This window comes from Streptomyces sp. NPDC096324, assembly GCF_044763015.1.
Lineage (GTDB): Bacteria > Actinomycetota > Actinomycetes > Streptomycetales > Streptomycetaceae > Streptomyces.
In genome coordinates this window covers 1-230686 of sequence record NZ_JBIWFK010000009.1, presented here as the reverse complement: position 1 = coordinate 230686, position 230686 = coordinate 1, and the positions used below count along the sequence as shown (strand labels likewise).

The window sequence follows — 230686 nt, the reverse complement described above, 5'->3', positions numbered from 1 at the left end:
GTCCTCGACTCGGTCACCGACGCCCGCGCGGCGGGCCCCGGTCACCGCTGGGTGCTGGAACTGCCGGAGGAACCGGTGACCGTGACGGGCGACGCCCACCGGCTCCAGCAGGTCTCGGCCAACCTGCTGGCCAACGCGCGGGTCCACACGCCGGCGGGCACCCGGGTGACGGTGTCCCTGCACCGTGCCGGAAAGGAGGCCGTGCTGAAGGTCCACGACGACGGCCCCGGGGTTCCCGAGGACGTGCGGCCGGGCGTCTTCGAGCGCTTCACCCGGGCGGACCGCCGCCGCGCCGACGTCTCCGGCAGCGGAGCCGGCCTCGGCCTGTCGATCGTCGCCGCCGTGGTCGAGGCCCACGACGGCACGGTCACCCTGGAGAGCGGCCCGGGGTCGACCACGTTCACGGTCGCGCTCCCGGCGTCCTGAACGCGGGGAGCGGTCCCCGGGGGTCCTGCCCCGTCGGCCGGCCAGAGCTCCGGCGGGCCCGCCGGAGCCTCGGCACGGTCAGTACCGCGTCACCGCCGTGGCCCCGCCGGTCGTGCCGATGGCGATGTGGGGTCGGCGCGCGGGGTCGGCCCACGCGAGGATCCGCCGCATCGCGTCCGCCGGCACCGACACGCAACCGGCGGTCGGCCCGCTCCCGTCGACATGCAGGAAGATCCCCGCGCCCCGCCCCCGTACGGGCCGGTCGTAGTTGAACCCGATGACCACGGCATACGCGTACTGCTTGTCGTAGGCGGCCAGACGCTCGGACTCCTCGGCCCGGCAGTCCGCGGGGCGCGGCTCGGTCCACCGGTTGTACGACCGGGAGGTGTTGTCCTGGCACCACCAGGAGTCCCGGTTCACCCGGCGGTACGGCAGGGAGGTGCCGTCCGGCGCAGCCCGGGTCCCGAACGCGTACGGCAGCTCGTACAGCCCCGTGGGTGTCGTGTTCGTGCCCTGGCGCCTGGCCTTTCCCTCGACGAGTCCGCGCGCCCCGAACCGCGCGGGCGCGGAGCCGGCCCGCACCCAGCGCCCGCCCCGCAGGTCCCACCAGGTGAGGGTTCCCGAGGTCGCGTTCGCGTGGGGTGCCTCGGCGGTGAGGAGCTGACCGCCGCCGCCGGTGTCGGCGAGCCGTGCGGGCAGCACGGCGACGGGCGGCGGCCCGCTCGGGGCCAGAGCGAGCAGGGACACGGACGCGAGGGCGGCGGCTCCGAGGCGCATGGCTCAGACCGTACTGGGGGGCAACGGCAGCGGCAGCCCGGGAAGTCCGTCCAGGCTCGTCGCGATGTGCTCCTTCTTGGTGAAGTACGCGCTCAGCGAGGCGTCGTCCTCGCGCGCGAAGCGCCTGCCGTGCAGGTCGCGGTCCTCCTCGTAGGACATGAAGGGCACCGCGTAGCCGCAGGAGTCGCGGACGAGTTCGGCGGTCACGACGATGATCGCGCGCAGCCCGTGCAGGGTCGCGTCGATGCCGTCGAAGTGGGTGAGGAGTTCGGCGAAGCGAGGGTCGTCACGGAAGACCGGTTCGCCGCGGCCGTGCACCCGGACGATGTTGGGCGGGCCCTGGAAGGCGCACCACATCAGGGTGATCCGGCCGTTCTCGCGCAGATGCGCGATCGTCTCCGCGGTGCTCCCGGCGAAGTCCAGATACGCCACGGTCAGTTCGTCGAGAACGACGAACGAGCCGGTGAGCCCTTTGGGGGAGAGGTTGACCGTGCCGTCCCCGGACAGGGGCGCGGTCGCGGTGAAGAAGAGGGGCTGGGCCTCGATGAACGAGCGGAGGCGGCCGTCGATGCGCTCATAAGTCTTTCCCATGTCTAACGATTATTGGGGAAAGCCTTTCGCCTGTCTAAGGGATTGCGGGTTCCGGCGGCGTCGTTCAGGGGCACCGCCGGAACCCGCGGACCGCCCCGGCCCTTGCCGGCGGGGTGGTCGCATCACGGGTCAGGTCACTTGGTGAGCGTGCAGGCGGCGAGGGTGTCCAGGCCGGTCGGCTTGGCGGCGGTCCGGCCGATGGAGATCGCGATGCGGTCGATGGTGGAGACGCGCTTGTCCTTCAGGGGGCCGAGGATCGCGTTCTGGACGAAGTTCGGGCCGCCCTGTCCGACGGTGTCGACCAGTCGCTTGTTGGCCTCGGCGATCTGGGTGTTCAGCAGGGCGAGGTTGCGGTCGACCTCGGCCTTCGCGGAGGCCGGGACCGCGGGCAGCTGCGAGGCGACGTCCGGGCAGGTGATCGTGCCCGCGGCGGTGGCGGCACCCGTTCCCGAGCCGGCCCCGCCGGCCTGCGCGGTGGCCGGCGCGCTCGGCGCGGTGGCGCCGGTGCCCGCACCACCTGCGTCCGCGCCTCCGGTGTTCAGGGTGCAGGGCGCGAGCGCGTCCAGCCCCTGCGGCTTGGCGGCGGTGCGGCCGATGGCCGTCGCGATCCGGTTGACGGTGGCGACGCGCTTGTCCTTGAGCGGGCCGAGGATCGCGTTCTGGACGAAGTTCGGGCCGCCCTGTCCGACGGTGTCGACCAGTCGCTTGTTGGCCTCGGCGATCTGGGTGTTCAGCAGGGCGAGGTTGCGGTCGACCTCGGCCTTCGCGGAGGCCGGGACCGCGGGCAGGCTCGGGGCGACGGCCGGGCAGTTCACCGTGTTCGCGGCGGCCTTCGTCGTGGCGTTCTGCGCGTTGCCGTGCGACTCGCCCGCAAGGGCGCTGCCGGCGATCACCGCCGCGGACAGCATCACGGCGGAGGCTCCGCCGATCATCACGACGCGCCGCTTGTTGTACTTCGGAAGAGCCCTGGACATGCGGAATCCTCACTGGGGTCGGGGGTGGACGACCGCCCGGCGTTCGGCCGGTCGGTCAACGTCCGTGTGCCTGCCGTGCGTGAACGCGGCGCCTGCGTTCAGCGGGAGGTACGCGGAAACGATTACGAGTGTTCAACCCTCGGTGAAGATTCCTCGGCCGAGCGTGCCGGGGCGAGCCGCGATTGACGAACCATGCAGAGTGCTGCATACTCATGCATGTCAGCGAATGCACTGTTGAGGAGAATCCCGTGACCGAGCGCGTCGTACTCGCCTACTCAGGCGGTCTGGACACCTCCGTCGCCATCGGCTGGATCGCCGAGGAGACGGGCGCCGAGGTCATCGCCGTCGCGGTCGATGTCGGCCAGGGCGGCGAGGACCTGGACGTCATCCGTAAGCGCGCCATCGCGTGCGGCGCCGTCGAGGCCGAGGTCGCGGACGCCAAGGACGAGTTCGCCGACGAGTACTGCCTCCCGGCGATCAAGGCCAACGCCCTCTACATGGACCGCTACCCGCTGGTCTCCGCCCTCTCCCGGCCGACGATCGTCAAGCACCTCGTCGCCGCCGCCCAGAAGCACGGCGCCACCACGGTCGCCCACGGCTGCACCGGCAAGGGCAACGACCAGGTGCGGTTCGAGGCCGGCATCGTCGCCCTCGCCCCCGACCTCAAGTGCATCGCCCCGGTCCGCGACTACGCGATGACCCGGGACAAGGCGATCGCCTTCTGCGAGGAGAAGCAGCTCCCGATCGCCACCACCAAGAAGTCCCCGTACTCCATCGACCAGAACGTCTTCGGGCGCGCGGTCGAGACGGGCTTCCTGGAGGACATCTGGAACGCCCCGATCGAGGACATCTACGAGTACACCTCGAACCCGGCCGAGGCCCGCGAGGCCGACGAGGTGATCATCACCTTCAAGCAGGGTGTCCCGGTCGCCATCGACGGCAGGCCCGTCAGCGTCCTCCAGGCCATCCAGCAGCTCAACGAGCGGGCCGGCGCCCAGGGCATCGGCCGGATCGACATGGTCGAGGACCGGCTCGTGGGCATCAAGTCCCGTGAGGTGTACGAGGCCCCGGGCGCGATCGCGCTGATCACCGCGCACCAGGAGCTGGAGAACGTCACGGTCGAGCGTGAACTCGCCCGCTACAAGCGGCAGGTCGAGCAGCGCTGGGGCGAACTGGTCTACGACGGCCAGTGGTTCTCCCCGCTCAAGCGCGCCCTGGACGGCTTCATCGACGAGGCCAACCAGCACGTCAACGGCGACATCCGGATGACCCTGCACGGCGGCCGCGCGGTCGTCACCGGCCGGCGCTCCGACACCTCGCTCTACGACTTCGACCTGGCCACGTACGACACGGGCGACACCTTCGACCAGGCCGCGGCCAAGGGCTTCATCGACATCTACAGCCTGTCGTCGAAGATCGCCGCCAAGCGGGATCTGGCGTAAGCGGTACGGCACTTGGCGCGGACCGCGTCGTGTCCGCCGCCTCGGAGCCTCCCGAGCACTAGCCTTGCAGCCGCCTCCTCACGCACGCGTGGGGAGGCGGTGGCACATCCACACCTTTCGAGGAGTAACGCAAGTGAGCAGCAACAGCGGTGACGTCCGGCTCTGGGGCGGACGGTTCGCCGACGGTCCCGCCGAGGCCCTGGCCAAGCTGTCCGCGTCGGTCCACTTCGACTGGCGCCTCGCGCCGTACGACATCGCCGGTTCGCGTGCCCACGCGCGCGTGCTGCACAAGGCGGGCCTGCTCACCGAGGACGAGCTCACACGCATGATCGGGGGCCTCGACCTGCTGGAGTCGGACGTCGCCGACGGCTCCTTCGTGGGCACCATCGCCGACGAGGACGTCCACACCGCCCTGGAGCGCGGCCTTCTCGAGCGCCTCGGCCCCGACCTCGGCGGCAAGCTCCGCGCCGGCCGCTCCCGCAACGACCAGGTGGCCACGCTCTTCCGGATGTACCTGCGCGACCACGCCCGGATCATCGGCGGTCTGATCGCCGACCTCCAGGAGGCGCTGATCGGTCTGGCGGAGGCCCACCCGGACGTGGCGATGCCGGGGCGCACCCACCTCCAGCACGCCCAGCCCGTGCTGTTCGCGCATCACGTCCTGGCCCACGTCCAGTCCCTGTCCCGGGACGCGGAACGGCTGCGCCAGTGGGACGAGCGGACGGCCGTCTCGCCGTACGGCTCCGGCGCCCTGGCCGGCTCCTCCCTCGGCCTGGACCCGGAGGCGGTGGCGAAGGACCTCGGCTTCGAGCACGGCAGCTCGGCCAACTCCATCGACGGCACGGCCTCCCGCGACTTCGTGGCCGAGTTCGCGTTCATCACCGCGATGATCGGCGTCAACCTCTCCCGGATCGCCGAGGAGATCATCATCTGGAACACGAAGGAGTTCTCCTTCGTCACCCTCCACGACGCGTTCTCCACCGGCTCGTCGATCATGCCGCAGAAGAAGAACCCGGACATCGCCGAGCTGGCGCGCGGCAAGTCGGGCCGTCTGATCGGCAACCTGACCGGGCTGATGGCCACGCTCAAGGCACTGCCCCTCGCGTACAACCGCGACCTCCAGGAGGACAAGGAGCCGGTCTTCGACTCCTGCGACCAACTGGAGGTCCTGCTCCCCGCGTTCACCGGCATGATGGCCACGCTGACCGTCCACCGCGAGCGCATGGAGGAGCTGGCCCCGGCCGGTTTCTCGCTCGCCACCGACATCGCCGAGTGGCTGGTCCGGCAGGGCGTGCCGTTCCGTGTCGCGCACGAGGTCGCCGGTGAGTGCGTCAAGGTCGCCGAGGCGGAGGGCAAGGAGCTGGACGAGCTGACCGACGAGCAGTTCGCGAAGATCTCGGCGCACCTGACGCCGGAGGTCCGGTCCGTCCTGAACGTCCCCGGGGCCCTCGCCTCCCGTGACGGCCGCGGCGGTACGGCGCCGAGCGCCGTCGCCGTCCAGCTCGCCGAGATCAAGACGGACGTCGCCGCCCAGCAGACGTGGGCGACGGCCAAGCGGAAGTAGTACCGCGGCGGCGCCGTTTGCCCCGCCGGAGCGGTGTCGGCGCCGCGACGGGCGCACTCCGCCCGCCGCCGCGGTCCGCGGGCCGGGAAGCGGACACGGACTGCGGGCGGGAGCAGGTGCCGTACGACGGAGGGTGTCGCGGGTTACGTTGGCCGGGAGCCGCAAAGGAGCCGACCGAACGGAGCCGCGATGCCCTTCGCACGTCTCGCCTCAGCCACGACTCCCACCGCCCACCTCGGCCTGGGACTCGCCGCGGTGGGCCGCCCGGGCTACATCAACCTCGGGCGCGAGGAGGACCTCCCCGCCGATCGGAGCGTCGAGGCACTGCGCGAGCGCACCAGTGAACTCCTCGAAGCCGCCTACGCCCAAGGCGTGCGCTACTTCGACGTGGCCCGCTCCTACGGCCGCTCGGAGGAGTTCCTGGCCGGCTGGCTCAGCGGTCGCCCGGAGGTCGACGACGTCGTCGTCGGCAGCAAATGGGGCTACACGTACACGGCCGACTGGCGCACCGACGCCGAGGCGCACGAGGTCAAGGACCACGGCCTCGCCACGTACGAGAGGCAGCGCGCCGAGACCGCGGAGCTGCTCGGCGACCGGCTCGACCTCTACCAGATCCACTCGGTGACCCCCGACAGTCCGGCCCTCACCGACAAGGAACTGCACGCGGCCCTCGCCGAAGCGGCCGCCGGGGGCCTGTCGATCGGCTTCTCCACCAGCGGGCCCGCGCAGGCGGAGGCGATCCGCGCCGCGCTCGCCGTCACGGTCGAGGGCGAGCCGCTCTTCCGTACCGTCCAGTCCACGTACAACGCCCTGGAGACCTCCGCCGCCCCGGCGCTCGCCGAGGCGCACGACGCCGGGCTCACGGTGATCGTCAAGGAGGGTGTGGCCAATGGCCGGCTCGCCGGGCCGCACGCGCCGGAGGCGCTGCGCGCCGTCGCCGCCGAGACGTCCCTCGGCTGTGACGCGGTCGCCCTCGCGCTGATCCTTCGGCAGCCCTGGGCCGGCGTCGTGCTCTCGGGGGCGGCCACCGCCAACCAGCTCGCCTCCAACCTGCACGCGGCGGTCGTCGACCTCGACGACGACCAGCTCTCCCGGCTGTCCGCCCTGGTGGAGGAACCGGGGGCGTACTGGGAGCGACGCGGGCGGCTTCCCTGGCACTGAGCGCCCCCGGAGGACGCGAGTGTGAGACACGTACGCCCCGCATGAGACATCAGTGTCTCATCTGCGGTACAGTTGTCTCATGGCTGTCGACCGTGATCACGTGCTGCGCAGCGCAGCCGCCCTGCTCACCCGCAAATCCACCGCGACGATGGACGAGGTGGCGAAGGCTGCCGGGATCAGCCGGGCCACGCTGCACCGCCAGTTCGCCGGCCGTGACGCGCTCGTCCGCGCGCTGGAGGCGCTCGGCATCGAGGAGTGCGAGGCCGCTCTGGACGCGGCCCGCCTCGACGAGGGCACCGCGCAGGAGGCCGTGCGCCGCCTGGTGAGGGAACTGGAGAAGGCGGCCGGACTGCTCGCCTTCCTCTATACGGAGAACCAGCTCTTCGAGGGTGACGGGCAGCACGAGGGCTGGGCCCGGCTCGACGCCCGGATGGCCGCGCTGTTCCGGCGTGGCCAGGAGAGCGGCGAGTTCCGCATCGACCTCAGCCCGGCCTGGCTCACCGAGGCCCTCTACGGACTGATGGCCTCGGCGGCCTGGGCCGTCACCGAGGGCCGCGTCGCCGCCAAGGACTTCCACCACATGATCGTCGAGCTGCTGCTCGGCGGCGCGCTCAGGAGAGAGGAACCATGACCAGCACCCTGCGGCCGGCGACGGTGACGGAGACGCCGAAGCGTCCGGGCCGGTGGCTCGCGCTCTGCGTCCTCGTCCTCGCCGTGCTGCTGGTGACCGTCGACGCGACCGTCCTCGGTCTCGCGACCCCGTACATCAGTGAGGACCTCGAACCCTCGGGCACCCAGCTTCTGTGGATCGGGGACGTCTATTCCTTCGTCATCGCCGGCCTGCTCGTCTCCATGGGCAGCCTCGGCGACCGCATCGGCCGCAAGAGGCTGCTGCTGGCGGGCTCCACGGCGTTCGGCCTGATATCCGTGCTCAACGCCTATGCCACGACACCCGAGATGATGATCCTGGCGCGGGCGCTGCTCGGCGTCGCGGGCGCGACCCTGATGCCCGCCACCCTCGCCCTGATCCGCAACATCTTCCACGACCCGCGCGAGCGCAGCCTCGCCATCGGCATCTGGGGCGCGACGGCCTCCGCGGGCACGGCGGTCGGCCCCGTCGTCGGCGGCTTCCTTCTCGAACACTTCTGGTGGGGCTCGGTCTTCCTCATCAACCTTCCGGTGATGGTGGTCCTCGTCCTCGTCGGGCGCAGACTGCTCCCCGAGTCGAAGAGCCCGAACCCCGGCCCCTGGGACCTGATCAGCGTGACGCTCTCGCTCGTCGGTGTGATCGCGGTGGTGTACGGGGTGAAGGAACTCGCCGCGCACGGACCGTCCGGCGAGGCCTTCGCCGCCGGTCTGCTGGGAGCGGGCGCCCTCTTCTGGTTCGTACGCCGCCAACTGACGCTTCCCACACCGCTGCTGGACGTCCGGCTGTTCCGCAACCGCGGGTTCTCCGGCGCGGTGCTCGCCGACCTGTTCACCGTGCTCGGCATGTCCGGGCTCGTGTTCTTCCTCTCCCAGTACCTGCAACTGGTCCAGGGCCGAGGTCCGTTCGAGGCGGGACTCGCCGAAGTACCCGCGGCCGTCGGCGCGGTGGCGGCCGGTCTGGTCGCGGGACGGGTCGCGCGGCGCTTCTCGGTACGGACCGTCGTGTCCGGCGGGCTCGCCGCGGTGGGCCTCGCGCTCGGCGCGCTCACCGTGCTGGACCGGTCCACCGGCTATCCGCTGCTCGGCGCGGCCCTGCTCGTCGTCGGTGTCGGCGCGGGCTTCTCGTTCACCGTCACCGCCGACGTCATCCTCTCCGCCGTGCCCAAGGAGCAGGCGGGCGCCGCGTCCGCGGTCTCCGAGACGGCCTACGAACTCGGCGCGGCTCTGGGCATCGCCCTGCTCGGCTCCGTCGTGACCGGCGTCTACGCGGGCTTCACCGGCCCCGCGGGCACCCCGGCCGCGGCGCACGACTCGCTCGGCGGAGCGGTGGAGGCCGCCGGAGGCCTGCCCGAGCACACCGCAGAGACGCTGCTCACCGCTGCCAGGGAGTCCTTCGTGGACGGTCTGGCCCTCGCCTCCGGCGCGGGCGCCGCCGTCCTGCTGGCCACCGCGGTCGCGGCCTGGTTCCTGCTCCGCGGCCAGAAGCTGGAGGCGTAGTCGCGCGGGAACGGGGACCTGGCGGGAAGCACGGGGTCCGCCGGAACGGGAATCCGGCAACGGACGGGTGGCCGCGCCGGAGCGGGCACCCCGGTCGAGGCGCCGGGTCCGCCGGGGCGGGACCCCGGCGCCGGGCGCGTGACCTACCGGACCGGGGACCCCGGTGGGAGACACGGCGTAAAAGGGTGGGCTCCGACCGGAAACCTCCGGTCGGAGCCCACCCTCCTACCTGGTGTGCCGCCTCGCTAGGCGGCCTTCGCCTTGGTGGCGTACATGTCGACGTACTCCTGGCCGGACAGCCGCATGACCTCGGTCATCACGGAGTCGGTCACGGCGCGCAGCACGTACCGGTCGCGGTCCATGCCCTCGTAGCGCGAGAACTCCATGGCCGGCCCGAAGCGGACCGTGACCTTGCCCGGACGCGGCATGCCCGCGCCGCCCGGCTGGAGCTTGTCCGTGCCGATCATCGCGAACGGGACGACCGGGGCGCCGGTCATCAGGGTGAGCCGGGCGATGCCGGTGCGGCCGCGGTACAGGCGGCCGTCGGGGGAGCGGGTGCCCTCGGGGTAGATCCCGAAGACCTTGCCCTCCTCCAGGACACGGCGGCCGGTCATCAGCGCGGCCACGCCGCCGTTGGCGCCGTCCCGGTCCACCGGGATCATGCCGACGCCGGTGAAGAACCACGCCATCAGCCGGCCCTTGAGGCCCTTGCCCGTGACGTACTCGTCCTTGCCGATGAAGAACACCTGCCGGTCGCAGACCAGCGGAAGGATCATCGAGTCGATGAACGTGAGGTGGTTGCCGGCCAGGATCACCGGCCCCTTGCCGGGGATGTGCTCGACGCCCTCCACCCGTAGGCGGAACATCAGGCGCATGATCGTTCCGAGCACTGCCTTGATGAGCGCGAAGCGGGACAACGGGCCCTCCGGTGTCAAGGGATCGGTATGGAGTCTGTGCAGGTGAGGACCATACTCGCGGTTCCCGGTCGATTGCACATCGGGTTCATCGACCGGATACGCACTGTTGACCTACGTTTACCTGCGATTGCGTGCCCGTGAGCGGTGGACACCGGGGTCGTCCGGTGTGACGGACATCGCGCACGGGTACCGGCGAACGGGTGAGCGCACGGCGAAGGGCCGTGCGCCGGTCTTCGCCTCACGCCTACCCCCGACCGCCCGGCCGATGCCGACGGACCGTCAAGTTCCGCATCCCGCCGTGGAGCCGAGGTCACCCACTGTTCCGCCGCGGGCCCCCCTCCCGTCACACGGGGGCACCTACGATCGTCCCGCTTCGACAGGCAGGCACCTACGGCGGGAGGACGCTCATGGGAGCGCAGGAGTCGAACGGTCAGGAGCGGGGCACGGCGCGGCGGACGCTGCTCTCGGCCGCGGTGCTCGGGGCGGGCGGAGCGGCCCTCGGCCTGCCCGGCACCGCGAGCGCGGACGAACGTCACGGAGGCGGCGGCTACCGCGGCCTGCCCCGACCGACCGTCATCGGTCACCGCGGGGCCAGCGGCTACCGGCCGGAGCACACCTTCGGCTCGTACCAGCTCGCCCTCGACCTGGGTGCCGACGTCGTCGAGGCCGGTGACCTGGTGCCCACCAAGGACGGTCACCTCGTGTGCCGTCACGAACCGGAGATCGGCGGGACCACGGACGTGGCCGCGCATCCCGAGTTCGCCGACCGCAGGACCACCAAGACGCTCGACGGCGTCCCCACCACCGGCTGGTTCACCGAGGACTTCACGCTCGCCGAGCTGAAGACCCTGCGTGCCGTCGAACGCATCCCGGCCAACCGTCCGCACAACACCCTCTACGACGGCCGCTGGGAGATCCCCACCTTCGAGGAGGTGCTCCGCTGGCAGGACGAGCAGACCCGCAAGCGGGGCAAGCAGGTCTGGATCTACCCCGAGACCAAGCACCCCACCTACTTCCGGGCGCTCGGTCTCGGCCTGGAGGAGCGGGTCGCGAAGCTGCTGCGCAAGTATGGCAAGGACAGGAAGGACTCGCCGGTCATCCTCCAGTCCTTCGAGCCGAGCAGCATCCAGCGGCTGGACAAGCTCGTCGGCAACCCGCTCGTCGTCCTGCTGTCGGCCGCGAACACCCGCCCCTGGGACTTCGTCGCGACAGGTGACCCCCGCACGGTCGCCGACCTCGTCACGCCCGCGGGCCTGGAGTGGATCGCCTCGTACGCGCAGGGCATCGGCCCCACCCTCGACCTGGTCATCCCGAAGGACGCGGCCGGCAACCTCACCACCGCGACCACGCTCGTCGCCGACGCGCACCGGGCGGGTCTGATCCTGCACCCGTACACCATGCGCAACGAGAACCCCTTCCTGCCCGCGAACTTCCGCAAGGGCACCGCCGCGGACGCCTACGGGGACCCCTTCGGCGCCTTCAAGGTCTACTTCGAGACGGGCATCGACGGCGTGTTCTCCGACAACGCGGACACCGCGGTGCTGGCCCGCGCGGACTTCCTGAAGCGATGACTCCACCGCCCCGGCCCGCCCGCGGACCGGGGCACGGAGCGGGACAGGAGCACGGAACGGGACAGGAGTACGGAGCGGGAGCGGGGCAGGTGTCCGCCCTCCGTCAACGGACGAACCGGTCACCCCGGATGGGGTGAGAAACGGCCGCCCCGGCAACCTCGCGCCGGGGCGGCCACGTCGTGCCGCACATGACGCACGAACTGCTCACCACCCTGCGCCCGCTGCTGACCGCCGAGGCGTCGGCGGAGGCCCATGCCTCCGGCGCCGAGCGGGGCGACCTGGAACAGGCCGTCTGGCTACGGCTGCTGGAACGACTGGAGACGACGGGACCGCCCGCCGACCCGCGGGGTTGGGTGCGCCGGGCCGTCCGCGCGGAGGCCCGCCGCTGCCGTCGCAGGGCAGGCGCCGAGCAGCCCTACGCCACCGAACCCGCCGACGACGGCGCCGGCCCGGAACAGCGGGCGATGGCCGCCGTCCGACGGAGCGAGCTGCACGAGGCGGTGCGCCGGCTGCCCGGCCGCTGCCCCGGTCTGATGGCCGCCCTGCTCTCCCCGGCGGACCTCACGTACCGGGAGATCGCAGGCGAGTTGGGTATCTCACAGGGCAACCTTGGTCCGGAACGCTCCAGATGTCTTGGATGTCTTCGGCGATTGCTGACGCCGGAGGTTGCGGCCCGCTGACGACGGGGATAGGAGTGGGGGACGACCGGTGGAACAGGTGAGCGGGAGGCATGCACACATGGGCATGAGCGTGACCATCTCGGCGGCGACCGAGCAGGATGCGGAATCGATCCTGAAGCTGCAGTACCTCTGTTATCAGAGCGAGGCCGAGCTGTACGGCGACTACGGCATCGAGCCCCTCACACAGCCGCTCGACTCCCTCAGGGCGGAACTGGCGGGCGGCACCGTACTGGTGGCCCGGCTCGGCGACGAGGTGGTGGCCTCGGTACGCGGCGCCGTCGACGCCGACGGCACGGCCCGCATCAACAAACTCATCGTGCACCCGCGTATGCAGCGGCACGGCCTGGGCGGACGTCTGCTCGACGCCATCGAGGCACGCCTGGGCGGCGAGGGCGCGGCCAAGTCCTTCCAGCTCTTCACCGGCCACCGCAGCGAGCGCAACCTGCGCCTGTACCGCAAGCACGGCTACGCCCCCGTCTCCCAGGAGCGGGTGGGTGAGCGCATGACGCTGGTGACCCTGGCCAAGGGCGCCGACGCCGGCGTGTACGCCACCAGCGCCTGAGCGCCCACGCCCGACCGGCTTCCGGCCGGAGCCGTCAGTTGCCGTTCGTACGCGCCTTGCGCAGCCAGTACATCGCCGAGAGCGGCAGCAGGACCGGGATGAAGAGATAGCCCATGCCGTAGTCCGACCACACCGTGGCGTCGGGGAACGCGGACGGCTCGGCCAGCGTCCAGGTCCCGACGATCAGTACGCCCGCGAGCTCGGCGGCGCAGCACACCAGCGCCGCCCTGCGCGCCGTCTCGCCGCCGCGCACGAGCGAGTACGTGATGAACCCGTAGACGAGACCGGCGACCGCGGACAGCGAGTAGGCGAGCGGCGCCTTGTCGAACTGCGTGGAGATCTGCACGGCCGACCGTGAGACGGCGCCGACCACCATCACCCCGTACAGCCACACCAGCAGGATGCCCGGGCCGCTGATGAGCCGCGCGCGCTTCGTGCCGGCGGACGCCTGGGCCGGGGCCCCGCCCTGTTCGTCGCGCATGTCCTGAGTCACCGGCGTGTTCTCCTCCGTGGCCGTCATCTCAGCCTCCCCAGATGTCGTAGAGCCGGACCTCGAGCACGGCGAGGACGATGCCGCCGGCCGCCACCGTGACCGAGCCCCAGCGGGTGCGCTCCGCGAGCGACATGAATCCCGCGGCGGGAATGCAGGCGAAGGCGCCGATCAGATACGCCACGAAGATGGTCGTGCCCTGGTCCGGCTTCTCGCCGCGCGCGAGCTGGACGACGCCGATCACGAGCTGGACCAGCGCGAGCACGCTCACCACGGCCATGCCGATGAAGTGCCAGTCCTTGGTGGGCTGATCGCGGTGGGCGGCCCAGCCGCACCAGGCGGCGAGCGCGAGCGCGGCGACAGCCGTCGCGACCGTCAGGGCATCAAACATGCCGTGACCCTATTACGGGCCAAAAGACCTGATGCGCTCGCCCCCGGAGTGCCCCGCGGGCCACTGCCCGCCGCGCTCCGGGCGGGCCGCGCCGCGGGCCCGGCCACCGTGGTGTTGGCCACAACGCGCCGGGCCGGTGAACTCGCCGCCCACCTCCTGGCCGAGGGCCCCTCTCCCTTGTCCGTACGGGTGACGGACGACGGAGTCGAGCTCTTTGTCCGGGGCTGAAAGTGACCACCACTGTCCATCGCTGTCCGCTATTCGGACAGCAATGGCGGTCCCCGCCCCCCTGTCTGCTTTACTTCCTTCCATGACCACGACGAGCGACCGCATCCTTGCGACCGAGGCGACCATGACGCCCGGTGCTCGTTGTATGTGTCGAATGTGCGCCTGCTAGAGGGCCCTCGCACCACCGCCTGATCCCGCGCCCCGAAGCGGGATCACCGCGCCCAGTGTCCGTACCGCGTACGTGACCGGGCTGCCCCGCGCACACGTTCTCCTTCCGGTTCCATCGCCATCGCGAGAACCGTGCCGCGTTCCGACCGCATGCACCCGTGCCCGGCGCACACCCACGCCCCGCACTCGACAGTGACGGAATTCTCCAGTGATCACGACAACGGGCCTCACCAAGGTCTACCGCTCGCGCGGCCGTGAAGTGACCGCCCTCGACGGCGTCGATCTGCACGTCCGCGAAGGCGAGGTGTTCGGCGTCATCGGCCAGTCCGGTGCCGGCAAGTCCTCGCTCATCCGCTGCGTGAACCTGCTGGAGCGTCCCAGCTCCGGCACGGTCACCGTCGACGGCCGGGACCTCACCGCCCTCGCCGGGCGCGGTCCGCGCGCCGGCCGGGAGCTCCGTCAGGCGCGCAGCCGGATCGGCATGGTCTTCCAGCACTTCAACCTGCTGTCCTCGCGGACCGTCCAGGAGAACGTCGAGCTGCCGCTCGACATCCTCGGCCTCTCCAGGAGGGAGCGCGGCCACAAGGCCCTCCAGCTCCTCGACCTGGTCGGCCTGTCCGACAAGGCCAAGTCCTACCCGGCCCAGCTCTCCGGCGGTCAGAAGCAGCGCGTCGGCATCGCCCGCGCGCTGGCCGGCGACCCGAAGGTGCTGCTCTCCGACGAGGCGACCAGCGCCCTCGACCCGGAGACCACCCGCTCGATCCTCCAGCTCCTGCGTGACCTGAACCGCCAGCTCGGTCTGACCGTCCTGCTCATCACCCACGAGATGGACGTCGTCAAGACGGTCTGCGACTCGGCCGCGCTGATGGACGACGGCCGCATCGTCGAGTCGGGCACCGTCAGCGAACTCCTCGCGACGCCCGGCTCCGAACTGGCCGCCGCGCTGTTCCCGGTCAGCGGCACCGCCTCCGGCGAGGACCGCACGGTCATCGACGTCACCTTCCACGGCGAGTCGGCCACCCAGCCGGTCATCTCGCAGCTCTCGCGCACCTACAACATCGACATCTCGATCCTCGGCGCCGCGATGGACACCGTCGCCGGCAGGCAGGTCGGCCGGATGCGCATCGAACTGCCCGGCCGCTACGAGGAGAACGTCGTGCCGATCGGATTCCTGCGCGAGCAGGGCCTGCAGATCGACATCCAGGGGCAGCAGCCCGAACTGGTCAAGGAAGGTGCCAAGTGAGCTGGTCCGAGATGCAGCCGCTGCTGTCCGAGGAGTGTTGGAACACGCTCTACATGGTCGGCTGGTCCACCCTCATAGCGATCGTCGGCGGCCTGCCGCTCGGTGTCCTGCTGGTGCTCACGGACCGCGGGGGCCTGCTCCAGAACGTCGTCGCCAACAAGGTCGTCGGGCAGGTCGTGAACATCGCCCGCTCGATGCCGTTCATCATCCTGATGGTCGCGCTCATGACCTTCACGCGGTGGGTCACGGGCACGACCATCGGCCGCGACGCCGCCATCGTGCCGCTCGCCATCGGCGCGATCCCGTTCTTCGCGCGGCTGGTCGAGACGGCCGTGCGCGAAGTCGACGGCGGGCTCGTCGAGGCCGTGCAGGCGATGGGCGGCAACACCTGGACCGTCGTCCGCAAGGTCCTCGTCCCCGAGTCGCTGCCCTCGCTGATCTCCTCGGCGACCACCACGATCGTGGCCCTCATCGGCTACTCCGCGATGGCCGGCACCGTCGGCGCCGGCGGACTCGGCGACCTCGCCATCCGCTACGGCTACCAGCGCTTCGAGACCGAGCTGATGTGGATCATCGTCGCCATCCTCGCGGTGGTCATCTCGGCCATCCAGTTCGCCGGCGACTACGCGGCCCGGACCCTGGACCGCCGCGGCGGCCACTCCGGCCCCGCCCCGAAGCTGCGCCTGCTGAAGACCCGCCGGCCCGCCGCCGTGGACGTCGGCGAGGCCGTCTGAACAACCGGGGACCCTCGCCCGGTCCCCGGCCCCATCCGCAGATTTCCCCGTCCACCCCACGGCGGGGCGCTCCACCCCTCAGGAAGGCACTTTTCGTGCGTAACACTGCCAAGATCACCACCGCCGTCCTCGCCGCCGGAGCCCTCACCCTGGGTCTCTCCGCCTGCGGCTCCGACAAGGACTCCTCCTCGTCCTCCGACTACAGCGGCCCGCTCGTCGTCGCCGCCAGCCCGGTCCCTCACGCCGAGATCCTGAACTTCATCGAGAAGAACCTGGCGAAGAAGGCGGGACTCGACCTGGAGGTCAAGGAGTTCCAGGACTACATCGTGCCGAACACGGCCACCGAGGACGGTTCGGTCGACGCCAACTACTTCCAGAACCAGCCGTACCTCGACGACTTCAACAAGAAGCGCGGCACCCACATCGTGCCCGTCGTCACGGTGCACCTGGAGCCGCTCGGCCTCTACTCCCACAAGGTGAAGAGCGCCGACGCCCTGAAGAGCGGCGCGACCGTCGCGGTGCCGAACGACGCCGTGAACGAGGCGCGCGCCCTGAAGCTGCTCGCCTCCAACGGGCTCATCACCCTCAAGGACGGCGCCGGCAACGAGGCGACCCCGCAGGACATCGCCAAGAACCCCAAGAACCTCAAGTTCAAGGAGGTCGAGGCGGCGCAGACCCCGCGCTCCCTGGACGACGTGGACGCCGCGGTGATCAACGGCAACTACGCCATATCGGCCGGCCTCAAGCCCGCCAAGGACGCCCTCGTCCTGGAGTCGGCGACGAACAACCCGTACGGCAACTTCCTCGCGGTCAAGAAGGGCAACGAGAACGACCCGCGCGTGAAGAAGCTCGCCAAGCTCCTCACCTCGCCCGAGGTCAAGAAGTTCATCGAGGACAAGTACGCGGGTTCCGTCATCCCCTCCTTCAAGTAGGCAGGTGCCGGGCCGATTTGCGGCCCGCGGCCCGACTCGTCACCGCACGGGGTCCACTCCATTACCCGGAGTGGACCCCGTTGTGCCGTTCAGTGGTTTCATGCTGCATGCTGGGCAGTTCAGCGGACCCGACGGTACATCAGGTCCGAAGTCCCCGACGGTTACGGAGCGTCGCATGACGAGCACCTTCCCCGACATCTCCATCAGCACGGAGCGGTTGGTCCTGCGTGCGCTCGACGAGGACGACGTGCCCGCGCTGACGGAGATGATGAACGACGAGATGGTGGCGGCCTGGACGTCGATCCCCCAGCCGTTCACCGAGGACGGCGCCCGCGACTGGATCGCCGACTACGCCCCCACGGAACGCTCCCGGGGGCGTGGACTCGACCTCGCCGTCACCGAGTTCCTCACCCAGCGCCTGGTCGGTGTCATCCAGCTCGGCAAGACCAACTGGCGGGTCAGGTCCACCGAGCTGTCGTACATCATCGCCCCCTGGGCGCGCGGCGAGGGCTACGCGTCCGAGGCCGCGCTCGCCACCGCCCGCTGGCTCTTCCGCGACCAGAAGTTCGAGCGCGTGGAACTGCGCACGGCCGCCGGCAACACCGCCTCGCAGCAGGTGGCCCAGAAGATCGGCTGCATCAGCGAGGGTGTGCTGCGCAACGCCTGCATAGCGCGCACCCGGACCGAGGACGGCACCTGGGTCGACCTGCGCACCGACTTCATCGTGTGGAGTCTGCTGCCAGAGGACCTCGACGGCATGGACGGCCACCTCACGGACACGGGCGGCTTCGCCTCCTTCAACGACTGGAACTGAGGGGCCGGCCGGCCGCACTCCGGCCCGCGCGGGAGGCCCGCACCGGCGAACGGGAGCCGTCGTGGCGGGGCGTGCACGGCCACGGCGGGGCGTGAACGGTCATGACGGGCGTGCACGGCCACGGCTGGTCGTAAGCGGTCACGACGGGTCGTATACGGTCGGGCCGAGTCACATGGGTGTACGGCGGTCAGCTCAGCGGATACCGGTCGCGCCGATCCGGTCGCGCGACCCGGGCCGTCGTCCGGGCCCCTCGCCCCAGCACAGCGGGGTCACTCCCGCGCCACGCCGACCGCCACACGCCCGCCGCACCGCACCGGGGTACCCTCACCAAGCCCGCCCGGGCTGCACCTGAGACCCGCGAAGACCTGTCTGGAGACTGACGACGATGGCCGACCGGGTCACGGTGATCGGCTGGGACGGCTCGCCGCCGACCGTCGCGGCGCGCGCCGCTCTCGGTGCCGCCACACTGGTGGCCGGAGCGGCCCATCATCTCGACCTCCCCGAAGTGCCCGAGGGCGCCGAGCGCGTCCGTCTCGGCAGCGTCGGCCTCGCCGCCCGCCGCATCGCGAGCCACCGGGGCACCGCCGTCGTCCTCGCCGACGGGGACCCCGGATTCTTCGGAGTCGTACGCACCCTGCGCGCACCCGAGTTCGGCCTGGAGGTCGAGGTCGTCCCCGCCGTCTCCTCGGTGGCCGCGGCCTTCGCCCGCGCCGGAATGCCCTGGGATGACGCACAGGTAGTGGTCGCACACAGCCGCACCCTGCGACGCGCGGTGAATGTATGTCGAGCCCACACCAAGGTTGCCGTCCTCACCTCACCGGGCGCCGGACCCGCCGAACTCGGACTGCTCCTCGAAGGGGTGCACCGCACCTTCGTCATCTGCGAGGAACTCGGCACCTCGCGGGAGCAGGTCACGATCCTCACCTCCGACAAGGCGGCCGACCACACCTGGCGCGACCCGAACGTCGTGATCGTCATCGGCGGCTTCGTGGCCGCGGCCGAGGGCGGCTGGATCGCGGGCCGGGAGCCCGCCGGCGGGCCGCGCGGCTGGGCGCTGCCCGCGCGGGCGTACGGCGGCGCGCTCGGCGAGGGCGAGACGGATCTGCTGCGCGCCGCCCAACTCGCCCGGCTGGGACCGCGCGTCGGCGACCTCGTCTGGGACATCGGCTGCGGCAGCGGCGCCTTCGCCACCGAGGCCGCCCGCACCGGCGCCGCCGTCATCGCGGTCGACCGCAGTCCCGGCTCCTGCGCCCGCACCGACCACTCGGCCCGCCGCTACGGCGTGCAGATGCAGATCGTGCACGGCAGCGCCCCGCACGTCCTCGAGGACCTGCCCGAACCCGACGTCGTGCGCGTCGGGGGCGGGGGCGCGGCCGTCGTCTCCGCGGTCGCCGACCGCCGTCCCCAGCGGATCGTCGCGCACGCCGCGACCCGTGACGCCGCCGAACTCATCGGCCGCGATCTGAGCGAGCACGGCTATGACGTCGAGTGCGCGCTCATTCAGTCCGTCGAACTCGATACACGGGCTTGGACGGAGAAGGAGCGGAGCGTCGCGTTCCTGCTCAGCGGCCGTCTGCCGGATCGCGCCCCGTGATCCTGTTGTCGTACCGCGCGCGGTAGGCTGGCCGATCGTTGTACCGCTCCCGGGGGTCGGCCTTTCGTAGGTCAATGTCCGGAAAACCCGCCCGTTTTGAGGCGTGTGTGGTACGGCGGAACCCGGAGGACGCGCAACGTGGCGCAGTCCACAGCGGGCTCTCGCGGATCACGCTGTCGCGAGGGCGGGATGACCGGGACAATGCCTGTTAATGGCTTTGTCGTCTTTGTTGGCCGGTCGTACGTGCCGCTGGGCACGCACGCTCGTTCTTCACTGTGGGGCGGTCGGTGCGCCGTTCCGGGCGAGCTGGACTTTGGAGCACTAACCGATGGGCGAGGGGTACGCATGACCGACACCGGCCAGGTCCCGGGCGAGGGAATGCCGGAGAGCGCAGGCATGGTGGAGCAGCCGGGCGTCACCACACCGGGCGTGTACACCTACCTCGACTCTCCCGAGAGCCCCGTCGAGGAGGACGACCTCCTTCTCCTGCCGGGCGCGCCCGGTGCCCAGGGTGCCTGGGGCAACGAGGTGCCGCCGCCTGCTCCGATGCCCTTCGCGGACGAACCCGGCCCGCACGAGACGGACGGGCGCGACACCGGTGCGATCGACCTCGGCGCCGTGCGCGCGCCGAGCCCGGTGCCCGTGCCCCAGCCGGTCCCGCAGTCCGTGACGCCACGCCGTCCGCTGCACCTCGGCCCGCCCACCCCGGACGGTTCCTCCAGCCCGGTGCGTTCACTGGCCGACCGCGGTCCCGCGGGCGCCCGCCCGACCACCATGGCCACCCCGGTCACTCCGCTCCGCCAGGCCGGTCCGGCGACCGTCGGCCCCGAGTACCTGGACGTGCCCCCGTCCGGCGACGCCCTGCCGCAGGCCGCGGCGCCGTGGGGGACCGTGCCCGTCGGTGGCGCGGCCGCGGAAACGGTCGGCCCCGAGACGCCGCTGCCCGAGGCCGTGGTGAGCGCGGAACCCGTACTCGTACCGGGTCCCGAGGTGCCGCAGGCCGCCGAGGCCGAGCAGGTGCCCGGCGCCATGGCGGCACCCTTCGTCCCCGACCCGGCCCAGGTGCCGGGGGCCGACGGCGTGGCGCTCGACCTCCAGGACCAGGCGGACGGCCCGGCTCCCGAAGCCGATTCCGCGACGGACGGCTCGGCCGCCCCGGGGATTCCCGTCGCCCCGCAGTTCCAGGACGTCGCCGAGGCCCCGGTCACGCCGGACATCGCCGACCTCGCGGCACAGGCCGACGTCGCCGCGCCCGGGCCCGAGGACGTACCGGCGCAGCTCACCGAGGACGCCGGGCACGCCCTGCCCGCGCAGTCGTTCGCGCCGGTCGAGGACCTGGCGCCGGCCGAGGACCCCGCCGCGCAGGTCCCGGCGCAGCCCGCGGGCCAGGACACCCAGGCGGCCGGCCCGGCCGTCCCCGACCTCAACGAGGCCGGGTTCGCGGAGCCCGCCGTCCAGATGCCGGAGCCCGCCGTCCCCTTCACGGACGAAGCGTCCGCGTCCGGCGGCGAGCAGCCCCTCGGCGCCCCGGCCGCCCACGCCTACGAGATCCCGGAGTCCGCCCTGTCGGCGCTCTCCGCGCGCTCGGCGGAAGCCTCGCTCGGCGGTCAGGAGCTCGCCCTCGACGCGGTCCAGGCCCAGCAGTTCACCGACCGGCTCGCCGCCGCGGAGAACGGCGCGGCGCCGACCGAGGACGGTTCCCTCGCCCACGACGGCGCCGTCCTGTCCGCGCCCGGCGTCATCGACCCGCAGGCCGTACCGGTCGGCGTGGCCGCGCACGGCGAGGCCGCCCACCCGGTCACCGGCGACCCGCAGCACCCGGCGCAAGGCGACCAGCACCCCGAGAGCGCCCCGGACACGGTGGGCGTCCCCGGATTCCCCGGCGCGCCCCTCGTCCCCCAGGCCGACCGGAGTCTCGGCGGATTCGTGCCCGTGGACGGCACGGTCCCCACGACCGCGCACCTGGCCCCGACCCCGCCGCACGGCATGACCGTGGCTCCCGCGCCCGACGAGGAGCAGCCGTTCGCGCAGGACGCCCCGGCCGTGGCACCCCTCCCGGCCGAGGAGATTCCCACGGCGGAGGCCGAGCCGATCGCCCAGGCGTCGGTACCCGCCCCCCGGGAGGCGGAGACCGGCCCCGAGGTCATGCCCGTGGCGGAGCAGCTCACCACGGAACCGCTCACCGCGGAACCGTTCACCGCGGAGCCGGAGCCCGTGGCCGCACAGCAAGCGGAGGACCTGCACACTCAGGTCGCCGACCAGGAAGAGAGCACGGCCGTGGTGGAAGACGTACGCGAGTCCACCGGCCCGGCGGCCGCCGGCTTCAACGACGCCGAGCGCGAGGCCGTCCTGCGGGTGATCCGCGAACGCCGTGACATCCGCAACGGCTTCCGCAGCGACCCGATCCCGCACGACGTGCTGCTGCGCGTCCTGGAGGCCGCGCACACCGCGCCGTCCGTCGGCCACTCCCAGCCCTGGGACTTCGTCGTCATCCGCTCCGCCGAGACCCGGCGCAGCATGCACGAACTCGCCCAGCGCCAGCGCGAGGCCTACGCCCAGTCGCTTCCCAAGGGCCGGGCCAAGCAGTTCAAGGAAATGAAGATCGAGGCCATCCTCGACACTCCGGTGAACGTCGTCGTCACCGCCGACCCGACCCGTGGCGGCCGCCACACCCTCGGCCGGCACACCCAGCCGCAGATGGCCCCGTACTCCGCCGCGCTCGCCGTCGAGAACTTCTGGCTCGCCGCCCGCGCCGAGGGCCTCGGCGTCGGCTGGGTCAGCTTCTTCGACGAGCGGGAGATGGTCCGCGCGCTGGGCCTGCCCGAGCACCTGGAGGTCGTCGCCTACCTGTGCGTTGGGTACGTCGACGAGTTCCCGGAGGAGCCCGAGCTGATGCAGGCCGGCTGGTCCAAGCGCCGCCCCCTGTCGTGGGTCGTGCACGAGGAGACGTACGGCCGCCGCGCGCTGCCCGGCGAGGAGCCGCACGACCTGCTCGCCGAGACGGTCTCCAACATCCGCCCGCTCGACGCCAAGGCGCTCGGCGAGGCGTGGGAGCGCCAGAAGCGGATGACCAAGCCCGCGGGCGCCCTCGGCATGCTGGAGATCATCTCCGCGCAGTTGTCGGGCCTGTCCCGGATGTGCCCGCCGCCGATCCCGGAGCCGGCCGCCGTCGCGATCTTCGCCGGTGACCACGGTGTCCACGCGCAGGGCGTCACCCCCTGGCCGCAGGAGGTCACCGGCCAGATGGTGGCCAACTTCCTCGGCGGCGGCGCGGTCTGCAACGCGTTCGCCAACCAGGTGGGCGCCGAGGTCTGTGTCGTCGACGTGGGCGTCGCCTCCGACCTGCCCGCCACGCCGGGCCTGCTGCCGCGCAAGGTCCGGGCCGGTACCGCCGACATGACCACCGGTCCCGCCATGACCCGGGAAGAGGCCGTCGCCGCGCTGGAGGTGGGCATCGAGACGGCCCGCGACCTGGTGGCCGCGGGCAACAAGGCACTGCTGACCGGCGAGATGGGCATCGCCAACACGACCGCGTCGGCCGCCCTGATCTCGGTGTTCACCGGTGCGGACCCGGCCGAGGTCACGGGCCGCGGCACGGGCATCAACGACGAGACCCTGGCCCGCAAGACCGAGGTGGTCCGGCGTGCCATCGAGTTCCACCAGCCGGACCCGGCGGACCCCATCGGCGTCCTCGCGGCGATCGGCGGCCTGGAGCACGCCGCCATGGTCGGCCTCCTCCTCGGCGGCGCGTCCCTGCGGACGCCGGTGATCCTGGACGGCGTCAGCGCGGGCGCCGCCGCGCTGGTGGCCCGCGCCATCGCCCCCGAGGTCCTGGCCGCCTGCATCGCGGGCCACCGCAGCGCCGAACCCGGCCACGTGGCCGCCCTGAACAAGCTCGGCCTGCGCCCCCTGATCGACCTCGACCTGCGCCTCGGCGAAGGCACCGGCGCCCTGCTCGCCCTGCCCATCGTGCAGAGCGCCGCGCGGGCGATGCACGAGGTCGCGACGTTCGACTCGGCCGGGGTGACCGAGAAGTAGATCCCCGGCACCGATGGGGTGGGGTGGGCAGGCGTTCCGACCTGCCCGCCCCACCCTCGCCGTAGTCTGGATTCCTACCGAAGAACCCCACGTCAGGGCCGCTCCAGAGCCGCAGCGCCCACCGCACCGCCTGCCCGTACGAGGAGCCGCACCGCCATGGCCGAACACCCCGCATATCCGGTGGGCCTCCGCCTCGCCGGCCGTCGCGTCGTCGTCCTCGGCGGCGGCCAGGTGGCCCAGCGCCGGCTCCCCGCGCTCATCGCGGCGGGCGCGGACGTCCACCTCGTGTCCCCGCAGGCGACCCCGTCCGTCGAGGCGATGGCCGACGCGGGCGAGATCACCTGGACCAGGCGCCCGTACGAGGAGGGCGACCTCGCCGACGCCTGGTACGCGCTCATCGCCACCAGCGACCCGCGGGCCAGTGCCGAGGCCAGTGCCGAGGCCGAGCGCCGGCGCGTCTGGTGCGTCCGCTCGGACGACGCCGACGCGGCGACGGCCTGGACCCCGGCCACCGGCCACAGCGAGGGCGTGACCGTCGCCGTCCTCACCACGGAGGCCAAGGGCCGCGACCCCCGCCACACCGCCGCCATCCGCGACGCCGTGGTCGAGGGACTGCGCGACGGCACGCTCGTCGCGCCGCACCACCGCACCCGTACCCCCGGCGTCGCGCTCGTCGGCGGCGGCCCCGGCGACCCGGATCTGATCACCGTCCGCGGACGCCGGCTGCTGGCCGAGGCCGACGTGGTCATCGCCGACCGCCTCGGCCCCCGCGACCTGCTCGCCGAACTCCCGCCGCACGTCGAGGTGATCGACGCGGCGAAGATCCCGTACGGCCGGTTCATGGCCCAGGAGGCCATCAACAACGCGCTCATCGAGCACGCGAAGCAGGGCAAGTCCGTCGTCCGGCTCAAGGGCGGCGACCCGTTCGTCTTCGGCCGTGGCATGGAGGAGGCCCAGGCACTCGCCGAGGCCGGGATCGCCTGCACGGTCGTCCCCGGCATCTCCAGCTCGATCTCCGTGCCGGGCGCCGCGGGCATCCCGGTCACCCACCGGGGCGTCGCCCACGAGTTCACCGTGGTCAGCGGCCATGTCGCCCCGGACGACGAGCGTTCCCTCGTCGACTGGCCCGCCCTCGCCAAGCTGCGCGGCACCCTCGTCGTCCTCATGGGTGTCGACAAGATCGGCCGGATCGCCGACACGCTCGTGGCGCACGGCAAGCCCGCCGACACCCCCGTCGCCCTCGTCCAGGAGGGCACGACCGCCGCACAGCGCCGCGTCGACGCCACCCTGGCCACCGTCGCGGACACGGTGCGCGCCGAGGACGTGCGGCCGCCCGCCGTCATCGTCATCGGCGAGGTCGTGGACGTCGGCCCCGGACTTCCCGAGTAACCACGGGTAACCCAACCCGTTCCCAGCCGTTGGCACCGCACCCAGGACAAGGCAGTATCACCCTGTGGCCGATCTCATCACCGTCGAGAACCCCGACGACCCGCGTCTGCGCGACTACACGGGCCTGACCGACGTGGAACTGCGCCGCAAGCGCGAACCCGCCGAGGGCCTGTTCATCGCCGAGGGCGAAAAGGTCATCAGACGGGCCAAGGACGCCGGCTACGAGATGCGCTCGATGCTGCTGTCCGCCAAGTGGGTCGACGTCATGCGCGACGTCATCGACGAACTCCCGGCACCCGTCTACGCGGTCAGCCCCGAGCTCGCCGAGCAGGTCACCGGCTACCACGTGCACCGGGGAGCGCTCGCCTCGATGCAGCGCAAGCCACTGCCCACGGCCGAGGAACTGCTGCGGACCGCGCGCCGGGTCGTCGTCATGGAGTCGGTCAACGACCACACCAACATCGGCGCCATCTTCCGCTCCGCCGCCGCGCTCGGCATGGACGCGGTCCTGCTCTCCCCGGACTGCGCCGACCCCCTCTACCGCCGCTCGGTGAAGGTCTCGATGGGCGCCGTCTTCTCGGTTCCGTACGCCCGTCTGGAGACCTGGCCCAAGGGCCTGGAGTCGGTCCGCGACGCCGGGTTCAACCTGCTCGCCCTCACCCCGGACGAGAAGGCGAGGTCCCTCGACGAGGCCGCCCCGCACACGATGGACCGGGTCGCGCTGATGCTCGGCGCGGAGGGCGACGGGCTGTCCACCCGGGCCCTGATGGCGGCCGACGAATGGGTCCGCATCCCCATGGCCCACGGCGTCGACTCCCTGAACGTCGGCGCGGCGGCCGCGGTCGCCTTCTACGCGGTGGCGACGGGCCGGCCCACGAGCTGAGAGCCGCGCTCCGAGGGGTGCCCCGGGGTGTCGTGGGGTGCCGTCCTCCGGGTGCCGTCGGGACCGGATCAGATGAAGATCGGTCCGGTTCCGAACGCGACCCCTAGCCGTCGTTGTGCAGCGCGCTCCGGTACGGACGGCCGATCGCGTCGCCCACCGCCAGGGCCCCGGACGCCGACCGTGCGTGCTGTACGCCGCCCCGCGGGCCGTCGTCGAGTCCGCGGGACGGACCCTGGCACCCCTGGGCCGCCGCGATACCCAGCGCGACCAACAGCGTCACCACCACGAACACGAAGAGCCGCTGGCGCAGCAGCCGCGGATTGGCGGGCCGCCGGCCGGTGCCGGTGGTGCGCTGACCGGGCCGTCCGGCGCCACTGCGCGGGGCGGGCCTGTTGCCGGTGCGGCCGGTGTTGCGGACGGGCGCCGGACGCGAACCCGACCGCGATCCGCCGTTCGTCCCGCCGGTGCGCGGCGGGGGAGTGGCCCCCCGCGGCGGGGGAGTGGTCCCCGGCCGTCGCTGGGTGCGCTGTTCGGCGTACTGCTCGGCCAGGCGGCCCGTCGGCCGGTCCGGATCAGAGCGGGGAGCGGGCGGCCGCGCGTCCACCATGCCCTGGGCCTCGCGGGCCGCGATCTCCTTGAGCCGCAGGGACAGTTGGAGGGTGCTGGGCCGTTCCTCGGGGTCCTTGGCCAGGCAGGCCCGGACGAGCGGGGCGAGCGCGTCCGGAACCCCGTGGAGCTGCGGCTCCTCGTGCACCACGCGGTAGAGCATCACCTCGGAACTGCCCTGCCCGAAGGGTGAGTCCTGGGTCGCCGCGTACGCGAGGGTCGCCCCGAGCGCGAACACGTCCGTGGCCGGGGTGACGGCGACACCGCGCACCTGCTCCGGCGCCAGGAAACCCGGGGAGCCGACCGCCGTGCCGACGTGCGTGAGCGTGCTCGCCCCGGTCGCCCACGCGATCCCGAAGTCGATGATCCGCGGCCCCTTCGGGGACAGCAGGATGTTGGACGGCTTGAGGTCACGGTGGACCACCCCGGCCTCGTGCACCGCGACCAGACCCTCCGAGAGGGCGGCACCGACCGCGGCCACGTCGGCCGCCGACAGCGGACCCTCCTCGGCGACCTTGTCGTGCAGGGAGGGGCCGGGCACGTACTGCGTGGCGAACCACGGACGCTCCGCCTCCAGGTCCGCGGCGACGAGCCGCGCCGTGCATCCGCCCCTGATCCGCCGTGCCGCCGAGACCTCGCGCGCGAACCGGGAACGGAACTCCTGATCCTCCGCCAGATCAGGCCGGATCACCTTCAGTGCGACCCGCTGGCCCCGCCGGTCGGAGCCCAGGTAGACAACACCCATACCCCCCGCGCCAAGCCGTCGGTGAAGCCTGAACGAGCCGACGACACGCGGGTCCTCGCGCCTCAGGCGCATCATCGCCATGTCCATCCCCGCTGCCCGGTCCGTTTGACGAGCCACAGCTTACGTTTCCGCGGCCGGGTGCGCGCAGAGGCCGCGCCCTCTCGTCCCGATCGATTGTCAGTGCCGGGTGGGAAACTTGAGAGGTGGTCAGGGAGCGTGCGAACAGTGCCTCCTTGACCTGCTCTTGATCCCAACCATCCATCGCTGAAGGGGGATTGAGCCCGTGAGGGGTGACCGCGTGGAGATAGTCGTGGACGCAGGGGACACGACGCGTACGTACGAGGTGGTGGCGAGCAGGGCGGGTCGCCGGGTGGAGACGGCGGTGCGCCGAGGTGTGGTGGAAGTGAGCGAAGTCACTCGAAACGGAACAGTGGTACGGACCGCCCGCTTCATGGCGACTCGGGTGCTGGCGCTCGTCGAGCAGCCGGTTCCCCGGGAGGACAGCTCGGAACAGTAGGGGCACATCGGACGTCCCCTCCGGGAAGACCCCGAGACCTGGGTCCGCGTCTCCACCCACGGTAGTACTCCGCAGGTCACGGCTCATCCTCCGGGAGGCCCGGCAATCGGTACGAGGGCATGACGACCCGTCGTCGTCGCACGCCTAGATTTGAGGTCAAGCGGCGGGTGCAGCACTCGTCCCCCGAGGTCAGACACCCGCCGCTGCCAGGCACGACAGAATCTCGGTCAGGAGAGGGACCATGGCCCACACGGCACCGCGGACAGAGCTCCGCACGCAAGGACGCAAGGCGTACACCGCCGCGTTCGGCACCCGTCAGGGCCGGCGCCACCCCTTGGTGGCGACAGCGATGGTCCTTCCTCTGGCGGCCCTGCTCGTGGTCGTCTTCGGCGGCTGGGACGCGGTGGTCACACAGGCGTCGTCCGTGGGCGTGATGCTGGGGCGCTGAGCGGCGCCCCAGGCCCGGAAGAGCGGTCCGGGCGGGGACATCCGGCCATGAAACCCCGTGGGGACGGGGGTGCGGCGGACGGCAGGAAGATGCCCGCGCAGCTGGGGAGCTGCGCGGGCATCTCTTTTTCGCGTCCGGCGTCCGGAGTCTGGCCTCTGGTGCCGCGTGCCGCGTGCCGCGTGCTCCGTGCCGTCCGGCGCCGGCGCCGGGGCGGCAGGCTCTCTTGCTTCGGGGCGGGTCCGCGCCCGAGACCGGCACGCCCCGGCGGCCCGCACGCCGCGCCACGGGGCCGCCCGTGGGGACCGGGAGCCTCGGGGTGGGGGAGAGGAGCCGGCCGAGCGCCCGAGGCTCGGCGCCTTCCGCCTCGTACCGAGCCCCGCTCTCCCCGGCCGAAAGGGCACCGAGCCTCGGTGCCACCTGATCCGAACGGCAGGACCTGGGGTTGGTCGCCTGATCCGCCTGGCAGGCCCCGGGGTCCAGGTGTCGGGGGCCGGCTTCGGGTGGCTACCCTCACCGGCAGGTGCCGGCGGACGTCGTACGGGCCCGTCGTCCAGCTCAGGGGGATCCGTGACCGCAACCAGCCTGCCTGCCGCGCTCGCCGCCGCGGCGCGCGGCGCGGCGCACCCGGCGGCGGCTGTGCCCGGTCCCCGCGGAACCTGTTCCTGCGGCGCCGAGGACACCCTCCTCGCGGACCGCGACGACGGCACCGTGGTCCGCCACGGCGGCATCGTCGCCAAGGCCCACGCCCCGGACACGGAACCCCACGCGCTCGCGCTCCGCGTCGCCGCGGCCACACGCCTCCCCGGCATCCTCCTGCCACCGGCGGACCCGGCACCCGCCGGCCTCCTCGGCCGCCGGGTGACCCTGTGGCCGTACGGCGCTCCCGTCGACCCCGACGCACCCGACGCGGCTCCCTGGGAGGCGGCCGCGAACCTGCTGGCCGGGCTGCACCGGACTCCCGCCCCGGACGGGCTGCCGCCCATGCGGGGACCCGTCAAGGCCGCCCGCGCGATGGCCCGGATGCGCGCGGCCGGCCCGCACCCGGCCGCCGCCCCGGTCCTGCGGGCCTGGGCCGCGCTGCCCGCCTGGGCACGGGCCGAGGCCCCCATGCCCGACGCCACGACCCTGTGTCACGGTGACCTGCACCTCGGCCAGCTCGTACGCCACCCCGCTCCGGACGGTCCCTGGCTCCTCATCGACGTCGACGACCTGGGTGTCGGCGCACCGGCCTGGGACCTGGCCCGCCCCGCCGCCTGGTACGCCTGCGGGCTGCTGCCGCCGGACGAATGGCTCCGCTTCCTGAACTCCTACCGGGCCGCGGGCGGTCCCGCCGTCCCCGCCGACGGTGATCCCTGGCCCGCCCTGGACGTCGCGGCCCGCGCCCTCACCGTGCAGACGGCCGCCCTCGCGGTCGCCAAGTCCGTCGCCGCGGAACGGCCGTTGGACGAGGTGCAGCAGGCCGTGGTCGACGCCTGCGACCGAATGAGTGCCGTCCCGCCCGAGTTGACCCGAGGATTCGCGACGTAGGCTGCAACCGACCGAAGCCGGGCGGTGTCTGTCCTGGCGGAAGCAGTACCGACCGGCGAGGAGTTGAGCCGAGCATGCAGTGTCCGAAATGCCATGCGCAGATGCACACGTACAACCGCAATGGCGTCCAGATCGAGCAGTGCAGCGGCTGCCGCGGCATCTTTCTCGACTACGGCGAGCTGGAGGCGCTGACCCGCGTCGAGTCGCAGTGGTCCCAGCCCGCGCCGCCGCCCCAGGCCGCCCCGCAGGCGTACCCGTCCGCGCCGGCCCCCGCGTGGGGTGCCCCGCAGCACGGCGGCCACGGCGGCCACTACGGCGGCCACGGCGGCCACCACCGGCACAAGAGCTTCGGCCACATGCTCTTCTCCTCCTGAGCCACCCGAAGGGGCCCCTCCCGAAACGGAGGGGCCCCTTCGGCGTGTCCGGGTCCCGTGGGTCAGGTCACACAGGTCCGTCCGGGGGGCCGGAGCACGACGAAGCCCCCGGTCGTCGAGACGACCGGGGGCTTGCTTGTGCGCGATACTGGGATTGAACCAGTGACCTCTTCCGTGTCAGGGAAGCGCTCTCCCGCTGAGCTAATCGCGCAGGTCACGCGGCCGAAGCCCCGCTTGCTGCTGGTACTGCGTGCGCGATACTGGGATTGAACCAGTGACCTCTTCCGTGTCAGGGAAGCGCTCTCCCGCTGAGCTAATCGCGCGGGGATCCTCGCGGATCGGGTCCTTGCGGACCAGTGGACGATACTGGGATTGAACCAGTGACCTCTTCCGTGTCAGGGAAGCGCTCTCCCGCTGAGCTAATCGTCCTTGGAGGTGGAGACGGGATTTGAACCCGTGTAGACGGCTTTGCAGGCCGTTGCCTCGCCTCTCGGCCACTCCACCAGGAGTGCGGGTTCGGGAAGATCCCCCACTTCCTGCGAGCGGACGACCAGGTTCGAACTGGCGACCTCAACCTTGGCAAGGTTGCGCTCTACCAACTGAGCTACGTCCGCTTGTCGTTTCCGTTTCGCTTGCGCGTCCCGGCGACGAGTTGAACTCTAGCGGATTCCCGGGCCAGCACAAAAACGCGTTTGTGCAGCGTGCTGCGGTCTGTCCCCCCGAGGACATGGTCAGGGCACTCGCGGGACACCCGCCCTAGACTCGTCTGCGTGCTCGACCTCCCTCCTCTCGCCCGCTTCGGCGGCCTCGTCGCGACCGGTCTCCTCGATGTCACCAGCGATCCCGCGGCCCTGGACTCGACCGGCTTCTGGGCCGTCTCGGCCGACTTCGAAGGACGTCTGACCTGCGCCCGCTTCCGCGACGTACGAGAGGAGCCGGTGCCCGCCCCGGTGCCCGGACGGTGGCACGGCCCGGCGGCCGGTGACTGGACGTCGTCCCTCGACCACGCCGCGTACACCGCCGGTGTACGACGTATCCGGGAGCACATCGCGGTCGGCGAGGTCTATCAGGCGAACCTCTGCCGCGTGCTCTCCGCGCCCGTCCCGGCCGACGCCGACGTCGACGCGCTCACCGCCCTGCTGGCCCGCGGCAACCCGGCACCGTACGCGGGAACGATCCGGCTGCCGGACCACGGCGTCGAGATAGCCACCGCCTCCCCGGAACTCTTCGTGCGCCGCGCGGGCCGCTCCGTCGAGTCGGGACCGATCAAGGGCACCGGACGCACCGAGGCGGACCTCCTGGACAAGGACTACGCCGAGAACGTGATGATCGTGGACCTCGTCCGCAACGACATCGGCCAGGTCTGCGCCACCGGCACCGTGACCGTGCCCGACCTGTGCGTCGTCGAGAAGCACCCGGGGCTCGTGCACCTCGTCTCCACCGTCAGCGGCGAACTGCGCGAGGACGTCGGCTGGCCCGGGCTGCTCGCCGCGGCCTTCCCGCCCGGCTCCGTCACCGGCGCTCCGAAGTCCAGCGCCCTGCGGATCATCGACGCCCTGGAGACCGCGCCCCGCGGCCCGTACTGCGGAGGCATCGGCTGGGTCGACGCCGACCGCGCCACCGGCGAGCTGGCCGTGGGCATCCGCACCTTCTGGATCGACCGCGCCGACGGTGTCCTGCGCTTCGGTACGGGGGCCGGCATCACCTGGGGATCGGACCCCGAGGGGGAGTGGCGGGAGACCGAGCTGAAGGCGTCCCGGCTGCTCGCGGTAGCGTCGGGAACGTACGACGCGGGCGACGGGACCCTCACCGACTGACCCGGTTGCGGGGACGGACGACGCGGGGACCGGGGCCGGAACGCCGTGCCGGACCACGCGTCCGGCACATTCACATGCGAGGTAGGACCAGTGAAGCTTTGGCTCGACGGCGGGCTGCAGGACATCGAGGCCGCCCGTGTCTCCGTCTTCGACCACGGGCTGACCGTGGGTGACGGCATCTTCGAGACCGTGAAGGCGGTCCACGGCCGGCCCTTCGCGCTGACCCGCCACCTCGACCGGATGGCCCGCTCGGCACGCGGCCTCGGTCTGCCCGAGCCCGACGTCGACGAGGTGCGCCGCGCCTGCGCCGCCGTCCTCGAGGCCAACCCGATGCCGCTCGGCCGGCTCCGCATCACCTACACCGGCGGTCACGGCCCGCTCGGCTCCGACCGCGGAGAGCACGGTCCGACCCTCGTCGTCGCTCTCGGCGGCTCGGCCCCGCGCCCCGACTCCACGGCCGTCGTCACCGTCCCCTGGACCCGCAACGAGCGCGGCGCCCTGACCGGCCTCAAGACCACCTCGTACGCCGAGAACGTCGTCGCCCTGGCCCGCGCGCGGGAACACGGCGCGTCCGAGGCGCTGTTCGCCAACACGGTGGGCCAACTCTGCGAGGGCACCGGGTCGAACGTCTTCGTCGTCCTCGACGGCGAGATCCACACCCCGCCGGTCGCCTCCGGCTGCCTCGCCGGCATCACCCGCGCCCTCGCGGTCGAATGGACCGGCGCCAAGGAGACCGACCTGCCGCTGGACGTCCTGGAACGCGCGGACGAGATCTTCCTGACCTCCACCCTGCGCGACGTGCAGGCCGTGCACCGGGTCGACACGCGCGAACTGCCGGGCGCGCCGGGCCCGGTGACCGCCAAGGCGATGCGCGTCTTCGACGAACGGGCCGGGGACGACCTCGATCCCTGACCGGGCACGGCGGGCCACCGGCCGCCTGTCGCGGGGCACTTCGAGCGGCGGTCGCCGCGCCATTCGAGCGACCCGCGCCGGGTAATTCGGCTGACGACCCGGTCGCCAGCGGGTACAACACCCCTGATGACGACGACACTGCGGCCGACCGAGCCGCTCCATCGCGCCGCCGACGGGACCCTCTCACGCCGCTACCAGGTGTGCGTGAACAGCCGTCCCGTCGGCCGGGTCCACCTCGCCACGGAACTCGGCGCGGGACCGCCCGCCGCCAGGATCCACGAGCTCCGCATCGACGAGCCGGACCGGGGCAGGGGCCGGGGCACCGTGGCCGCGCTGGCCGCGGAGGAGGTCGCGCGCGGGTGGGGCTGCCGGCAGATCGTGCTGACCGTTCCCGGCGACGCCACCGCGGCCCTGGCACTCACCAGGGCGCTCGGCTACGTCCCGCGCAACCGGATCATGGAGAAGGCGGTCGACGGCTCCGCGCTCGTCCTGCCCCCGGGCAGCGCCGACCGTCCCATGACGCGGGACGAGTACGAGATCTGGGACCGGGTGGGCAGACAGCGGTACGCCGAGGACTGGATCCGGCGCGGGCTGCCGGAGGCCGAGGCGCTCGCCAAGGCGGACCGCGACTTCGGCGGCGCGCTGCCCGAGGGCCCGGCCACCGCGAACATGTGGCTGAGCGTCCTGGAGCACGAGGGCGTCCCCGTGGGCGAACTCTGGCTGGGGCGCCGGGGCGGACAGGCCTTCGTCTACGACGTCGGGGTCCGCGCCGACCAGCGCGGCCACGGCCACGGCCGGACGCTCATGCGGCTCGCCGAGGTCCGGGCCACGGCCGCCGGACTGGACCGCATCGGGCTCAACGTCTTCGCGGGAAACACCCCGGCCGAGCGGCTCTACGAGTCACTCGGCTACGAGACGACGGCGTACCACCTGTACAAGACGCTGCTCTAGGCGGGACGCGGTTCTGTCGCGGGCGCGTCGAGGCTCCCCCGACACGGTCTTGTCCGGGCTCGTACGAGGCCTTGTTCAGGCCTGTTCGGCGAGGAGCCGGTCGGTGATCTCCTCGATCCGCTCGCGCAGTCCCTCCTGGCTCTTGCCGCCGTCCAGGCGTTCATCGCCGATGACGTACGTCGGGGTGCCGGTGACACCGATCGCCTTGCCCTCGGCCTGGTCCGCGTCGACGATCAGGATGTGCCGTCCGTCGATCAGGGCCGTGTCGAACTCCTCGGCGTCCAGGCCGAGTTCCCGGGCGACCTCGATCAGGAAGGCTTCGCCGCCCTTGCGGTCCAACTCCTCGACGCGACCGAGTACGGCCTCCACGTACGGCCAGCCGCTGCCCTGCTCGGCGGCTTCCTCGGCGGCCTGGGCGGCGGCGAAGGCGTGCTTGTTCTTCTCCAGGGGGAAGTGCCGCAGCCGCAGCTCCAGGCGGTCGCCGTAGCGGGCGCGCAGCGCGCCCAGGTCGGCGAGAGCGCTCCGGCAGTCGGGGCACTGGAGGTCGCACCAGACGTCCAGGACGACGGGGGCCGGGCGCGTGGCGGAGGAGGCGGAGAAGTCGTTCATGGATCCAGTCTCCCAGTCCGGTGCGGCGCAGGTTCCACCAGTCCGGCGCGGGAGTGGCTTCACCGGCGGTCCGGTGCGGGTCGGGGGCACCGGGACCTGAGGAGGACGGCGACCCCGAGATGTCCCTGAGGTCTGCCCGGACCGTGGCATACCGGGCATGGGGCGGTGCAGGATGGAAGGGATGAGGAACGTGCCGCACCGAGCCCTGCCTGGAGGACCGGAATGATCGCAGAGACCGTCTGCTCCGCCGTCTCCGTCGCCGGCCTGGGCATCGCCGCGGTGACGGCGTACCGCAAGCGTTTCCTGGCGGCCGCGCGGATCGCCGCCTACTCCCTGGTGCCGATCGGCCTGGTCATGACCGGGGTGGTCGGCTGGCTGGCCGACACCGCGTTCAGCCCGACCGCCTGGGCCGGCTTCATCGTGCTCGGCGGCGCCTGGGCGCTGTTCATGATCACTCGTGCCGTGGAGCGGCGCGGCGGTGGGACCCGGAAGGAGCGCAAGGCGGCGAAGGCCGCCGCGCAGCGCGAGGCGGCGGCGCCCGCGGCCTCGGCCCCCTCGCTGGGCCCGGGCGCCGGGCTCGGCTCCCGACCGGCGTCGACACCGCGGGCGACGGGCTCCGGGGACGACTTCAGCGACATCGAGGCGATCCTGAAGAAGCACGGCATATGACCGGCAGAAGCGACACAAGATCACAAGCGTGACGCAGGGAACGCGCGGAACCGTTCACGTTCGGGCGCGGTCGTCACATCATCCAGCGAACTCCCATATATTCCGGGCGTGTTGATCGCGAAGCGGGTGCTCTCTGCGTCATCATCGCCCGCGAGATGCTGGACACAACAACGAGCGACACCGCTGCTCCGCCCGAGGAGCGGCGCGGTTGTCTCTTCGCGCTCTCCCAGCCGCCGCTGATGATCTTCCTTGCGGTGATCGGCTGTCTGCTGCTCATGGCTTCGCTGCACGACCTGCTGCTGCTCTGAGCTGTACACGGAGCCCCTGGCGTCACCCGCCGAGGGCTCCGTCAGTCCGGCAGTCGTCAGCCCGGCTGTCTGTCTGTCCGACCGTCGGTCCGGTCGTCCGTCGGTCCGGCTGTCCATCGGCGCGGCTGTCCGGCCTTGGGGATTGCTCGCCTCCGGAGGCCATACGGTCGGCTGCTCGCGATCGTCAGCCGGCGGCTTCCTTGCGGCGCGCCCGGTAGGCGGCCACGTGGAGGCGGTTCCCGCAGGTGCGGCTGTCGCAGTAGCGGCGGGAGCGGTTGCGCGAGAGATCGACGAAGGCCCGTCGGCAGTCCGGAGCCTCACACCGCCGCAGCCGGTCCTGCTCCCCGGCGACGACGAAGAAGGCCAGCGCCATGCCGCAGTCGGCCGCGAGGTGGTCGGCGACCGAGGCGCCCGGCGCGAAGTAGTGGACATGCCAGTCGTAGCCGTCGTGGTCCGTCAGCCGGGGCGTGGTGCCGGCGGCCGCGACCAGTTCGTTGATCAGTGAGGCGGCGGTCCGCGGATCGTCGGCCGCGAAGATCCCGGCGAACAGGCCCCGAACGTCCTGTACGGCGGCGAGATCGCGCTCCGACAGCACCCCGACATCGCTGATCTCGTGCTTTCGTACGAAATCGGCGAGGGACGGCACATCGGCGAGCCCGTCCGCCGTCTCGTCCTCCGGCGCGGTGTTCACCAGATCCACCACGGCGTCGAGTGCGCACCGGGTGTCGTGGGTGATCAGCACGTTTCGCTCCCTGGCCTGGGGGTCGGGCGAGGGCGCCCGCCCGATGCTGGCCGATGGTAGTGGCTTCCCGGCGCGACCGAGACGGGCGTGGGGGCGGGAGTGCGTGCGTGGGGGCGCGAGCTACGTGCGTGGGAGGTGTGGGGACGCGCAGCGGCGCCGCCACCGCGAGACATGCGCGGTGCCGACGCCGGTGGCTTCCCTATGCGGTTGTCTAGGCCCGAGCCGTCTCCCCGAGTGGACGGCGCCGGGCGGCTCTGTCGTGACGCGTCAGCTCTCGGCCAGGATGTGTGAGAGCTCCGTGTCGAGATCGAAGTGCCGGTGTTCCGTGCCCGGCGGCACGGCTGCGTCCGTTCGCTTCAGGAATGACTCCAGGGCCCTCGCGGGGGCTTCGAGCAGGGCTTCACCCTCTGGGGAGCTCAGGGCGATGCATACGACGCCCTGGCCGTGGCTCCGGGACGGCCAGACTCGGACGTCGCCGGTACCGGTGGGCCGGTGCAGGCCCTCGGCGAGGAGGTCGCGGGCGAACACCCACTCGACGGTTTCCTCGGCTCCGGTGTGGAAGGTGGCGTGCACGGCATAGGGATCGGCCGTGTCATACCGCAGTCCTGCGGGTACAGGCAGTGAGGACTCGCTCGACACAACGAGGCGCAGGTGCAGCTCGCAGCTGACCGTGGTGTTCATAAGCGCCAGGGCCTTTCGCTCAGTGTGCGCTCGGGGATTCGCACGTCGGCGAAATCGACATGCCACCTACGGTGCCGTTGTAAACCCCTCTGAGGGTTTTGCATGTCTTTATGTAACTCATCCGGCCGAGGGCGCGATCTCCGGATAGGGCCATTCCGGTGACTGGTTTCTCTCGGGTAGGGTTTGGTCGTATGAATACGGGGAGTGACGAGTCGGGCGAGGTCGCCACGGCGGGCGACGGGGCGAACAATGAGCGAGCGCTCGGTTCGCGTGCGCCTGAATACATCAAGGCTCGGCGTGCGCTGCACGTGAGCTGGCAGGTGGGCGTTTTCGTGGTCGGGCTCGCGGTGGTCGCTGCGGGTGTGGTCATGCTTCCGCTGCCGGGGCCCGGGTGGCTGGTGATCTTCGGTGGCATGGCGATCTGGGCGACCGAGTTCGTCTGGGCGCAGCTCGTGCTGCGCTGGACGAAGCGCAAGGTCACGGAGGCCGCCCAGCGGGCGCTCGATCCGAAGGTCCGGCGTCGCAACATCATCCTCACCACGGTGGGGCTGGTGATCGTCGCTGTACTGGTGGGGGTGTATCTGTGGAGGTTCGGGCTGGTGATGCCGTGGAACATCACGGAGTGACCTGGGCACCCCCTGACATGGGGTAATGTTCTTCCTGCGCCCGGGCGATTAGCTCAGCGGGAGAGCGCTTCGTTCACACCGAAGAGGTCACTGGTTCGAACCCAGTATCGCCCACACGTAGGAAGAAAGGCTCCGGCCCACGACACCGTGGACCGGGGCCTTTCTCGTTGTCCGCCGTCGCGGTGTCGGTCCGGTGGGTGGGTCGGGGCCGTGCCGGTGCATCAGCCCGTCGCCGTTGGACGGAGATGTGGCCGTCGGTGGCGACGGGCATCGATGTACCGGCACGGCCCCTCGCGCCGGATGCCGGTTGCGGGTGCGTCGTGGCTTGCGTGAGGTTCAGCCTCTCCGGCGTTTGAGGAGCGGGGTCTGGGGCGGAGCCCCAGGTGTGGGTCGGGTAGGGGCGGAGGGGGCGAAGAGTCCCTCACCCTCACGCTCCGTTTCCCCCGGCTCCGCCGACACCCCGTCAGCACCCTTCACGGGAGTACGTTTTCGGCCGCGGCGGCGGATCGTGCCGCCGGGCCCGGATCGTTCGGTGGGCCGACCGCGCGGGCCCGACCTGCGTACTCCTGTGCGAATGCGCCGGCGGGGGCGCGGTGGCCGGCGCGGCGGGATCGGAGCGCCGCACATCAATTCCTGCCCGAATCATTGACGCACCCGAAGCGCCTCCGTACCTTGTGCCAGCAAGCGCTTACTTGAAACGATTCATGCAGGCGGCGGCGACGGTGCGGGGAGGCCTGGCAGTGGGGAACAGCGGGAGGGTCGAGAGGCGGACGGTGCTCAAGGCGGCCGGAGCCTCGGTGGTCGCGTCGGGGCTGGCCGCGACGGCCGGCTGCGGTGGGGGCGAAAGCGGCGCCGGGGACGGGACGGTGACGATCCGTTACGCCTGGTGGGGTGCGGACGAGCGGGCGAAGCGGATCAACCGGTCCATCGCGCTCTTCGAGAAGAAGTATCCGAAGATCAAGGTGCAGACGGACTTCCAGGATTATGCGGCCTTCTGGGAGAAGTTCCAGACGCAGGCCGCCGGCGGAAATCCGCCGGACGTATTCCAGAACGCCGTCGGATTTCTGCGGAAGTACGACAAGCGAGGGATCCTGTTCGACCTCAAGTCCCAGATAGACGCCGGAAATCTCAGCCTGAAAGGCTTCCGCGCCGGGGTCGAGAAGGTCGGGCAGGTCGACGGAAAGCAGCTCGGAATTCCCGTCGGATCCAACACCATGTCACTTGTCATAGACGAGAAGGTGTTCGAGAAGGCGGGCGTCACGCCGAAGCGGGGCTGGACCTGGGACGAGTACTTCGCCGCGCTCAAGAGGATTCACGACACGCAGAAGGTGGCGGGCGACACCGGCTACTTCAGCATCATGTACCTGTACGACCTCTACCTCCGGCAGAACGGCAAGGCGTTCTTCACCGAGGACGGACTCGGTTTCGACGAGGCCGATCTGACGGAGTGGTGGACCGATGGCTACAACCGGGTGAAGGCCGGCATCATCACCGATCCCCAGCGGGTCGAACAGGACAAGCCCAAGTCCTCCCTCTCGGCGGGTCACGCGGCCTCCGAGTTCACCTGGGACAACTTCACCGTCCGTTATACGGCCGAGGGCGACAGCAGTTACGGTCTGGCACCGATCCCGACGACCGACGGCAAACAGACCGGCCAGTACCTCGCCTCCCTGATGCTCAGCGCTTCCGCACACACGAAACACCCCAAGGAAGTCGCCCAGTTCATCGATTTCATGGTCCACGACCCCGAAGTCGGCAAACAGATGGGGTACGACCGCGGGATCCTCGCCACCACCGAGCAGTTCGACGCGTTCCAGCCGTCCGACGCCCCCAGCAAGGCCATCGCGCGGTACGAGCAGGACGTCGCCGCGGCCGGTGTGCTGGGCGTCATCACCCCGCACCCGGCAGGTGCGGACACCGTCGAAGCCGCCTTCCTGCGCGTCGGCGGCGACATGTCGCAGGGCACCACCAAGGTCTCCGACGCGGTGAAGCAGTTCTTCTCCGAGGCGAAGACCGCCCTCGCCGTCTGATGGGAACCGCCGTGACGCTCGTCAAGGACTCCCCGCCCGACGCGGCGCAGCCACGGCTCGCCGCCCCCGGCGCCGCCGGGCGGCGGCGACGCGGGGAGAACCTCGCCGGCTATCTCTTCATGTCGCCCTGGATCGCGGGCTTCCTGCTGCTGACCGCCGGCCCGATGGCCGCCTCCCTCTACTTCGCCTTCACCGACTACAACCTCTTCGACGCGCCGCGGTGGATCGGCTTCGACAACTTCACCACCATGTTCGACGACCCCCGGTGGCAGAAGTCCGTCGAGGTGACGGCCAAGTACGTCGTCATCGGTACGCCGCTCAAGCTGCTGCTGGCGCTCGGGGTGGCCCTGCTCCTCGCGCGGAGCCGCCGGGGCCAGGCCTTCTACCGGGCCGCGTTCTACGCCCCCTCACTGATCGGCGCGAGCGTCTCGGTCGGCTTCGTCTGGCGCGCGCTGTTCTCCGACGACGCCGTCGTGGACCGTACGCAGTCCCTCCTCGGCTTCCCCGCGGGAGGCTGGGTCGGAGATCCGGACCGGGTGCTCTACAGCCTGGTGGCGCTCACCGTCTGGCAGTTCGGCGCCCCGATGGTCATCTTCCTGGCCGGGCTCAAACAGGTGCCGAAGGAACTGTACGAGGCGGCGGAGGTGGACGGGGCGGGACCGCTGCGCAGGTTCTGGAGCATCACACTGCCCATGATTTCCCCGGTGCTGTTCTTCAACGTGCTCCTGGAGACGATCCACTCGTTCCAGATCTTCGGTTCGGCGTACGTGGTCTCCAACACCACCTGCGGACCGGCCGACGCCACGCTCGTCTACACCTGCTACCTCTACCAGAAGGGCTTCAGGGAGTCCCAGATGGGCTTCGCCTCCGCCATGGCCTGGATGCTGCTCCTCGCCGTCGCCCTGGTGACGGCCGTCCTCTTCTGGTCGCAGAAGCGCTGGGTGCACTACGAGGAGGACACCCGATGAGCGGCGTCACCGGCCGGGCGCCCGGACCCGGCACCCTGGACACCCCGGGTCGCGCGCCGGGACACGCGCGGACGCCGGGGCGCGGGCGCGTCGGCTCGCTCGTCTGGCACATCGGGGCCCTGCTGATCCTCGGGGTCGTCCTCTACCCCGTGCTCTGGGTCGTCGGCGCCTCCTTCAAGCCGAGCCGCGAGATCATCGGCAGCCTGGAGCTCTTTCCGACCGGCCCGATCCTGGCCAACTTCGAGGGACTGGCGGACGGGATCGCCGACATCTCGATCGCCACCTTCTTCCAGAACTCCCTCTTCTACGCGCTCGGTTCCGTCGCCGGCATCCTGATCTCCTGCTCGCTGACCGCGTACGCCTTCGCCAGGATCCGTTTCGCCGGGCGGAACGTGCTGTTCTCGCTGATGATCGGCACGCTCCTGCTCCCGTATCACGTGCTGCTCATCCCGCAGTACGTGATGTTCCAGAAGGCGGGGCTGGTCAACACCTATGTGCCGTTGCTGCTCGGAAAGTACCTGGCCACCGAGGCGTTCTTCGTCTTCCTCATGGTGCAGTTCATGCGCAACCTGCCGCGCGAACTGGACGAGGCGGCACGGCTCGACGGCTGCGGGCATCTGCGGATCTACTGGTCGATCGTGCTGCCGCTGTGCCGTCCGGCCCTCATCACCAGCGCCATCTTCACGTTCATCAACGCCTGGAACGACTTCATGGGCCCGCTGATCTACCTCAACGAGCCCGGCAAGTACACGGTCTCGCTCGGCATGATGATGTTCCGCGACCAGGAGGGGGTCGCGAACTACGGCGGCATGATCGCGATGTCGCTGGTGGCGCTGCTGCCCGTGCTCCTGTTCTTCCTCGCCTTCCAGCGGTATCTGATCGACGGCATGGCGACCTCGGGACTGAAGGGCTGAGCATGACCGTCAACCGGCCGAGGGCCCGCGCCGGGGCGAAGGCCCGCCGGACGCCCCGCGAGTCCGTCCTCGCCGAGCGGTACGCCCTCTTCGCGGAGTGTCTGCTGACCGGTGTGTGGATCGCGGTGGCCTCGCTGCCGCTCGTGACCGTTCCCGCCGCGTTCGCGGCCGGCGCGCGGCATCTGCGCCGGCGCACGGCGCACGAGGGCGGCGGACGGCGGGAGTTCGTGGCCGACTTCCGGTCGGCCGTACGCGGCGGCTGGCTCGTCGGCGTCGCCGGCTGGGCCGGGGCGGTTGCCGTCCGGGTGGACGTCCTGGCCGTACGCGCCGGAATCCCCGGAGGGCCGCTCGTCGGGGCCGTCGGGCTCCTCGCGCTGATCGGGGGAGCCGTCGCGATGCTGCGCGCGGCCGCGGTCTGGGAGCCGGGAGCCGCCTGGCGCGCGCTGCTCGCGGACGCCGGACGCCGTACCGTCCTCGATCCCGCCGGGTCCTTCCTGCTCGTCGGGGGACTCGCCGTGGTCGTCTGCTCCGCCGTTCTCGTCACGCCGCTTGCGGTGCCCGTCCTGGGGGCCGTGGCCGCGGCGGCCGTCGCCGTCGAGGAGCGCCGTCGCCGGCGCCGCTGACCGTGTACTCCCGCGGGCCGGAGCGGGAAGCGCCCGGCCCCGCTCCGTCGCGTCTTCATGACTGTCATGCCCCTGACCATCCCGTAAGGAAAGGAAAGGCCATGTCGCCCCTTCCCCGCAGGTCCCTCCTCAAGGCGGCCGCCGTCGCCGGAGCCGCCACGCAGGCCGGCTGGGTTCTCGGAACCCCGAACGCGCGGGCCGCGTCGCAAGCGGAGGCCGCCGACGCGGACCCCGTCGGCCTCGACTGGCTGGAGGACGGCGGCCTCGGCGCCGCCCCCGGCTCCACGGTCGGTGTGCCCTGGCCCCGAGGCGCGTACCGGCCGGACCAGACGTTCGCGCTCACGGACGCCGACGGCACGGCCGTTCCCGTGCAGTCCTGGCCCATCGCCCACTGGCCGGACGGCTCCCTCAAGTGGAGTGCCCACGCGATGAGTTCGGGCGCGGGCCCGTTCACGCTGACCCCGGGGGAGGCCGCCGCGCCGGAGCGGAAGGTCACCGTCACCACGAGCGGCGGGGTCGTCTCCGTCTCGACCGGGGTCATCACCGTGAAGATCGGCAGAAGCGGCTCCGCACTGGTCAGATCCGTGACACGGGGAACGACCGAGATCGCCGCGAACGGCCGCCTCGTCCTGATCCGCCGGCCGGAGATCGAGGACGGGGACCAGGGCACCGTGAAGTCCGAGCGCTTCGAGAGCGCGATCTCCGCGACCGAGGTCGAACAGGACGGCCCGGTGCGCGCCGTCGTCCGTATCGACGGCAAGCACCGCAAGGGCGCCCGGAGTTGGCTGCCCTTCTCGGTCCGCCTGTACTTCTACGCGGGCGCCGACTCCTTCCGCATGGTGCACACGATCACCTTCGACGGGAAACAGGAACCCGGGAAGAGCGGCGGGGACTTCGTGGCCGGGCTCGGCGTCCGCTTCGCCGTGCCGATGCGGGACGCCGCCTACGACCGGCACATCCGCGTCGGCGGCGACGGAACGGGCCTGCTGCGCGAGGCCGTCCAGGGAGTCACCGGACTGCGCCGCGACCCCGGAGCGGCCGTCCAGGCGGCCCAGTTCGCCGGCGAGAGGCTCGCCGACCCGTCCACCTGGGACCAGCGGGTCACCACCCGGCTCGCGTACATCCCCCGGTGGGGCGACTACACCCTCTCCCAGCTCTCCGCCGACGGTTTCACCCTGCGCAAGCGCACCGGGAAGGGGCACGGCTGGATCGCCGCGGGCGGCGGCCGGCGCGCCTCCGGCTTCGGCTACGTCGGCGGGCCGAGCGGCGGACTCTCCTTCGGCCTGCGGGACTTCTGGGAGAAGTTCCCCGCCCAGCTCGACATCCGCGACGCCCACACCGACGAGGCCGAGGTCACCCTCTGGCTCTGGTCGCCCGAGGCACAGCCCATGGACCTGCGCTTCTACCACGACGGCATGGGCCAGGACACGTACGCGGAACAGCTCGAAGGCCTGAACATCACCTACGAGGACTACGAGCCGGGTTTCGGCACCCCGTACGGCATCGCCCGCACCTCGGAACTGCTCTTCTGGGCCAACGAGTCGACCCCCGCACCCGAGAGGCTCGCCGAACAGATCGGCGCCGTCCGCGTGCTGCCGCAACTCGCAGCTCCTCCAAGGCAGTTGATCAAGGCGAAGGTCTTCGGTCCGGGTCTCTACTCCGAGCCCGACCGCTCGACACCCGCCAAGGCGAAGATCGAGGACCACCTGGACTTCCTCCTCACCTACTACAAGGAGCAGGTGGAGATGCGCCGTTGGTACGGCTTCTGGGACTACGGCGACATCATGCACTCGTACGACCCGGTCAGGCACCAGTGGCGCTACGACGTCGGCGGCTACGCCTGGGACAACTCCGAACTGTCACCGGACCTGTGGCTCTGGTTCGCCTATCTGCGCAGCGGCCGCGCGGACGTCTTCCGCTTCGCCGAGACGATGACCCGGCACACCGGTGAGGTCGACGTCTACCACCTGGGCCGGTGGGCCGGCCTCGGTACCCGGCACGGGGTGCAGCGCTACGCCGACAGCGCCAAGCAGCAGCGCATCGCCAACACCACGTACCGGCGCTACTACTACTTCCTCACCGCCGACGAACGCGTCGGCGACCTCATGCGCGCCAACGTCGACTCCGACGAGACCTTCCTCGCCCTGGACCCGCTGCGCAAGATCCGCACGGAGCCGTACACACCGGACCGGCACGCGCTGTCGATCGGCTTCGGCACGGACTGGAGCGGGCTCGTCTCGGCGTGGCTGACCGAGTGGGAGCGCAAGGGGCCGCAGTGGGAGAAGGCCAGGGCGCGGGTGCTGTCGACGATGGAGACCATCGCCGCGCAGCCCAACGGATTCGTCCAGGGCTCCGGACTGTACGACCTCGACACCGGCCGGTTCGCCGTCGCCGCCGCGCCAGTGGTCGGCGTCTCGCACCTGTCCGCCGTCTTCGGCCTGAACGAGCTGTGCGCCGAACTCATCGATCTCGTTGACATGCCCGCCTTCAAGGAGGCGTACCTCGACTACTGCCGCTACTTCAACGCCACCAAGACGGAGCAGGCGGCCCGGTACGGCACCGACTTCGGCACGCTGCTGCTGTTCCAGGGCCATTCGCGCCTCGACGCGTACGCCGCCGTCCAGACGGGCGACGACCGGCTCGCCACCCGCGCCTGGGCGAAGTTCTACGGCTCCGACGGCTACACCGAGTCCTCGCCCTGGAGGACGGAGAAGCTGAGCGGCCCGGTCACGCTGGTGCCGGGCAGCGAGGCCGGCTGGGTCTACACGAACGACACGGCGCTCTACGGCCTCGCCGCCATCGAGAACCTGGCGCTCCTCGGGGACCGGATGCCCTCATGACCGGTCCCCGGGAGACCGGCTTCTAGTCCATCCTCCCCAGCACCTCCCGCACCCGCCGCGCGTCGCGGATCCGCTGCTCGTACGTGGCTCCCAGAGCGAGCAGCAGCAGACCGGCGAGTGCGGGAGGCGTCCAGCGGGGGAGCGCGTCCACCACCTGCACGATGTACGGGGCGAGTTCGTGCAGGGCGTCCAGGACGAGCACCGTGCCGCCCACCACCAGCGGAGCCTGGAGCCGGTGCCGGGCACCCAGCAGGGTGACGGCGAGCGCCGCCGCGCCCAGCAGCAGCGGACGCGGCCAGTGACCGTCGCCCCACGCCGCGAACAGGCTCGGCACGAGCGTCACGGTCAGGCCCGGCGCGTACGCCGTCCACGAGGACACCGAGCTGTCCGAGCGGCGCCTGAACGCGCCCAGGAGCAGTGCCGGAACCGTCACCGGCAGGGTGTACGCCTCGGGGGAGCCGACGCCCCAGGACGCGAGCCGCACCCAGGAGGCCAGCACGAACAGGGCGGCGGCCGCGTGGCCGACGGCGCGCCGGTCCTTCCGTACGGCCGTGCCCGCGGCGATCAGGCCGCACAGGGCCAGGACCATGGCCAGCAGGGCCGGTTCGGCCACCGCGAGCGAGACGGCGAGCAGCCCGGCCAGCGCACCGGTGATCTCGATCGACACGGTCGTCGGCACGTCCTCGGTGCGCGGGGCGAGCAGCGCGGCGACCACGGGCACGACCAGCACGAGCAGCGCCGTGTGCTGGGGCTGGAGGCCGAGGGAGGCGCCGGCCGCACAGGCGAGGGCACTCGCGTACCCGAGCGCCGCGGGCGCCGCCACCGGGCCGAGGCCGGGCCGCAGCGAGGCCGCCGCGAACAGGGCGGTCAGCGCGGCGAGCACCGTCAGGGTCGCGCTCTCGGAGGCCAGCGCGAGGAAGGCGAGACTGAGGGAGGTGAGCGGGGCGAGCACGAGCGCCGTCAGTCGGGGGCCGGTCCGGCGGGCGTACCCGAGCAGGGCCGCCGTGGCGAGCCCGTGGACGGACAGCGCGGCCGCGTAGGGGAGTTCGAGGGTGGCCGGGAGGACGAGCACCGTCGCCCACGCCAGGGTGAGCGCACCGGCCACGGCGTACGGACGCCAGGCGGCGGCGCGGACGGCCACCACCAGGACCGCGGCGACGAGCGCGAGCACGAGCGGTGCCGTGACCGCGTCGGCGGGCCAGGGCAGGTTGTTCGTCACCGCGTCCCGCGCGTCCGACGGAGCGCCGGACCAGACGGAGCCCGCCCGCCCGACCGGTCCCAGCAGCGTGATCACGACCACGGGCAGCGCCCAGGCCACGGCGAGCGCCCCCACACAGCCCGAGGCCAGGGCGATCCCGCGGCGCACCGGCGCGGGAAGGCCCGCCCCGGCGACGGCGAGGAGGGCGATCGCGCAGGCCAGATGACCGGGGACCGTCCACGCGTCCGGCAGGGACGTGCGCAGCAGCCCGCCGAACGCGACGACACCGGTCAGCCCCCCGGCCGTCGCGATGCCCGTCGCGGTGTTCGTGCCCAGGCCCGGCTTCGGGGCGCCCCACGCCGCCGTCAGCGCGACCGAGGCGGCGAGGAGGAGGAGCGCCGCCGCACGGGCGGCGGCGCTCGGACCGGCGGCCGTCCAGGACAGCCAGCCGGCCGCGAAGGTGCCCCAGCCGCCCAGGCCGTACGCCCCGACGGCGGCCACGGCACGGACGGAGCGCACGGGAACCCGCAGGGCGAGCGCCGTGTCGAGCGCCGCCGTGACCAGCAGCGCGGCCGTGACGGCGTACGCACCCGCGGAGGCGGCCACCGCCCACAGCAGCAGCGGCAGCTGCGCGGCGACCACGGCGGCGGGCAGCGGCAGCCGCAGCGACGGACGCGCACCGGGGCCGGCCGCCCGGAGCGGCGCGCCGAGCGCGAGGCCGTACGCGGCCCACACCGCGGCCAGCACCGCCGAGGCGAGCGCCGCGTAACCGACGCCGTCCGTGCCGGGGAGCGCCACCGCGTACAGGGCGTACGCGTCCAGGACCGTCAGGACGAGCCCGGTGCCCGCGAGCGTCTCGGCCGTCGAGCGCAGTCCGCGCCGCAGCAGGGGCACGGGAGCGCAGAGCGCGGCCAGCGTCACGGCGCCGAGCACCAGGGACCGGCCCGTGATCCCCAGGTGGCCCCAGCCGACCAGGGTGAACGCGATGGCGGCGACGGCCAGCAGGATGCCGCCGAGGAGGAGGAGCGCGTTCTGCACTCCTGGTGCGGTGGTCTCGGGCCGCCGGGACCCGGGCGCCGGGGACGCGGTCCGTACGGGCGCCGCCGCCTGGAGCGCGTGCACCAGCCAGGCGCGACGGGTCAGCAACACGGCGCGGCGTGCGTCGAGTTGCCGCAACTCGGTGTCCAGGAGCCGCAACTCGTCGGCCGGGGACGGGATCTGGGTCATGGTTCGGAGTGTGGTCCGGGTCACGCCCGCGGACATGAGCGCGCGTACTCACGCCGTACTCAGATCCGGGGGCATGCTCAGGAGGTACTTCCGGTACCTCGGCCGCGTCGGCACACTCGGGTCCATGGACTGGACCCACTACCGCTTCCACGCCGTGTGGGAGCTGCCCGCGCGGCCGCCGGACGTCTACGCGGTCCTGGAACACGCCGAGACCTACCCGCGCTGGTGGCCCCAGGTGCGCGAGGTGACCCCCGTCGACGAGCACAGCGGCGTCATCCGGATCCGCTCGGTCCTGCCGTACGACATCACCGTCACCGCACACGCGGCGCGCCGGGACCCGGCGGCCGGCGTCCTGGAGATCGGCATGTCGGGTGATCTCGACGGCTGGGCGCGCTGGACCTTCGACGCGGCCGGCCCGGGAACCCGTGCCCGGTACGACCAGGAAGTGCACGTCAACACGCCCCTGCTGCGGCGGCTCGCCGTGCCGGGACGCCCCTTCTTCCGCGCCAACCACGCCCTGATGATGCGCGCGGGGGAGCGCGGACTGAGGGCTCATCTCACAACGGTTTGAACCGCACCCGCCGGGACCTGTATGGTTCAGTCCGTTCCCGGGCGATTAGCTCAGTGGGAGAGCGCTTCGTTCACACCGAAGAGGTCACTGGTTCGAACCCAGTATCGCCCACCCGGAGAAGACCGGTCCGTCATCGACGGACCGGTTTTTCGTTGTGCCGTTGTGCCGACGCCGGCGCGCCCGGTCGGGCCGTGCCCGCTCGCTCGGGCAGCGCCCGCTCAGGCCGCCGCCTGCAGATCCGGGCGCAGTGGCCACGCCGGATCCACCGCCTCCGGTGAACCGCTGCGCGCGAACCAGGCCTGCAGCCCGCGCGCCTGCGCCGCGTGCCACACCGCCTGGAGCGTGTGCAGCTCGGACGGCGACAGCCGCTCGAGACGGGCCGCGAAACGGCGCCCCACCGCACGGACGACCTCCATCGAGGCCAGCGCGTCGGCCGCCGCGTCGTGCGCGCCCTCCAGCGGCACCTCGTAGTGCGCGCACAGATCCGTCAGGGTGCGGCGGCCCTTGCGATAGCGGTCCAGATGCTTGTCGAGGACGCGCGGATCGAGCACGCGCAGCGACGCCGACTCGAACCAGCGGTCGAGGGACGAGGCTCGGTGCCTGCGCAACTCCCGGTCCAGCAGCGTCAGATCGAACGGGGCGTTCATCACCACCAGCGGCCGCCCCGCCGTGGCCTGTTCACTCAGCTCCCGCGCTATCTCCTCCATCACGGGCGACGGCCAGCGGCCGTTGCGCTGCAGATGTTCGTCCGTGAGCCCGTGCACCGCCGTCGCCCCCGCGGGCACCGGCACTCCAGGGTTCACCAGCCATCGGGTCACCCGCGGACGGGCTCCCGGGGCGTCCTGGACGACGACGGCGGCCGACACGATCCTGTCGGTCTCGACGTCCACGCCCGTGGTCTCCGTGTCGAACGCGGCCAAAGGGCCTTCGTACCAGCACGTCATACGTACACAACTCCTCGTTCACCCACGGCAGCTGACGTACCGTCTTCTGCCCGTTTGGTGATACCCGGCCCGTTTGCGCCGTACGCCGGAAGGAGACAACAGAGGTACGGGTCTTTGCAGTTCAGCGACCCGTCGCGGGGATACATCACGTCTGGAAGGCTGTTGGACTCATGGCACTCGCGCAGCCCGAACGGGGCGGGCTGCTGCCCCAGCGGACGGCACCCCATCGCGGCTCACTCGCCACCACCGCCTGCATGGAGACCTTGCAGGTGGGCTACTTGCACGCCGTCGCGGCGGCCGCGGGCTGTTCACTGTCCCAGCCGTTTCCCGACAACGGCATCGACTGGCACGTCAGCCACAGCGCCCCCGGGCACACGGTCGACGACGAAGTCACCATCAAGGTGCAGCTCAAGTGCACGTACCAGATCCCGCCCAACCCCCCGGGGCCCGCCTTCTCCTTCACGCTCGACAACGAGCACCTGGCGAAGCTCGCGCGCACCCCGGTCTCGGTGCACAAGATCCTGGTCGTGATGCTCGTGCCCAGATCCCAGGACGACTGGCTGCGTGCCAGCCACGACCGGCTCGACCTGCGGCACTGCTGCTACTGGATCAACCTCGCCGGACACGCCATCACGGGCCGGCGCCGGACCACCGTCCGGATCCCGACGGCCCGGATCTTCGACGACCGGGCCCTGTGCGAGATCATGACGCGGGTCGGGACGGGAGGCAGACCATGACACACCGCCCCATCGACGAGGCGCTCCGGCCGGTCAGGCCGCACCCCGCCGAAGCCTTCTGGAACGATCCGCCGGCGCCCGACCAGGTGGACCCGGCCGTGCTAGGCGCGCTGCTGCGGCGGCACGGCTGGCAGCGGCGCGGGGGAGCGGCCGGGCGGTACGGCAGGTGGACCCCACCCGGGCCCGGGGGCGGCGGCACCAGCCTTCTGGTGCCGGAGAACCGGGCCTTCCCCGACAGCGACGACCTCCTCGGCGAGGCCCTCGTCGCGCTCTCCCGCAGCGGCTCCCCGGCCGCGCGGGACGTACTCGTCGCGCTCGCCGTGCCCAGCGACGAGATCCACTGGTGGCGGGACGTGCCGACCGGTCCCGTGGGCGCGGCGCCCTGGACGGTCGAGGAACAGACCCGCGGGGCCGCCCGCCAGATGCTGCTCGCCGGGGCGCTCGCCGCGCACGCGCGTGCCGGCTACTACGGCGCCCGGCACCGCAGAGCGGCCACCGCCTCCCTGGAGAACGTCCTGGTCGGCGCGGAACCGGGCGGGCGGGGCCTCACGGCTTTCGTTCCCGTCACCTCCGGCCGGCCCCTCGCCGTACGGCTGCACGAGGCGCTGTGCGCGGCCCGCGAGGCCATCGACTACCAGCGGGCCACCGGCGGCATGGACGCCTTCGACGCCGCCGTCGAGGCGGGCGCCAGCCATGAACTGATGGAAGCCCTGGTGACCCTCGTCCGGGGCACCGAGGGCGCCCGCGTCACCGTCGAGTGGTCACCCGCCGCGGGCGTCCCCGAGGGCGGCACGCATCCCGCGGAGCCCGTCGAGTTCTCGCCCGGCGACCTGCCCGTCCTGCGCGAGGCCGGGGCCCGCTATCTGCGCGAGGAACCGTCCGTGCCGGTGCGGCTCACCGGTGCCGTGGTCCGGATGCGCCGGTCGGGTCCGCGCGGGGCCGGCACGGTACGGCTGCGGGTCATCGCCGGCGCCGAGGTCCCGCATGTGCGGATGACCCTCGACGAGGAGGCGTACCGGATAGCGGGCCAGGCCCATCTGGTGGGGCTGCCCGTGCGGGTGCACGGCCGCCTGGAGAGCCGCGGCGGCTTCCGCAGGCTCACGGACGCCACCGGTGTCGTACCCGTCCAGGTGGACGAGGCCGAACGGGACCGGCTGATGAAGTCGCTCCAGGAGAATCTGGACTTCTTCGAGGAGGCCTGCAACGAGGACTGAGGGCACCCGCGCGGGGAGGGCCGGGCGCGTGCGCGGCGAGGGCCGGGACCCGTGTCCGGCGCGGACCGGGGCGCCCTGTCCACAACCGTTTCGCGGAGGGGACCCCGGGCTCGGTAGGATTCGGGGCATTGCCATGCCATCCCGTATGTGGTGTGGCACCCCTTCAGTCAGGAGAGACCGGTGTCAGACGTCCGTGTGATCATCCAACGCGATTCCGAGCGGGAAGAACGTGTGGTGACGACGGGCACTACGGCCGCCGACCTCTTCACCGGCGAGCGCACCGTCGTCGCGGCCCGTGTCGCGGGCGAGCTGAAGGACCTCGCGTACGAGGTGCGGGACGGCGAGGAGGTCGAGCCGGTCGAGATCTCCTCCGAGGACGGCCTGAACATCCTGCGCCACTCCACCGCGCACGTCATGGCCCAGGCCGTGCAGGAGCTCTTCCCCGACGCCAAGCTGGGCATCGGCCCGCCGGTCAAGGACGGCTTCTACTACGACTTCGACGTGGAGAAGCCCTTCACGCCCGAGGACCTCAAGGCCGTCGAGAAGAAGATGCAGGAGATCCAGCGGCGCGGGCAGCGCTTCTCCCGCCGTGTCGTCACCGACGAGGACGCCCGCGAGGAGCTCGCGGCCGAGCCGTACAAGCTGGAGCTCATCGGCATCAAGGGCGCCGCCTCCACGGACGACGGCGCGAACGTCGAGGTGGGCGGCGGCGAGCTGACCATCTACGACAACCTCGACGCCAAGACCGGCGAGCTGTGCTGGAAGGACCTCTGCCGCGGTCCCCACCTGCCCACCACCCGCAACATCCCGGCGTTCAAGCTGATGCGCAACGCCGCCGCGTACTGGCGCGGCAGCGAGAAGAACCCCATGCTCCAGCGCATCTACGGCACCGCCTGGCCCTCCAAGGAGGAGCTGAAGGCGCACCTGGAATTCCTCGCCGAGGCCGAGAAGCGCGACCACCGCAAGCTGGGCAACGAGCTGGACCTGTTCTCCATCCCGGAGCAGATCGGTTCCGGCCTCGCCGTCTTCCACCCCAAGGGCGGCATCATCCGCCGGGTCATGGAGGACTACTCGCGCCGCCGGCACGAGGAGGAGGGCTACGAGTTCGTCTACACCCCGCACGCCACCAAGGGGAAGCTCTTCGAGACCTCGGGCCACCTGGACTGGTACGCCGACGGCATGTACCCGCCCATGCAGCTCGACGAGGGCGTGGACTACTACCTCAAGCCCATGAACTGCCCGATGCACAACCTGATCTTCGACGCGCGCGGCCGCTCGTACCGTGAACTGCCGCTGCGCCTGTTCGAGTTCGGCACCGTGTACCGGTACGAGAAGTCGGGCGTCGTGCACGGCCTGACCCGCGCCCGGGGCTTCACCCAGGACGACGCGCACATCTACTGCACCAAGGAGCAGATGGCGGACGAGCTCGACAAGACGCTCACCTTCGTCCTGAACCTCCTGCGCGACTACGGCCTCACCGACTTCTACCTGGAGCTGTCCACCAAGGACCCGGAGAAGTTCGTCGGCTCGGACGAGATCTGGGAAGAGGCCACCGAGACGCTGCGCCAGGTCGCCGAGAAGCAGGGCCTCCCGCTGGTCCCGGACCCGGGCGGCGCCGCCTTCTACGGCCCGAAGATCTCCGTGCAGGCCAAGGACGCCATCGGCCGTACCTGGCAGATGTCGACCGTGCAGCTCGACTTCAACCTGCCCGAGCGCTTCGACCTGGAGTACACCGGCCCCGACGGCTCCAAGCAGCGCCCGGTCATGATCCACCGCGCGCTCTTCGGCTCCATCGAGCGCTTCTTCGCCGTGCTCCTGGAGCACTACGCGGGCGCGTTCCCGGCGTGGCTGGCGCCCGTCCAGGCGATCGGCATCCCGATCGGCGACGCGCACGTGGAGTACCTCCAGAAGTTCGCCGCCGAGGCCAAGAAGCAGGGCCTGCGCGTCGAGGTCGACTCGTCCTCGGACCGGATGCAGAAGAAGATCCGCAACGCGCAGAAGCAGAAGGTGCCCTTCATGGTCATCGCGGGCGACGAGGACATGGCCGCCGGCGCCGTCTCCTTCCGCTACCGCGACGGCTCCCAGGAGAACGGCATCCCCCTCGCCGAGGCCATCGCCAAGATCGCGAAGGTCGTCGAGGAGCGCGCCCAGATCTGACCCGGCCGGCAAGCCTCGGCCGAGACGACAGCCCCCGGGAAGCTAGCTTCCCGGGGGCTTCTCGTCGCCCTCCCGCGAGAACCGCTGCAACAGCCACGAGGAGAACGACCCCGTCACCGCGCCGAGCAGTCCGAGACCGCACGCCATCATGGCGACCGCGATCGTCCGCCCCCTCGGCGTCACCGGCGTCACATCCCCGTACCCGACCGTCGCGAGCGTGGAGGCGGCCCACCACACCGAGTCGCCGAAGGTGACGATCGTCGCGTGCGGCGCCCTGTACTCGGCCTGGTAGACGGCGAGGGCGCCCGAGAAGCCGAGCAGCAGGACCGAGAGGCTCGCGTAGAAGATCACCCGTGAGTACAGCGGGAGGTGGGGCTCTCCGCGGCGCCGCAGCACGGAGTCGTAGAGCTTGACGACCCGCAGCGGCCGCAGCAGCGGCAGGACGAGCACCACGGTGTCCAGCAGGTGACGCCGGACGAACCGCCGGCCCTGCCCGCTCAGCCGCCAGCGCACCAGGTAGTCGGCGAGGAACACCGCCCAGATGGCCATGACCAACGAGACACAGGCCTCGCGTACGTCCTCGGGCAGATCGTGCCCCAGGACGTGCACCGCGTACCCGGCGAGGAACAGCAGTGACCCGATCGCCAGCGGCACCTCCGTGCGGCGCTCCCAGCGGGTCATCGGGCTGTCGTCGTCCATGGCCACAGCTTGGCCGCAGGCTCCTTTGCCCGGCACCCGCCGACACGCCGCGAACGGGCGAAGCAATATGCTGCAACACATGACGAGTGAGCCGGAGCAGCAGATCGGAGTGGGAACGCAGGACGCGTTCCAGCGCCTTTGGACGCCCCACCGGATGGCCTACATCCAGGGCGAGAACAAGCCCACCGGCCCGGGTGCCGACGACGGTTGTCCGTTCTGCTCGATACCGGCCAAGTCCGACGAGGACGGGCTGATCGTGAGGCGCGGGGAGCACGTGTACGCCGTGCTCAACCTCTACCCGTACAACGGCGGGCACCTGATGGTCGTGCCCTACCGGCACGTCGCCGACTACACGGACCTCACGGGGCCGGAGACGGCCGAGCTCGGTGAGCTGACCAAGCAGGCCATGACCGCCCTGCGTACCGCCTCCGGCGCGCACGGATTCAACATCGGCATGAACCAGGGGACGGTCGCGGGCGCCGGCATCGCCGCCCATCTGCACCAGCACATCGTGCCCCGCTGGGGCGGCGACACCAACTTCATGCCCGTCGTCGGCCACACCAAGGTCCTGCCGCAGCTTCTCGCGGACACCCGCAAGATGCTGGCGGAGGCCTGGCCCAGCGCGTAGCCCCGGTCCGGGGTGCCCACCCGTCGGGCGCCCCGTCCGTCGCCGCCTCCGGGCCCGTCCGGCCTCGCGGCTCGTCCGGGCCCGCACCGCGCGAGGCCTGGGCGGGACGCCCCCGCCCGTGCGTCCGCGTGCCCGCCGCGCAGGCCGCGTGCCCGGCCAGCGGCTACGCGTCGTACAGGTCGGCCTTGCGCGGCGAGAGATCCTGCACCGCCGTGCTGAGGAACGACGAGCGGTTGCCGAACTTCTCCGTGTCGACGCCGTTCTCCGCGAGGACCTTGATCGCCGCCGAGTGCACCACGCGCAGCACCGGCGCCGCCGCCCGCAGCGCGTCGTCCGCCATGAAACGGTGCCGCCACGGCTGATCGGCCCAGGCGTGCCGCAGCCCGAAGGGCTCGGGCAGCGCCAGACTTCCGCCGACCCAGTTCAGCAGCGGCGGATACCAGGTGAGCGGCGCCCGCGCCGCGAGTCGCACGACCTCGTCCGCGGTGACCAGCGGCAGGCTCACCTTGCGGGTCTCCCAGAACTTGACGGCCTTCGCGACCTCCTTGGTGGGAGCCTCCGGCTTGCTGGTGAACAGCGGATTCACCGGACCCAGCGCGTGACCGGTCACCTCGATGCGCAGCGTCTGGTGCAGCACGGTCACCGTGATCATCATGGTGATGACCAACTGGCCGTCCCAGAGCGTCCACTGGACCCCGAGATAGTGCCGGTCCCCGCTGCCGAACTGCTGCTTGTTGCAGATGTCCTGCACGGCGTGCGTCTTGATCGTGTACGCGTCCACATCCGTGCCGCCCGGCCGGGACACCGCCTTCGCGCCCTCGCCGATCGGGGTGACGATCCAGTGCTTTATCGAAGGCGCCGGAAAACCACCGGTGTTGAGCGGGCCGCGCTCCAGCATGCGCAACTGGTCGTGGACGTTGCGGATGACGTCCCAGCTCCGGAACGGATGGATCTCCTTCTTCTCGTCCAGCGCCACCAGGTCCTCGGCGAGCTGCCAGCTCCCCCAGCGGGTGCCCATGCCGAGTATGCCCTTGGGGCCCGCGTAGAAGACCGAGTTGGACTGCTGCTCAGCGGTGAGCCGGGCGAGCGACTGGCGCAGTTGCTCCGCCGCCGTCTCCCCGGGGCTGCCGGGAACCGCCTCGGGAATCTTCGCGCCGATGCCGCCGCCCGACAGCAGGCTGTCCCAGCGCTCCCGCAGATCCTTGGCGGTGCGCTCGCAGATCCGCTTCGCCCACAGCCAGCCCACGACCGGGAGGACCACCGCGGCCCGCGCGTACCAGGCCCAGAAGCCGGTGAACGGCATGCGGACGAGGAAGAGGACGGCCAGGGCGCCGACCGCGAGCAGGAGCGTGGTGCCGAGCGCGGAGCCCCGCCTGTCCGTGCGCTTGGCGATCTGCGTACGGATCTGAAAGGCCATCAGCCACACCAGCAGCCCCGGCAGGAACAGCAGTCCGCACAGCACCATGACGGCGGAGAGCCAATTGTCGCGCTCCCGGCGGATGTTGGTGGCCGCGAGACAGTGCTCCACGACGACCTGCGGCTCGGTGCCGAAGGACTGGATCAGCGGAGCGCGGCCCTTGCCCAGCATGCGGGCCGTGACGGCACCCGCGAAGGCTTCCCCGAGATTCGGCGCGAACAGCTTGATCCGGCCGGCCTTCACCGTGGACTGGTGCCATTCGTTGTCGGCCTTGAGGATCTCCTCCATCGGACTGTCGCGGTACGCGGCCGAGGCCAGGGCGAACGTCGCCGCCGTCTGCCCCGCGGAGCCCGTGAGCGGCACCTGCGCCCCGGGAGTGAAATCGAAACCCTCGAATGCCACTTCCGCCCCCATCGCCGCCGCACCCGCTCCTGCGGCCTTCCCGACTTCGGTGTCCCGCACACCTGTTGATCAGGTCTTCGTCTTGATCAGTTCTCAGAGTATCGGCCGCGGCCGACATCCGTCGGTGGACGGCCGAAGCCGCCCACCGACGGATGAAACCCCCGCCGGAGTGCCCGGGGCACCCCGGCTCTCAGGTACCCGCTTCCTGTTCGCGGAGCCGCTCGGCGATGTGCTGCGGCATGGGTTCGTGCCGTGCGTAGGACCGGTCGAAGCGCGCGGTGCCGTGCGAGACGGACCGCAGGTCGACGGCGTACCGCCCGATCTCGATCTCGGGCACCTCGGCGCGCACCAGCGTGCGCCCGCCCGCCGCCTGCTCGGTGCCGACCACCCGGCCGCGTCGTCCCGACAGGTCGCTCATCACCGGACCCACGTAGTCGTCGCCGACCAGGACGGTCACCTCCGCCACCGGCTCCAGGAGATGGATCGTGGCCTCACGGGCCGCCTCGCGCAGCGCGAGCGCGCCCGCCGTCTGGAACGCGGCGTCGGAGGAGTCCACGGAGTGCGCCTTGCCGTCCTTCAGCGTGACGCGCACGTCGATGAGCGGATAGCCGGCGACCACGCCCTTGGCCGCCTGGGCGCGCACCCCCTTCTCGACGGAGGGGATGAACTGCCGGGGCACGGCGCCTCCGACGACCTTGTCCACGAACTCGATGCCCGAGCCGTTCGGCAGCGGTTCGACCTCGATCTCGCAGATCGCGAACTGGCCGTGCCCGCCGGACTGTTTGACATGGCGGCCGCGCCCGGTGGACGGGCCGGCGAACGTCTCGCGCAGGGACACCTTGTGCGGCACCACGTCGACCTGCACGCCGTAGCGGTTGCGCAGCCGTTCCAGGGCGACGTCCGCGTGCGCCTCGCCCAGGCACCACAGGACGACCTGATGGGTGTTCTGGTTCTGCTCCAGGCGCATGGTGGGGTCCTCGGCCACGAGCCGGCCGAGCCCCTGGGAGAGCTTGTCCTCGTCCGCCTTGCTGTGCGCCTCGATGGCGAGCGGGAGCAGCGGGTCGGGCATCTGCCACGGCTCCATCAGCAGCGGGTCGTCCTTGGCCGAAAGGGTGTCCCCGGTCTCGGCGCGGCTCAGCTTCGCCACACTGGCGAGGTCGCCCGCGATGCAGTGGGTGAGGGCGCGCTGCTGTTTGCCGAACGGCGCGGACAGGGCGCCGATCCGCTCGTCGACGTCGTGGTCCTCGTGCCCGCGGTCGGTGAGCCCGTGCCCGGAGACGTGCACCGTCGCGTCGGGGCGAAGGGTTCCGGAGAAGACGCGGACCAGGGAGACCCGGCCGACGTAGGGGTCGGACGCGGTCTTCACGACCTCCGCGACCAGCGGTCCGTCCGGGTCGCAGGCCGTCACCTCGCGGGGTGCGCCGTCCGGTGTGGTCACGGCGGGCGCCGGGCGCTCCAGCGGGGTCGGGAAGCCGCCCGTGATCAGTTCGAGGAGCTCGACCGTGCCGAGCCCCTGCCGGGCTCCCTCGGCGGCGGGCGCGGCGGCCAGTACGGGGAAGAAGCTCCCGCGGGCCACGGCCCGTTCGAGGTCCTGCACGAGTGTCTTGAGGTCGATCTCCTCGCCGCCGAGGTAGCGGTCCATGAGCGTCTCGTCCTCGCTCTCGGCGATGATCCCCTCGATCAGCCGGTTGCGGGCCGTCTCGATGAGCGGCTGCTGCTCGGGTCCCGGGTCCGCCTCCTTGCGCTCCCCGGAGGAGTAGTCGAACAACTGCTGGGTGAGCAGGCCGATCAGGCCGGTGACGGGCGCGTGCCCGTCCGGTCCCGCGGCGCCGTGCAGCGGGAGGTAGAGCGGCAGTACGGCGTCGGGGTCGTCCGCGCCGAACGCCCGGGCGCAGGTCGCGGTCATCTCCTCGAAGTCCGACCTGGCCGATTCGAGATGGGTGACCACGATGGCCCGCGGCATCCCGACGGCCGCGCACTCCTCCCACAGCATCCGGGTCGAGCCGTCCACCCCGTCCGAGGCCGAGACGACGAAGAGGGCCGCGTCCGCCGCTCGCAGACCGGCCCTCAGTTCGCCGACGAAGTCGGCGTAACCGGGTGTGTCGAGAATGTTGATCTTGAACCCGTCCCAGTCGACGGGCACCAGGGAGAGCTGCACCGAACGCTGCTGCCGGTGCTCGATCTCGTCGTAGTCCGAGACGGTGCCGCCGTCCTCCACGCGGCCCGCCCGGTTCACCGCTCCCGCCGTCAGCGCGAGAGCCTCCACCAATGTCGTCTTGCCCGATCCGCTGTGGCCGACCAGCACCACATTCCGTACGGACGCGGGGTGGTCGGCCGCCGTAGCCCTGCCGGCGGCTCCGGGGTGTGTATTCGCCTTGTCGCCCATGGCCTTGCCTCCCGTGCACGGTGAGGTCTCTGTGGGCGCGGGACATGCCGGGGCCGCGTGCGGCGGCTCCGGTGACGCCCGCGGTCCTTCGAGCTTTGCACTCGCGTCACTGTGCGTCCATACAAGGGACGCGATCCCGCCGTGACACCGGCGGCATCGGGTCGTGACACGGGGGGCGGGTGCCCGGCCATCGCACAAGCGCACGCGTGGCTACGATGGGCCAGCCGACGGCCAGCAGGGGCCGCCCGGCGACACCGACCCTCGGGAAGGCCATGCTGAACAAGTACGCGCGTGCATTCTTCACGCGTGTCCTCACACCGTTCGCCGCGTTTCTCGTCCGCCGGGGGGTGAGCCCCGACACGGTCACCCTCCTGGGCACCGCCGGAGTCATGGCGGGCGCGCTGGTCTTCTTTCCCCGGGGCGAGTTCTTCTGGGGAACGATCGTCATCACGCTCTTCGTGTTCTCCGACCTGGTCGACGGGAACATGGCGCGCCAGCTCGGCCGCTCCAGCCGCTGGGGCGCCTTCCTGGACTCCACGCTCGACCGGGTCGCCGACGGCGCGATCTTCGGCGGCTTCGCGCTCTGGTACGCGGGCAACGGCGACGACAACGTCCTGTGCGCCGTGTCGATCTTCTGTCTCGCCAGTGGCCAGGTGGTCTCGTACACCAAGGCACGCGGCGAGTCGATCGGTCTGCCGGTCGCGGTCAACGGTCTCGTCGAGCGCGCGGAGCGGCTGGTGATCTCGCTGGTCGCCGCCGGCCTGGCGGGTCTGCACACGTTCGGTGTGCCCGGCATCCAGGTGCTGCTGCCCATCGCGCTGTGGATCGTCGCCGTCGGCAGCCTCGTCACGCTGATCCAGCGGGTCGTCACCGTGCGCCGGGAGGCCGCCGAGGCGGACGCCGAGGTCGCCGCCCAGAACAGTGAGGCCACCTCGTGACGAGCCTGCGCGACAGGCTGGTCGACGGCGCGTACGCCTTGGGCTGGGGCGTCGTCAAGAAGCTTCCCGAGCCGGTCGCCGTGGGCCTCGGCCGCACGATCGCCGACATCGCGTGGAAGCGGCGCGGCAAGGGGGTCCGGCGCCTGGAGAGCAACTACGCGCGCGTGGTGCCGGACGCGACGCCGCAGCGGCTCGCGGAGCTCTCCCGGGCCGGCATGCGCTCGTACCTGCGCTACTGGATGGAGTCGTTCCGGCTTCCCGCGTGGAGCGAGGAGCGGGTGACGAACGGGTTCGAGGTCAAGGACGTGCACCACCTGACCGACGGGATCGCCTCCGACCGGGGCGTCATCCTGGCCCTTCCGCACATGGCGAACTGGGATCTCGCCGGCGCCTGGGTCACCACCGGACTGAAGACGCCGTTCACGACCGTCGCCGAGCGCCTCAAGCCCGAATCGCTGTACGACCGTTTCGTCGCCTATCGCGAGGGCCTCGGCATGGAGGTCCTGCCGCACAGCGGGGGTGCCGCGTTCGGCACGCTGGCCCGGCGGCTGCGCGAGGGCGGGCTGATCTGCCTGGTCGCCGAACGGGACCTGTCCGCCTCGGGCGTCGAGGTGGAGTTCTTCGGCGAGACGACCCGGATGCCCGCGGGACCGGCCCTGCTCGCCCAGCAGACCGGCGCCCTCCTCCTGCCGGTCACGCTCTGGTACGACGACTCTCCCGTGATGCGCGGTCAGGTGCATCCGCCCGTCGAGGTCCCCGAGTCGGGCAGCCGGGCCGAGAAGACCTCCGTCATGACACAGGCGCTGGCCGACGCCTTCGCCGACGGCATCGCCGAGCACCCGGAGGACTGGCACATGTTGCAGCGGCTGTGGCTCAAGGACCTCGACGCCGGGAAGGCTCCCCGCGAGGGGTCCGACGCGCAGGATCCCGAGAAGAGGGCCTCGTGAGGATCGGCATCGTCTGCCCGTACTCCTGGGACGTCCCGGGCGGCGTCCAGTTCCACATCCGCGACCTGGCCGAGCACCTCATCGGTCTGGGGCACGAGGTCTCCGTCCTCGCCCCCGCGGACGACGACACACCCCTGCCCCCGTACGTCGTCTCGGCGGGCCGCGCGGTCCCGGTCCCGTACAACGGCTCGGTGGCGCGGCTGAACTTCGGCTTCCTGTCGGCGGCCCGGGTACGGCGCTGGCTGCACGACGGCACCTTCGACGTGGTCCACATCCACGAGCCGTCCTCGCCGTCGCTCGGCCTGCTCACGTGCTGGGCGGCCCAGGGGCCGATCGTCGCGACCTTCCACACCTCGAACCCGCGCTCCAGGGCGATGGTCGCCGCGTACTCGATCCTCCAGGCCGCCCTGGAGAAGATCAGCGCGCGGATCGCGGTGAGCGAGTACGCCCGGCGCACCCTGGTCGAGCACCTCGGCGGGGACGCGGTCGTCATCCCGAACGGCGTCGACGTCGACTTCTTCGCCCGCGCCAAGCCCAAGCCCGAGTGGCAGGGCGACACCATCGGCTTCATCGGCCGCATCGACGAGCCCCGCAAGGGCCTGCCGGTGCTCATGAGGGCGCTGCCCACGATCCTGGCCGAGCGTCCCCGGACACGGCTGCTGGTCGCCGGGCGCGGCGACGAGGAGGAGGCCGTGGCGTCACTGCCCGCCGAGATGCGCTCGCGCGTCGAGTTCCTCGGCATGGTCAGCGACGAGGACAAGGCCCGTCTCCTGCGCAGCGTCGACCTGTACGTCGCGCCCAACACCGGCGGCGAGAGCTTCGGGATCATCCTGGTCGAGGCGATGTCCGCCGGGGCGCCCGTGCTCGCCGCGGATCTCGACGCGTTCGCCCAGGTCCTCGACCAGGGCTCGGCGGGCGAGCTTTTCGCCAACGAGGACGCGGACGACCTGGCCGCCGCCGCGCTGCGGCTGCTGGCCGACCCGGACCGCCGCGCCGTCCTGCGCGAGCGGGGGAGCGAGCACGTACGGCGCTTCGACTGGTCCACGGTCGGGGCGGACATCCTGGCCGTGTACGAGACGGTGACGGACGGCGCCGCCGCGGTGGCCACGGACGAACGCACAGGCCTCCGGGCCCGCTTCGGCCTGGCCCGAGACTGACGGCCACCGGGCCGCCGGAACCAGGGTGTGCGGTGAACCGGGGTCTGCGGTGGACCGGAGCCTCGGGTGGACCAGGGTCTCCAGTGAGCCAGGGTCCCCGGTGGACCGGAGCTTCCGGTGGACCGGGATTTCCGAGGCCCGGGGCCACCGGCTCCAGCCTGACCTGACCTGACCTGACCTGACCCAGCCCGGTTCCGGTCTGCTGCCCTGGCTCGGGTCCGCCCCGGGCTGACCTGGCCCCCGGCCTGGCCCGCGAGTGACACCAGCGGGGCCCGCCCGACCCGTGCGCGGCCCCGTGCGCCGGCTCGCCCCGTACGCGGCCCCGGTGGAGTGGTGATCGGCACGGGTAGCCTTGCCGCCCGTGACCGCAACCCTCATCTGGATCCTCGTCGGCCTCGTCGCGATCGGCCTCTACCTGAGCTGGACCGCCGGGCGTCTCGACCGGCTGCACGCCCGTATCGACGCCGCCCGCGCCGCCCTCGACGCGCAGTTGCTGCGCCGGGCCTCCGTGGCGCAGGAGCTCGCCACCTCCGGGGTGCTCGACCCGGCCGCCTCGATCGTGCTCTACGAGGCGGCGCACGCGGCCCGGCAGGCCGAGGAGGAACAGCGCGAGGTGGCCGAGAGCGAGCTGAGCCAGGCATTGCGGGCGGTCTTCGGGGAGACCCAGCAGGTCGAGGCCGTGCGCGAGGTGCCCGGTGGTGAGGAGGCGGCCGGCGAGCTGGCCCAGGCCGTGCGCCGGGTGCCGATGGCGCGGCGCTTCCACAACGACGCCGTACGCGCCGCCCGCGCCCTGCGCCGGCACCGCAAGGTCCGCTGGTTCCGCCTCGCGGGCCACGCCCCGTTCCCCATGGCCTTCGAGATGGACGACGAGCCCCCGACGGCCCTGGCGGACCGCCCGACGAGCTGATGGACACGGGAGGGCGGCAGGGAAAACGATCCACCGCCTCCCCATTGGCCCTTGCAGTGGACTGGTCGCGTCGCGTTTCCTCGGAGCTGCAGAAATCCCCTTTCCCCGAGTGAGGTCAACCCGTGTCGAGCACCCTCCCCAACTCCGCCGAGAACACCGCGATCGGTACCGCCCGTGTGAAGCGCGGCATGGCCGAGCAGCTCAAGGGCGGCGTGATCATGGACGTGGTCAACGCCGAGCAGGCGAAGATCGCCGAGGACGCCGGCGCCGTGGCCGTCATGGCCCTGGAGCGGGTTCCCGCCGACATCCGCAAGGACGGCGGAGTCGCCCGGATGTCGGACCCGAACATGATCGAGGAGATCATCGAGGCGGTCTCCATCCCCGTGATGGCCAAGTCCCGCATCGGCCACTTCGTCGAGGCCCAGGTCCTGCAGTCCCTCGGCGTCGACTACATCGACGAGTCCGAGGTCCTCACCCCGGCCGACGAGGTCAACCACTCCGACAAGTTCGCGTTCACCACCCCCTTCGTCTGCGGCGCCACCAACCTGGGCGAGGCCCTGCGCCGTATCGCCGAGGGCGCGGCCATGATCCGCTCCAAGGGCGAGGCCGGCACCGGCAACGTCGTCGAGGCCGTCCGCCACCTGCGCCAGATCAAGAACGAGATCGCCCGCCTGCGCGGCTTCGACAACAACGAGCTGTACGCCGCCGCCAAGGACCTGCGCGCCCCGTACGAGCTCGTCAAGGAGGTCGCCGAGCTCGGCAAGCTGCCGGTCGTGCTGTTCTCCGCCGGTGGTGTCGCCACCCCCGCGGACGCCGCGCTCATGCGCCAGCTCGGCGCCGAGGGTGTCTTCGTCGGCTCCGGCATCTTCAAGTCCGGCGACCCGGCCAAGCGCGCCGCCGCCATCGTGAAGGCCACCACCTTCTACGACGACCCGAAGATCATCGCGGACGCGTCCCGCAACCTCGGCGAGGCCATGGTCGGCATCAACTGCGACACCCTCCCCGAGACCGAGCGCTACGCCAACCGCGGCTGGTAGTCGCATGAGCACTCCTGTCATTGGCGTCCTGGCCCTCCAGGGCGACGTACGGGAACACCTCATCGCCCTGGCCGCGGCGGACGCCGTGGCCAGGCCGGTGCGGCGGCCCGAGGAGCTCGCCGAGATCGACGGCCTGGTCATACCCGGCGGCGAGTCCACCACCATCTCCAAGCTGGCGGTCCTCTTCGGAGTGATGGAGCCGCTGCGCGAGCGGGTCCGCGAGGGCCTGCCCGTCTACGGCACCTGCGCGGGCATGATCATGCTCGCCGACAAGATCCTCGACCCGCGCTCGGGCCAGGAGACCATCGGCGGCATCGACATGATCGTGCGCCGCAACGCCTTCGGACGGCAGAACGAGTCCTTCGAGGCGGCGGTCGACGTCGAGGGTGTCGAGGGCGATCCCGTGGAGGGCGTCTTCATCCGCGCCCCCTGGGTCGAGTCCGTGGGCGCCGAGACCGAGGTGCTCGCCGAGCACGGCGGCCACATCGTCGCGGTACGCCAGGGGAACGTGCTCGCCACCTCGTTCCACCCGGAGCTGACCGGCGACCACCGTGTGCACGGCCTGTTCGTCGACATGGTCCGGGCGAACCGGACAGCGGCGTCCTAGTAGGATCTGGGGGTCCCCTCAGGCTCCGCGAGCCGGGGGAGTTCGTCCAGGTTGGGTTACGCGAAGGAGACAGGCAGATGTCCGGCCACTCTAAATGGGCTACGACGAAGCACAAGAAGGCCGTGATCGACGCCAAGCGCGGCAAGCTCTTCGCGAAGATGATCAAGAACATCGAGGTTGCCGCCCGCACCGGTGGCGCCGACGTGTCCGGCAACCCGACGCTGTTCGACGCCATCCAGAAGGCGAAGAAGAGCTCGGTCCCGAACAAGAACATCGACTCCGCGGTCAAGCGCGGCGCCGGTCTCGAAGCCGGTGGCGCCGACTACGAGACGATCATGTACGAGGGTTACGGCCCGAACGGTGTCGCGGTGCTCATCGAGTGCCTCACCGACAACCGCAACCGCGCCGCCTCCGACGTGCGCGTCGCCATGACCCGCAACGGCGGCAGCATGGCCGACCCGGGTTCCGTGTCGTACCTCTTCAACCGCAAGGGCGTCATCGTCGTCCCCAAGGGCGAGCTGTCCGAGGACGACGTCCTCGGTGCCGTGCTCGACGCGGGCGCCGAGGAGGTCAACGACCTCGGCGAGGCCTTCGAGGTCCTCTCCGAGGCCACCGACCTGGTCGCGGTGCGCACCGCGCTCCAGGGAGCCGGCATCGACTACGACTCCGCCGACGCCAACTTCGTCCCGACCATGCAGGTCGAGCTCGACGAGGACGGCGCCCGGAAGATCTTCAAGCTGATCGACGCGCTGGAGGACAGCGACGACGTGCAGAACGTCTTCGCCAACTTCGACGTCAGCGACGAGGTCATGGAGAAGGTCGACGCCTGACCGAGGGCTTGCTCGAAGCGACGGGCCGACGGGACACCCCCCGTCGGCCCGTCGCTGTGTCAGTGGCACCCGATAGCCTGCACGAACTGGGGAGACCCCCAGCGACGACCGGCTGGATCGAAGGAGGCCCGGGTGCGGGTGCTGGGTGTTGACCCCGGGTTGACCCGGTGCGGTGTCGGGGTGGTGGAGGGAGTCGCCGGGCGGCCCCTGACCATGCGCGGCGTCGGAGTCGTCCGCACCCCGGCGGACGCCGAACTCGGCCTGCGCCTGGTCGCCGTCGAGCAGGGCATCGAGCAGTGGCTCGACGAGTACGAACCCGAATACGTCGCCGTGGAGCGGGTGTTCAGCCAGCACAACGTCCGGACCGTGATGGGCACCGCCCAGGCCAGCGCCGTCGCCATGCTCTGCGCGGCCCGCCGCGGCATCCCCGTCGCGCTGCACACCCCGAGCGAGGTCAAGGCCGCCGTCACCGGCAGCGGCCGCGCGGACAAGGCCCAGGTCGGCGCGATGGTCACCCGCCTGCTCCGGCTCTCCGCGCCGCCCAGGCCCGCCGACGCGGCGGACGCCCTCGCGCTCGCCATCTGCCACATCTGGCGAGCCCCGGCCCAGAACAGACTCCAGCAGGCCGCCGCGGCGATCGCGCCCGACCGGGCCGTCGCGCAGAACAGACTCCAGCAGGCCGCCGCCGCGCACGCCTCCCACCAAGCATCGAAAGGCCGTACCGCATGATCGCCTTCGTCAGCGGCCCGGTCGCCGCCCTCGCCCCCGACTCCGCGGTCGTCGAGGTCGGCGGCATCGGCATCTCCGTCCAGTGCACGCCGGGCACGCTCGCCGGGCTCCGCACCGGACAGCAGGCCAGGCTCGCCACCTCCCTGGTCGTCCGCGAGGACTCGCTCACGCTGTACGGCTTCGCCGACGACGACGAGCGCCAGGTCTTCGAACTGCTCCAGACCGCGAGCGGAGTCGGCCCGCGCCTCGCCCAGGCGATGCTCGCCGTGCACGCCCCCGACGCCCTGCGCCGAGCCGTGTCCACCGGTGACGAGAAGGCGCTCATCGCCGTCCCCGGCATCGGCAAGAAGGGTGCCCAGAAGCTGCTGATCGAGCTCAAGGACCGGCTCGGCGAACCGCTCGGCCCCGGCGGCCCGGCCATCGGCACGGCGGTCACCACGAGCTGGCGCGACCAGCTCCACGCCGCGCTCGTCGGCCTCGGGTACGCGACCCGTGAGGCCGACGAGGCCGTCGCCGCGGTCGCCCCCCAGGCCGAGGCCGCCGAGGGAACCCCGCAGGTCGGCCAGCTCCTGCGAGCCGCCCTGCAGACCCTGAACCGAGCACGCTGAACGACCCCGGCCCCCGGGCCCGGCGCGTGCCCCGGTGCGGCCCGCGGCCGGGTCACCGCCGACCGCCCCACCACCACGAGACCGCGAGGCACCACCGATGAACTGGGACGACACGACAGACGAAGCCGCCGACGAGCGGCTCGTCGGACCCGCCGCCGAGCGGCTGGTGCGCTCGGTCGCCGACGGCGAGGACCAGGCCGTCGAGGCCGCGCTGCGCCCCAAGGACCTGGACGAGTTCATCGGCCAGGAGAAGGTGCGCGAGCAGCTCGACCTGGTCCTGCGGGCCGCCCGCGCGCGGGGGGCCACCGCCGACCACGTCCTGCTCTCCGGAGCCCCCGGTCTCGGCAAGACCACCCTCTCCATGATCATCGCGGCCGAGATGGGCGCCCCCATCCGCATCACCAGCGGCCCCGCCATCCAGCACGCCGGAGACCTCGCCGCGATCCTCTCCTCCCTCCAGGAGGGCGAGGTCCTCTTCCTCGACGAGATCCACCGCATGTCCCGGCCCGCCGAGGAGATGCTCTACATGGCGATGGAGGACTTCCGCGTCGACGTCATCGTCGGCAAGGGCCCCGGAGCCACCGCCATCCCGCTGGAGCTGCCCCCGTTCACCCTGGTCGGCGCCACCACCAGGGCGGGACTGCTGCCCCCGCCGCTGCGCGACCGCTTCGGCTTCACCGCGCACATGGAGTTCTACGAACCCGCCGAGCTGGAGCGCGTCGTCCACCGCTCCGCCGGTCTCCTGGACGTCGAGATCGGCGCCGAGGGAGCCGCGGAGATCGCCGGCCGCTCCCGCGGCACGCCCCGCATCGCCAACCGCCTGCTGCGCCGCGTCCGCGACTACGCGCAGGTCAGAGCGGACGGGATCATCACCCGGGAGATCGCCTCCGCGGCACTGAAGGTCTACGAGGTCGACGCGCGCGGTCTCGACCGGCTCGACCGCGGGGTGCTCGAAGCCCTGATCAAGCTTTTCGGCGGCGGTCCTGTCGGATTGTCCACACTCGCTGTCGCTGTGGGGGAGGAGCGTGAGACCGTGGAGGAGGTCGCCGAGCCCTTCCTCGTACGAGAGGGACTCCTCGCCCGCACTCCCCGTGGCCGGGTGGCGACACCCGCGGCATGGGCGCATCTCGGCCTCACACCGCCACGCCGGTCAGCCGGCGGAAACGGACAAGAGGACCTGTTCGGGGCGTGACGGCGTGCGTACGCACCGGGGCAGGAACCCCGGTGCCATGCTGAGCGTTGTTCCCTGAGTGCGGACTCGCTTAGACTCCGCCGATGCCGCCCTAGGCGACGGCACACACCCCCCATGCATACCCCCATCCAGCAGGCCGCTCACCTGGTGCGGTCGAAGAAGGAAGTTCCGACCCGTGAGTCTCGTGACCCTCCTCCCGTTCATCGTGCTCATCGGGGCCATGTTCCTGATGACCCGGTCGGCCAAGAAGAAGCAGCAGCAGGCGGCTTCCATGCGCAACGAGCTGCAGCCCGGCTCCGGCGTGCGCACGATCGGCGGAATGTACGCCACCGTCAAGGAGGTCAACGAGGACACGATTCTCCTTGATGCCGCCCCGGGTGTGGACCTGCTCTTCGCGAAGAACGCGATCGGTGCCGTCCTCACGGACGACGAGTACAACCGCATCGTCCACGGCGTCGAGCACGACCTGAAGGCCGACGGCACCGTCGTGCCGGACGACGCCTCCTCCCTCACCGAGACCGACGAGCCCGCCGCCGACGCCTCTTCCGACGCCTCCGACGACAAGCCCCTCGACCTCGGCAAGAAGGATCTGGCCGACAAGCCGGTCGAAGCGGCCGTCGAGCCGAAGGCCGACGAGACCGTCGCCGACGAGGCGGAGTCGAAGAAGACCGACGGCGGGACCGAAGCGAAGTAGTCACGAACCGGGAGCACGGCGCGATCCGCTCGCGCCCCACACCTCCCGGGACGTGCTGTTCTCGCACGGAGTCCCGACACCATGGCATGGCCGTCCACGCGCTCACCCGGCGCAGGGCGGCCCGAGAGGGAGTACGAGAAGGTGGCAGCACCGAAGAAGGGCCGGAGCGCGAGCGCCCAGAGCAGGCCGGGGCGCTCGCTGGCCCTGATCCTGATCGCCATCGCGGCGCTCACCGGAGGGATGTTCGCTTCCGGGCAGACCACTCCGCGTCTCGGCATCGATCTCGCCGGCGGCACGAGCATCACGCTCACGGCGAAGAACGAGCCGGGTCAGCCCAACGCGATCAACAAGACCAACATGGACACCGCGGTCGACATCATGAACCGCCGTGTCAATGGTCTCGGTGTCTCCGAGGCCGAGGTTCAGACCCAGGGTTCCGACAACATCATTGTCAACATCCCCAAGGGCACGAACTCCGAGCAGGCCCGTAAGCAGGTAGGCACCACCGCCAAGCTGTACTTCCGTCCCGTTCTGGCCACCGAGGCCTCCGGGCCCGAGGCGGCGGCCACCCCGACGCCGAGTGCCTCCAGCAGCTCCTCCGCCACGTCCGGGGACAAGGCGACCTCGTCCTCCTCGTCCTCCGCGACGCCGTCGGCCTCCGCGACCACTCAGGGACGCGTCGTCAGCGACGCCCTGAAGGCGGGCTCCTCGCCGTCCGCGAGCGGCACCCCGAGCTCCTCGGCCTCGCCCTCCGCGAGCGCGTCGCCGTCCGCGAGCGTGGACCCCGCGACCGCCAAGCTCCAGGCCGCGTACGCCGCGCTCGACTGCAGTGACAAGGCGGTCCGCGCCAAGGCCGGCGCCGACGCCAAGCCGACCGAGCCGACCGTGGCCTGCGGCCAGGACAAGAACTCCTCCGGCGTGTGGCAGAAGTACGTCCTCGGCCCGGCCGAGGTGGCCGGCACGGACATCAAGAAGGCCGGCGCGGTCTTCGACACGCAGAGCGCCGCGGGCTGGAAGGTCACCATGGACTTCACGTCCGGTGGCTCCAAGAAGTTCGCCGCCATCACCGGCAAGCTCGCCCAGAACCAGCAGCCGCAGAACCAGTTCGCGATCGTCCTCGACGGCCAGGTCGTCTCCGACCCCTCCGTGGCCCAGTCGCTGAGCGGCAGCGCCGAGATCTCCGGCAGCTTCACCCAGACCGAGGCCCAGGACCTGGCCAACATGCTGAAGTACGGCGCCCTGCCGCTCAGCTTCAAGGAGTCCAGCGTCACCACGGTGACCGCCGCGCTCGGTGGCGAGCAGCTCCACGCCGGTCTGATCGCGGGCGCCATCGGCCTCGCCCTGGTCGTCCTCTACCTGGTGATCTACTACCGGGGCCTGTCGGCCATCGCCATCGCCTCCCTGGGCGTCTCGGCGATCCTCACGTACGTGCTCATGGCGCTGCTCGGCCCGGCCATCGGCTTCGCGCTGAACCTCCCGGCCGTCTGTGGTGCGATCGTCGCGATCGGTATCACGGCGGACTCGTTCATCGTGTTCTTCGAACGCATCAGGGACGAGATCCGCGAGGGCCGCACCCTGCGTCCGGCCGTCGAGCGCGCCTGGCCCCGTGCCCGTCGCACCATTCTGGTCTCCGACTTCGTGTCGTTCCTCGCCGCCGCGGTGCTCTTCATCGTCACCGTCGGCAAGGTCCAGGGCTTCGCGTTCACCCTCGGTCTGACCACGGTGCTCGACGTCGTCGTGGTGTTCTTCTTCACCAAGCCGCTGATGACCCTCCTGGCCCGCAGGAAGTTCTTCGCGGAGGGTCACCGCTGGTCCGGTCTCGACCCGAAGCGACTGGGCGCCAAGCCGCCGCTGCGCCGCACCCGTCGCGCGTCCGCCCCCGTCGACACGAAGGAGGCGTGAGATGTCGAAACTCGGCACCCTCGGCGCCCGGCTCCACCGCGGCGAGATCGGCTACGACTTCGTCGGCAAGCGCAAGATCTGGTACGGCATCTCGATCCTGATCACCATCACGGCCATCCTCGGCCTGACGGTGCGCGGCCTGAACATGGGCATCGAGTTCCAGGGCGGCGCCGTCTTCACCACCACCGGGAGCAGCAGCGTCTCGGTGAGCCAGGCCGAGACGTTCGCGGAAGAGGCCTCCGGCCACGACGCGGTCGTCCAGGGGCTCGGCAAGGGTGGCCTGCGCATCCAGATCGCCGGCATCGACACCGACAAGTCCGACACGATCAAGCAGAAGCTCGCCGCGGACCTGAAGGTCAACCCCGAGGACATCAACGCCGACCTCGTCGGTCCGAGCTGGGGTGACCAGATCGCCAACAAGGCCTGGGAGGGCCTGGCGATCTTCATGGTCCTCGTCGTGATCTACCTGGCGATCGCCTTCGAGTGGCGCATGGCCATCGCGGCCCTGGTCGCCCTGATCCACGACATCACCATCACGGTCGGCATCTACGCCCTGGTCGGCTTCGAGGTCACCCCGGGCACCGTGATCGGTCTGCTCACGATCCTCGGTTACTCGCTCTACGACACGGTCGTCGTCTTCGACAGCCTCAAGGAGCAGACGAAGGGCATCACCAAGCAGACCCGCTGGACCTACAGCGACGTCGCCGACCGCTCGATCAACAGCACCCTGGTGCGTTCCATCAACACCACGGTGGTCGCGCTGCTGCCGGTCGCCGGCCTGCTGTTCATCGGCGGCGGCGTGCTCGGCGCCGGCATGCTCAACGACATCTCGCTGTCGCTGTTCGTCGGTCTCGCGGCCGGTGCGTACTCCTCGATCTTCATCGCCACGCCGCTCGTCGCCGACCTCAAGGAGCGCGAGCCGGAGATGAAGGCCCTGCGCAAGCGGGTCCTCGCCAAGCGCGCCCAGGCGGCCGCCAAGGGCGAGTCCCTGGAGCCGCAGGCCGCCGAGCCGGCGTACGAGGACGACGAGGCGGACGACGTCACCCCGGCGGTCGTCGGCCCGCGCAACCAGCCCGCGTCCCGCACGCGCGGCCGTGGCCGGCCTTCGGGGAAGCGCCGATGACCGGCATCGAAGAACTGCTGACCAGCCGGATCCGTGACGTGGCCGACTACCCGGAGCCGGGAGTGATGTTCAAGGACATCACCCCGCTCCTGGCCGACCCGGCCGCGTTCGCCGCCCTGACCGGCGCCCTGGCGGACATCGCCGTGCGCAACGGCGCCACCAAGATCGTCGGTCTGGAGGCCCGCGGCTTCATCCTCGGAGCCCCGGTCGCCGTCCACGCCGGGATCGGCTTCATCCCCGTGCGCAAGGCGGGCAAGCTCCCGGGAGCGACCCTGTCGCAGGCGTACGACCTGGAGTACGGCTCCGCCGAGATCGAGGTGCACGCCGAGGACCTGAGCGGGGCCGACCGCGTGCTCGTCGTCGACGACGTCCTCGCCACCGGCGGCACCGCCGAGGCCTCGCTCCAGCTCATCCGCAGGGCGGGCGCCGAGGTCGCGGGCGTCGCCGTCCTGATGGAGCTCGGCTTCCTGGGCGGCCGCGGCCGCCTGGAGCCGGCACTCGCGGGAGCTCCCCTGGAGGCGCTCCTGACGGTCTGAGGACCGCGCGGGGTACCCGGGGGCTTCGGCTCCCGGCAAGGCCCCCGAAAGGCCTGAGGCACCCGTAGGACACCCTGGAGGCGGGCCCGGAGGAATCCGGCGCCCGCCTCCGGCGTTCTCCCTGGCGAGGCCACCCACGGCGGCCGACAGCGAGTCCGGCGCGAAGGATCGCTACCATGGGGTTTCCGGAGCCTGACCGGGGGACCCGGATCGCGCACGAGGAGCCCTCTTGCCAGACGAGGCCCAGCCACTCGCCCCCAGCGCGGAACGCCTGGGGCGAACCGCCTCCACCCAGCCCGAGCCCGCCTCGGGCGCCGCGGAGAAGCCCGCGCTGAACGGAGCGAGCGGGCAGGTCGAGCACGCCCAGTCCGCGCCCGACGGAACGGCGGCCGAGGCGTCGCGTCCCAAACCGGCCCCGCCCGAGCGCGCCGCGAACACCCCGGCGGTCCGGCCCGCGGCGGCGCAGCCCACCCGCTCCGGTGGCTCCTCCAACCGCGTCAGGGCCCGCCTCGCCCGTCTCGGCGTCCAGCGCTCGAACCCGTACAACCCGGTCCTCGAACCGCTGCTGCGGATAGTGCGCAGCAACGACCCCAAGATCGAGACATCGACGCTCCGGCAGATCGAGAAGGCCTACCAGGTCGCCGAGCGCTGGCACCGGGGCCAGAAGCGCAAGAGCGGCGACCCGTACATCACGCACCCGCTCGCCGTCACCACCATCCTTGCCGAACTGGGCATGGACCCGGCGACACTCATGGCCGGCCTCCTGCACGACACGGTCGAGGACACCGAGTACGGCCTGGACCAGCTCCGCCGCGACTTCGGCGACTCCGTCGGCCTCCTCGTCGACGGCGTCACCAAGCTGGACAAGGTCAAGTTCGGCGAGGCCGCCCAGGCCGAGACCGTGCGCAAGATGGTCGTCGCCATGGCCAAGGACCCGCGCGTCCTGGTCATCAAGCTCGCCGACCGGCTGCACAACATGCGCACCATGCGCTATCTCAAGCGCGAGAAGCAGGAGAAGAAGGCGCGCGAGACCCTGGAGATCTACGCGCCGCTCGCCCACCGCCTGGGCATGAACACCATCAAGTGGGAACTGGAGGACCTCGCCTTCGCGATCCTCTACCCCAAGATGTACGACGAGATCGTGCGCCTGGTCGCCGAGCGCGCCCCCAAGCGCGACGAGTACCTCGCCATAGTGACCGACGAGGTCCAGTCCGACCTGCGCGCGGCCCGCATCAAGGCGACCGTCACCGGCCGCCCGAAGCACTACTACAGCGTCTACCAGAAGATGATCGTCCGCGGCCGTGACTTCGCGGAGATCTACGACCTGGTGGGCATCCGCGTCCTCGTGGACACCGTCCGCGACTGCTACGCGGCACTCGGCACCGTGCACGCGCGATGGAACCCGGTCCCCGGCCGGTTCAAGGACTACATCGCGATGCCGAAGTTCAACATGTACCAGTCGCTGCACACGACGGTCATCGGCCCCAACGGCAAGCCCGTCGAACTCCAGATCCGTACGTTCGACATGCACCGCCGCGCCGAGTACGGCATCGCCGCGCACTGGAAGTACAAGCAGGAGACCGTCGCCGGGTCCTCCAAGATCCGCACCGACGTGCCCCGGGCGGCCAAGGGCAGCGCCGGCCAGGACACCGTCAACGACATGGCGTGGCTGCGCCAGCTCCTCGACTGGCAGAAGGAGACCGAGGACCCCAGCGAGTTCCTGGAGTCCCTGCGCTTCGACCTGTCGCGCAACGAGGTCTTCGTCTTCACGCCGAAGGGCGACGTCATAGCGCTTCCGGCCGGTGCGACACCGGTGGACTTCGCGTACGCGGTCCACACGGAGGTCGGCCACCGGACCATAGGAGCACGGGTCAACGGACGCCTCGTGCCGCTCGAGTCCACCCTGGACAACGGCGATCTGGTGGAGGTCTTCACCTCCAAGGCGGCCGGCGCGGGCCCCTCCCGCGACTGGCTCGGCTTCGTGAAATCGCCGCGCGCCCGCAACAAGATCCGCGCGTGGTTCTCCAAGGAACGCCGCGACGAGGCGATCGAGCACGGCAAGGACGCCATCGCCCGCGCGATGCGCAAGCAGAACCTGCCCATCCAGCGGATCCTCACCGGCGACTCCCTGGTCACCCTCGCGCACGAGATGCGCTACCCCGACATCTCGTCGCTGTACGCGGCGATCGGCGAGGGCCATGTCACCGCCCAGAGCGTCGTCCAGAAGCTCGTGCAGGCACTCGGCGGCGAGGAGGCGGCCACCGAGGAGATCGACGAGGCCGTACCGTCCGCGCGGGGCCGGGGCCGCAAGCGCCGCAGCAACAACGACCCCGGTGTGGTCGTCAAGGGCGTCGACGACGTGTGGGTCAAGCTCGCCCGCTGCTGCACGCCGGTGCCGGGCGACCCGATCATCGGATTCGTCACCCGCGGCAGCGGCGTCTCGGTCCACCGCAGTGACTGCGTGAACGTCGACTCGCTCTCCCGCGAACCCGAGCGCATCCTCGAGGTCGAGTGGGCGCCCACCCAGTCCTCGGTCTTCCTGGTCGCCATACAGGTCGAGGCCCTGGACCGGTCCCGGCTGCTGTCGGACGTCACCCGCGTCCTGTCCGACCAGCACGTCAACATCCTGTCCGCGGCCGTCCAGACCTCCCGCGACCGCGTCGCCACCTCCCGGTTCACCTTCGAGATGGGCGACCCCAAGCACCTGGGACACGTGCTGAAGGCCGTACGGGGCGTCGAGGGCGTCTACGACGTGTACCGCGTGACATCGGCCCGCAGGCCCTCCGAGGCCTGACACCGGAGACATGCGAAGGGGCTCCCGTACGGTGCGTACGGGAGCCCCTTCACATGGGTGCGGCGGATATCAGCCGCCGAACTCCTGAAGACCCTTCAGCGCCTGGTCCAGCAGCGCCTGACGGCCGTCCAGCTCCCGCTGGAGCTTGTCGGCCTTCGCGGTGTTGCCCGCGGAGCGCGCCGTCTCGATCTGGCCCTGGAGCTTGTCGACGGCGGCCTGGAGCTGACCGGTCAGACCCTCGGCACGCGCGCGTGCCTCCGGGTTCGTCCGGCGCCACTCGGTCTCCTCCGACTCCTGGAGAGCCCGCTCCACCGCGTGCATCCGGCCCTCGACCTTCGGGCGGGCGTCGCGCGGCACGTGGCCGATGGCCTCCCAGCGCTCGTTGATGGAGCGGAAGGCCGCACGGGCCGCCTTCAGATCCCCCACCGGGACGAGCTTCTCGGCCTCCTCGGCCAGCTCCTCCTTGAGCTTGAGGTTCTCCGTCTGCTCCGCGTCGCGCTCGGCGAACACCGAACCGCGCGCCGCGAAGAACACGTCCTGGGCGCCGCGGAAGCGGTTCCACAGGTCGTCCTCGTGCTCGCGCTGGGCGCGGCCCGCGGCCTTCCAGTCGGCCATCAGCTCGCGGTAGCGGGCCGCCGTCGGGCCCCAGTCCGCCGAACCGGAGAGCGACTCGGCCTCGGCGACCAGCTTCTCCTTGGTCTTACGGGCCTCCTCGCGCTGCGCGTCCAGCGACGCGAAGTGCGCCTTGCGCCGCTTGGAGAACGCCGAGCGGGCGTGCGAGAAGCGGTGCCACAGCTCGTCGTCCGACTTGCGGTCGAGTCGCGGCAGCCCCTTCCACGTGTCCACCAGCGCGCGCAGCCGCTCACCGGCCGCCCGCCACTGGTCGCTCTGCGCCAGCTCCTCGGCCTCGACGACCAGCGCCTCCTTGGAGTGCCGCGCCTCGTCGGACTGCTTGGCCCGCTGGACCTTGCGTTCCTCACGGCGCGCGTCCACGGTCGCCACGAGCTTGTCCAGCCGCACCTTCAGCGCGTCCAGATCACCGACCGCGTGGTGGGCGTCCACCTGCTCGCGGATGTGATCGATGGCGGTCTGGGCGTCCTTCGCCGACAGGTCGGTGGTCTTCACTCGCTTTTCGAGGAGGCCGATCTCGACAACCAGGCCTTCGTACTTGCGCTCGAAGTAGGCCAGCGCCTCATCAGGGGTGCCTGCCTGCCAGGAGCCGACGACCTGCTCGCCGTCGGCCGTACGCACGTACACGGTCCCCGTCTCATCGACGCGGCCCCACGGGTCGCTGCTCACAGCGCCTCCTCCACATGATGCCTGCGGGGGGCTTCGGAGCCCCCTGGCATCGTCCACAGTTTCGTCACGGCCAACATAGGCGACCGGCGGGGCGGCTGTCCGCATCCCGCGCGACCGAAATTCAGCAGCGTACGGTCAGGATTTCGTCACGGTCAGCTTGTTGACGACGACAGTCGCGTTCGGCGCGCCGTCGCCCTGGCCGGTGCTCTCGCCGGCGGCCGCGATCTTCTTGAGCACCGTCATGCCGGACGTGGAAATAGTTCCGAACGGTGTGTAACTGGGCGGAAGCTGACTGTCCTGGTACACCAGGAAGAACTGGCTGCCGCCGGTGTGCTTCTGGCCGGTGTTGGCCATGGCGATCGTGCCCGCCGGGTACACGTTGCCCTTGAGCGTCTTGTCCTTCAGATTCTCGTCCGGAATCGTGTAGCCGGGACCGCCGCTGCCCTGGCCCGTCGGGTCACCGCACTGCAGGACGTAGATCCCGTTGGTGGTGAGCCGGTGGCACTTGGTGTGGTCGAAGTAGCCCTTGCCGGCGAGGAAGGCGAACGAGTTCACCGTGTGCGGGGCGGCCGACGCCTTGAGGGCGATGCCGATGTCGCCACAGGTCGTCGCGATCTTCATGGAGTAGGCGGCGGACGTGTCGATGGTGACCGCCGGCTCCTTCTTCCACGTGAGCGACTTCACCGCGCCCTCGGCCGGCTTCTCGCACGGATCGGGCGCCTTGCTCGTCGGCGTCGCGCTGGGCGTCGCCCCGGCCGCGCTCGCCTTCTTGTCGTCGCTCTTGAAGAGCCCGGTCGCGTAGGCCGTCGCACCGCCCGCGACGAGCACGCCGACGACCGCCGCGATCACCGCGTTGCGGGTTTGGGTCCTCCGTCGAGCGGATGTGCGGCGCTGCTGCTGTCGCAAGAACTTCTCCCGGGCGAGCTGACGCCGCCGCTGTTCCTGGCTGACCACCGGATTTCTCCTCGTGCGTCTCGTACGTCGAGTGGGACGCGTGCGTCGCCTGAGCCGATCGCCCGCGTGTGCCCCGTACCGTATATGGGTTGGCTGAGGAATCGGCAGCGCCGGTAGGCTCTGATCCACAGCCACCCGCCCGTACGACACTCGCGCGTACGCCACCACGAAGGACGATCGTGCTCATTGCCGGGTTCCCCGCCGGGGCCTGGGGGACCAACTGTTACCTGGTCGCCCCCGCCGCGGGTGAGGAGTGCGTGATCATCGACCCGGGCCATCAGGCCGCCCAGGGAGTCGAGGAAGCGCTCAAGAAGCATCGGCTCAAGCCCGTCGCGGTCATCCTCACCCACGGACACATCGACCACGTCGCCTCGGTCGTCCCGGTGTGCGGAGCGCACGACGTTCCGGCCTGGATCCACCCCGAGGACCGGTACATGATGAGCGACCCCGAGAAGGCGCTCGGACGGTCCATCGGAATGCCGCTGATGGGCGAGCTGACCGTGGGGGAGCCCGACGACGTGCGGACGCTGACCGACGGCGCCGAGCTGAAGCTGGCGGGCCTCGACCTCTCCGTCGCGCACGCGCCGGGCCATACGAAGGGGTCGGTGACGTTCCGGATGCCCGAGGGCGCGGACATCCCGTCCGTGTTCTTCTCCGGGGATCTGCTCTTCGCCGGCTCCATCGGACGCACCGACCTGCCGGGCGGCGACATGGACGAGATGCTCGACTCGCTGGGCCGCGTGTGCCTGCCGCTCGACGACTCGACCGTGGTGCTGTCCGGCCACGGCCCCCAGACGACCATCGGCCAGGAGCGCGCCACCAACCCGTATCTGCGGCAGGTGGCCGCCGGCCTGGGAGCGGACCCGAACTCCGCTCCTCGACGAGGAATGTGACCAGACTTCCGTGAGCACCTTCAGGGCCCCCAAGGGCACGTACGACCTCATTCCGCCGGACAGCGCCAAGTACCTCGCGGTCCGCGAGGCCATCGCGGCCCCGCTGCGCAACTCCGGCTACGGCTACATCGAGACGCCCGGTTTCGAGAACGTCGAGTTGTTCGCCCGCGGTGTCGGTGAGTCCACCGACATCGTGACCAAGGAGATGTACGCCTTCGAGACCAAGGGCGGCGACAGGCTGGCGCTGCGCCCCGAGGGCACCGCCTCCGTGCTGCGCGCGGCCCTCGAGGCCAACCTGCACAAGGCGGGCAACCTCCCCGTCAAGCTCTGGTACTCGGGCTCGTACTACCGCTACGAGCGTCCCCAGAAGGGCCGTTACCGCCACTTCTCCCAGGTGGGCGCCGAGGCGATCGGAGCCGAGGACCCGGCGCTCGACGCCGAGCTCATCATCCTGGCCGACCAGGCGTACCGCTCGCTGGGCCTGCGGAACTTCCGCATCCTGCTGAACAGCCTGGGCGACAAGGAGTGCCGTCCCGTCTACCGGGCCGCGCTGCAGGACTTCCTGCGCGGCCTGGACCTCGACGAGGAGACGCTGCGCCGCGCGGAGATCAACCCGCTGCGCGTGCTCGACGACAAGCGCGAGGACGTTCAGAAGCAGCTCGGCGGGGCACCGCTGCTGCGCGACTACCTGTGCGACGGCTGCAAGGCGTACCACGAGGAGGTGCGCGACCTGATCACGGCCGCGGGCGTCTCCTTCGAGGACGACCCTAAGCTGGTGCGCGGTCTGGACTACTACACGCGGACCACGTTCGAGTTCGTGCACGACGGTCTCGGCTCGCAGTCCGCGGTCGGCGGCGGTGGCCGTTACGACGGGCTGTCCGAGATGATCGGCGGCCCCGAACTGCCGTCCGTCGGCTGGGCGCTGGGCGTCGACCGTACGGTGCTGGCGCTGGAGGCGGAGGGTGTGGAGCTCGAACTCCCCGCGGCCACCAGTGTGTTCGCGGTGCCGCTCGGGGAGGAGGCGCGCCGGACGCTGTTCGGCGTGGTCACCGAACTGCGCAGGGCCGGTGTCGCCGCCGACTTCTCGTACGGCGCGAAGGGGCTCAAGGGCGCGATGAAGAACGCGAACCGCAGCGGCGCCCGCTTCACGATCGTCGCCGGTGAGCGGGATCTCGCCGAGGGCGTCGTACAGCTCAAGGACATGGAGTCCGGGGAGCAGACGGCGGTCGCGGTCGACACGATCGTGTCCGAACTGCGCTCGCGCCTGGGCTGATGAGGCCGCTCCCGTCCCGGTGGGCCACCCACCGGGACGGGAGCGCCGGCCGCCCGACGGCCTCCGGCGTTCCGGAGTCTCAGCCGTCGCGCCGGTTCCTCCAGCGGAACGTCAGCAGACACAGCAGCAGTCCGCCGACGCACCACGCCCCCAGCACCAGCGCGATCCGCCCGAACTCCCAGTCGCCCGCCTGCTCCAGGACCTTCGCGGAGTCGGGCAGGAACACCCCGCGCAGCCCCTGGCACATCCACTTGAGGGGGAACAGCGCGCCGATGTTCAGCATCCAGTCCGGGATGGTGTCGACGGAGATGTAGACGCCGGAGATGAACTGGAGGACGAGGAAGGGGAGGACGACCACCGATGTGGCGCTCTTGCCCGACTTCGGGACCGAACTGATCGCGATGCCGAGCAGGGCGCAGGCCGTCAGACCCAGGACGAAGATCCAGCCGAAGTCCGCCCACTTGCCGGGATCGGAGGGCAGGTCGACGTCGTACAGCGTGGTGCCGACGGCGAGCAGGATCGCCGTCTCCAGGGCGCCGGTCACCAGGACCAGCCATATCTTGCCGAAGAAGTACGCGGCCGGCGGCATCGGTGTGCCGCGCAGCCGGCGCAGCACCTTCTCGTCCCGTTCGATGGCGATGGAGATGCCGAGGGACTGGAAGCTGGTCGACATGATGCCCGCGGCCATCATCGCGGGGACGTAGAGCTGGGAGGCCGTGACGCCCGCGCCCTTCACGTCGTCGCTGAAGATCGACGCGAACAGGAACAGGAAGACGACCGGGAAGGCGAACGTGAACACCACCTGGTCCCGCTGGCGGAAGAACTGCTTGAGCTCCAGTCCGCCGCGGCGCAGTCCGAGCCCCCAGGCGCCGGGCGGCCGGCCGGACGCGTTCTTCGTGTCCTGCCGTACGTCGGTCGTGGTCATCGCGCGTCCTCCAGGCCGGTCAGTCGCAGATAGACGTCCTCGAGGGTGGGGCGGCTCACCCGCAGTCCCGGGATCTCCCCGTCGAAGCGGCGGATGAGCTCGGCGACCGTCTTCGTGGGTGTGTCCGTGCGTTCGCCGCGCGGGCTGCCGTCGGCCTCCGTCCATTCGACCGTGGCCTCGCTGCCGAACCGCTCGCGCAGCGCGGCCGGTTCGCCCTCGGCGACGACCCGGCCCCGCGCGATCACCGCCAGCCGGTCCGCGAGAGCCTCGGCCTCCTCCAGGTAGTGCGTGGTCAGCAGGATGGTCGTGCCCTCGTCGGCCAGCTTGCGGATCAGCTCCCAGAACTGCCGTCGCGCCGCCGGGTCGAAGCCCGTGGTCGGCTCGTCCAGGAGCAGCAGCTCGGGCCCGCCGATCACCCCGAGGGCGACATCGAGCCGCCGGCGCTGACCGCCCGAGAGCGACTTGATCCTGCTGCCCGCCTTCGCCTCCAGGCCGACCAGACCGATGACCTCCTCGGGGTCACGAGGATTCGGGTAATAGCGGGAGAAATGCCGTACCGTCTCGCCCACCGTCAACTCGGCGGGCGCGGATTCGTCCTGCCAGACGATTCCGACGCGTGAGCGCCACGCGCGCGTGGCCGTCGCCGGGTCCGAGCCGAGCACGGACACCTCGCCCGCGTCCCGCCGGCGATTGCCCTGGAGGATCTCCACGGTGGTGCTCTTGCCCGCTCCGTTGGGTCCGAGCAGGCCGAACACCTCGCCCTGCCGGATGCCCAGATCGATGCCGTCGACCGCGGTCACGTCCCCGTACTGCTTGCGCAGCCCCCGTACGTCCACCGCGAGCCGATCCGCGTGAGTTGTCATGCGGACGAGCATCTCCCCGAACCGAACCTTCCGGGGCGACCGTGCGTACCTTCTTATGTCCACCGAACGGTGGACGGCCGGGCGGGTGCGGCACAATGAGCCTGCCCGCAGGCCCCTCGAAACTACGGAAACGGCGTGATGAACAAGACGACAGTCAAGGACGTCCCGACCGGTCAGGAAAGCCCTGCCGCCACCCCCGCGCGGACGGCCGGCGGCAGCCGTGCCCTCGCGGTGCTGCTGGTGATCACGGGCGCGGCCGGTCTCCTTGCCGCGTGGGTCATCACGATCGACAAGTTCAAGCTGCTGGAGAACCCGAACTTCGTTCCGGGCTGCAGCCTGAACCCGGTCGTCTCCTGCGGCAACATCATGAAGAGCGAGCAGGCCTCGGCCTTCGGCTTCCCGAACCCCATGATGGGGCTCGTCGCCTACGGCATCGTGATCTGCGTCGGCATGAGCCTGCTCGCCCGGGCGACGTTCCCGCGCTGGTACTGGCTGACCTTCAACGTGGGCACGCTCTTCGGCGTCGCGTTCTGCACCTGGCTCCAGTTCCAGTCGCTGTACCGGATCAACTCGCTCTGCCTGTGGTGCAGCCTGGCCTGGGTCGCCACGATCATCATGTTCTGGTACGTGACGTCCTTCAACGTCCGTAACGGCTTCCTGCCCGCCCCGGGCTGGCTCAAGGGCTTCTTCGGCGAGTTCACCTGGGTCCTGCCGACGCTGCACATCGGCATCATCGGCATGCTGATCCTGACCCGCTGGTGGGACTTCTGGACGAGCTGACGGGCCCGTCGTGACCGGCCCGGCCACGGCCCGGGAGGGATTGTCGGTGGTGTGACATAGGGTTTCGGACGTGGAGCCCGACCTGTTCACCGCCGCCGCGGAAGAGCGCCAGGAGAAGGACCCGTCCGGCAGTCCCCTGGCCGTGCGGATGCGCCCGCGCACCCTCGACGAGGTCGTGGGGCAGCAGCATCTGCTGAAGCCGGGCTCTCCCTTGCGCAGACTCGTCGCCGAGGGGAGCGGCGGCCCGGCCGGACCGTCCTCGGTGATCCTCTGGGGCCCGCCGGGCACCGGCAAGACGACCCTCGCGTACGTCGTCTCCAAGGCCACCGACAAGCGGTTCGTGGAACTCTCGGCGATCACCGCGGGCGTCAAGGAGGTGCGGGCGGTCATCGAGGGCGCCCGCCGCGCCACCGGCGGCTACGGCAAGGAGACCGTCCTCTTCCTGGACGAGATCCACCGCTTCAGCAAGGCCCAGCAGGACTCCCTGCTCCCGGCCGTGGAGAACCGCTGGGTGACCCTGATCGCCGCGACCACCGAGAACCCGTACTTCTCGGTGATCTCGCCGCTGCTCTCCCGCTCCCTCCTGCTGACCCTCGAACCGCTCACCGACGACGATCTGCGCGGCCTGCTGCGCCGGGCGCTCACCTCGGAGCGCGGCCTCAAGGACTCCGTGGCCCTGCCCGGCGACACCGAGGACCATCTGCTGCGTATCGCCGGAGGCGACGCCCGCCGTGCCCTGACCGCCCTGGAGGCCGCGGCCGGCGCGGCGCTCGACAAGGGCGAGCCGGAGATCACCCTCCAGACGCTGGAGGCGACGGTCGACCGCGCCGCCGTGACGTACGACCGCGACGGCGACCAGCACTACGACGTGGCGAGCGCCCTCATCAAGTCCATCCGCGGCTCCGACGTGGACGCCGCCCTGCACTACCTGGCCCGGATGATCGAGGCGGGCGAGGACCCCCGCTTCATCGCCCGGCGCCTGATGATCTCCGCCAGCGAGGACATCGGCCTCGCCGACCCGAACGCGCTGCCCATAGCCGTGGCGGCCGCGCAGGCCGTCGCGATGATCGGCTTCCCGGAGGCCGCGCTCACGCTCAGCCACGCCACCATCGCCCTCGCGCTGGCCCCGAAGTCCAACGCCGCGACGACCGCCATCGGCGCCGCGCTGGAAGACGTGCGCAAGGGACACGCGGGTCCGGTGCCGGCCCATCTGCGCGACGGGCACTACAAGGGCGCGGCCAAGCTCGGGCACGCCCAGGGGTACGTGTATCCGCACGACCTGCCCGAGGGCATCGCGGCCCAGCAGTACGCGCCCGAGGAGCTCACGGACCGGGAGTACTACACCCCGACCCGGCACGGCGCCGAGGCGCGGTACGCCGACGCGGTGGAGTGGACCAGGAAGCGCCTCGGTAGAGGGCGTTCCTGAGCACCCTGTACGATGTCTCGAAGCACTGCGTCCCGTGCCGGCTCCGGTCGGCACCACCAGAACGGGACAAGCAGTCGGAGCCCCCGCCTCCACGGGGGGATTCCAGGAGCGTCGCGCACCGTCGAAGGTGTCGCGGGCAACCCATCACCACCCGGATCTCCGGGACCGGTCGGTGGGTCACTCGCGTGCTGCACGTATGTGCCCAGACCCAGGAGCGGCTGCCCGCCCCGTCCCCGTGGATCTCCACAGCGGCGAGGAGGGTTTCCCGGGCTGCGGATTGCGACCTCCCCTAACCCTGGTGAAGCCGTATTCGCATCAGAGACATGAGGTGTTTGGTTCATGGCGAACCAGTCCCGCCCCAAGGTCAAGAAGTCGCGTGCCCTCGGCATCGCGCTGACCCCGAAGGCCGTCAAGTACTTCGAGGCCCGCCCCTACCCGCCGGGCGAGCACGGCCGTGGCCGTAAGCAGAACTCGGACTACAAGGTCCGTCTGCTCGAGAAGCAGCGTCTGCGCGCGCAGTACGACGTGTCCGAGCGCCAGCTCGTCCGCGCCTACGAGCGTGCCGCCAAGACGCAGGGCAAGACCGGTGAGGCTCTGGTCATCGAGCTGGAGCGTCGTCTCGACGCGCTGGTCCTTCGTTCGGGCATCGCCCGCACGATCTACCAGGCCCGCCAGATGGTCGTCCACGGCCACATCGAGGTCAACGGCGGCAAGGTCGACAAGCCGTCGTTCCGTGTCCGTCCCGACGACGTCGTGATGGTCCGCGAGCGCAGCCGCAGCAAGACGCTGTTCGAGGTCGCCCGTGCCGGTGGGTTCGCCCCCGACGGTGAGACCCCGCGCTACCTCCAGGTGAACCTCGCCGCCCTGGCCTTCCGCCTGGACCGTGAGCCGAACCGCAAGGAGATCCCGGTGATCTGCGACGAGCAGCTCGTCGTCGAGTACTACGCCCGCTGATCTTCCGACAGCGGACGCGGTACCACCTGCGCGTCTTCGTCAGCCCGTCGTCTCCCCGCCCTTCGAGGTGGGCGAGACGGCGGGCTTTCGCACATCCGGGGGCAGTCTGCGCGGCGAGGGCACCGCACCGAGCGGCGGCACCCCGGCCCCGCCCAGCGCCCGGGCGACCGCCACGTCCTGCCCGAGCAGCCCGCCCGCCCGTACGCACTCCTCGTACCGCTCGTCGCCCAGCTCCTGCCGGGCGAGGGCGGCGCAGCGCTCGTGCGGCGCGTTGTAGTACGCCGAGCCGAACAGCGGCAGCCCCACCGAAGGCCACATGCGCGACGCCGCCCCCTGGAGCACCGCGGCCTCGGCCGCGTCGCCCTCCATCACCGTGACCAGGGCGAGCAGTTCGACCGCGAGCACGGCGCCGAGCAGATCGTGGAAGCCGTGCGCGATGCCGAGGCCCTGCTCCAGCAGACCGCGCGCCCGCGCCTGATCGCCCTCGGCCTGGGCCTGGTACGCGAGGACGTACAGCGCGTACGCCAGCGCCCAGCGCTCCCCGTGGTCCTCGCAGACCCCGCGGACGTCCTCGCACAGTTTCACCGCGCCCGCCATGTCGCCCTGGAAGGCGAGCGCCATGGCCAGTTCGATCTGGCCCATCAGCACATTGCTGTTGAGTTCGCCGATCTCGTGATAGCGGTCCAGCGCCGAGCGCAGCAGCTTCTCGGCGCGCGCCATGTCGTCCGTGACCAGGGCCAGACAGCCGGTGCGATGCTCGGCGTACGCGACCGCGACGGCGTTCTCGCAGCGCTCCGCCTCGTCGCGGCACTCCTGGAGCGCGGACAGTGCGGGCACCGAGTCCCCCTGGAGGACCGCCACATAGCCGAGCACCCACAAGGCCTTCAGCCGTGACTGGTCGCGGTCGCCGTCGAGCTCGACACTGCGCTCCAGCCAGTGCCGCCCCTCCGAGAGGCGGCCGCAGCCGACCCAGTAGAACCACAGGGCGCCCGCCAGATACTGGCCCAGATGCGCCTCGTCGGGTTCGCCGAGCGAATACTCCAGCGCGCAGCGCAGATTCGGCAGTTCCGTCTCGACGCGCACCGCCACCTCGGCCTGCCGCGGCGAGAACCAGTCGAGCTCGCACCAGGTGACCAGGCCCATGTACCAGTCGCGGTGGCGACGGCGCAGCCGCTCCGCGTCCCCCGTCGCCGTCAGCCAGTGCGCGCCGTAGGCCCGCACCGTGTCCAGCATCCGGTAGCGCACACCGGCCGCGGTCTCCTCGCGCGAGAGCACGGACTGCGCGAGCAGCTCGCCGAGCACGTCCAGGACGTCGTCGGCGTGCAGTCCGTCCCCGCTGCACACGTATTCCGCGGCCTCCAGGTCGAACTGCCCGGCGAACACCGACAGGCGTGCCCACAGCAGCCGTTCTCCCGGGGTGCACAGTTCGTGGCTCCAGCCGATCGCCGTCCGCAGTGTCTGGTGCCGCGGCGGCGCGTCGCGCACACCGCCGGTCAGCAGCCGGAACCGGTCCTCCAGACGGGCGAGCAACTGCGCGGGGGAGAGGGCGCCGACGCGCCCCGCCGCCAGCTCCAGCGCCAGCGGGATCGCGTCCAGTCGCCGGCACAGCTCCAGGACGTCGGACGCGTTCCCCTCGTCCAGCACGAAGCCGGGCACCCGGGCCGCCGCCCGGTCCGCGAACAGCTCCACCGCCTCCGTCTCGGCCAGCGGAGCCAGCGGGAACACCCGCTCGCCCGCGATCCCCAGCGGTCTGCGGCCCACGGCCAGCACCCGCAGTCCGGGCGCCCGCCGCAGCAACTCGCCCACCAGCGGGGCACTCACGTCGACCAGGTGCTCGAAGCCGTCCAGGACCAGCAGGAGCCGGCGCCCGGCGACATGGTCGAGCAGCACCCGGCGCGGCGGCTTCGCCGTGTGGTCCGTCAGACCGAGCGCCTCGGCCACGGCGTACTCGACGAGTCCCGGGTCGCGCACCGCGGACAGATCCACGTGCCACACCCCGTCGCGCGGGTCCGTCCCCGCCGCCGCGTGCGCGGCGAACCGGGACTTGCCGACGCCTCCCATACCGGTCACGGTCACCAGGCGGACCGCCTCCAGCGCCTCGGCCAGCCGCGCGAGCTCCGCGGAGCGCCCCACGAACGCGTCGAGTTCCAGGGGCAGATTGCCGGGTACCGCAGGACCGGAGTGTCGACCGGGATGAGAACGCTGCATGAGATACGGAGCGTACTGACCCGTTAGCGCTCCGTACAATCGGTTCGCGCAACTCCACACTCCTGAGCGGATAAATGCGGTACGGAGCCCCGGCCCCGGCGCGATAGGCTCGGGCGACGACTTTTCGATGTTCAGGCACACAGTCAGGGAGCGGGTGCACAGTGTCCGGTGGTGAGGTGGCCGGGATCCTGGTGGCCGTCTTCTGGGCGATCCTGGTCTCCTTCCTCGCCGTCGCACTGGTGAGGCTGGCCCAGACGCTCAGGGCGACCACCAAGCTCGTGGCGGACGTGACCGACCAGGCCGTCCCGCTCCTGGCCGACGCCTCGGCGGCGGTGCGCTCCGCGCAGACGCAGATCGACCGGGTCGACGCCATCGCGTCGGACGTCCAGGAGGTCACGTCGAACGCCTCGGCGCTGTCGACGACCGTCGCCTCCACGTTCGGCGGCCCGCTGGTCAAGGTCGCGGCGTTCGGGTACGGCGTGCGCCGGGCCATCGGAGGCCGTCGTGAGAATGTGCCCGAGAAAGCGTCCCGGCGTACCGTGATCGTGGGCCGCGCCGTCCCGCCCACGCGGCGGGGAAAGCGGAAGAAGGACTGACGCAGCGATGTTCCGCCGTACGTTCTGGTTCACCGCGGGCGCAGCCGCGGGTGTATGGGCCACCACCAAGGTCAACCGCAAGCTCAGGCAGCTCACCCCCGAGAGCCTCGCGGCGCAGGCCGCGAACAAGGCGATCGACGCGGGTCACCGCCTCAAGGAGTTCGCGCTCGACGTCCGCGACGGGATGGCCCAGCGAGAGGCCGAACTCGGCGAGGTGCTCGGTCTGAACGCGGACCCGGATCCCGAACTGCCCACCCAGCGCCGTATCGCAGCGATCGGCGGCGCCGAGCAGTCCGGCGACAACAAGCAGATCAAGTACATCGACAACACGACGTACACGTACAACCGGAATGAGGACCACTGATGGAGTCGGCTGAAATCCGCCGCCGCTGGCTGAGCTTCTACGAGGAGCGCGGTCACGCCGTCGTCCCTTCGGCGTCGCTCATCGCGGACGACCCGACTCTGCTCCTGGTCCCCGCCGGCATGGTCCCCTTCAAGCCGTACTTCCTCGGTGAGGTCAAGGCCCCCTGGGCGCGCGCCACCAGCGTGCAGAAGTGCGTGCGCACGCCCGACATCGAAGAGGTCGGCAAGACCACGCGCCACGGCACGTTCTTCCAGATGTGCGGCAACTTCTCCTTCGGCGACTACTTCAAGGAAGGTGCCATCACCTACGCCTGGGAGCTGCTCACCTCGCCCCAGGACAAGGGTGGTTACGGCCTCGACCCCGAGCGTCTGTGGATCACGGTCTACCTCGACGACGACGAGGCCGAGACCATCTGGCGCGACAAGATCGGCGTCCCGGCCGAGCGCATCCAGCGCCTGGGCAAGAAGGACAACTACTGGTCCATGGGCGTCCCGGGCCCCTGTGGTCCGTGCTCCGAGATCAACTACGACCGCGGTCCGGAGTTCGGCGTCGAGGGCGGCCCGGCCGTCAACGACGAGCGCTACGTGGAGATCTGGAACCTGGTCTTCATGCAGTACGAGCGCGGCGAGGGCATCTCGAAGGAGGACTTCGAGATCCTCGGCGAGCTGCCCAGCAAGAACATCGACACCGGCCTCGGCCTGGAACGCCTCGCGATGATCCTGCAGGACGTGCAGAACCTGTACGAGATCGACACCTCGATGGCCGTCATCAAGAAGGCCACCGAACTGACCGGTGTCGAGTACGGCGCCGCCCCGGACTCCGACGTCTCGCTGCGCGTGGTCACCGACCACATGCGCACCTCCGTGATGCTCATCGGTGACGGCGTGAGCCCCGGCAACGAGGGTCGCGGCTATGTGCTGCGCCGCATCATGCGCCGCGCCATCCGCAACATGCGGCTGCTCGGCGCCACGGGTCCCGTCGTCAAGGACCTCGTCGACGTCGTGATCGAGATGATGGGCCAGCAGTACCCGGACCTGGTCAGCGACCGGCAGCGGATCGAGACCGTGGCCCTCGCCGAGGAGGCCGCCTTCCTCAAGACGCTGAAGGCCGGCACGAACATCCTCGACACGGCCATCACGGACACCAAGGAGACCGGCGGCACGGTCCTCGCCGGCGACAAGGCCTTCCTGCTCCACGACACCTGGGGCTTCCCGATCGACCTCACCCTCGAAATGGCCGCCGAACAGGGCCTGTCGGTGGACGAGGACGGTTTCCGCCGCCTGATGAAGGAGCAGCGGGACAAGGCCAAGGCCGACGCCCGCGCCAAGAAGTCCGGCCACGCCGACCTCGGTGCCTACCGTCAGATCGCCGACGCCGCCGGTGAGACCGACTTCGTCGGGTACGACGGCACCGAGGCCGAGTCGACGATCGTCGGCATCCTCGTGGACGGCGTCTCCTCGCCGGCCGCCACAGAGGGCGACGAGGTCGAGATCGTCCTCGACCGCACCCCGTTCTACGCCGAGGGCGGCGGCCAGATCGGTGACACCGGCCGCATCCGGGTCGACACCGGTGCCGTCGTCGAGATCCGCGACTGCCAGAAGCCCGTCCCGGGCGTGTACGTCCACAAGGGCGTCGTCCAGGTCGGCGAGGTCACCGTCGGCGCCAAGGCCCAGGCCGTCATCGACGTACGCCGTCGTACGGCCATCGCCCGCGCCCACTCGGCCACGCACCTGACGCACCAGGCGCTGCGCGACGCCCTCGGCCCGACGGCCGCCCAGGCCGGCTCCGAGAACCAGCCCGGCCGCTTCCGCTTCGACTTCGGCTCCCCGTCCGCCGTCCCGACGGCCGTGATGACGGACGTCGAGCAGCAGATCAACGAGGTGCTCGCCCGGGACCTGGACGTGCACGCCGAGATCCTGAGCCTGGACGAGGCCAAGAAGCAGGGCGCCATCGCCGAGTTCGGCGAGAAGTACGGCGAGCGCGTCCGCGTCGTGACCATCGGCGACTTCTCCAAGGAGCTGTGCGGCGGCACCCACGTGCACAACACCTCCCAGCTCGGCCTGGTCAAGCTGCTCGGCGAGTCGTCCATCGGCTCCGGCGTGCGGCGCATCGAGGCCCTGGTCGGCGTCGACGCCTACAACTTCCTGGCCCGTGAGCACACGGTCGTCGCCCAGCTCCAGGAACTGGTCAAGGGCCGTCCGGAGGAGCTTCCGGAGAAGGTCTCCGCCATGCTCGGCAAGCTGAGGGACGCCGAGAAGGAGATCGAGAAGTTCCGCGCGGAGAAGGTGCTCCAGGCCGCCGCCGGACTCGTCGAGTCCGCCCAGGACGTGAACGGCGTCGCGCTGGTCACCGGCCAGGTCCCGGACGGCACGGGCGCCGACGACCTGCGCAAGCTGGTCCTCGACGTGCGGGGCCGCATCCAGGGCGGACGGGCCGCCGTCGTGGCCCTGTTCACGGTCGTGGGCGGTAAGCCCCTGACGGTCATCGCCACCAACGAGGCCGCCCGCGAGCGCGGTCTGAAGGCCGGCGAGCTGGTCCGCGGCGCCGCCAAGACCCTCGGTGGCGGCGGTGGCGGCAAGCCGGACGTCGCCCAGGGCGGAGGCCAGAACGCGGCCGCCGTCGGCGAGGCCATCGACGCGGTCCGGCGCCTCGTCGCCGAGACGGCCAAGTAAGGACCGCGGACATGCGCAGAGGACGTCGGCTCGCGATCGATGTCGGGGACGCCCGCATCGGGGTCGCCTCGTGCGACCCCGACGGGATCCTCGCGACACCGGTGGAGACGGTCCCGGGGCGCGACATCCCGGCGGCGCACCGCCGGCTGCGGCAGCTCGTCGAGGAGTACGAGCCGATCGAGGTCGTCGTCGGGCTCCCTCGCTCCCTCAAGGGGGGCGAGGGCCCTGCCGCGGTCAAGGTCCGTGCCTTCACCCAGGAGCTCGCGGAAGGGATCGCTCCTGTTCCGGTACGGCTCGTGGATGAGAGGATGACCACGGTCACGGCCAGTCAGGGACTGCGCGCCTCGGGCGTGAAGTCGAAGAAGGGCAGGTCGGTCATCGACCAGGCGGCAGCCGTCGTGATCCTGCAGCAGGCCCTGGAATCCGAACGGGTGTCAGGCAAGTCGCCCGGCGAGGGCGTCGAAGTGGTCATGTGATCGCGATACGGTAACGTTCCGCCCGATGCGGTGGTGTTCGAACAGCCGTCGCACAGTAAAGAGGCGGACGGGAGCCGGGCCAGACGAGCCGGCCGCTGCCGGCTCGCGGCTCGTAGGGGATCGATGACTGAGTATGGCCGGGGCCCTGGCTCCGAACCGTGGAATCCGGAGGACCCGTTGTACGGGGACATCGGATGGGGCGGACAGGCCGCAGACGGCCAGTCCGCCTACGACGGCGGCCAGCCGCAGCACTATCCGCAGCAGCAGGGCGACTGGGGCCAGGGGCAGCAGTACCAGGGCCAGCAGCAGTACCCGACGCAGGGCCAGAACGGGCAGTATCCGGGCCAGCAGCAGTACCAGGGCCAGCAGTACCCGGGCCAGGGGCAGGGGCAGCAGCAGTACCCCGGTCAGGGGCAGCAGCAGTATCCGGGACAGGAACAGCAGTACCAGGGCCAGGGGCAGCAGCAGTTCAACGGCCAGGGCCAGCAGTACCCCGGTCAGGGTCAGCAGCAGTACCAGGGTCAGCAGCAGTTCAACGGCCAGGGTCAGCAGCAGTTCAACGGCCAGGGTCAGCAGCAGTATCCCGGTCAGGGTCAGCAGCAGTACCCCGACAGCGGCACCGGCGCCCAGCCGCAGGTGCCGTACACGGCCGATCCCGCCGACCCCTACGCGGGCCAGTACGCGGCCGAGCAGCCGGACTCCTACAACACCCCGGACGCCTATCCGCCGCCCGAGCCGCCGGCCCGGCGCCGTGCCGAGCCCGAACCCGAGCCCGACTGGGACCCGGGACCGGACCAGGGCGAGCACGCCTTCTTCGCCGGTGACGACGATGACGACGACTTCGACGAGGACGACGACCCGAAGAAGCGCCGGGGCCGCGGGGACCGCAAGGAGCAGCGCGGCGGCGGCAAGGAGCGCGGCGGCAAAGGCAAGAAGCGCCGCAGCGGCTGTGCCTGCCTGGTGGTCGTCATGGTCTTCGGCGGAGGTCTCGCCGGCGCCGGGTATTTCGGCTACCACTACTACCAGAATCGTTTCGGCGCGGCTCCCGACTTCGCGGGCGAGGGGACGGGGCAGGTCCCCGTCGAGATCGGCAAGGGCGAGGGCGGTTATGTCATCGGCCAGAAGCTGAAGGCTGCCGGTGTCGTCAAGAGCGTGGACGCGTTCGTGTCCGCTCAGGCGGAGAATCCCAAGGGCAAGTCGATTCAGGCCGGCGCCTATCTTCTGCGCAAGGGAATGTCGGCCAAGAGCGCCGTCGAGCTGATGCTCGACCCCAAGAGCCAGAACAACGTGACCGTGCCGCCCGGTTTCCGCAATGCCCAGGTCTACTTGGCGATCGACGCGAAACTCGGACTCGCCAAGGGCACGACGAGCGCCGTCGCGAAGAAGAAGTACAAGACCCTCGGGCTGCCGAGCTGGGCGAACACCAACAAGGACATAAAGGACCCCCTGGAGGGGTTCCTCTACCCGCTCACGTATCCCGCGGCCAAGGGCATGAAGCCCGAGGCCGTGCTGAAGAGCATGGTCGCGCAGGCCGACAAGAAGTACGCGGCGATGGGGCTCGTGGCGAAGGCGAAGGCACTCAAGCTCGACGACCCGCTCCAGGTGGTCACGGTCGCGAGCCTGGTCCAGGCCGAGGGCAAGACGCACGACGACTACCGCAAGATGGCCGAGGTCGTCTACAACCGTCTGAAGAGCACCAACACCGAGACCAACCAGAAGCTGCAGTTCGACTCGACCTTCAATTACCTGAAGGGCCAGAGCAAGATCAATATCGGCGAGTCCGAGATCAACAGCAATCCGGACCCGTACAACACGTATTACCACCGTGGTCTGCCGCCCGGTCCGATCGGCAATCCGGGCGACGACGCCTTCCGGGCGGTGTTCAATCCCACGAAGGACGGCTGGTTGTATTTCGTGGCGACCGACGGCCAGAACAATACGGAATTCGCCAAGACGCTGGCCCAGTTCGAGAAGCTCAAGGACAAATTCAATGCCAGCTCGGGCAACTGACGCCTCCCGGGCGGCCGTGCTCGGTTCACCGATCGCGCACTCCCTCTCGCCGGTGCTGCACCGGGCCGCGTACCGGGAACTGGGCCTCGGTGAGTGGACGTACGACCGCTTCGAGGTCGACGAGGCGGCGCTGCCCGCCTTCGTCGAGGGCCTCGGACCGGAGTGGGCCGGGCTGTCGCTGACGATGCCGCTCAAGCGGGCCGTCATGCCGCTGCTCGACGGGATCAGCGAGACGGCCGCCTCCGTCGAGGCGGTCAACACCGTCGTGTTCACCGAGGACGGGCGGCGCGTCGGCGACAACACCGACATCCCCGGGATGGTCGCGGCGCTGCGCGAGCGGGGGATCGAGCAGGTCGACTCGGCCGCCGTTCTCGGCGCCGGCGCCACCGCCTCCTCCGCGCTGGCCGCCCTCGCGAGGATCTGCACCGGTGAGGTCGTCGCGTACGTGCGGAGCCCGGAGCGGGCCGCCGAGATGCGCGAGTGGGGCGAGCGCCTCGGCATCGAGGTGCGTACCGAGGACTGGGCCGACGCCGAACAGGCGCTGCGGGCGCCCCTGGTGATCGCCACGACTCCGGCCGGGACCACGGACGCGCTGGCCTCCGCCGTTCCGGGGAGCCCCGCGACCCTCTTCGACGTGCTGTACGACCCCTGGCCGACCGATCTCGCGGCGCGCTGGTCCGCGTACGGCGGAGCCGTGGTCGGCGGCCTCGACCTCCTCGTGCACCAGGCCGTGCTCCAGGTGGAGCAGATGACCGGACGGCAGCCGGCCCCCCTGGGTGCCATGAGGGCAGCGGGGGAACACGCGCTCGCTTCCCGTGACGTCCGCTGACGTCCGCAGGGGCGGGGCGCGGGGCGCAGGGTTCAGTCAGGTACATGAACGGCGCGCCCACTGGCGTCCGGCGAGGGCGGGATCTTCGCGTTCGTCCTGATGTTCATGCCCGACCGGGTGCGGTTCACGGTGCTCGCGATGATCGTGCCCGCCGTCCTCGGGGCGCGCTGAGCCCGCCGTCCGTGTCCGGCCGTCCCGTCTGATGGACCTGAGGCCGGGTCCCATGTCCGGACGTGGGAGGATCTGACATGGCGGGCCAGGGCCGCGCACCCGGTCGCGCCGTCGCCGTACGCGAGCACACGTGTACGCAGCAGCAGTACCCGGGCGCGAGGATGAGGAGCACCGTTGAGCAGGTTGCGCTGGCTGACCGCGGGGGAGTCCCACGGTCCCGCACTTGTCGCGACGCTGGAGGGTCTTCCCGCCGGCGTGCCGATCACCACGGAGATGGTGGCGGACCACCTCGCCCGGCGGCGCCTGGGCTATGGACGCGGTGCCCGGATGAAGTTCGAGCTCGACGAGGTCACCTTCCTCGGCGGCGTGCGCCACGGCCTCACCCTCGGCTCCCCGGTCGCGGTCATGGTCGGCAACACCGAATGGCCCAAGTGGGACCAGGTCATGTCGGCCGACCCGGTGGACCGGGAGATCCTCGACGGTCTCGCCCGCAACGCCCCGCTGACCCGCCCGCGGCCCGGCCACGCAGACCTCGCCGGCATGCAGAAGTACGGCTTCGACGAGGCCCGCCCGATCCTGGAGCGCGCCTCCGCCCGCGAGACCGCGGCCCGCGTGGCGCTCGGCGCCGTCGCCCGCTCGTACCTGAAGGAGACGGCCGGCATCGAGATCGTCTCCCACGTCGTCGAACTCTGCGCCGTGAAGGCCCCGCAGGGCGTGTACCCCACCCCGGCCGACGTCGAGAAGCTCGACGCCGACCCGCTGCGCTGCCTCGACGCCGACACCTCGAAGGCGATGGTCGCCGAGGTCGACCAGGCCCACAAGGACGGCGACACGCTCGGCGGCGTCGTCGAGGTCCTCGCCTACGGCGTTCCCGTGGGCCTCGGCTCCCACGTGCACTGGGACCGCAAGCTCGACGCCCGTCTCGCCGGCGCCCTGATGGGCATCCAGGCGATCAAGGGCGTCGAGGTGGGCGACGGCTTCGAACTGGCCCGCGTGCCCGGCTCCCAGGCCCACGACGAGATCGTCGGAACGCCCGAGGGCATCAGGCGGACGTCGGGCCGCAGCGGCGGCACCGAGGGCGGCCTGAGCACCGGCGAACTGCTGCGCGTCCGCGCCGCGATGAAGCCGATCGCCACCGTGCCGCGCGCGCTGGCCACCGTCGACGTCGTCACCGGCGAGGCCGCCAAGGCCCACCACCAGCGCTCCGACGTCTCCGCCGTGCCGGCCGCCGGCATCGTCGCCGAGGCCATGGTCGCCCTCGTCCTCGCGGACGCGGTGGCCGAGAAGTTCGGCGGCGACTCCGTCACCGAGACCCGCCGCAACGTCCGGTCGTACCTCGAGAACCTGGCCATCCGGTGACCGCTCCACGGCTGGTCCTGGTCGGGCCGATGGGGGTCGGGAAGTCCACGGTGGGCGCGCTCGTCGCCGAGCGGCTCGGCTGCGCCTACCGGGACACGGACGACGACATCGTGGCCGCCGAGGGCCGCACCATCGCCGACATCTTCGTCGACGAGGGCGAGCCCGCCTTCCGCGCGATCGAGAAGCGGGCGGTTCGGGCGGCACTCGCCGAGCACGACGGCGTCCTCGCCCTGGGCGGCGGTTCGGTCCTCGACGCCGACACCCGCGCGCTGCTCGCGGGCCACCAGGTCGTCTACCTCTCCATGGACGTCGAGGAGGCGGTGCAGCGCACCGGCCTCAACGCCGCCCGGCCGCTGCTCGCCGTCAATCCGCGCAAGCAGTGGCGCGAGCTGATGGAGGCACGTCGCCACCTGTACACCGAAGTCGCCCGCGCGGTCGTGGCGACCGACGGCCGTACCCCCGATGAGGTCGCCCAAGAGGTCCTCGACGCACTGGAGTTGAAGGAAGCATGAGCGAGGCTGTGACCCGAGTCCAGGTCGGCGGCACCGCGGGCACCGACCCCTACGAGGTCCTGATCGGCCGTCAGCTTCTCGGTGAGCTCGGCGGGTTGATCGGTGACAGGGCCAAGCGGGTCGCCGTGATCCACCCCGAGGCGCTCGCCGACACCGGTGAGGCGCTCCGCGCCGACCTGGCGGAGCAGGGCTTCGAGGCCGTCGCCATCCAGGTGCCGAACGCCGAGGAGGCCAAGACCGCCGAGGTCGCGGCCTACTGCTGGAAGGCGCTCGGCCAGTCCGGCTTCACCCGGACCGACGCCATCGTCGGCGTCGGCGGAGGCGCCACCACGGACCTCGCCGGTTTCGTGGCCGCGACCTGGCTGCGCGGCGTCCGCTGGATCGCCGTCCCCACCACCGTGCTCGCCATGGTGGACGCGGCGGTCGGCGGCAAGACGGGCATCAACACGGCCGAGGGCAAGAACCTCGTCGGCGCCTTCCACCCGCCCGCGGGCGTGCTGTGCGACCTGGCCGCGCTCGACTCGCTGCCGGTCAACGACTACGTGTCCGGGCTCGCGGAGATCATCAAGGCCGGCTTCATCGCCGACCCGGTGATCCTGGAGCTCATCGAGTCCGACCCCGAGGCGGCCCGCACGCCCGCGGGCCCGCACACCGCCGAGCTGATCGAGCGTTCCGTCAAGGTCAAGGCCGAGGTCGTCTCCGGGGACCTCAAGGAGTCGGGGCTGCGCGAGATCCTCAACTACGGCCACACGCTCGCCCACGCCATCGAGAAGAACGAGCGCTACAAGTGGCGGCACGGCGCGGCCGTCTCCGTCGGCATGCACTTCGCCGCCGAACTCGGCCGCCTCGCGGGCCGGCTGGACGACGCGACCGCCGACCGGCACCGCACGATCCTGGAGTCCGTCGGTCTCCCGCTGAGCTACCGCTACGACCAGTGGCCGAAGCTCGTGGAGAACATGAAGGTCGACAAGAAGTCCCGGGGCGACCTGCTGCGCTTCATCGTCCTCGACGGACTGGCCAAACCGACCGTCCTGGAGGGCCCGGATCCGGCCGTCCTGCTCGCCGCGTACGGCGAGGTCGGCGAGTAACAGGCGCCCCCCGCGAGGCCGTATGGCCCGAAGGGCACCTGCTCAGCCCGTTTTGCCTCTCCTCACCGGGCACTTCGCACCGTCCCCGGCCGTTCACACAACGGCGGCCGGGGAAGGTACCGTTCGGTAGCGACGGGACCGGCGTCCCGCCGCTACGCGCACATCGCCTGTACGAGACGGAGTGGCACCGGATGCAGCACGCAGTGGGGGCTCCGCTGCCGCCCCACCAGCCGGGGCAGGGGCCGGCCGCCGCATGGTCGCCGGCCGGACAGTACCCGGGGCAGCAGGGCCCGGCGCCCGCTCCCGGCTTCGCCGGAGGGCCGGTGCCGCCCGGCGCGCCACCCGCCCAGGCGCCGCAGCATCACCTGCCACCGCATCAGATGCCCCCGCAGCATCCGTCGGCGATGCCTCCACAGCACCCGTCGGCGCAGCCGCCGCACCCGCCCGTGCCGCCCGCGCCGGACACCACCGGGCACGTGCGGCTGCCTCCGGGCGTCTCGGTCGCCATGCCGAGCCCGCCGCCCGCCACGGGCGCGCCCGACCCGGCGGCGACCACGCTCGCGATCCTGCTCATCGGCCCCGCGGGCGCCGGGAAGACCAGCGTCGCCAAGTACTGGGCGGACCACCGCCGGGTGCCCACGGCGCACATCAGCCTCGACGACGTACGCGAATGGGTGCGCTCGGGCTTCGCCGACCCGCAGTCGGGATGGAACGACCATTCCGAGGCGCAGTATCGTCTCGCCCGCCGCACCTGCGGCTTCGCCGCCCGCAACTTCCTGGCCAACGGCATCTCGTGCATCCTGGACGACGCCGTCTTCCCGGACCGGCCGGTCGTCGGCCTCGGCGGCTGGAAGCGGCACGTGGGCCCCGGTCTGCTGCCGGTCGTGCTCCTGCCTGGCCTGGAAGTGGTCCTGGAGCGCAACGCGGAGCGCTCGGGCAACCGCAGGCTCAGCGACGAGGAGGTCGCGCGCATCCACGGCCGCATGGCGGGCTGGTACGGCTCCGGGCTCCCGATCATCGACAACTCCCAGCTCGACGTGGCGGCCACGGCCCGCGTCCTGGACGACGTCCTGGCACGCTCCATCGCCAGCCCGCCGCAGTGGTGAAGGTGCCCGGCGCGCAGCGGTTCTGACGCGTTCCGGCTCGCTGCACAGGTGAAACGGTTCGCCCCTGGGCGGTGTCCCACGGGTTCGGCCCCGGCGGCGCCGTACGGATCGGCGCGCCGTGGTGCCGAGGGGATTCGGCGCGGCCCCGTGGCCGTCCGTCCGGACGCCGGACTACCCGTCCGGCCCTCTGGACCGGCGACATCCGGCCACCGCTCGTAGGCTCGGGTTCATGCCAGAGGTGTACGCGACCCGCAGAGAGCGGCTCCGGGAGCGTTGTACGGCGGGCGGCAGCGCGACGGCGCTCGTCACCCGGCCCGCCAACGTGAGGTATCTCGCCGGTGCCGCGCCGCTCGGCGCGGTGCTGCTGCTCGGCGGCGACGAGGACATGCTGCTGTGCGCGGGACCGCCGTCCGGCGAAGCCACGGAAGGGCGCCCCGACGAGGCGCTGGAGGTCCGGGTGCTGCCCCGGGCCGGAGGCGATCCGGCCGTCGCCGCCGCCGGACTGGCGGCCGATCAGGGCGCCGAGTCCCTCGCGGTCGAGGAACACCACCTCACCGTGACCCGGCACCGTGCCCTCGGCTCGGTCGCGCCGCGGCTGCGGCTGGCCGACCTGGGCGGAGCGGTGGAACAGCTCCGGGTGATCAAGGACGAGGAGGAGATCTCCGCCCTGCGCATCGGCGCGGAGATCGCCGACCAGGCGCTCGGTGAACTCCTCGAATCCATTCTCGTGGGCCGCACGGAACGCCATCTCGCGCTGGAGCTGGAGCGCAGACTCGTCGACCACGGTGCCGACGGGCCCGCCTTCGCGACCTCGGTCGGCACGGGCCCGAACTCGGGACGCCGCGGCCACCGGCCCACCGACCGGCGTGTCGAGGAGGGCGACTTCCTCTCCGTCTGTCTCGGCGCGACCTACCGCGGCTACCGGTGTGAGATCGGTCGTACGTTCGTGATCGGCACCTCGCCGGCCGACTGGCAGATCGAGCTGTACGACCTCGTCTTCGCCGCCCAGCGCGCCGGCCGGGAGGCGCTGGCACCGGGTGCCGCCTACCGGGACGTGGACCGCGCGGCCCGTCAGGTACTGGACTCCGGGGGCCATACCGAAGGTCTTCCGCCCCTGACGGGGCACGGTGTCGGGCTCGAAATCGACGAGGACCCGCAGCTTGCCCCCGCGGCCATGGGTAAACTGGACGCTTGCGTGCCGGTCACCGTCGAACCGGGGGTCCACCTTCCGGGCCGGGGCGGTGTCAGGATCGATGACACGCTCGTCGTACGCCCCGAGGCGGACGGCGGACCCGAGCTACTCACCATCACGACCAAGGAACTGCTCGCGCTCTAGCCTCCGGGCTACGCGCGTGCGCCGGGGTCGTCCACGTCAGTCCAGGAGATTCCGCAACCGTGGCTTCCACGAACGACCTCAAGAACGGCCTGGTGCTCAAGCTCGACGGAGGCCAGCTCTGGTCCGTCGTCGAGTTTCAGCACGTCAAGCCCGGCAAGGGCCCGGCCTTCGTGCGCACCAAGCTGAAGAACGTGCTCTCCGGCAAGGTCGTCGACAAGACGTTCAACGCCGGCGTCAAGGTCGAGACGGCCACGATCGACAAGCGCGACATGCAGTTCTCCTACATGGACGGCGAGTACTTCGTCTTCATGGACATGGAGACGTACGACCAGCTCATGGTCGACCGCAAGGCCGTCGCCGACGCCGCCAACTTCCTGATCGAGGGCTTCACGGCCACGGTCGCCCAGCACGAGGGCGAGGTGCTCTTCGTCGAGCTGCCGGCCGCCGTCGAGCTGGTCGTCCAGGAGACCGAGCCGGGCGTCCAGGGCGACCGCTCCACCGGTGGCACCAAGCCCGCCACCCTGGAGACCGGTCACCAGATCCAGGTCCCGCTCTTCATCACCACCGGTGAGAAGATCAAGGTCGACACCCGCAGCAGCGACTACCTCGGCCGGGTGAACAGCTAACCGTGGCTGCCCGCAACACGGCCCGCAAGCGCGCCTTCCAGATCCTCTTCGAGGGCGACCAGCGCGATGTGGACGTTCTGACGGTCCTCGCGGACTGGATCCGGCACTCCCGGTCCGACACCCGGCAGCCGCCGGTCAGCGAATACACGATGGAGCTCGTGGAGGGCTACGCCGTCAAGGCGCGGCGCATCGACGATCTCATCGCGCAGTACGCCGTCGGCTGGACGCTGGACAGGATGCCGGTCGTCGACCGCAACATCCTGCGCCTCGGTGCCTACGAGCTGATCTGGGTCGACGAGACCCCGGACGCCGTGGTGCTCGACGAGGCCGTGCAGCTCGCGAAGGAGTTCTCCACGGACGAGTCGCCCTCGTTCGTGAACGGCCTGTTGGGCCGGCTGAAGGACCTGAAGCCGTCGCTTCGCCGCGACGAGGACTGACCGCCGGCGGCAGCCGTAACCGGTACGGCCCCGCGGGGACGTACGGACACGCCGGAGGGCCCGCAGCGACATGCTGCGGGCCCTCCGGCGTTCCCGCGCCCACGGGGACCCACGAGGGCGCCCCAGGCCCGCAGAACGGATTCTCCAGCCCCGCGGAACGGACGCAGAAAGCCGCCGGGGTGGCCGGAACCATCAGGTTCCGGCCACCCCGGCGGCACGTTTCTGCTGAGCTGTCCTAAGGGATTCAGCCCTCGTCGTGGGCGACCGCGCGGCGCGCGTCCGCGTCCAGCACGCCCCAGCTGATGAGCTGCTCGGTCAGGACCGAGGGGGACTGGTCGTAGATCACGGCGAGGGTGCGCAGGTCGTCCTGGCGGATCGACAGCACCTTGCCGTTGTAGTCGCCGCGCTGCGACTGGATCGTCGCCGCGTAGCGCTGCAGCGGGCCCGCCTTCTCGGCCGGCACGTGCGCGAGCCGCTCAAGGTCGAGGACCAGCTTCGGCGGCGGCTCGGCGGCCCCGCCCGGAGTGGTACCCGGCAGCAACTCCTGGACCGGGACCCCGTAGAAATCCGCCAGCTCGGCAAGACGCTGCACGGTGACGGCGCGGTCGCCGCGCTCGTACGAACCGACCACGACCGCCTTCCAGCGGCCCTGCGACTTCTCCTCCACGCCATGGAGGGAAAGGCCCTGCTGGGTGCGGATCGCGCGGAGCTTGGCCCCGAGCTGTTTGGCGTATTCGCTGGACATATAGCTCCCCGGACGCTGTATCAACGTGCGGCTCCGCCGCGCGGCTGGTGACTCACTGTGAGGTTACGCAGCGTTACACTCCCCCGTCAAGCCGAAGGATTTTCGACCGCTCCCGGGCGGGCGTCACGGCGGGGTGGCTCAAACCGATGTGATCAGCCACGTCGCCGGGCTGGTACCGTTGATGGCGCAAATCCGACGTCCTTTAATGATCCGTCCCGTGAGGCGGAGAAGGAGGTCCGTTTCCCATGGACACCCAGCACGACAAGCAGCACGACGAGGCCGAGGCGCGGCCCGTTCTGGAAGCCCCCGACATCGCGCGGGTGCTGACCCGCATCGCCCACGAGATCGTCGAACGCGCCAAGGGCGCCGACGACGTGGTGCTCCTCGGCATTCCGACCCGCGGCGTCTTCCTGGCCCGCAGGCTGGCCGACAAGCTCGAAGAGATCACCGATCGCAAGATCCCGGTCGGATCCCTCGACATCACGATGTACCGCGACGACCTGCGCATGCACCCGCCGCGCGCGCTGGCCCGCACCGAGATCCCCGGTGACGGCATCGACGGCCGTCTCGTCGTCCTCGTCGACGACGTGCTCTTCTCCGGCCGCACCATCCGCGCCGCACTCGACGCGCTGAACGACATCGGACGCCCGCGCGCCGTGCAGCTCGCCGTCCTCGTCGACCGGGGCCACCGCGAACTGCCCATCCGCGCCGACTACGTCGGCAAGAACCTCCCCACGTCGTTGCGGGAGACGGTCAAGGTCCAGCTCGCCGAGGAGGACGGTCGCGACACCGTGCTGCTCGGTGCCAAGCGGACCTCCCCGGGCGAGCGTCAGTAGCACTCCGGCCCACGCCGCGATGTGCGCTCCCGCGCGCCCGCATGCCCGAATCCTCCCTGAACTTCCTTACGGAGCCTGACAGATGCAGCGTCATCTCATCTCGGCCGCCGACCTCACCCGCGACGACGCCGTCCTGATCCTCGACACCGCCGAGGAGATGGCCCGGGTCGCCGACCGGCCGATCAAGAAACTGCCGACCCTGCGCGGCCGCACCGTCGTCAACCTCTTCTTCGAGGACTCGACCCGCACCCGGATCTCCTTCGAGGCCGCCGAGAAGCGCCTCTCCGCGGACGTCATCAACTTCACCGCCAAGGGATCGAGCGTCTCCAAGGGCGAGTCCCTCAAGGACACCGCCCAGACCCTGGAGGCGATGGGCGTCGACGCCGTCGTCATCCGGCACGGCGCCTCCGGAGCCCCCTACCGGCTCGCCACCTCCGGCTGGATCGACGCCGCCGTCATCAACGCGGGCGACGGCACCCACCAGCACCCCACGCAGGCCCTGCTCGACGCCTTCACCATGCGCCGCCGGCTCGTCGGCCGGGACGCCGGGCTCGGCCAGGACCTGTCCGGCAAGCGCATCACGATCGTCGGCGACGTCCTGCACAGCCGCGTCGCCCGCTCCAACGTCGACCTGCTGCACACCCTCGGGGCCGAGGTCACCCTCGTCGCGCCGCCCACCCTGGTGCCGGTCGGCGTCGAGAACTGGCCCTGCGAGATCTCGTACGACCTCGACAGCACCCTCTCCAAGTCCGACGCCGTGATGATGCTGCGCGTGCAGCGCGAGCGGATGAACGCGGCGTTCTTCCCGACCGAGCGCGAGTACTCGCGTCGCTACGGGCTCGACGGTGAACGAATGGCGAGAATGCCGGAGCACGCCATCGTGATGCACCCCGGCCCGATGGTCCGCGGCATGGAGATCACCGCCGAGGTCGCCGACTCCGAGCGCTGCACAGTCGTCGAGCAGGTCGCCAACGGTGTCTCCATCCGCATGGCCGTCCTGTACCTGCTCCTGGGCGGCAACGAGCCCGCCGTCACCCACACCCGTACCGAGGAGAAGTAAGACCATGAGCAAGATCCTTATCCGTGGTGCGCGGGTGCTCGGCGGCGAGCCGCAGGACGTCCTGATCGACGGCGAGGTCGTCGAGGCCGTCGGCACCGGCCTGTCCGCCGAGGGCGCGGAGGTCGTGGAGGCCGACGGCAAGGTGCTGCTGCCGGGCCTGGTCGACCTGCACACGCATCTGCGCGAGCCGGGCCGCGAGGACTCCGAGACCGTGCTGACCGGCACCCGCGCGGCGGCGAGCGGCGGCTTCACGGCCGTGTTCGCCATGGCCAACACCTTCCCGGTCGCCGACACCGCCGGCGTGGTCGAGCAGGTCTACCGGCTCGGCCAGGAGCACGGCTACTGCGACGTGCAGCCGATCGGCGCCGTCACCGTCGGCCTGGAGGGCAAGAAGCTCGCCGAGCTCGGCGCCATGCACGAGTCCGCCGCCGGCGTCACGGTCTTCTCCGACGACGGCAAGTGCGTCGACGACGCGGTGATCATGCGCCGCGCGCTGGAGTACGTGAAGGCCTTCGGCGGCGTCGTCGCCCAGCACGCCCAGGAACCCCGCCTCACCGAGGGCGCCCAGATGAACGAGGGCGTCGTCTCCGCCGAGCTCGGACTCGGCGGCTGGCCCGCGGTGGCCGAGGAGTCGATCATCGCCCGGGACGTCCTGCTCGCCGAGCACGTCGGCTCCCGTGTCCACATCTGCCACCTGTCGACCGCCGGATCCGTCGAGATCGTCCGCTGGGCCAAGTCCCGCGGCATCGACGTCACCGCCGAGGTCACCCCGCACCACCTGCTCCTCACCGACGAACTGGTGCGCTCGTACAACCCGGTCTACAAGGTCAACCCGCCGCTGCGCACCGAGCGCGACGTGACGGCGCTGCGCGAGGCGCTCGCCGACGGCACGATCGACATCGTCGCCACCGACCACGCGCCGCACCCGCACGAGGACAAGGACTGCGAGTGGGCCGCCGCCGCCATGGGCATGGTCGGTCTGGAGACCGCGCTGTCCGTCGTGCAGCAGACGATGGTCGAGACCGGACTGCTCGACTGGGCCGGCGTCGCCGACCGCATGTCCGTGAAGCCCGCCGCGATCGGCGGGGCCACCGGCCACGGACGCCCCGTCTCGGCAGGTGAGCCCGCCAACCTCACGCTCGTCGACACGGCATACCGTGGGAGCGTGGACCCCGCTGGCTTCGCCTCGCGCAGCCGCAACACCCCCTACGAGGGCCGTGAGCTGCCGGGCCGGGTCACCCACACCTGGCTGCGGGGCAAGGCCACCCTCGTCGACGGGAAGCTCGCGTGACACCTCACCTCTCCATCGCCGCCGCCCAGAAGTCCGCGGAAGTGACCGACTGGTCCGCCCGGATCGGCTGGCTCGTCGGCCTCGCCCTCTTCGTCGCGCTCGTCTACTGGCTGATGCGCGAGGGCTGGAAGTGGCGCGGCACCCTCCAGGGCGACCTGCCCGAGCTCCCCACCGCGCCGGAAGACCCCGGCCCGGCCAGACTGAGCATGAGCGGCCGCTACCACGGCTCCACCACCGCCGGGCAGTGGCTCGACCGCATCGTGGCGCACGGCCTGGGCACCCGCAGCCGGGCCGAGCTCACCCTGACGGACGCGGGTCTCGACGTCGTACGCCCCGGAGCGGACGACTTCTTCATCCCGGCCGCGCAGCTTCGCGAGGCCCGGCTCGACAAGGGCATCGCGGGCAAGGTCCTCACCGAGGGCGGACTCCTCGTCGTGACCTGGGCGCACGGCGACCGGCTCCTCGACTCAGGATTCCGCTCGGACCGCGCGGCCGAGCACAACGAATGGGCCGACACCCTGAACGACATGATCAACAAGACGGAAACGGAAGGCGCACGATGACGACCTCCACTCAGGGGAACGCCTCACAGAAGGAAAAGGCGCTTCCCGCCGTACTCGTCCTGGAGGACGGCCGGGTCTTCCGCGGCCGCTCCTACGGGGCCGTGGGGGAGACCTTCGGCGAAGCGGTGTTCTCCACCGGCATGACCGGCTACCAGGAGACCCTCACCGACCCGTCCTACCACCGCCAGGTCGTCGTGATGACCGCCCCGCACGTCGGCAACACCGGCGTCAACGACGAGGACCCGGAGTCGCGGCGGATCTGGGTCGCCGGATACGTCGTCCGCGACCCCGCGCGCGTGTCCTCCAACTGGCGCTCGCGCCGCTCGCTCGACGAGGAACTGCGCAACCAGGGCGTCGTCGGCATCAGCGGCATCGACACCCGGGCCCTGACCCGCCACCTGCGCGAGCGTGGCGCCATGCGCGTCGGCATCTTCTCCGGCAACGCGCTGCCCGACGCGGGCACCATGCTCGCCGAGGTGCGCCAGGCGCCCGAGATGAAGGGCGCGAACCTCGCCGCCGAGGTCGCCACCAAGGAGACGTACGTCGTCCCGGCGATCGGGACGAAGAAGTTCACCGTCGCCGCCGTCGACCTGGGCATCAAGGGCATGACCCCGCACCGGATGGCCGAACGCGGCATCGAGGTGCACGTGCTGCCCGCGACGGCCACCGCCGAGGACATCTACGCCGTGAACCCCGACGGCGTGTTCTTCTCCAACGGCCCCGGCGACCCGGCGACCGCCGACGGTCCCGTCGCCGTGATGAAGGAAGTCCTCGCCCGCAAGACGCCGCTGTTCGGCATCTGCTTCGGCAACCAGATCCTCGGCCGCGCCCTCGGCTTCGGCACGTACAAGCTGAAGTACGGCCACCGCGGCATCAACCAGCCCGTGCAGGACCGCACGACCGGCAAGGTCGAGGTCACCGCGCACAACCACGGCTTCGCCGTCGACGCCCCGCTCGACGAGGTCTCCCAGACCCCCTACGGCCGCGTCGAGGTCTCCCACGTCTGCCTCAACGACAACGTGGTGGAGGGCCTCCAGCTGCTCGACCAGCCGGCCTTCAGCGTCCAGTACCACCCCGAAGCGGCGGCAGGGCCGCACGACGCCGCCTACCTGTTCGACCGCTTCACGTCTTTGATGGAAACAGTCCCGATGGAGGGCCAGCGTGCCTAAGCGCACCGATATCCAGTCCGTCCTGGTCATCGGCTCCGGCCCGATCGTCATCGGCCAGGCCGCCGAGTTCGACTACTCCGGCACCCAGGCGTGCCGCGTCCTGCGCGCCGAGGGCCTGCGGGTCATCCTCGTCAACTCCAACCCGGCGACGATCATGACCGACCCGGAGATCGCCGACGCCACCTACGTCGAGCCGATCACCCCCGAGTTCGTCGAGAAGATCATCGCCAAGGAGCGCCCCGACGTCCTGCTGCCGACCCTCGGCGGCCAGACGGCCCTCAACACCGCGATCTCCATGCACGAGCAGGGTGTGCTGGAGAAGTACGGCGTCGAACTGATCGGCGCCAACATCGAGGCGATCAACAAGGGCGAGGACCGCGAGCTCTTCAAGGGCGTCGTCGAGGCCGTCCGCGAGAAGATCGGCCACGGCGAGTCCGCGCGGTCGGTCATCTGCCACACCATGGACGACGTCATCCAGGGCGTCGACACGCTCGGCGGCTACCCCGTCGTCGTCCGCCCCTCCTTCACCATGGGCGGCGCAGGCTCCGGCTTCGCCCACGACGAGGACGAGCTGCGCCGCATCGCGGGCCAGGGCCTCACGCTCTCCCCGACCACCGAGGTGCTCCTGGAGGAGTCCATCCTCGGCTGGAAGGAGTACGAGCTGGAGCTGATGCGCGACAAGAACGACAACGTCGTGGTCGTCTGCTCCATCGAGAACTTCGACCCGATGGGCGTCCACACCGGCGACTCCATCACCGTCGCCCCGGCCATGACGCTCACCGACCGCGAGTACCAGCGGCTGCGCGACATCGGCATCGCGATCATCCGCGAGGTCGGCGTCGACACCGGCGGCTGCAACATCCAGTTCGCGGTCAACCCCGACGACGGCCGCATCATCGTCATCGAGATGAACCCGCGCGTCTCGCGGTCCTCGGCGCTCGCCTCCAAGGCGACCGGCTTCCCCATCGCCAAGATCGCCGCCAAGCTCGCCGTCGGCTACACGCTCGACGAGATCCCGAACGACATCACCGAGAAGACCCCGGCCTCCTTCGAGCCGACCCTCGACTACGTCGTCGTGAAGGCCCCGCGCTTCGCCTTCGAGAAGTTCCCCTCCGCCGACTCCACCCTCACGACCACCATGAAGTCGGTCGGCGAGGCCATGGCGATCGGCCGCAACTTCACCGAGGCGCTCCAGAAGGCGCTGCGCTCGCTGGAGAAGAAGGGCAGCCAGTTCACCTTCGTGGGCGAACCCGGTGACAAGGCCGAGCTGCTGCGCGAGGCCGTCCGCCCCACCGACGGCCGCATCAACTCCGTCATGCAGGCCATCCGCGCGGGCGCCACGCCCGAGGAGGTCTTCGAGTCCACGAAGATCGACCCGTGGTTCGTCGACCAGCTCTTCCTGATCAAGGAGACCGCGGACGAGCTGGCCGCCGCCGACAAGCTCTACCCCGAGCTGCTCGCCGAGGCCAAGCGGCACGGCTTCTCCGACGCCCAGATCGCCGAGATCCGCGGGCTGCGCGAGGACGTCGTCCGCGAGGTGCGGCACGCGCTGGGCGTGCGCCCGGTCTACAAGACGGTCGACACCTGCGCCGCCGAGTTCGCCGCGAACACGCCGTACTTCTACTCCTCCTACGACGAGGAGACCGAGGTCGCGCCCCGCGAGAAGCCCGCGGTGATCATCCTGGGCTCCGGTCCGAACCGCATCGGCCAGGGCATCGAGTTCGACTACTCCTGCGTCCACGCCTCCTTCGCGCTCAGCGACGCGGGCTACGAGACCGTGATGGTCAACTGCAACCCCGAGACCGTCTCCACGGACTACGACACCTCCGACCGCCTGTACTTCGAGCCGCTGACGCTGGAAGACGTGCTGGAGATCGTCCACGCGGAGTCGCTGGCCGGCCCGATCGCCGGTGTCGTCGTACAGCTCGGCGGCCAGACCCCGCTCGGCCTGGCACAGGCGCTCAAGGACAACGGCGTGCCGATCGTGGGCACCCCGCCCGAGGCGATCCACGCCGCCGAGGACCGCGGAGCCTTCGGGCGCGTCCTCGCGGAGGCGGGCCTGCCGGCCCCCAAGCACGGCACCGCCACCACCTTCGCCGAGGCCAAGGCCATCGCCGACGAGATCGGCTACCCCGTCCTGGTCCGCCCCTCGTACGTCCTCGGCGGCCGCGGCATGGAGATCGTCTACGACGAGACCCGGCTGTCCTCGTACATCGCCGAGTCGACCGAGATCAGCCCCTCCCGGCCGGTCCTGGTCGACCGGTTCCTCGACGACGCCATCGAGATCGACGTCGACGCGCTGTACGACGGCGAGGAGCTCTACCTCGGCGGCGTCATGGAGCACATCGAGGAGGCCGGCATCCACTCCGGCGACTCGGCGTGCGCCCTGCCCCCGATCACCCTCGGCGGGTTCGACATCAAGCGGCTGCGCGCCTCGACCGAGGCCATCGCCAAGGGCGTCGGCGTCCGCGGCCTGATCAACATCCAGTTCGCGATGGCCGGGGACATCCTCTACGTCCTCGAGGCCAACCCGCGCGCCTCGCGCACGGTCCCCTTCACCTCGAAGGCGACCGCGGTGCCGCTCGCGAAGGCCGCCGCCCGCATCTCGCTGGGCGCGACGGTCGCCGAGCTGCGCGCCGAGGGCCTGCTCCCGGCGAACGGCGACGGCGGCACGCTGCCGCTCGACGCGCCGATCTCCGTCAAGGAGGCCGTCATGCCGTGGTCGCGCTTCCGCGACATCCACGGCCGCGGGGTCGACACCGTGCTCGGCCCGGAGATGCGCTCCACCGGCGAGGTCATGGGCATCGACTCGGTGTTCGGCACCGCGTACGCCAAGTCGCAGGCCGGCGCGTACGGCCCGCTGCCCACCAAGGGCCGCGCCTTCATCTCGGTCGCCAACCGCGACAAGCGCTCGATGATCTTCCCGGCGCGTGAACTCGTCGCCCACGGCTTCGAGCTGATGGCCACCTCCGGCACGGCCGAGGTGCTCAAGCGCAACGGCATCCACGCCACGATCGTGCGCAAGCAGAGCGAGGGCGAGGGCCCGAACGGCGAGAAGACCATCGTCCAGCTCATCCACGACGGCGAGGTCGACCTCATCGTCAACACCCCGTACGGCACCGGCGGCCGCCTCGACGGCTACGAGATCCGCACCGCGGCCGTGGCCCGCTCGGTCCCGTGCCTGACGACGGTGCAGGCGCTCGCCGCCGCCGTCCAGGGCATCGACGCGCTCAACCACGGCGACGTGGGCGTGCGCTCGCTCCAGGAGCACGCCGAGCATCTGACCGCGGCGCGCGACTAGCGGCCCCGAGGGGGACACCGGAAACGGTGTCCCCCTCTTCATGCGGCCCCCTGCCCCTTCAAGAGGCGCCCCTCACCGGCTCCTTCGAGGACACGATCATGTACAAGCTCTTCTTCGACCTGGTCTTCAAGCGGATGGACCCGGAGCAGGCCCACCACCTCGCCTTCCGCTGGATCCGGCTCGTCGCCCGCGTCCCCGTCCTGCGCACCTTCGTCGCCGCCGTGCTCGCGCCCCGCCACGAGGAGCTGCGCACCGAGGCGCTCGGCCTGCGCATGCACGGGCCCTTCGGCCTCGCGGCGGGCTTCGACAAGAACGCCGTGGCCATCGACGGCATGTCGATGCTCGGCTTCGACCACATCGAGATCGGCACCGTCACCGGGGAGCCGCAGCCAGGCAACCCCAAGAAGCGGCTGTTCCGCCTCGTGCCGGACCGCGCGCTGATCAACCGCATGGGATTCAACAACGAGGGCTCCGCGGCCGTCTCCGAGCGCCTGGCGGCCCGTACGCCCGTCTTCAGGACCGTCGTGGGCGTCAACATCGGCAAGACCAAGACCGTCCCCGAGGCGGAAGCCGTCGGCGACTACGTGAAGTCCACCGAGCGCCTCGCCCGGCACGCCGACTACCTCGTCGTGAACGTGTCCTCCCCGAACACCCCCGGCCTGCGCAACCTCCAGGCCACCGAGGCGCTGCGCCCGCTCCTCAGCGCCGTGCGCGAGGCCGCCGACCGCTCTGTCACGGACCGGCGCGTCCCGCTCCTCGTCAAGATCGCGCCCGACCTCGCCGACGAGGACGTCGACGCGGTCGCCGACCTCGCCGTCGAACTCGGCCTGGACGGGATCATCGCCACGAACACCACCATCGCCCGCGAGGGACTCGGGCTGACGTCCGACCCCTCCGTGGTGAAGGAGACCGGCGGCCTGTCCGGCGCGCCGCTCAAGGCACGCTCCCTGGAGGTCCTGAGGCGCCTCTACGCGCGCGTGGGCGACCGGATCACCCTGGTGGGCGTCGGCGGCGTCGAGAACGCCGAGGACGCCTGGCAGCGCATCCTGGCCGGCGCCACGCTGGTCCAGGGCTACAGCGCCTTCATCTACGAGGGCCCCTTCTGGGGCCGCGCCATCCACAAGGGACTCGCCGCCCGCCTGCGGACGAGCCCGTACGCCACCCTCGCCGACGCGGTCGGCGCCGACGTGAGGAAGCCCGTATGAGCCTGGAACCCTTCGGCGCGCGCCTTCGCCGCGCCATGGACGAGCGCGGTCCGCTGTGCGTGGGCATCGACCCGCACGCCTCCCTGCTCGCCGACTGGGGGCTCGGCGACGACATCGCGGGCCTGGAGCGCTTCAGCCGTACGGTCGTCGAGGCGCTCGCCGAGCGCGTCGCCGTCCTCAAGCCGCAGAGCGCGTTCTTCGAGCGGTTCGGCTCGCGCGGGATCGCCGTCCTGGAGAAGTCCGTCGAACAGGCACGGGCGGCCGGCGCGCTGGTCGTGATGGATGCCAAGCGCGGCGACATCGGCTCGACCATGGCCGCGTACGCCGAGACCTTCCTGCGCAAGGACGCGCCGCTCTTCTCGGACGCGCTGACGGTGTCGCCCTATCTCGGCTACGGCTCGCTGAAGCCCGCGGTGGAGCTGGCGCGCGAGAGCGGGGCCGGGCTCTTCGTGCTCGCGCTCACCTCCAACCCGGAGGGCGGCGAGGTGCAGCACGCCCTGCGCGCGGACGGGCGGAACGTCGGAGCGACGATGCTCGGGCACCTGGCCGCCGAGAACGCGGACGAGAGGCCGCTCGGGTCCTTCGGGGCGGTCGTCGGCGCGACCCTGGGCGATCTCTCCTCCTACGACCTGGAGATCAACGGTCCGCTCCTCGCGCCCGGCATCGGTGCCCAAGGAGCGACCGCGGCCGATCTGGCGGGCGTCTTCGGGACCGCCGTGCGCAACGTCGTCCCGAACGTGAGCCGGGGTGTTCTGCGTCACGGTCCCGACGTCATGGCCCTGCGGGAGTCGGCCGAGGGGTTCGCGGAGGAGATCAGGGCGGCCGTCGCGGCCGCCTGAGCGTTCCGACAGCCGTTCGAGAGCCCTCCGACGAGTGCCTTCGGGAGTCCCCGAGTCTGGATACACCCTCAAATCCGGGGAGGTATGTCGTAAATGTCGGGCTCCAGGGAGGCTGACCAGGACTTTTCCTTCGTTCTCGCTGACTCCGGCGCACTTGCCCGCTAGTCTCCGACGAGTGGGAGCACCTCCCGCGCTGTCAAGGCGGCGGGGAGAACGGGCGAGCATGTTGCCCGGGGCTCCCCGGTGTGGGGCGACTAGGTTCCTCACCGGTCCGTATCCGACAGTTCGACATCCGAGGTGACGTAGGCGTGGCTCTTCCGCCCCTTACCCCTGAACAGCGCGCAGCCGCGCTCGAAAAGGCCGCCGCGGCTCGCCGGGAGCGGGCCGAGGTCAAGAATCGACTCAAGCACTCCGGCGCCTCTCTTCACGAGGTCATCAAGCAGGGCCAGGAGAACGACGTCGTCGGCAAGATGAAGGTCTCCGCTCTCCTGGAGTCCCTGCCGGGCGTGGGCAAGGTCCGCGCCAAGCAGATCATGGAGCGACTCGGGATCTCCGAGAGCCGCCGCGTTCGCGGTCTCGGCTCGAACCAGATCGCCTCTTTGGAGCGCGAGTTCGGTGGTTCCGGCGCCTGAGTCCTGGACACACCAGGATTGCTGGAATAATCGCTGCATGGCTGTAACACCCCGGGGGACGTCCCCCGTACCCCCGGACGCACGTCCGCGGCTGACCGTGCTCTCCGGCCCCTCGGGGGTCGGCAAGAGCACGGTCGTCGCTCATATGCGCAAAGCACACCCCGAGCTCTGGCTCTCGGTGTCGGCGACGACCCGCAAGCCGCGCCCCGGTGAGAAGCACGGAGTCCACTACTTCTTCGTCTCCGACGACGAGATGGACAAGCTGATCGCCAACGGCGAGCTCCTGGAGTGGGCCGAATTCGCCGGCAACCGCTACGGCACCCCGCGTGCCGCGGTCATGGAGCACCTGGAGTCGGGCAAGCCGGTCCTCCTGGAGATCGACCTCCAGGGAGCACGGCAGGTCCGCGAGTCCATGCGGGACGCGCTCCTCGTGTTCCTGGCCCCGCCCTCCTGGGAGGAGCTGGTGCGCAGGCTCACCGGTCGGGGCACCGAACCGCCCGAGGTGATCGAGCGCCGCCTGGAGGCGGCCAAGGTCGAACTCGCCGCCGAACCGGAGTTCGATGTCACCCTGGTCAACACCTCCGTCGAGGACGTGGCGCGCGAGCTGCTAGCCTTGGTGGAAGTTGTTTGATCTTTCAGGTCAATTTCCACCATTCGGAAGGCAGAGCGTGTCCTCTTCCATCACTGCTCCCGAGGGCATCATCAACCCTCCGATCGACGAGCTCCTCGAGGCCACCGACTCGAAGTACAGCCTCGTGATCTACGCGGCCAAGCGAGCCCGTCAGATCAACGCGTACTACTCGCAGCTCGGCGAGGGCCTCCTCGAGTACGTCGGTCCGCTCGTCGACACCCACGTCCACGAGAAGCCGCTGTCGATCGCGCTGCGCGAGATCAACGCGGGTCTGCTGACCTCCGAGGCCGTCGAAGGCCCCGCTCAGTAGTCATTCACACGCTCATCCCAGGCCCGGCGGCGCGACCGTCGGGCCTGTGGTGTGTCATGGAGTCGTACGTTTCCGAGCCCGGGGAGAGACGGTGTCCAAGCCCAAGGTCGTTCTGGGGGTCAGCGGTGGCATCGCCGCCTACAAGGCCTGTGAGCTGCTGCGACGACTGACCGAGTCGGGTCACGACGTACGTGTCGTGCCCACCGCCTCCGCGCTGAACTTCGTCGGCGCCGCCACCTGGTCCGCGCTCTCGGGCCACCCCGTGTCCACCGAGGTCTGGTCGGACGTCCACGAGGTCCCGCACGTCCGCATCGGGCAGCACGCCGACCTCGTGGTGGTCGCCCCCGCGACGGCCGACATGCTCGCCAAGGCCGCCCACGGGCTGGCCGACGACCTCCTGACCAACACCCTGCTCACGGCCCGCTGCCCGGTCGTGTTCGCGCCCGCCATGCACACCGAGATGTGGGAGCACCCGGCGACGCAGGAGAACGTGGCGACCCTGCGGCGCCGCGGCGCCGTCGTCATCGAGCCCGCCGTGGGGCGCCTGACCGGCGTCGACACCGGCAAGGGGCGGCTGCCCGACCCGGGGGAGATCTTCGAGATCTGCCGCCGTGTCCTCGCCCGCGGTGTCACCGAGCCGGATCTCGCCGGACGGCACGTCGTCGTCAGCGCCGGCGGCACCCGTGAGCCCCTCGACCCGGTCCGCTTCCTCGGCAACCGCTCCTCCGGCAAGCAGGGCTACGCGCTCGCCCGCACCGCCGCCGCGCGCGGAGCCAGGGTCACCCTGATCGCCGCGAACACGGGTCTGCCGGACCCGGCCGGGGTCGACGTGATCCAGGTCGGCACCGCCGTGCAGATGCGCGAAGCCGTGCTGAAGGCGGCCCCGGACGCCGACGCCGTGGTCATGGCGGCCGCGGTCGCGGACTTCCGCCCCGGCACCTACGCGGCCGGGAAGATCAAGAAGAAGGACGGCGCGGAGCCTGAACCCATCGTTCTGGTCCGTAATCCGGACATCCTCGCGGAGATCTCCGCGGACCGCGCGCGCCCCGGCCAGGTCGTGGTGGGATTCGCCGCCGAGACCGACGACGTCCTGTCCAACGGACGGACGAAGCTGGAGCGCAAGCGCTGCGATCTGCTGGTGGTGAACGAGGTGGGCGAGCGCAAGACCTTCGGTTCCGAGGAGAACGAGGCGGTGGTGCTCGGAGCCGACGGGAGTGAGACCCCGGTGCCTCACGGACCCAAGGAAGCCTTGGCCGAGACGGTGTGGGACCTGGTGACACGCCGACTGGTGTGACACCTCTCCCGTCGCGCCTGTCACACAAATCGCGCAAAATCGGGCGTGGCGACCCTGGCGGAGACCCATGGCCATGGCGCAGAATGCCCGTGCCGCAGGTCACAGGCCTTCCGAGAGGCGAGACAGGGGTCCCGCGGCCGAGTGCGACCGATAAACTGTTCTCGGACGACGCCGGGCGCAGCCCCCGGCCGTCCACCAATGATCAGCCAGCAGCCGCTGCAACCACAGGGAGCGTTGTGTCCCGTCGCCTGTTCACCTCGGAGTCCGTGACCGAGGGTCACCCCGACAAGATCGCTGACCAGATCAGCGACACCATTCTCGATGCCCTCCTGCGCGAGGACCCGACGTCCCGGGTCGCCGTGGAGACGCTCATCACCACCGGCCTGGTGCACGTGGCCGGAGAGGTCACGACCAAGGCGTACGCGCCGATCGCGCAGCTCGTCCGCGACAAGATCCTGGAGATCGGCTACGACTCGTCGAAGAAGGGCTTCGACGGGGCGTCCTGCGGCGTGTCGGTGTCGATCGGTTCCCAGTCCCCGGACATCGCCCAGGGTGTCGACACGGCGTACGAGTCCCGTGTCGAGGGCGACGAGGACGAGCTGGACAGGCAGGGCGCCGGCGACCAGGGCCTGATGTTCGGGTACGCGACGGACGAGACCCCGAACCTGATGCCGCTCCCGATCCACCTCGCGCACAAGCTCTCGCGCCGCCTGTCCGACGTCCGCAAGAACGGGACCATCCCGTACCTGCGCCCCGACGGCAAGACCCAGGTCACCATCGAGTACGACGGCGACAAGGCGGTCCGTCTGGACACCGTCGTCGTCTCCTCGCAGCACGCCAGTGACATCGACCTGGAGTCCCTGCTCGCCCCCGACATCCGCGAGTTCGTGGTGGAGCCGGAGCTGAAGGCCCTCCTCGAAGACGGCATCAAGCTGGAGACCGAGGGCTACCGCCTGCTGGTGAACCCGACCGGCCGCTTCGAGATCGGCGGCCCGATGGGCGACGCCGGCCTCACCGGCCGCAAGATCATCATCGACACGTACGGCGGCATGGCCCGCCACGGCGGCGGCGCCTTCTCCGGCAAGGACCCGTCCAAGGTCGACCGCTCCGCCGCCTACGCGATGCGCTGGGTCGCGAAGAACGTCGTCGCCGCGGGCCTCGCCTCGCGCTGCGAGGTCCAGGTCGCGTACGCGATCGGCAAGGCCGAGCCCGTCGGTCTGTTCGTCGAGACCTTCGGCACCGCCAAGGTGGACGCCGAGAAGATCGAGACCGCCATCACGGACGTCTTCGACCTCCGTCCGGCGGCCATCATCCGCGACCTCGACCTGCTCCGCCCGATCTACTCCCAGACCGCCGCCTACGGCCACTTCGGCCGTGAGCTGCCCGACTTCACGTGGGAGCGGACGGACCGGGTGGACGCGCTGCGCAAGGCCGCCGGCCTGTAGTCCGCGAAGGCTTCGTCACAGCCGTGAGGCCCGGCACTCCTCGGGGTGCCGGGCCTCACGGCTGCCCGGAAGCACGGTGGGCCGGGGAAGGCGGTGGCTGTGCCGGGCCGGCCGCGGGAGTGCCGGCCCGGTCCGGCACGGCCGGGGAAAAGCGGTGGCCGGTCCGGGCCGGGGTTCGTACGCTGATGATCTCCCGGTGCGAAGGCCGCGGTTACTTCGGTGGAGTACGCCCATGGCGTGCGGTGAATCTGGAAACACGTACCGCTGCCGTCCTGATCTCGGGAGACTCCACGCCGCCCGGCCCGGTGCGATGGCCTCGGATACTTCCGGGTGATCCCCTCGCAGGTTCGAATCCTGCTGCCGGTCCCCGACCGGTATGGCCGAGCGGCCCATGGCAGAAGCGCCTTCACGGCGTTCGCGATCCGTGGCCGGCCTGATCTCGGGCGGGCGGCGCTGTCAGTGCGGTCTGGTAGGAATACTGCTGTGAGCAGCGCGAACGGGCGATCCGACGACAGCGCGGGCGGGGCGGACGGCGCACCGCCCGAGCAGCTCGCGCTGATGCGGGAGGCCGTGCGGCAGGCCAAGGCCCCGAAGGCGAAGCCGCGGACCTGGCGGGGCGCCCCGCTGGCGAAGGACCTGCCCGTCGCGCGGGTGCTCGTCGACAAGGGCGTGCTGCACCTCGACCGCTACTTCGACTACGCCGTGCCCGAGGACCTGGACGAGGTCGCGCAGCCGGGCGTGCGGGTGCGGGTCCGCTTCGGCGCCGGGGGACGCAACGTGCGGGAGGGGCGGCGCGAGGGCGGCGGTCTCATCGACGGCTATCTCGTCGAGCGGGTCGCCGAGTCCGACTACTCCGGACCGCTGGCGGCCCTGGCCCAGGTCGTCTCGCCCGAACCCGTCCTCGGACCCGAACTGCTGGGTCTGGCCCGTGCCGTCGCCGACCGGTACGCGGGATCGCTGGCCGACGTGCTCCAGCTCGCCGTGCCGCCCCGGCACGCCCGTGCCGAGGCGCGGAAGTCGCCCCCGCCCCCGCCTTCGCCCGCCGCCCCCGAACCCGGGACCTGGCGGCGGTACGGACGAGGGGCCGATTTCCTCGCCTCTCTCGCCTCCGGCGGCGCGCCGCGCGCCGTGTGGACGGCGCTGCCCGGTCCCGAGTGGGCCGAGGAGATCGCCCGCGCGGTGCAGGCGACGCTGGCCTCCGGGCGCGGGGCGCTCGTCGTCGTACCGGCGGGCCGGCCCGCCTCCCGTGTCGACGCGGCGCTCAAGGCCCTGGTGGGGGAGGGGCAGCACGCCGTGCTGACCGCGGACGCGGGACCCGAGCGGCGCTATCGCGACTGGCTCGCCGTACGGCGCGGCTCCGTTCGCGCGGTGGTCGGCACCCGGGCCGCCATGTTCGCTCCCGTACGGAATCTGGGCCTCGTGGTCGTCTGGGACGACGGCGACGACGGACACAGCGACGACAACGCTCCCTTCCCGCATGTCCGGGAAGTGCTGGAGCTGCGTGCCTCGCGTGACAAGTGCGGCTTCCTGCTGGGGAGTTGGACGTGCACGGTGGAGGCGGCGCAACTGGTCGAGAGCGGCTGGGCGCTGCCGCTGGCCGCCGACCGGGAACAGGTGCGGGCCACCGCGCCGCTCGTGCGGACCGTCTCGGACGGCGATCTCGCCCGCGACGAGGCGGCGCGGGCGGCCCGGCTGCCGACGCTCGCCTGGCAGGTCCTCAGGGAGGGGCTGAAGCTGGGGCCCGTACTGGTCCAGGTGCCCCGGCGGGGCTATGTGCCCCGGATGGCGTGCGCGCGGTGCCGGGAGCCCGCGCGGTGCCGGCACTGCGCGGGGCCGCTGGAGGCGCAGGACGCCCAGGCGCTGCGCTGCGGCTGGTGCGGGCGGGACGAGACGGCCTGGCACTGCCAGGAGTGCGGCGGGTTCCGGCTGCGGGCGCAGGTCGTCGGCGCCCGGCGGACCGCCGAGGAGCTGGGGCGGGCGTTCCCGGCCGTGCCCGTGCGCACGTCCGGGCGGGAGCAGGTGCTGGACACGGTGCCCGCGACGCCCGCCCTGGTGGTCAGCACGCCGGGGGCCGAACCCGTCGCCGAGGGCGGGTACGCGGCGGCCCTGCTGCTCGACGGCTGGGCCATGCTCGGACGGCCCGATCTGCGGGCCGGCGAGGACGCGTTGCGTCGGTGGACGGCGGCCGCCGCGCTGGTCCGTCCGCAGGGGGCGGGCGGCACGGTCGTGGTCGTGGCGGAACCGACCCTGCGGCCCGTTCAGGCGCTCGTGCGGTGGGATCCGGTCGGGCACGCGGTGCGTGAACTCGCCGAGCGGGCCGAGCTGGGCTTTCCGCCCGTGTCCCGGATGGCGGCGGTGTCCGGGGCGCCCGAGGCGCTCGCCGGGTTCCTCGCGGCGGCCGAACTACCGGGTGACGCCGAGGTGCTGGGGCCCGTACCGCTGCCGGCCGGTGAGGCGGGGCGGCCCCGCCGGCCCGGTGGAACGCCTCCCGGAGAGCCCGGGGAGCGGGTGCTCATCCGGGTGCCCCCGGGCAGTGGTGCCGCTCTTGCCGCCGCGCTGAAGAGCGCGCAGGCGGCGCGCATGGCCCGCGGGGGCGGTGAGCCCGTACGCATCCGGATCGATCCGCCCGACATCGGGTGAGACTCCGGTGGGGCAGCGCGGCGAGGGGTCCGGGGCGCGCAGCGCGTGACGCACGGGTGGCGCCGCGGACCGTGGGGTGACGTGGGTGTCATGGCCGTGCCTCGGCACGGTCGACGGGTGACGAGGTGTCATGGTCGCGCCGTTGCGCGGTCGGTGGGGCGGAGGCGCGGCGGTGACTCGCCCAGCGCGTGCAATGGGGACTGCCCCCCGGGACCCGGCGCCGGGAGGCAGTTGTCGTCCACGGGATCGGTCAGCCGTTGCGCGGGCCCGGGAACGCCGTGGACCTGGCTTCGTCGCGGAGTGTCGGGCTGCCGGCCGTCGGCTGGGTCGGCATGGAGCGGGCGGCGGGGACGGTCGGCACCGAGGGGATGGTGGTGTTGACGTTGATCGCGTGGGTGTCGACCGTGTCCGTGGCGCGCTCCGCCTCGGCCGCGGCCTGGGTGGCGGCGCGACGGGCGCCGTAACGCCGGTGCACCGCCTGCTTGGTGACCCCGAGTGCCGAGCCCACAGCGTCCCAGGAGAAGCCGAGCGAGCGGTCGAAGTCCACGGCGGCGGTGACCAGCGTCTCGACGCTGTCCCTCAACTCCTGGGCGAGACGGACGGTCGGGGCGGGCGCGCGGCCGTAGACGACGAAGCCCGTGGAGGGTCCGGCGCGGCGCGGGCGGTAGACGTTGCCCAACTGGGCGGTGAGTGTGCGCAGTGCGTCCACCTGCCGACGGACCCGCTCGATGTCCCGCACCAGCAAGTGCAGGCTGGCCCGAGCCTGGGCGTCGTGGGTTGCATGGTCGGCCATGAACAAGCCTCTCGAACCGGCGTTGAAAGGGATCGGGCCGCTGGTGAGCGGCCCGCTGTGGTCAACTCTTTCTTGACCAACGCGTGGACGGGTGAGTGGTCACGGGTGCAAGGGCGCAAGAGCATATGAACGGGGCGCGTCCCGAGAAGTACGCCCCCCGTCGTGCCGTGGACGCGCCCCGCGCGCGGCCGGTCGGACACGGCCACCTGCGCCGACGCTCGCTCCGAACTCCGTGCGGGCCCGGGGGCAGGGCCCCTTGGACAACCCCCGAGCCCCCGCGCCCCGGGCGGCATAGACTGGTGCGCTGCCCCGTGCTTCGCCTGAACCGGCACGCGCGCGGGGGATGGAAGTGCTCCCGCCCGAGAGGCCAACCGCCACCCATGAAGCTCGTCTTCGCAGGCACCCCCGAGGTCGCCGTTCCCGCCCTGGACGCCCTGATCGCCTCCGGGCGGCACGAGGTGGCCGCCGTCGTGACCCGGCCGGACGCGCCGGCCGGCCGCGGGCGACACCTCGTCGCGAGCCCGGTCGCCGAGCGGGCGGAACAGGCCGGGATCGAGGTGCTCAAGCCCGTGAAGCCGCGGGACGAGGAGTTCCTGGCCCGGCTGCGGGAGATCGGCCCCGACTGCTGCCCCGTCGTGGCGTACGGTGCGCTGCTGCCCCGGGTCGCCCTCGACATCCCCGCCCAGGGCTGGGTCAACCTGCACTTCTCGCTGCTGCCGGCCTGGCGCGGCGCCGCCCCCGTGCAGCACGCGATCATGGCCGGCGACGAGATCACCGGCGCCACCACCTTCCTGATCGAGGAGGGCCTCGACTCGGGGCCGGTCTACGGGACCGTCACCGAGGAGATCCGCCCCACCGACACCAGCGGGGACCTGCTCACCCGGCTCGCCTTCGCCGGTTCCGGACTGCTCGCCGCGACGATGGACGGGATCGAGGACGGCACCCTCAAGGCCGTGCCCCAGCCCCCCGACGGCATCAGCACCGCGTCGAAGATCACCGTCGAGGACGCCCACGTCGACTGGGCCGCCCCGGCGCTGCGCGTCGACCGCATGGTCCGCGGCTGCACGCCCGCCCCCGGCGCCTGGACCGTCTTCCGCGCCGAGCGCCTCAAGCTCATCCAGGTCGCGACGGTGCCGGACCGTACGGACCTCGCCCCGGGCGAGCTGTCCGTCGCCAAGAACAACGTGTACGTGGGCACGGGTTCGTACGCCGTCGAGCTGCTCTGGGTGCAGGCCCAGGGCAAGAAGCCGATGCGCGCCGCGGACTGGGCCCGCGGAGTGCGCATCCCCTCCGGGGAGCGCCTCGGGGTCTGATCCGCGCCGGGGTCCGCCCCGGGCCGACGCCCGCGCGAGCGCCGTGGGGTCGGCCGCGGGCTCTTCGGCAAGTGTCGCGCGGCCGACGCGGGCTGTCGGCGAGCGCCCCGGGGTTCCACTCGGGTCGTCGGTCGCGCCGCGGGGTCGCGGGCCCTCGCCGACTGCCACGAGGCTGCCGCGGTCTTTCGGCGAGTGCAGCGGTCCGACGTGGGCTGTCGGCGAGCGCCCCGGGGTTCGACTCGGGCCTTCAGTCGCGCGCCGTGGGGTCCGACGCGGACCTTCGGTCAGCGTCGTGGAGCCGGGGGACCTGCCGGCGAGCGCGCCGCGGGTCTGGACGGCCTCGGGCCCGGTGCTGCGGGGTCCGGTCGGTCTCGTGGCAGGTGACCGGCCACCGTGGGCCTCGGCGGCCTTCTGACGGGCGGCTGTGGGGTCCGGCGGCCGCCCGGCGGGCCCAGCGGGGTCCGGTCGGCCGTCCGGCGGGCGGCGCCGGGCCGGTCGGCCCCATGGCGGGCGCCGGGCGGGTCGGTCTCCTGGCGGGTGCGCCCGGGGGCTGGCAGGGGTTGCGGTGAGTGTGTCCGAGGCTGCTGTAGGTCTTCGGGTGTCGCCGCGGGATCTCGGGCGTGCGGCAGTCTCCGGGGCGGCGCGGGCCGTCCCTCGTGGCGCCCTCGCGCGGCCGGCGGGGGTCCTCCGTCGGGCGGCTGGGCGTGTGCGTCGCAAGCCCCGCGGCGTACGCTGTCAGACGCACCTTTTTCCTGGATCCGGAGCACCTTTTTCGTGAGTGAGCAGCCCCGTCGGCCGCAGAAGACCGGCAAGCCCTACCGCCGCCCCCAGAAGGACCCGGTCCGCATGCTCGCCTTCGAGGCGCTGCGGGCCGTGGACGAGCGGGACGCGTACGCGAACCTCGTCCTGCCGCCGCTGCTGCGCAAGGCGAGGCAGAAGGGCGACTTCGACGCACGGGACGCCGCGCTCGCCACCGAGCTGGTGTACGGCACGCTGCGCCGCCAGGGAACGTACGACGCGGTCATCTCGGCGTGTGTCGACCGGCCCCTGCGGGAGGTCGACCCGCCGGTCCTCGACGTGCTCAGCCTCGGCGTCCATCAGCTCCTCGGCACCCGCATCCCGACGCACGCGGCCGTCTCCGCCTCGGTCGAGCTGGCCCGGGTGGTGCTCGGCGACGGGCGGGCCAAGTTCGTGAACGCCGTGCTGCGCAAGGTCGCGCGGCAGGACCTCGACGCCTGGCTGGAACAGGTCGCGCCGCCCTACGACGAGGACCCCGAGGAGCACCTCGCCGTCGTGCACTCGCACCCGCGCTGGGTCGTCTCGGCGCTCTGGGACTCGCTGGGCGGTGGCCGGGCCGGTATCGAGGACCTGCTGGAGGCCGACAACGAACGGCCCGAGGTGACCCTCGTCGCCCGGCCCGGACGCTCCACCGCCGACGAACTGCTCGACGCCCTCGACGAGGACTCGGGGCTTCCCGGGCGCTGGTCACCGTACGCCGTGCGGCTCACCGAGGGCGGCGAGCCGGGCGCCATCGACGCCGTACGGGAGGGCCGCGCGGGCGTCCAGGACGAGGGCAGCCAGCTCGTGGCGATCGCCCTGGCGAACGCGCCGCTCGACGGGCCCGACCGGGTCTGGCTGGACGGCTGCGCCGGACCCGGCGGCAAGGCCGCGATGCTGGCCGGCCTGGCCGCAGGGCGGGGGGCGACGCTGCTCGCCTCCGAGAAGCAGCCGCACCGCGCGGGCCTCGTCGCCAAGGCACTCGACGGGAACCCGGGCCCCTACCAGGTCATCGCCGCCGACGGCACCCGTCCGCCGTGGCGGCCCGGCACGTTCGACCGGGTGCTCATGGACGTGCCCTGCACCGGCCTGGGCGCGCTGCGCCGCCGTCCCGAGGCCCGCTGGCGGCGCCGCCCCGAGGACCTCGACGGCTTCGGACCGCTCCAGCGGGGACTGCTGCGCACGGCGCTCGCGTCGGTCCGGGTCGGCGGTGTTGTCGGCTACGCGACCTGCTCGCCGCACCTCGCCGAGACCCGCGCGGTCGTCGACGACGTCCTCAAGCACTTCGAGGACGGCTCCGCCGAACTGCTCGACGCCCGCCCGCTGCTGCCCGGCGTACCGGCGCTCGGGGACGGCCCGGACGTCCAGCTCTGGCCGCACCTGCACGGGACGGACGCGATGTACCTGGCCCTGATCCGCCGAACGGCCTGACCCGCCGCCTCCGCCGGGCTGGACGGTCCGCCCCGGCCCGTCAGTCGGGCGGCCGGGCCGGTCTCGTGGCGTCGCCCGCGTCCCCGGCGTCCTGGGTTCCGGCGGCGGGCTCCGGGGACCCCGCGAGTTCCCCGGACCCGGCCGGCTCCGGTGCCTCCCCGGCCCGGGAGCCCCCGTCCTCGTGCGCGAGCCGGGCGGGCCACCACACCTTCGGGCCGACGTCGAGGAAGAGCGCGGTGACCAGCACCGAGCGCACCACGAAGGTGTCCAGGAGCACGCCGAGCGCGACCGCGAAGCCGATCTCCGCGAACCCGACGATCGGCAGGGTGCCCAGTGCCGCGAACGTGCCCGCCAGGACCAGACCGGCCGAGGTGATCACCGCCCCGGTGGTGGCCAGGCCCGTCACCACGCCCTGCCGGGTGCCGTGACGGATCGCCTCCTCGCGGATCCGGGTGGTCAGGAAGATGTTGTAGTCGATGCCGAGCGCCACCAGGAACACGAAGACGAACAGCGGGAAGGCCACGTCCTCGCCCGCGTAGTCGAAGACGTGCCGGAAGGCCAGCGCGCTCACACCGAGCGCGGTCGCCAGCGACAGCACCACGGTCCCGATCAGCAGGAGCGGGGCGATCAGCGCGCGCAGCAGGACGCTCAGGACCAGCAGGACCACCACCAGGACGAGCGGAATGACCAGATAGTTGTCGTGCGTCTGGGCGTTCTCCATGTCCAGCAGGGCCGCCGAGCCGCCGCCCACCTTCGCGTCGGCACCCGGCACGGCGTGCACCGCGTCGCGGACCCGCTCCACGGTGTCCTTCGCCGCCGTGCTGTCGGCGGGGGCGCGGGTCGTCGCCTCGAACAGCACTCTGCCGTCGTGCACGGGCGCGGTGCCCGGTGGCACCCCGATGCTCGACGTCACCACGCCCGGGTCCGCCGCCACGGTCTCGCCGACCTGTCTGCCCTGAGCCGTGTTGGACACGATGACCAGCGGATCCCCGTCGCCCGCGGGGAAGTAGCGCGCCGACACCTCCTGGCCGACGATCGAGTCCGGTTTCCCGGTGAACTGGTCGGCGTTGGGGATGCCCGCGGCGCGGAGCTGGATGAGGCCGAGGGACAGCAGCCCGAGGGCCAGCGCCGTGGCCACCCAGAACGTCCGGGGGCGGCGGGCGATCCGCCCGCCCATGCGCGCCCAGACGCCGCTCCTGGTCGGATCGGCCGAGCCGAGGTGCGGGACGGCCGGCCAGAAGATCCAGCGGCCGAAGACGAGCAGCAGGGCGGGGAAGAGCGTGAGCATGGCGAGCAGCGCCACCGCCACACCGATCGCCGCGACCGGTCCGAGACCCCGCGTCGAGTTCATCTCGGCGACCAGGAGCACCAGCATGCTCAGGACGACGGTCGCGCCCGAGGCGAGGATGGCGGGACCGGCCCGGTTCATGGCGAGGGCCATCGCCTCGTGCCGGTCCTCGTGACGGCGCAGTTCCTCGCGGTAGCGGGCGACCAGCAGCAGGGCGTAGTCGGTCCCCGCGCCGAACACCAGCACGGTGAGAATGCCCGCGCTCTGGCCGTTGACGGTCAGACCGGCGTGTTTCGCCAGCAGATAGATCAGCGCCTGGGCCGTGAACAGCGCGACGACCACGCCGAGCAGCGGGACGAACAGCAGGGTCGGGCTGCGGAAGGTGATCAGCAGCATCACGATGACGACGGCCATCGCGGCGAAGAGCAGCGTCGAGTCGATGCCCTCGAAGGCCTTGGAGGAGTCGGCGGCCGTGCCGCCGGGCCCGGTGATGTGCACCGAGAGCCCGTCGCCGCCCTTGCCCACCTGGTCACGGATGGAGGAGACGGCGGGGGCGATCCGTTGCCAGCCGGCCGCGTCCATGGTGATGGGGACGTAGATCTGCGCCGCGCGGGGATCCGGCTGCCGGTCGAAGACCGGTCCCCGGGTCTCGGCGCCGCGGATGCCGTGGTCCCGCAGTGTCTTGAGCTGCCGGACGTCCTCGGAGATCTGCCGCCGGTCCTGCGCCGTCAGGCCGTCCGGGCGCGCGTAGACGACGACCGCGGGGATCTGCTCGGGCCGGAACCCGTTCGAGATGTCGAGGACCTGGGTGGATTCGGCCGAGCCCGGCAGCCAGGACTGGGCGTCGTTGTCCTGGGCGTCGCTGAGCTTCGTTCCGAGGGGTGCCACGAAGAGGAGAATCAGCAGCCACAGGCCCAGGACCAGCCACTTGGAGCGCCGTCCGCACACGCCTTTGATGGCCGCGTGCTTCCAGACGTCGAGCCGCTTCATGCCCACCCCCGAGACCGGACGCAGCGTCGCTGGGCCGTCCAGGATGGCACGGCGGACCGTCGTGGGGCAGCCGTCGGCCGATCCAGGTCCGGACCGAGGCGGGCAACGGGCCCGGGGCATGGCAGTCTTGGGGCATGGCCGCGCAGATCAACCCCAGCATCCTGTCCGCCGACTTCGCCCGTCTTGCCGAGGAGGCAAGGGCGGTCGAAGGCGCGGACTGGCTCCATGTCGACGTCATGGACAACCATTTCGTACCGAACCTCACCCTCGGGGTACCGGTCGTAGAGTCCTTGGCCCGTGCGACGGACACGCCGCTGGACTGCCATCTGATGATCGAGGACGCCGATCGGTGGGCGCCCCAGTACGTCGAAGCCGGTGCCGGCTCCGTCACCTTCCACGTGGAGGCGGCCGCCGCGCCCGTCCGGCTCGCACGGGAGATCCGGGCCAAGGGGGCCCGCGCCTCCATGGCGCTCAAGCCGGCGACCCCCATCGAGCCGTACGAGGATCTGCTGCCCGAGCTCGACATGCTGCTGATCATGACCGTCGAGCCCGGATTCGGGGGCCAGGCTTTTCTTGACATCATGCTCCCCAAGATCCGCCGCACGCGCGAGTTGATCAGCAAGCACGGCCTGGAACTGTGGCTCCAGGTCGACGGCGGTGTCTCGGCCTCGACCATCGAGCGGTGCGCCGAGGCGGGCGCCGACGTGTTCGTCGCCGGTTCGGCGGTGTACGGGGCGGCGGACCCCGCCCAGGCGGTACGTGCACTGCGCACCCAGGCGGAGGAGGCGACGGCCCGTGCGTCCTGGGCGTGCGGCCACTGAGCCAAGGGAACGTGAACGCCGCCCATCAGGGCGGATCAAGTGCGCCGGATCTGCAAGGATGAACGGCGAATCCAGAGTGTGAACAGAAGTGAGGAGATCGCCGTGTCGGGTATGTCGGCGGGCCGGTCAGCCATGCGGATGGGACCCGCTGAGCTGGTCCAGGCGGCGGCCATGGCCCGCCGCTTCTACCTCGAGGGCAAGTCCAAGATCCAGATCGCCGAGGAGTTCGGCGTCAGCCGCTTCAAGGTGGCCCGGGTCCTGGAGACCGCTCTCGAACGGGATCTCGTGAGGATCGAGATCCGCGTCCCCGCCGAGCTCGACGCGGAGCGCTCGGACGCGCTGCGTGCCCGCTACGGCCTGCGGCACGCCGTCGTCGTCGAGTCCCCGGCCGAGGCCGAGGAGTCGCCCGACCCGGAGAACCTCGGCGAGGTGGCCGCCGACCTGCTCGGCGAGCTCGTCAACGAGGGCGATGTGCTGGGTCTCGCCTGGGGCCGCTCCACGATCCACATGGCGGCGGCGCTGGACCGGCTCCCGCCGTGCACGGTGGTGCAGCTCACGGGTGTGTACGACGCCGGGACCGCCGAGCGCGGCTCCGTCGAGGCCGTACGGCGTGCCGCGCAGGTGTCGGGCGGCGACGCCCACCCCATCTACGCGCCGATGCTGCTGCCCGACGCGGCCACCGCGGCGGCGCTGCGCAACCAGACGGGGATCGCCCGCGCCTTCGAGTACTTCGACAAGGTGACGGTCGCCTGCGTGTCCATCGGCTCCTGGGAGCCCGGCATCTCCACGGTGCACGACATGCTCAGCGACGAGGAGCGCGCGCACTACGCCTCGCTCGGCGTCGCCGCCGAGATGTCCGCGCACCTCTTCGACGCCGAAGGCCGCCGGGTCGGGCGCGACCTGGGCGAACGCTGCATCACGGTCGAGGCCGACCGGCTGCGCCGTATCCCCGAGGTCGTCGCCATAGCGGGCGGACACCGCAAGGCGGCCGCCATCGACGCGGTGCTGCGGTCCGGGCTGGTCACCAGCCTGGTCACGGACACCGCCGCCGCGGACGCGCTGATGACGGCGGGCCCGGCCCCGCGTCCGGCGCTGAACCGGGCGGACCCGGACGGGTCCTGACGACGGCACGTGAAGCGCGCCCCGAGGGGGCGGCCGTGGCAGCATCGACGTCATGCTGCCACGGCCGCCCCCTCGGGCGTTCACGGTCCGCCTGTTCGCGGGACTGCTGGTCTGTCTGACCGTCCTACTGACGGGCTGCTCGGCGACGGGCGGGGCCGGTCCAGGCGACTCCGCGGCCACCGCCGTGAGCCGCTACGGGCCGGCCCCGTCCTGGGCGGGCGGTCTGCCGACCGTCTCCGTGGCCGCGCTGCCCGCCGAGGCACGGTCGACCCTCGCCCTCATTGACCGGGGCGGCCCTTTCCCGTACGCCAAGGACGGCACCGTCTTCGGCAACTTCGAACGCGAGCTGCCCGGGCACGCCCGGGGCTACTACCGCGAGTACACGGTGCCGACCCCGGGGGAGAACGACCGGGGTGCCCGGCGCATCGTCACCGGGCGGGGCGGGGAGATCTTCTACACCGACGATCACTACAACTCGTTCAAGGCGGTACTGAGATGACGCACGGTCCGCTCGCGGTGGTGTGCCGTTCGGCCGGGTGGCAGGTCACCGAACTCGATCTCACCGGGGTGCTCGACAAGGGCGCCTTCATGGCGCGCTGTGTCCGCGCCCTCGACCTGCCGGAGTGGTTCGGAGGGAACTGGGACGCGCTCGGCGACCTCCTGGGCGACCCCGACTGGGGACCGGCCAGTCCGGGCAGACTCATCGTGGTGACCGGCTGGCGTCCCTACGCCAGGGCACGGCCCGAGGAGTGGGAGACCGCGCAGGCGGTGCTGGCGACGGCCTCCGGCTACTACCAGGACGCCGACGCGGCGCTCTCGGTCGTCCTCTCCCTTGGAGGATCCGACCAACTGCCCTCTGACCAGCCTGGATGATCCGCCCGGGGACCTCGCACCGGTCGGCATGGGACAATGAAGTACGTGCTCTTCCCCCTGGCTGACCTGTCCGGGGGCCACCTCTGATCGACTGGGATGTGCAGCACGTGCGTTTCCTCAACGACATCCAGCCCCCGTACGACCTGACGTACGACGACGTCTTCATGGTGCCCAGCCGTTCGGCCGTCGGCTCGCGTCAGGCGGTGGACCTCGCCTCCCCGGACGGGACCGGCACCACCATCCCGCTCGTCGTCGCCAACATGACGGCGATCGCCGGCCGCCGGATGGCCGAGACCGTCGCCCGCCGCGGTGGCCTTGTCGTCATTCCGCAGGACATTCCGATCGACGTCATCACCGAGGTCGTCTCCTGGGTCAAGGGACGCCACCTGGTGCTCGACACCCCGATCGTCCTCGCACCCCACCAGACCGTCGCCGACGCGCTGGCGCTGCTGCCCAAGCGCGCGCACAACGCGGGCGTCGTCGTCGACGAGGACGGCCGCCCCGTCGGTGTGGTGACCGACGCCGACCTCACCGGTGTGGACCGCTTCAGCCAGCTCTCCGAGGTCATGTCCAAGGACCTGCTGCTCCTCGACGCGGACATCGAGCCGCGTGAGGCGTTCAACCGGCTCGACGCCGCCAACCGCCGCTACGCCCCCGCGGTGGACGCGGACGGCAAGCTGGCCGGCATCCTGACCCGCAAGGGCGCCCTGCGCGCCACGCTGTACGCCCCGGCCACCGACGCGAACGGCAGGCTCCGCATCGCCGCCGCCGTCGGCATCAACGGCGACGTGGAGGGCAAGGCCAAGCAGCTGCTGGACGCGGGCGTCGACACGCTCGTCATCGACACGGCGCACGGCCACCAGGAGTCGATGATCAGCGCCGTCAGGACCGTGCGCGCGCTGGACCCCGAGGTGCCGATCGTCGCGGGCAACATCGTCGCCGCCGAGGGCGTCAAGGACCTGATCGACGCGGGCGCCGACATCATCAAGGTCGGCGTGGGCCCCGGTGCCATGTGCACCACCCGCATGATGACCGGCGTCGGCCGGCCGCAGTTCTCCGCCGTCCTGGAGTGCGCCGCCGAGGCGAAGAAGTACGGCAAGCACGTGTGGGCCGACGGCGGTGTCCGCCACCCCCGCGACGTCGCGATGGCGCTGGCCGCCGGCGCGTCCAACGTCATGGTCGGCTCGTGGTTCGCCGGCACGTACGAGTCCCCGGGCGACCTTCACCAGGACGCCAGCGGACGCCTGTACAAGGAGTCGTTCGGCATGGCGTCCGCGCGGGCCGTCAAGAACCGCACCAGCGAGGAGTCCGCGTACGACCGGGCCCGCAAGGCGCTGTTCGAGGAGGGCATCTCCACCTCGCGGATGTTCCTCGACCCGTCCCGTCCGGGCGTCGAGGACCTGATCGACTCGATCATCGCGGGCGTCCGTTCGTCCTGCACCTACGCGGGCGCCAACTCCCTCGAGGAGTTCGCGCAGAACGCGATCGTGGGCATCCAGAGCGCCGCCGGCTACGCCGAGGGCAAGCCGCTGCACGCGAGCTGGAGCTGATCCTCCGCCCGTCCCGTACGGCCCCCGTTCCCCTGCCGGGAGCGGGGGCCGTACGCGTGGGAGGGCTCCCCCGACCGGCCGGAAGTCGCCTCGCGCAACCATCCCGAAGGCCCGCGCAACGAACACGCGCCGGGATGGGATGAACGCAACGATCTTGCGGAGATGCGCAAGGTTGCTGCATTACGCCCGTGAAGCCCGAACTCATAGGGTCGAGCGCTGTACACAGGCGTGGCGGGGACCCCGCTCGGCGGGTCCCGGCTGTCAGGGGTGCCGCCGGTTCCCGTCCTCTTCGACCGGCAGCGACGAAGGAGCCAGCGCGTGCTCGATCAAGGCGCACCCCCGCAGTCCCCACCCACGTCCGCCCCGCCCGCCGCGGGTCTCGGCGCACGTCTCATGCGCCGCAAGCCGGTGGAACGCCTGGTGCAGGAGGGCGGACACGGCGAGGGCGGCTCGCTGCGGCGCTCCCTCGGCCTGTGGCAGCTCACCATGATCAGCATCGGTGCCACGCTCGGCACCGGCATCTTCGTGGTCCTCGGCGAGGCCGTCCCCAAGGCCGGTCCCGCGGTCACCGTGTCCTTCGTGATCGCCGGTCTCACCGCCCTCTTCTCCGCCCTCTCCTACGCGGAACTCGCCGGCACCATCCCGGTCGCCGGATCCTCGTACTCGTACACGTACGCGACGATGGGCGAGCTGATCGCCTGGATCTGCGGCTGGTGTCTGGTCCTGGAGTACGGCGTCTCGGTCGCGGCCGTCGCGGTCGGCTGGGGCGAGTACCTGAACGAGCTGCTCGACGGCACCATCGGCGTCACCATTCCGGACGCGCTCTCCGCGCCGCCCGGTGACGGCGGCCTGTTCAACCTGCCCGCGCTGATCGTCGTCCTGCTCGCGATGGCGTTCCTGCTCGGCGGAGCCCGCGAGTCGGCGCGCGCCAACACCATCATGGTGGCCGTGAAGATCGCCGCGCTGGTGCTGTTCTGCGCGATCGGCGTCCAGGGTCTGCGCTCCGGCAACTACGAGCACTTCATGCCGCTCGGCATGGCGGGCGTCAGCGCCGCCGGTGCCACCCTGTTCTTCTCCTACATCGGCTTCGACGCCGCCTCCACCGCCGGCGAGGAGGCCAAGGACCCGCAGCGCGACCTGCCGCGCGCGATCATGCTCTCGCTGGTCATCGTGACCGCGCTGTACGTCCTCGTCGCCGCCGTCGCCGTCGGAGCGAAGCCCTGGCGGCAGTTCGGCGACTCGGAGGCCGCGCTCGCCGAGATCATGAAGGACGTCACAGGGCAGACCTTCTGGGGCACGCTGCTGGCGGCCTGCGCCGTCATCGCCATCGCCAGTGTCGTGCTGACCGTGCTCTACGGCCAGACGCGCATCCTGTTCGCGATGGCCCGGGACGGTCTGGTGCCCAAGGTGTTCGCCCGCGTCCACCCGAAGACCGGCACGCCCCGCGCCAACACGGTCATCGTCTCGCTGTTCTGCGGTGTCCTCGCCGCCGCGATCCCGCTCGGCCAGCTCGCCGACGCCACCAGCATCGGCACGCTGTTCGCGTTCGCGCTCGTCAACGTCGCCGTCGTGGTGCTGCGCCGGACGCGCCCGGCGATGCGCCGTACTTTCCGGGTTCCGCTCGCGCCGGTGCTGCCGGCGATCGGCTTCCTGCTGTGCGTGTGGATGATGGCCAGCCTCTCGGCCGTCACCTGGGTGGTCTTCGGCGTCTGGATGGCCGTGGGGCTCGTGTTCTACTTCAGTTACGGCTATCGCAAGTCCCGGATGGCGACCGCGGAAGCCGTCGCCGAGCAGCCGTAGAACCCGTCGCAGGAACCCTCTCGGGAACCCCTCGCAGAAAAGTGAACCACCCGCAGTGCTGAACGATCTCGACGAACGCATCGTGCACGCCCTCGCCGAGGACGCCCGCCGCTCCTACGCGGACATCGGGCAACTGGTCGGCCTGTCCGCGCCCGCCGTGAAGCGGCGGGTCGACCGGCTGCGGGCCACCGGGGCCATCACCGGGTTCACCGTACGGGTGGACCCGGCGGCGCTCGGCTGGGAGACCGAGGGGTTCGTCGAGATCTACTGCCGCCGGAACACCTCTCCCGAGACCATCCAGCGGGGTCTGGAGCGGTATCAGGAGGTCGTGGCCGCCTCCACCGTCACCGGGGAGGCGGACGCGGTGGTCCAGGTGTTCGCCTCCGACATGCGGCACTTCGAGCGGGTGCTCGAACGGATCGCGGGGGAGCCGTTCGTGGAACGGACGAAGTCCGTTCTGGTGCTGTCGCCGCTCCTGCGGAGGTTCTCCTCGGGGTCACCTACGTAGTCGGCGTCCCCACAACTGCTCTTACGCCCGCCGGGGGTGGGGTTCTCGCCGTCGGCGGGCGCGGGCGGTGTGTGGCCGGGCGCGCAGTTCCCCGCGCCCCTTACGGGCGCTCCCCTGGCCGGCGTTGGTCATTCCGCCGTCTTTCTCGCCAGGGCGTTGTTGCCGATCGAGTTGTGGACGCTGAAGCTCACCGCGTCCGAGCGGTAGCGGTCGTCGGACCATTCCACCGGGCGGCCCTCGCGCGTGGTGGTGACCCGGCGGACACGCAGCAGGGGGCTGGTGCGGCGGACGCCGAGGAGGTCGGCGTCCTGGGCGCTCGCCGCGACGGCGTCGATGACGTGCTCGCCGTACGCGAAGACCAGACCGGTGTCCTCGAGGAGCCGCTGGGTGACGGAGGGGCAGTCGGGTTCGATCACCGCGACGGCGGGGGAGATCCAGTCCGCGTACACCGTGCGCTCCAGCAGCACCGGTTCGCCGTCCAGGCCGCGAACCCGCAGCACGTGCAACACCGTCGTCCTTTCCCGGAGTTGGAGGCGTACGGCGTCCTCCGCCGTCGCCGGGCGGTACTCCTGCGCCACCACGTGGCCGGTCGCCTCGCGCCCCATCGCCCGCGCCCACTGGGCGAAGCTGCGCAGTTCGGCGAAGCTCTGGCTGCGACGGCCGGCGAGGACCACGCGCCGGGCGCCCTGGCGGGACCCGATGAGCCCCTCGGCGGTCAGGGCCGCGACGGCCTGGCGGACCGTGCCGCGCGAGACGCCGTAGTGGGCCGCGAGGTCCGTCTCCGCCGGCAGCAGGCTGCCCACGGTGTACTCCTCGCGGTCGATCGCCCGCCGCAGCTCCTCGGCGATCTCCTCGTGTCGCGCCGTCATTCTTCCCCTCTGGTTCAACCGCTGTGCACAGCCTGATCAGCCTAATCGACATCGGACGCTGCTCCGTGCCGGCTGGAATTGTGCAGGGAATAGGGGCTTGTGGTTTCACCGACGTTCACGAACAGGACACCAACGGCGGGCCTACTGAGGCCAACTTGTTCAGACAAGTTCTCCGCTCATCCCACCCTCGTGCGTCACCCTGGAGAGACCGTGACCGTGTTCCTGCCGAGGACCGCCCTCCTCACCGGCGGCCTCGCCGTCGCCGCCGCGCTCACCCTGAGCGCCTGCGGCGCCGCTCCCGACGACAAGGCGACCACCGCCGACGGCAAGAGCGCGGCCACCGCGACCTCCGCCGCGGACCTCGGCGGTCTCGACGCCCTCACCAAGGCCGCGAAGAAGGAAGGCACGCTGCACGCGATCGCCCTTCCCCGCGACTGGGCCAACTACGGCGCTCTCATCGACGGCTTCACCAAGAAGTACGGCATCAAGATCCAGGTCGAGAGCCCCGACGGCTCCAGCCAGGACGAGATCAACGCCGTCACCTCGCGCAAGGGCCAGGACCGCACCCCCGACGTCCTCGACCTCGGCAGCTCCTTCGCGCTGAGCGCGGCCCAGCAGGGCCTGCTCGCCCCGTACAAGGTGGCCGGCTTCGCCGACCTCCCCGAGGGCCAGAAGGACACCGCGGGCCGCTGGTTCAACGACTACGGCGGCTACATCTCCATCGGCTGCGACGCCAAGAAGGTCAAGGAGTGCCCGACGACCTTCAAGGACCTGCTCAAGCCGCAGTACAAGGGCCAGGTCGCGCTCAACGGCAACCCCACCAAGTCCGGTTCGGCGTTCGGCGGCGTGTACGCGGCCGCGCTGGCCAACGGCGGCTCCTTCGACGACATCCAGCCCGGCCTCGACTTCTTCGCCGAGCTCAAGAAGAACGGCAACTACACGCCCGTCGAGTCGACCCCGGCCACCGTCGAGAAGGGCGAGACGCCCATCAGCATCGACTGGGACTACCTGAACGCCGGATACGCCGACGAGTTCAAGGCCAAGGGCCTCGACTGGAAGGTGTCGGTCCCCGCCGACGGCCAGTTCTCCCAGTACTACTCCCAGGCCATCAACAAGGACGCCCCGCACCCGGCCGCCGCCCGCCTGTGGCAGGAGTACCTCTACAGCGCCGAGGGCCAGAACCTGTGGCTCAAGGGATACGCCCGCCCGGCCCTGATGGCCGCGATGGAGAAGGCCGGCACGCTCGACAAGACCGCCGCGGCCAAGCTTCCCGCGGTCTCGGGCACCCCGAGCTTCCCGACCGAGGCCCAGCAGAGCAAGGCCAAGACCGTGCTCGCCCAGGGCTGGGGCAAGGCCGTCTCCGGATGACCACCGCTCTCACCGAGGCCCCGGCCGACGTGGCGCCCGCCGCTGCCCCCGCGCAGCGGCGGCGCCGCCGCGCCACCGGCCCGCTCGCCGTCCTCCCGCTGCTCGCCTTCGTGGCGATCTCCTTCGGTGTCCCCGCGCTCGCCATGCTGAACGGCGCCTTCACCGTCAAGGACCAGGCCACCGGCGCCACTTCGTACACCACGGCCAACCTGACCGGCTCCGTCCAGGGCGCCTACCTGACCGCGCTCGTGGGCAGCGTCAAGCTGTCCGCCCTCTCCGCCGGACTGGCGACCGTCCTCGGACTGCCGCTCGCGCAGGCCGTGGTGACCTCCCGCTCCCGCGCGCTGCGTGAGGCCGTGCTCACCGCCTCGGGGGTCCTCGCCAACTTCGGCGGCGTCCCGCTGGCCTTCGCCTTCGTCGCCACCCTCGGCAACTCCGGTGTGCTCACGAGCCGTCTGCACCTCTCCGAACATGGCTGGAACCTCTACAGCTTCTGGGGCCTGGTCGTCGTCTACCTGTACTTCCTGATCCCGCTCATGGTCCTCACCATCACACCCGCCCTCGACGGCCTGCGCTCCCAGTGGCGCGAGGCGGCGCGGAACAACGGCGCGACCTCGGCGCAGTACTGGCGGCATGTGGCCCTGCCCGTCCTCGCGCCCTCGCTCCTCGGCGGGTTCGTGCTCCTCTTCGGCAGCGCCTTCGCCGCCTACGCCACGGCCGCCGCCATGGTGGGCAGCGCGGTGCCGCTGGTCACGCTGCAGATCGCCGACGCCATCTCCGGCAACGTGCTGGTCGGCCAGGAGAACGTGGCGCTCGCCCTGAGCCTCGACATGGTCCTCATCGCGGGTCTGGTCATGGCCGCGTACCTGCCCCTGCAACGACGGAGCGCGCGATGGCTCGCCTGAACCCGTGGCGCCGGGTGGTCCTCGCCCTCGCCGCGCTGTACTTCCTGGTGCCCCTGGCCGCGTCCGTGGTCTTCACGGTCGACGTGCCGGGACGGGGCGTCGGCCTGGACGCCTACACCTCGATCGTGTCCGCCGACGGCTTCGTGTCCAGCCTGCTGCTCTCGCTGGAACTCGCCGCCGCGACCATCGTCGTGGTGCTGCTCCTGATGGTGCCCGCCACGGTCGCGCTGCGGCTCGGCTCGCCCCGGCTGCGGCCCGTCGTCGAGGTGGTGTGCCAACTGCCGCTCGTCGTGCCGCCGATCGCGTTCGTCGCCGGTATCTCCACCGTCCTCAAGTGGGGGCCCGAACACCTCTCGCGGACCCCGCTGTTCCAGACCTTCGTGGCGATCCAGGACCCGGGCTTCCCCGTCGTCCTCGTCCTCGCGTACGTCGTGATGGCGCTGCCGTTCGTGTACCGGGCCCTGGACGCGGGCCTGCGCGCCGTCGACGTGCGCACCCTCGTCGAGGCCGCCCGGAGCTGCGGGGCGAGCATGCCGCGGGCGCTCGTGCGGGCGGTGCTGCCCAATCTGCGCGGCGCGCTGCTCAACGCCTCCTTCCTCACCCTGGCCCTGGTGCTCGGTGAGTTCACGGTCGCCAACCTGCTCGGCTACCAGCCCTTCGCCGTGTGGATCTACAGCGTCGGCGGCTCGCAGGCCCAGATGTCCGTCGCCGTCTCCGTGCTCAGCCTGTTCCTCACCTGGGCACTCCTTCTCGCGCTCGCCGTCCTCGGCGGCCGCTCCCGTACCGCTTCCGCCTCCCGGGGATGAACATGACCGTCGCCACGCTCGACAAGGCCGCCACCGTCGAATTCCGCGGACTCAGGCGAGAGTTCGGTCAGACCGTCGCTCTCGACGGCCTCGACCTCACCGTCCGGCCCGGTGAACTGCTCGCCCTGCTCGGCCCCTCCGGCTGCGGCAAGACCACCGCGCTGCGCATGCTCGCCGGCTTCGAACACCCCGACTCCGGTGAGGTGCTGGTCGACGGCGAGGACATCACCCGGGTGCCGGCGCACCGCCGTGACGCCGGGATGGTCTTCCAGTCGTACAGCCTCTTCCCGCATCTGAGCGCGCTGGACAACGTGGCCTTCGGACTGCGGATGCGCAAGGTGCGTACGGCCGAACGGCGTTCCCGCGCAGCCGAGTTGCTCGATCTCGTGGGCCTCGGGGACAAGGGCGAGCGGTTCCCGCACCAGCTCTCCGGCGGCCAGCAGCAGCGGGTCGCGCTGGCCCGCGCGCTCGCCCTGCGGCCGCGCGTCCTGCTGCTCGACGAGCCGCTGTCGGCGCTGGACGCCAAGGTGCGGCTGTCGCTGCGCGAGGAGATCCGCCGGCTCCAGCTCGAACTCGGCATCACCACCCTGTTCGTGACCCACGATCAGGAGGAGGCGCTGTCCATGGCGGACCGGGTCGCGGTGATGCGGGCCGGACGGCTGGAGCAGTGCGCTTCGCCCGCCGAGCTGTACGGGCGTCCCGCCACCGCCTTCGTCGCCGAGTTCGTTGGCACGATGAGCCGGATACCCGGGACTCTCGGCGGCGACGGGGTCGACGTCCTCGGCCGGAGGCTGCCGGTGGACGGGGACGCGCCCGCCCCGGGGTCGGTGGACGTGCTGGTGCGGCCGGAGGCGGTCCGGGTGGGCGCGGACGCCTCGGGTGACGCCCGGGTCGTCGCCACCGCGTTCCTCGGCGCTGCCACCCGGGTGACCGTGCGGCTCGCCGACGGCACCGAGGTCAAGGCCGATCTGCCCACGCACGAGGCCACGGCGCTCGTGGCGGGCGCAGCCGTGACCGTCACCCTCCCGGACCGGCCCGTTCTGGTCGCCGCCCGTCGCGACTGAGACGCGTCCGGACCGAGGCGCGACCTGACCGAGGCGTCCGGCGCCGCCCGAACCGAGGGTGCCCGTTCGGGGCTCCGCCGCCCCACGACCGACGATCGCGCCCTCCGCCCCTACCCGTCCCATCCCGGGGCTCCGCCCCAGACCCCGCTCCTCGAACGCCGGATGGGCTGAACTCTGCCCCGCGTCCGCGAAAGTGGCCGGAGGGGCCGGCTGCCCCGCGCCTGAGGAAGCTGCCGGAGGGGCTGAGATTGCCCCCACCGGCTGATGGATCCGCAGGCCCGAGCTCGATCCCCCACCCGAGAAAGAGATCACCGTGACCCACCGCACCACCGTCCGGCCTTCCCTCCAAGCCGTTCTCTTCGACATGGACGGCACGCTCGTGGACACCGAGCGGCTCTGGTGGGAGGCGGTGGAGGAGGTGGCCGGCGCGCTCGGGTACGTCCTGACGGGGGCCGATCAGCCGCACGTCCTCGGACGGCCCGTCGAGCACACCGCCGCATGGCTGGCCGGGGTCACCGGCGCATCGGGGGAGGAGACCGCCGCCGAGCTGCACCGGCAGTTCGCGGACCGGGTCCGTACGGGCGTCGTGCCGCGCCCCGGAGCGAGGGAACTGCTCGACGCGCTCGCCCGTGAGGGCGTGCCCACGGCTCTGGTGACCGCCTCCCCGCGGGCGGTCGCCGACACCGTGCTGGAGGCGCTCGGCGCCGGACGCTTCGCCGTCTCCGTCACCGCCGACGACACCGGGCGCACCAAGCCCGCCCCCGACCCCTACCTCGCCGCCTGCCGCGCCCTCGGGGTCGACCCCGCCGCCTGTGTCGCCGTCGAGGACACCCAGACCGGCGTCACCTCGGCCGAGTCGGCGGGCTGTGCCGTCCTCGCGGTGCCGTCCCTCGCGCCGATCGCGCCCGCCGCCGGCCGCACGGTGCTCGGCAGCCTGGAGGAGGTCTCCCCGGCCCGGCTGCGGGCCATGGTCGCCCCCGGCGGCCTGCGGGTGATGAGCTGGAACCTCTGGCTCGGCGGCACCGAGGTCGACGGGTACCGCGAGAAGCAGCTCAAGGTCATCACGGAGACCGGGGCGGACGTGGTCGGCCTCCAGGAGACGTACGGGGACGCGGCCCGGGAACTCGCCGAAGCCCTGGGCTGGTACCACCACCGGGCCGGCGACAACCTCGGCGTCATCAGCCGCCACCCGATCACCGCCGCGCTCGGCGACCCGGACGTCGGCTTCTACGGGGGAGCCGGAGTCCGGATCGAGCTGGACGGCGGGCAGCGGGTGGACGTCTGGAGCGTCCATCTCGACTGCGCCCCCTACGGCCCCTACGAGGCCCGCTTCGACGGCCTTCCGGCGGCCGGACTGATCGCGCACGAGAGCGGCCGGCTCGCCCGGATGCGGGAGATCCTGCGGCGGATCGCCGACACCTCCGAGGCGTCCGTGCCGGTCGTCCTGACCGGCGACTTCAACGTGCCCTCGCACCTGGACTGGCCGGACGTCGCCTGGCCGGTGACACGGGCCACCGAGGAGGCGGGCCTGCGCGACTCCTACCGGGAGGCCCATCCCGACCCGGTCCGGGACCCGGGACACACCTGGTCGCCCGTCCACACCGAGCACGAGGACGGCAGCGGGCGCCCGGAACCGCAGGACCGGATCGACTTCGTCCTGCACCGGGGCCTGACCGTCCTGGACTCCCGCACAGTGGTCGCCGGAACCCCGCGGACCTGGCCGGATGTGGCCGGCAACGACTGGCCCTCCGACCACGCGGCGGTGGTCACCGTGTTCGCCGTGCCCAGGGGCGACTGACGGGAGGATCCGGTGACGGCGTGCAGCGCGCATTGAACGCTCAGTCAGTCCGGACCATTGCGGTCCGGGCTCAACATCGACTAGTTTGAGCCGCGCCCGCTACCCGCGAGTAACACATGGGTCACCACACGTCACCCGGCCACCCGACCGTCCTGTCGCCCTGGGGAGACCATGCGCTGGCCCATCGGCCGTACGCCCACGGTCCGTTCGCGGATCGTGGCGCTCTCGATCGCTCCGGTGATCGCCCTCATGACACTGTGGAGTTTCGCCATGGTGTCGGTCACCGGCGAACTGCGCGCGCTCGTCCGCCTCCAGGACGTCTACAACGGCTTCGGCACCCCGGTCGACACGGCGGTCGGCCAGATCCAGATCGAAAGGCGTCTCGCCGCCGCCTACTTGGGCTCGCGGCACGGGACACAGCCGGGCGTCGACCTGCTGGCCCAGGAACGCCGCACCGACCGCGCCGTGACCGCCCTGCGCGCGGCGGTCCGCGACGGGGACCGGAGCCTGCTCTCCGGCGATCAGCGGCAGTCGCTCGACACCATGCTCGACTCCGTCGACCGCCTGGAGGGGCTGCGCGGCCGGGTGCTGGCGCACCGCGTCACCTGGGACCGGGCCGTGGCCGAATACAGTGCCCTGGTCGAACCGGGCTTCGACGTCGAGTCCGCGCTCACCGCGCTCCAGGCGGGACAGCTCGCCCGCGAGGCACAGGTCGTCGTCGAACTGGTGCGGGTACGGGAGTTCGTGTCGCGCGAGGACGCGCTCGTCGCCGGGGCACGGGCCGCCGGCACGCTCACCGACCGCCAGTACGACACCCTCACCGCGACCATCGAGGACCGCCGGGTCTTCGAGCAGACCTATGTGCCGGACCTGCCGGCCGACTCGCGTGCCCTCTTCGAGACCTTCCAGCGCGACGACCTCCACCAGGAGCTGACCCGGGACGAGGACGCCCTGCTGCGCGCGGGCGCCGGCCGGGCCGGCAAGGCCGTCGCCGCCGGCTCCTGGCGCACCACCACCGACCGTGCCGTCAAGCGGTACATGCGGCTGTGCACCCAGTCCGCGATCAACTCCGCCGCTCGCGGAAAGGCCTTCGCCTACCGCGAGCTCACCAAGGCCGCCATCGTCGGCGTGCTGGGACTGGCCGCCGTCGCCCTCTCCCTCTGGCTCGCGGTACGCGGAGCCCGGCGCATCTCACGCCGCCTGGAGTCGCTGCGCGACGCCGCCGACCTGCTGACCAATCGGCAACTGCCGCAGGTCATGCGACGGCTGAGCGCCGGTGAGGAGGTCGACGCGGCGGCCGAGGCGCCGCCGCTGGCGGACGTCGAGGCGGTGGCCGACGAGATCGGCCAGGTCGGCCGGTCCTTCAACACCGCCCGGCTCGCCGCCGTCGAGGCCGCCGTCAAGCAGGCCACCCTGCGCCGCGGGCTGTTCGCGGTCCTCCTGAACATCGCCCGCCGCAACCAGGCACTCGTCCACCGCCAGCTCAAGCTCGTCGACACGCTGGAACGCCGGACCGACGACCCCGACGTCCTGGACGACCTGTTCCGGATCGATCACCTCACCACCCGCATGCGGCGCCACGCGGAAAGCCTCATCATCCTCTCCGGCTCGGCCCCCGGCCGCCGCTGGCGACGGCCGGTGCCCGTCGCCGAGGTGGTGTCCTCCGCGGTGAGCGAGATCGAGCAGTACACCCGGGTCGTGGTCCCCCCGATGCCCGAGGTGGGCGTCGCGGCGGACGCCGTCGCCGACGTCGTGCACCTGATCGCCGAACTCGTCGAGAACGCCACGGTGTTCTCACCGCCCCGCACCCAGGTCACCCTGCGCACCGGGCGGGCCGAGAGCGGGTTCGTCCTGGAGATCGACGACCGCGGCCTCGGCCTCGCGCCCGACCAGATCGACGAGGCCCACCGCACCCTCACCACGCCGGAGGACTTCGACCCGACCCGGCACGACCGGCTCGGGCTGTACGTGGTGGGCCGCCTCGCCGCACGGCACGGCATCAAGGTCACGCTGTGCCGCTCCCCGTACGGCGGTACGACGGCCGTGGTGCTGCTCCCGGAGAGCGTGCTCGCACCCGTGGACACCGATCGTCCGGCGCCGGACACGGCTCCGGCGGCGCTTCCCACGCGCACCGGCACCGCGCTCCTCCCGGCGCAGCGCAAAGCGTCCGAGGAGCGGGAGGCCGGCTCCGTACCGCCGGACGACCCGGATCCGGAACAGCCCGGGCTGCCCACCCGGGTCCGTCAGCGGGCCCTCGCCCCGGAGCTGCGCACCGCGGCACCGGTGGCCGACCCGACACCGGAACGCGAGATCACGCCGGAGGAGATGCGCGCGGTCTTCGGAGCCTTCCAGCGCGGCCTCGACCGGGGCCGCCAGGGCCTGCCCACCCGGCCGGGGACCGGCGAGCCCGGCGCCGGGCCGTCCGGCCCCGCGCAGCGAACCGACACCGAGGAAGGGACGGACGCCGACGATGCGCCCTGACCAGCTCCCAGAGCAGCCCGCCCGGACCGCGGCGGCCCGGCACCCGGATCCGGCGGGCACCGCCCCCGGGTCCGAGGACGGCGCCGACCGGCCCGGCACCGATCTCGGGTGGCTGCTCGACGATCTCGTGGCCAGGACCGACCACGTCCGCCAGGCCGTGCTGCTCACCGCCGACGGCCTGCCGCTGAGCTGCTCCGACGGTATGCGCCGACGGGACATCGAACACCTCGCCGCGGTCTGCTCGGGCTTCCACAGCCTCGCCCTCTCGGTGGGCGACCGCTTCGCCGCGGGCGGGGTCCGCCAGACCATGGTGATGCTCGACGACGCCTACCTCTTCATCACCCCGGCGGGTGACGGGAGCCGGCTCGCCGTGCTCAGCGAGGTGCAGACGGACGTCGGACAGCTCGCCCACGAGATGGAACTGCTCGTCCGCCGCGTCGGCCGCCACATGGCCGCGGCCGTACGTTCGGCGGCCGACCCCGCGGGCCGCTGACCCGGCCGTGACCGACGAGCACTGGTACGAGGACGAGACCGGGCCGATGGTGCGGCCCTACACCGTCACCGGGGGCCGGACCCGGCCCTCGGACCGGCACGTCATCGATCTGATGTCCCGGGTCACGGTCCTGGACACGGGCGACGGGCGGCCCGGCGTCGACCACGCGGCGGCCGCGCTGCTCGACCTGGCCCGCCGCGGCCCCCGGCCGGTCGTCGAGCTCGCCGCGGACGCCGACCTGCCGCTGACCGTCGTACGCGTCCTGCTCGGCGACCTGGCCGAGGCCGGTCTGCTGAGCATCGAGGCGCCCTACCGGCCGCCGGACGGCGCGCCCGCGGCCGACCCGGACCTGCTGCGCGAGATCGTGGAGCGCCTGCGCGACCTGTGACCTGCGTCTCCAGGGGTTCGGGACGTTCGGGACTTGACCGCGGGGGGCGCGGCGGGGCGCGCAACGAATCGCCGCCGGGGGCCGGGGGCACGCAACGAATCGTTCAGTGGCGCGCAACAGGTCCTTCTTGTCCCCCCGAGCCGGCCGACCGTACCGTCTAACTGGCCCCCGAACCCCCTCGTACCGGTGGAGAACCCGCATGCGCACAGCCCTGCTCCAGAGCTCCGGCCGCCCCGGCTCGGTCGTCGAGAACCTCAAGGTCCTCGACGAGGCCGCGGGCCGTGCCGCCGCCGTGGGCGCCGGGCTGATCGTGACGTCGGAGATGTTCCTGACCGGCTACGCCATCGGCGACGACATCGCGCGCCTCGCCGAGCCCGCCGACGGCGACTCCGCCGACGCGGTGGCCGAGATCGCCGCCCGGCACGGCGTCGCCGTCGCCTACGGCTACCCCGAGCGCGAGGCCCCCGAGACGGACGGAGCAACGGCGGTCTTCAACTCCGTGCAGCTCATCTCCGCGGACGGCAACCGACTCGCGAACTACCGCAAGACCCACCTCTTCGGCTGCTTCGAGCACGAGCACTTCACGCCCGGCGAGCAGTCCGTCGTCCAGGCGGAACTGGACGGCCTGCGGGTCGGCCTCATGATCTGCTACGACGTCGAGTTCCCGGAGAACGTCCGCGCCCACGCCCTCGCCGGCACCGACCTGCTGCTCGTGCCGACCGCGCAGATGCACCCGTTCCAGTTCGTCGCCGAGTCCGTCGTCCCGGTGCGCGCCTTCGAGAACCAGATGTACGTCGCCTACGTCAACCGCACCGGTCCTGAAGGGGAGTTCGAGTTCGTCGGGCTGTCCACCCTGGCCGGTCCCGACGGCATCGCCCGGGTCCGCGCGGGCCGCGGCGAGGAACTGGTCGTGGCCGACGCCGACCCGGTTCTCCTGGCCGACTCGCGCGAGACGAACCCGTATCTGAAGGACCGCCGCCCCGGCCTCTACGGGTCCCTCGTCTGATCTCCCGCCCGGTCCGCCCCGCCCTCCCCTCATCAGCTTTCGCGCAAGGAGTCCGTACCCCATGACGTCCACCGTGCCCAACGCCGTCCAGCACGCCGACGTGCAGCAGCCGCCGATCACCATGTTCGGCCCGGACTTCCCCTACGCCTACGACGACTTCCTCGCGCACCCCGCGGGCCTCGGGCAGATACCCGCGACCGAGCACGGCACCGAGATCGCGGTGATCGGCGGCGGACTGTCCGGCATCGTGGCCGCGTACGAGCTGATGAAGATGGGCCTCAAGCCCGTCGTGTACGAGGCCGACGAGATCGGCGGCCGGCTGCGCACGGTCGGCTTCGAGGGCTGCGACCCCTCGCTGACCGCCGAGATGGGCGCGATGCGCTTCCCGCCGTCCTCCACCGCCCTCCAGCACTACATCGACCTGGTCGGCCTCCAGACCAGTCCGTTCCCCAACCCGCTCGCCGAGTCGACGCCCTCGACGGTCGTCGACCTCAAGGGCGAGTCGCACTACGCGACCTCCGTCGACGACCTCCCGCAGGTCTACCGCGACGTCATGAACGCCTGGAACGCCTGCCTGGAGGACGGCGCCGACTTCTCCGACATGAACCAGGCCATGCGGGAGCGCGACGTCCCGCGCATCCGCGAGATCTGGTCGAGGCTCGTCGAGAAGCTCGACAACCAGACCTTCTACGGCTTCCTGTGCGACTCGGAGTCCTTCAAGTCCTTCCGGCACCGTGAGATCTTCGGCCAGGTCGGCTTCGGCACCGGCGGCTGGGACACCGACTTCCCGAACTCCATCCTGGAGATCCTGCGGGTCGTCTACACCGAGGCCGACGACCACCACCGCGGCATCGTCGGCGGCTCCCAGCAGCTCCCGCTGCGCCTGTGGGAGCGCGAGCCGGAGAAGATCGTCCACTGGGCGTACGGCACCTCGCTGTCGACCCTGCACGACGGCGCCCCGCGCCCGGCCGTCACCCGGCTGAACCGCACCGCGGGCAACGGCATCACCGTGACGGACGCGAACGGCGACATCCGCACCTACAAGGCGGCGATCTTCACCGCCCAGTCCTGGATGCTGCTCTCCAAGGTCGCCTGCGACGACTCGCTCTTCCCGATCGACCACTGGACGGCGATCGAGCGCACGCACTACATGGAGTCGAGCAAGCTCTTCGTGCCGGTGGACCGGCCGTTCTGGCTGGACAAGGACGAGGAGACCGGCCGTGACGTCATGTCGATGACGCTCACCGACCGGATGACGCGCGGCACCTACCTCCTCGACGACGGCCCGGACAAGCCCGCCGTCATCTGCCTCTCGTACACGTGGTGCGACGACAGCCTGAAGTGGCTGCCGCTGTCCGCGAGCGAGCGGATGGAGGTCATGCTGAAGTCGCTCGGCGAGATCTACCCGAAGGTCGACATCCGCAAGCACATCATCGGCAACCCGGTGACCGTGTCCTGGGAGAACGAGCCCTACTTCATGGGCGCGTTCAAGGCCAACCTGCCGGGTCACTACCGCTACCAGCGCCGCCTGTTCACGCACTTCATGCAGGACACGCTGCCCGAGGACAAGCGGGGCATCTTCCTCGCGGGCGACGACATCTCCTGGACGGCCGGCTGGGCCGAGGGCGCCGTCCAGACCGCGCTGAACGCGGTCTGGGGCGTCATGCACCAGCTCGGCGGGACGACCGACGCGACCAACCCCGGGCCCGGCGACGTCTACGACGAGATCGCACCGGTGGAGCTGCCCGAGGACTGAGCCCCCTCCTCACCCCGCGGCGCGGGCGGCCGGGTCACACCCCGGCCGCCCGCGCCGTTTCGTACACCTCGGCCGCCACGTCCTTCAGCTCCTCGGCGTCCCGGACCTCGCTCTGCAGGTCGAGGAAGATCTCGTCGAGGCCGATCTCCGCGTGGGCGACCAGGTCCGCCACGATCTGACCGACGTCACCCTGGAAGGGCCGCCGGTCGTCGCCCGCGTACGGTTTGGGCGTGTAGCGGGGGTTGGTGCGCAGCACGGTCCGCAGCGGCCGGGTGCGCCCCCGCTCGTCGGCCAGGTCCCGCAACCGGCGCCACTGCGCGGCCAGTTGATCGACGCCCATGCCGATCGGCATCCACCCGTCCGCGTGGTCGACGAGCCGGCGCCTGGCCCTGCCCGTGTTGGCGGCGAGCAGGATCGGGATCGGCCGGGCCGGCTTGGGGCCGACCACGGCCGAGGCGATCTCGGTGAGGGTGCCGTCGTAGACCACCGGGTCGGGGCCCCACACCGCGCGGCACACCCCGATCACCTCGTCCAGGGCGTCGCCGCGCTCCTCGAAGGGCCGGGCGGAGGCGGCCGCGTACTCGTCGAGGGACCAGCCCGTGCCGAGGCCCGCCACGATCCGGCCGCCGCTGGCCGCGTCGAGCGTGGCGAGGGCCTTGGCGAGCTGGAAGGGGGTGTGCAGCGGCGCGACCAGGACGCTGGTGCCGAGTTCGACGCGCTCGGTGACCGCGGCCGCCAGGGCCAGGGTCACCAGGGGGTCGGCGACACCGCGGTAGGAGTCCGGCCAGGCCAGTCCCTCGACGCCGTACAGCCCCTGGGTCGGGGGGTCCGGGAACAGGGCCCGCTCGAAGACCCACAGGCTGTCGAAGCCGATCGCCTCCGCGGCGCGTGCCACGCCGGGCACGTCCTTCCCGAGGTCGAAGTGCTTCATCTGCGGGAGGGTGAGGCCGAGTCGCGTCGTCATACGGGTGTACTCCCTCGCATCCGGGTGTGCCGGAGTGTCAACGTACTGTGAGCGTCCGGTCGTTCCGGTGAGGACCGCGTCGCGTGGCCGGATCAGTCCGGCAGGGGAGTGAGCAGCATCCGGCCGGCCAGGCCCACCGCCGCGTCGAGGCGGTCGCCGAACTCCTCGGCCAGGTCGGGCAGTCCGCGCAGCGCCCACAGGACCCGCGCCGCCGCCCAGGTGGCCTCGCGCGCCCGCTCCAGGCTCCAGGAGCCGAGCAGATGGGTGAGCGGATCGGCGATCTGGAGCAGATCGGGTCCCGGCATCAGCTCTTCGCGGATGCGTTCCTCCAGCGAGACGAGGAGATCGCCCACGCTGTCGAACTCGTCCTCCAGGTCGGCCGGTTCGCAGCCGAGCGTACGGCAGGTGTCCACCACGGCGAGCGCGAGATCGTGCCCGATGTGCGCGTTGATGCCCGCGAGCGCGAACTGCAGGGGCCGTACCCCCGGATGGCGGCGGAAACGCAGCAGCGGCCGCCAGCAGGCGGGCGCCCGGCCCTCCTCGGCCACCGCCAGATAGCGCTCCGCGAACCGCACGTCCAGCGCCGCCGCGGCCCGTCGGTCGGCGAACACCCCGGCGTCCAGACGTCGGTCGAACTCCTCGGTGACCGTGAGGTAGACGCGGTTGAAGACCGCGAGGCCGTCGCGCTCGGGAAGCGTCGCGTCCAGGGCGCGCATACGGGCGACGACCATGTCAACAGAAGTGATGAACTGTGCCGACTGCGCCATGAGGGCAGCGTCCCAGTCCTAGGGTGGCCCGCGTGCCGCCGGGCCGACGGCTTCCCCAGAACGGGGGAACGCGGCCGGGGCCGGAGTGGGAGAACCGTACGTGTCAGGCTCACGTGTCCAACGGCTCGTCGAGGGCGGAGCCGAGCGCGGCAGGTCCGTGGGGCGCGGTGTCATGGTCGCCGTCGCCTCGGTCGTCGTGGCCGCCGGCACCGTGACGGGGACGGTGTCCGCGCTCGGGGATTCCTCGAAGGACGCGGGACCGCCGGTGGCCCGCTCGTCCACCCCCTCTCCGTCCGGCGCGCCGACGCCGGCGGGCGGTCCGGTCACCCCGTCCCCTCCGGGGCGGGCCTCCCCGGAGCCGGCCGCCGAGCCCTCGCCGAGCGCGCGGAGGCCGCGGACCGCGGCGCCCGCCCTCCTCTACCGTCACCCCGACTCCCAGGTGCGCGCCTGGGTCGACGCCCATCCCGGTGACGCCCGGCGCGCGGTCATCGCGTCCCGGATCGCCGACCGTCCGGCCGCGGTGTGGTTCGCGGACTTCTCGCCGTCCACCGTCACCGCGCGGGTCGGGGCCGTGACCTCGGCCGCCGCCGAGCGGGGGCGGGTGCCGGTCCTCGTGCCGTACACCGTCCCGGGGCGCGACTGCGGCGGCGCCTCGGAGGGCGGGGCGCCCGACCTCGCCGCGTACGACGGCTGGATCGACGGCTTCGCGGCGGGGCTCGGATCCCGCGAGGTCGTCGTCGTCCTGGAGCCCGACTCGATCGCCGAGTCCGACTGCCTCACCGAGGGGGAGCGGGCCGGCCGCTTCGCCTCCCTGGCCCGCGCGGGGCGGGTCCTGAAGGCGGCGAACCCCAGGGCCCGGGTCTACTACGACGCGGGCAACTCCGACTGGAATCCGGCCGCCGCGCAGGCCGCGCTGCTGCGCCGGGCGGGCGCGGCCTCGGCCGCCTCATCCGACGGCGTCTTCAGCAACGTCTCCAACTTCAACCGGACGGCCGACGAGACCGCCTACGACCGGCGGGTCCTCGCCGCGCTCGGCGGCCCCCCGGGCCTCGGCGCCGTCGTCGACACCAGCCGCAACGGCAACGGCGCCGCCCCCGGCGGGGAGTGGTGCGATCCGCCGGGCCGCGGGATCGGGCCCGCGCCGACCCTGAGCACCGGGGAGTCCGGGATCGACGCCTACCTGTGGGTGAAGCCGCCGGGGGAGTCGGACGGCTGCCGGGGCGAACCGGGGACGTTCTCTGCCGAGTACGCCTATGAGCTGGCGCGCTGATCCCCGGGCCCGTCGTACGCCGATGTCCCCGCGTCGAGCAGCGGTTCCTGCCGGAGGTGGGCCGGGGCCATCGCCCGCAGCGCGTGATAGCCGGTGATCACGACGATGGTGCCCAGCGCGATGCCGTTCAGCGAGAAGTTGTCCGTGAACTTCAGGGTGACGCCGCCGATACCGATGATGATGCCCGCGGCGGCGGGCACCAGGTTCAGCGGATTGCGCAGGTCCACCCGGGCGTTGAGCCAGATCTGCGCACCGAGCAGGCCGATCATGCCGTAGAGGATGACGGTGATGCCGCCGAGGACACCGCCCGGGATCGCCGCGACCACCGCGCCGAACTTGGGGCACAGCCCGAAGAGCAGGGCGAAGCCGGCGGCGGCCCAGTAGGCGGCCGTGGAGTAGACCCGGGTCGCGGCCATCACGCCGATGTTCTCGGAGTACGTGGTGTTGGGCGGGCCGCCGACCGCGGTGGAGAGCATGGAGGCGGCGCCGTCCGCGGAGATCGCGGTGCCCAGTTCGTCGTCCAGCGGGTCGCCGGTCATCTCGCCGACGGCCTTGACGTGCCCCGCGTTCTCCGCGACCAGCGCGATGACCACCGGCAGCGCGACGAGGATCGCGGACCACTGGAACGTCGGTCCGTGGAACGACGGCAGTCCGATCCAGTCGGCCCGCTCGACCCCGGAGAGGTCAAGGCGCCAGTGGTCGGTGACCTCGCCGCTCGCGTCCGCCGCGTGGATCCGGCCGAAGATCCGGTCGAAGGCCCAGGAGATCGCGTAGCCGAAGACGAGGCCCATGAAGATCGCGATGCGGGACCAGAAGCCGCGCAGGCACACCACGGCCGCGCCGGTCGCCAGCATGGTGAGCAGCGCCGTCCACTGGTCCTGCGGCCAGTACGTGGAGGCGGTCACCGGCGCGAGATTGAACCCGATGAGCATGACGACCGCGCCGGTCACGATCGGCGGCATCGCCGCGTGGATGATCCTCGCCCCGAACCGCTGGACGGCCAGACCGACCAGGAACAGCGCGACGCCGACCACGAAGCACGCTCCGGTCACCGTGGCGCTGGTGCCGCCCTGCGCGCGGATCACGGCGGCGACGCCCACGAAGGAGAGCGAACAGCCCAGGTAGCTGGGCACCCGGCCACGGGTGGCGAGCAGGAAGATGACCGTCGCGACGCCGGACATCATGATCGCGAGGTTGGGGTCGAGTCCCATCAGGACGGGTGCGACGAAAGACGCCCCGAACATCGCCACCAAGTGCTGGGCGCCGAGCCCGAGGGTCCGGGGCCAGGAGAGGCGTTCGTCGGGGCGGACTACCGCTCCCGGGGCGGGAGTCCGCCCGTCGCCGTGCAGTTTCCAGCGAACGCCTACGTCCATGGTGCGGGTTCGCCTTCTCTCTACGTGAATATGTCCGGACCATTGTCACGTCCCACCTGCCGCTCTACGCTCAACCGGTCCATCTCATGAACATCGTTCATATCTATGATCGGAGTGTTCTGTGAGTGCTCGATCCAGACTGAGCCTGACGATCGCGGCGGCCGTGGTCGCGCTCGCGTCCCTCACCACCCCCTCGGCGTCCGCCCGTACGGCGTCCCCGCCCGTCCCCTCGGCGTCCGGCCGGGCCGCGTCCGCGGTGTCCGGCCGGGCCGCGTCCGGACCGCCGGAGACCGTGGTCCTGGACCGTGACCGAATGCGGCGCACCCGCGCCCGGGTGGAGAAGGGCGACCGCCGACTCGCCCACGCTCTTCGGGAGTTGACGGTCCGCGCCGACAACTGGCTGGACCAGGGCCCCTGGACGGTCGTCGACAAGCCGAAACCCGCCCCCGGCGGCGACGTTCACGACTACCTCAGCCAGGCCCCCTACTGGTGGCCCTCGCAGCCGGCCACCGCCGCCAATCCCTGGGGGTGCCCCTACGTCCAGCGGGACGGACAGCGCAATCCCGAGGTGGACACCGGCACCGACCGCCAGGACGTGGAGAAGGTGTTCGACTCGACGTACGACCTCGCGCTCGCCTGGTACTACACCGGCGAGAAGCGGTACGCCGTGAAGGCCGCCCAGGTCCTGCGCACCTGGTTCCTCGACCCGGCCACGCGGATGAACCCGAACCTGGACCACGGCCAGTTCATCCCCTGCAAGTACGACGGCCGGGCCATCGGCGTCATCGACTTCTCGCAGTCCTACACCAGCGTCCTCGACGCGATCGCCCTCCTGGACACCGGCGCCCCCGGCTGGTCCCGGCGCGACCGGGCCGCGATGCTCGCCTGGAACACCGGCTACCGCGACTGGCTGACGGGCAGCGCCTTCGGCAAGGAGGAGGGCGCGGCGCGCAACAACCACGGCACCTTCTACGACATGCAGCTCGCCGCCCTCGCGTACGCGACCGGCGACAGGGACCTCGCCCGCAGGACCGTGCTCGCCGTGGGCGCCCTGCGCATCGACCCGCAGATCGCCGCGGACGGCAGTCAGCCCCAGGAGCTCGCCCGGACCCGGAGCTGGCACTACTCGACCTTCGACCTGGTCGCGTACACCCGGCTCGCGGCCATCGGCCGCAAGGTCGGCGTGGACCTGTGGGCGTACCGGGGGCCGGACGGCCAGAGCCTGTTCAAGGCCGTCGACCACCTGCTGCCCGCCGCGACCGGGGCCGAGCCGTGGAGCCATCCCGAGCTGGAGTTCCACCGCTTCGCGGCGAGCGATGTGGTGCGCGCCGCCGCCGACGCGGGGGACCGGGCCGCGCGGGCCGCCGTGCCGGAGCTCGAAGCGCCGCCCGGCGGTGATCTGTGGGAGCTGCGGCCGGCCGCCGAGCAGCTCGACTCGATCACCGGCTGATCCCGCCCGGACGGGGTTCCTGAGCGTTTGCTTAGGATGGGGGAGTCATGTCAGCCAGGCCCGCCTCGTGCGCGCGCCGCAGCACGCTCCAGGAGCCCCGCCCGTGACCGCCGAAGCACTCGTCGCCCCCACCCTCCCGTACGGACGGCTCCTGCCCGTCACCGTGCACTTCGACGACCTCGACGCGCTCGGACTGCTGCACAACGCCCGCTACCCGGTCCTGGTCGAGCGCGCCTGGACCGCGCTGTGGAACGAGCGCGGCTTCGGCTTCGACGGCGACTGGGAGGCGGCCGGGGACTCGTGCAACGCGGTCAAGGAACTGCGGATCAGCTACGAGGCCCCGGTCAGCCGTCCCGGCCCCTACGCCGTCCACCTCTGGCTGGAGAGGCTCGGGAACACCGGGCTGACGTACGGCTTCCGGTTCTGCTCCCCCGACGGCGCGGTCACCTACGCGCACGGAACCCGGGTGCTCGTCAGACTCGACGCCGGGACGCTGCGCCCGACGCCGTGGAGCGACCGGTTCAGGGCCGTGGGCCGGGAACTGCTGCGCTCGGAGGGCTGACCTTCGCGCTGACGCGGTCCCCGGCGCGCAGCACACCCGCGAGCGTGACCAGCCCGAACGCCAGGATCGTGACCAGCCCGAACGACACCATCAGGTTCGTCGCCTGCGCCACGGACCCGATCAGGCTCGGCGCGATGAGCCCCGAGGTGTACGTGATGGTGGCGACGCCGGCGATGGCCTGACTGGGGTTGGGGCCGCTGCGCCCGGCCGCCGCGAAGCAGAGCGGCACGACGACCGCGATCCCGAGCCCGAGCAGCGCGAAGCCGCCCATCGCCACCGCCGGATGCTCCGCGACGACGATCAGCAGCCCGCCGAACACGGCCAGCACACCGCCCGCCCGCACGGTCCGCACGGCGCCGAACCGGTTCACCACCGTGTCGCCGACCAGCCGGGCCACCGCCATGGTCAGCATGAATCCGGTGGTCGAGGCCGCGGCCAGAGCGGCCGAGCTGTCCAGCCGGTCGCGCAGATAGACCGCCGACCAGTCCAGGCTCGCGCCCTCCGCGAAGACCGCGCAGAAGCCGACCGCGCCGATGAGCAGCGCCGACCGGGGCGGCAGCGCGAAACGCGGCGGCGGCTCCTCGTCCTCGGTGGGCTGGAGGTCGAGCACCCAGCGGCAGGCGACCAGGCCGAGGAGCGTGAGGGTCGCCGCGGCCAGGGCGTGGTGCAGGCGCGCGTCGGCGCCCAGGTGCGCGGCGAGCGTGCCGGCCGCCGCGCCGATCAGCGCCCCGGCGCTCCACATGCCGTGCAGCCCGGACATGATCGACTTGTCGAGGCGGTTCTCGACCTCGACTCCCAGCGCGTTCATCGCCACGTCCGCCATCCCCGCCGTGGCGCCGTACACGAACATCGCGAGGCACAGGGTCGGCAGGTTCGGCGCCAGGGACGGCAGGACCAGGGCCAGCGTCCACAGGGCGATGAGTCCGCGCAGCGCCGTGCGGCTGCCGAAGCGGTGGGTGATGCGGCCGGCCAGCGGCATCGAGCAGGACGCGCCGAGCGCGGTGAAGGCGAGGGCGAAGCCGAGCTGCCCCGCGCTGACCGACGCGTGGTCCTGGATCCACGGCACCCGGGTCGCGAAGGACCCGGTGACGGCTCCGTGCACGGCGAACACGGCCGCCACGGCGTACCGGGCGCGCCTGACCTCGCGTTGGTCGTGGACGACTTCACTCATGCTCGGGCCCCTCCCCAGTGATGGTTCCACGGCGTGCGGCCGTAAACTATCAGGAACCCTGCCTGATAAATAGATGACCGCTCGCCGCCCGGTCGTCCGGCGGCCTCGGCGATCTGGGAGGATTCCCGCCATGCCCGCATCCCCGAGCACCGCACGGGCCATCAACGACCGGCTCGCCCTGCGGCTGCTGCAGCAGGAAGGCCCTTTGACGGCCACGCGGTTGAAGCAGCTCACCGGACTGTCCCGGCCGACGGTCGCCGATCTCGTGGAACGCCTCACGGCCTCCGGCCTCGTCACCGTCGTCGGGGAATCGGGGGAGCAGCGGCGCGGCCCGAACGCCCGGGTCTACGGGATCGTCGCGGACCGCGCGCACCTGGCCGCGCTGGACGTCCGTACGGAGGGAGTCTCCGTCGTCGTCTCCGATCTGGTCGGCCGCGTCCTGGCCGAGGCGTCCGCGCCCATCGGGGAGGGCGCCGGGACCGGACCGGCGGTGGAGCAGGCGGTCGCGCTGGTCGAGCGGGCGGCGAAGGAGGCCGGGGCCCTCGGGGCGGCGCCCCCGCGCGGTCGCGACGGGGGGTGGGGCAGGCTCCACACCGTCGGCATCGGGGCGCCCGGTCTGATCGATCCCGCCAGCGGTGAACTCCGCAACTCCACCGGCCTGCCCGAGTGGCACCGGCGTCTGGTCGCGGCCCTCCAGGAACGGCTCCCCGAGGCCCGCGTCCTCGTCGAGAACGAGACCAACCTCGCGGCCATCGCCGAACAGCGGGACGGCGTCGCCCGCGACCGCGACACCTTCGTCCTGCTGTGGCTGGGTCACGGCACCGGTGCCGCCGTCGTCCTCGACGGCGCCCTGCGCCGCGGTGCCTCCGGGGGGACCGGCGAGATCGGCTTCCTGCCGGTTCCGGGCACCACGAGCCTGCCCTCGGCGACCGACTGCGGGGGCGGCTTCCACTCGCTCGTCGGGTCCGCGGCGATCGCGGAGCTGGCGGCGCGGTACGGCGTCCCGGCGCGGCCCGAGGGCCACGAACCGCACGCCGCCGCGCTGGTCCGGCAGGCCCTGGCCACCCCCGGCTCCGCGGCGGCCGACGGCTTCCTCGGCGCCCTCGCCGACCGCCTCGCCATCGGGGCGGCCTCCGTCAGCGCCGTGCTGGACCCCGGCTGTGTCGTCCTCGGCGGCGAGGTGGGCCGGGCGGGCGGCGAGGAACTCGCGGCACGCGTCGAGCGACGGCTCGCCGGTATGTCGCCGCTCCCGACCGAGGTGCGCGCGAGCACGCTGGGCGGCGGCGCGGTGCTGCGCGGCGCCCTGCTGACCGCGCGCGACGGCGCCCAGGACGAACTGTTCGCACCGCCGCCGTCCCGGTAGGGCTGGTCGCACCGCCGTCGTCCGGGTGGGGCTGGTTGCTCCGCCGTCTTCCCGGTGGGCCCGGTCGCTCCGCCGTCCCGGCGGGCCGGGCGCGGGCCGGCTGGAGACCCGGCGGCGGGGCAAGGGCCTTCGTCACCGCCGCCGGGTCGATCGTGGGGGGACCGGCAATGAATGATCACGCAGTCTTGATCGAGGACATTAAGAGGACTAGACCAGAGCGTCAATAGGTATGGACCAGTTGCGGGAACCTGTGACCTGCCCCAAGGCCGCCCGGGGTCAAGGACGTTGGCCGGGAGGCCGTTCCGTGGAAGTCCATGCCGAGCCGCTGTGAGCCACCCCACAGAGGTACGGCCGTATGACCTTCGTTCGGGCGTGGCACACTGGCCATGTACCAGAAGCAGCGCACTCCGGGGTCGGTGTAATTCCGAACCGGCGGTTATAGTCCGCGACCCGGCCGCTTCCAGCGGCCGGTTGACCAGGTGGAATTCCTGGACCGACGGTTAAAGTCCGGATGGGAGGCAGTGCGCGGCGGGCGGGCATTTCGTGCGTGCTGCCGTTTGTTGCTGCTCGTCCTGCGGGACGGGTGTCCTTTCGGCGTCGCTCCCGGTGTGCCGCGGTCCGCTCATTGTGTCGTCATCGACAGCCCCGGAGTCCGTGCCCCATGAGGCAGGAGGACCCGGGAAGTGTTCACCGGAATCGTCGAAGAGCTGGGTGAGGTCACCGCCGTCGAGATTCTCGACGACGCCTCGCGTTTCCGGCTGCGTGGCCCCGTCGTCACGCAGGGCGCGCAGCACGGCGACTCCATCGCCGTCAACGGAGTCTGTCTCACCGTGGTCGAGCACGAGGGCGACGAGTTCACCGCCGACGTCATGGCCGAGACCCTGGACCGCTCCAGCCTCGGGGCCCTCACCGTCGGCTCCCGCGTCAACCTGGAACGGCCGATGGCCGTGGGCGACCGCCTCGGCGGCCACATCGTGCAGGGACACGTCGACGGCACCGGCGCGGTCATCGAGCGCAAGCCGTCCGAGAACTGGGAGATCGTCAAGATCTCACTGCCCGCCGACCTTTCGCGCTACGTGGTCGAGAAGGGCTCCATCACCGTCGACGGCATCAGCCTGACCGTGGTCGACGCCGGCCCCGACTTCTTCACCGTCAGCCTCATCCCCACCACCCTCGACCTGACCACCCTGGGCCACAAGCAGCCCGGCGACCCGGTCAACCTCGAGGTCGACGTCATCGCCAAGTACGTCGAGCGCCTGCTCGGCGCGCGCGGCGAGCAGCCCGGCGGTCTGCCCGGAAGCCAGGGAGCCGGCCGGTGAACTGGCTCAACTCCGAGGCGTTCGTCCTCCTCGACCAGCACATCATGTGGTCGGACATGATCGGCAACGTGATCGGTCTGATCGCCCTCGCGCTCGGCTGGCGGCGCTCCGTGTGGAGCTGGCCCGTCCAGCTCCTGTCCGGGGTCGTCCTCTTCGTCGCCTTCTTCGGCCACCTCACCGGCAGTGCCGGCAAGCAGGTCGTCGTCATCGCCGTCGCCCTGTGGGGCTGGTGGCAGTGGAACCGCGGCGAGGGCAAGGACGGGCGCGTCTCCGTACGGTTCGCCACCTGGCGCGAACGCGCGTACATGGCGGCCGCCGCGGTCGTCGGCACCCTCGCCGTCAGCGCCCTGTTCCACGCGTACCCGACGCTGTCCTGGGATCCCTGGCCCGACGCGTACATCTTCGTCGGCACGATCGTCGCCATGTACGCGCAGGCCCGCGGCATGGTCGAGTTCTGGTTCGCCTGGCTGCTGGTCGACCTGGTGGGCGTCCCGCTCAACTTCGCCAACGGCTACGCCTTCTCCGGTTTCGTCTACGTCCTGTACGGCGCGCTCGTCCTGTGGGGCATGCGCGACTGGTGGCTGCGCTCCCGTGAGGCCGGGCAGCCCGTCATGGAAGGAGCCCCGGCATGACAACGGCGCCGGTTTGGTACAGCACCGGGCACGATCAGGATGCCTCGGACTTCGCGCTCGACCCCGTCGAGCAGGCCATCGCCGACATCGCGGCCGGCCGCCCCATCGTGGTCGTCGACGACGAGGACCGGGAGAACGAGGGAGACCTCGTCGTCGCCGCCGAGATGGCGACCCCCGAGATCGTCGCCTTCATGATGAGCGAGTGCCGCGGACTGATCTGCGCGCCCATGGAGGGCGACGAACTCGACCGGCTGCGCCTGCCGCAGATGGTCGACGACAACACCGAGTCGATGAAGACCGCGTTCACGGTGTCGGTGGACGCGTCCGCCGCCCACGGGGTCACCACCGGCATCTCGGCGGCCGACCGCGCCGCCACGCTGCGGCTCCTCGCGGACGGTGCCTCGGAGGCCGGCGACTTCGTGCGCCCCGGGCACATCTTCCCGCTGCGCGCACGGCCCGGAGGTGTGCTGGCCCGCAACGGCCACACGGAGGCCGCCGTCGACCTGGCCCGGCTGGCGGGACTGCGCCCGGCCGGCGCGATCGTCGAGATCGCGGGTGAGGACGGCCGGATGCTCCGGCTGCCCGAGCTGATCCCCTTCGCCCGCAAGCACGGCCTGACGATCATCTCCATCGAGGACCTGATCGCCTACCGCCGCACCGCGGAACGCACCCTGGCGGACGAGACCGGCGCGGCCCCCGCCGCTCCCACCGTCCGGCGCGAGGCCGAGGTCCGTCTCCCCACCGCCTTCGGCGAGTTCACCGCGTACGGCTACCGGTCCACCGCCGACGGCGTCGAGCACGTCGCCCTCGTGCACGGCGAGATCGGCGACGGCGAGGACGTCCTCGTCCGCGTCCACTCCGAATGCCTGACCGGCGACGTCTTCCACTCGCACCGCTGCGACTGCGGCCCCCAGCTCCAGACGTCCATGGAGCGCATCCAGACCGAGGGCCGGGGCATCGTGGTCTACCTCCGCGGCCACGAGGGGCGCGGTATCGGCCTGCTCTCCAAGCTCCGCGCGTACGAGCTCCAGGAGCGCGGCCGGGACACCCTCGACGCCAACCTGGAACTCGGCCTGCCCGCCGACGCCCGGGACTACGGCGCGAGCGCGCGGATCCTGGAGGACCTCGGCGTCCGCAGCCTGCGCCTGATGACCAACAACCCCGACAAGACCGACGCGCTCGTCCGGTACGGGCTGCGGGTCACCGACCGGGAGCCCATGCCCGTCCAGGCGGGCGAGCACAATCTCGGCTATCTGCGCACCAAGCGGGACCGGATGGGGCACGACCTGCCCTGGCTCGACCCGGTCACGGTGTCGGCCTGCGGGAGCCAGTGACCCGTACGGCACAGGACCACCGGCACCACGACACCACCGGTGCGCGGCGCCGGCGACACGGCACGATCGGCAACACGGCAACACAGCAACTCGGCACAGCGGGACTGAAGGAGAGACGTGAGCGGCAAGGGTGCACCTGAACTGTCCGTACGCAACTGCGGCGACCTGCGGGTCGCGGTCATCGCGGCACAGTGGCACGACAAGGTGATGGACGGTCTCGTGGACGGCGCGCTGCGCGCCCTGCGCGAGCTGGGAATCGACGAGCCGACCCTGTTGCGGGTCCCCGGCAGCTTCGAACTGCCGGTCGCCGCCAAGGTCCTGGCGGGCCGCGGCTACGACGCGATCGTCGCGCTCGGCGTCGTCATCCGCGGCGGAACCCCCCACTTCGAGTACGTGTGCCAGGGCGTCACCCAGGGCCTCACCCAGGTCTCCATCGACACCGGTGTCCCCATCGGCTTCGGCGTGCTGACCTGTGACACCGAGGAGCAGGCCCTGGACCGCGCGGGCATCGAGGGCTCCAACGAGGACAAGGGCCACGAGGCGGTGACGGCCGCCGTGGCGACCGCGGCCACCCTCCGCTCAGTATCCGAACCCTGGCACTGAGGCGGGGCCCCGAGCGCGTAGGGTGAGGACCACCATGTCCAAGAAGACTTTCGAGGAGCTCTTCACCGAGCTCCAGCACAAGGCCACCACGGGCGATCCCGCCACTTCGCGCACCGCCGAGCTCGTCGGCAAGGGCGTTCATGCCATCGGCAAGAAGGTCGTCGAAGAGGCGGCAGAGGTCTGGATGGCCGCCGAGTACGAGGGCAAGGACGCCGCCGCCGAGGAGATCTCGCAGCTCCTCTACCACGTCCAGGTGATGATGGTCGCGCGCGGGATCTCGCTCGACGACGTGTACGCGCATCTGTAGGGGCGCCCTCTCGGCGGCGCCCCCGCACGGCACAGCACGTCCGTCCGTCCCACCCACCCCGAACACCATCGAGCAAAGGAAGCCGACCTCATGCTGCGCATCGCCGTCCCCAACAAGGGTTCCCTCTCAGGACCTGCGGCGGACATGCTGCATGAGGCCGGCTACCAGCAGCGCCGGGAGTCCAAGGAACTGCGGATCGTCGACCCGAACAACGAGGTCGAGTTCTTCTACCTCCGCCCCCGCGACATCGCGATCTACGTCTCCTCCGGCCGGCTCGACATCGGCATCACGGGCCGGGACCTGCTGGTCGACTCCGGGGCCGACGCCGAGGTGATCCTCCCGCTCGGCTTCGCCCGCTCCACCTTCCGCTTCGCCGGCAAGCCGGGCACCGCGAACGGCATCGCGGACTTGAAGGGCCGGACGATCGCCACCTCCTACGAGGGCATCGTCGCGGGGCACCTCGCCGACCACGGCATCGACGCCTCCGTCGTGCACCTCGACGGCGCCGTCGAGACCGCCATCGAACTCGGTGTCGCCGAGGTCATCGCGGACGTCGTCGAGACGGGCACCTCGCTGCGCAACGCCGGTCTGGAGATCTTCGGCGAGCCGATCATGAAGTCCGAGGCCGTGGTCATCCGCCGTGTCGGCGCCGGCCCCACCGAGGACGCGGAGCCCAAGGTGCAGCAGTTCCTGCGCCGCCTCCAGGGTGTGCTGGTCGCGCGGACCTACGTGATGATGGACTACGACTGCCGCGCCGAGCACCTGGAGAAGGCCGTCGCGCTCACTCCCGGCCTGGAGTCGCCGACCATCTCGCCGCTGCACAACGAGGGCTGGGTCGCCGTCCGCGCCATGGTCCCCTCCAAGGAGGCCCAGCGGATCATGGACGACCTGTACGAGCTCGGCGCGCGGGCCATCCTGACCACGGCCATCCACGCCTGCCGGCTCTGACGGGATCAACGGACATGTCGGACCTTCCACCCCTTCCCATAACCTTCCGCCCCTCCCGTACCCGGGCCGTCCTGCTCACCGCGGGCGCGTCGATCCTTGTGGTCATCACCACGGTCGCCATGCTTCTGGAGCAACTCGGCCCGGGGGAGCGGGCGAGCTTCGTCTTCACCGCGGCGCTGCTCTTCGGAGTGCTCCTGCTGCTCTCGCGGCCCAAGGTCGTCGCCGACGAGAGCGGTGTCACGGTCGTCAACATCGCGAGCCGCCGGCACCTGGACTGGGCGGAGATCGTGCAGGTCAACCTGCGTCCCGGCGACCCCTGGGTGTTTCTCGACCTCAGCGACGGCACCAGTCTCCCGGCGCTCGGCATCCAGCCGGGCATCGCCCGGCAGCGCGCCATCGAGGACGCCCGCGCCCTGCGCGCGCTGGCCTCGGCCCGCGGAATCCAGGAGCCCGACGGGCACCGCGGTGAACATCACGGCTGACTCTGGCCCTCCACCCTGCCCTGAGAGCCCATGTCTTGATTAATCTGTCGGCGGAGGCGTTTTTCATCGCGCCTCCGCCTCCGATGTGCTCCCGCCCTCAGAGGCCCCCTGCTACCCGAGGAGTGACTCCCTCCAGCGATGGACGGATCGTCCTGTAGTACCTGCGCCGCCCCCTTCCGACATAGCGAGGCGGCGGCATGACCATCCCCCTGTTGCTCCTTGGCGCGGCGTTCCTGCTGATTCTCGCCAACGGCTTCTTCGTGGCCGCGGAGTTCGGACTCGTCACCGTCGAACGCCCCGACGCCGAGAAGGCCGCGGCCGACGGCGACAAGCGCGCCGCCACGGTCGTCGAGTCGCTCAAGGAGCTGTCCTTCCAGCTCTCCGGCACCCAGCTCGGCATCACCATCACCTCGCTCGTCGTCGGCATGCTCGCCGAACCGGCCCTCGCCCAGCTCCTGGGCGGCCCGTTCGAGGCGGTCGGACTGCCCGAGGGCGCGGTGCCCGGCTTCGCCGTCGTCACCGGCATGCTGCTGGCCTCCGCCGTGCAGATGGTGATCGGTGAACTCGTGCCCAAGAACTGGGCGGTCTCCAAGCCGCTCCAGGTGGCCCGCTTCGTCGCCGGCCCGCAGCACGTCTTCTCCCGCCTCTTCCGGCCGGTCATCGCCGCGCTCAACACGGTCGCCAACCGGCTCGTCCGTGCCCTGGGCGTGGAACCCGCCGAGGAGCTGGCCTCCGCCCGCACCCCCGGCGAGCTCGTCTCCCTCGCCCGCCACTCGGCCCGCGCCGGGGCCCTGGAGCAGGACACCGCGGACCTCTTCGTCCGCACGATGTCCCTGGCCGACCTCACCGCCCAGCACGTCATGACGCCGCGGGTGAAGGTCAGCGCCCTCCAGTCGTCGGCCACCGCCGAGGACGTGGTCAACCTCACCCGCGCCACCGGCCTGTCCCGCTTCCCCGTCTACCGGGAGCGGATCGACGAGATCGTCGGCATGGTGCATCTCAAGGACGCCCTCGCGATCCCCTCGCGCGACCGGCTGCGCACCCCCGTCCGCCGGATCGCCCAGGCCCCGCTGCTCGTCCCGGAGACCCTGCCGGTGCAGCCTCTCCTGGAGCGGCTGCGCAGCGAACAGCCCATCGCCGTCGTCGTCGACGAGTACGGCGGCACGGCCGGCGTGGTCACCCTGGAGGACATCGTCGAGGAACTCGTCGGCGAGGTCCACGACGAGCACGACGACGTGCAGGGCGAACAGCCCGAGCTGGCGGCCGCTCCTCCGGAGGACGGCAGGCCCGCCTGGGACGCCGACGGAAGCTGCCGGGTCGACATCCTGCGGCGCATAGGCCTCGACGTGCCCGAGGGACCGTACGAGACCGTCGCCGGCCTCGTCGCCGACCTGCTCGGCAGGATCCCGGCCCCCGGTGACAAGGCCGAGCTGCCGGGCTGGCGCCTGGTGGTGCGGCAGGTCGGGCACTACCGTGCCGAACGTGTCCGCCTCGTGCGCACCGCGCTCGCCCCGGAGGCCGTCCGATGAGCATGCTCCAACTGCTGCTCGCGGGCGTCCTGGTGCTCGCCAACGGCTTCTTCGTCGGCGCCGAGTTCGCGCTCGTGTCCGTGCGGCGCAGCCAGATCGAACCGCTGGGCACCGCCCGCTCCCGGCAGGTCCTGTACGGCCTGGAGCGGCTGCCGCAGATGATGGCGGCGGCCCAGTTCGGCATCACCATGTGCTCGCTGACCCTGGGCGCGGTCGCCGAGCCCACGGTCGCCCACCTGCTGGAGCCGCTCTTCGCGGCGGTCCACCTGCCGGACGGGGTGATCCACCCCCTCGGGTACGTGATCGCGCTGGCCCTCGTCGTCTTCTTCCACCTCGTCATCGGCGAGATGGTCCCGAAGAACCTGGCGATGGCCGCGCCCGAGAAGACGGCCCTGTGGCTCAGCCCCGGACTGGTCGCCTTCGCCCGGGTGTGCCGCCCGGTCACGGTGGCCCTCGGCGCCTGCGCGCAGGTCATCCTCAAGCTGTTCCGGGTCGAGCCCAAGGACGAGGTCGAGGCGGTCTTCACCAGCGAGCAGCTCAACCGGCTCGTGGAGGACTCCGGACAGGCGGGGCTTCTCGACCCCGAGGAACAGGAGCGCCTCGAGGACGCCCTGGAACTCGGCTCGCGCCCGGTCACCGACGTCCTGCTCGACAGCGCCTCGCTGGTCACCGTGGATCCCTCGGTCACCCCGGGCCAGGTCGTCGCGCTCACCGCGCGCACCGGGTACTCCCGCTTCCCGGTGGTCGCGGAGAACGGCGCCTTCATGGGCTGCTACCTCCATGTGAAGGACGTCCTCGACCTGGAGGAGTCGGAGCGCGCGGTCCCGCAGCAGCTGTGGCGGCCGATGACCACCCTGCGCTCCGAACTCCCCCTGGACGACGCCCTCACCGTGATGCGCCGGGCCGCGACCCACCTGGCCCAGGTCGCCGACGCCTCCGGGAAGGTCCTCGGCCTCGTGGCCCTCGAGGACGTCCTGGAGCTGCTGGTCGGCGAGGTACGGGACCCGGCGCACCGCGATGTCACGCCGGTCCGGGTCACGGAGCCGCGTGTCGGCCGGGCCGAGGAGGCGCTGGCCAGCTGACCGTGAGCGTGGGCCCCGGTTCCCGGGGGCCGTGCGACCCCTGAAGGTCGTACGGCCCCGGCGGGACCGGGGCCTTCTCACATCGCCGACGGATCCTGCGGGCCCCGGCCCGAGAGGACCTCCCCGTAGGCCTGCATGAGGTCGGGCAGCCGCAGGGTGGACAGGTCGTCGCGCGAGGGTGTGCCGGGGTACCCCGACAGCCGCAGATCGCGGTACGCGCAGCTCTTCTCGTACAGGGTGCGCAGAAAGCGGCCGTTGCCGAGCTCGTCGATCCAGCCCTGGTCGACGACATGCCCGGCGATCGAGCGCAGTTCGTCCAGCGCCTCCTCGTCCCAGATGTCGCCGTTCTCGGCGGCCAGCACCTCGCCGATGGAGGTCAGTTCGAGCGGGCGGTACGAGGGGAAGTCCACCCGGCTGGTGAAGCGCGAGGACAGGCCGGGGTTGGCGGCGAGCAGCCGGTCCATGCCCTCGGGGTAGCCGGCGAGGATGACGACCAGGTGGTCCCGGTTGTCCTCGGCCCGCTTCAGCAGCACCTGAAGGGCCTCGTCGCCGTACGCGTCGCCCTTGCCGTAGCCGGAGTTGGACAGGGAGTACGCCTCGTCCACGAACAGGACGCCGCCGATCGCGGAGTCGATCAGCTCGTTCGCCTTCACGGCGGTCTGGCCGAGGTATTCGCCGACCAGGTCGGCCCGCTGGGCCTCGACCAGATGGTCCCCGCCGAGCAGCCCGAGCGCGTAGAAGACCCGGCCGAGAATGCGTGCCACCGTGGTCTTGCCGGTGCCCGAGGGACCGGAGAAGACGAAGTGCCGCTTCGGCGGCTGCACCGGCAGCCCCTGGCCGGTGCGCAGCCTGGCCATGTTCAACTGCGCAGACAACGCCTTGACCTGCCGTTTCACCGGCTCCAGGCCCACCATGCGCTCCAGCTCGGCGAGGGCCTCGTCGAGCAGGGCGGGGTCGGTGGGTCCCGGCGGTATCGGCTGCACCGGGATCACGGCCTTCTCCCGGAAGCCGTCCGGCTGGGGCGGCAGCCCGCCGGGCGGCGACGGATCGGCGTCCGGAAGCCTCAGATCGCGCCCCTCGGTGCCGAACAGCGCGTCCATGCCGTCGGGGCCCTCCAGCACGTCCTGGCCGATCCCGGCGAGCGTGATCGCCGCGAGGTCGGCGGCGGCGTCGTCGTACCCGTCCCCCTCGGCGATGGCGGCGAGCCGGGCCGAGGTGTCCATGAAGGAGGGGTCGACCCGGTGCACCGCCCGGTACAGGGGCAGGGCCGCGGCGGACCGGCCGGTGCCCTCGTGGGCGCGGGCCAGCCAGTACCGCAGCTCCTTGCGCTGCGGCTGTTCGCTGCGACAGCGCATCAGCGCGGACGACAGCAGCGGCTCGGCCTGTCCGTACATCTCCAGCCGGACCCTCGCCATACCGCCGAACAGTCCGGCCTCGATGCCGAGCATGGGATCGTTGATCAGCGGATCGGTGTGCCGGACCAACTGCTCCCAGTCCTTGACCAGATAGGCGCGGCACGCGTGAAGGAACCGCACCTGGTGGTCCGCGTCGACCGGCGGCAGTCCGGCCAGCGCCCGGTCCAGCTCGGGGACATGACGCCCGTCGAGCCAGTGCGAGGCGTGCGCGAGCAGCAGGTCGCGCGGGCTCTCCAGCACCGGCTGGACCCACCAGCCCAGCCAGTACCAGGAGTTGAGGGTGCGCCGGTGGCGCGAACGTTGTTCGCCGAAGCGGTCGCGGTGCCGGAACATCCGCAGCAGCGCGGTCGTCGTGTCCACCCGTAGCGCGTGCAGTCCGAGCCAGCCGTCCGCCATACCAGGGTCCATCCGGACCGCGGCGCGGAACTCCTCCTCCGCCTGCGGGTAGGCGCCCATGGTGTAGGCGTCCACACCTCGCAGCCAGGCCAGGTCGGCCGGGGCCTCGGGGCCCTGCGTGCCGAAGTCCATCACGTCCCCCACAAACCGTGCCCCCGATGGTCGGGGAGTGCCTCGCGGATCAGGACATCCCCTCGCCGCCGGGCCGGTGCCCGTCGGCAGCTCTGGTCGAACGACTGTGCCACGGACGGGAGTTGAAGCGGTGCGGCAGAGCAGCCGTCCGAAGGTCGCACCGAAAGGCATGGTACCCGCGGTGGACGGGCCTGCCGAAGGGTGCCGCACAGCCCGTTCCGCGAGGTGGGAGCAGATGGGGCGCGTGGCGGACGGTGACCCAGGGTGAGCGAATCACGCCGTGGGGAGTCCGGAAAGAGATGGTGTGGGCAGAACGAAGCCCCCGATCACGGGGGAACAACCGGGGGCTTCGCGACTGCGGGCGGCTCCCGAAGGGCCGCTGCTTCAGAACGTAAGACCTGTACGGCCCCCTGGTCAAGCAGAGTTGGGGCACTGAGGCAACTTCTCCGGAGTGGGTCTTCGCAACGTCAGCACGCTGCGGATGGTCCATCACGGTGAGTGATGAACTGGTCCGGTCCAGACGTCCCAGCAGGCCCCGGCAGCACCTCGTATCCCTCGGGACACTGCCGCACCACATGGTCCGCGAACGGCCGTGTGGGGTCCTCGGCGAAGTGCCGGAGCTCGGCGCGGACCCATCCGTCCCAGAAGTCGCTCTGTGCCTGTCCGTCCCGTCGCCGTCCCCGCGCCCAGGCCTCCTCGTGGGGCAACTCCATCCACAGGAGCCGCGCGAGCCAGGGCCGCAGCGCCCGGCGTCCCGCGCCGACGCCCTCGAGGAGCACCACGGGCGCGGCCGGCAGTTCGCGGACGGGTCCGAACTCCCGGGCCGTCCAGTCGTAGGCGGCGTAGCGCGCCGTCTCGCCCCGTCCGAACGGCTCGATCACCCGGCTCAGCAGGCGCCCGGTCCAGTCGAACGGTTCCTCGTGGGTGGCGATGTCGTCGAGGTGGAGCACGGGCGCGCCGCCGAGGGCCGTCGCCAGTCTCCCGGCGAACGTGGTCTTGCCGGAGCCGGCGTGGCCGTCGACGCCGATCAGACGGACGGGCCCGCAGGAGGGCGGCAGCCGACGCAGCCGCGAGGCGAGGTCGTGAATGGGGTTTCCCGGGGTGAGGTGCGGGGGCGGGCCTGGGGGGTCGGCGCAGCCCTGGGGAACATTCTATCGAGATGCCGTCCACAGCGGATCCATGGGTTCAGGATGGTGTCGCATTGAACTATTGATTGAACGATCCTCAAGAACTTCGCGGCCCGCTCCGAAAAGTCTCGGCCTCGCGGAAGCGGCTATTTCGGATAGAGCGTTCCAGTGCCCGGAGATGCTGAGTAGGGTTCCTGTTGCGGAACACAGGCGTCGTGCGTGGATGGACAGGGGAAGATGGCCGCGGGGTTATTCGAGGGGCAGTATGTGTGGCATCCGGCGGCCGACGACCGCAGACTCGCGAGTGTCTGCACGGACGTCAGAGCCGGCCGCTATCTGAGCGCCCACGAAGCTCTCAAGGAGACCCGTTCCGACTACGGATTACGGGCCCATCGATCCCTGGTCGTGGCCTCCGAGGCCGCCGACTCCGATCTCGCCGAACGCTGGCTGGCGGAGGAGCAGACCCCCGAGGCCGCCCTGTTGTGGGCCCGCGTGGCCGTCCTGCGCGCGTTACGCGCGGCCGACGCCAAGGACGACCGGGCCGAGGCCCTGGAACGCATAGCGCTGACCGCCTGCGACCGGGCCGCGCTGATGGACCGGGCGGATCCCACGCCCTGGGTCGCCCGGCTGTCCATGGCCCGGCTGCACGATCTGCGCGACCCGGCCCCGCAGGGGCTGCTGACCCAGCCTCCCGGCCCCTGGCGCCTGTTCTCGCACGTCCTGCGCCTCGACCCCTGGAACCGTGAGGGCCACCACCGGTTCCTGGCCTTCTTCTTCACGCGCCACGGCGGTTCCGTGAACGCCGCCTGGGACGTCGCCGCCTTCCTGAGCCAGCGCGCCCCCGCCTCCTCGCCGCTGCGACTGCTGCCGCTGGTGGCCCTGGTGGAGAGCTACAACCCCACGCAACTGCTGGTCGACCGCACCTGGGAACAGCCCCAGTGGCGTTCCACCGCGCTCGCGATCTACCAGAACTGGCTGCCGGAGGTGACCGGATACCGCTTCACGCCGGTCCTCGACCTGGCGTATCTGGCGCACGCGCTGTTCATGGCGCAGCGCGAGTTCGAGGCGCGTGCCGTGCTCATGGCCATGGGGCCCTACGCCTGCCGTATGCCGTGGAGCGTGTTCGGCGAACCCGAGGAGCAGCTCTCCCGTGCCCGCCGCGCCTGCGGCCTGCCCGTGCCGGGGGCCGGCTGAGCGCCGGCCCTCCCCGATGTCCCGCACCACCCCCGAGAGAGAGGACAGCCGTGTCAGAGCGAATATCGGTCCCGAGCCGGACGACGGGCGCGGGAAAGAGTTCCGTCGCCTTCGACGACGACGCGACGCTTCATGCGATGGGATATCCGAGAAAACTCACCCGTCGATTCCAGGCGTTCGACAATTTCGCGATTTCCTTCACCATCATCAACATTATTTCGGGTATTTTCTCGTCCTTCGGGTTCGGAATGAATGCCGGCGGCCCGCGCGTTCTCGTGTTCGGCTGGATCGGCGTCTCCGTGATGGTGCTCTTCATCGGTGCCGCGATGGCCGAGGTCGCCTCCGCCTATCCGACCAGCGGTGCCCTCTATTTCTCCGCCGGCAAGCTCGCCAAGCGGCACAAGGGCGCCTGGTCCTGGTACACGGGGTGGCTGAATTTCGTGGGTCAAGTGGGAGGCACGGCCGCCACCGGATACGCGGCCGCCACCTTCATCCAAGCCTTCGTCTCCCTGCAGTGGCATTCGTACGAGCCGACCGCCGAGCAGACGGTCCTGATCACGGCGCTGATCATCGTGCTCCAGGGTTTGGCCAATACCTACACCGTCCAGCTCGTCGCGGTGCTCAACCGGATCTCCGTGTGGTGGCTGCTGGTCGGGCTCGTCGTGATCGTGAGCACACTCATCGTGATGCCCGACGACCACCAGTCGGCCTCGTTCGTCACGCATTTCGCGAACAACACCGGTTTCACGAACGGGATTTACGGAGGGATGCTCGGGCTGCTGGTCACGAGCTGGACCTTCACGGGCTTCGACGGCAGCTTCCACATGTCCGAGGAAACGGTGCGGGCCACGGTCAACGCGCCGAAGGGGATCACTCGTTCGATCGGCTATTCGGCGATCACGGGGCTCATCCTGATGCTTGCCCTTGTGTACAGCATTCACGATTATGACCGGGTCGCCTCGTCCTCGGCGCCGCCCGTGCAGATTCTCATCGACGGACTTGGCATGGGCATGGCTAAGTTCATCCTGCTGATCGTCATCGGGTCCATGCTCTTCTGCGGGCTGGCCAACCTCACCAGCAACACCCGGCAGATCTTCGCCTTCTCCCGGGACGGCGCCATGCCGGGCTCCCGCTGGTGGCACTCCGTCTCACCGCGCACCCGCACCCCCGTCAAGGCCGTCTGGCTGGCGGTCGCCTGCTCGCTGGCCCTCGTCCTGCCCGGCTGGTGGTCGCACACGGCCTTCACGGCCATCGTCAGCGTCAACGTCGTCGGGCTCTTCCTCGCCTACGCCGTACCGGTCTTCCTGCGGCTGCGGCTCGGCGACGAGTTCCAGCCCGGCCCCTGGAACCTGGGCCGCTGGAGCAAGCCCGTCGGCTGGGTGGCCGTGATCTGGATCCTCGCCAGCAGCGTGCTCTTCATGCTGCCCCAGGGCTCGCCGATCACCGGGGACAACTTCAACTACGCCTCGATCGCGCTCGCCGCGGTGCTGATCGTCGCGACGGTGTGGTGGTTCGCCACGGCGCGCCGCCGCTTCCAGGGCCCCGTCAGCTACGGCCGCCCCGACGAGGTCGCCGCCATGGACCTCGTCTGACCACCGGTCCTCTCGGCCCCGGCGCTCGCCGGGGCCGAGGGCGTCCCAGGTCATGCCAGTGGTCCCGACCAATATTGGTGGGCGTGGCACGGGCCGAAGTGCTGGCAGAAGTCGCCCTCCGGCGTCCATAGTTGGCCCACAACAGAGCATTCTCTGTCACACGACAGAGCATTGGGCCCGCCCGTTCCGGACACCTGGGGGTTCTCCACCCATGAGCAGAGCCGAACAGCCGTCCCGCAGAATCGTCCTCGCCGCCGCGGTGGCCGCCGCGGCGGTGGGGGCCGCGGGCCCGCCGGCGGCCGCCGCCGCGGCCCGCCGGACCAGAGCGCCCGGCGGACTCGTCGACAACCGCGCCTGGACCTCGTACAGCGACTGGCGCTCGGGCAGCGCGCGGGGCGCACGGGCCGTGCCGGGCGCCCGCCCCGGGCTGGTGATCGGTGCCCCGGCCGGCACGGCGGACTACACCGACCCGCACACCGGAAAAACCGCCACCTGGGAGTACGCGACCTGGACCTCGCCCGTCCACCGGCTCGCCGTCCCCGCCACGGAGGCCATCGCCTCCTGGAACGCGCACACCCCGGCCGGCACCTGGCTCCAGATCGAGCTGACCGGCACCTACTCCGACGGCACGGACACGCCCTGGTACGTGATGGGCCGCTGGGCCTCGGGCGACCAGGACATCAGGCGCACCTCCGTGGACGACCAGACCGACGGACGCAGCACGATCTGGACGGACACCTTCTCCATCGACGACGCGGCCTCCGGCCTGCGCCTCGTCTCGTACCGGCTGCGCCTGACCCTCTACCGCACCCCGGGCTCCAAGATCACGCCCACCGTGTGGCGGCTGGGCGCGATGGGCTCCGACATCCCGGACCGCTTCACCGTCCCCGCCTCGGCCCCGGGCCTCGCCCAGGAGCTGAGCGTTCCGCCCTACTCGCAGGAGATCCACGCCGGTCAGTACCCCGAGTACGACAACGGCGGCGAGGCCTGGTGCAGCCCCACCTCCTCGCAGATGATCATCGAGTACTGGGGGCGCAGGCCCACCGCCGAGCAGCTCGCCTGGGTCGACCCGGCCTACGCCGACCCGCAGGTGTGCCTCGCGGCCCGCTCGACCTACGACTACCAGTACGCCGGATGCGGCAACTGGCCCTTCAACGCCGCCTACGCGGCCACGTACAAGGACCTCCAGGGCGTGGTGACCCGGCTCGGCTCGCTCACCGACCTGGAGACGCTGATCGCGGCCGGCATCCCGGCCATAACGTCCCAGTCGTTCCTCAAGACCGAGCTGACGGGCGCGGGCTACGGCACCTCGGGCCACCTCATGACCGTCATAGGGTTCACCGCGGACGGCGACGTGATCGCCAACGACCCGGCCTCGCCCGGCGACGACGCGGTGCGCAGGGTCTACAAGCGCTCCGAGTGGGAGACCATCTGGCTGCGCACCAAGCGCTACAACGCCTCCGGGAAGGTCGTCTCCGGTACCGGCGGGGTCTGCTACCTGTACTTCCCGGCGCATCCCTCGGCGCGCCAGCGCAAGGCGCTCTCGGCGGTGGGCATCCGGTGACGTGACGGCGGCCCCCGTCGGCCGGGGGCCGCCCGGACCGGCCGGACGACGTCCCGCAGGGGCGCTTCCGGCCCGGCCGGGGCCGTGTGACGAGACCCACACGCGGTGGCGGGCGGGCGGAATCCAGCGGGATCCGGAGCCGTCGGGCCGTGGACGTGACCCGGGTCTCTACCGGTGACCGCGGCTCCGGTGGCAAGGTGGTCGGGTCGGTGGGGAGCCGACGGGAGGCGGGGGACGTCACCGCACCACTACGTCAGCGAGATGCCATGACCACGAGTTCCGCCACCGCCCCTCGTCTCGGCGCCCGTACCGGAGGCCCGAAGGACGACGGCCCGAAGATCCTCGAACACGTCGTGGGCTGGATCTTCGTGGTGGTCGTGGCGATGCTCGTGACGCGGCTCGGTCTGATCTGAGCCGGCGCCGCCGCCGGGGAGCCCGCGGCCCGCTCCCGGACGCGACGAGCCGGACGCCGATCGCCCCCGGATGACGGTCGGCACGGTTCTGCCATACTGCGCATGTTCCGTCGGCAGTTGGAGACCAGGGCCGGAATTGAATAATAGTCAACAACGCGAGGTCGACCGCCCCCGGGCGCGGGGCACCGACCGCTCACTGGCGCGCCGCGCCGAACTCATCGCCATCGGGCGGAAGTTGTTCGCCGACACGTCGTACGACGCCCTGTCGATGGACGACATCGCGCGGCAGGCGCACGTCGCCAAGGGGCTGATCTACTACTACTTCAAGTCCAAGCGAGGCTATTACCTCGCCATCGTCGAGGAATCGGTCGCGGAGCTGGTCTCCCGGGCCGCCGACGGTCTGGAACTTCCTCCGGTGGAGCGGGTCCATCGCACGATCGACGGCTACCTCCGCTACGCCGAGCACAACCAGGCCGCCTATCGCACGATCATCTCGGGCGGCGTGGGCTTCGACGCCGAGGTGCAGGCGATACGCGACGGTGTGCGCGAGGCGATCGTCGCGACGATCGCCGAGGGGGCGTACGGCAGGGGGAGGGTCGGACCGCTTCCGCGCATCGCCCTGCTCGGCTGGCTGCACAGCGTGGAGGGAGCCACCCTCGACTGGATCGGCCACCCGGTGCTGTCGCGCGAGACCATGCGCGAACTGCTGGTGAAGATGCTGGGGGGTGCGATGCGTGCCGTCGAAGAACTCGATCCCTCGTACGCGGCCCCGCCCGACGCCCGGCGGGACAACTGATCGAACCGTATGAGGACTAGACCACTCTGTCAATGGTTCGGACCAATTCGCCGACCCTCTCGGCGGTCGGCCGGATCCGGCCGCTGACCTCGGCGGCGGGCCGAGGTCAGCCGCGCGGGTCCGTGGCTCCCATGCCGAACTCGTTCCGCGGATCCCGCGACGCGCCGAAGCGGCCGTCGCCGTGCGGGTCCCGGCCCGGGGCGAAGCGCTCCTCCGCCCGCGATTCGGTGAGCGCGCCGAACTGCCCGTACCCGTACATCACCGACGGCGCCGCCAGGCGTACCCACTCGGGGTCGTGGTGGCCCGGCAGCGTGCGGCCGCGATCCGCCCATGTGCGCATGAGGGCGCGGTAGATGGGCGGATCCTGAACCGGCGGGGGTGGCGGTGGCGGCGGTGCCCAGTGAACCGATTCCGTCGGGGCCGGGACGAGGATCCGGCGCCGTTGCCCGGTCGCGGAAGGTGTGGGGCTCATACCGGGGCAACGTGCGGGCGGGTGGACAGGTCACCCGCCCGGGGAATCGGGTGTGTGTTCAGGACGGGACCCTCGCGAGGTCCCCGCGGGCGCCCGCCGTCTGGTCCTCGCCGGTCATCTGACGTACCGTCAATTGTGCCGCGGGGGGCTCGAGCCCTTCCGGGCGACGTTGACTGCCGAGGGCCCCGGGAGGCTCGACGTGAACGACGACCGTCCCGTCCCCCTCGACGAGTACCCCGTGCACCAGGTCCCGCTGTCCATGAAGCAGGTGGCGAGCGGCGACCGCAACGCCTACGACCGCTGCATCTTCCACATCCTCGACCACCGGGGCCGGGCCCTGCTGATCCTCGGCCTCGGCGTCTATCCGAACGTCGGGGTGATCGACGCGTACGCAACGCTGCGCCTCGGCGACGCGCTGCACGCCGTCCGGGCGTCCGACGCGCTCGGCGACGATCGGATGAACCTGGCCGTGGGGCCCCTGCGGATCACCGTGGAGGAGCCGCTGCGCCGGCTGCGGCTGCGCTCGGACGACAGCTCACTGGCGTACGACATCACCTGGACCGCCGACTTCCCGGCCCTCTGGGAGCCGCACCACGTCCAGCGGCGCGGCGGCCGGCTCACCCTGGAGGGCCGCCGCTTCGTACAGGCGGGCGGTGTCGAGGGCGTCATCCGCGTCGGGGGCGAAGAGATGTCCGTCGGCGCGGGGGAGTGGACCGGCACCCGGGACCGCAGTTGGGGGGTGCGCCCGATTCCGGGGGAGGAGGGCGGCCGGCTCGCCGCCGAGAACCCGACGGAGGGCTTCCACTGGATCTGGTGCCCGGTGCGCTTCGAGGACCGCTTCCTGATGGTCGTCGTCCAGGAGGACGCCGACGGCTACCGCACCCTGGGCGACGCGACCCTCGTGCGCGACGGCGAGCGCGACATCCAGCTCGGCTGGCCCCAGGCCGACATCACCTACCGCCCCGGTACCCGGCACCCCACCTCGGCCGTCGTCCACCTGACCCGCTCCGTGGATCGCGAGCCGCTGGAGCTGGGGGTGGAGGTGCTGGCCTCGTCCCCGCTCGCGGTCGGCGCGGGATACCCGCCCGCCGACGACTGGCAGCACGGCACCTGGCGCGGCCGCGGCTGGACCGACCACCGCGTCTACGACCTCTCCGACCCGGCCGCGCATCCCCTCGCCCGCTACGGGGTGACCGACCACGCGGCCCGCTTCACCCTCGACGGGCAGGTCGGGTACGGGATCTTCGAGCACGGCTCGTTCGGCCGCCACGATCCGAGCGGCTTCACCGGGTTCGACTCCGTCGCGCCCTGAGATCCGTCGCAGCCTGAGAGGAGTGGCGACATGGCCACGGCACCCCGACCGCGGACGACCACCCGTGACCCCGAGGACCTCGCGCGCAGGCTGACCGCCTGGCTGGACACCCGCCTGCCGGGCGCCCGCGCGGTGAACGTCGGCGTCCCCGAGTCCAACGGCCTGTCCAGCGAGACCCTGCTGTTCGACATCGAGCATCCCGAACCACCGTTGCGGGCCTGCGCGTTGAGACTCGCGGCGGACCCGGGTGCGTACACCGTCTTCCCGGTCTACGACATGGTCCGCCAGTACCGCACGATGCGCCTGGTCCGCGAGCGCAGCGATCTGCCGGTGCCCCGCGTCTGCTGGCTGGAGGAGGACCCCGGACCGCTCGGAGCACCGTTCTTCGTGATGGAGCGCGTCACCGGGCGCGTACCGCCCGACGTCATGCCCTATACGTACGAGGGCAATTGGCTGCACGCGGCGACCGGTCCCGAACGCGAGCACCTGGAGGCCGCCTCGATCGCGCTCCTCGCCCGGCTCCACGACCAAGTCCCGCCGAAAGAAGCCGACTTCCTCGCACTGCCCGGCGACGGCAGCCCGCTGCGCCGCCATGTCACGGCCCAACACGCCTACTACACCTGGGTGATCGAGGGACTGGCGAGATCCCCGCTCATCGAGAGCGCCTTCGGCCGGCTGGAGGAGCTGTGGCCGCGCGACGAGGGCGAGGCGGTGCTCAACTGGGGCGACGCGCGCATCGGGAACGTCGTCTACGAGGGCTTCGACCCCGTCGCCGTGCTCGACTGGGAGATGGCGGCACCGGCCCCGCGCGAGGTCGACCTGGGCTGGACCGTCTACCTGCACCGCTTCTTCCAGGACCTGACCACGGGGTTCGGGCAGACGGGGCTGCCCGGCTTCCTGCGCCGCGACCGCGTCGAGGCACGCTACGCCCGCCTCACCGGCCACACGCCCCGGGACATGGACTTCTACACGCTGTACGCCGCCCTGCGGCACGCGATCGTCATGCTGCGCATCGCCTACCGGCAGGCGTACTTCGGCGAGGTGAGCGTCCCCCCGGACCCGGACACACTGATCCTGCACCACGGCAGCCTGCGGGCCATGGTGCAGGGCAGCTACTGGGACGAAGCGGGCGACAGCCGCTGAACGCGCCGAGCGGTCAGGCCGCGCGCCGCAACTCGGAGACCCGCATGGGGACCGAGCCCGGTCCGCCCACGTGGGAGAACGGCTGCGTACGCCAGTTCAGTCCCTGAGGGAGCGTCAACAGGAGTGCGGTGTCCTGCTGCTGGGGTTCCGCGCTGTCGTCGGCGGACCGCGCCTCGGCGGCCGCGAGGCCCGTGCCCGAGCAGACGGTGAGCCCGAACGGGTTCCACGGGGAGGCGCACAGGGCGTGCTCCGGCAGGACCTCCTCGTCCGCCAGCAGCGCGATGGGCTGCGCACAGTCCGGGCAGATCACCCGGTACATCTCGAAGGTGTCGTACGCGTCGAACTCGTCACCGTCCAGGGCGTCGGATTCGACGCCCTCCGGCTCGGGTTCGAGCACGGCCTGCTGCCGCTTGGGTGCGGTGCGACCAGGGCGCTTAAGACTCTGCATGGGATTCTCCCCCTCGGGTGGGCCGACAAGGCGCTGCGACCTCGACCACAGCAAGCACTTCCCGTCCCGTCTCCGCGGTAATCACGCGAACCCGGCGGACCCGGTTGCATTCATGTGTCCTTCGTCACATGCCGTCCGCAGGTGCCCGGCGCTCGGTGGAAGGGAGCGGCCGGATGGCGCGCGAACGACGCCTCGCCACATCACAAAGCGGGTATGACCTGCGCCGCTGAGTATCCCGGGGGATCGGCGGCCCTGTAGGTTCTTGCGCCATGGAGGAGCTGGACCGACAGATCGTGCAGCTGCTCGTCGCAGACGGGCGGATGAGTTACACCGACCTGGGCAAGGCCACGGGCCTGTCCACGTCCGCCGTGCATCAGCGGGTACGCCGTCTCGAACAACGCGGCGTCATCCGGGGCTATGCCGCGGTCGTTGACCCGGAGGCCGTCGGGCTGCCCCTGACCGCCTTCATCTCGGTGAAGCCGTTCGACCCCAGCGCCCCCGACGACATCGCCGAACGCCTCGCGGGCGTCCCGGAGATCGAGGCCTGCCACAGCGTCGCGGGCGACGAGAACTACATCCTCAAGGTGCGGGTCTCGACCCCGCACGAACTCGAGGAACTCCTCGGGCGGTTGCGGGCACTCGCGGGCGTGTCGACGCGCACCACGGTCGTCCTGTCGACACCGTACGAATCCCGCCCGCCCCGCATCTGACAACCCCCCGGGGCACGGTCGCGCGATCACGCGGACCCGCCCGTACCGGCGGGCCGGCCGGACCGGCCCGCCGTGTCGACCCCACCCGGGCGACGGCAGGCCGCCGGCAGGCGCGAGACTGTCCCCATGAGTGAGAGCACCGCCCCGTCGGACACCGTGCTGCTGCGCGGTGGAGAAGTCCACAGCCCCGCCGACCCCTTCGCGACCGCCATGGTCGTGGAACGGGGACAAGTCGCCTGGGTCGGCTCGGAAGGCGCCGCCGACGCCTTCGCCGACGGGGTCGACGAGGTCGTCGACCTCGAAGGCGCCCTGGTCACCCCGGCGTTCACCGACGCACACGTGCACACCACCGCCACCGGACTCGCCCTCACCGGCCTCGACCTGTCCGACGCGCCGTCCCTGGACGCGGCGCTCGCCCTCGTCCGTGACTTCGCCGCCGCCCGTCCGGCCGACCGGGTACTGCTCGGCCACGGCTGGGACGCGGCCCGCTGGCCCGGCGGCCGCCCGCCGGCCCGCACCGAGCTCGACGCCGCGACCGGCGGGCGTCCGCTCTACCTCTCCCGGATCGACGTGCACTCCGCGGTGGCCACCAGCGCGCTCCTGGACCTGGTCCCGGGCGTCACCGCGCTCGCCGGGTACGCGCCCGACGGCCCCCTGACCCGCGACGCCCACCACGCCGTGCGCGCCGCCGCACTCGGCGCGATCGGCGAGGCGCAGCGCACCGGGGCCCAGCGAGCCGCGCTCGCCCACGCCGCCTCGCTCGGCATCGGCTCCGTGCACGAGTGCGCCGGCCCCGAGATCTCCTCCGAGGACGACTTCACCGGACTGCTGCGGCTCGCCGCCGAGGAACCCGGACCGCGGGTCGTCGGCTACTGGGCCGACCGCGACGTCGAGAAGGCACGGGCCCTCGGCGCCGTCGGCGCGGCCGGCGACCTCTTCGTCGACGGCTCCCTCGGCTCGCACACCGCCTGCCTGCACGAGCCCTACCTCGACGCGGACCACACGGGCCTCGTCCACCTCGACGCCGACGCCGTCGCGGCCCATGTGGTCGCCTGCACCGAGGCGGGCCTCCAGGCGGGCTTCCACGCCATCGGGGACGCCGCGGTGGCCTCCGTGGTCGACGGCGTCCGCACCGCCGCGGAGAAGGTCGGTCTGGCCCGCGTGCGCGCCGCCCGGCACCGCGTCGAGCACGCCGAGATGCTCACCCCGGAAACCGTCGCGGGCTTCGCCGAACTCGGCCTCACCGCCTCCGTGCAGCCCGCCTTCGACGCGTTGTGGGGCGGTGAGGACGGCATGTACGCCCAGCGGCTCGGAGCCGACCGGGCCAGGACGCTCAACCCGTTCGCGGCCCTGCTGCGCGCCGGTGTGCCGCTGGCCTTCGGGTCCGACAGCCCCGTGACCCCGCTCGACCCGTGGGGCACCGTGCGCGCGGCTGCCTTCCACCGCACGCCCGAGCACCGGGTCTCCGTGCGGGCCGCCTTCACGGCCCACACGCGGGGCGGCTGGAGGGCCGTGGGACGGGACGACGCGGGCGTCCTGGTGCCGGGCGCGCCCGCGGACTACGCGGTGTGGCGCACGGGTCATCTCGTGGTCCAGGCCCCCGACGACCGGGTCGCGCGGTGGTCCACCGACCCCCGCTCGGGTACTCCCGGCCTCCCCGATCTGACCCCCGGCGGTGACCTGCCCGTCTGCCTGCGCACCGTGGTCGGCGGACGGACGGTATTCGTACGGCCTAACGAGTGATGTCCCGGGGTGCCCGGTGCTCTTCCGGGGTCCGGCACCCCGACGTTCGACCTGCGCATCCTCGGCGCTGACCAGGGCTTTGTCGGAAAAGGCGCAGATCAAGCCAGTGTTGACAGCCTGCCGCAGGGGGCGGGTAGGTTCTGCCGGGTCCACCACCGGACGGCCGACGGGGGAACTCCGCACGGCCTCGCAGCGCCGCTGGGTCAGGGGTGGTGCGCCGTACCGGCGTACCACCACTGGGAGCCAGGCCCAGCACCGGCGCCGCGAGGCGAGGGAACGTTCCGACAAGTCGGCAGGTGCGACCCGGGTGGGGCCCGGACGTTCAGTAGACAACGGCTTTCGGTCGACCCGCAGCCAGCGGGTCCCAGGTCGGCCCGAAGGGCGCCGGGCCCCGATCCGAAGGACGCGAGGCCGCTCCGGCGCGTCCGCTCTTACCCGCCTCTTGGCGAATCGACACCCCCGTAGGGCCGCCGCGACGCAGCGGCGCAGGCTGGGCGCACTATGGTGGAGCCCTGCGTACAGATACGAAGGGGCAGCAGTGAACGACGGCGACGGGACCCTGGCGGCGGAAGCCCAGGGGAGGCGGTTCGGCCCGCTCGGCACGGCCTTGGTGATCATTCCGACCTACAACGAGGCGGAGAACATCAAGAAGATCGTCGGCCGGGTGCGATCCGCCGTGCCCGAGGCGCACGTCCTGGTGGCGGACGACAACAGCCCCGACGGCACGGGCAAGCTGGCCGACGAGCTGGCGGCCGACGACGAGAACGTCCAGGTCCTCCACCGCAAGGGCAAGGAAGGGCTCGGTGCCGCCTACCTCGCGGGGTTCCGCTGGGGTCTGGAGCACGGCTACGGCGTACTCATCGAGATGGACGCCGACGGCTCGCACCAGCCGGAGGAACTTCCCCGCCTGCTGACCGCGCTCAAGGGCGCCGACCTCGTCCTCGGCTCGCGCTGGGTGCCGGGCGGGCGCGTGGTGAACTGGCCCAAGTCCCGCGAGTTCATCTCGCGCGGCGGCAGCCTGTACTCCCGCGTCCTGCTCGACGTGCCGATCCGGGACGTGACGGGCGGCTACCGCGCCTTCCGGCGCGAGACCCTCGAAGGCCTCGGCCTCGGCGAGGTCGCCTCGCAGGGCTACTGCTTCCAGGTCGACCTGGCCCGCCGCGCGGTGCGGGCCGGCTACCACGTCGTCGAGGTCCCGATCACGTTCGTCGAGCGCGAGCTGGGCGACTCCAAGATGAGCCGCGACATCCTCGTGGAGGCGCTGTGGCGCGTCACCACCTGGGGTGTGGGCGAGCGGGTCGGCCGGATCACCGGCCGCAAGAAGTCCTGACCCCGCACCGACACCACGCGAGACGCACTCACCGGCCCGTCCGGGCGGCAGAGGCGCACTCACCGGCCCCGTCCAGGCATCTGGGGTGGGCCGGTGAGCCGCGCCGAGGCCGCGGGCGGCCGGGTTGAGCGTCCGCTTATCCCGATTTGAGGCGCGCCCAGGCACACTGGGAGCATGACGACAGGCGTTTCGACCCCCACCCGCCCGCAGCGCTCGCGGCTGCGCACCTTCCTGCCGCTCGGCGTCGCGGTGTGGCTGGTGCTGGAGATCTGGCTGCTGACGCTCGTCGCGCGCGCCACGAGCGGTTTCGTGGTGTTCCTGCTGCTGGTCGCCGGGTTCGTCCTCGGCGCCGTGGTCATCAAGCGGGCCGGCCGCCGGGCCTTCCGGAATCTCTCCCAGACGCTGCAACAGGCGCAGGGCGGTGTCACGCCGACGGGCGGTGACGGGGGCGGGGGCAACGGCCTGACGATGCTCGGCGGCCTGCTCCTGATGATCCCGGGCCTGATCTCCGACGCCGTCGGACTGCTCCTGCTGGTCCCGCCGGTCCAGAAGGGCGTCAGCCGCCTCGCGCAGAGCACCTTCGAGCGCAAGATGCGGCTCGCCGCGCCCGGCACCGTCGGCGACGCGTTCCAGCAGGCCCGAATGCACCGCCCGGACGGCAAGGTGGTCCAGGGCGAGGTCATCAGGGACGACACCCCGCGCGAGCCCGGCGGCACCTATCCGCCCCTGAACCGCTAGGTCGCGGACACGGCCCAGGGTCGTAGACACGGCCCGGTCCTGTCCGATGCCACCACTCCGCCGGATCCCGGGCCGTGACACGGTCCCGGGGCCGGCGGTTTCGTGCGTTCACCGGGATCCGGGGGCTCGGCGGAAGACGTTCACCGGGATCCGCGCGCTCGGAGGAAGACGTTCACCGGGATCCGCCGCGGGCTTGGTGGAAGGCGTTCACCGGGGTGCACCGAAACGCACGAGACCGCGGGCCCCGTACCTGAGTACGGTGCCCGCGGTCTCGGCGTGCGGTGTATGCCGCTCGACCCTCTGAGGGGTCAGGCGGACTTTCGGCTGTCCCGCGGATGAACCGCGATGTTCATCGCGCCGGAGCGAAGAACGGCCAAACGCTCCGCGAGGACCTCTTCGAGCTCCTCGCGAGTGCGCCGCTCCATCAGCATGTCCCAGTGCGTGCGCGCGGGCTTCGCCTTCTTTTCCTCAGGGCCGTCGCCGTCCACGAGAAGTGCCTGGGCCCCGCAGACCTTGCACTCCCACTCCGGCGGAATTTCGGCCTCCACCGAGAAGGGCATCTCAAACCGGTGCCCCTTCTCGCATGCGTACTCCACGGCCTGGCGCGGGGCCAGGTCGATGCCGCGGTCCGTCTCATAGCTGGTCACTACGAGGCGTGTGCCGCGAAGAGCTCGCTCACTCATGAATCGTGCCTCCCGGGCTTGTCGCCCACAGGACAGGTGTCGCTGTCGTCGTCATCCGGTCAACGTCCGGTCGGCGGTAAAGATTCCCGTTGTGGGTCATGCGTCGCCGTCGTAGCCGCCCCTTGTTGTACCCACCGTCGCCCGGTTTGTCACATCTGGCATCAGATGTCACCCAACGCTTCAGTATCATTGACGCGCAGTAACGGTACGCCAGGCAGGCCAAACGCGTACACTACCGCTCTTTGGCCCCGGACGCTAAACCATCTCGGGCACGGGATTGCCCGCGTCCCGGATCGCCTGCCGCACCGGAACCCGCGCCAGCAGGACGAAGCCGATGACGAAGAAGACCACGAGCGAGATGATCGCGTCCCGATAACTTCCCGTGAGCTGGTAGGTCAGTCCGAAGAGCAGCGGGCCGAGCCAGCTCATCCCGCGGTCGCTCATCTCGTACGCCGAGAAGTACTCGGCCTCCTTCCCGCTCGGCACCAGGTGCGAGAACAGGGAGCGCGACAGCGCCTGGCTGCCGCCCAGGACCAGTCCGATGCCGGCTGCGAGGACGAAGAACCACACGGGTGCCCCCGCGGGCAGGAAGTATCCGGCGGCGAGGGTGAGCGTCCAGGCGACGAGTGAGCCGAGGATGGTGCGTTTGGCTCCGTACGTACGAGCCAGCCGGCCCATGCCCAGTGCGCCCCCGACCGCGAGCACCTGGACCAGGAGTACGGCCGTGATCAGGGTCGACTGGCTGAGGCCCAGTTCCTCGGAGCCGTAGACGGAGGCCTGCGAGATGACGGTCTGGATGCCGTCGTTGTAGATGAGGTAGGCGAGCAGGAAGGAGAGCGTGAGGGGCTGGCGGCGCATGTCGCGCACCGTGGCGGCGAGCTGGCGCCATCCGTGCGCCGACGGCCGACCGGCCGAGGGCGTGTGGCGATCGCGCAGCCGCTTCAGCGGGATCAGGGTGAAGGCACCCCACCAGACACCCGCCGAGGCCAGACAGATACGTACGGCCGTCGACTCGGAGACGCCGAAGCTGTCATGGGCCGTGAAGAGGACCAGGTTCGCCACCAGGACCACGGAACCCGCCGCGTACCCGAAGGCCCAGCCGCGGGAGGAGACGGCGTCGCGCTCCTCGGGCGGGGCGATCTGCGGAAGGTAGGAGTTGTACAGGACCATCGACACGGCCAGCGAGGCGTTCGCGACGAGCAGCAGCAGCCCGCCCAGCAGATACCGGTCGCCGTCCAGGAAGAACATGCCCGCGGTGGCCGCGGCGCCCAGATAGGCCGCCGCCGCGAGCAGCGGCTTCTTGCGGCCCGTCCGGTCGGCGGCGGCACCGGCCATCGGCATCACGACGATCGACAGGATGACCGAGGCGGAGACCGCGTACGCGAAGAAGGAACCGGCGCGGACCGGTACCCCGAGCGGATGGACGAACCCGTCCGCGTCCGCCGCGTGCTTGGCCACCGCCGTCAGATAGGGGCCGAGGAACACGGTGAGCACGCTCGTCGAGTAGACGGAGCAGGCCCAGTCGTAGAAGTACCAGCCGCGTTGTTCTCGCCGGCGCTCCGCGGCCTCGTCGGCCGCCCCCGCCCGCACGGTGTCCGTGCTCACCCGTGCCTCGCTTCCCCGTGAACGGACCGCGCGAGGAGGCTCAGAACCAGGTGCCCCGGTCTTCCAGGACCTTGCGCAGCGTGTCGATGTGATCGGTCATGATGCCATCGACTCCCAGGTCCAGGAGCCGGTGCATGCGTTCCGATTCGTTTACGGTCCACACGTGCACCTGGAGCCCGCGCGCGTGGGCGGCCCGTACGAAACGGCGGTCGACCACCGGAACGCCCGACTGTGTCTCGGGGACCTGGGCCGCGACCGCGGAGCGCCGCACCGCCGCGGGCACGCCCCAGGAGCGCAGCCGCAGATTGAGCACCCCCCGGGTGCCGAACGAGGTGGCCAGGCGGGGCCCGGCGAGATGCTGGGCACGGGTCACCCGGGCCTCGGAGAACGAACCGACGCAGACGCGGTCCCAGGCGTCGGTGCGGCCGATCAGGTCGAGCAGCGGGGCGAGCGCGGGTTCGGTCTTGACGTCGACGTTCCAGCGCGTCTCGGGGAACTCCTCGAGCAGCTCCTCGAAGAGGGGGACCGGCTCCTTGCCCGCCACGCGTGCCTGGCTCACGTCGGCCCAGGGGAGGTCCGCGATCCGGCCCGCGCCGTCCGTCACCCGGTCGAGGGTCGTGTCGTGGAAGGCGACCAGCCTGCCGTCCGCCGTGGCGTGCACGTCGGTCTCGATGTAGCGGTATCCGGCGTTCACCGCCCGCCGGAACTGCGCCAGGGTGTTCTCCAGGCCGTCCGCAGATCCGCCGCGGTGTGCGAAGGGGATCGGGCCGGGGTGGTCGAGGTAGGGATGAAGAGTGCGCGTGCTCACCCGGGCAGTATGGCGCGCTCGGGTTGACCTTGGGCGACAACGGCGCTGCGGAGGGGTGCCGGACGGGCGGCGAACACCTTCAGGAAGAGCTGGGCCAGAGGTCCGATGGCGACGGCGTAGAGCACCGTGCCGGCCCCGACCGTGCCGCCCAGCGCGAAACCGGTCGCGACGACGGCCACCTCGAGGACCGTGCGCACCAGGCGGACCGAGCGGCCCGTACGCCGGTGCAGTCCCGTCATCAGGCCGTCGCGGGGACCCGGGCCGAAGCTGGCCGAGATGTACAGGCCCGTGGCCACGCCGTTCAGCCCGACGCCCGCCACCAGCAGTGGAATCCGCAGGGCCAGTGCGTGGGCGTCCGGGATCAGGGCCAGGGTGCCGTCCATGGCCAGGCCGACCACGAAGACGTTGGAGACGGTGCCGAGGCCGGGCCGCTGGCGCAGGGGGATCCACAGGAGCAGCACCGCGGCCCCCACGATGATCGACACGACGCCGATCGTCAGACCGGTCAGCTCGGCGAGGCCCTGGTGCAGTACGCCCCATGGCTCCAGGCCGAGACCCGCCTCCACGAGGAGCGCCGAGCTCGCGCCGTACAGGGCGAGCCCGGCGTAGAGCTGGACGAGACGGCGGGGGAGCCGCCCGGAGCCGGGAGCCTCGGCGGGTACGGACGCGGAGTGTGTGGACAAGGGATGCCCCCCGGTGGTGGTAGTGGCCTGGCGCATGACACTCTGTGGCTTGAGAAGTGGCTTCAACCATGGCCAATTCGGGGAAGGTGGACTGGAATCATGGCGCAGTGGACTTCGGCGGTGGGGGCCGCACAGCTCGCCCGGCTCCTCAACTCCCAGCAGGAGCGGCCCGCCGGTCCGGGGACCCGGCGTCCGCCCGCCTATCGTGCCCTGGCCGACGGTGTGCGGCTGCTCGTGCTCGAAGGACGGGTGCCGGTCGCCGCGCGGCTGCCCGCCGAACGCGAACTGGCGCTCGCCCTGTCCGTCAGCCGGACGACTGTGGCCGCGGCCTACGAGGCACTGCGCGCGGAGGGCTTCCTGGAGTCGCGCCGCGGGGCCGGGAGCTGGACCGCCGTGCCCGCCGGGAACCCGCTGCCCGCACGCGGACTGGAACCACTGCCGCCCGAGGCCCTCGGCTCGATGATCGACCTCGGCTGCGCGGCGCTTCCCGCGCCGGAGCCGTGGCTGACCCGTGCCGTCCAGGGCGCCCTGGAGGAACTGCCCCCGTACGCGCACACGCACGGCGACTACCCCGCGGGCCTTCCCGCGCTGCGCGCCATGCTCGCCGAGCGCTATACGGCACGCGGCATCCCGACCATGCCCGAGCAGATCATGGTGACCACCGGGGCGATGGGCGCGATCGACGCGATCTGTCACCTCTTCGCCGGGCGCGGCGAACGGATCGCCGTCGAGTCCCCCTCCTACGCCAACATCCTCCAGTTGATGCGGGAGGCCGGCGCCCGGCTGGTGCCCGTCGCGATGGCCGAGGGACTGGCCGGCTGGGACATGGACCGCTGGCGCCAGGTCCTGCGCGACGCGGCGCCCCGGCTCGCCTACGTCGTCGCCGACTTCCACAACCCCACCGGCGCGCTCGCCGACGAGGACCAGCGGCGCGGGCTCGTGGACGCTGCGCGCTCGGCCGGCACCGTGCTGGTCGTCGACGAGACGATGAGCGAGCTGCATCTGGACGAGGGGCTGGAGATGCCGCGCCCCGTGTGCGGGTTCGACCCGGCCGGCTCGACCGTGATCACCGTCGGTTCGGCGAGCAAGGCCTTCTGGGCGGGCATGCGGATCGGCTGGGTCCGGGCCGCGCCCGACGTCATCCGCAGCCTGGTCGCCGCGCGCGCCTACGCCGACCTCGGCACGCCCGTGCTGGAACAGCTCGCCGTCAACTGGCTGCTCAGCACGGGGGGCTGGGAGGAGGCCGTCGACATCCGGCGCACGCAGGGCCGCGACAACCGCGACGCCCTCGTCGCGGCCGTCCGCAGGGAATTGCCCGACTGGGAGTTCTCCGTGCCGCGTGGCGGTCTCACGCTCTGGGTGCGTACGGGCGGGCTGTCCGGTTCGCGGCTCGCCGAGGTCGGCGAGCGCGTGGGCGTACGGGTGCCCTCGGGGCCCCGGTTCGGGGTCGACGGCGCCTTCGAGGGATACGTCCGGCTCCCGTTCACGGTGGGCGGCGCGCTCGCGGACGAGGCGGCGGCACGACTGGCCGCGGCCGCCCGCCTGGTGGAAACCGGAGCGACCGGAGGAGAGGACGGCCCGCGCACGTTCGTGGCGTAGCGCCGGACGGAGTCCCGGAGCAGGTCCCCGGGACTCTGTCCCGCAACGCCGGACGGGCCGGAACCCGCCTGGGGTCCGGCCCGTTCTGTGTCCGCGCTCCGCGGAGGGGGGTGTGTCCTACCCCTCCGCCACCGCGACTCCCGCGATCCCGGAGGGCAGTTGTTCCGCCGCGTCCGCGGGTGTCGTCCGTTCCGGCAGCAGGTCGAGCACCGCCCGCCGCTGGGCCTCGCTCGTGGCGTCGTCGTAGGGGTCCGGCGTGGCCGGGACCTGGAGACGCAGGACGGGGCCGGTGCCCAGGCGCGCGTAGCCGCGGCCGGGCGGGACGTCCCGGGTGGGGGTGGTGTGCGGGGGCGCCCCCAGGACCGCCTCCAGCTCGGCGGCCGAGGCGGTGCCGAGCACCACGCGCGCGCGGGTGTGCTGCCGTACCGCGTCACCGATGGAGTCGAGGTTCTCGAAGTGCTCGGCGATCACGACCGTGACGCCCGCGGCGCGGCCGTGCCGCAGCGGGGTCTGGAGCAGTGACCGGGGGTCCTCGCGTCCGTCGGCCGCGGCCAGATGGCCGAGCGCGCTGGGCCGGTCCAGCAGGATCCACAGCGGGTTCCTGATGTCGTCGGGGGAGGGATGCCCCGCCTGGCGGGCGCGGTTCGCGGCGATCAGCCGCCGCTCGGTCTCGTGCGCCGCCCATTCGAGGCTGGCGAGCGCCCCGCCCGTCGAGCACTCGACGGCCAGGACGCCCTCGCGCCCGGTCAGACACGCGTATTCGCCGGTGCCTCCGCCGTCGACGACGACGACATCGCCGTGCTGGAGGGCCTGCAGGGCGATGGAGCGCAGGAGGGTGGTCGTGCCGGCGCCGGGTTCGCCCGTGATCAGCAGGTGCGGCTCGGTGGAGCGGGCGCCCGTACGCCAGACGACCGGCGGAACGTCGCGCTGCTCCGCGCCGTGGGTGAGGGGGAGCGTGCGCTGGACGTCGGCCGGATCGGTGAATCCGAGGACCGTCTCGCCGGGCGCGGTCACGAAGCGCTGGGCGGCGATGTCGGTGGGCAGGGGCGCGAGGACCGTGACGGTGAGTTCGTTGCCCTCCTCGTCCCAGTCGAAGTGGTACTCACGGCCGCGGCCCGACTTGGCGTGCAGGAGGTGCTCGATGCGGGCGCGGGAGTCCGGCTCGCCGTCCGTGAAGTACGCGGGGTAGTGGACGAGCAGACGGGAGATCCGTCCGTCGTCGTCGAAGTCGTACGAGGCGAAGGCCTTCTCCCAGTCGCCGCCGTGGGCGTACAGGGGAGCGGGGTCGTCGGCCGCGGAGAAGTACGGGACGAGCGCGTCGTAGAGCGACTGGAGGCGTCCGATCTGCGCCTCGTCCGGGCCGGTCGCGGGCGGTGGGGTGCGCTCGCGACCGGTCCAGGCTGCCGCCGCCATCAGAGTGATGACGGCGAGCAGCGGTCCGTACGGCACCAGGGCCACGATCAGGACCACCGAGGCCACCAGGAACAGCAGCGGTCCGCGCCGGTCCTTGGGGGTGGCGGCCCACTTGCGCCGTCCGGCGGCTGCCAGCCGGCGCAGTCCACGGGTGACCGTGATCAGTGGATGGAGGACATCGGTGGCGCTGTCGGCTGCCGTCCTGGCCAGCTCCCGGCTCTTGGCGATCTGTGCGGTGCCGTTGCTGAGGATGCGGGGGAGAGGGCGCCGAGCCACTGCTGTCTCCTGGAGGTGCGTACGAGGTGGGGGGACGTCGTCAGAACTTGATCCCGCCGAGGAGGCCCGCCAGGCTCTCCCCGCCGGCCTTGATGCTGGGCGCGATGGCCGTGCTGGCGAGGTAGAAGCCGAAGAGTGCGGCCACCAGGGCGTGCGACGCCTTCAGCCCGTCCTTCTTGAAGAAGAGGAAGACGATGATGCCGAGAAGGACGACGCCTGACATGGACAGAATCATTTGAGCTCTCCTGGATCGTGGGGACGGTCACCATGAGTTGTCCCAGGATCACAGCATGTATCCATACGATAAAAGGTGCAACAGGGTGAAAACTGGCTGATTTCACCCGCGCGACAGAGCCGGCTTGCGCCGCCTGAGCTGCCCTGTTGCGCTCGATGCGCACTTTGTGATCTTTGCCGCCGGGGATGCCTGTCATGTGCCGCCGGAGCCAGTACTCTGTCGATTCACCCGAACGGTTGCATGGAGAGGTGGTCCGGCCGATGAGCGAAGCCCCCGACCCCGAGGTCGTGGAGCTCGCGACCAAGATCTTCGATCTTGCGCGACGCGGCGAGACGGAGACGCTCGTGGCGTATGTCGACGCGGGTGTGCCGGTCGGTCTCACCAACGACCGCGGCGACTCGCTCGTGATGCTCGCCGCCTACCACGGCCACGCCGACGCGGTCCGCGCCCTCCTGGAGCGCGGCGCCGAGGCCGACAGGGTGAACGACCGGGGCCAGACCCCTCTCGCCGGCGCCGTCTTCAAGGGCGAGGAGGCCGTCATCCGGGTCCTCCTGACCGCCGGCGCCGATCCGGCCGCGGGCACCCCGTCGGCCGTCGACACGGCACGCATGTTCGCCAAGACGGACCTGCTCGAATTGTTCGGCACGCCATGAATCGAACGCGCTGACCAGGCGAAACGCAGGAAAAAAGGGAGGCGGAACGGGGCCGCCGGAAATACGGTCGCGGCAGGAAGAACGGCCGGGTCATCATGGCGACGTGATTCACGGACGCGATGGCTGGGCAGGAGTTGCCGCACCGCGCGGGCCGTGACTCGGCCCGCATGGGCCACCGACGAGAGGCAGAGGAAGATGGTCTACAGCAAGCAAGAGACGGCGGGCGCCCCGACGTGTTGTCACGCGGCCAGGTAATGCAGGATCCCGGTTGCGTCGACGCTTGATGTGAGGCTGTTTCCCATGTTCGATCCGGTCATAGCGCCCAGCGGGACCCTGCTCGGCCTGCTCCAGAGGGGCCGCGGCGACGGCACGCTGCACGCACTCACCGCACCGCGGGCCGAGGCGCTCGCGGCACTGAACCACTGCGTTCTCAGAGACCCCCGCCACGACTGGCAGGTGGAGAACCGCTCCCTGTACTACGCCCGTCTCTACCTCGACCTGAACGGTGAGCTCGACGAGATCGAGCGGCACCTCTTCGACGCCGAGGACGTCCTGGACGACTGCGAGTCACGCACGGGGCTCGCCCTCGCGGTCCTCGGCCACCTCGCCTCCTACGGCAGGCGCGACGCGCTCGCCCTGCTGCGCAGGTACGCCGCGGTCGGCTCCAACTGGAACTGGGCCCTGGACGAACTGGCCCTGCGCGACGACGACGCGGGCCTGCGCGCCCTCGCCGCCCCCGTGCTCGCCCGGTTCCCGGCCGATCCGGAGGGCGAGGCCGCCCTCGCCGCCGTCGTGCGCGACGCCTTCGAGCCACGGCCCTGGCGGCTGTGGGCCGACGACTCCCGTACGTCCATCGCCACCCGGGTGCGCGCCGCCCGGGAAGCCGGGTCCTTCGACCGCTGGCAACGCCAGATGCGGCCGACCGGACCCCGCCCCGGCTGGAGTGTCGGCGCCGTCTTCGAATGGGCCCAGCAGGGCGTCGAACGCGGGGCCGCGCTGCACGTCCCCGCCGCCCGCTGCCTGACCGCCGTCGCCGGACCCGAGGACCGCCCCGAGATCGTCGCGGCCGCGCGCCACGGCGTGGAGGGCGCCCGCTGCACAGCCCTGCGCTATCTCGCCGACGGCAACGACCCTGACGCCCTCGACCTGATCGAGGCGGCTGTCGCGGACGGTTCCACGGCCGTCGCCGAGGCCGCCGTCGACGCCTTCGAACGCATGCGGAGCGTCGCCGCAGTCGACCGGGCCCGCGGCTGGGCCCACCGGCCCGACGTCCTCGGCGCCGCGGCGGGCCGTGTGCTCGCCTGCCGGGGCGGCGCCCAGGACCGCGATCTCGTCCTGGCCGCCCTGCGCGAGGCCGTACGGGGCGAGGGCCCCGACGCGCCGACCCTGTGGACCCTCGTCGACGGCACCGGACGGCTCGGCATCGCCTGCGCCGCCCCCGTGCTGCGGCACATCTACCGGGAGACCGCGTCGTCGCACCTGCGTCAGCGCGCCGCCCGCGCCCTGGCCGCCACGGACCCCTCCTTCCCCGCGGGCTTCGCCGTCGAGTGCCTCTGGGACTGCGAGGAGACCACCCGGGAGATCGCCGCACGCCACGCCGAGACCGGTGACGCGCGCGTGGTCGACCAGCTCCGCCGGCTGGCGGCGGATCCGGCCGAGGAGGCCGAAGTCCAGACAGCCGTACGGAGCAGGATCGGGCCCGACATGCCGGCCGTATGAACGTTCGGTGACCCGGGAGTCAGGAGCGCGTGGACGGGGGCTGACCTGCCCGGGTGCGGAGCGGAACGCTCACGGGACGTTCATCGTTCGCATAGATCCACGTTGACGCGGCCACGTCCAGCGGGGCGAGAACACCCGTATGCGTGTCGTCATCGTGACCGAATCCTTTCCCCCCGATGTGAACGGCGTGGCCCACTGCGCGCTCCAGACCGCCCGGCACCTCGTCGATCGCGGTCACGCTCCCCTTGTCGTCGCCCCCGCCACCTCCCCCAAGTTCTCGGCCTTCCCCGACCAGGGAGGCACCTCCACGGGGAACGGGCCCGGCGCCCTCGCGCCGTGCCCGGTCGTCCGCGTTCCCTCCATCCCGCTCCCGGGCTACCCGCAGGTCCGCGTCGCCCTCCCCAGCCGACGCGTCGCCGCGGCCATCACCGAACACCGCGCCGACATCGTCCACCTGGCCAGCCCCTTCATCCTCGGCGTCCGCGGCATGGCGGCCGCCTCCCGGCTCGGCATCCCCGCCGTGGCCGTCTACCAGACCGACCTCGCCGGATACGCCCGCACGTACATCAGCGCGGGTGAGGCCACCGCGTGGCGCCGCATCCGCTCGGTGCATGCCGCGGCCGATCGGACCCTCGCTCCCTCCAGCGCGGCCCTGCGCGACCTGGAGGCGCACGGTGTGCCCCGGGTACGCCTGTGGGCGCGCGGTGTCGACACCGTCCGCTTCCGCCCCGGTCACCGTGACGAGGCGCTCCGCCGCGAACTCGCGCCGAACGGCGAGGTGATCGTCGGCTACGTCGGCCGGCTCGCCCCCGAGAAGCAGATCGAACTGCTCTCCGGAGTCTGCGGACTCGACGGCGTCCGCGTCGTCGTGGTGGGCGACGGACCCAGCGAGACCACCCTGCGCGGCGCGCTCCCCGGCGCGGTCTTCCTCGGCCGGCGCACCGGCGACGACCTCGCCCGGATCTTCGCCTCGCTGGACGTCTTCGCGCACACCGGCCCCTTCGAGACCTTCTGCCAGACCGTGCAGGAGGCCATGGCCAGCGGCGTGCCCGTCGTCGCGCCCGCCGCGGGCGGGCCGCTCGACCTGGTCGACCACGGCCGCACCGGGCTGCTGGTCCCGCCCCGCGACGCCGACGCCGTACGGGACGCGGTGCGCACCCTGGCCGCCGATCCCGCGCTGCGGGCGGCCTACGGCGCCGCCGGCCACGCCATGGTCGAGGGCCGCACCTGGGCCGCCGTCGGCGACCAGCTCATCGGCCACTACGAGGACGTGCTCTCCGCGCGGAAGCTGGTGGCGGCATGAGCCTGCGCATCGTACGGCTCGCCAACTTCGTCGCCCCCTCCTCCGGAGGGCTGCGCACCGCCCTGCGGGAGCTGGGCGCCGGCTACCGGGAGGCCGGCCACGAGCCGGTGCTCGTCATACCCGGAGAGCGCGCGAGCGACCGTGACACCGAACAGGGACGGGTGATCACACTGCCCGGCCCGCTGCTGCCCGGCACCGGCGGCTACCGCGTCCTCACCGACAGGCGGCGCCTTTCCCGGCTCCTGGAGTCGCTCGCCCCGGACCGCCTGGAGGTCTCGGACCGCACCACCCTGCGCTGGACCGGAGTCTGGGCACGGCGGGCCCGGGTGCCCGCCGTGATGGTCTCCCACGAGACCGCCGACGGTGTACTGCGCACCTGGGGACTGTCCGAGGCGATGGCCCGGCGGACCGCCGACGCCCTCAACGTCCGTACGGCGCACTCCTACGCGCGCGTGGTGTGCACCACCGAGTTCGCCGAGCGCGAGTTCGTCCGGATCGGCGCCCGCAATGTCGTACGAGCCCCCCTGGGCGTCGACCTGGTGGACCGCCACCCCGCCCTGCGCGACCCGGCCCTGCGCGCCCGCCACGCGCGCGCGGACCAGGTCCTGCTCGTCATGTGCTCCCGCCTGTCCGTCGAGAAGCGCCCCGGCACGGCGCTCGACGCGCTGGAGGCGCTGCTGCGGCGCGGTGAGCGGGCCGTGCTCGTCGTCGCCGGGGACGGGCCGCTCAGGGCCCGGCTCGAACAGCGCGCCCGGGAGCGGAGGCTGCCCGTCACCTTCCTCGGGCACGTCGCCGACCGCGCCCTGCTCGGTTCCCTCCAGGCCTCCGCGGACGTGTGCCTGGCACCCGGGCCGGCGGAGACCTTCGGGCTCGCCGCCCTGGAGGCCATGGCCTGCGGCACCCCCGTCGTCGCCAGCTCGCTCTCCGCCCTGCCGGAGATCGTCGGCTCCGCCGGAGCCACCGCCGCCGACAGCGGCGACTCCTTCGCGGACGCGGTGGGGCTGCTCCTCGGCCGCGCCGAGAACGAGCGCAGGCAGGCCGCACGCGCGCGTGCCGAGTGCTTCGGCTGGGACGCCGCCGTGACGGGCTTCCTCGCCGCGCACGACGCGGTGGCCGTGCACCGGCCGAGTCTCCAGGAGGGTGTGGCATGAGACCGGTGCGGTTCGTCGCTCTCGGGGACTCCCTCACGGAAGGGGTGGGCGACCCCGTCGGGGACCGGTGGCGCGGATGGGCCGAACTGCTCGCCCCCGGGCTCGCCCCCGGGGACGCGCCCGTGCGGTTCACCAACCTCGCGGTCAGTGGGGCGCAGACACGGGACGTCCTCGAACGGCAGACCCCGGCCGCGCTCGCCCTGGAGCCCGACATCGTCTCCGTCGTGATCGGCGTCAACGACACCCTGCGGTACACGTTCGACATCCACTCGGTGGCCGAACGGCTCGACACCGTGTACGCGGCGTTCCGCGCGCGGGACACCGTCGTGCTGACGGCCTGCCTCCCGGACCCCGGCTCGATGCTGGGGCTGCCGGGAGCGCTGGCCCGCCCGCTGGCCCGGCGTCAGCACGCGGTCAACGCGGTGGTGCACGCGCTCTCGAAGCGGCACGGGGCGATGCATCTGCACGCGGCCGAGGAGGACTGGCTCCACGACCGCGCCGTGTGGAGCGCCGACCGGCTGCACCCGGGGGAGCTGGGCCACCGTCAACTGGCCCTGCGCTTCCACGCGCTGCTCGCCGAGGAGGGCGTCGCCGACGGGATCACCCCGTCGGCCGAGGCCGAGTTCCCCGCGCCGACCCGCACCGCGAGCCTTCTGTGGCTGGCCACGGCCGGAACCGGCTGGGTCGCCAGGCGCTGCACGGACCTGCTGCCCCAGTTGCTCACCCTCGCCGCGTCCGAGGTGCGCCACCGGGCCCGGGGCACCAGCGCCCGGCTCGACCTGAGCGCCTCGCACGCCGTCGCGTCCGCCCTGGCGGCCCTGTCGGTCGCGGAACAGCCGGACGTGGCCTGACGGACGGAACCCGCGGCGGCCTCAGCGGCGGCGTACGACCAGGAAACGCACCGGGGTCCCCGGGACCGCCTGAGCGGCCGCCGGAAGGTCGCCGGGACGGACGACCGCGATCACCGGGTACCCCCCGGTGGTCGGATGGTCGGCGAGGAAGACGACCGGGCGGCCGTCGGGCGGCACCTGGACGGCACCCGGCACCAGGCCCTCACTGGGGAGTTCGCCGGAGACGGCCCTCTCCAGCGAGGGCCCTTCCGTGCGCAGACCGATGCGGTTGCTCGCCGACGAGACCCGGTAGGCCCGGGTCGCCAGCGTCCGCAGGGCCGCCTCGGTGAACCAGTCGTCGCGCGGGCCGAGCGTCACGCGCAGAACCAGCTCGGCGGGCGGCGCGCGGTGCGGGACGACGTCCACGCGCGCGTGAAGGGTGCCCGGACTCCCCAGGGGAAGGACCGCGCCGTCCGTCAGCGGCGGCGGGCCGAGCCCCGAGAGGAGGTCGGTCGAGCGGCTGCCGAGCACCGGATCGACGGCCACGCCGCCGGACACGGCCACGTAACTCCGTAGCCCCGCGCGCGCGGAACCGACGTCCAGGAGGGCCCCCGCGGGAACCCGGACAGGAGCCCCCCAGGCGACGGGGCGGCCGTCCACCCGCACCGGACAGGGCGCTCCCGTCACGGCCACCGTGACCGGGGAACGAGGGCGCAGGGCACAGCCGTCGACCGTCGTCTCCAGCACGGCCGCCCCCGCGGGGTTGGCGACGAGCCGGTTGGCCAGCTCCGCCGCGGGCGCGTCGAGCGCTCCCGAGCGCGGAACGCCGAGATGGGCGTGCCCGGGCCGCCCCTGGTCCTGGACGGTGGTCAGGGCACCGGCCCGCACCACCGCGAGGGCCCGGTCGCTCATGAACACCTCTCCGGTACGAAGCGCACCCGCGCGCCGGGTGCCAGCAGCGCGGCCGGCACGCGCGCGTGGTCCCACAGCATCGCGTCCGTCGTGCCGATCAGCTGCCAGCCGCCCGGCGAACTGCGTGGGTACACACCGGTGTACGGGCCCGCCAGCGCCACGGAGCCCGCGGGCACCGCCGTGCGCGGGCTCGCCCGGCGCGGCACGTCGTACCGTGCCGGCAGTCCCGTCAGATAGCCGAAGCCGGGCGCGAACCCGCAGAAGGCGACCCGGAACGCGGCCGCGGCGTGGATCTGCGGCACCTCGCGCACTCCCACCCCCCAGTGGGCGGCCACGGCCGCCAGGTCGGGACCGTCGTACCGTACGGGGATCTCGACGACGGCGTCCGCGCGCGCGGTCAGCGGGGGGATCTCCCAGCCGGGCAGCACCTCCGCGAGCCGGCCGGGGTCGTCCAGACCGTCCAGGAGCACCGTGCGGGCCGCCGGGACGATCTCCCGCACGGACAGCGAGCCCTCCGCGCGGCGCCGCAACAGTTCGGCGTGCAGCGCCTGGGCGGCCTCCCCCGAGGCGACCTCCACCAGCAGCGCCCGCTCGCCGACGGGCAGGACCTTCACTGCGGTCCCTTCGCCGTTGTCCCCTTCGCCGCTGCCGGTGGCCGGCACCGGGGCCGTACCGCCGTCGGCGGTCGTGCCGCTCACGCGAACGCCTCCACGCGCACGCCCGAGGACTCCAGCCGCGTCCGTACCCGGCGGGCCAGGTCGACCGCTCCCGGTGTGTCCCCGTGCAGGCACAGAGAGCGCGCCCGGACCGGAACGTGCTCCCCGGAACGGGAGACGACCGTCCCGGAGAGCGCCAGGCCGAGGGAGCGTTCGACCACGCTCTCGGGCTCCGTGATCACCGCGCCCTCCTGGGTGCGGGGCACGAGCGTGCCCTCCTCGGTGTACGCGCGGTCCGCGAACGCCTCCGGGACGACGGGCAGGCCGGCCCCCTCGGCGATCTTCAGGAAGCGCGAGGACGGCAGACCCAGCACCGGCAGACCCGCGCCCGTCAGCAGGACACCGTCGACGACGGCCGCCGCCTGCTCCTCGTCGTGCACGAGCCGGTTGTAGAGCGCGCCGTGCGGTTTCACGTACGCCACCCGTGAGCCCGCCGCGCGCGCGAAGACCTCCAGGGCGCCGATCTGGTAGGCCACTTCGGCCGCCAGCTCGTCGGGCGGCACGTCCATCGCCCGCCGCCCGAACCCCGCCAGGTCACGGTAGGAGACCTGGGCACCGATCCGTACGCCCCGCTCGGCCGCCAGTTCGCACACCCGCCGCATGGTGGGCGCGTCCCCGGCGTGGAAACCACAGGCCACGTTGGCGCTGGTCACGACGGACAGCAGTTGTTCGTCGTCGGTCAGCCGCCAGCGGCCGAAGCCCTCGCCGAGATCGGCGTTGAGATCGATGGGGGTCATGGGCTGCCGTTCCTCCTCCTCCGGCCCGTTCAGGCCACTCGGTACTGCTCGTCACGCGTGTCCGTGATGAACATCCGGCCGGGCGCGTGCGTGATCGCGAACGGCGGACGGGACGCCATCACGGCCGCCTGGGGCGTCACTCCGCAGGCCCAGAACACCGGGATGTCGTCCGGGGCCGCGATCACCGGATCGCCGAAGTCCGGGCGCGAGAGATCCTCGATGCCGAGCCCCGCCGGATCCCCGCAGTGCACCGGACTGCCGTGCACGGCCGGCAGCAGACTGCTCTCCCGGATCGCTGCGCTCAGGTGCTCGGGCGGCACCGGACGCATCGACACGACCATGGGGCCGCGCAGCCGTCCCGCCGGACGGCACTGACGTGCCGTCACGTACATCGAGACGTTGCGGCCCTGCTCGATGTGGCGCAGCGGGACGCCCGCGGAGCTCAGCGCCCACTCGAAGGTGAAGCTGCAACCGATCAGGAACGACACCAGATCGGACCGCCAGTACGGGACGACGTCCCTGGGCTCGGCCACCAACGCGCCGTGCTCCCACACCCGGTAGCCCGGCAGATCGGTACGCAGGTCCGCGCCCGCGGCGAGCACGGTGGTCCACGAACCGGCGTCGGTGACGTCGAGGACCGGGCACGGCTTCGGGTTGCGCTGGCAGAACAGCAGCATCTCGTACGCCCAGTCGGCGGGCACCGACACGAGGTTGGCCTGGGCATGGCCGGCGGCGATCCCGGCCGTGGGGACCGACAGCCCCGAACGGAACCGCCGACGGGCTCTTTCGGGGGTCCACGCGCGCGCGTGGCCGGGGGTCTTCAGGGGACTCGGCGAGCCGTCGCCGGGGAGGGCGGGCGGCCGGACCTGGACGGTGTCGTTCACAGGAGCTCCTTGCCGCGCGTCTCGGGGAGTCCGGTCAGGGCGAGCGCGGCGAGGGCGTAGCCGATCGCGCCGAAGACGAGCGCCCCGCCCACGCCCCAGCTGTCGGCCAGGAAACCGACCGTGGTGGGGAAGACCGCGCCGACGGCACGCCCGGTGTTGTACGCGAAGCCCTGTCCCGTGCCGCGCACCGCCACCGGGTACAGCTCGCTGAGGAACGAGCCGAAGCCGCTGAAGATCGCCGACATGCAGAAGCCGAGGGGGAAACCGAGCACCAGGAGAAGGGTGTTGGCGCCGCTCGGGATGTTCGCGTAGGCGAGGATGCAGGCCGCGGAGAGGACCGCGAACAGCAGGATGTTGCGCTTGCGGCCCAGCCTGTCGGTGAGGAGCCCGCCGGTGAGGTAGCCGAGGAAGGCCCCGGAGATCAGGAGGGTCAGATAGCCGCCGGTGCCGACGACGGACAGTCCCCGCTCCGTCTTCAGATAGGTCGGCACCCAGGTGGCCAGCGTGTAGTAGCCGCCCTGGACACCGGTGGAGAGCAGGACCGCGAAGAAGGTGGTGCGCAGCAGCCCCGGGGTCTCGGCCGTGCCGCGCTTGAAGATCGCGGTGAACGATCCCTTGTCCGTGCTCCTCTCGCGGACCGCGGCCGCCTCGGGGGCGTCCCGCACCTGGCGCCTGACCCAGACCACGAGCAGCGCGGGCAGCGCGCCGGTCCAGAACATCACGCGCCAGGCGAGGCCGTCGTCGAGGTACTGGAAGACCAGCGTGTAGACGAGCACCGCCAGCCCCCAGCCGACGGCCCAGGCGCTCTGGACCGCGCCGAGTGTGCGCCCCCGGTGGCGGGGACTCGCGTACTCGGCGACGAGGACGGCGCCGACCGCCCACTCGCCGCCGAAGCCGAGGCCCTGGAGGGCGCGGAACACCAACAGCGTCTCGTAGTTCGGCGCGAAGCCGCAGGCCACGGTGAACACCGCGTAGGTGATCACCGTGATCATCAGCGCCTTGACGCGTCCGATCCGGTCGGCGACCACGCCCGCTACCGCACCGCCGACCGCGGACACGACGAGGGTGACCGTGGTGAACAGCCCTGTCTGACCGCTGTCGAGGCCGAAGTAGGCCGAGAGCGCGACCATGCTCAGCGGCAGGGTGAAGTAGTCGTACGAGTCGAGGCCGTAGCCGCCGAAAGCGCCGCCGAACGCGCGTCGGCCCCGCGGGCCGAGGGCGCGCAGCCAGCCGAACGCGCCTTCCCGGAGGCCGGGTTCACCGGTGACGGACGACGTGTCGGGGGTCAGGGCCTGGGGTGGAGGGGTCGTGCTCATGGGCACCTCGCAGTGAGGGACGGAGAGTGCATGAGGACTGAGCCGGGCCGTGTGGAAGCCTTGGGGCGCTCGGCAGTTCGCGGTGACGTGGAGAGCGCCTGTCCGACAAGGTAGAGGATCGTTGAACGATCCCTCAATACCCGTGTTGTTTCGTTCTTCGGTCTGCGGTTGAATTCCGGGCATGGCAGAGCTGACGGAACTGGCCGACGATCGCGCCCTGTTGGGCCGCACCAGCACCGCCGAGCGGGTCTCGGACATCCTCAGGAGCCGGATCGCCGAGGGCTTCTTCCCGCCCGGGACACGACTGTCGGAGGACAGCATCGGCGGCGCCCTCGGGGTCTCGCGCAACACACTGCGCGAGGCGTTCCGGCTGCTCACGCACGAGCGGCTGCTGGTGCACGAACTCAACCGGGGGGTCTTCGTACGAGTGCTCACCGTCGAGGACGTCGAGGACATCTACCGCACCCGGTCCCTCGTCGAGTGCGCCGTGGTCCGCGGGCTCGGCGGCCCGCCCTACGCCGTGGAGGGGATCGCCAGGGCCGTCGCCGACGGGCAGCGGGGGGCGCGCGAAGGTGACTGGAAAGCGGTGTCGACCGCCAACATCCACTTCCACAGAGAACTGGTCGCGCTCGCCGGCAGCGCCCGTACGGACGAGGTGATGCGCAGCGTCTTCGCGGAGCTGCGTCTCGCGTTCCACGTCGTGGACGACCCCCAGCGGCTCCACGAGCCCTACCTCGCGCGCAACCACGAGATCCTGCGGACCCTGCGGGCGGGCGACCGTGACGGCGCGGAGCGGCTCCTCGCGGCCTATCTCGACGACTCGCTCACGGGCCTCGTCGAGGTGTACGCACGCCGGGTGGCCGACGGGGGAGAGGGCACGGGCTGACGACCTCGGACGGTGCGTGTGCCGGGTGGGGGTGCCGGCGGGCGCGGCTGTGGCTTCGGTCACGCGGGGCCGGGGGGCGGAGTCTCGGCCACGCTGTGGCTGACCGGCTGACCGGCTGACCGGCTGACCGGCTGACCGGCGGTCCGGCTGACCGGCGGTCCGGCGGTCCGGCGGTCCGGCGGTCCGGCGGTCCGGCGGTCCGGGGTGAGACGCACGCGGTGGGGGTTCTGGGTATGCGGCTGTGTCCATGGCGAGAGACGTGCGCGGTGGCTGTCCGTGTGCCCGGCCGTGCCCACGGCGACCGGGTCGGACGGTTCGTGTCCGGCGGTGGCCGGGGTCGCTTCTGCGCCGTTTCGACCGTTGTCGGACCGAGGACCTAGTCTGTGCACCGTGACTTCGCCTGCATCGACGGACAGCGTTCCGCCCCAGTTCAGCGCGGGGCCGCGCCCGGCGCCGGGCCCGGCCGCCGACGAGGGCCTGGCGCGGCGGCTGCGCGCGCTCGCGTGCACCGCGCCGCTGCACGATCTGGACGTGCGCAAGGCGAACCTCGCGGGTGAGTACACGGTGTACGGCATGGCCGAGGTCGCCCTCGCGGCCATCGATCTCGTCACACTGAACATGGACTTCGACACGGGCGCCGACCACGACCAGATAGTGGCCAGGCTCATTCCGCGCATCGCCGCCCAGGCCCCCGGCCGACCGGTCGCCGAGCACGAGCGCGTGGCCCGCTGGGTCCTGGAGAACCTGATCAACGTCGGCAGCGTCGACCGCGGCTTCCGGGCCGTGTACGGCACCTTCGCGCCCGACGGCAGCTATGTCCGCCGCGACTACGACTTCAAACTGATCGAGGAAGTCCCGGGCTACGGGGGAGGCGTCTACCTCCGGACGACCGACGAAGCGGTCAACGTCCTCGTCGGCGCCCTCGACACCGATGTCACCAGCGCGCAGATCGCCGCCGAGGTCAAGCTGGAGGTGCTGATCAGCCGGGGCCGGTTGGCCGACGCGCAGCTTGCCGCCGAGCAGGCCCGCTACCGCACCGTGCAGTACGCGGAAACGCTGCGCAAGGCGCTCGACGCCACCCGGCGCAACGTCCGGGCCGTCGACTGGCTCCAGGCCGTGCCCGACATGATCGCCGAGGCCCTGGACCACGTGGCCGACCGGTACCGCCACGAGAACGCGATCCTCACCAACATCCGCAAGGCCCGTGACGAGTCCGAGGACCCCGAGCAGAAGCGGCGCGCGGCCGAGCTGGTCGACATAGTCAAGGACTGCATCCGCCGCCACACCCAGCTCCAGTCCCGCCTCCTCGAAGCCGGCCCGCTGTTCCGCGCCGAGCAGGACCGGCAGGCCTTCGGCACCCCCATGACGACCTCGGGGATCGACCTGTACGGCCACCTCGTCGCACCGGTGCTGCCCCTGCCCGTCGAGCGGGCGCTGCGCGTCACCGACGCCTTCTTCCGGCGCGGGACGGGCCTGCGCACCCCCGTCGCCGTACGGGTCGCGGACCTCGTCGACATCCTGCTGACGCCGCCGCTGGAGCGCGAGCACCTCGGCGTGGAGATGCCCGAGCCCGACCTGATCGCCACACCGGACGACAGCCGCTTCAGCGACGAGCAGCTCGCCTCCGCCAAGGAACTGCTGAACCTGCCGCCGGACGCGCCGCGCAGGCTGTCCGGGCTGCTCGCGGAGGCCCGCCGCCGCGATCCCGAGCTGCCCTACCTGGTGGCCCTCCTGGCCGTGCACGCCGCGAGTCCGCCGGTCGGCACCGCCTACCGGCAGGGCGAGGAGCGCCTGCTGTTCGCCGTGGACGACGGGACCGAGCTGGACGACCCGGAATTCGGCGGTGCCGATCTGATCGTCGGCATGGCACTGCTCGACGCGGCCGGGATGAAGGCGGACCGGACATGAACCGTCCGCCGCGAGAGCCCACGCACCGGGCGAGGCCCCGGAACTCCGCAGACGCGCACCGCGGGATGTCCCGGAACTCCGTCGGCTCGGACCACGGGATGTACCGGAACTCCGCAGACGCGCCCCGCGCGATGTCCCGGAACCTCGTCGGCTCGGTCCGTGTGATGCTCCGGAACCCCGCCACCGGCCGCACCGCTTCGGTGAGGGCGCACGCCGGTCCCGTGGGGCCGGGCGCCGCCGGTCCGCGAGCCCCGCACGGGACGCCCGTCAGTCCCCCTGCCCGTACCCTCGTACTTTCGAACAAGGAGTCCCAGCCGTGACCGAGCACGTCGAGTGGAGTGAACCGGAGGCCACCGCCGCACCGGCGAACGCCCCCGTCACCCCTGCCGACGCCGCCGACGCGGCGCGGCTCGTCGCCTTCGGGCTGCAGCCCAAACTGCAGCCCGCCCGCGACCAGGAGTACACCGAGCTGCTGCGCCGCTACCGCGAGAACCCGCCCTTCGCGCGGCTCGCGGACGCGGTGGCCGCAGGCCTCGGTCTCGTCGTCCTCGAGGTGTCCCCGCGCGCGGGGATGGCCGTGACCGCCGCCGAGGACTCGGTCTTCGCCGTCCGCATGGGCGACTACGCGCGCCGCGCCTCGACCGACTCCGGGGACCGGTTCCTGCACGGACTCGCCCACCTCGCCGTGGCCGCCCTGGCCTTCCCGCGCCCCGAGGACCTCGCCGACGACGGATACATCGGACGGGTCTCGGTCAACGGCGTCGACGCGTTCGTACGACAGGCCTGCCGGCGCCTGGAGGAGCGGGCCGAGGAGACCGGCGAGAACACCGACCCGGCGACCGACGCCCCCGGACTGGAGGCGGCCTGGCGGATCTGGGCGCGCCGCAGCTCCACCGGGGCCACCAAGGACGCGCGAAGACTGGCCGGCTCGACGACGGGCATCATCGCCAAGGCCGTCGCCTTCCTCACCGAATCCGGATTCCTCCAGCGCACCGGCGACGACGCCGGCGGCACGTTCCGGACGACCGCCCGCTATCAGCTCCAGGTCCGCGACATGGCGGGCAGCGCGGCCATGGCCGAACTGCTGGAGCTGGGCATCGTCCCGGTGACGGACGGCACGGCGAGCCTGCTGCCCGCCCAGGACACCGACGACCTGGAGCTCGTGGCCGGGGCCGGACTTCCGTTCCACTCCTGACGTCCGCCCGCCCTCCCCGGCTCCCCCTCACGACCTCACCCCCTTTCGACTACGAGAGTCCGCCGCCATGTACGAGCTGTCCCGGGTCCGCCTCTACTCCATCGGGCCCGCCGGTGCGCGTTACGCCGACACCGTGCTGGACCTGCGCGGAGTCGGCGAGCCCGTACCCGACCCGGCGCCCACCCAGGCGGAGTTCTTCGAGGAGGAGCCGGTCGGCCCGCCGCGCCGGCCCGCGCCCGCCGGTGTGCTGTTCCTGGAGAACGGCGGCGGCAAGTCGGTGCTCCTCAAGCTGATCTTCTCGGTCATGCTCCCCGGACACCGCAACACCCTGGGCGGCGCCAGCTCCGGCGTGCTGCGCAAGTTCCTGCTCGCCGACGACTGCGGACACGTCGCGCTGGAGTGGCAGCACACGCTGACCGGCGAATGCGTGGTGGTCGGCAAGGCGAGCGAGTGGCGTGGCCGGCAGGTCTCCAACGACCCCCGGAAGTTCGCCGAGGCCTGGTACTCGTTCCGGCCGGGGCCCGGGCTCAGCCTGGACAACCTGCCCGTCGCCGAGGCCACTTCGGTACGACCGCCCGTCGAGGGCGTCTCCGGGGCGCAGGGGCGGCGGCGCACCATGAAGGGCTTCCGCGACGCGATCACCGAGGCCGGCAAGGCCTACCCGCACCTGGAGGTGCACTGGGAGGAGATCCACGACCGCTGGAACGAACACCTCGGCGACCTGGGCCTGGACCCCGAACTCTTCCGCTACCAGCGGGAGATGAACGCGGACGAGGGCGAGGCCGCCGGTCTCTTCGCGGTCAAGAAGGACTCCGACTTCACCGATCTGCTGCTGCGCGCGGTCACCGACACCCGCGACACCGACGGGCTCGCCGACCTCGTCGGCGGCTTCGGCAACAAGCTGGGACGACGCGCCGAACTCATCGCCGAGCGCGACTTCACCGCCGGTTCCGTGGATCTGCTCGGCCGGATCGTCGAGGCCGCCGGGGCACGGGCACGCGCGCGTGACATCCACACAGGGGCCGAGCGGCGGACGAGGACGCTGGCTCGCCGGCTGTCCGCGCGGGCCGTGCGGGAACGCGTGCGCGCCGGTGAGCTCGCCCAGCGCGTGACCGCCGCCGCGTACGCCGTCACCCACGCCGAGGGCGCCCGCGAGCGCAGCGCGCTGATCGCCGCCGAACTCGCCTACCGGCACGCCTCGCTGGCCCTCGCCGGCGCGGAGAAGTCGGCCGCCGCGCAGAAGCGCGAGCTCGCCGACGCGCGCACCCTGCACGCCGCCTGGCAGGCCGCCGAGGCCGTGCTGCGCCACCGTGCCGCCGCCGACCGCTCCACCCGTGTCGCCGACGCCATCCGCGAGGCCGAACGGGACGCCGCGCCCGCGCTCGCGGCCCGCGCCACCGCCGCCGTCGACCTCGTCCGAGCCCTGCACCGGGCCGCCGAGCGCGCCGAGTCGCTGGCCAACGAGGAGGAGGAGCGGTCCGCGGGTCTCCAGGAGGCCGGGGAGACGGCACACGCCGACTCGACGGCCGCCGCCACCGCCGCGCAGCGCGCCCGCAGCGAGATCGGGCATCTGCGTCAGCGGTTGGCCGAGGTCGAGCAGGAGACCGCCGAGGCGGTCCGGGCCGGCTGGCTCGACGACAGCGCCCCCGACGCCGACCCGGCCCGTGCCGCCCTAGCCGCCAGCGACGCGGAGAAGACGGCCGTCGCCGCCTGGGACACCGCGCGCGAGGCCTCCCGGCGCGCCGCCGACCAGGCGCGGGAAGCGGGGTCCGCCGAGTCCCGGGCCGAGCTGACGGCGGCCCGCGCGGCGGACGCCGCCACGGCCGCCGAGCGCTCGCACGAAGCGGAGCGGGGCACCGCCGAGGCCCTGGCGCGGGAGGAACGGCTCGCGGAGTTGCTCGGCCTGCCGGGCTCCGGCACCCGCCGGGGTGTTCCCCAGCCGCGCCGCGACGAGGACGCCGACGTGCCGGCCGACACGCCGGCCGGCGCACCGCTGGCTCCCGAAGAGCTCGACCGGTACGCGGACGACCTCCGCGGCCTTCTCGACGAGACCGTCGCCTCCGCCGAGCGGCAGCTCTTCGACCTGCGCACCGCCGCCGCCGACGACGCCCGGATCCTCGGGGCGCTCGGCGACGGCGGACTGCTGCCGCCCGGACCGGACGTGCTGGCCGCCGTCGAGTACCTCGGCGAGCACGGCATCCCCGCGCTGCCCGGATGGCGCTACCTCGCCCAGGCCGTCGACCCCGTCGACCATGCGCGCGTCCTGGCCGCCCGGCCCGAACTCGTCGACGGCGTGATCATCACCGACCCGGACACCCACGCGCGGGCCCGAGAGGTCCTCGCCGAGGCGGCGCTGCTGCCCCGCTCCACGGTGGCGGTCGGCACGGCCGCCGCCCTGCTCGCCCCCACCCCGGCCGCAGGCACGGACGACGGCGGGGTCTTCCTCGTACCCCCGAACCCGGCCATGCACGACGAGCACGCCGCCGACGAGGAGCGCCAGGCACTGCGTGCCCGGACCGGTCTGCGGGACGAAGAGATCCGCACCCTCGCCGCCCGCCTCGGCAAGGACCGGGAACTGGCCGCGCGCCTCGCCTCCTGGCGCACCGGCTGCCCCGCCGGACGGCTCACCGAACTGGCCACGGCCGCCCGCGACGCGCGCGCGTTCGCGGAGGAGACCGAGGCCGAGCTCGCCGAGGCCCGCGCCGTCCGCGCGGAGGCGGACGAGACGGCGGCCGAGGCGGCCCACGTGCGCGACGAGCGCCAGGACGCGGCCCAGAAGGCCCGGCGTGCCGCCGACGCGCTCGCCGGACTCGCCTTCCGGCTGCGCGAGCGCGCCGGATGGCAGGTCAACCTCCGCGAACTCGCCGACGAGGCGGCGGAGTCGGAAGCCCGCGCGCAGGTGTGCCTGGAGCGCGCCCGCGCCGCCGACGAGGACCGCCGCGGCGCCCAGCGTGCCGCCGACGACGCCCGCCGCACGGCCCGCGCGCTGCGCGCCGAACGCGCCGAGATCGCCGGCGCCCCCGACGACGTCACGCAGGACGGGTCGGCGGTCGCCAAGGACTCGCTGCCCGCGCTGCGCGAGGCCTACCGGGCGGCGTCGCAGCTCTACGAGCAGGTCGGCGTCGGCGCCGACCTGCGTGCCGAGCAGGCACGGGCCGAGAGCGACGAGAGCGCGGCCCTCGCGGAGCTGGACCGGCTCAGCAACAAGGTCCGCACCCGCGCCGGCCAGCTCCTGGAGTCGCCGGACGGTTCGGACGGCCCCTCCCGGCAGGCCGCCGCGGCACGGGCCGAGGAACTTGTGCAGCTCCTGGAGACCCGGATGTCGACCGCGAGCGAACAGCTCGGGCGGCTGCGCGGCGAGGCGGAGCGGCACGCGCCCGAAGAGGGCGAGACGCACACCGAGCTGGCGGAGGACCTGGTTCCGGTCGACGCCGAGCAGGCCCAGACCCTGCTGCGCACCGCCACGACCGAACTCGCCTCCCGCACCGAGGCGTTGAACCGCGCCCGCGAGGCACACGCGGAGTTCCTCGACGCCCACCGCTCCGCCGAGGACGCGGCCGGCGGCTTCGACGAGACGGCCGCGCTCCTCAGGGACCTCCTCCGCGAGCACGTCGACGAGGACCAGGACGAGCCCGAGCCCTATCCGGGCACCCTCGAAGAGGCGCGGAACTCCGCCGCCGAGAGCCGCCGTTCGCTGCGTGGCTGCGCCGCCGACCTGACCACGGCCGAGGCTGCCGTCCGCGAGGCGAGCGACATCCTCGTGCGCCACGCGAACTCCACGCGCTACGAGCAGGTGCGCACCCCCGCCCGGCAGCAGATCCGCGAGCTGCCCGCCTCCTCCCTGCCCGAGCACGCGCAGAAGTGGGCGGACGCGTTCGCGCCCCGGCTGCGTGTGCTGACCGACGAACTGGCGCAGTTGGAGCGCAACCGGGACTCGATCGTGGACCGGCTGCGCGGACTCGTCGAGTCCTGTCTCGCCACTCTTCGGTCCGCCCAGCGGCTGTCCAGGCTGCCGGAGGGACTGGGGGAGTGGTCGGGACAGGAATTCCTCCGCATCCGCTTCGAGGAACCCGACCAGGCCACCCTCACCGAGCGGCTCGGCGAGGTGGTGGACGAAGCCACCCGCGCGGCCGTCAAGAAGAACTCCGACATGCGGCGCGACGGCATGTCCCTGCTGTTGCGCGGTGTCAGCGCCGCGCTCCAGCCCAAGGGCGTCGCCGTCGAGATCCTCAAGCCGGACGCCGTACTGCGCGCCGAACGCGTCCCCGTCGGGCAGATGGGCGACGTGTTCTCCGGCGGCCAGCTCCTCACCGCCGCCATCGCGCTGTACTGCACGATGGCCGCGCTGCGCAGCAACGACCGCGGCCGTGACAAGCACCGGCACGCCGGCACCCTGTTCCTCGACAACCCCATCGGGCGTGCCAACGCGACGTATCTGCTGGAGCTCCAGCGGGCCGTCTCGGACGCGCTCGGCGTGCAACTCCTCTACACCACCGGCCTGTTCGACACGACCGCGCTCGCCGAGTTCCCCCTCGTCATCCGGTTGCGCAACGACGCCGACCTTCGCGCCGGGCTGAAGTACATCAGCGTCGAGGAGCACTTGCGACCGGGCCTGCCGCGCGAGGCGACCGCCGGGGAGACCGTGCACACCGAGATCACGGCGACACGGATGTTCAAGCGCCCGGCACCGGTGACCCCGTAGCGAGAACCGAAGGGCGGGGGAATCGCGCGCCGTCGGTGATCGGCGACGCGGTTCCCCGCGCTTCGCGCGGTGCGCTCCTCCACGCGGCCTCCCTTCTTCGGGGCGGCCGCCTGGAGCGAACTGCCCGAGGGCCGCTCCCCGCTCACCGACGTCGTGATGGCGAGGGAGCCCCGTGGCCGCCCCCCCCGGGGGCCCGGCCGTCGGACCGGGACGCCAGGGGCGACCGGTCCGACGGCCGGCCGAAGCCCGAAGACACTGCCGCTCCGCGGTCGGACCGAGGCGCGCAGCGGCTGCCGCTCCGCTACGAGTGGGACAACTGCCCGGCCCCGCCCCGCCTGCGTATCCGCTCCTGAGCACGCGCCGCGATCCGTGCCTGACGCCTGGCCTTGCGGCGCTCGCGCCGGAGCGCCCGCGCCGTGCTGCTCGGCACCGACACCACGCCGTTCCGCTGGTTCCACACCTGCCGCGTCACCCACACGTCCAGGGCGGCCCACGTGGCGACGACCGTGCTGGCCACACTGCTGACGACCATCGGGAAAGCCAGCCAGGACTCCGCCATCGTGCACAGGAACGCCACGACGGCCTGTATCAGCGTGACCGAGATGACGAGCACCGCACGCACCGCGGACGTACGCACGGGATCCGGCAGCCGGCGCCTGGGCGCCGGCTCCTCGATCCACAACGGCCGGTAGTACGCCCGCTCCTCGTACTCCTCGTATCCGTACGTGTCGGCGCCCTTCTCCTCGGATCGGCCGCCCCCGCGAGGGCCGGTCTCCCGGGACTCCGCCGCGTCGGGCCCGTCCTTCGCCGACCGCGCGTCCGGCCGACCGTGCCCCGCTGCCGGAACACCGTCATCCGGTACCCGGGTGGCCAGTTGTACCGCCTTTCCTGTCGCAACCTCAGCAGCGGGTGACCCGCTCCGTTCCGCCGTGCCCATCAACTTGTCACTCCCCACCGCCCAGCAGTCCTCTCGCACGGGTGTCTCGCGACCCCCGCCCCCCAGTGGCTGCCCGGCTTGCGCTCTTTTACGCCGACTGAGCGCGGCATGCGGCACCTGTGGCCGATTCCGCCCTCAATTCCCGTACATACAGACGAACAACCTGCCCCGAAGATTCCCGCCGAGCGAAGAATTTCGGCCAACTGACGAAGTTCCCCGCTCCGATGGGATCCGGCCCCAAGTGCCGTATCCCGGGGCGCAATCTCCCCCAATGAACGGACAACACCCGATGTCTAGTTCCCTGTCGGGCCGGATCCACCCTCCGGACGGTCTTCGAGTTGTCTCTGTGTCAGTAGTAGGCTCACGCCGTTTGTTGACGCACATGTGTACCCCTGACCGAAGGGGTCGAGCTGGGGGAGGCCATGCGCTTTCGCGGGAAGTCCATCCGCCGGAAGATTGTGGCGCTGCTCCTCGTGCCCCTGGTGTCTTTGACCGGGATCTGGGCTTTCGCCACCGTGCTGACGGGTCGTGAGGCGAGCCGGCTCTTCAGCGTCTCCGAAGTCGTGCAGAAGATCGGCTACCCGACCGAGGACACCGTCAGGGTTCTCCAACGGGAACGCCGGCAGACACTCGTCTACCTGGCCGATCCTCGCGCCTCCGACGGACTCGCCGCGCTCAGGCGCAGCCGCGGCGCCACGGACCGCGTCCTGGCCAAGGTCCGCAGGAACGCCGGCGACAAGGGCGTGCGCGAGGAACTCGGCGGAGGCACCGCGGAGCGCCTCACCTCGCTCCTCGACGCCGTCGACGGGATCTCCTCGCTGCGCAACGGCGTCGAGGACGGCACCTTCGACCGCGTCCAGGCCCTCGGCCTCTACGACCGGCTCATCGATCCCTGCTACGTCCTCCTGGCCAACCTGCACGTGGTCGACGACGTGGAACTGGACAAGGAGAGCCGCGCCCTCGTCAATGTGTCCCGTGCCCGCGAACTGCTCTCCCGTGAGGACGCCCTTCTCGGCTCCGCACTGGTCGCCGGACACCTCACCCGCGACGAACTCCGCCAAGTCTCCGACCTCGTAGCCCAGCGCACCCTGCTGTACGACGTCAGCCTGCCGCTCCTTCCCTCCTCGGACCGCGCCCGCTTCGAGCGCTACTGGGGCAACGCCGGCACCGGGCCGCTGCGCGCGGCCGAACGGGCGGTCGCCACCTCGACGGACGGCTCTCCCAGCGGCGTCACGGCCAAGAGCTGGGACGGCGCGGCCGGGCACGTGCTCGCCGAGCTCGGCCAACTCGAGGACCTGGCGGGCGACCACTACCGGGACCGGGTCAGGCCCGTGGCCCTGAGCGTCATCCTCCAGGCGGTCGGCGCGGGCGTGGTCGGCCTCATCGCCCTGCTGACCTCGCTCGTCATGTCCGTACGCATCGGCCGGAGCCTCATCCGCGACCTGCGCCGCCTGCGCATGGAGGCCCACGAGGCCTCCGGCGTACGGCTGCCCAGCGTCATGCGCCGGCTCTCGGCGGGTGAACAGGTCGACATCGAGACCGAAGTGCCGCGCCTGGAGTACGACAGGAACGAGATGGGCGAGGTCGGCCAGGCCCTCAACACCCTTCAGCGCGCCGCCGTCGAGGCGGCCGTCAAGCAGTCCGAACTGCGCGAGGGCGTCTCCGAGGTCTTCGTCAATCTCGCCCGCCGCAGCCAGGTCCTGCTCCACAAGCAGCTCACCCTCCTCGACACCATGGAACGCAGGACCGAGGACACCGACGAACTGGCCGACCTGTTCCGCCTCGACCACCTCACCACCCGCATGCGCCGCCACGCCGAGGGCCTCGTCATCCTGTCCGGCGCGGCGCCGTCCCGGCAGTGGCGCAAGCCGGTCCAGCTCATGGACATCGTCCGCGCCGCCGTCGCCGAGGTCGAGGACTACGAACGCGTCGAGGTACGCCGGCTGCCGCGCGTCGCCATCACGGGCCCCGCCGTCGCCGACGTCACCCATCTCGTGGCCGAACTGCTGGAGAACGCGACGGTGTTCTCACCGCCGCACACGGCGGTGCACGTCGTCGGTGAACGCGTCGCCAACGGCTTCACCCTGGAGATCCACGACCGCGGCCTCGGTATGACCGCCGAGGCACTGCTCGACGCCAACCTGCGCCTCGCCGAGACCCCCGAGTTCGAACTCTCCGACACCGACCGGCTCGGCCTCTTCGTGGTCAGCCGGCTCGCCCAGCGGCAGAACGTCCGCGTCTCGCTCCAGCCCTCCCCGTACGGCGGCACCACCGCGGTCGTCTTCATGCCGGACGCGCTGCTCACCGACGACGTCCCGGACACCAATGGCATCGGCTTCCGCCTCGACCGCACCCTGCCCGCCAAGGGACGCAAGACCGAGGAACGCCCCGGCGCGGCACTCGCCGAGTCGTCGGCGCGGCTGCCCGGTCTGCCCGCCTCGGTCCTCGACGGACCCGTCGAGCTGGACGCGCCCGTCGACCTGGACACGCTCACCGGATTCCCCGGCGCGCTCGGCGACGACGACAGCGAACGCGGAGGACTGTTCCGTCCCCGGCGCTCCATCGCCGGGGTGCCCACAGGGCGGCACCAGCAGGCCGGAGAGGCCGACGAAGCCGCCCGGCCGGAGGACGACGACCGTCCGGACGGAGCTCCGGTCCCGCTGCCACGACGCCGGACGCCCAAGCTCGTCAGCTCCCACGGCCGTCCCGTCACGGGCACCAGGTCGTGGCGCGACCGGATGGACGAGGGCACGACCCCGGAGCTGGAATCGATGCGGGACCCCGGACCGGGAGGGAACGAGGACCACCGGGACCACCGCGTGCCCGAACTCGAAGGGGCCAAGCCCCTGCCCAGGCGGCAAGGCGAGCGGCCCGCCGTCCCGGCCAGGCGCGGCGGTGAACGCTCCGGCGCCCCCGGTGCACGGGGAGCCTTCGGCACACCGGGGAGGCCCGCTCTCCACGAGGCACCCGAACCTTCCGGAACACCCGGTCTCCGTGAGAACACCGACCGCCCGGACACGTCGGGCCACCACGACGCCCCGGCCCTGCCCCGGCGCACCCGCACCTCGGCGTCCCCGGACGACGAAACGACTCCCCGCCGCGACATCGCGACAGGGCAGGCGGAAGCCGGAACGGCCGCGCTGCCGCGGCGTGTCCGGCAGGCGAATCTGGCCCCCCAGTTGAAGGACGGGCCGGCGCGGCTCGCCGAGCGCGGCAACGGCCGCGACGGCACGCGGCCGGATCCCGCCGAACGGGACGCCGACGAAGTACGCAGTCGCATGGCCTCGCTCCAGCGTGGCTGGCAGCGCGGCCGCGAAGAGAACGCCGAGGGCGACCAGGCCCAGGACGGCTCAGCACGAGGAAAGACAAAGGGGGACGGTCGATGACCGCACCGAAGGCCGCAGGGCCCGCCGCGACCGGCAATGTGTCCGGCGAACTGAACTGGCTGCTCGACGAACTGGTGGACCGCGTCGCCAGTATCAACAAGGCGATCGTGCTCTCCGGCGACGGCCTTCCGACCGGGGCCTCGAAGGACCTCACAAGGGAGGACAGCGAACACCTGGCCGCCGTCGCCTCCGGCTTCCACAGCCTCGCCAAGGGCGTCGGCCGGCACTTCGAAGCGGGCAGCGTCCGCCAGACCGTCGTCGAACTCGACGAGGCCTTCCTGTTCGTCACGGCCGCCGGTGACGGGAGCTGCCTCGCCGTCCTCTCGGACGCCGACTCCGACGTGGGCCAGGTCGCCTACGAGATGACACTCCTCGTCAAGCGGGTCGGCGTACATCTGGCCTCCAGTCCGCGCACCGATCTGCCTTCGGGCGGGTAGTGGGATGACATGAGCGGAGACGGTCAGGGAAGACGCCACTGGTTCGACGACGAGGCGGGCCCGGTGGTCCGCCCGTACGCCATGACCCGCGGCCGTACCACCAGCGCGGCCCAGCACCGCCTCGATCTGATCGCGCTCGTGGTCACGGAACTGCACGCCGAGGACCCCGAGTCGGACCACTCGCTGTCCCCGGAACACGTGGACATCGTCGAACTCTGCCGTGACGTCCCCCAGTCCGTCGCCGAACTCGCGGCGGAACTCGATCTGCCCATCGGAGTGGTGCGGGTCCTGATCGGGGATCTGGTGGATGACGAAATGGTGCACGTGACACGTCCCGTTCCCCCCGCCGAACTGCCGGACGAGAGTATTCTGCGCGACGTGATCAGCGGCCTCCGGGCGCTCTGAGCTGGGCGGAAACGGGGAACAGACGTGACAGGCTGGCAGTTCTGGGTCGACCGGGGCGGGACCTTCACGGACATCGTCGCGCGGCGCCCCGACGGGGGGCTCCTCACGCACAAACTGCTGTCCGAGAACCCGGCCCGCTACGCCGACGCGGCCGTCGCGGGCGTCCGTGAACTCCTCGGCGGCGAAGGGGACCCGGACGCCCCCGTCGACGCCGTGCGCATGGGCACGACCGTCGCCACCAACGCTCTTCTGGAACGCAAGGGCGAGCGCACCCTCCTCGTCACCACCCGGGGCTTCCGCGACGCCCTGCGCATCGCCTACCAGAACCGCCCGGCCATCTTCGCCCGCGCGATCGAACTCCCCGAACTGCTCCACGAGCGGGTGATCGAGGTCGACGAACGGATCGCGGCGGACGGCACCGTCCTGCGCGCCCCCGACCTGGACGCCCTCGCCGCATCCCTCCAGGAGGCCTACGACGACGGGATCCGCGCGGTCGCCGTGGTCTGCATGCACAGCCATCTCCACCCCGCCCACGAACAGGCCGTGGGCGCGCTGGCGACACGTGTCGGCTTCCCGCAGGTCTCCCTCTCCAGCGAGGTCAGCCCGCTGATGAAGCTGGTGCCGCGCGGTGACACGGCCGTCGTCGACGCCTACCTGTCGCCGGTGCTGCGCCGCTACGTCCAGCAGGTCGCCGCCGAACTCCGGGGCGTACGGCTGATGTTCATGCAGTCCAACGGCGGCCTCGCCGAGGCCGGACAGTTCCGCGGCAAGGACGCCATCCTGTCGGGCCCCGCCGGCGGTATCGTCGGCATGGCCCGGATGTCGCAGCTCGCCGGCTACGACCGCGTCATCGGATTCGACATGGGCGGAACATCCACGGACGTCTCCCACTTCGCCGGAGACTACGAACGGACCTTCACCACACAGATCGCCGGAGTCCGGCTGCGCGCCCCCATGCTGGACATCCACACGGTCGCCGCCGGCGGCGGATCGGTGCTCCACTTCGACGGCTCCCGCTACCGCGTGGGCCCCGACTCGGCCGGAGCCTCCCCCGGACCCGCCTGCTACCGCAACGGCGGTCCCCTGACGGTCACCGACGCCAACGTCGCCCTCGGCCGCGTCCAGCCCGCCCACTTCCCGAAGGTGTTCGGCCCCGGGGGAGACCAGCCCCTCGACGCCGCTCTCGTCCGGGAGCGCTTCACCGCCCTCGCGCACGAGATCCACCAGAGGACCGGTGACTCCCGCACTCCCGAGCAGGTGGCCGAGGGCTACCTGCGGATCGCCGTGGCCAACATCGCCAACGCCGTCAAGCGGATCTCCGTACAGAAGGGCCACGACGTCACGCGCTACGCGCTCACCACGTTCGGTGGCGCCGGAGGCCAGCACGCGTGCGCGGTCGCCGACTCGCTCGGCATCCGCACCGTCCTGGTCCCGCCCATGGCGGGCGTCCTGTCCGCCCTCGGCATCGGGCTCGCCGACACGACGGCCATGCGCGAACAGTCCGTCGAGGCACGCCTCGAACCGGCCTCGATGCCCGGCATCCTGAAGACCGCCGACGATCTGGAGAGCGCCACCCGCGCCGAACTCCTCGCCGAGGACGTCCCCGAGCATCGCGTCCGGATCACCCGCCGGGCCCAGCTCCGCTATGACGGCACGGACACGGCCCTGACCGTCGAGCTCACCGAGCCCGACACCATGACCCACGCCTTCGAAGAACGTCATCGCGCCACCTACTCCTTCACCCTCGACCGTCCGGTCGTCGTCGAAGCCCTCTCCGTGGAAGCCACCGGTCTCACCGAACCCCCCGATCTCTCCGCCCTCGCCCCCGACGAGGCCGCACCCGCCTCCCGCCCCGCCGCCGCACCGACCGTCCGACTGCACACGGGCGGCGCCTGGCACGAGGTGCCCCTGCACCAGCGTCGGCAACTCCCGCCCGGCGAGACCGTCGACGGGCCCGCGATCATCGCCGAGGCAGGTACGACAACCGTCGTCGACGACGGCTGGCGGGCCGCGACGACCGACGACGGGCATCTGGTCATGGAACGCGCGGCGGTCACGGAGAGTTCCGATCTCACTACCCAGGCGGACCCTGTCCTGCTCGAGGTCTTCAACAACCTCTTCATGTCCATCGCCGAACAGATGGGCGCCCGCCTGGAATCGACCGCGCAGTCCGTCAACATCAAGGAGCGCCTGGACTTCTCCTGCGCCCTGTTCGACCCCGACGGAAACCTGGTGGCCAACGCCCCGCATATCCCGGTCCACCTGGGCTCGATGGGCACGAGCGTGCAGGAGGTCCTCCGGCGGCGCGGCGACAGCATGCGGCCCGGTGACACCTACGCCGTCAACGACCCGTACCACGGCGGCACCCATCTCCCCGACGTCACCGTGATCACCCCGGTCTTCGACACGGAGGGTGAGCGGATCCTGTTCCACGTCGCCTCGCGCGGCCACCACGCTGAGATCGGCGGCATCGCCCCGGGCTCCATGCCCGCGAACAGCCGCACCATCGACGAGGAGGGCATCCTCTTCGACAACTGGCTGCTCGCCGAGAACGGACGGTTCCGGGAGGCGGAGACACAGGCCCTGCTCACCGCGCCGCCGCACCCCTCGCGCAACCCGAGGACGAACCTCGCCGACCTGCGCGCCCAGATCGCCGCCAACCGCAAAGGCGTCGACGAAGTCGGCCGGATGATCGAGGACTTCGGGCTCGACGTCGTCCAGGCGTACATGAGGCACGTCCAGGACAACGCGGAGGAGGCCGTGCGCCGCGTCATCGACACACTCCAGGGCGGCGAGTGCGCCTACGAGACGGACTCGGGGGCGGTCATCCGGGTCCGCGTCTCCGTGGACCGCGACGCACGCTCGGCCACCGTCGACTTCACGGGAACGTCGGCGCAGCTCGGCACCAACTTCAACGCGCCCTTCGCCGTCGTCAACGCCGCTGTCCTGTACGTCTTCCGCACCCTGGTGGACGACGACATCCCGCTCAACGACGGCTGTCTGCGCCCCCTGCGCATCGTGGTGCCGCCGGGGTCGATGCTCGCCCCGGAGCCCCCGGCCGCCGTCGTCGCCGGCAATGTGGAGACGTCCCAGGCGATCACCGGCGCCCTGTACGCGGCCCTGGGCGTTCAGGCGGAAGGCTCCGGCACGATGAACAACGTGACGTTCGGCAACGAGCGCCACCAGTACTACGAGACCGTGGCCTCGGGTTCGGGCGCCGGCGACGGCTTCCCCGGCGCCCCCGTCGTGCAGACCCATATGACCAACTCGCGGCTCACCGACCCCGAGGTCCTGGAGTGGCGACTGCCCGTCAGGCTGGAGGAGTTCGCGATTCGACACGGCAGCGGCGGCCCCGGACACTGGCGGGGCGGCGACGGCGCCGTACGACGTATCCGCTTCCTGGAGCCGATGACCGTCTCGACACTGTCGCAGCACCGCAGGGTGCCGCCGTACGGCATGGCGGGCGGCGGGCCCGGTGCCCTCGGCGTCAACCGGGTCGAGCGCGCCGACGGAACCGTCACGGAACTCGACGGAAGCGATGCGGCGGACGTCGGACCCGGCGACGTACTCGTCATCGAAACCCCCGGCGGCGGGGGCTACGGCCCACCGCCGCACGACCCACACCAAGCAGGAGAAGAGATCGATGATCTTCGGGCGTTCTGAGCGTGGCAAGCCTCCGGTCGAGCCCGTCACGCTCAAGATCCTGGTAGCGGGCGGCTTCGGCGTGGGCAAGACGACCCTCGTGGGCGCGGTCAGTGAGATCAGGCCGCTGCGCACCGAGGAAGTCCTCACCGAGGCGGGCCGGCCCATCGACGACATCAGTGGTGTGGAGGGCAAACACACTACGACCGTCGCCATGGACTTCGGCAGGATCACGCTGCGCGAGGACCTGGTGCTCTATCTGTTCGGGACCCCCGGGCAGGATCGTTTCTGGTTCCTCTGGGACGAGCTCGCCACGGGTGCCCTGGGTGCCGTCGTGCTGGCCGACACCCGCCGCCTGGAGGACTGCTTCGCCGCGGTCGACTACTTCGAGCGGCGCTCCATACCGTTCGTGGTCGGAGTCAACTGCTTCGAGGAAAGCGCCCGTTACCCCGCGGAGGCCGTCCGTCAGGCCCTCGACCTCGACCCGGACGTGCCCGTCGTCCTCTGTGACGCGCGCGACCGTGAGTCGGTCAAGGAAGTCCTCATCCGCGTCGTCCAGCACGCGATGACGCAGGCGGCGGCCGCCCGCGAGGCCGTCGCGACCTGACGCCCGCCGCCCGTCACCGCCGTCACGACGCGCGGGTGCGGCCCGTACCCCCGCCGACCGGGGTACGGGCCGCGGTCGTGCCCACGCGCGTGGTTCACCCGCGTCCCACGCGCGTGGGAGTCACTCGACGGTGTCGTCGTGCCACCCGAAGCTCTTCTCCACCGCCCTGCGCCAGTTGTCGTACTCGCTGTCACGCACCGACGCCGCCATGGACGGCGTCCATTCGACGTCCTTCTGCCAGTGCGACTTCAGCTCGTCGAGGCCGTTCCACACACCGGTCGCGAGCCCCGCCGCGTACGCGGCGCCCAGGCAGGTCGTCTCGGAGACCCTCGGACGGATCACCGGGACGCCGAGGACGTCCGCCTGGTGCTGCATCAGCAGATTGTTCTTGGTCATGCCGCCGTCCACCTTCAAGGTGGTGATCCGCACCCCGGAGTCCTGGTACATGGCGTCCACGACCTCACGCGTCTGCCAGCTCGTGGCCTCCAGGACCGCGCGCGCGAGGTGCGCCTTCGTGACGTACCGCGTGAGACCGGTGATGACACCGCGCGCGTCCGAGCGCCAGTAGGGGGCGAACAGGCCCGAGAAGGCGGGCACGATGTACGCGCCGCCGTTGTCCTCGACGCTCGCCGCCAGTGTCTCGATCTCGTCGGCGGAACGGATGATGCCCAGTTGGTCCCGGAACCACTGGACCAGGGCGCCCGTGATCGCGATCGACCCTTCGAGGCAGTAGACCGGGGCCTCGTCGCCGATCTTGTATCCCATGGTGGTCAGCAGCCCGTTCTTCGACGGAACGGGCCTGTTGCCGGTGTTCAGCAGCAGGAAGCTGCCGGTGCCGTAGGTGTTCTTGGCCGTGCCGACGTCGTAGCAGGCCTGGCCGAAGACCGCCGCCTGCTGGTCGCCGAGCGCCGACGCGACCGGCACACCGCCGAGCTGACCCACGGCGGTCCCGTACACCTCGGCGGAGGACCTGATCTCGGGGAGCACCGCTTCGGGGATGTCCATCGCGGAGAGGATGGAGGGGTCCCACTGGAGGGTGTCCAGGTTCATCAGCATGGTGCGCCCGGCGTTGGTCACGTCGGTCACGTGCCGTCCGCCGTCGGTGCCGCCGGTCAGGTTCCAGATGAGCCACGAGTCGATGGTGCCGAAGGCGATCTCACCGCGCTCCGCGCGACCGCGCAGGCCCGGGACGTTGTCGAGCAGCCAGGCCGCCTTCGGCCCGGAGAAGTAGCTGGCCAGGGGGAGTCCGGTCTGCTCGCGGAAGCGGTCCTGGCCGTCCGGGCCGCCCAGTTCCTTGCACAGCGCCGACGTGCGGGTGTCCTGCCACACGATCGCGTTGTGGACGGGCTTGCCGGTGGCGCGGTCCCACAGGACCGTCGTCTCGCGCTGATTGGTGATGCCGAGAGCGCTGAGCTGGTCGGCGCGCAGTCCGGCCTTGGCGAGCGCTCCCGCGACCACGGCCTGCACCTTGGACCAGATCTCGGTGGCGTCGTGCTCCACCCAGCCCGGCTTGGGGAAGATCTGGCGGTGTTCGCGCTGGTCGACGGCGACGATCGCGCCGCCCTGGTCGAAGATGATGCAGCGGCTGGAGGTGGTGCCCTGGTCGATCGCGGCGACGTATTTCTCGGCGTTGTCCGTCATGTCGTCCCCTTACGTGTTCTTCGTCAGGAGGCTGATGTCTCGGCAGGAGTCCGCACTTCGAGGTGGCGGCGAGGGCTCAGAAGGCCACGTTGTAGATCCCGGCGCCGATGGCGGCACCCGCGATGGGGCCGACCACCGGGATCCAGGAGTATCTCCACTCCGATGTGCCCTTGTTGGGGATCGGCAGCAGCGCGTGCGCGAGGCGGGGCCCCAGGTCGCGGGCCGGGTTGATGGCGTACCCCGTGGGGCCGCCCAGCGAGAGACCGATGCCGACGACGAGGAAGGAGATGAGCAGGACCGGCAGTCCCGCGTCGCCGATGCCGGCGACATGCTTGGCGCCGCCGACCATGCCGAGGATGGGAAGCATCAGGGCGGCGGTGGCGATGGTCTCGGTGATCAGGTTCTGTACCGGGTTGTCGATCTCGGGACGCGTCGAGAAGATCCCCAGGGTCTCGATGGCCTTGTCGTCCTCGGCGTTGAGGTTGAACTGCCCGAGGTAGAGCAGCCAGCACAGGACCGCGCCGATGACGGCGCCGGCGAACTGGCCGAGGATGTAGAAGGGCACGTCCGACCACTTCGTGGAACCCTCGATCGCGAATCCGATGGTGACCGCCGGGTTGATCTGCCCTCCGGACAGCGGCGCCGAGGTGTAGGCACCGGCCAGGACGCCGAAGCCCCAGCCGAAGGTGATGACGATCCAGCCCGCTCCCTGGGCCTTCGACCTGTTCAGGGTGACGGCGGCGCACACACCCGCGCCGAAGAGAATCAGAATCGCTGTGCCGATCAACTCGCCTATGAAGATGTCTCCGTTGCTCATGGCGGCTCCTGGGCTCTCGCCCGGAACGATCAGCTCCGGGCTGACGTGCGAGGGCGTTCCCATGGCTGCTTCCGCCGGAGGCGGGGAGTTCCCGCGCCCCGCCCGGCGTCCCGGAAGTGTTCTCCGGTGCCCAGGGGGCGTCAAGGTCGCGGACCGCACCGGTTGCGGGGCGCCACCTGGACGCGCCACGGAGGCCCGTCGGCACCCGGCGCGGGGACCGCTTTCAGCCAGTCGATCAGGACGTCATGCGATCAGGACGCCATACGGTCGGGAGGTCATGCGGTCGGGGCGGGCGGCCGACCGGATCATCCGGTGAGCGTCTGCCCGTACGGCTCCATCGGCCCGGTTCCCACCCCGCGCCGGACCTCATGCCCGGGCAGCCCCGCCCGCCCCAGTACCCAACTCGCCCCGTCCAGGGCCTTGGCGGCCTGCTTGAGCGGTGCCAGTGAGGTGGCCGCCTGCCGGTGGTCGATCACGCTGCCGGGCGCGCACAGCACCGTGGCCAGCGACAGGGTGACGGCTCGGCCGCCCGCGGCCCAAGGTGTGTCGAGCACCGACGCGGCCAGCGGGTCGAGCGTGTCGGGGTCGGCGAGGACCAGGAAGTCGTCGCCGCCGATGTGCCCGACCAGCGTCGCCTCGGACGCCGAGTGCTGCAGCATCCGCCCCACCGCTTTGATCAGCTCGTCGCCGGCCGCGAATCCCGCTCCGTCGTTGACCTGCTTGAAGTGGTCGATGTCCAGCCAGCTCAGCGCGAACATCCGGCCGTCCGCGATCCGCCGGTCCACCTCTCCGGTGATCATGTCCGAACCGGGCAGCCGGGTCAGCGGGTTGAGCCCCGCTGCCTCCTCGACCCGGCTGTCCGACAACGCCCGCACGAGATCCGCGAGGCGTACGACACCCACGCACCGCCCGTACCGGTCGACGACCGCGACATCGTCGGACGTACGGTCCCGGTCCCCGTCCGCGACCACGTCGAGCACTTCCCAGGCCGTGGCATCGAGACCGACCGTGCGCGGCACGTCACCCAGCTTGGCGGCCGGCCGGTCGGCGTACAGGGCGTGCCCGTAGCGGCCGGACATCGACAGCAGGAAGCGTGACCGGTGCACCGAGCGGACCGGTCTCCCGAACGGGTCCACGAGCAGCACACCGGACACGTCGGGCGACCCCGTGAGCAGGGACCTGACCTCTCCGGCCGACGCGGTGGCCGACAGCAGCGCGGCCGGGCGGACGAACTGCCCCACGGACGGCCCGGACCGGGGCGCGACGCGGGCACCCGGGAACAGCGCCGGAACGTATACATCCGCCGAGGGCCGCCGGGCGGGCGGGGCGAACAGGTCGCCCTGCGCGAGCTGCGCGCCCGCCGACACGGCGGCGGCGCACTGCAGTTCCGTCTCGACGCCTTCGACGGACAGCAGCGCGCCGAGCTGTTCGCACAGCGTGCGCATCGCGCGCACCGCCGCGGGCCGCGACAGCAGGGACACGTCGAGCTTCATCAGCTCCGGGGCGAGGTCCGTGAGCAGGCGCAGCGGTACGTCGCCGTCGCCGATGCCGTCCGCGCAGATCCGGAAGCCCTCGCCGCGCACCGCGGCCACCGCCTCCAGCAGCGCGTGCTGCGGCACGTGTGTGTACGGCGGGACGATGTCGACGGTGACCTCGCAGGGAAGCCGTCCGGCGTGCCGTACCTCGTCGCGCAGCGCGGCCAGCCGGCCGAGGTCGGCCAGCGTCGCGGCGAACACGTTGACGTGCAGGGGGAGCAGGGTCTCCCTGCGGGCGGCGGCCCGGATGGCCAGCGCGGCCAGCCGGCCGTCCAGTTCGGGCTCGCGGCGGGCTCGGGCCAGGATGTCGCCGGACTCCGGGCGGGCGAGCGTCTCCAGCGCCGCGATCCCTCCGGTCGTCAGGTTGACGACCGGCTGGAAGGCGAAACGGACCATATCCGTCCAGGAGGGCACAACAGCATGGTCTCGCCGTCGGCGCACGCCGGTGCGCGATTCACGAGGTGTTCACGCAGGATTCCGGGGTCGTCACAGCAGGTGTGGAGGAGGGGCCGGCGAGGCCCGCCACGGGACTACCGAACCGCCACGACGGAGGAGCCGTGCCCGAACAGCCCCTGGTTCGCGGTGATCCCCACCCGCGCCCCGGCGACCTGCCGGTCACCGGCATCCTCGCGCAACTGCCAGGTCAGCTCGCACACCTGGGCTATGGCCTGCGCCGGAACGGCCTCTCCGAAGGAGGCGAGCCCGCCGCTGACGTTCACCGGTATGCGTCCGCCGAGCGCCGTGGCGCCTTCCCGCAGGAGCTTGGCGGCCTCGCTCTCCCCGCAGAGCCCGAGATCCTCGTACCACTGCAGTTCCAGCGCGGTCGACAGGTCGTAGACCTCCGCGAACGAGAGATCCTCGGGTCCGATGCCCGCCTCCTCGTAAGCCGCTCGGGCGATGGACGCCCGGAAGGTCTCGGGCGCGGGTTCCACGGCGGCCGCCGAGTCCGTGGCGATGTCCGGCAGATCCAGCACGGTGTTCGGATAGCGCGGCGACACGGTCGACACCGCGCGGATCCGCACCGGCTCGGCGATGCCGTGCCGGCGCGCGAAATCCATGCCCGCCAGCACCACGGCCGCGCCGCCGTCCGAGGTCGCGCAGATGTCGAGCAGCCGCAGCGGATCGGCGACCACGGCCGACGCGGCGACCTCCTCGGCCGTGACCCGCGTGCGGTAGCGGGCGTACGGATTGAGCGCGCCCAGGGCGGCGTTCTTCACCTTCACCTGGGCGAAATCCTCGGGAGTGTCGCCGTACAGAGCCATCCGGCGCCGCGCGTACAGCCCGAAGTACGTCGGGTTCGTCGCCCCGAGGACACGGAAGCGCAGCCAGTCCGGATCGTCCGGCCGGTCCCCGCCGGCGGGGCGGAAGAATCCCTTGGGTGCCGCGTCCGCGCCCACCACGAGGACCACCTCGGCGAGGCCGGAGAGTATCTGCGCCCGCGCCGTGCCGAGCGCCTGCGCCCCGGAGGCGCAGGCCGCGTACACGCTCGTCACGCGTGCTCCCTGCCACCCCAGCGCCTTCGCGAACGTCGCCCCCGCCACATACCCCGGGTAGCCTCCGCGGACGGTGGACGCGCCCACGACCGAGTCGACGTCCCGCCAGCCGATCCCCGCGTCGGTCAGCGCGGCACGCGCCGCGGCGACCCCGTACTCGACGAAACGGTGCCCCCGCTTGCCCCACGGGTGCATCCCCACGCCCAGCACCGCCACATCACCGGTCACGTCCCCGCCCCCGTCCGCTCCGCGTCTTTCATGCCGTCACCCCTGTCGGCCGCCAGTGCCACGTCGTCCAGGTGGTCTCCTCGTCCTCGTGCAGCACACCGGGGACGATCTCCACCTCCATGCCCAACGCCAGGTCGGAGACGGTGATCCCGGGAACCGCCTGGCCGAGCACCACGAGGCATTCGGATTCCAGTTCCACAGCGATCAACGCGTAGGGCTCCCAGGAGAGTTCCGGATCCGTCACATAGGGTGACGGAGGCCGATAGCGGCTGTCCGTGTACGACCAGACGCGCCCCCGTGGCGAGAGCGGCACCTCCATCAGTTCGCCGCCCGCGCATCCCGGATTGCGGCAGAAGGTGTCCTCGCGGGGGAAGAACACCGAGGCGCACGCCGAGCACCGCGTGCCGAGCAGGCGGAAGCCGTCCCCTTCCCCGGTGAACCACCCGGCGACGACAGGTGTGCGTGTGCGCGACACGGTCCCTCCACGACACTCGATCTGACGGAACGTCAGAAGTGTGCCACGGGCTGGGGAAATTGGGCAGGGCGCCCGTGCGGACCGACGGGCGCCACCGGCAGCCGGAGTCCCGGCCGCGGCGGCAGGGGTCGCGGGAGCGCCTCAATCGCCCCATCCGCCCCGACCGAGCAGTTCCGCCCCGGCCGCGTCATCCGGGCCAACCCGAAGACGCCCGTTCGGTGATGGACTACAGTCCGCGGCGTGTCCGAAATCCCGCACCCACCCGCCGACTTCGCGCCCGACTCGCACTGTTCGAGCTGTGGCGCGCCCTACGGAGAGGGCATCTCCGGCTGGCCCCGCACCTGCGCCGCCTGCGGCACGGTCGCCTACCGCAATCCGCTTCCGGTAGCGGTGGCTCTCCAGCCCGTCTACGACGACCGGGGCGCGGCCCTGGTCGTCATCACCCGGACCATCGCCCCCGCGCGCGGAGGCGTCGCCCTGCCCGGGGGATTCATCGACCACCGGGAGGACTGGCGGCAGGCCGTCGTGCGCGAGCTCAAGGAGGAGACGGGCATCGACGCGGCGAGCAGGGAAGTGCGGCTCGCCGACGCGATGAGCTCACCCGCGGGCCATCTGCTGCTCTTCGGGCTCCTTCCGGAACGCCCCGCCGCCGAACTGCCGCGGTCCGCAGCCACCGACGAGACCGAAGGCTGGCATCTGCTGCGCCGGCCGGCCGAACTCGCCTTCCCGCTGCACACCCTGGCGGCCCGCGCCTGGTTCGAGGGACGGTACATCTGAGGGTCAGGGACGGAGTCCCCCCAGCCCCCGCACCCGTACGGGGTACGAGGGCTCGCTCAGGCCCCCCGTGCCGCTCGCCCTGCGCACCACCACCTCGTCGTCCTCCCAGCGGGACACATGGCGCTCGGCCTCCGGTTCCTCCCATCCGTCGCCCGTGTCCGGCACGACGAGCCCGACCCCGCCGCCTCCCCGAGCGGGCGCCCACGCCTCCAGCTCCAGACCACCGTCGGCACCGCGGACGGGCACGACGGCACCGGCCCGCGCGAGCACCGGAATCCGCGACAGGGGTGCGTCGACCACCACCTGACCCGGCCCCTCGTACGCCTCCTCGGTGACCGTGTCGTACCAGCGTCCCCGCGGCAGTTGCACCGTCCGCCGGACCGCACCAGGGTCCAGCACCGGCGCCACCAGGAGGCTGTCACCCAGCAGGAAGGCGTCCTCGCAGTCGCGCAGCGCCCGGTCCTCGGGACTGCCCCACCACAGGGGCCGGACGTACGGAGCGCCCGTGCGGCGCGCCATGTGCGCCAGCGTCATGAAGTACGGGAGCAGCCGCCGCCGTTCCAGGAGCGCCACGCGCGCGTGCTCCAGAGTCCCGTCACCGAACTCCCAGGGCTCCCTGCGCCCGGCCCGCAGGCTCGCGTGCGTGCGGAACAGCGGGAGGTACGACCCGAGCTGGAACCACCGCAGATAGAGCTCGGGCGACGGGCTGCCGTCGAAGCCGCCCACGTCCGGTCCCGAGTAGGGCACCCCGCACAGCCCGAGCCCCAGTACCAGGGACAACGACGCCCGCAGCCCCGGCCAGCCCGTGGCCACGTCCCCGGACCACGTCCCCGCGTAGCGCTGCAGACCCGCCCACCCGGAACGCGAGAACAGGAACGGCCGCTCCCGCGGCGCCAGTTCACGCAGCCTCTCGTAGGCGGCCCGGGCCATGCCGAGCGCGTACACGTTGTGCGCCTCGCGGTGGTCACCGCCGCGGCCCTCCAGCGAGTGCCGGGCCGAACGCGGCAGCGTCGGCTCCCCGAAGGCCGTGAACGACGTCGGCTCGTTCATGTCGTGCCAGAACCCGGCGAATCCCTGCGCGAGCCGCTCCTCGTACAGCCCGCCCCACCACGCGCGCGCCCGCGCGTCCGTGAAGTCCGGGAACACGGCCTCCCCGGGCCATACGACACCTCGCACGAGCTGTCCCGAGGAGTCCCGCACGAAGGCCTCCTCGGCGAGACCGCTGTCGTACACCTCGTTGCCCGGCTCCGCCTTTACCGCCGGGTCGACGATGGACACCAGCCGGATCCCGTCGCGCCGCAGCTCCTCGGCGAGCTGGGGAAGCTTCGGGAACCTGTCGCGGTCGACGGTGAACACCTGGTGGGCGTCGTAGTGGTCGATGTCCAGATGGACGGCGTCCAGCGGCAGCCCCCGCTCCTGGTAGCCCGCGACGATCCTGCGCACCTCCTGCTCACTGCCGAAGCCCCACCGCGCGTGCTGGTGCCCCAGCGCCCACGCGGGCGGGAGCGCCGCGGCACCGGTCAGCGACGCCCAGGAGTGCAGCACGCGCGCGGGGGTCCCCACCATCACCCAGCAGCGCAGCGGCCCGCCGTCCATGCGCAGCTCGCACGACCCGGCCCGGTCGTGCCCGGAGCCGGCGCCCTCCTTGCCCTCCCGCAGGATCACGGTGCCGTCCCACGTCGTGTCGTGGAACACGAGATGCGTTCCCGCGTCGGCGACGACCATCTGCACCGGCATCGTGAGGTACAGCGGATCGTCGCCCGGCCCGAAGGCCTGTCCCGGATCCGTGTTCCACAGCCGATACGTTCCCTCGCGCAGCCGGAGCCCCGCCGCCCGGCCGCCCAGACCGAAGAACCGGGCGTCGGCCGCCACTTCGGAACGCTGCATCCAGCGGGCGGTGCCGCCGTCGACGGGTTCCCACCACCGGGGCGGCAGATCCCGGCGCAGGATCACCCCGCCGGGCGTCAGAACCTTGACCGCGCCGTGCCGTGAGACCGTGACCGTGACCCGCTCGGCCACGACGCGCCAGCCGCCGTCCTTGTCCGGCTCCAGGACGGCCCGCGGATCGGGTTCCGGGGACCGGCCCGCCAGGGCGTACGACGGCTCCGGCGCGACGGCGTCCCAGCCCCAGAAGACAGCCCCGCCCACCGTGACCGTGATCCGCAGTTCCGAGCGCGTGAAGCGGACGACCCCGCCGCCGGGGCCCGGCTCCACGCCGAGCACCGGCCCCGGTACCCGCGCCCGCTCGGCGCCACGCCGGGGCAGTCCGATGGCGTCGGCACGCCTCCTACGCCAGGCGGCTCGTACGGTGAGCAACCCCTGAGTGGTACCCCCCGAGCCGACCGCTTTCACCGAACGCACCAGGTCACGACCGTCCATGCTGCTCACCCTGCCACTACCGGCGCCCGTTGAGTGCGCCGTTCAACTGCCGTTCACCTGGTGCGAGGCCACATCTTCATGTAGCCGACTATGTGGGGCGTGCCCTGGTAAAGAAGTCGATCACATGGCATCGTCCGTGTCAGCCGCGTGACGCGCACACCCCCGCTCGTGCGCGACCGACGCCCACGACGCGCACAGCCCGGGAGCCGCCCCCATGTCCACCACGAACCCCTCTCCGCTCTGGCAGCCCACCGCCGAGGGCATCGCCCAGGCGCGGGTCACAAAGTTCCAGGCCTGGGCGGCCGAACGGCACGGAGCGCCGGCCGACGGAGGCTACGCGGCCCTGCACCGCTGGTCGGTCGACGAGCTGGACACCTTCTGGAAAGCCGTCACGGAGTTTTTCGACGTACGGTTTTCCACCCCTTACGCGCGCGTGCTCGGCGACCGTGCGATGCCCGGAGCCGACTGGTTCCCCGGAGGGACCCTCAACTACGCGGAGCACGCCCTGCGCGCCGCGGAGACCCGCGCGGACGAACCGGCCCTCCTGTATGTCGACGAGACCCACGAGGCCGTCCCCGTGACGTGGTCCGACCTGCGCCGTCAGGTCGGCTCCCTCGCCGCCGAACTCCGGGCCCTCGGCGTACGGCCCGGAGACCGGGTCAGCGGCTATCTCCCGAACGTCCCCCAGGCCGTGGTCGCCCTGCTCGCCACGGCCGCCGTGGGCGGGGTCTGGACGTCCTGCGCCCCCGACTTCGGCGCCCGCAGCGTCCTCGACCGCTTCCAGCAGGTCGAACCCGTGGTCCTGTTCGCCGTCGACGGCTACCGCTACGGCGGCAAGGAGCACGACCGCCGCGACACCGTCGCGGAACTGCGCCGTGAACTGCCCACCCTGCGCGCCGTCGTGCACATCCCGCTCCTGGGCAGCGAGGCACCCGAGGACGCCCTGGAGTGGTCGGCGCTGACCTCCGCCGACGTGGAGCCCGTCTTCGAGCCGGTTCCCTTCGACCACCCCCTGTGGGTGCTCTACTCCTCCGGTACCACCGGCCTTCCCAAGGCCATCGTCCAGTCCCAGGGCGGCATCCTCGTCGAGCACCTCAAGCAGCTCGGGCTGCACTGCGACCTGGGCCCCGAGGACCGCTTCTTCTGGTACACGTCCACCGGCTGGATGATGTGGAACTTCCTCGTCTCCGGCCTGCTCACGGGCACCACGATCGTGCTGTACGACGGCAGCCCCGGGTATCCGGACACGGGCGCCCAGTGGCGCATCGCCGAACGCACGGGAGCCACCCTCTTCGGCACGTCCGCCGCGTACGTGATGGCCTGCCGCAAGGCGGGCGTCCACCCCTCGCGCGACTTCGACCTCGGCCGGGTGCGGTGCGTCGCGACGACCGGCTCTCCGCTGCCGCCCGACGGATTCCGCTGGCTGCACGACGAGGTCCGCGAGGACCTGTGGATCGCCTCCGTCAGCGGCGGCACCGATGTGTGCTCCTGTTTCGCCGGAGCCGTACCGACGCTCCCGGTGTACATCGGCGAGCTCCAGGCCGCCGGTCTCGGCACCGACCTCCAGTCCTGGGACCCCAGTGGCAAGCCCCTCACCGACGAGGTCGGCGAACTGGTCGTCACCAACCCGATGCCGTCGATGCCCGTCCGCTTCTGGAACGACCCCGACGGCAGCCGCTACCACGACAGCTACTTCGACACGTATCCCGGAGTGTGGCGGCACGGCGACTGGATCACCGTCACTTCCAGGGGCTCGGTCGTCATCCACGGCCGCTCCGACTCCACGCTCAACCGGCAGGGCGTGCGCATGGGCTCGGCCGACATCTACGAAGCCGTCGAGCGTCTTCCCGAGATCAAGGAATCGCTCGTCATCGGTGTCGAACAGCCCGACGGCGGCTACTGGATGCCACTGTTCGTCCACCTGGCGCCCGGAGCCGTCCTGGACGAGGACCTCCTGAACCGCATCAAGGGGACCATCCGCGAACAGCTCTCCCCGCGGCACGTTCCGGACGAGGTCATCGAAGTACCCGGAGTGCCCCACACCCTGACCGGCAAGCGCATCGAGGTGCCCGTCAAGCGCCTTCTCCAGGGCGCGTCGATGGAGAAGGCGGTCAACGTCGGATCCGTGGACGACGTCGAGCTCCTGCGCTTCTACGAGAAGCTGGCCCGCGAGCGCGGCTGACCGGTCTGCCCGGGCCTCAGCCTCCGTAGGTGGCCTCCGACTCGCCGAGCACGGCGGTGAAGTCGGAGGCCAGGCGCACGGCGTCGGCGGGCACGAGCTCCGCGACCGAGATGCGCACCCCGGGCGCGGCCGAGGTCCGGAAACGCGCGCCCGCCGCGACCCACCATCCGTACGAACGCAGCCCGTTCACCACGGCCGACTCGTCCCGGACGGGCACCCAGACGTTCAGCCCGCTCACGCCGTGAGCCCGGACACCCCGGTCCGTGAGCTCACGCAGCAGCGCGTTCCGGCGCAGCGCGTACGTCTCCTGGGCACGCGCTACCAACGCGCGCGTGGCCTCGTCCGTCATCAGTCGGAGCACCGTCTCCTGCAGCAGATGGCTGACCCAGCCGGAGGTCAGCAGCAGGCGTCCGTCGTGCCGGGCCAGTGTCGTCGGATCGCACGCCGCGGCCGCCCACCGCAGATCGGTCCCCAGGAACTTGCTGACCGTGCGCACATGGACCCAGCGGTTCAGACCGCCCGCCGTCAGAGTGCGCAGCGGCGCGCCGGCGACGGACGACGCGTGGTCGTTCTCCACGACCAGCACATCGGGCGCTTCCTGGAGCACGGCGACGAGCGCGTCCCGGCGTTCCGCGGAGAGGCTGCCGCCCCAGGGATTCTGCGCCCGCGGACTGCACACCACCGCGCGCACCCCCGCTCGTAGAGCCGTCCGCAGGGCGTCCGGGCGGATGCCCTCGTCGTCCACCGCGACGGGAACCGTGCGCAGTCCCAGCGCCGTGACCAGGTCCAGCAGATGGTGATAGCCGGGGTCCTCCATCGCGACCGCGTCCCCCGGACGGAGCTCCACGGAGAGCAGCCGCCCGATCAGGTCGAGCGCACCGTGCGCGAACGTCACATGCTCCGCCGGCACCCCGTCGGGCTCCAGCCAGTCGCGTACGGCCTCCTCCAGCCGTGCCAGACGCGGTGAACCGCGGTGGGAGCGCGCACCGGGGGAGAGCTGCGAGGGCGGCACCAGCCGGGGCAGCAGCGCGGGGTCGGGATGCCCGCCCGCCAGATCCCGCAGTCCGTCCGGCACGCGGGGCGGGCGTCGTGACGCCACCGAGGGCGCGGCGGCGATCACGGTCCCGCCGCGTCCGCGGGTCACCACGATCGCGCGTCGCCGCAGTTCCTTGTACGCCGTCGCGACCGTCCCCGGACTGACGCCGAGCCGCTCCGCCAGAGCGCGCACCGGAGGCAGCGCCGTGCCCGGCTCCAGGGCGCCCTCGGCCACGCCCCGTTCCACGGACGCGGCAATTCCCTTGGCCGTCGCACCACTGATCGAATATTGTGTTGCCACGTTACCAAGTATGTATCAATACATAACGTGAGGCAAGGGGGAACCGTGAGCCCGACGCGTCGCGCAGCCGCATGGCCGCCACGCATTCCAGGAGGCCCCGACGGCCGAAGAATGCTCTGGATCGCCCTGGTCGACCGCACCGGCAGCGGCCTGTGGGCAGCTGTGTCCGTCCTGTACTTCACCTACGTCACCGGTCTCTCGGTCGCGCAGATCGGCACCCTCGTCGCCGTGGCCGGAGCGGTCGGCATCGCCGGCGCGCCTCTGGGCGGACGCATGGCCGACCGACTGCCCCTGACCCGCGTGCTGATCGGGCTCCAACTCCTGCGGGCCGTTGCCTCCTTCGCCCTGCTGGCCACGGACAACTACGCCCTGCTGCTGGCGTTCTCCGCCGTCGGCAGCTTCGGCGACCGGGCCGCGAACGTCCTCACCAAGCTGTACGCCACCCGCGTCTCGGGACCCGACCGCGTCCGCTACCAAGCCGTCAACCGCACCGTCGCCAACGCCGGTTGGGCTCTCGGAGGTCTCGTCGCGGCGGGAGCCCTCACCATCGGCACCACCGCCGCGTACCAGTGGCTGCTCACGGGCGACGCCCTCTCCTTCGTGGCCGTCGCCCTCGCGACCGGCCGCTGTGGCGAACCGCCCTCGGCCGCCCGCACGATCGCCACGTCGAAGGACACCGCCCCCACGACGCGCCCCTCCGGTCCCTGGCGCGACCGCACCTACCTCGCCTACGTCGCCACCGAGACCGTCCTCTTCCTCGACGACGCGGTGTTCAAGGTCGGGCTGCCCCTGTGCGTCGCCCACTCCGACCAGGCTCCCCACGGCCTCGCACCCCTCCTGATGGTCCTGAACAACGTGATGGTCGTGACCCTCCAGGTGCCCCTGGCCCGCCTCGGTGCCACAACGGCCGCGGCCCGGGCCCTGCTCGTCCCGCTCTCCGCGTTCTCCGCGCTCGGAGGTGTCCTCCTGGCGCTCTCGGCGACAGGTGGAGCCATGGCCGTGACCCTGTTCCTGACCGCTGCGGCCGTCGCCTTCACGGTGACGGAGATGCTCCACGCCACCGTTTCGTGGGAACTGTCCGTGGCCCTCGCCCCGGACACCGCGCAGGGCACCTATCTCGGCGTCCACGGACTCGCGCAGGCAGTACAGCGCAGTATCGGACCACTCGCTGTCACAGCGGCCATCGCGGCCGGCCCCCTCGGGTGGACTCTCTTCGGCGCGACCATGGCCACGACCTGCATGTTCCAGCACCGCCTCGTGCGCGACAGGCTCACCCGCCCCGCATTGTCAGTGCCGCCGGTTACTGTGAGTGAGCATTGATCGACTGCGCACAGGGGGAAACATGGCGCACACCCAGAACCACACCATGCGACGCGTCCTGCGCCGCGAAATCGCCGGCACCATCGGCCTGCTGACCGACGAACAGGACTTCCGGGCGATGCTGCGCTATCGCACCTTCGCCTTCGACGACCATGCGACCTATCTCCACCAGGTCGAAGCCCTGCTCAAGACCCTCGCCGCCCAGGGCAGCCACACGACAGTGGCCCTCTTCGACCCCGAGGAATACGCCGAATTCTGCGCCGAAAGCGGCCTGGAACCCGACACCCTGGTCAGCCGCACCCGCTTCACCGCCCAACTGGCGGCGACCGGCCCCACCGTCCCCTACGACGGCAGGCCCCTCGACGAACTGGTCCCGGACCTCGTCGACGAAGCCGTCCGCCGCGCCACCTGGGAGTACGCCACCACGCTCCTGGCCCGCATCGGCACCTGCGCGACCTGCGGCGAGGACATCGGCCGCGCCTCCTTCATCCGCGCCGCCCACCTCCTCGCCCGGATCGTCGACACCGCGAGCCCGGGAGACCTCCACCTCGTGTGCAGCGTCTCCTCGGCTCCCGACACGCTCGTCGCCGTCCTCCGGACAGAGGGACGCGCGGAAGACACCGCTCGCCTCGACGAGTCCGAAGCCCTCGAATTCACCACCGTCCTGGCCCTCGGTATCGCCACCCGGAGCGCCTGCGGACTCGTCATGCGCACCACCGCACCCGACTGCACCGACCGTGTCTACGGATGGCGCCTGCGCGGCGAACACCTGGAACCCCTCACCGCCGGGGAGGTGTTCGACGCCTACTGCACCGACCTCGATTCCGGCGACCTCGTCTCCCCGGAATCAGGCGTCGACTACTGCGTACCGCCCGACCTCGCGGACGACGGAAAGGGGACGGGCCACAGCCACTGAACGCGAAAGGGGCGCCCCATCCGCAGATGGAGCGCCCCTCCGTACCGAAAACCACCGCCGCCCGCTGACGGCGCCGTCCGGCTACTCGCCCGACAGCACCGCCTGCGCCGCGGTACGCGCCTCGTCCGCCGTGTCCGAGGCCCGTGCGGCCGAGGCCGCCCGCTCGCACTGCGCCAGCGTGTACTTCGCCAGCGTCGCCCGGACATAGGGAATCGACGCGGCACCCATCGACAGGGAGGTGACGCCCAGACCGGTCAGCACACAGGCCAGCAGCGGGTCCGACGCCGCCTCGCCGCAGACACCGCAGCTCTTGCCCTCGGCCTTCGCCGCCTCGGCGGACAGCGCGACCAGGTCGAGCAGCGCCGGCTGCCACGGGTCCTGCAGCCGGGACACCGCGCCCACCTGCCGGTCCGCGGCGAACGTGTACTGCGCGAGGTCGTTGGTTCCCAGGGAGAGGAACTCGACCTCCTGCAGAATCGACCGCGCCCGCAGCGCGGCCGACGGGATCTCCACCATCGCGCCGAACTTCGCCCGCAGCCCGGCCTCACGGCACGCGTCCGCGAACGCCTTGGCGTCCGTACGGTCCGCGACCATCGGAGCCATCACCTCGAGATAGACCGGCAGCCCCTCCGAGGCCTTCGCGAGAGCCGTGAGCTGCGTACGCAGGACATCCGGGTGGTCGAGCAGCGAACGCAGACCCCGCACGCCGAGCGCCGGGTTGGGCTCGTCGGCCGGCGTCAGGAACTCCAGAGGTTTGTCCGCGCCCGCGTCCAGCACCCGCACCACGACACGGCCCTCGGGGAAGGCCTCGAGCACCTGACGGTAGGCCTCGACCTGCTTCTCCTCGGTCGGCGCCTGCTTGCTGTCGTCGAGGAACAGGAACTCGGTACGGAACAGACCTACGCCCTCGGCACCGGCCTCCACGGCCGCCGGCACGTCGGCCGGACCGCCGACGTTGGCCAGCAACGGCACCTTGTGCCCGTCGGAGGTGGCACCCGGACCCGTCGAGGCGGAGAGCGCGGCCTTGCGCTGGGCCGCCGCGGCCTCCATCTGCGCCTTCTTCTCCGCGCTCGGCTCCACGAAGATCTCGCCCGTGCTGCCGTCGACGGCGATCACGGTGCCCTCGGCAAGCTCACCCGCGCCGGGGAGCGCCACGACGGCCGGTACGCCGAGCGCGCGGGCCAGGATCGCGCTGTGGCTGGTCGGCCCGCCCTCCTCGGTGACGAAACCGAGGACCAGGGTCGGGTCCAGCAGTGCCGTGTCGGCGGGCGCGAGGTCACGCGCGATGAGGACGTACGGCTCGTCGCTGTCCGGGACGCCCGGCATGGGCACACCGAGCAGCCGGGCGACGATACGGTTCCGCACGTCGTCCAGGTCGGCCACGCGTCCGGCGAGGTACTCACCGGCGCCGGCGAGCAGCGCCCGGTACGCGGCGAGCGCGTCGTAGACCGCACGCTCGGCCGTGCTGCCCACGGCGATCCGCCGGTTCACATCAGCCGTCAGCTCGGGGTCCTGGGCCATCATGGCCTGGGCCTCGAGCACCGCCTGGGCCTCGCCGCCCGCCAGATTGCCGCGCGCGATGAGGTCCGCCGCCACGTCCTCCACGGCCTTGCGGGCGCGCGCCTGCTCGCGTGCCGCGTCCTCCGGGGGAATCTGCTTGGCAGGCGGCTCGAGGACCGCCGTTCCCATGTGCCGAACCTCGCCGATGGCCACACCGTGGCTCACGCCGACGCCTCGCAGCGTTGTCTCCATCTCACCCGTCTCCGCATAGTGCGGCGGTACCGCCGCCGTGATGATTGCCGAACGCGCTGTCCAGGACAGCGTCGATGTCACTGCCAGCCGAAGAGCGCGTCGCCGGCCTTCACGTCGCCCTCCTCACGGACGTCCGAGAGGGAGTCCGCGGTGGCTTCGAGGGCCACGACCGGGCACACCGGGGACTTGCCGGCCTCCTCGACGGCGGCGGGGTTCCAGCGCACGACACTCTGGCCGCGCGTCACGGTGTCCCCCTTGTTGACGAGCAGCTCGAAGCCCTCGCCATTGAGCTGCACGGTGTCGATACCCAGGTGCGTGAGCACGCCGTGGCCCTCACCGTCGACGACGACGAACGCGTGCGGGTGGAGGGAGACGATCACGCCGTCCACGGGGGCGACAGCCTCCGAGGGTTCACGCACAGGGTCGATCGCCGTACCGGGGCCGACCATCGCTCCGGAGAAGACGGGGTCCGGTACCGCGGCGAGGCCGATGGCGCGTCCTGCAAGAGGGGACGTCACGGTGGTCATGGGAAGCCTCCGAGGGGGGTGGAGATCTATACGGGCCGTCACTGTCTGTCCCGGACAGCGCACTGTTGAGCAGGGTATGTCATATGAAGTGACGGTTCCGCGCGAGAGATCCCGGTTGGCGCCGTAGAGGACAGGGCAAACGATTTGCGCCCGCTCCCGCACCCCATGTAGAGTCGTACTCCTGCTTGAGGGTGAGCGGCGTGACCAAGGCGTCGTTGCCCGGCAGCACCCAACTTGTCAGATCCTATCTCGGGGTCCTGTTCCGCATGGCTGCGGGATGGTGGTCAGCGAGACGGAAAAGGACTGATAGAGTTTGGCTCGCCGGAAAGGGAAACGCGAAAGCGGATTACCTGGAAAGCACCGAGGAAATCGGATACGGAAACGGTCTGATAGAGTCGGAAACGCAAGACCGAAGGGAAGCGCCCGGAGGAAAGCCCGAGAGGGTGAGTACAAAGGAAGCGTCCGTTCCTTGAGAACTC

199 protein-coding genes, 7 tRNA genes and 1 riboswitch (1 of these 207 cut by a window edge) are annotated in these 230686 nt (G+C 71.7%); of the genes, 148 read left to right on the top strand and 58 right to left on the bottom strand.

The window, feature by feature from the left end:
- Positions 1-426: the 3' portion of a sensor histidine kinase gene (locus tag ACIQ7M_RS25990; protein WP_403648539.1), read on the top strand. Its footprint begins 1014 nt before the window's first position; only the last 426 of its 1440 coding nucleotides appear in the window; its start codon lies off the left edge, out of view; its stop codon occupies positions 424-426.
- A 78-nt stretch (positions 427-504) separates the two neighbouring features.
- On the opposite strand, the gene ACIQ7M_RS25985 is transcribed toward ACIQ7M_RS25990, so the two are convergent.
- From ACIQ7M_RS25985 to ACIQ7M_RS25975, 3 genes are all read right to left on the bottom strand, one after another.
- The gene (locus ACIQ7M_RS25985; protein WP_386985833.1) at positions 505-1203 is read right to left on the bottom strand and encodes a L,D-transpeptidase; all 699 of its coding nucleotides are present in this window, start codon (positions 1201-1203) and stop codon (positions 505-507) included.
- Between the two features lie 3 nt (positions 1204-1206).
- Positions 1207-1794: a pyridoxamine 5'-phosphate oxidase family protein gene (locus ACIQ7M_RS25980; protein WP_403648535.1), complete on the bottom strand. Its 588-nt coding sequence runs from the start codon at positions 1792-1794 to the stop codon at positions 1207-1209.
- Positions 1795-1928: 134 nt separating this feature from the next.
- Positions 1929-2768 carry a hypothetical protein gene (locus tag ACIQ7M_RS25975; RefSeq protein ID WP_403648532.1) on the bottom strand — a complete coding sequence of 280 codons (840 nt, stop codon included), beginning with the start codon at positions 2766-2768 and terminating at the stop codon, positions 1929-1931.
- Positions 2769-3016: 248 nt separating this feature from the next.
- Between ACIQ7M_RS25975 and ACIQ7M_RS25970 the strand changes: the two genes are divergently transcribed.
- From ACIQ7M_RS25970 to ACIQ7M_RS25950, 5 genes are all read left to right on the top strand, one after another.
- Positions 3017-4210 carry an argininosuccinate synthase gene (locus tag ACIQ7M_RS25970; protein ID WP_355771211.1) on the top strand — a complete coding sequence of 398 codons (1194 nt, stop codon included), beginning with the start codon at positions 3017-3019 and terminating at the stop codon, positions 4208-4210.
- Positions 4211-4343: 133 nt separating this feature from the next.
- Positions 4344-5774 carry an argininosuccinate lyase gene (gene argH / locus ACIQ7M_RS25965; RefSeq protein WP_403648529.1) on the top strand — a complete coding sequence of 477 codons (1431 nt, stop codon included), beginning with the start codon at positions 4344-4346 and terminating at the stop codon, positions 5772-5774.
- Positions 5775-5963: 189 nt separating this feature from the next.
- On the top strand, positions 5964-6935 hold the full coding sequence (locus ACIQ7M_RS25960) for an aldo/keto reductase (protein ID WP_403648526.1): 972 nt from the start codon (positions 5964-5966) through the stop codon (positions 6933-6935).
- 79 nt (positions 6936-7014) lie between these two features.
- Positions 7015-7566 carry a TetR/AcrR family transcriptional regulator gene (locus ACIQ7M_RS25955; protein ID WP_389848223.1) on the top strand — a complete coding sequence of 184 codons (552 nt, stop codon included), beginning with the start codon at positions 7015-7017 and terminating at the stop codon, positions 7564-7566.
- Positions 7563-9080, top strand: coding sequence for an MFS transporter (locus ACIQ7M_RS25950; protein WP_403648522.1), 1518 nt, complete (start codon positions 7563-7565; stop codon positions 9078-9080). The genes ACIQ7M_RS25955 and ACIQ7M_RS25950 overlap by 4 nt, the downstream gene beginning before the upstream one ends.
- 245 nt (positions 9081-9325) lie before the next feature.
- Here ACIQ7M_RS25950 and ACIQ7M_RS25945 read toward each other — a convergent pair whose 3' ends face one another.
- Complete coding sequence (locus tag ACIQ7M_RS25945; RefSeq protein WP_362398347.1) at positions 9326-10015, bottom strand: lysophospholipid acyltransferase family protein; 690 nt, start codon at positions 10013-10015, stop codon at positions 9326-9328.
- 389 nt (positions 10016-10404) lie between these two features.
- On the opposite strand from ACIQ7M_RS25945, the gene ACIQ7M_RS25940 reads away from it, so the two are divergent.
- The 3 genes from ACIQ7M_RS25940 to ACIQ7M_RS25930 all read left to right on the top strand — a co-directional run bounded on the left by ACIQ7M_RS25940 (position 10405) and on the right by ACIQ7M_RS25930 (position 12810).
- Positions 10405-11568 carry a glycerophosphodiester phosphodiesterase gene (locus tag ACIQ7M_RS25940; protein ID WP_403648517.1) on the top strand — a complete coding sequence of 388 codons (1164 nt, stop codon included), beginning with the start codon at positions 10405-10407 and terminating at the stop codon, positions 11566-11568.
- Between the two features lie 188 nt (positions 11569-11756).
- Positions 11757-12248: a sigma-70 family RNA polymerase sigma factor gene (locus tag ACIQ7M_RS25935; RefSeq protein WP_403648514.1), complete on the top strand. Its 492-nt coding sequence runs from the start codon at positions 11757-11759 to the stop codon at positions 12246-12248.
- Between the two features lie 58 nt (positions 12249-12306).
- Positions 12307-12810: a GNAT family N-acetyltransferase gene (locus ACIQ7M_RS25930; RefSeq protein WP_403648511.1), complete on the top strand. Its 504-nt coding sequence runs from the start codon at positions 12307-12309 to the stop codon at positions 12808-12810.
- A gap of 34 nt (positions 12811-12844) precedes the next feature.
- Here ACIQ7M_RS25930 and ACIQ7M_RS25925 read toward each other — a convergent pair whose 3' ends face one another.
- Entirely contained in the window at positions 12845-13291 is a 447-nt protein-coding gene (locus ACIQ7M_RS25925; protein ID WP_403648956.1) for a hypothetical protein, read from the bottom strand.
- Positions 13292-13331: 40 nt separating this feature from the next.
- Positions 13332-13691 (bottom strand): hypothetical protein, encoded by a 360-nt coding sequence (locus ACIQ7M_RS25920; protein ID WP_355773719.1) that lies wholly within the window; start codon positions 13689-13691, stop codon positions 13332-13334.
- Positions 13692-14295: 604 nt separating this feature from the next.
- Between ACIQ7M_RS25920 and ACIQ7M_RS25915 the strand changes: the two genes are divergently transcribed.
- The 8 genes from ACIQ7M_RS25915 (at position 14296) to ACIQ7M_RS25880 (ending at position 25714) form a co-directional block, all read left to right on the top strand.
- Positions 14296-15330, top strand: a complete 1035-nt coding sequence (locus tag ACIQ7M_RS25915) for an ATP-binding cassette domain-containing protein (RefSeq protein ID WP_355773717.1) — start codon at positions 14296-14298, stop codon at positions 15328-15330.
- Positions 15327-16064 (top strand): methionine ABC transporter permease, encoded by a 738-nt coding sequence (locus ACIQ7M_RS25910; protein WP_355773714.1) that lies wholly within the window; start codon positions 15327-15329, stop codon positions 16062-16064. Before ACIQ7M_RS25915 ends, ACIQ7M_RS25910 begins: the two co-directional genes overlap by 4 nt.
- 95 nt (positions 16065-16159) lie before the next feature.
- Positions 16160-16996, top strand: a complete 837-nt coding sequence (locus ACIQ7M_RS25905) for a MetQ/NlpA family ABC transporter substrate-binding protein (RefSeq protein ID WP_355773712.1) — start codon at positions 16160-16162, stop codon at positions 16994-16996.
- Positions 16997-17171: 175 nt separating this feature from the next.
- Positions 17172-17810: a GNAT family N-acetyltransferase gene (locus ACIQ7M_RS25900; protein ID WP_386986169.1), complete on the top strand. Its 639-nt coding sequence runs from the start codon at positions 17172-17174 to the stop codon at positions 17808-17810.
- A gap of 385 nt (positions 17811-18195) precedes the next feature.
- Entirely contained in the window at positions 18196-19404 is a 1209-nt protein-coding gene (cbiE, locus tag ACIQ7M_RS25895) for a precorrin-6y C5,15-methyltransferase (decarboxylating) subunit CbiE (protein WP_386986166.1), read from the top strand.
- 345 nt (positions 19405-19749) lie between these two features.
- Positions 19750-23442: a nicotinate-nucleotide--dimethylbenzimidazole phosphoribosyltransferase gene (cobT, locus tag ACIQ7M_RS25890; RefSeq protein WP_403648505.1), complete on the top strand. Its 3693-nt coding sequence runs from the start codon at positions 19750-19752 to the stop codon at positions 23440-23442.
- A gap of 156 nt (positions 23443-23598) precedes the next feature.
- The gene (cobA, locus tag ACIQ7M_RS25885; protein WP_403648502.1) at positions 23599-24831 is read left to right on the top strand and encodes a uroporphyrinogen-III C-methyltransferase; all 1233 of its coding nucleotides are present in this window, start codon (positions 23599-23601) and stop codon (positions 24829-24831) included.
- A 64-nt stretch (positions 24832-24895) separates the two neighbouring features.
- The gene (locus ACIQ7M_RS25880; RefSeq protein WP_355773798.1) at positions 24896-25714 is read left to right on the top strand and encodes an RNA methyltransferase; all 819 of its coding nucleotides are present in this window, start codon (positions 24896-24898) and stop codon (positions 25712-25714) included.
- Positions 25715-25817: 103 nt separating this feature from the next.
- Here the strand turns inward: ACIQ7M_RS25880 and ACIQ7M_RS25875 are convergent, their stop codons facing one another.
- Positions 25818-27152 (bottom strand): serine/threonine-protein kinase, encoded by a 1335-nt coding sequence (locus ACIQ7M_RS25875; protein WP_403648953.1) that lies wholly within the window; start codon positions 27150-27152, stop codon positions 25818-25820.
- Between the two features lie 196 nt (positions 27153-27348).
- Between ACIQ7M_RS25875 and ACIQ7M_RS25870 the strand changes: the two genes are divergently transcribed.
- The 4 genes from ACIQ7M_RS25870 to ACIQ7M_RS25855 all read left to right on the top strand — a co-directional run bounded on the left by ACIQ7M_RS25870 (position 27349) and on the right by ACIQ7M_RS25855 (position 29931).
- Complete coding sequence (locus ACIQ7M_RS25870) at positions 27349-27582, top strand: hypothetical protein (RefSeq protein ID WP_326788867.1); 234 nt, start codon at positions 27349-27351, stop codon at positions 27580-27582.
- Positions 27583-27823: 241 nt separating this feature from the next.
- A complete protein-coding gene (locus ACIQ7M_RS25865; RefSeq protein WP_403648497.1) occupies positions 27824-28030 on the top strand; it encodes a hypothetical protein in 207 nt (68 codons plus the stop codon).
- 567 nt (positions 28031-28597) lie between these two features.
- Positions 28598-29557: an aminoglycoside phosphotransferase family protein gene (locus tag ACIQ7M_RS25860; RefSeq protein ID WP_403648494.1), complete on the top strand. Its 960-nt coding sequence runs from the start codon at positions 28598-28600 to the stop codon at positions 29555-29557.
- Between the two features lie 74 nt (positions 29558-29631).
- The gene (locus ACIQ7M_RS25855) at positions 29632-29931 is read left to right on the top strand and encodes a zf-TFIIB domain-containing protein (RefSeq protein WP_386986154.1); all 300 of its coding nucleotides are present in this window, start codon (positions 29632-29634) and stop codon (positions 29929-29931) included.
- A 139-nt stretch (positions 29932-30070) separates the two neighbouring features.
- Here ACIQ7M_RS25855 and ACIQ7M_RS25850 read toward each other — a convergent pair.
- The 5 genes from ACIQ7M_RS25850 to ACIQ7M_RS25830 form a co-directional block, all read right to left on the bottom strand.
- Positions 30071-30142, bottom strand: a tRNA-Val gene (locus ACIQ7M_RS25850).
- Between the two features lie 40 nt (positions 30143-30182).
- Positions 30183-30254 (bottom strand) — tRNA-Val (locus ACIQ7M_RS25845).
- Positions 30255-30288: 34 nt separating this feature from the next.
- A tRNA-Val gene (locus ACIQ7M_RS25840) sits at positions 30289-30360 on the bottom strand.
- A 1-nt stretch (position 30361) separates the two neighbouring features.
- Positions 30362-30435, bottom strand: a tRNA-Cys gene (locus ACIQ7M_RS25835).
- A 37-nt stretch (positions 30436-30472) separates the two neighbouring features.
- Positions 30473-30545, bottom strand: a tRNA-Gly gene (locus tag ACIQ7M_RS25830).
- Between the two features lie 156 nt (positions 30546-30701).
- Between ACIQ7M_RS25830 and ACIQ7M_RS25825 the strand changes: the two genes are divergently transcribed.
- The 3 genes from ACIQ7M_RS25825 to ACIQ7M_RS25815 all read left to right on the top strand — a co-directional run bounded on the left by ACIQ7M_RS25825 (position 30702) and on the right by ACIQ7M_RS25815 (position 33611).
- Complete coding sequence (locus ACIQ7M_RS25825; RefSeq protein WP_355773688.1) at positions 30702-31748, top strand: chorismate-binding protein; 1047 nt, start codon at positions 30702-30704, stop codon at positions 31746-31748.
- Positions 31749-31838: 90 nt separating this feature from the next.
- Positions 31839-32660 (top strand): aminotransferase class IV, encoded by an 822-nt coding sequence (locus ACIQ7M_RS25820; RefSeq protein WP_403648489.1) that lies wholly within the window; start codon positions 31839-31841, stop codon positions 32658-32660.
- A 126-nt stretch (positions 32661-32786) separates the two neighbouring features.
- Entirely contained in the window at positions 32787-33611 is an 825-nt protein-coding gene (locus tag ACIQ7M_RS25815) for a GNAT family N-acetyltransferase (RefSeq protein WP_355773693.1), read from the top strand.
- 75 nt (positions 33612-33686) lie between these two features.
- On the opposite strand, the gene ACIQ7M_RS25810 is transcribed toward ACIQ7M_RS25815, so the two are convergent.
- Positions 33687-34220 carry a DsbA family protein gene (locus ACIQ7M_RS25810; RefSeq protein ID WP_355773695.1) on the bottom strand — a complete coding sequence of 178 codons (534 nt, stop codon included), beginning with the start codon at positions 34218-34220 and terminating at the stop codon, positions 33687-33689.
- Between the two features lie 222 nt (positions 34221-34442).
- Here ACIQ7M_RS25810 and ACIQ7M_RS25805 point away from each other — a divergent pair, with 222 nt between their 5' ends.
- A complete protein-coding gene (locus ACIQ7M_RS25805; RefSeq protein ID WP_355773698.1) occupies positions 34443-34889 on the top strand; it encodes a hypothetical protein in 447 nt (148 codons plus the stop codon).
- A gap of 155 nt (positions 34890-35044) precedes the next feature.
- Positions 35045-35197, top strand: coding sequence for a hypothetical protein (locus ACIQ7M_RS25800; RefSeq protein WP_167455603.1), 153 nt, complete (start codon positions 35045-35047; stop codon positions 35195-35197).
- A 184-nt stretch (positions 35198-35381) separates the two neighbouring features.
- On the opposite strand, the gene ACIQ7M_RS25795 is transcribed toward ACIQ7M_RS25800, so the two are convergent.
- Together ACIQ7M_RS25795 and ACIQ7M_RS25790 are read right to left on the bottom strand one after the other, a co-directional pair.
- Positions 35382-35939 (bottom strand): CGNR zinc finger domain-containing protein, encoded by a 558-nt coding sequence (locus ACIQ7M_RS25795; protein WP_386986143.1) that lies wholly within the window; start codon positions 35937-35939, stop codon positions 35382-35384.
- A 267-nt stretch (positions 35940-36206) separates the two neighbouring features.
- Positions 36207-36620 carry an SsgA family sporulation/cell division regulator gene (locus ACIQ7M_RS25790; protein ID WP_003959770.1) on the bottom strand — a complete coding sequence of 138 codons (414 nt, stop codon included), beginning with the start codon at positions 36618-36620 and terminating at the stop codon, positions 36207-36209.
- A gap of 191 nt (positions 36621-36811) precedes the next feature.
- Here ACIQ7M_RS25790 and ACIQ7M_RS25785 point away from each other — a divergent pair, with 191 nt between their 5' ends.
- The 7 genes from ACIQ7M_RS25785 to ACIQ7M_RS25755 all read left to right on the top strand — a co-directional run bounded on the left by ACIQ7M_RS25785 (position 36812) and on the right by ACIQ7M_RS25755 (position 44621).
- Positions 36812-37246, top strand: a complete 435-nt coding sequence (locus ACIQ7M_RS25785) for a TIGR02611 family protein (protein ID WP_355773702.1) — start codon at positions 36812-36814, stop codon at positions 37244-37246.
- Between the two features lie 42 nt (positions 37247-37288).
- Positions 37289-37360: transfer RNA gene (locus ACIQ7M_RS25780), tRNA-Val, on the top strand.
- Between the two features lie 626 nt (positions 37361-37986).
- Positions 37987-39276 carry an ABC transporter substrate-binding protein gene (locus ACIQ7M_RS25775; protein WP_403648483.1) on the top strand — a complete coding sequence of 430 codons (1290 nt, stop codon included), beginning with the start codon at positions 37987-37989 and terminating at the stop codon, positions 39274-39276.
- A gap of 11 nt (positions 39277-39287) precedes the next feature.
- Entirely contained in the window at positions 39288-40244 is a 957-nt protein-coding gene (locus tag ACIQ7M_RS25770; RefSeq protein WP_403648480.1) for a carbohydrate ABC transporter permease, read from the top strand.
- Positions 40241-41158 (top strand): carbohydrate ABC transporter permease, encoded by a 918-nt coding sequence (locus ACIQ7M_RS25765; RefSeq protein ID WP_403648477.1) that lies wholly within the window; start codon positions 40241-40243, stop codon positions 41156-41158. The genes ACIQ7M_RS25770 and ACIQ7M_RS25765 overlap by 4 nt, the downstream gene beginning before the upstream one ends.
- A 2-nt stretch (positions 41159-41160) precedes the next feature.
- Positions 41161-41781: a hypothetical protein gene (locus tag ACIQ7M_RS25760; RefSeq protein WP_403648474.1), complete on the top strand. Its 621-nt coding sequence runs from the start codon at positions 41161-41163 to the stop codon at positions 41779-41781.
- Between the two features lie 101 nt (positions 41782-41882).
- Complete coding sequence (locus ACIQ7M_RS25755; RefSeq protein ID WP_403648471.1) at positions 41883-44621, top strand: Tat pathway signal sequence domain protein; 2739 nt, start codon at positions 41883-41885, stop codon at positions 44619-44621.
- A gap of 22 nt (positions 44622-44643) precedes the next feature.
- Here the strand turns inward: ACIQ7M_RS25755 and ACIQ7M_RS25750 are convergent, their stop codons facing one another.
- Positions 44644-47082 (bottom strand): SCO7613 C-terminal domain-containing membrane protein, encoded by a 2439-nt coding sequence (locus ACIQ7M_RS25750; RefSeq protein ID WP_403648468.1) that lies wholly within the window; start codon positions 47080-47082, stop codon positions 44644-44646.
- Between the two features lie 88 nt (positions 47083-47170).
- Between ACIQ7M_RS25750 and ACIQ7M_RS25745 the strand changes: the two genes are divergently transcribed.
- Both ACIQ7M_RS25745 and ACIQ7M_RS25740 read left to right on the top strand, forming a co-directional pair.
- Positions 47171-47617 (top strand): SRPBCC family protein, encoded by a 447-nt coding sequence (locus ACIQ7M_RS25745; RefSeq protein WP_403648465.1) that lies wholly within the window; start codon positions 47171-47173, stop codon positions 47615-47617.
- A gap of 39 nt (positions 47618-47656) precedes the next feature.
- Positions 47657-47728, top strand: a tRNA-Val gene (locus ACIQ7M_RS25740).
- 107 nt (positions 47729-47835) lie between these two features.
- Here ACIQ7M_RS25740 and ACIQ7M_RS25735 read toward each other — a convergent pair.
- Positions 47836-48561 carry a 3'-5' exonuclease gene (locus ACIQ7M_RS25735; protein ID WP_355771693.1) on the bottom strand — a complete coding sequence of 242 codons (726 nt, stop codon included), beginning with the start codon at positions 48559-48561 and terminating at the stop codon, positions 47836-47838.
- Positions 48562-48731: 170 nt separating this feature from the next.
- On the opposite strand from ACIQ7M_RS25735, the gene ACIQ7M_RS25730 reads away from it, so the two are divergent.
- The 3 genes from ACIQ7M_RS25730 (at position 48732) to thrS (ending at position 52669) form a co-directional block, all read left to right on the top strand.
- Entirely contained in the window at positions 48732-49298 is a 567-nt protein-coding gene (locus tag ACIQ7M_RS25730; protein WP_037621207.1) for a DUF4365 domain-containing protein, read from the top strand.
- A complete protein-coding gene (locus ACIQ7M_RS25725) occupies positions 49295-50512 on the top strand; it encodes a hypothetical protein (protein WP_403648461.1) in 1218 nt (405 codons plus the stop codon). The genes ACIQ7M_RS25730 and ACIQ7M_RS25725 overlap by 4 nt, the downstream gene beginning before the upstream one ends.
- 180 nt (positions 50513-50692) lie before the next feature.
- Positions 50693-52669, top strand: coding sequence for a threonine--tRNA ligase (gene thrS, locus ACIQ7M_RS25720; protein WP_355771699.1), 1977 nt, complete (start codon positions 50693-50695; stop codon positions 52667-52669).
- 42 nt (positions 52670-52711) lie between these two features.
- Here thrS and ACIQ7M_RS25715 read toward each other — a convergent pair whose 3' ends face one another.
- On the bottom strand, positions 52712-53368 hold the full coding sequence (locus ACIQ7M_RS25715; protein ID WP_403648457.1) for a potassium channel family protein: 657 nt from the start codon (positions 53366-53368) through the stop codon (positions 52712-52714).
- A 67-nt stretch (positions 53369-53435) separates the two neighbouring features.
- Here ACIQ7M_RS25715 and ACIQ7M_RS25710 point away from each other — a divergent pair, with 67 nt between their 5' ends.
- Entirely contained in the window at positions 53436-53996 is a 561-nt protein-coding gene (locus tag ACIQ7M_RS25710; protein ID WP_355771704.1) for an HIT domain-containing protein, read from the top strand.
- A gap of 163 nt (positions 53997-54159) precedes the next feature.
- Here ACIQ7M_RS25710 and ACIQ7M_RS25705 read toward each other — a convergent pair whose 3' ends face one another.
- Together ACIQ7M_RS25705 and ACIQ7M_RS25700 are read right to left on the bottom strand one after the other, a co-directional pair.
- Positions 54160-55827, bottom strand: coding sequence for a hypothetical protein (locus ACIQ7M_RS25705; protein WP_355773235.1), 1668 nt, complete (start codon positions 55825-55827; stop codon positions 54160-54162).
- A gap of 178 nt (positions 55828-56005) precedes the next feature.
- Positions 56006-58201: an elongation factor G-like protein EF-G2 gene (locus ACIQ7M_RS25700; protein WP_403648452.1), complete on the bottom strand. Its 2196-nt coding sequence runs from the start codon at positions 58199-58201 to the stop codon at positions 56006-56008.
- A 215-nt stretch (positions 58202-58416) separates the two neighbouring features.
- Here ACIQ7M_RS25700 and pgsA point away from each other — a divergent pair, with 215 nt between their 5' ends.
- The 15 genes from pgsA to ACIQ7M_RS25625 all read left to right on the top strand — a co-directional run bounded on the left by pgsA (position 58417) and on the right by ACIQ7M_RS25625 (position 74202).
- Positions 58417-59139, top strand: a complete 723-nt coding sequence (gene pgsA / locus ACIQ7M_RS25695) for a phosphatidylinositol phosphate synthase (protein WP_355773238.1) — start codon at positions 58417-58419, stop codon at positions 59137-59139.
- A complete protein-coding gene (locus ACIQ7M_RS25690) occupies positions 59136-60086 on the top strand; it encodes a phosphatidylinositol mannoside acyltransferase (RefSeq protein WP_403648448.1) in 951 nt (316 codons plus the stop codon). The genes pgsA and ACIQ7M_RS25690 overlap by 4 nt, the downstream gene beginning before the upstream one ends.
- Complete coding sequence (locus ACIQ7M_RS25685; protein WP_355773227.1) at positions 60083-61243, top strand: glycosyltransferase family 4 protein; 1161 nt, start codon at positions 60083-60085, stop codon at positions 61241-61243. Before ACIQ7M_RS25690 ends, ACIQ7M_RS25685 begins: the two co-directional genes overlap by 4 nt.
- A 361-nt stretch (positions 61244-61604) precedes the next feature.
- Positions 61605-62150 carry a hypothetical protein gene (locus ACIQ7M_RS25680; RefSeq protein WP_355773224.1) on the top strand — a complete coding sequence of 182 codons (546 nt, stop codon included), beginning with the start codon at positions 61605-61607 and terminating at the stop codon, positions 62148-62150.
- A gap of 122 nt (positions 62151-62272) precedes the next feature.
- The gene (gene pdxS, locus ACIQ7M_RS25675; RefSeq protein ID WP_037621192.1) at positions 62273-63187 is read left to right on the top strand and encodes a pyridoxal 5'-phosphate synthase lyase subunit PdxS; all 915 of its coding nucleotides are present in this window, start codon (positions 62273-62275) and stop codon (positions 63185-63187) included.
- Positions 63188-63191: 4 nt separating this feature from the next.
- Entirely contained in the window at positions 63192-63794 is a 603-nt protein-coding gene (gene pdxT / locus ACIQ7M_RS25670) for a pyridoxal 5'-phosphate synthase glutaminase subunit PdxT (RefSeq protein ID WP_403648444.1), read from the top strand.
- Between the two features lie 77 nt (positions 63795-63871).
- Positions 63872-64624 carry a YebC/PmpR family DNA-binding transcriptional regulator gene (locus ACIQ7M_RS25665; protein WP_355773218.1) on the top strand — a complete coding sequence of 251 codons (753 nt, stop codon included), beginning with the start codon at positions 63872-63874 and terminating at the stop codon, positions 64622-64624.
- 132 nt (positions 64625-64756) lie between these two features.
- Positions 64757-65353, top strand: coding sequence for a crossover junction endodeoxyribonuclease RuvC (gene ruvC / locus ACIQ7M_RS25660; protein WP_403648441.1), 597 nt, complete (start codon positions 64757-64759; stop codon positions 65351-65353).
- Complete coding sequence (ruvA, locus tag ACIQ7M_RS25655) at positions 65350-65961, top strand: Holliday junction branch migration protein RuvA (RefSeq protein WP_355774802.1); 612 nt, start codon at positions 65350-65352, stop codon at positions 65959-65961. Before ruvC ends, ruvA begins: the two co-directional genes overlap by 4 nt.
- A gap of 97 nt (positions 65962-66058) precedes the next feature.
- On the top strand, positions 66059-67153 hold the full coding sequence (gene ruvB / locus ACIQ7M_RS25650; protein ID WP_355774799.1) for a Holliday junction branch migration DNA helicase RuvB: 1095 nt from the start codon (positions 66059-66061) through the stop codon (positions 67151-67153).
- 175 nt (positions 67154-67328) lie between these two features.
- Positions 67329-67847: a preprotein translocase subunit YajC gene (gene yajC / locus ACIQ7M_RS25645; protein WP_355774796.1), complete on the top strand. Its 519-nt coding sequence runs from the start codon at positions 67329-67331 to the stop codon at positions 67845-67847.
- Between the two features lie 141 nt (positions 67848-67988).
- The gene (gene secD, locus ACIQ7M_RS25640; RefSeq protein ID WP_403648436.1) at positions 67989-69749 is read left to right on the top strand and encodes a protein translocase subunit SecD; all 1761 of its coding nucleotides are present in this window, start codon (positions 67989-67991) and stop codon (positions 69747-69749) included.
- A 1-nt stretch (position 69750) separates the two neighbouring features.
- Positions 69751-70872 (top strand): protein translocase subunit SecF, encoded by a 1122-nt coding sequence (gene secF / locus ACIQ7M_RS25635; protein WP_386985296.1) that lies wholly within the window; start codon positions 69751-69753, stop codon positions 70870-70872.
- Complete coding sequence (locus tag ACIQ7M_RS25630; protein ID WP_355774788.1) at positions 70869-71408, top strand: adenine phosphoribosyltransferase; 540 nt, start codon at positions 70869-70871, stop codon at positions 71406-71408. The genes secF and ACIQ7M_RS25630 overlap by 4 nt, the downstream gene beginning before the upstream one ends.
- 229 nt (positions 71409-71637) lie before the next feature.
- Complete coding sequence (locus tag ACIQ7M_RS25625; protein WP_389850725.1) at positions 71638-74202, top strand: RelA/SpoT family protein; 2565 nt, start codon at positions 71638-71640, stop codon at positions 74200-74202.
- 69 nt (positions 74203-74271) lie between these two features.
- On the opposite strand, the gene ACIQ7M_RS25620 is transcribed toward ACIQ7M_RS25625, so the two are convergent.
- Positions 74272-75501, bottom strand: coding sequence for a DUF349 domain-containing protein (locus tag ACIQ7M_RS25620; protein WP_355768210.1), 1230 nt, complete (start codon positions 75499-75501; stop codon positions 74272-74274).
- A gap of 135 nt (positions 75502-75636) precedes the next feature.
- Positions 75637-76455: a peptidylprolyl isomerase gene (locus tag ACIQ7M_RS25615; RefSeq protein WP_355768208.1), complete on the bottom strand. Its 819-nt coding sequence runs from the start codon at positions 76453-76455 to the stop codon at positions 75637-75639.
- 179 nt (positions 76456-76634) lie between these two features.
- Between ACIQ7M_RS25615 and ACIQ7M_RS25610 the strand changes: the two genes are divergently transcribed.
- Both ACIQ7M_RS25610 and hisS read left to right on the top strand, forming a co-directional pair.
- On the top strand, positions 76635-77348 hold the full coding sequence (locus ACIQ7M_RS25610) for an MBL fold metallo-hydrolase (protein ID WP_403648430.1): 714 nt from the start codon (positions 76635-76637) through the stop codon (positions 77346-77348).
- 10 nt (positions 77349-77358) lie between these two features.
- Positions 77359-78621 (top strand): histidine--tRNA ligase, encoded by a 1263-nt coding sequence (gene hisS, locus ACIQ7M_RS25605; protein WP_403648427.1) that lies wholly within the window; start codon positions 77359-77361, stop codon positions 78619-78621.
- A gap of 79 nt (positions 78622-78700) precedes the next feature.
- On the opposite strand, the gene ACIQ7M_RS25600 is transcribed toward hisS, so the two are convergent.
- Both ACIQ7M_RS25600 and ACIQ7M_RS25595 read right to left on the bottom strand, forming a co-directional pair.
- Positions 78701-79546, bottom strand: a complete 846-nt coding sequence (locus tag ACIQ7M_RS25600) for an ABC transporter permease (protein ID WP_355768199.1) — start codon at positions 79544-79546, stop codon at positions 78701-78703.
- Positions 79543-80409 (bottom strand): ABC transporter ATP-binding protein, encoded by an 867-nt coding sequence (locus ACIQ7M_RS25595; RefSeq protein ID WP_355768196.1) that lies wholly within the window; start codon positions 80407-80409, stop codon positions 79543-79545. Before ACIQ7M_RS25595 ends, ACIQ7M_RS25600 begins: the two co-directional genes overlap by 4 nt.
- Before the next feature lie 138 nt (positions 80410-80547).
- Here ACIQ7M_RS25595 and ACIQ7M_RS25590 point away from each other — a divergent pair, with 138 nt between their 5' ends.
- The 3 genes from ACIQ7M_RS25590 to rpsD all read left to right on the top strand — a co-directional run bounded on the left by ACIQ7M_RS25590 (position 80548) and on the right by rpsD (position 83569).
- Positions 80548-81189 (top strand): vitamin K epoxide reductase family protein, encoded by a 642-nt coding sequence (locus tag ACIQ7M_RS25590; protein ID WP_403648422.1) that lies wholly within the window; start codon positions 80548-80550, stop codon positions 81187-81189.
- A 70-nt stretch (positions 81190-81259) separates the two neighbouring features.
- Positions 81260-82615 (top strand): replication-associated recombination protein A, encoded by a 1356-nt coding sequence (locus ACIQ7M_RS25585; protein WP_386985288.1) that lies wholly within the window; start codon positions 81260-81262, stop codon positions 82613-82615.
- Positions 82616-82954: 339 nt separating this feature from the next.
- Positions 82955-83569: a 30S ribosomal protein S4 gene (gene rpsD / locus ACIQ7M_RS25580; RefSeq protein WP_148007813.1), complete on the top strand. Its 615-nt coding sequence runs from the start codon at positions 82955-82957 to the stop codon at positions 83567-83569.
- A 39-nt stretch (positions 83570-83608) separates the two neighbouring features.
- Here the strand turns inward: rpsD and ACIQ7M_RS25575 are convergent, their stop codons facing one another.
- On the bottom strand, positions 83609-85777 hold the full coding sequence (locus tag ACIQ7M_RS25575; protein WP_355768187.1) for a regulator: 2169 nt from the start codon (positions 85775-85777) through the stop codon (positions 83609-83611).
- Between the two features lie 161 nt (positions 85778-85938).
- Between ACIQ7M_RS25575 and ACIQ7M_RS25570 the strand changes: the two genes are divergently transcribed.
- The 13 genes from ACIQ7M_RS25570 to nusB all read left to right on the top strand — a co-directional run bounded on the left by ACIQ7M_RS25570 (position 85939) and on the right by nusB (position 99359).
- Complete coding sequence (locus tag ACIQ7M_RS25570; protein WP_355768184.1) at positions 85939-86373, top strand: DUF948 domain-containing protein; 435 nt, start codon at positions 85939-85941, stop codon at positions 86371-86373.
- 7 nt (positions 86374-86380) lie between these two features.
- Positions 86381-86737 carry a DUF6167 family protein gene (locus tag ACIQ7M_RS25565; protein WP_355768181.1) on the top strand — a complete coding sequence of 119 codons (357 nt, stop codon included), beginning with the start codon at positions 86381-86383 and terminating at the stop codon, positions 86735-86737.
- A complete protein-coding gene (gene alaS, locus ACIQ7M_RS25560; RefSeq protein ID WP_355768179.1) occupies positions 86737-89409 on the top strand; it encodes an alanine--tRNA ligase in 2673 nt (890 codons plus the stop codon). The genes ACIQ7M_RS25565 and alaS overlap by 1 nt, the downstream gene beginning before the upstream one ends.
- 11 nt (positions 89410-89420) lie before the next feature.
- The gene (gene ruvX, locus ACIQ7M_RS25555; RefSeq protein ID WP_355768177.1) at positions 89421-89885 is read left to right on the top strand and encodes a Holliday junction resolvase RuvX; all 465 of its coding nucleotides are present in this window, start codon (positions 89421-89423) and stop codon (positions 89883-89885) included.
- A gap of 123 nt (positions 89886-90008) precedes the next feature.
- Positions 90009-91895, top strand: coding sequence for an endolytic transglycosylase MltG (gene mltG, locus ACIQ7M_RS25550; protein ID WP_403648415.1), 1887 nt, complete (start codon positions 90009-90011; stop codon positions 91893-91895).
- Positions 91876-92724: a shikimate dehydrogenase gene (locus ACIQ7M_RS25545; protein WP_403648412.1), complete on the top strand. Its 849-nt coding sequence runs from the start codon at positions 91876-91878 to the stop codon at positions 92722-92724. The genes mltG and ACIQ7M_RS25545 overlap by 20 nt, the downstream gene beginning before the upstream one ends.
- Positions 92725-93069: 345 nt before the next feature.
- Complete coding sequence (aroC, locus tag ACIQ7M_RS25540; RefSeq protein WP_386985274.1) at positions 93070-94254, top strand: chorismate synthase; 1185 nt, start codon at positions 93070-93072, stop codon at positions 94252-94254.
- 29 nt (positions 94255-94283) lie between these two features.
- Entirely contained in the window at positions 94284-94766 is a 483-nt protein-coding gene (locus ACIQ7M_RS25535; RefSeq protein ID WP_403648950.1) for a shikimate kinase, read from the top strand.
- A complete protein-coding gene (gene aroB / locus ACIQ7M_RS25530; RefSeq protein ID WP_403648408.1) occupies positions 94763-95854 on the top strand; it encodes a 3-dehydroquinate synthase in 1092 nt (363 codons plus the stop codon). Before ACIQ7M_RS25535 ends, aroB begins: the two co-directional genes overlap by 4 nt.
- Before the next feature lie 191 nt (positions 95855-96045).
- Positions 96046-96960, top strand: a complete 915-nt coding sequence (locus tag ACIQ7M_RS25525) for a Pro-rich N-terminal domain-containing protein (RefSeq protein ID WP_355775244.1) — start codon at positions 96046-96048, stop codon at positions 96958-96960.
- Between the two features lie 229 nt (positions 96961-97189).
- Positions 97190-98296 carry an aminopeptidase P family protein gene (locus ACIQ7M_RS25520; protein WP_355775242.1) on the top strand — a complete coding sequence of 369 codons (1107 nt, stop codon included), beginning with the start codon at positions 97190-97192 and terminating at the stop codon, positions 98294-98296.
- A 59-nt stretch (positions 98297-98355) separates the two neighbouring features.
- Entirely contained in the window at positions 98356-98922 is a 567-nt protein-coding gene (efp, locus tag ACIQ7M_RS25515; protein WP_355775240.1) for an elongation factor P, read from the top strand.
- Between the two features lie 2 nt (positions 98923-98924).
- Positions 98925-99359 (top strand): transcription antitermination factor NusB, encoded by a 435-nt coding sequence (gene nusB, locus ACIQ7M_RS25510; protein WP_355775238.1) that lies wholly within the window; start codon positions 98925-98927, stop codon positions 99357-99359.
- 244 nt (positions 99360-99603) lie between these two features.
- Here nusB and bldD read toward each other — a convergent pair whose 3' ends face one another.
- Entirely contained in the window at positions 99604-100104 is a 501-nt protein-coding gene (bldD, locus tag ACIQ7M_RS25505) for a transcriptional regulator BldD (protein WP_037621142.1), read from the bottom strand.
- Positions 100105-100349: 245 nt separating this feature from the next.
- Here bldD and pyrR point away from each other — a divergent pair, with 245 nt between their 5' ends.
- The 14 genes from pyrR to ACIQ7M_RS25435 all read left to right on the top strand — a co-directional run bounded on the left by pyrR (position 100350) and on the right by ACIQ7M_RS25435 (position 117320).
- Positions 100350-100940 carry a bifunctional pyr operon transcriptional regulator/uracil phosphoribosyltransferase PyrR gene (gene pyrR, locus ACIQ7M_RS25500; protein ID WP_355771765.1) on the top strand — a complete coding sequence of 197 codons (591 nt, stop codon included), beginning with the start codon at positions 100350-100352 and terminating at the stop codon, positions 100938-100940.
- Positions 100941-101022: 82 nt separating this feature from the next.
- A complete protein-coding gene (locus tag ACIQ7M_RS25495; protein WP_355771762.1) occupies positions 101023-102000 on the top strand; it encodes an aspartate carbamoyltransferase catalytic subunit in 978 nt (325 codons plus the stop codon).
- A 4-nt stretch (positions 102001-102004) separates the two neighbouring features.
- Positions 102005-103291 (top strand): dihydroorotase, encoded by a 1287-nt coding sequence (locus ACIQ7M_RS25490; protein ID WP_403648401.1) that lies wholly within the window; start codon positions 102005-102007, stop codon positions 103289-103291.
- Positions 103288-103854 carry a hypothetical protein gene (locus ACIQ7M_RS25485; protein WP_388778215.1) on the top strand — a complete coding sequence of 189 codons (567 nt, stop codon included), beginning with the start codon at positions 103288-103290 and terminating at the stop codon, positions 103852-103854. The genes ACIQ7M_RS25490 and ACIQ7M_RS25485 overlap by 4 nt, the downstream gene beginning before the upstream one ends.
- Positions 103851-105023, top strand: coding sequence for a glutamine-hydrolyzing carbamoyl-phosphate synthase small subunit (carA, locus tag ACIQ7M_RS25480; RefSeq protein ID WP_403648397.1), 1173 nt, complete (start codon positions 103851-103853; stop codon positions 105021-105023). The genes ACIQ7M_RS25485 and carA overlap by 4 nt, the downstream gene beginning before the upstream one ends.
- Positions 105016-108324: a carbamoyl-phosphate synthase large subunit gene (gene carB, locus ACIQ7M_RS25475; protein ID WP_355771750.1), complete on the top strand. Its 3309-nt coding sequence runs from the start codon at positions 105016-105018 to the stop codon at positions 108322-108324. Before carA ends, carB begins: the two co-directional genes overlap by 8 nt.
- Positions 108325-108422: 98 nt before the next feature.
- Positions 108423-109529 (top strand): quinone-dependent dihydroorotate dehydrogenase, encoded by a 1107-nt coding sequence (locus ACIQ7M_RS25470; protein ID WP_386988289.1) that lies wholly within the window; start codon positions 108423-108425, stop codon positions 109527-109529.
- Positions 109526-110368: an orotidine-5'-phosphate decarboxylase gene (gene pyrF, locus ACIQ7M_RS25465; protein WP_355771747.1), complete on the top strand. Its 843-nt coding sequence runs from the start codon at positions 109526-109528 to the stop codon at positions 110366-110368. Before ACIQ7M_RS25470 ends, pyrF begins: the two co-directional genes overlap by 4 nt.
- A gap of 308 nt (positions 110369-110676) precedes the next feature.
- Positions 110677-111000 carry an integration host factor gene (locus ACIQ7M_RS25460; protein ID WP_081223334.1) on the top strand — a complete coding sequence of 108 codons (324 nt, stop codon included), beginning with the start codon at positions 110677-110679 and terminating at the stop codon, positions 110998-111000.
- Positions 111001-111037: 37 nt separating this feature from the next.
- Complete coding sequence (gene gmk / locus ACIQ7M_RS25455; protein ID WP_384797797.1) at positions 111038-111631, top strand: guanylate kinase; 594 nt, start codon at positions 111038-111040, stop codon at positions 111629-111631.
- 37 nt (positions 111632-111668) lie between these two features.
- Positions 111669-111941, top strand: a complete 273-nt coding sequence (gene rpoZ / locus ACIQ7M_RS25450; RefSeq protein WP_003982715.1) for a DNA-directed RNA polymerase subunit omega — start codon at positions 111669-111671, stop codon at positions 111939-111941.
- Positions 111942-112032: 91 nt separating this feature from the next.
- Positions 112033-113235, top strand: coding sequence for a bifunctional phosphopantothenoylcysteine decarboxylase/phosphopantothenate--cysteine ligase CoaBC (gene coaBC / locus ACIQ7M_RS25445; protein WP_403648392.1), 1203 nt, complete (start codon positions 112033-112035; stop codon positions 113233-113235).
- 236 nt (positions 113236-113471) lie between these two features.
- A complete protein-coding gene (gene metK, locus ACIQ7M_RS25440) occupies positions 113472-114680 on the top strand; it encodes a methionine adenosyltransferase (protein ID WP_339128165.1) in 1209 nt (402 codons plus the stop codon).
- A gap of 483 nt (positions 114681-115163) precedes the next feature.
- The gene (locus ACIQ7M_RS25435) at positions 115164-117320 is read left to right on the top strand and encodes a primosomal protein N' (protein WP_403648388.1); all 2157 of its coding nucleotides are present in this window, start codon (positions 115164-115166) and stop codon (positions 117318-117320) included.
- Between the two features lie 250 nt (positions 117321-117570).
- Here ACIQ7M_RS25435 and ACIQ7M_RS25430 read toward each other — a convergent pair whose 3' ends face one another.
- Positions 117571-118113 (bottom strand): hypothetical protein, encoded by a 543-nt coding sequence (locus ACIQ7M_RS25430; RefSeq protein ID WP_355773097.1) that lies wholly within the window; start codon positions 118111-118113, stop codon positions 117571-117573.
- A 380-nt stretch (positions 118114-118493) separates the two neighbouring features.
- Between ACIQ7M_RS25430 and fmt the strand changes: the two genes are divergently transcribed.
- Both fmt and ACIQ7M_RS25420 read left to right on the top strand, forming a co-directional pair.
- Positions 118494-119426, top strand: a complete 933-nt coding sequence (gene fmt, locus ACIQ7M_RS25425; protein ID WP_355773100.1) for a methionyl-tRNA formyltransferase — start codon at positions 118494-118496, stop codon at positions 119424-119426.
- Between the two features lie 774 nt (positions 119427-120200).
- Positions 120201-121634, top strand: coding sequence for an RsmB/NOP family class I SAM-dependent RNA methyltransferase (locus ACIQ7M_RS25420; RefSeq protein ID WP_403648385.1), 1434 nt, complete (start codon positions 120201-120203; stop codon positions 121632-121634).
- A 40-nt stretch (positions 121635-121674) separates the two neighbouring features.
- Here ACIQ7M_RS25420 and ACIQ7M_RS25415 read toward each other — a convergent pair whose 3' ends face one another.
- Positions 121675-123912, bottom strand: coding sequence for an MMPL family transporter (locus ACIQ7M_RS25415; RefSeq protein WP_403648382.1), 2238 nt, complete (start codon positions 123910-123912; stop codon positions 121675-121677).
- 134 nt (positions 123913-124046) lie between these two features.
- Between ACIQ7M_RS25415 and rpe the strand changes: the two genes are divergently transcribed.
- The 7 genes from rpe (at position 124047) to ACIQ7M_RS25380 (ending at position 130586) form a co-directional block, all read left to right on the top strand.
- Positions 124047-124733: a ribulose-phosphate 3-epimerase gene (gene rpe / locus ACIQ7M_RS25410; RefSeq protein ID WP_355773108.1), complete on the top strand. Its 687-nt coding sequence runs from the start codon at positions 124047-124049 to the stop codon at positions 124731-124733.
- A gap of 78 nt (positions 124734-124811) precedes the next feature.
- The gene (locus ACIQ7M_RS25405) at positions 124812-125855 is read left to right on the top strand and encodes a sugar-binding domain-containing protein (protein ID WP_355773110.1); all 1044 of its coding nucleotides are present in this window, start codon (positions 124812-124814) and stop codon (positions 125853-125855) included.
- Between the two features lie 52 nt (positions 125856-125907).
- Complete coding sequence (locus ACIQ7M_RS25400) at positions 125908-126354, top strand: ribonuclease domain-containing protein (protein WP_403648378.1); 447 nt, start codon at positions 125908-125910, stop codon at positions 126352-126354.
- A complete protein-coding gene (locus ACIQ7M_RS25395) occupies positions 126351-126728 on the top strand; it encodes a barstar family protein (RefSeq protein WP_355770284.1) in 378 nt (125 codons plus the stop codon). Before ACIQ7M_RS25400 ends, ACIQ7M_RS25395 begins: the two co-directional genes overlap by 4 nt.
- 107 nt (positions 126729-126835) lie before the next feature.
- Positions 126836-128278, top strand: coding sequence for a GuaB1 family IMP dehydrogenase-related protein (locus ACIQ7M_RS25390; RefSeq protein ID WP_403648946.1), 1443 nt, complete (start codon positions 126836-126838; stop codon positions 128276-128278).
- 318 nt (positions 128279-128596) lie between these two features.
- Complete coding sequence (locus tag ACIQ7M_RS25385; protein WP_403648375.1) at positions 128597-130078, top strand: amino acid permease; 1482 nt, start codon at positions 128597-128599, stop codon at positions 130076-130078.
- 55 nt (positions 130079-130133) lie between these two features.
- Entirely contained in the window at positions 130134-130586 is a 453-nt protein-coding gene (locus ACIQ7M_RS25380; RefSeq protein ID WP_015661832.1) for an Lrp/AsnC family transcriptional regulator, read from the top strand.
- Between the two features lie 128 nt (positions 130587-130714).
- On the opposite strand, the gene ACIQ7M_RS25375 is transcribed toward ACIQ7M_RS25380, so the two are convergent.
- Entirely contained in the window at positions 130715-131455 is a 741-nt protein-coding gene (locus ACIQ7M_RS25375) for a GntR family transcriptional regulator (RefSeq protein ID WP_386987981.1), read from the bottom strand.
- Between the two features lie 210 nt (positions 131456-131665).
- Between ACIQ7M_RS25375 and ACIQ7M_RS25370 the strand changes: the two genes are divergently transcribed.
- From ACIQ7M_RS25370 to ACIQ7M_RS25325, 10 genes are all read left to right on the top strand, one after another.
- A complete protein-coding gene (locus tag ACIQ7M_RS25370) occupies positions 131666-132823 on the top strand; it encodes an extracellular solute-binding protein (protein WP_355770274.1) in 1158 nt (385 codons plus the stop codon).
- Positions 132820-133728, top strand: coding sequence for an ABC transporter permease (locus ACIQ7M_RS25365; protein ID WP_403648370.1), 909 nt, complete (start codon positions 132820-132822; stop codon positions 133726-133728). The genes ACIQ7M_RS25370 and ACIQ7M_RS25365 overlap by 4 nt, the downstream gene beginning before the upstream one ends.
- Complete coding sequence (locus ACIQ7M_RS25360) at positions 133716-134534, top strand: ABC transporter permease (RefSeq protein WP_403648367.1); 819 nt, start codon at positions 133716-133718, stop codon at positions 134532-134534. The genes ACIQ7M_RS25365 and ACIQ7M_RS25360 overlap by 13 nt, the downstream gene beginning before the upstream one ends.
- A gap of 2 nt (positions 134535-134536) precedes the next feature.
- Positions 134537-135598, top strand: a complete 1062-nt coding sequence (locus ACIQ7M_RS25355) for an ABC transporter ATP-binding protein (RefSeq protein WP_386987974.1) — start codon at positions 134537-134539, stop codon at positions 135596-135598.
- Between the two features lie 307 nt (positions 135599-135905).
- Positions 135906-137396, top strand: a complete 1491-nt coding sequence (locus ACIQ7M_RS25350) for an HAD-IA family hydrolase (protein ID WP_403648943.1) — start codon at positions 135906-135908, stop codon at positions 137394-137396.
- 171 nt (positions 137397-137567) lie between these two features.
- Positions 137568-139877, top strand: a complete 2310-nt coding sequence (locus ACIQ7M_RS25345) for a nitrate- and nitrite sensing domain-containing protein (protein ID WP_403648363.1) — start codon at positions 137568-137570, stop codon at positions 139875-139877.
- Positions 139867-140370 carry a roadblock/LC7 domain-containing protein gene (locus ACIQ7M_RS25340; RefSeq protein ID WP_355770256.1) on the top strand — a complete coding sequence of 168 codons (504 nt, stop codon included), beginning with the start codon at positions 139867-139869 and terminating at the stop codon, positions 140368-140370. Before ACIQ7M_RS25345 ends, ACIQ7M_RS25340 begins: the two co-directional genes overlap by 11 nt.
- A 7-nt stretch (positions 140371-140377) precedes the next feature.
- The gene (locus tag ACIQ7M_RS25335) at positions 140378-140758 is read left to right on the top strand and encodes a DUF742 domain-containing protein (protein WP_403648360.1); all 381 of its coding nucleotides are present in this window, start codon (positions 140378-140380) and stop codon (positions 140756-140758) included.
- Between the two features lie 199 nt (positions 140759-140957).
- A complete protein-coding gene (locus ACIQ7M_RS25330) occupies positions 140958-141764 on the top strand; it encodes a carbon-nitrogen hydrolase family protein (RefSeq protein WP_403648357.1) in 807 nt (268 codons plus the stop codon).
- Between the two features lie 61 nt (positions 141765-141825).
- Positions 141826-143520 (top strand): flavin monoamine oxidase family protein, encoded by a 1695-nt coding sequence (locus ACIQ7M_RS25325; RefSeq protein WP_386987962.1) that lies wholly within the window; start codon positions 141826-141828, stop codon positions 143518-143520.
- 34 nt (positions 143521-143554) lie between these two features.
- Here ACIQ7M_RS25325 and ACIQ7M_RS25320 read toward each other — a convergent pair whose 3' ends face one another.
- Complete coding sequence (locus tag ACIQ7M_RS25320; RefSeq protein WP_403648354.1) at positions 143555-144484, bottom strand: LLM class F420-dependent oxidoreductase; 930 nt, start codon at positions 144482-144484, stop codon at positions 143555-143557.
- Positions 144485-144576: 92 nt separating this feature from the next.
- Complete coding sequence (locus tag ACIQ7M_RS25315) at positions 144577-145251, bottom strand: DUF5995 family protein (protein WP_403648351.1); 675 nt, start codon at positions 145249-145251, stop codon at positions 144577-144579.
- Between the two features lie 172 nt (positions 145252-145423).
- Here ACIQ7M_RS25315 and ACIQ7M_RS25310 point away from each other — a divergent pair, with 172 nt between their 5' ends.
- Positions 145424-146521, top strand: a complete 1098-nt coding sequence (locus tag ACIQ7M_RS25310; RefSeq protein WP_403648940.1) for a glycoside hydrolase family 6 protein — start codon at positions 145424-145426, stop codon at positions 146519-146521.
- Here the strand turns inward: ACIQ7M_RS25310 and ACIQ7M_RS25305 are convergent.
- Positions 146503-147894, bottom strand: a complete 1392-nt coding sequence (locus ACIQ7M_RS25305) for a uracil-xanthine permease family protein (protein WP_403648348.1) — start codon at positions 147892-147894, stop codon at positions 146503-146505. The two genes, ACIQ7M_RS25310 and ACIQ7M_RS25305, sit on opposite strands and share 19 nt — an antisense overlap.
- A 121-nt stretch (positions 147895-148015) precedes the next feature.
- On the opposite strand from ACIQ7M_RS25305, the gene ACIQ7M_RS25300 reads away from it, so the two are divergent.
- Positions 148016-149344, top strand: a complete 1329-nt coding sequence (locus ACIQ7M_RS25300; RefSeq protein WP_403648344.1) for an alginate lyase family protein — start codon at positions 148016-148018, stop codon at positions 149342-149344.
- Between the two features lie 103 nt (positions 149345-149447).
- The gene (locus ACIQ7M_RS25295; RefSeq protein ID WP_403648339.1) at positions 149448-149906 is read left to right on the top strand and encodes an acyl-CoA thioesterase; all 459 of its coding nucleotides are present in this window, start codon (positions 149448-149450) and stop codon (positions 149904-149906) included.
- Here the strand turns inward: ACIQ7M_RS25295 and ACIQ7M_RS25290 are convergent.
- Entirely contained in the window at positions 149866-151077 is a 1212-nt protein-coding gene (locus tag ACIQ7M_RS25290; RefSeq protein WP_386980220.1) for an MFS transporter, read from the bottom strand. The two genes, ACIQ7M_RS25295 and ACIQ7M_RS25290, sit on opposite strands and share 41 nt — an antisense overlap.
- A gap of 130 nt (positions 151078-151207) precedes the next feature.
- On the opposite strand from ACIQ7M_RS25290, the gene ACIQ7M_RS25285 reads away from it, so the two are divergent.
- From ACIQ7M_RS25285 to ACIQ7M_RS25240, 10 genes are all read left to right on the top strand, one after another.
- Positions 151208-152440 carry an ROK family transcriptional regulator gene (locus tag ACIQ7M_RS25285; RefSeq protein ID WP_403648336.1) on the top strand — a complete coding sequence of 411 codons (1233 nt, stop codon included), beginning with the start codon at positions 151208-151210 and terminating at the stop codon, positions 152438-152440.
- A 398-nt stretch (positions 152441-152838) separates the two neighbouring features.
- Positions 152839-152969, top strand: a riboswitch (FMN riboswitch).
- A gap of 154 nt (positions 152970-153123) precedes the next feature.
- The gene (locus ACIQ7M_RS25280; protein ID WP_403648333.1) at positions 153124-153759 is read left to right on the top strand and encodes a riboflavin synthase; all 636 of its coding nucleotides are present in this window, start codon (positions 153124-153126) and stop codon (positions 153757-153759) included.
- Positions 153756-154391, top strand: coding sequence for a nicotinamide riboside transporter PnuC (locus ACIQ7M_RS25275; protein ID WP_403648330.1), 636 nt, complete (start codon positions 153756-153758; stop codon positions 154389-154391). The genes ACIQ7M_RS25280 and ACIQ7M_RS25275 overlap by 4 nt, the downstream gene beginning before the upstream one ends.
- Complete coding sequence (locus tag ACIQ7M_RS25270) at positions 154388-155725, top strand: bifunctional 3,4-dihydroxy-2-butanone-4-phosphate synthase/GTP cyclohydrolase II (RefSeq protein WP_403648327.1); 1338 nt, start codon at positions 154388-154390, stop codon at positions 155723-155725. Before ACIQ7M_RS25275 ends, ACIQ7M_RS25270 begins: the two co-directional genes overlap by 4 nt.
- Before the next feature lie 117 nt (positions 155726-155842).
- A complete protein-coding gene (gene ribH / locus ACIQ7M_RS25265) occupies positions 155843-156328 on the top strand; it encodes a 6,7-dimethyl-8-ribityllumazine synthase (RefSeq protein ID WP_151468514.1) in 486 nt (161 codons plus the stop codon).
- 34 nt (positions 156329-156362) lie between these two features.
- Complete coding sequence (locus ACIQ7M_RS25260) at positions 156363-156635, top strand: phosphoribosyl-ATP diphosphatase (RefSeq protein WP_355773816.1); 273 nt, start codon at positions 156363-156365, stop codon at positions 156633-156635.
- 90 nt (positions 156636-156725) lie between these two features.
- Positions 156726-157583 carry an ATP phosphoribosyltransferase gene (hisG, locus tag ACIQ7M_RS25255; RefSeq protein ID WP_355773819.1) on the top strand — a complete coding sequence of 286 codons (858 nt, stop codon included), beginning with the start codon at positions 156726-156728 and terminating at the stop codon, positions 157581-157583.
- Between the two features lie 14 nt (positions 157584-157597).
- Positions 157598-158065 carry a PH domain-containing protein gene (locus tag ACIQ7M_RS25250; protein ID WP_355773822.1) on the top strand — a complete coding sequence of 156 codons (468 nt, stop codon included), beginning with the start codon at positions 157598-157600 and terminating at the stop codon, positions 158063-158065.
- Between the two features lie 197 nt (positions 158066-158262).
- Complete coding sequence (locus ACIQ7M_RS25245) at positions 158263-159594, top strand: hemolysin family protein (protein WP_355773825.1); 1332 nt, start codon at positions 158263-158265, stop codon at positions 159592-159594.
- Entirely contained in the window at positions 159591-160676 is a 1086-nt protein-coding gene (locus ACIQ7M_RS25240; RefSeq protein WP_403648321.1) for a hemolysin family protein, read from the top strand. Before ACIQ7M_RS25245 ends, ACIQ7M_RS25240 begins: the two co-directional genes overlap by 4 nt.
- Before the next feature lie 77 nt (positions 160677-160753).
- Here the strand turns inward: ACIQ7M_RS25240 and ACIQ7M_RS25235 are convergent, their stop codons facing one another.
- Both ACIQ7M_RS25235 and ACIQ7M_RS25230 read right to left on the bottom strand, forming a co-directional pair.
- Positions 160754-162619, bottom strand: coding sequence for an AAA family ATPase (locus tag ACIQ7M_RS25235; RefSeq protein WP_386980199.1), 1866 nt, complete (start codon positions 162617-162619; stop codon positions 160754-160756).
- A 467-nt stretch (positions 162620-163086) separates the two neighbouring features.
- Positions 163087-163707, bottom strand: a complete 621-nt coding sequence (locus ACIQ7M_RS25230; RefSeq protein ID WP_403648937.1) for a uridine kinase — start codon at positions 163705-163707, stop codon at positions 163087-163089.
- Positions 163708-163983: 276 nt separating this feature from the next.
- On the opposite strand from ACIQ7M_RS25230, the gene ACIQ7M_RS25225 reads away from it, so the two are divergent.
- The 5 genes from ACIQ7M_RS25225 (at position 163984) to ACIQ7M_RS25205 (ending at position 169305) form a co-directional block, all read left to right on the top strand.
- Positions 163984-164940 carry a hypothetical protein gene (locus ACIQ7M_RS25225; RefSeq protein ID WP_355775403.1) on the top strand — a complete coding sequence of 319 codons (957 nt, stop codon included), beginning with the start codon at positions 163984-163986 and terminating at the stop codon, positions 164938-164940.
- A gap of 50 nt (positions 164941-164990) precedes the next feature.
- Entirely contained in the window at positions 164991-166532 is a 1542-nt protein-coding gene (locus ACIQ7M_RS25220; protein WP_403648318.1) for an amino acid permease, read from the top strand.
- Positions 166533-166743: 211 nt separating this feature from the next.
- Entirely contained in the window at positions 166744-168096 is a 1353-nt protein-coding gene (locus ACIQ7M_RS25215) for a peptidase C39 family protein (protein WP_403648315.1), read from the top strand.
- A 266-nt stretch (positions 168097-168362) separates the two neighbouring features.
- Positions 168363-168509 (top strand): SCO1431 family membrane protein, encoded by a 147-nt coding sequence (locus tag ACIQ7M_RS25210; RefSeq protein WP_355773157.1) that lies wholly within the window; start codon positions 168363-168365, stop codon positions 168507-168509.
- Positions 168510-168645: 136 nt separating this feature from the next.
- Positions 168646-169305 carry a TetR/AcrR family transcriptional regulator gene (locus ACIQ7M_RS25205; RefSeq protein WP_355773154.1) on the top strand — a complete coding sequence of 220 codons (660 nt, stop codon included), beginning with the start codon at positions 168646-168648 and terminating at the stop codon, positions 169303-169305.
- A gap of 106 nt (positions 169306-169411) precedes the next feature.
- Here the strand turns inward: ACIQ7M_RS25205 and ACIQ7M_RS25200 are convergent, their stop codons facing one another.
- The gene (locus tag ACIQ7M_RS25200; RefSeq protein ID WP_386980184.1) at positions 169412-169645 is read right to left on the bottom strand and encodes a hypothetical protein; all 234 of its coding nucleotides are present in this window, start codon (positions 169643-169645) and stop codon (positions 169412-169414) included.
- Between the two features lie 331 nt (positions 169646-169976).
- Between ACIQ7M_RS25200 and ACIQ7M_RS25195 the strand changes: the two genes are divergently transcribed.
- Together ACIQ7M_RS25195 and ACIQ7M_RS25190 are read left to right on the top strand one after the other, a co-directional pair.
- Positions 169977-171089, top strand: coding sequence for a hypothetical protein (locus ACIQ7M_RS25195; RefSeq protein ID WP_403648309.1), 1113 nt, complete (start codon positions 169977-169979; stop codon positions 171087-171089).
- 30 nt (positions 171090-171119) lie between these two features.
- Positions 171120-172232: a phosphotransferase family protein gene (locus tag ACIQ7M_RS25190; protein WP_403648306.1), complete on the top strand. Its 1113-nt coding sequence runs from the start codon at positions 171120-171122 to the stop codon at positions 172230-172232.
- A gap of 13 nt (positions 172233-172245) precedes the next feature.
- On the opposite strand, the gene ACIQ7M_RS25185 is transcribed toward ACIQ7M_RS25190, so the two are convergent.
- Positions 172246-172680, bottom strand: a complete 435-nt coding sequence (locus ACIQ7M_RS25185) for a hypothetical protein (protein WP_355773143.1) — start codon at positions 172678-172680, stop codon at positions 172246-172248.
- Positions 172681-172949: 269 nt separating this feature from the next.
- Here ACIQ7M_RS25185 and ACIQ7M_RS25180 point away from each other — a divergent pair, with 269 nt between their 5' ends.
- The 4 genes from ACIQ7M_RS25180 (at position 172950) to fxsA (ending at position 177201) form a co-directional block, all read left to right on the top strand.
- Positions 172950-173390, top strand: a complete 441-nt coding sequence (locus ACIQ7M_RS25180) for an Lrp/AsnC family transcriptional regulator (protein WP_037621061.1) — start codon at positions 172950-172952, stop codon at positions 173388-173390.
- A 126-nt stretch (positions 173391-173516) separates the two neighbouring features.
- Positions 173517-175133, top strand: coding sequence for an amidohydrolase (locus ACIQ7M_RS25175; protein ID WP_355773140.1), 1617 nt, complete (start codon positions 173517-173519; stop codon positions 175131-175133).
- Between the two features lie 538 nt (positions 175134-175671).
- Positions 175672-176463 (top strand): polyprenol monophosphomannose synthase, encoded by a 792-nt coding sequence (locus tag ACIQ7M_RS25170; protein ID WP_355773138.1) that lies wholly within the window; start codon positions 175672-175674, stop codon positions 176461-176463.
- Between the two features lie 174 nt (positions 176464-176637).
- A complete protein-coding gene (gene fxsA / locus ACIQ7M_RS25165) occupies positions 176638-177201 on the top strand; it encodes an FxsA family membrane protein (RefSeq protein ID WP_403648301.1) in 564 nt (187 codons plus the stop codon).
- Positions 177202-177509: 308 nt separating this feature from the next.
- On the opposite strand, the gene ACIQ7M_RS25160 is transcribed toward fxsA, so the two are convergent.
- The 4 genes from ACIQ7M_RS25160 to ACIQ7M_RS25145 all read right to left on the bottom strand — a co-directional run bounded on the left by ACIQ7M_RS25160 (position 177510) and on the right by ACIQ7M_RS25145 (position 181016).
- Complete coding sequence (locus tag ACIQ7M_RS25160) at positions 177510-177884, bottom strand: RNA polymerase-binding protein RbpA (RefSeq protein WP_030677841.1); 375 nt, start codon at positions 177882-177884, stop codon at positions 177510-177512.
- A 255-nt stretch (positions 177885-178139) separates the two neighbouring features.
- Positions 178140-179489 (bottom strand): MFS transporter, encoded by a 1350-nt coding sequence (locus ACIQ7M_RS25155; RefSeq protein WP_403648298.1) that lies wholly within the window; start codon positions 179487-179489, stop codon positions 178140-178142.
- A 40-nt stretch (positions 179490-179529) separates the two neighbouring features.
- A complete protein-coding gene (locus ACIQ7M_RS25150) occupies positions 179530-180297 on the bottom strand; it encodes a glycerophosphodiester phosphodiesterase (RefSeq protein ID WP_386980167.1) in 768 nt (255 codons plus the stop codon).
- Positions 180294-181016 carry a YitT family protein gene (locus tag ACIQ7M_RS25145; RefSeq protein WP_403648295.1) on the bottom strand — a complete coding sequence of 241 codons (723 nt, stop codon included), beginning with the start codon at positions 181014-181016 and terminating at the stop codon, positions 180294-180296. The genes ACIQ7M_RS25150 and ACIQ7M_RS25145 overlap by 4 nt, the downstream gene beginning before the upstream one ends.
- 63 nt (positions 181017-181079) lie before the next feature.
- On the opposite strand from ACIQ7M_RS25145, the gene ACIQ7M_RS25140 reads away from it, so the two are divergent.
- A complete protein-coding gene (locus ACIQ7M_RS25140) occupies positions 181080-182579 on the top strand; it encodes a PLP-dependent aminotransferase family protein (RefSeq protein ID WP_403648292.1) in 1500 nt (499 codons plus the stop codon).
- Positions 182580-182696: 117 nt separating this feature from the next.
- Here ACIQ7M_RS25140 and ACIQ7M_RS25135 read toward each other — a convergent pair whose 3' ends face one another.
- Positions 182697-184268: a hypothetical protein gene (locus ACIQ7M_RS25135; protein WP_403648289.1), complete on the bottom strand. Its 1572-nt coding sequence runs from the start codon at positions 184266-184268 to the stop codon at positions 182697-182699.
- 40 nt (positions 184269-184308) lie between these two features.
- Complete coding sequence (locus ACIQ7M_RS25130; protein ID WP_037621052.1) at positions 184309-184503, bottom strand: hypothetical protein; 195 nt, start codon at positions 184501-184503, stop codon at positions 184309-184311.
- 260 nt (positions 184504-184763) lie between these two features.
- Here ACIQ7M_RS25130 and ACIQ7M_RS25125 point away from each other — a divergent pair, with 260 nt between their 5' ends.
- The 5 genes from ACIQ7M_RS25125 to ACIQ7M_RS25105 all read left to right on the top strand — a co-directional run bounded on the left by ACIQ7M_RS25125 (position 184764) and on the right by ACIQ7M_RS25105 (position 190180).
- Positions 184764-185156, top strand: coding sequence for an ankyrin repeat domain-containing protein (locus ACIQ7M_RS25125; protein WP_355769122.1), 393 nt, complete (start codon positions 184764-184766; stop codon positions 185154-185156).
- Positions 185157-185456: 300 nt separating this feature from the next.
- Complete coding sequence (locus ACIQ7M_RS25120) at positions 185457-186875, top strand: HEAT repeat domain-containing protein (RefSeq protein WP_403648284.1); 1419 nt, start codon at positions 185457-185459, stop codon at positions 186873-186875.
- 139 nt (positions 186876-187014) lie between these two features.
- The gene (locus tag ACIQ7M_RS25115) at positions 187015-188178 is read left to right on the top strand and encodes a glycosyltransferase family 1 protein (RefSeq protein WP_355769128.1); all 1164 of its coding nucleotides are present in this window, start codon (positions 187015-187017) and stop codon (positions 188176-188178) included.
- Positions 188175-189329 (top strand): glycosyltransferase, encoded by a 1155-nt coding sequence (locus ACIQ7M_RS25110; protein ID WP_403648281.1) that lies wholly within the window; start codon positions 188175-188177, stop codon positions 189327-189329. The genes ACIQ7M_RS25115 and ACIQ7M_RS25110 overlap by 4 nt, the downstream gene beginning before the upstream one ends.
- Positions 189326-190180 (top strand): SGNH/GDSL hydrolase family protein, encoded by an 855-nt coding sequence (locus ACIQ7M_RS25105; RefSeq protein WP_355769133.1) that lies wholly within the window; start codon positions 189326-189328, stop codon positions 190178-190180. Before ACIQ7M_RS25110 ends, ACIQ7M_RS25105 begins: the two co-directional genes overlap by 4 nt.
- A 21-nt stretch (positions 190181-190201) precedes the next feature.
- On the opposite strand, the gene ACIQ7M_RS25100 is transcribed toward ACIQ7M_RS25105, so the two are convergent.
- From ACIQ7M_RS25100 to ACIQ7M_RS25080, 5 genes are all read right to left on the bottom strand, one after another.
- Positions 190202-191071, bottom strand: a complete 870-nt coding sequence (locus ACIQ7M_RS25100) for a biotin-dependent carboxyltransferase family protein (protein WP_403648278.1) — start codon at positions 191069-191071, stop codon at positions 190202-190204.
- Entirely contained in the window at positions 191068-191685 is a 618-nt protein-coding gene (locus tag ACIQ7M_RS25095) for an allophanate hydrolase subunit 1 (RefSeq protein ID WP_403648934.1), read from the bottom strand. Before ACIQ7M_RS25095 ends, ACIQ7M_RS25100 begins: the two co-directional genes overlap by 4 nt.
- Positions 191686-191765: 80 nt before the next feature.
- Entirely contained in the window at positions 191766-192524 is a 759-nt protein-coding gene (locus ACIQ7M_RS25090) for a LamB/YcsF family protein (protein WP_403648275.1), read from the bottom strand.
- Between the two features lie 29 nt (positions 192525-192553).
- Complete coding sequence (locus ACIQ7M_RS25085; RefSeq protein ID WP_355769151.1) at positions 192554-193348, bottom strand: putative hydro-lyase; 795 nt, start codon at positions 193346-193348, stop codon at positions 192554-192556.
- 56 nt (positions 193349-193404) lie between these two features.
- Positions 193405-194724: an MFS transporter gene (locus tag ACIQ7M_RS25080; RefSeq protein ID WP_403648272.1), complete on the bottom strand. Its 1320-nt coding sequence runs from the start codon at positions 194722-194724 to the stop codon at positions 193405-193407.
- Positions 194725-194905: 181 nt separating this feature from the next.
- On the opposite strand from ACIQ7M_RS25080, the gene ACIQ7M_RS25075 reads away from it, so the two are divergent.
- The 4 genes from ACIQ7M_RS25075 (at position 194906) to ACIQ7M_RS25060 (ending at position 203415) form a co-directional block, all read left to right on the top strand.
- Complete coding sequence (locus ACIQ7M_RS25075; protein ID WP_403648269.1) at positions 194906-195610, top strand: GntR family transcriptional regulator; 705 nt, start codon at positions 194906-194908, stop codon at positions 195608-195610.
- Positions 195611-196000: 390 nt separating this feature from the next.
- Complete coding sequence (locus ACIQ7M_RS25070; protein WP_403648266.1) at positions 196001-197518, top strand: hypothetical protein; 1518 nt, start codon at positions 196001-196003, stop codon at positions 197516-197518.
- 316 nt (positions 197519-197834) lie between these two features.
- Positions 197835-198713 (top strand): hypothetical protein, encoded by an 879-nt coding sequence (locus ACIQ7M_RS25065; protein ID WP_386980132.1) that lies wholly within the window; start codon positions 197835-197837, stop codon positions 198711-198713.
- A gap of 67 nt (positions 198714-198780) precedes the next feature.
- The gene (locus ACIQ7M_RS25060; RefSeq protein WP_403648263.1) at positions 198781-203415 is read left to right on the top strand and encodes a hypothetical protein; all 4635 of its coding nucleotides are present in this window, start codon (positions 198781-198783) and stop codon (positions 203413-203415) included.
- A gap of 301 nt (positions 203416-203716) precedes the next feature.
- Here ACIQ7M_RS25060 and ACIQ7M_RS25055 read toward each other — a convergent pair whose 3' ends face one another.
- Positions 203717-204352, bottom strand: coding sequence for a hypothetical protein (locus tag ACIQ7M_RS25055; RefSeq protein WP_403648260.1), 636 nt, complete (start codon positions 204350-204352; stop codon positions 203717-203719).
- A gap of 422 nt (positions 204353-204774) precedes the next feature.
- Between ACIQ7M_RS25055 and ACIQ7M_RS25050 the strand changes: the two genes are divergently transcribed.
- The 5 genes from ACIQ7M_RS25050 to ACIQ7M_RS25030 are packed head-to-tail and all read left to right on the top strand — an operon-like array spanning position 204775 to position 212829.
- Complete coding sequence (locus ACIQ7M_RS25050) at positions 204775-207738, top strand: nitrate- and nitrite sensing domain-containing protein (RefSeq protein WP_403648256.1); 2964 nt, start codon at positions 204775-204777, stop codon at positions 207736-207738.
- Complete coding sequence (locus ACIQ7M_RS25045; protein ID WP_355767002.1) at positions 207735-208175, top strand: roadblock/LC7 domain-containing protein; 441 nt, start codon at positions 207735-207737, stop codon at positions 208173-208175. The genes ACIQ7M_RS25050 and ACIQ7M_RS25045 overlap by 4 nt, the downstream gene beginning before the upstream one ends.
- A 9-nt stretch (positions 208176-208184) precedes the next feature.
- Positions 208185-208580, top strand: coding sequence for a DUF742 domain-containing protein (locus ACIQ7M_RS25040; RefSeq protein ID WP_355766999.1), 396 nt, complete (start codon positions 208185-208187; stop codon positions 208578-208580).
- A gap of 24 nt (positions 208581-208604) precedes the next feature.
- Positions 208605-212243 carry a hydantoinase B/oxoprolinase family protein gene (locus ACIQ7M_RS25035; RefSeq protein ID WP_403648251.1) on the top strand — a complete coding sequence of 1213 codons (3639 nt, stop codon included), beginning with the start codon at positions 208605-208607 and terminating at the stop codon, positions 212241-212243.
- The gene (locus ACIQ7M_RS25030; protein ID WP_355766994.1) at positions 212224-212829 is read left to right on the top strand and encodes an ATP/GTP-binding protein; all 606 of its coding nucleotides are present in this window, start codon (positions 212224-212226) and stop codon (positions 212827-212829) included. Before ACIQ7M_RS25035 ends, ACIQ7M_RS25030 begins: the two co-directional genes overlap by 20 nt.
- 120 nt (positions 212830-212949) lie before the next feature.
- Here ACIQ7M_RS25030 and glpK read toward each other — a convergent pair whose 3' ends face one another.
- The 5 genes from glpK to ACIQ7M_RS25005 form a co-directional block, all read right to left on the bottom strand.
- Positions 212950-214470: a glycerol kinase GlpK gene (glpK, locus tag ACIQ7M_RS25025; RefSeq protein WP_355766991.1), complete on the bottom strand. Its 1521-nt coding sequence runs from the start codon at positions 214468-214470 to the stop codon at positions 212950-212952.
- A gap of 76 nt (positions 214471-214546) precedes the next feature.
- Positions 214547-215287, bottom strand: a complete 741-nt coding sequence (locus tag ACIQ7M_RS25020; RefSeq protein WP_403648247.1) for an MIP/aquaporin family protein — start codon at positions 215285-215287, stop codon at positions 214547-214549.
- Between the two features lie 305 nt (positions 215288-215592).
- Complete coding sequence (locus ACIQ7M_RS25015) at positions 215593-217218, bottom strand: GGDEF domain-containing protein (protein ID WP_403648244.1); 1626 nt, start codon at positions 217216-217218, stop codon at positions 215593-215595.
- Positions 217219-217352: 134 nt separating this feature from the next.
- A complete protein-coding gene (locus tag ACIQ7M_RS25010) occupies positions 217353-218543 on the bottom strand; it encodes a lipid-transfer protein (RefSeq protein ID WP_403648242.1) in 1191 nt (396 codons plus the stop codon).
- A gap of 28 nt (positions 218544-218571) precedes the next feature.
- On the bottom strand, positions 218572-219018 hold the full coding sequence (locus ACIQ7M_RS25005) for a Zn-ribbon domain-containing OB-fold protein (RefSeq protein ID WP_403648238.1): 447 nt from the start codon (positions 219016-219018) through the stop codon (positions 218572-218574).
- Positions 219019-219258: 240 nt separating this feature from the next.
- On the opposite strand from ACIQ7M_RS25005, the gene ACIQ7M_RS25000 reads away from it, so the two are divergent.
- Entirely contained in the window at positions 219259-219795 is a 537-nt protein-coding gene (locus ACIQ7M_RS25000) for an NUDIX domain-containing protein (protein ID WP_355766976.1), read from the top strand.
- Between the two features lie 3 nt (positions 219796-219798).
- On the opposite strand, the gene ACIQ7M_RS24995 is transcribed toward ACIQ7M_RS25000, so the two are convergent.
- Complete coding sequence (locus tag ACIQ7M_RS24995; protein ID WP_403648235.1) at positions 219799-222174, bottom strand: TIM-barrel domain-containing protein; 2376 nt, start codon at positions 222172-222174, stop codon at positions 219799-219801.
- Positions 222175-222388: 214 nt separating this feature from the next.
- Here ACIQ7M_RS24995 and ACIQ7M_RS24990 point away from each other — a divergent pair, with 214 nt between their 5' ends.
- A complete protein-coding gene (locus tag ACIQ7M_RS24990; protein ID WP_403648232.1) occupies positions 222389-224356 on the top strand; it encodes an acetoacetate--CoA ligase in 1968 nt (655 codons plus the stop codon).
- Positions 224357-224372: 16 nt separating this feature from the next.
- Here the strand turns inward: ACIQ7M_RS24990 and ACIQ7M_RS24985 are convergent, their stop codons facing one another.
- Entirely contained in the window at positions 224373-225692 is a 1320-nt protein-coding gene (locus ACIQ7M_RS24985; protein ID WP_403648229.1) for an aminotransferase class I/II-fold pyridoxal phosphate-dependent enzyme, read from the bottom strand.
- A gap of 111 nt (positions 225693-225803) precedes the next feature.
- Here ACIQ7M_RS24985 and ACIQ7M_RS24980 point away from each other — a divergent pair, with 111 nt between their 5' ends.
- A complete protein-coding gene (locus ACIQ7M_RS24980; RefSeq protein ID WP_403648226.1) occupies positions 225804-227012 on the top strand; it encodes an MFS transporter in 1209 nt (402 codons plus the stop codon).
- A gap of 22 nt (positions 227013-227034) precedes the next feature.
- Positions 227035-227928: a hypothetical protein gene (locus ACIQ7M_RS24975; RefSeq protein ID WP_403648223.1), complete on the top strand. Its 894-nt coding sequence runs from the start codon at positions 227035-227037 to the stop codon at positions 227926-227928.
- A gap of 81 nt (positions 227929-228009) precedes the next feature.
- Here the strand turns inward: ACIQ7M_RS24975 and ptsP are convergent, their stop codons facing one another.
- Together ptsP and ACIQ7M_RS24965 are read right to left on the bottom strand one after the other, a co-directional pair.
- Entirely contained in the window at positions 228010-229680 is a 1671-nt protein-coding gene (gene ptsP / locus ACIQ7M_RS24970; protein WP_389850931.1) for a phosphoenolpyruvate--protein phosphotransferase, read from the bottom strand.
- Between the two features lie 77 nt (positions 229681-229757).
- Positions 229758-230207, bottom strand: coding sequence for a PTS glucose transporter subunit IIA (locus ACIQ7M_RS24965; RefSeq protein ID WP_386980089.1), 450 nt, complete (start codon positions 230205-230207; stop codon positions 229758-229760).
- Between the last annotated feature and the right edge of the window lie 479 nt (positions 230208-230686).

What these genes read in the sequence shown, in the direction of transcription:
- ACIQ7M_RS25985 (WP_386985833.1), bottom strand. Translation starts at nt 1,203, where the DNA reads ATGCGCCTCGGAGCCGCCGCCCTCGCGTCCGTGTCCCTGCTCGCTCTG.
- ACIQ7M_RS25980 (WP_403648535.1), bottom strand. Translation starts at nt 1,794, where the DNA reads ATGGGAAAGACTTATGAGCGCATCGACGGCCGCCTCCGCTCGTTCATC.
- ACIQ7M_RS25975 (WP_403648532.1), bottom strand. Translation starts at nt 2,768, where the DNA reads ATGTCCAGGGCTCTTCCGAAGTACAACAAGCGGCGCGTCGTGATGATC.
- ACIQ7M_RS25960 (WP_403648526.1), top strand. Translation starts at nt 5,964, where the DNA reads ATGCCCTTCGCACGTCTCGCCTCAGCCACGACTCCCACCGCCCACCTC.
- ACIQ7M_RS25955 (WP_389848223.1), top strand. Translation starts at nt 7,015, where the DNA reads ATGGCTGTCGACCGTGATCACGTGCTGCGCAGCGCAGCCGCCCTGCTC.
- ACIQ7M_RS25950 (WP_403648522.1), top strand. Translation starts at nt 7,563, where the DNA reads ATGACCAGCACCCTGCGGCCGGCGACGGTGACGGAGACGCCGAAGCGT.
- ACIQ7M_RS25940 (WP_403648517.1), top strand. Translation starts at nt 10,405, where the DNA reads ATGGGAGCGCAGGAGTCGAACGGTCAGGAGCGGGGCACGGCGCGGCGG.
- ACIQ7M_RS25935 (WP_403648514.1), top strand. Translation starts at nt 11,757, where the DNA reads ATGACGCACGAACTGCTCACCACCCTGCGCCCGCTGCTGACCGCCGAG.
- ACIQ7M_RS25930 (WP_403648511.1), top strand. Translation starts at nt 12,307, where the DNA reads ATGGGCATGAGCGTGACCATCTCGGCGGCGACCGAGCAGGATGCGGAA.
- ACIQ7M_RS25925 (WP_403648956.1), bottom strand. Translation starts at nt 13,291, where the DNA reads ATGCGCGACGAACAGGGCGGGGCCCCGGCCCAGGCGTCCGCCGGCACG.
- ACIQ7M_RS25920 (WP_355773719.1), bottom strand. Translation starts at nt 13,691, where the DNA reads ATGTTTGATGCCCTGACGGTCGCGACGGCTGTCGCCGCGCTCGCGCTC.
- ACIQ7M_RS25900 (WP_386986169.1), top strand. Translation starts at nt 17,172, where the DNA reads ATGACGAGCACCTTCCCCGACATCTCCATCAGCACGGAGCGGTTGGTC.
- cbiE (WP_386986166.1), top strand. Translation starts at nt 18,196, where the DNA reads ATGGCCGACCGGGTCACGGTGATCGGCTGGGACGGCTCGCCGCCGACC.
- cobT (WP_403648505.1), top strand. Translation starts at nt 19,750, where the DNA reads ATGACCGACACCGGCCAGGTCCCGGGCGAGGGAATGCCGGAGAGCGCA.
- cobA (WP_403648502.1), top strand. Translation starts at nt 23,599, where the DNA reads ATGGCCGAACACCCCGCATATCCGGTGGGCCTCCGCCTCGCCGGCCGT.
- ACIQ7M_RS25875 (WP_403648953.1), bottom strand. Translation starts at nt 27,152, where the DNA reads ATGGACATGGCGATGATGCGCCTGAGGCGCGAGGACCCGCGTGTCGTC.
- ACIQ7M_RS25865 (WP_403648497.1), top strand. Translation starts at nt 27,824, where the DNA reads ATGGCCCACACGGCACCGCGGACAGAGCTCCGCACGCAAGGACGCAAG.
- ACIQ7M_RS25855 (WP_386986154.1), top strand. Translation starts at nt 29,632, where the DNA reads ATGCAGTGTCCGAAATGCCATGCGCAGATGCACACGTACAACCGCAAT.
- ACIQ7M_RS25815 (WP_355773693.1), top strand. Translation starts at nt 32,787, where the DNA reads ATGACGACGACACTGCGGCCGACCGAGCCGCTCCATCGCGCCGCCGAC.
- ACIQ7M_RS25810 (WP_355773695.1), bottom strand. Translation starts at nt 34,220, where the DNA reads ATGAACGACTTCTCCGCCTCCTCCGCCACGCGCCCGGCCCCCGTCGTC.
- ACIQ7M_RS25805 (WP_355773698.1), top strand. Translation starts at nt 34,443, where the DNA reads ATGATCGCAGAGACCGTCTGCTCCGCCGTCTCCGTCGCCGGCCTGGGC.
- ACIQ7M_RS25800 (WP_167455603.1), top strand. Translation starts at nt 35,045, where the DNA reads ATGCTGGACACAACAACGAGCGACACCGCTGCTCCGCCCGAGGAGCGG.
- ACIQ7M_RS25790 (WP_003959770.1), bottom strand. Translation starts at nt 36,620, where the DNA reads ATGAACACCACGGTCAGCTGCGAGCTGCACCTGCGCCTCGTTGTGTCG.
- ACIQ7M_RS25785 (WP_355773702.1), top strand. Translation starts at nt 36,812, where the DNA reads ATGAATACGGGGAGTGACGAGTCGGGCGAGGTCGCCACGGCGGGCGAC.
- ACIQ7M_RS25765 (WP_403648477.1), top strand. Translation starts at nt 40,241, where the DNA reads ATGAGCGGCGTCACCGGCCGGGCGCCCGGACCCGGCACCCTGGACACC.
- ACIQ7M_RS25760 (WP_403648474.1), top strand. Translation starts at nt 41,161, where the DNA reads ATGACCGTCAACCGGCCGAGGGCCCGCGCCGGGGCGAAGGCCCGCCGG.
- ACIQ7M_RS25755 (WP_403648471.1), top strand. Translation starts at nt 41,883, where the DNA reads ATGTCGCCCCTTCCCCGCAGGTCCCTCCTCAAGGCGGCCGCCGTCGCC.
- ACIQ7M_RS25750 (WP_403648468.1), bottom strand. Translation starts at nt 47,082, where the DNA reads ATGTCCGCGGGCGTGACCCGGACCACACTCCGAACCATGACCCAGATC.
- ACIQ7M_RS25745 (WP_403648465.1), top strand. Translation starts at nt 47,171, where the DNA reads ATGGACTGGACCCACTACCGCTTCCACGCCGTGTGGGAGCTGCCCGCG.
- ACIQ7M_RS25735 (WP_355771693.1), bottom strand. Translation starts at nt 48,561, where the DNA reads ATGACGTGCTGGTACGAAGGCCCTTTGGCCGCGTTCGACACGGAGACC.
- ACIQ7M_RS25730 (WP_037621207.1), top strand. Translation starts at nt 48,732, where the DNA reads ATGGCACTCGCGCAGCCCGAACGGGGCGGGCTGCTGCCCCAGCGGACG.
- ACIQ7M_RS25725 (WP_403648461.1), top strand. Translation starts at nt 49,295, where the DNA reads ATGACACACCGCCCCATCGACGAGGCGCTCCGGCCGGTCAGGCCGCAC.
- ACIQ7M_RS25715 (WP_403648457.1), bottom strand. Translation starts at nt 53,368, where the DNA reads ATGGACGACGACAGCCCGATGACCCGCTGGGAGCGCCGCACGGAGGTG.
- ACIQ7M_RS25710 (WP_355771704.1), top strand. Translation starts at nt 53,436, where the DNA reads ATGCTGCAACACATGACGAGTGAGCCGGAGCAGCAGATCGGAGTGGGA.
- ACIQ7M_RS25705 (WP_355773235.1), bottom strand. Translation starts at nt 55,827, where the DNA reads ATGGGGGCGGAAGTGGCATTCGAGGGTTTCGATTTCACTCCCGGGGCG.
- ACIQ7M_RS25700 (WP_403648452.1), bottom strand. Translation starts at nt 58,201, where the DNA reads ATGGGCGACAAGGCGAATACACACCCCGGAGCCGCCGGCAGGGCTACG.
- pgsA (WP_355773238.1), top strand. Translation starts at nt 58,417, where the DNA reads ATGGGCCAGCCGACGGCCAGCAGGGGCCGCCCGGCGACACCGACCCTC.
- pdxT (WP_403648444.1), top strand. Translation starts at nt 63,192, where the DNA reads ATGAGCACTCCTGTCATTGGCGTCCTGGCCCTCCAGGGCGACGTACGG.
- ACIQ7M_RS25665 (WP_355773218.1), top strand. Translation starts at nt 63,872, where the DNA reads ATGTCCGGCCACTCTAAATGGGCTACGACGAAGCACAAGAAGGCCGTG.
- ruvA (WP_355774802.1), top strand. Translation starts at nt 65,350, where the DNA reads ATGATCGCCTTCGTCAGCGGCCCGGTCGCCGCCCTCGCCCCCGACTCC.
- ruvB (WP_355774799.1), top strand. Translation starts at nt 66,059, where the DNA reads ATGAACTGGGACGACACGACAGACGAAGCCGCCGACGAGCGGCTCGTC.
- secF (WP_386985296.1), top strand. Translation starts at nt 69,751, where the DNA reads ATGTCGAAACTCGGCACCCTCGGCGCCCGGCTCCACCGCGGCGAGATC.
- ACIQ7M_RS25630 (WP_355774788.1), top strand. Translation starts at nt 70,869, where the DNA reads ATGACCGGCATCGAAGAACTGCTGACCAGCCGGATCCGTGACGTGGCC.
- ACIQ7M_RS25600 (WP_355768199.1), bottom strand. Translation starts at nt 79,546, where the DNA reads ATGACCACGACCGACGTACGGCAGGACACGAAGAACGCGTCCGGCCGG.
- ACIQ7M_RS25595 (WP_355768196.1), bottom strand. Translation starts at nt 80,409, where the DNA reads ATGACAACTCACGCGGATCGGCTCGCGGTGGACGTACGGGGGCTGCGC.
- ACIQ7M_RS25590 (WP_403648422.1), top strand. Translation starts at nt 80,548, where the DNA reads ATGAACAAGACGACAGTCAAGGACGTCCCGACCGGTCAGGAAAGCCCT.
- rpsD (WP_148007813.1), top strand. Translation starts at nt 82,955, where the DNA reads ATGGCGAACCAGTCCCGCCCCAAGGTCAAGAAGTCGCGTGCCCTCGGC.
- ACIQ7M_RS25575 (WP_355768187.1), bottom strand. Translation starts at nt 85,777, where the DNA reads ATGCAGCGTTCTCATCCCGGTCGACACTCCGGTCCTGCGGTACCCGGC.
- ACIQ7M_RS25565 (WP_355768181.1), top strand. Translation starts at nt 86,381, where the DNA reads ATGTTCCGCCGTACGTTCTGGTTCACCGCGGGCGCAGCCGCGGGTGTA.
- alaS (WP_355768179.1), top strand. Translation starts at nt 86,737, where the DNA reads ATGGAGTCGGCTGAAATCCGCCGCCGCTGGCTGAGCTTCTACGAGGAG.
- ruvX (WP_355768177.1), top strand. Translation starts at nt 89,421, where the DNA reads ATGCGCAGAGGACGTCGGCTCGCGATCGATGTCGGGGACGCCCGCATC.
- mltG (WP_403648415.1), top strand. Translation starts at nt 90,009, where the DNA reads ATGACTGAGTATGGCCGGGGCCCTGGCTCCGAACCGTGGAATCCGGAG.
- ACIQ7M_RS25545 (WP_403648412.1), top strand. Translation starts at nt 91,876, where the DNA reads ATGCCAGCTCGGGCAACTGACGCCTCCCGGGCGGCCGTGCTCGGTTCA.
- ACIQ7M_RS25535 (WP_403648950.1), top strand. Translation starts at nt 94,284, where the DNA reads ATGGGGGTCGGGAAGTCCACGGTGGGCGCGCTCGTCGCCGAGCGGCTC.
- aroB (WP_403648408.1), top strand. Translation starts at nt 94,763, where the DNA reads ATGAGCGAGGCTGTGACCCGAGTCCAGGTCGGCGGCACCGCGGGCACC.
- ACIQ7M_RS25525 (WP_355775244.1), top strand. Translation starts at nt 96,046, where the DNA reads ATGCAGCACGCAGTGGGGGCTCCGCTGCCGCCCCACCAGCCGGGGCAG.
- ACIQ7M_RS25520 (WP_355775242.1), top strand. Translation starts at nt 97,190, where the DNA reads ATGCCAGAGGTGTACGCGACCCGCAGAGAGCGGCTCCGGGAGCGTTGT.
- bldD (WP_037621142.1), bottom strand. Translation starts at nt 100,104, where the DNA reads ATGTCCAGCGAATACGCCAAACAGCTCGGGGCCAAGCTCCGCGCGATC.
- pyrR (WP_355771765.1), top strand. Translation starts at nt 100,350, where the DNA reads ATGGACACCCAGCACGACAAGCAGCACGACGAGGCCGAGGCGCGGCCC.
- ACIQ7M_RS25495 (WP_355771762.1), top strand. Translation starts at nt 101,023, where the DNA reads ATGCAGCGTCATCTCATCTCGGCCGCCGACCTCACCCGCGACGACGCC.
- ACIQ7M_RS25490 (WP_403648401.1), top strand. Translation starts at nt 102,005, where the DNA reads ATGAGCAAGATCCTTATCCGTGGTGCGCGGGTGCTCGGCGGCGAGCCG.
- carA (WP_403648397.1), top strand. Translation starts at nt 103,851, where the DNA reads ATGACGACCTCCACTCAGGGGAACGCCTCACAGAAGGAAAAGGCGCTT.
- ACIQ7M_RS25470 (WP_386988289.1), top strand. Translation starts at nt 108,423, where the DNA reads ATGTACAAGCTCTTCTTCGACCTGGTCTTCAAGCGGATGGACCCGGAG.
- pyrF (WP_355771747.1), top strand. Translation starts at nt 109,526, where the DNA reads ATGAGCCTGGAACCCTTCGGCGCGCGCCTTCGCCGCGCCATGGACGAG.
- gmk (WP_384797797.1), top strand. Translation starts at nt 111,038, where the DNA reads ATGGCTGTAACACCCCGGGGGACGTCCCCCGTACCCCCGGACGCACGT.
- ACIQ7M_RS25430 (WP_355773097.1), bottom strand. Translation starts at nt 118,113, where the DNA reads ATGGCCGACCATGCAACCCACGACGCCCAGGCTCGGGCCAGCCTGCAC.
- fmt (WP_355773100.1), top strand. Translation starts at nt 118,494, where the DNA reads ATGAAGCTCGTCTTCGCAGGCACCCCCGAGGTCGCCGTTCCCGCCCTG.
- ACIQ7M_RS25415 (WP_403648382.1), bottom strand. Translation starts at nt 123,912, where the DNA reads ATGAAGCGGCTCGACGTCTGGAAGCACGCGGCCATCAAAGGCGTGTGC.
- rpe (WP_355773108.1), top strand. Translation starts at nt 124,047, where the DNA reads ATGGCCGCGCAGATCAACCCCAGCATCCTGTCCGCCGACTTCGCCCGT.
- ACIQ7M_RS25400 (WP_403648378.1), top strand. Translation starts at nt 125,908, where the DNA reads ATGCTGCCACGGCCGCCCCCTCGGGCGTTCACGGTCCGCCTGTTCGCG.
- ACIQ7M_RS25395 (WP_355770284.1), top strand. Translation starts at nt 126,351, where the DNA reads ATGACGCACGGTCCGCTCGCGGTGGTGTGCCGTTCGGCCGGGTGGCAG.
- ACIQ7M_RS25375 (WP_386987981.1), bottom strand. Translation starts at nt 131,455, where the DNA reads ATGACGGCGCGACACGAGGAGATCGCCGAGGAGCTGCGGCGGGCGATC.
- ACIQ7M_RS25365 (WP_403648370.1), top strand. Translation starts at nt 132,820, where the DNA reads ATGACCACCGCTCTCACCGAGGCCCCGGCCGACGTGGCGCCCGCCGCT.
- ACIQ7M_RS25360 (WP_403648367.1), top strand. Translation starts at nt 133,716, where the DNA reads ATGGCTCGCCTGAACCCGTGGCGCCGGGTGGTCCTCGCCCTCGCCGCG.
- ACIQ7M_RS25355 (WP_386987974.1), top strand. Translation starts at nt 134,537, where the DNA reads ATGACCGTCGCCACGCTCGACAAGGCCGCCACCGTCGAATTCCGCGGA.
- ACIQ7M_RS25345 (WP_403648363.1), top strand. Translation starts at nt 137,568, where the DNA reads ATGCGCTGGCCCATCGGCCGTACGCCCACGGTCCGTTCGCGGATCGTG.
- ACIQ7M_RS25340 (WP_355770256.1), top strand. Translation starts at nt 139,867, where the DNA reads ATGCGCCCTGACCAGCTCCCAGAGCAGCCCGCCCGGACCGCGGCGGCC.
- ACIQ7M_RS25330 (WP_403648357.1), top strand. Translation starts at nt 140,958, where the DNA reads ATGCGCACAGCCCTGCTCCAGAGCTCCGGCCGCCCCGGCTCGGTCGTC.
- ACIQ7M_RS25325 (WP_386987962.1), top strand. Translation starts at nt 141,826, where the DNA reads ATGACGTCCACCGTGCCCAACGCCGTCCAGCACGCCGACGTGCAGCAG.
- ACIQ7M_RS25320 (WP_403648354.1), bottom strand. Translation starts at nt 144,484, where the DNA reads ATGACGACGCGACTCGGCCTCACCCTCCCGCAGATGAAGCACTTCGAC.
- ACIQ7M_RS25315 (WP_403648351.1), bottom strand. Translation starts at nt 145,251, where the DNA reads ATGGCGCAGTCGGCACAGTTCATCACTTCTGTTGACATGGTCGTCGCC.
- ACIQ7M_RS25310 (WP_403648940.1), top strand. Translation starts at nt 145,424, where the DNA reads ATGGTCGCCGTCGCCTCGGTCGTCGTGGCCGCCGGCACCGTGACGGGG.
- ACIQ7M_RS25305 (WP_403648348.1), bottom strand. Translation starts at nt 147,894, where the DNA reads ATGGACGTAGGCGTTCGCTGGAAACTGCACGGCGACGGGCGGACTCCC.
- ACIQ7M_RS25290 (WP_386980220.1), bottom strand. Translation starts at nt 151,077, where the DNA reads ATGAGTGAAGTCGTCCACGACCAACGCGAGGTCAGGCGCGCCCGGTAC.
- ACIQ7M_RS25285 (WP_403648336.1), top strand. Translation starts at nt 151,208, where the DNA reads ATGCCCGCATCCCCGAGCACCGCACGGGCCATCAACGACCGGCTCGCC.
- ACIQ7M_RS25270 (WP_403648327.1), top strand. Translation starts at nt 154,388, where the DNA reads ATGACAACGGCGCCGGTTTGGTACAGCACCGGGCACGATCAGGATGCC.
- ACIQ7M_RS25260 (WP_355773816.1), top strand. Translation starts at nt 156,363, where the DNA reads ATGTCCAAGAAGACTTTCGAGGAGCTCTTCACCGAGCTCCAGCACAAG.
- hisG (WP_355773819.1), top strand. Translation starts at nt 156,726, where the DNA reads ATGCTGCGCATCGCCGTCCCCAACAAGGGTTCCCTCTCAGGACCTGCG.
- ACIQ7M_RS25250 (WP_355773822.1), top strand. Translation starts at nt 157,598, where the DNA reads ATGTCGGACCTTCCACCCCTTCCCATAACCTTCCGCCCCTCCCGTACC.
- ACIQ7M_RS25245 (WP_355773825.1), top strand. Translation starts at nt 158,263, where the DNA reads ATGACCATCCCCCTGTTGCTCCTTGGCGCGGCGTTCCTGCTGATTCTC.
- ACIQ7M_RS25240 (WP_403648321.1), top strand. Translation starts at nt 159,591, where the DNA reads ATGAGCATGCTCCAACTGCTGCTCGCGGGCGTCCTGGTGCTCGCCAAC.
- ACIQ7M_RS25235 (WP_386980199.1), bottom strand. Translation starts at nt 162,619, where the DNA reads ATGGACTTCGGCACGCAGGGCCCCGAGGCCCCGGCCGACCTGGCCTGG.
- ACIQ7M_RS25225 (WP_355775403.1), top strand. Translation starts at nt 163,984, where the DNA reads ATGGCCGCGGGGTTATTCGAGGGGCAGTATGTGTGGCATCCGGCGGCC.
- ACIQ7M_RS25215 (WP_403648315.1), top strand. Translation starts at nt 166,744, where the DNA reads ATGAGCAGAGCCGAACAGCCGTCCCGCAGAATCGTCCTCGCCGCCGCG.
- ACIQ7M_RS25210 (WP_355773157.1), top strand. Translation starts at nt 168,363, where the DNA reads ATGACCACGAGTTCCGCCACCGCCCCTCGTCTCGGCGCCCGTACCGGA.
- ACIQ7M_RS25200 (WP_386980184.1), bottom strand. Translation starts at nt 169,645, where the DNA reads ATGCGCACATGGGCGGATCGCGGCCGCACGCTGCCGGGCCACCACGAC.
- ACIQ7M_RS25190 (WP_403648306.1), top strand. Translation starts at nt 171,120, where the DNA reads ATGGCCACGGCACCCCGACCGCGGACGACCACCCGTGACCCCGAGGAC.
- ACIQ7M_RS25185 (WP_355773143.1), bottom strand. Translation starts at nt 172,680, where the DNA reads ATGCAGAGTCTTAAGCGCCCTGGTCGCACCGCACCCAAGCGGCAGCAG.
- ACIQ7M_RS25180 (WP_037621061.1), top strand. Translation starts at nt 172,950, where the DNA reads ATGGAGGAGCTGGACCGACAGATCGTGCAGCTGCTCGTCGCAGACGGG.
- ACIQ7M_RS25175 (WP_355773140.1), top strand. Translation starts at nt 173,517, where the DNA reads ATGAGTGAGAGCACCGCCCCGTCGGACACCGTGCTGCTGCGCGGTGGA.
- fxsA (WP_403648301.1), top strand. Translation starts at nt 176,638, where the DNA reads ATGACGACAGGCGTTTCGACCCCCACCCGCCCGCAGCGCTCGCGGCTG.
- ACIQ7M_RS25160 (WP_030677841.1), bottom strand. Translation starts at nt 177,884, where the DNA reads ATGAGTGAGCGAGCTCTTCGCGGCACACGCCTCGTAGTGACCAGCTAT.
- ACIQ7M_RS25145 (WP_403648295.1), bottom strand. Translation starts at nt 181,016, where the DNA reads ATGCGCCAGGCCACTACCACCACCGGGGGGCATCCCTTGTCCACACAC.
- ACIQ7M_RS25140 (WP_403648292.1), top strand. Translation starts at nt 181,080, where the DNA reads ATGGCGCAGTGGACTTCGGCGGTGGGGGCCGCACAGCTCGCCCGGCTC.
- ACIQ7M_RS25130 (WP_037621052.1), bottom strand. Translation starts at nt 184,503, where the DNA reads ATGATTCTGTCCATGTCAGGCGTCGTCCTTCTCGGCATCATCGTCTTC.
- ACIQ7M_RS25125 (WP_355769122.1), top strand. Translation starts at nt 184,764, where the DNA reads ATGAGCGAAGCCCCCGACCCCGAGGTCGTGGAGCTCGCGACCAAGATC.
- ACIQ7M_RS25120 (WP_403648284.1), top strand. Translation starts at nt 185,457, where the DNA reads ATGTTCGATCCGGTCATAGCGCCCAGCGGGACCCTGCTCGGCCTGCTC.
- ACIQ7M_RS25115 (WP_355769128.1), top strand. Translation starts at nt 187,015, where the DNA reads ATGCGTGTCGTCATCGTGACCGAATCCTTTCCCCCCGATGTGAACGGC.
- ACIQ7M_RS25110 (WP_403648281.1), top strand. Translation starts at nt 188,175, where the DNA reads ATGAGCCTGCGCATCGTACGGCTCGCCAACTTCGTCGCCCCCTCCTCC.
- ACIQ7M_RS25105 (WP_355769133.1), top strand. Translation starts at nt 189,326, where the DNA reads ATGAGACCGGTGCGGTTCGTCGCTCTCGGGGACTCCCTCACGGAAGGG.
- ACIQ7M_RS25100 (WP_403648278.1), bottom strand. Translation starts at nt 191,071, where the DNA reads ATGAGCGACCGGGCCCTCGCGGTGGTGCGGGCCGGTGCCCTGACCACC.
- ACIQ7M_RS25090 (WP_403648275.1), bottom strand. Translation starts at nt 192,524, where the DNA reads ATGACCCCCATCGATCTCAACGCCGATCTCGGCGAGGGCTTCGGCCGC.
- ACIQ7M_RS25080 (WP_403648272.1), bottom strand. Translation starts at nt 194,724, where the DNA reads ATGAGCACGACCCCTCCACCCCAGGCCCTGACCCCCGACACGTCGTCC.
- ACIQ7M_RS25075 (WP_403648269.1), top strand. Translation starts at nt 194,906, where the DNA reads ATGGCAGAGCTGACGGAACTGGCCGACGATCGCGCCCTGTTGGGCCGC.
- ACIQ7M_RS25060 (WP_403648263.1), top strand. Translation starts at nt 198,781, where the DNA reads ATGTACGAGCTGTCCCGGGTCCGCCTCTACTCCATCGGGCCCGCCGGT.
- ACIQ7M_RS25055 (WP_403648260.1), bottom strand. Translation starts at nt 204,352, where the DNA reads ATGGGCACGGCGGAACGGAGCGGGTCACCCGCTGCTGAGGTTGCGACA.
- ACIQ7M_RS25050 (WP_403648256.1), top strand. Translation starts at nt 204,775, where the DNA reads ATGCGCTTTCGCGGGAAGTCCATCCGCCGGAAGATTGTGGCGCTGCTC.
- ACIQ7M_RS25045 (WP_355767002.1), top strand. Translation starts at nt 207,735, where the DNA reads ATGACCGCACCGAAGGCCGCAGGGCCCGCCGCGACCGGCAATGTGTCC.
- ACIQ7M_RS25040 (WP_355766999.1), top strand. Translation starts at nt 208,185, where the DNA reads ATGAGCGGAGACGGTCAGGGAAGACGCCACTGGTTCGACGACGAGGCG.
- ACIQ7M_RS25030 (WP_355766994.1), top strand. Translation starts at nt 212,224, where the DNA reads ATGATCTTCGGGCGTTCTGAGCGTGGCAAGCCTCCGGTCGAGCCCGTC.
- glpK (WP_355766991.1), bottom strand. Translation starts at nt 214,470, where the DNA reads ATGACGGACAACGCCGAGAAATACGTCGCCGCGATCGACCAGGGCACC.
- ACIQ7M_RS25020 (WP_403648247.1), bottom strand. Translation starts at nt 215,287, where the DNA reads ATGAGCAACGGAGACATCTTCATAGGCGAGTTGATCGGCACAGCGATT.
- ACIQ7M_RS25015 (WP_403648244.1), bottom strand. Translation starts at nt 217,218, where the DNA reads ATGGTCCGTTTCGCCTTCCAGCCGGTCGTCAACCTGACGACCGGAGGG.
- ACIQ7M_RS24995 (WP_403648235.1), bottom strand. Translation starts at nt 222,174, where the DNA reads ATGGACGGTCGTGACCTGGTGCGTTCGGTGAAAGCGGTCGGCTCGGGG.
- ACIQ7M_RS24990 (WP_403648232.1), top strand. Translation starts at nt 222,389, where the DNA reads ATGTCCACCACGAACCCCTCTCCGCTCTGGCAGCCCACCGCCGAGGGC.
- ACIQ7M_RS24980 (WP_403648226.1), top strand. Translation starts at nt 225,804, where the DNA reads ATGCTCTGGATCGCCCTGGTCGACCGCACCGGCAGCGGCCTGTGGGCA.
- ACIQ7M_RS24975 (WP_403648223.1), top strand. Translation starts at nt 227,035, where the DNA reads ATGGCGCACACCCAGAACCACACCATGCGACGCGTCCTGCGCCGCGAA.
- ptsP (WP_389850931.1), bottom strand. Translation starts at nt 229,680, where the DNA reads ATGGAGACAACGCTGCGAGGCGTCGGCGTGAGCCACGGTGTGGCCATC.
- ACIQ7M_RS24965 (WP_386980089.1), bottom strand. Translation starts at nt 230,207, where the DNA reads ATGACCACCGTGACGTCCCCTCTTGCAGGACGCGCCATCGGCCTCGCC.